Origin of the sequence: Bacteroides eggerthii (assembly GCF_025146565.1) — a bacterium.
Lineage (GTDB): Bacteria > Bacteroidota > Bacteroidia > Bacteroidales > Bacteroidaceae > Bacteroides > Bacteroides eggerthii.
Genome location: NZ_CP102258.1, coordinates 3,805,217 through 4,035,902, shown reverse-complemented (window position 1 = coordinate 4,035,902; position 230,686 = coordinate 3,805,217). Strand labels below are relative to the sequence as shown.

Genomic DNA, 230,686 nt, shown 5'->3' with positions numbered 1-230,686 from the left:
GTGAGAATAAAATGGTAGAATATAGTGACAAGGCTATGGGTAGTCTGGCTGCTGTCAGTGTGTCGGATGAGAAGAAAAAAGAGCTGGAAAAACTTATAAAAGAACTGATGTACCGGGAAGTGTAACCAATATTAATCCGATTACCCAATGCCTTATAGGAGATTACCAAATACAGACCAAGCAAGAATACGGGCGCTGAAAGCCGTAGTTGTGAAAGGCGATATATATAATGTATATGATTTGGCAGTGTCTTTAAAAACTCTTACGGATGCCAGAAATTTCCTGATGAAATTTGAGGCTGCCCAAGCGTATTATGCCGAATGCTTCGAACGCCAGTCGAAAGCCGGGCGTAAGCACCAGTCGAATGTAAAGATAGCACGCCTTTATATATCGCATTTTATTCAAGTCTTGAATTTGGCTGTAATCCGTTCGGAAATCCGCACTGCGCATAAAGAGTATTATGGCTTGGACATGAAGAGTAATAATGTACCTGATTTGTCCACCGAAACAGCTCTCGCAGAGTGGGGACGTAAGATCGTTGAAGGTGAGAACAGACGTATTTCTCAAGGTGGAATCCCTATTTATAATCCTACCATTGCCAAGGTCAGGGTACATTATGATATTTTTATGGAGAGTTATGAGAAGCAAAAGAATTTGCAGGCCTTGACAGCCCGTAGCCTGGAAACGCTTGCTTCCATGCGTGCCGAGGCTGATGCTTTGATCTTAAATATCTGGAATCAGGTGGAACAGAAATATGCAGGAATCACACCCAATGAAAAACGCTTGGATTTGTGTCGTGCTTATGGCCTGATTTATTATTATCGTACCGGAGAAAAAGAAGAAATAACGAAATGAGGTTAGTCGATTCACATTCCCACCTTTTTCTGGATGAATTCCAATCTGATTTGCAACAAGTGATGGCCCGCGCTCAAGCAGCGGGAGTAACTCATATCTTCATGCCCAACATCGATAGTACGACCATAGAGCCCATGCTTCGTGTTTGTTCGGAGTACAAAGGATATTGCTTTCCGATGATGGGGCTGCATCCTACTTCTGTAAATGCCGATTATAAGAAAGAGCTGGCCATTGTGTCCGAACATTTGGCAATGCCGAATGATTATGTGGCAATCGGTGAAATCGGCATGGATCTCTATTGGGACAAAACTTTCCTGAAAGAACAGCAATTTGTTTTTGAGCAACAGATACAATGGGCGTTGGAATACGAACTGCCCATAGTTATCCACTGTCGTGAAGCATTTGATTATATATATAATGTACTGAAACCTTACAAAACATCTCCTTTGAAAGGCATTTTTCATAGTTTTACAGGTACATTGGAAGAAGCGCTCCGCATATTGGAGTTTCCTGATTTTTCTATTGGTATCAATGGCGTGGTGACATTTAAAAAGTCGAATTTACCGGAAGTTTTGTCAAGCATACCTTTAGCGCGGATAGTCCTTGAAACCGATTCCCCCTACCTTACTCCTGTGCCGAATCGGGGGAAGAGAAACGAGAGTGCGAATGTTAAGGACACCCTGTTAAAAGTAGCCGAAATATATGGAAAGCCGCCTGAGGAAGTGGGCTGCATCACTTCTGAAAATGCCTTAAAAGTGTTTGGAATACTCAAATAAGGTTCCGAAGATTTTAAAGTTTATTAATTTTGAGATTTTATTGCGGATAAAACTTTGATAATGCTGTGGAAGAACAAAAAAAAGAATACATTTGTAGCTGAAAACGCTTGTGGTTCGCATTTTTTTTGTAATTTGCACCCGATTTCGAAAAAGGCGTATATTGGAGAGATGCTCGAGTGGTTGAAGAGGCACGCCTGGAAAGCGTGTATACCCCTAAAGGGTATCCGGGGTTCGAATCCCCGTCTCTCCGCAGGGATTTGAGATAGCGAAAAACAATAAATAAATATAATAAGTAATTTAATTAATTAATCTTAAAAATTAGACACACAATGAAAAAGTTATTTGCAATTGTTGCTGTGATGGGAGTCTTAACATTTGGCTCAACTCAACTTGCTCAGGCTCAAGATGCTCCTGCTGCTGAACAAACAGAACAAGCTGCTCCTGCAGCACAAGCAGCTCCTGCTGACGAAGTTGCTGCTCCTGCTGTTGAAGCTGAAGAAGGCGGTATTCACAAAGAAATCAAAACTAAGTTTATTGAAGGTACTGCATCTTTCATGAGTTTGGTTGCTATCGCATTGGTTATCGGTCTTGCTTTCTGTATTGAACGTATCATTTACTTGAGCTTGGCTGAAATCAACACTAAGAAGTTTATGGCTGCTATTGAAGCTGCTTTGGAAAAAGGCGACGTTGAAGCTGCTAAAGACATCGCACGCAACACAAGAGGTCCTATCGCTTCTATCTACTATCAAGGTTTGATGAGAATTGATCAAGGCATTGACGTTGTTGAAAAGTCAGTTGTTTCTTACGGTGGTGTACAGGCCGGTTACCTGGAAAAAGGTTGCTCTTGGATCACACTGTTTATCGCAATGGCTCCGTCATTAGGATTCTTGGGTACTGTAATCGGTATGGTGCAGGCATTTGATAAAATCCAACAAGTAGGTGATATCTCTCCGACAGTTGTAGCAGGTGGTATGAAAGTTGCCTTGATTACAACTATCTTCGGTTTGATCGTTGCTTTGATCCTGCAGGTATTCTATAACTATATCTTGTCTAAGATTGAAGCTTTGACCAGCGAAATGGAAGATTCTTCTATCTCTCTGTTGGATATGGTTATCAAATATGACTTGAAATACAAAAAATAAGTAAAATGGCTAAGTTATCATATAAAGTATCATACTACGTACTGTACGTAATGTTTGCTGCCATCTTGGTAGTATTGGGCTTGTTCTACTTCGGTGGAGACGCTCAAGGCGATGCAGTACTTATGAGCGTTGACTCTGAAATGTGGCAACCTGCCCAAACTGATGCCTTGATCTATTTGATGTATGGTTTGTTTGGTATAGCTGTCGTTGCTACAGTGGCTGCTTTCCTGTTCCAATTTGGAACTGCCTTGAAAGATAATCCTGGAAATGCATTGAAATCTTTGATCGGTGTAATTATATTGGTTGCCGTTGTTGTTATAGCATGGGCTATGGGTAGTGATGAACCTCTCGTTATCCCGGGTTATGACGGTACGGACAATGTGCCTTTCTGGTTGAAGATCACTGATATGTTCCTTTATTCTATCTACATCTTGTTTGCTGCAACAGTGCTTGCAATCATCTTTAGTAGTATTAAGAAGAAATTATCATAATCAATTGAGATAACTCAATTTAAAGAGTAATTACAATGGCAAAAGGAAAAAGAAAAGTTCCTGATATTAACTCAAGTTCTACGGCGGATATTGCCTTCCTGTTGTTGATCTTCTTCTTGATTACAACGTCTATGGATACTGACCGTGGTTTGGCAAGACGTTTGCCACCTCCACCGGAGCAGGAACAGAACAATGACGATATTAAGTTGAAAGAGCGCAACGTATTGCAAGTCTTCCTGAATATGAACGACCAGTTGATGTGCGGAAACGATTATATCACAACTGATCAATTACGTGCAAAAGCAAAAGAATTTATTGCCAACCCGTATAACGATGATTCCAAACCGGAAAAATACTCAAAAGATATTCCGTTCTTTGGTAACATGATGATTACGGAAAAGCATGTAGTTTCTTTGCGTTGTGACCGTGGTTCTTCTTATAAGGCATATATTGCTGTACAGAATGAGTTGGTTGCAGCTTATAATGAGTTGCGTGATGAACTGGCTCAGGAAAAATGGCAGAAAAATTATGCTGATTTGAACGAGGACCAACAAAAAGCAATTCGTGATATTTATCCTCAGAAGATCTCTGAGGCAGAACCTAAAAAGTACGGAGAAAAGAAGTAATGGGAAAATTTAATAAAACTGGCAAACGTGAAATGCCGGCGTTGAACACTTCTTCTCTGCCTGACCTTATCTTCACCTTGTTGTTCTTCTTTATGATTGTAACAACTATGCGTGAGGTAACATTAAAGGTTGAGTTTAAGGTTCCGCAAGCAACAGAGTTGGAAAAACTTGAAAAGAAGTCTTTGGTTACGTTTATCTATGTAGGAAAACCTACTGCTGAATTCCGTAAGAAATTAGGTAATGAAAGCCGTATCCAATTAAATGACAGTTATGCTGAAGTTGCTGCAATTCAAGATTACATTATTGGTGAACGTGCCAGTATGAAAGAAGAAGACCAGCCGCAGATGACAGTGTCTTTGAAAGTTGACCAAGATACGAAAATGGGTATCGTAACAGATATCAAAGAGGCTCTTCGTAAGGCTTATGCATTGAAAATTAACTATTCTGCGCAACCGCGTCAGTAAAAGTTAGTTCAGACTATATGAATAAAGGCTGCTTGTAAAAACAAGCAGCCTTTATTTTTTATAGGAATTGGGGATAAATGAATATCTTTATTTATTCTGCTTTGTATACTTCCCGGTAAATACATTTTTTTACCTGCTCAAAGTCTTTCTCACATTCCAAGTTGCCATGAGCCATTAATAGCATAGGAAGATAATTATCTCCCACTTTATAAGGTGGTTGCATATATGGCTTTTCCCATAAGGTAAAACCATGCCGTTTATAGAAATTGATTCGTCGTATTGCCATTTCCTCCTCGGGCATTTCTACTTCTAGAATAATGGGCTTGTTGAGCTGCTGGCATAAATGGTTTAAGACATTCTTGCCATGACCTCCATTGCGTAGGGAAGGGTCAATAGCGAAATGCTCTACGTAATAAAAATGTCCGAAATCCCAGTACGTGATAAATCCGACCGGAGTGTCGTGATGAAGAATGATGTTGCAGTAAAAATGGGTTTTAGTATCTGTATAATTACGCAATTCTTCCAATGGGCGATATTCTTCCGAAGGAAAAGAGGCGGTCATCAGTTGTTCCATGTAATTGTACAAGGTTGCATCCTTAGTTGTGATACGTTGAAATTTAATCATAAGTCAGTCTTTTGATGTTTATTATTCAGTATAAAAATTTATGATTCGGCGGAGAGCACGTTGGCACACAGGACAGAATTCCGGATATTCGTTGGTGCGCATGCGGCAGTTATCTGCCGGGCGGAAAATACCCTTTGCAGAGTAGCCTCCTCCTTCATACACACCTGTCGGGTATTTTTCACTTACACTTATCGGAGTGGGAATAGGAATGTTTGAGGGAAGCATGTCTTTCCATTTCGACGCAAAGTCCACTTGTGTACTGATGTTCTGTTCCCATGGCTCTATATCCAATGGATAAGTGTCTGTCATAATATCGTTGTCATAGAAATATTCATCGGCAAGTCCGCCAAAGCTATGTCCGAATTCATGTACTACTACCGGACGAAACATGGCGTGATGAGCAGTGGTCAGGGTGTAGGAATTATAAATACCTCCACCACCGTACTCTTCCGTATTGGCTAATATGATAATGTGCTCATAAGGGATTCCCGCTAAGGCATCATGTACTGCTCTTACGCGTGATGTGGTCAAATAACGGTCGGAGTAGAATGTACTGAAATGTGAGCTGAAAGCAGTGTGCTTCCATTCGTTCAGTCTTGGCACGCTGACTCCACTGTCTGTGGAAGGGCTGGCGACAGCAACAATATTGAAACGTTTCTTCATGGACTTGAAAGGCTCGTGTGCAAAAAGGCTCTCACAGGCAATACCGGCATCTTTATAGAATGTCTGCATTTCCTGAGGGGTGTATCCTTCTGCGAGGATAGCTACATCAATGCATTTGTCGGCATCTCCATTTTGTAGCAGGTATTTATGCGGAGTAATGTGTGAGTTCCCTTTTTGTGCTATCAACACATCGTCAGGGTGTATGGTATGCCTCATGGAGACACGAATGTTGCGGCGCGAATCGAGTAGAATTATTTCTATTTCGGCCGGTTGGAGGGGATACGGAAGAAGGAATGTATTTTCAAATCCCTTTGTTACACTTTTGGCTTCATCTGTTTCCAGCCATTCCTGAAAGAGCGAGGAAAAGGAAGTTGTATAAATAGTCTTTCCACTGGCTGCATCGCGCATGACAATCTGTCCGTTGCCTTGTAATGGAAGTTCCGCCAGATGATGTTTTCTTCCCGCCCATGTGGGGAGAGAGGACAGGCCGTCCAGACAAATGTCTTGTTGGGATGCATTGCCGCTGAATATGTAATCGGCACGAAGCGTTTTGTCTGCAAAATATTCGGCAAATACCTGTGCATATATGGGAGAGACTGCTGTTAGACAGAGTAAAAGTAAAATATATTTTTTCATATTCATTATAGTTTAATTACTTCACAAATATACGATTATTTCGGCACTATCCATATCTTAATATAAATGAGAGACACGAAACTCTATTTTGAATCCCGTATCTCTCATTCCTATTAATATGCGGTAATGCCGAATTATAAATGCCTACTGTGAGATTTAGATTATTTTATGACGGCTACAAAACCACCACGTGGCAAACACTCTATTGTCAGGTCTGATTTAACATTTGCCAAAGGGATATTTTCTTCAATGGCAAAATGCTTGTCATCTATACCATCTTTGAATATAGAGATTTTCTTATCGCTAACAGCTATTTTATCTAATGATATATGAAGTGTTTTTGTTTCATTAGTGCCATTGATGCCTCCAATATACCATACGTCGCCTTTACGACGTGCCAGGATTACTTCTTCTCCCGGATAACCGGCTAATAATTTTGTATCATCCCATGCAACAGGCAGTTCTGACAAAAGTCTCTTCACCGGTTCCGGTAAGCCATAATAAACAGAGGGTCTGTCCGGCATATGCTGCAGCGCTGATTCAAAAATGACCGGCAATGCCAGTTCATGGGCATATGAAGTAATATGAGGATGTTGAGAATTGGAAAAAGTTCCCGGAGTATAATCCATCGGCCCTACAACATTTCTTGTAAAAGGCAAAGTCGCGTTATGCTCGGCAGCCCGATTGGTTAATATTGGAGCGTTATTATACCATTCGGCGCCATATACCCCCTCAACCGACATCATGTGGGGATATGTACGTTGCCACCCTCGCGGAATAGTAGCCCCATGAAAATTAAGCATTAGTTTATATTTTATGGCATCTTCGAGCAAATCTATATAGTAATTCATGGTAGAAACACTGTCACCCGAGAAGAAGTCCACTTTAATACCGGCAATTCCCATTTCGCTCAACCATGCATATTCTTTTTCCCGGTCTTGCTTTTTATTCAAACGGAACAAGGGGCCGGGACCAATCCAGTTTGTACTTGAGTTATACCATAGCAAAGGCTTAATACCCTTGTTTAAAGTATACTTCACAGCATCTTGAAGATTGCCTCCATTGCTCATTTCATCCCATTCCCAATCAATCAAGTTGTAAGGCCAATGCATTTCAGCTGCCAAATCAATATACTCTTTGACTTTTTGATAATCCTTAGAGCCATGGTTATATGCCCAGTATATCCAGGACACCATGCCGGGATTTATCCATTCTGTATATTCTACTTTAGAAGGGTCAGAGACGTCAGTTACCAGTGTTGACTCCACAATATCGGACAAACCTCCTATAATGAGTACTCTCCAAGGAGAAACCCATGTTTTTTCAGCGACCTGTTTTTTATCGGCAAGTTTCACTTGGTATCTGTCATTGTTATCACCGTTGAATAAAAGAGAACCGCAATGTCCACGTCTGATATTTGCTTCTGTTATCAGCATAAATACAGAATCCTGCAACTCTACGAGTCCGGGATATCCCCAAGAGTTAACTTTGGGACGGCCGGGGAGTTTTCCATCTGTTGATACCGGAAAAAACTTTTCGTATCCGGGGTCGTATTGCTGCATCCATCTTTTGGCTCCTTGCGGAATATTATATGCCGTATATTCATCAACGACATATTCTTTGTCTGCAATAGTATTAATTTCATATCTGAAAACGACCCCATTGTCATATACTCTGAATGTAATATCCAAAGCGTTTCCTTCTTGGTTTTCAAAAGAATAGGTCCTTTCAAAGGCTTCATTGATACAATGACTGCGTTTTCCCGTTATCATCTTGTAATCATCGACGATTCGTTTTGCCTTAGAAACAGATTTCAGCTTCAAATTTCCATAAAACTTCTGAACATCTGTTTCCAACCCCAGTTCTGTTTGGGAAAGGATAGTTTTTCCGTCATAGTTCACAGAAAAAGTAATCTTGTCATAAGCCTTTCCCTCCATAGGCTCCACTGTAACTCCTAGTTTACCGGTAGGAGAGGTTACATCCAATGTTTCTGTACTGCATGAGCTGATCATGATGACAACTAGTACAAACCATATATTTCTTGGTAAATACATATCGTTTTTTATTTTCTTGTATCGTTAAACAAACACTTTTTTATTCTTGCAATAGGTTATGGCAATTGGATTTTCATCCTTTTACCTTGATATACGACTGTTTTTTCCGCAGACGGACTTATGATACGGAGAGTCCTGTTGGCCTGCATGCCGGGATATTCTCCTTGTCGTTCTTCTATCGTCAATACTCGTTTACGGTCATTCCAGTTAAAACGGATGTTGCTATATGCCCCTTTTTCATAATTGTAATTATCTCCCTCATCCTCGTATAAAATGAATGAAGCGTCTTCACCCGGATAAATGTGTATCTCCAAGGGGGCGCTAAGATTTTCCGAAGCATATTGCTTTTTCATGCCTAACGGTAATATGGTACCGGCTTTTACAAATACCGGGATTTTCTCTATTGATGCCGGAATATCCACGTATTCTCCTCCCTCATAGGCCTTTCCATTCCAAAAATCAATCCATCCTGCCTCATGTTCAGGAAGGTAGGTTTTCCAGCTTTGTACATTGCTTTGGGTTATGGGATTAATCAGTAAGGAGTTTCCAAACATATATTCATTCTGCTGTTTCAAAGCCTCCTTATCTTGTGAAAAATCAAATATCAGCGGACGCATAAAAGTACCTCCTTGGTGTGAAACTAATGCAGTATGTGAATATATATAGGGTAATAGGCGATAACGTAGGTCTAAGAAGTCGGAAACAATGTGTTCCACTTGTTCTCCGTACCGCCAAGGCTCTGTCTGACTCATATAACCATGAATACGCATCAATGGCAGGAAGGTTCCGGCCTGTATCCAACGCAACATTCGTTCCTGGTAATCTTTATTCGTATACTGGTCGGAAGGGCGGAAAAAGCCGCCTGCATCATAGGTCCACCAAGGCAGACCGGTAGCCATTTGCCCTAATCCGCCAGCTATTTGCCGACGAAGTGTTTCCCAGTCATTGCCTACGTCTCCCGACCATGTTACTGCACCATATCGTTGTATACCGGAGAACCCGCTTCGGGTTAATATCATAGCACGCCGATCCGGGTCATCCTTACGTAAGCCTTCATAGACGGTTTTATTCACAAAAAGCGGATAAACATTGCGGTAGAATTCACCCAGAGTTTTCCCATTGTTTATTCGCCGGTTCAGTAAATCATCATTTTCCGGTTCGGTAGCGTCCTGCCACCACGCATCAATTTTGTAGGGCTTCAATAGTTTACTGCTAAAATTATGCCAATAAAAAGCTGCTGCATCAGGATTGAAGAAATCAATCCAATCTGTGCCGGGAATGTAAAAACCTTTAGACTCCATTTGCTTTCCAAGTGCCGATTGCTTATCTATTTTAGACCAAACGGACAACATCAGGTGCATGTTCATGTTATGAAGCTCACGTACCATTTTGCCGGGATCCGGATATTTGCTTTCATCGAATTGCATGGCATTCCACCCGTACTTTCCCCACCATTGCCAATCTTGTACGATTACATCCACAGGGAGCTTCCGTTTCCTAAATTCATGTGCGTTTTCCAACAGCTCCGCTTGTGTATTATAACGTTCCCTGCAATGAATATAGCCTAATGCCCAAAGCGGCAACATAGGCGCTTTGCCTGTCAACTGACGGTAACCGGCTATTATTTCATCAGCATTTCCGGAGAATACGGTATAGTCCAAAGAATGTGCTACCGGAGAACGGAAGACAGTCTCATCGGTCACTTGTCTCCAATATAATACGGGGGAATCTTCCTTTACGCCCTGTACTTCAACAGTATGTTCTCCTTTCGATAATTCTACTATAACGGAAGTTGTAGGAGGGAGCCACAAATTATTCACATCGACAATTTTATTTCCATCAATAGCGATGTAATGTTTGCGTGCCATACGCTGCCCTACATCCAACAGCAATCCGTACTGTCCGTCGGCCGGAACACTGAATGTTGCTGTGAATGACTTGAAGAGACGAGTCTCACGTTTATTGCCTTTTGTACTTGTCGCGTCCACTGTAACGGCTTGTCCCTCTGTCTTTGCCGGTAATAACTTTACAGACTCGTCGGCAGGATTAAAGTCTGTCAGACCATAGTTGTTCCACAAAATGCCATATCCCTTGTTGGAAAGAATAAAAGGAATTGCGATCTGTGTATTAACTTGTGTAAGGCGTCTGCTCAGTCCCCGCACATTTAAATAGCCATCTTGAAATTGTCCGGTGCCAAACAAGTATTCATCAGCCGGTGATAAGAAATGTTGTTCGGCCAAAAAGGTCGGTTCGCCTTGAACAGTAGAACTTTTCAATAAACGCCCTCCTTCTTTTTCCTGCAAGATAATTTGCCCTTTAGCATCGGTAAAAGTCAGTGTATGACGCTGTTTGTCATAAACTACAATCATTTTCTCAAGTGAAAGTTTCAGTGAGGTATTATTCTCTTTCACTTTATATGCAGGAGACGCTACATCTTCTGTATAGATTAATTCTTCTTTCGGAACAGCCTGTCCTTTGGTGAACCTTACGCGCACCGTATTCTGATTGAGCGGTTGTAAAGAAAGCTTTCCTGTTGGCAATTCGATATTCACACAATTGCTTTTAGGAGAATCATTTTGGGCAAAGGCCGTAAAGCAACCAATCAGCAAAACGAATAAAAACAGTGTTTTTCTTGTCATGTTCTATGCTTTATTTCTGTGAATGAGTGACTTGATTTACAGTATATTGGGAAGTACACGATTGTGCCAATGGCTGTTCTTTACTCGAATGCCCACCAGTCCAACATAAATAGGTTCTTTTTCAGTTCTTTCCCACCTTTAAAAACAAGATAGAGATCGTGTACGCCATTCAAGTTCACAACAGACGTCGTAAACTCGCGAAGTTCACTTTTCGTATGTGAGATATTCACTGTGCCGACACATGGACCATCTTTTTGGTCAATGTGAATTTCCAATATGCCGCCATATAGGTGGGCAGAAGCGGAGACTTTAAACGTCTTGGCTCCTTTTCCAAAATCAACACCTTTCACCATTAGGTATTCGCCGTCATCTATACTTGTTACCAGCTGGTTCCAGTGTTCGTGACTCCAGATATTCTTGGGAGTGGTCTTCAGCCCGAAGCCCCAAGCCATTGTTTCTGCTTCTACTTTACGGTAGGGATTGAATTTCTCAATCTGTTCCAATTTACATTCGTGAAAATAAGGCAGCATGCGGATGGTGCCGTTAGGGTTATACTCCATTTCAGCAACCGACACCGAGCGCCGTTCTGCGTGGCGGCTTGTTTCCAAACGGAAGATATCATAGTTTTGTCCAAAACAGTAAGATTTACCCTTGTAGTCTATGATGCCGGGATGATTGCCACGAGTCCGCGGGGTATGGTCCATAATATGCCCTTTATACTCCCATGGCCCAAGCGGGTTTTTACTCATGGCATAGCCGATACCCTCAGGGCAGCATGTAGAGGCAAAGGCTAAATAGTAGTGTCCGTTTCGCTTATAGAACCAAGGGCCTTCCTGATAATCTTCGATATGGGGTAGCTCCATGATTTCGCCTGAGTAGGAAATCATGTCTTCATTCAGTTTCACACAATAGAGATTCGGGTTACCCCAGTACATATAGGCTTGGCCGTCATCATCAATATATACTGTGGGGTCAATATCGTACCAGTGTTCCTTTTGCCATACCAGCGGTTTGTTTATGGGATCTTTAAAAGGGCCGTAAGGAGAGTCGGACACCAGCACGCCGATGCCGTTGCCATGAATGGGGCAATACATATACCATTTGCCGTTGCGGCGAACCACTTGCTGTGCCCAGGCACCATTGTTGCCTTTGTACCATTTGAAATCTTTGAGCGAGGCTACGGCGCCACGATCCTGCCAGTTCACCATATCGGTAGAGGTGTAGAGGAGCCAGTCCTTCATGTGAAAATTTTCGCCGTCATCCTCATCGTGGCTGGTAAAGAGATAGACAGTGTCATTGTACACAATAGGAGCCGGGTCGGCTGTGTACTTGGTTTGGATGATGGGCATGTTCAACGATAGTTCTTGTGACAAGGCGGTTGTCGAGAGTAATGAGCAAAATGCTAAAAGTTTTAAAGAAGATTTCATATTTGCAGATAATTTAATTATGTTTTTCATGATTTCGTGTTTTCTGTTACAAAGGAATTCATTTTCCGTCAATCTGCTCCAAAAGTATGTTACATCTTTTTTTGTCCATGTTACATAATAGTCCCGGTATTTCCCGAATGTGCGATTATTCTCTTTTTAGCAAGAAAAGTTATAATTCGTATTTTTATTGGAGAAAAAATGGCTAACTTTGCACCTTGCCGTAGTAAAATGCGGGAAATCATTTATAAAATTAATTATTGAAAATAGAAATGGGACATCATCAATTGGATACTTTAGACGAGCAAATACTGCAGTTGATTGCCGATAATGCACGTATTCCTTTCCTTGAAGTGGCCAGAGCTTGTAATGTATCTGGAGCAGCTATTCATCAACGTATTCAGAAACTCACTAATCTGGGGATATTGAAAGGATCGGAATATGTTATAGATCCGGAGAAGATAGGATATGAGACCTGTGCATATATCGGAATTTATTTAAAAGATCCCGCTACTTTTGATGCTGTGACAAAAGCGTTGGAGGCTATTCCTGAAATTGTGGAGTGTCACTTTACGACAGGTAAGTATGATATGTTCATTAAGTTGTATGCCCGGAACAATCACCATTTACTGAGTATTATTCACGATAAGCTGCAACCGTTGGGCTTGTCGCGTACGGAAACGTTAATCTCTTTCCACGAAGCGATTAAGCGTCAGATGCCGATAGTAGTAGAAGATGAAGAGGAGTAAATCCTATCGGCGGATATAATCGACAAAAGCATAAGCGCAGGGATGTTTCTCGTCTATCGGATGGGAGTCCCTGCTTTTTTCTTGCCATATTTTAAGATCTACTTCCGGAAAGTATGCATCTGCATGGGGAGCTTCAGCATCTATTTCGGTAAGGCAAAGTGCGTCTGCCAAAGGGAGGGCTTGGTGATATACGCTGGCTCCGCCTATAATGTAGACTTGTTCGTCCTGTGCACAGTTTTTCAAGGCTTCCTCAAGAGAGGGGAATACTTCTGCACCCGGGCATTGGGTATCGGGGCGGGTAGACAAGACTATGTTGCGACGGTTGGGTAAAGCGCCTTTGGGCAGTGACTCAAAGGTTTTCCGTCCCATGATGATTGTATTTCCGGTAGTAAGCGCTTTAAAGCGTTTCAGGTCATTGGGAAGCCAGAACAATAATTTGTTTTCGTAACCGATGCCCATGTGGCGGTCTACTGCGGCAATAATGCTGATCATGTCTGTACAGGGTTCAAATGGTTCTTATAGGATGAGATTTTCTCTTTCTTTTATACCGCAACTTTTCCGGCGATGTGCGGGTGCGGATCATAATTGATTAATTCAAAATCTTCAAATTTGAAGTCGAAGATATTCTTCACGTCCGGGTTTATTTTCATCTGCGGTAATGCCTTCGGTTCACGACTCAATTGGAGTTTCACTTGTGCCAGATGGTTCAGGTATATATGCGCATCTCCCAGAGTATGTACGAAATCTCCTGCCTTCAGTCCGGTGACTTGTGCTACCATTTGTAGAAGCAATGCGTATGATGCGATGTTGAAAGGCACTCCCAGGAAGATGTCCGCACTCCGCTGGTAAAGTTGCAGGCTGAGCCGGCCGTTGGCTACGTAAAACTGAAAGAATGCGTGGCAAGGAGGCAGGTTCATGTTGTCCAGATCGCCGACATTCCAGGCGCTGACTATGATGCGGCGTGAATCGGGGTTGTGTTTGATCGTTTCTATCGCTTCACTGATCTGGTCGATTGTTCCGCCTTTGTAATCGGGCCATGAACGCCATTGATAGCCGTAGATATGTCCCAAATCTCCGTTTTCGTCTGCCCATTCATTCCAGATGCGCACACCATTTTCTTGCAGGTATTTCACATTTGTATCGCCCTTCAGGAACCATAACAGTTCATGAATGATGGATTTCAAATGAAGTTTCTTAGTTGTCAGGCAAGGGAATCCCTCGTCCATATTGAAGCGCATCTGATGTCCGAATACACTGATTGTACCGGTTCCGGTGCGGTCGCTTTTTTCTATGCCTTCAGTCAACACGCGGTTGAGCAAGTCTAAATATTGTTTCATGGTTTACTTGTTAAAAGCCTCGCCAAAGGTAGCTAAAGTTCTTGGGAGAATAAAAAAATAAGAATCAAAAATTAAAGGGAACGATTTACAGGAAAGGAGTCAGCAGGTTTCCCACCCAGCCGACGAATTTCTTCCAGCCGGAACGTTTCTTCCATACTTCGGGAGTGAGCAAAGTGCTGTTTTGCTTATCCTTTTCAAACATGCTGTTCAGTTGATTGGTGGTTGCCGGGTCAAAAATGAAAGCGTTTGTTTCATAGTCGTAGCGTAAGCTGCGGCTGTTAAGGTTGGCCGTACCTACTGTACAGAAAGTGCTGTCCACCATCATTATTTTGGAGTGGTGGAAACCGTCTTTGAACAAGTAGACTTTAGCTCCCCGTTTCATCAGCTTGTGTGCAATGTAGAAGGAAGCTTCAGGCGTAAAGGGGATATCCGATACTGCCGGTATCATTATTTCCACTTCCGTACCTTTCTTTAATGCTTTTTTGATGGCTTTACGAATGGATTTTGTCGGTACGAAGTAAGGGTTCACTATCTGGATGTTTTTTTGGGCGGCTTCGATTGAAACGGCGTAGGCATGGCTGATGGAACGGGGTGTTTCTCGCGGGGTGCGGTCCACTATTGAAATCTCTTCGGCTATGCTGTCCGGAAATTGGGGCAGGTTGGGGAAGTATGCCGGACCGCCGATGTGTTGTCCGGTCTCCCGGTTCCACATAGTCAGGAAGATGCCTTGCAGATAGCGTACGGCGTCCCCTTCTATATGCATGTGTATATCGTGCCATTTGCCGATTTTGGGTAAACCGTTGATGTAATAGTCGGCAATGTTCATCCCGCCTGTATAGCCTGTCTTTCCATCGATCACGACGATTTTACGGTGGTCGCGATGCATGGCATGGTTGATATAGGGAAAAGTGATAGGGTCGAACTTGACAATTTCGATGCCACGTGCCTTTATTGCTTGCAGATGATGTTTTTTTAGCGGTTGGTTATTGGACCAGTTGCCGAATGCATCGAACATGGCACGTACTTCCACGCCTTCTTTCACTTTTTCTGCCAATAAGTCGAAAAGGGAGTTGGCGATGGAGTCGTTGCGGAAGTTGAAATATTCCAAATGAATATGATGCCGGGCATGGCGAATGGCTTCGAATAAGTCGGTGAACTTTTCACGACCGGTCATTAGTAATTCAACTTTATTGTTGTAAGTCAGCGGTATTCCCATTTCCCGCATGTAGTTCATAACAAGAGAGTCGCTGGTAGTGTGCGCCCGGGCGCTTCCAATGAAAGATGCAAATAATATAATGAATATAATCCGTCTCAAAACTTTGTAAGGTTATTTAGTTTTATGAGTTGGCAAATATACAATATATCGTTGAGATATGTTCATTCGTTTATAAAAAATTAGCCCTTACCTTGCCAATGGAGAGGTAAGGTAAGGGCGGATTGTATTGTCCTATGAGGAAATCTGTTTATCCTATGAGGAAGTTTGTTTATCCTATGGGGATTTTTTCTGTTTCAGGTTGCCGAATCCATCTAAGCCAGTGAACATATCTTGCGGTAGAGCAGGTAAAGCAGCACTATCCCTGCTACCAGTAAGGATTTGGGATCAAGTTCGGTCATTCCGCTTTGGGCAGCGGTGGTGAATGTCTCACGAAGCGTACCCAGCACTTGTTGCAAACCGTCGAAGGCGAAGAACAGCACTAATGCCAGCGTGAAGCAGAATGTTACCCATACTTGTGAAATCCGGTGGGTACGGTCGGGTAAATGGCGCATCACGCGGCGGGTGAAGCCATTGTCCGGTATTTCCTGCCGGTTTCCGGCAAAGAAAGCAGTTAAGAGTTTATCATCGTTTTCTGTCATAACCATTTTGTTTTAAGTAGGCAGCCATTTTATCTTTGGCCCGCGACAGATGGCTTTTTACTGTTCCTGCGGGGCAGCCGGTAATGCCTGCAATCTTTTCAATGCTTTGATCTTCCATATAAAAAAGAGTGATGCAGGTTCGTTCCATATCTTTCAGCATACTCAGCGCGCGGTAGATATCCATGCGTTGACCTATGTCGTTTTGTTGCGTACAGCATTGAGCGTCTACTTGACGTGTCTCCAGGCTGTCCATCTCTTTACGGGCACGAAGATAGTCATAAAAAACATTATAGGCAATACGGTAGAGCCATGTGGAGAAACTGGATAAGTTCTTGAATGAGGCCAGGTTGGTATATGCCTTGATGAATGTGTCTTGTGAAAGGTCATCGCTCAATTCGCTGTCGCCACAGGTCAGATGCAGGAAGAACCTCCGTACGGGTGACTGGTACTTTCTTACTAACCGGTCGAAGGCCCTGGTGTTGTGAAACACCACGACCTGTGCAACTAACGATATATCATTGAGCTGGCTCATTTTTCTTCATTCTTTTCCGGAAAGCCTGTTTTTGTATTATCGGGTTGCCCGTTGCTTTGGGGGGCTTTGTGCTGTTGCGTATAGTAGATGACGACTTGTCCGAATCCTGTGAACATAATGAGCAGTCCGATGCAGCCCAGTCCGAATTCGCCGGTAATGGCCCAAAGGAAGATGAACAGTCCGATACCGGCAAACACATTTTTGATTCCTTTGCTGCGGGTATCTATTGATTCGGTGTCTTTAAACAGGTGTTCCGGCAGCGGTTGTCCGCTGGCCAAAGCCTGTTCTACCAAACGGTATTTGGCTTTCCGGTTCTTATAGCGGAAGAAAAAGACGATGAATACGACAACCAGCGGTAAGCCGAAGACGGAAACAATGGCTACGATGGCGATGATTGCTTCCCGGGTGTTATGTCCGATATTCCAGCCGAAGTCATAAGCGTCATTGCGGCTTTTATAATCATTATCGCTTTCGGTATGACGATGGGTACTGTTTTCATAAGTCATGATGCTGAGTGTGTCCGTTACGGACTTTCCGTTAATCATGGTATCTTTCAGTTCTATAACTCTTTTTGGGTTTCCCAAGCTGTCATTTTCTGTTACAGTTCTGTTCTTTCCCTGTGCCAATGTACAGAGCATTATGGCTGTCATTAATGCAAAAATGATACGTTTCATAATCATGCTATTTTTTATTTTATTAATTTCTTTGTGTGTTAGACGTGCCCAATCATTTAGAAAGTTGCAAAGAGACGATATTTTTTTTAAAATAGCTACTATCGGCCGCCGAATATTTATGTTATCTTTGCGTACTTAAAATAGCGCACACATGGAATTACCTGTTTTATTTACAGACTATACCCGCAATCTTTTGGGAGATGAGGATTATATGAGATTGACGGCGGCTTTGGAGTCGGAGCAACCTGTCAGCATCCGGTTGAATCCGTTGAAGCCGTTTGCTTTTCAGCTTGGGGAGGATGAAGTTCCCTGGTGTGCTTCCGGTTTTTATCTTAAAGAACGCCTGACGTTTACTTTCGATCCTTTGTTTCATGCGGGTTGCTATTATGTGCAGGAAGCTTCGTCCATGTTTGTGGAGCAGGTCTTGAGGCAACATTGGGGTGAGGAGCCGGCGGTAATGCTTGACCTTTGCGCAGCTCCGGGTGGTAAGTCGACGCATGTCCGCAGCATTCTTCCCGAAAACAGTTTGCTGATAGCCAATGAAGTCATTCGTAACCGTTCTCAAATACTTTCCGAGAACTTGGCAAAATGGGGGCACACCGGTGTTGTGGTCACCAATAACGATCCGTCGGACTTTACGCCGTTGAAAGATCTCTTTGACATAATATTGACGGACGTGCCCTGCTCCGGTGAAGGGATGTTCCGTAAAGACCCTGTGGCGGTAAGCGAATGGAGTTTGGAGAATGTAGAAGTTTGCTGGCGTCGTCAGCGAAGAATTATTTCGGACATCTGGCCTTGCCTCAAGCCGGGTGGCATCCTGATATATAGTACTTGTACCTATAATACGAAGGAAAATGAAGAAAATATCCGTTGGATAAGGGATGAGTTTGGTGCAGAGGTGCTTCCGCTTGATGTTGCAGAAGATTGGAACATAACGGGCAACCTGTTGCCGGGAGAACATTTTCCCGTCTACCGCTTTTTACCTTATAAGACGAAAGGCGAAGGCTTCTTTATGGCTGTTCTCCGAAAACCGGGTATGAGTAGCCGTAAGGCTTGGGATGAGCGCTTGTCTGTCCGGGGAAAAGTTTCCGTAACTCCGGGAGTGAGGGGGGAAAACGCCAAGGGAAAGGGTAGGAAATCTCAGGGAAAAGGGATGAAAACTCCGGGACTTTCGAAAGAGCAGTTATCTGTATTCCGGAATTGGATTCCGGCTTTGGATGAGTATGAGTTTATTCAGAGCGACGGCAGTGTCAGTGCTTTCCCTAAATGCTATCTTCCTGAATTGTCGGCATTGCAGTCGTCATTGCGCATCGTGCAGGCAGGGGTAGGGATAGCCGAGCAAAAAGGAAAAGACTGGATTCCCAATCATGCGTTGGCGATGAGCCGGATATTGGGGCCGGATGCTTTCCCTCGCGAAGAAATCTCCTACGGACAGGCCATTGCATATTTACGGAAAGAGGCTGTCACCCTTTCGGATGCAGCCCCTCGCGGTGTGGTTTTACTCACATATAAGGATATACCTCTCGGCTTTGTTAAGAATATCGGCAACCGCGCCAACAATCTTTATCCGCAGGAATGGCGTATTCGCAGCGGTTATTTGCCGGAGAAGGTGAGGGGGATTAGTGATTGATTCTGATCGCGCCTCCCTTCATTACGGTCAAAGTTCATTTTTGTATATCCGGGCCATTGCCTTCTGGTATTGGTTCTCCAGTTGCAAAAGGTTTGTTTTGCTTTGATAAACCACCGACACTTCAACGAAGTACTCTATCATGCTGATTTGTCCGCCTGCAAGAGCTTGCTTCAGCAAAGTCAGGTCCTGCTGGTCTTGGAAGGTCTCTTTGTATTCCTGCATAGATACATTCAGGTTGCGGGCTTCTTCGTAGAGCTGCCACAACTCGGAACTTGCTTTTACTTTTGCATTGTCTTTTTGGAAATCGATGTTCATGGCTTGTGCTTTGGCAATCTTTACCTTTCCTTTATTGGCAAAGAGAGGGAAGGAGAAACCTACTACAACACCGTTCAGCGGATGTCCTGATTCGGTATTGCGGCGGTAGCCCAATTCCAGTTTCGGCAGCCAGCCTTGTTTGCTTGCCGAAATGAACTTGCGGGCGGCGGCACTCTCATTGTCGAACGATTGCAAGGAAGGGTCGGCTGCCAGTTGCTCATTACATACCTGATAGAAATCGGCAGGCAGTGGAACTATGGGATAGTCCGTCAGGCCGAGGGCTTGGGCTGTGGGTATTGCCGGATTTTCGGACAAGTTGTTGCCGGGAGTAAGCGGCTGGTTCCCGTTAAGCACCAGCAGTTCTTTGATTTTGTTGTTCAATGCTGTACTGTTCATACGCGATTCGGTGCGTACATTCAGCAGTTCCAAGTTTATTTTATTGGTCTCCAGAGCATTGGCATCCCCGTTGGACAGTCTTTGGGCATACATAGCGGCCAGTTCCTCTGCATTCTTCAGCCGGGCATTGAGCAATTCCTGCTGTTGTTGCAACATGATGATGTCCAGACATACTTCTTTGGCTTGCAGTAATATCTGCTGACGCATGGTTGCCGCCTGTGCATCTAAAGCTCCGGTTTTCAGGCGGTTCATCTTTCCCCTTGTTACGTATAGGGTCGGAAAATCGAAGCTTTGGGAAACAACCATTTCTCCTACGGTCTCATCACTGTTTTTGGAGTCCCAGAGATGGGCATACGAAAGGGTGGGATCGGGCAGGTTGTTCTCTGCCTTATTCTCTAACTTCTGCGAAGAGATAAGTTGTGCGTTGGCCTGCAGCTCCTTGTTGTTCGCCTCTATCTGGCGAAGTACGGAGTCGATGCCCGTATCCTGCGCCCTCATCCCCATACAGGTGAGGAGGGCGGCGGTGAGTATAAATATTTGTTTCATACGTTCTGTTTTTAAGTCATTTATTCGTTTGTCACTTTCTTCTTCCCATGCATCATCAGATAGACAATCGGAATGATGAAGCCATTCAGGAAGGTAGAGGTAAGCAGTCCTCCCAAAATAACTTTCGCCATAGGGCTTTGTATTTCATTGCCGGGAAGGTCGCCGCTGAGTGCCAGCGGGATCAGTGCCAGTGCACTGGACAGGGCTGTCATCAGAATAGGATTCAAGCGATCCAACGAACCGCGTATCACACTGTCGTACACTCCGTAGCCCTCTTCCTTTTGCAAGTGGTTGTAATGGCTGATCAGCAACATGCCGTTTCGGGTGGCGATGCCGAACAAGGAGATGAAACCGATGATGGCAGGAATGCTGATTTCCCCTGTGGTGATGAGCAGGGCAAACACGCCGCCAATCAGTGCCAAAGGCAGGTTGATAAGGATGATTGCACTTTCCTTGACACTGCGGAACTCGTGATACAGCAGCAAGAATATCACAACGACAGACATGAATGACGTCAATGCCAGTGTGCGGCTTGCAGCCTGTTCGCTTTCAAACTGGCCGCCGTATTCGATGTGGTAGCCTTCGGGCAGTTTGATTTGTTTGTCTACGCGCTCTTGTATATCGTTCACCACACTACGCAGGTCGCGGTCGGCAACGTTGGCGGAGATCACGATTTTACGTTTTACGTTTTCGCGGCTGATTGTATTCGGGCCCATTGCCGAACGTATGTCCGCTACGTAGTTCAACGGTATTTTTTGTCCGTTGCCGGTATCAATCATTAAGTTGCGTATCTTTTCCATCTCATCCCTCAAGTCATCCTTGACGCGTACGGTGAGGTCGAAGCTCTTTCCTTTCTCGTACACTTGGGATACGGATTCGCCTGCAAGGCACACATTGACGAACTCCGAAAACTCCGGCAATGAGATGCCGTATTTGGCAAGTACTTCCCGCTTGGGCGAGATGATGAGCTGCGGGCGTTCAATCTGCTGCTCTACATTCAAATCGGCAATGCCGGGGATGTCCTGAATGCTGTTTTTTATTTCATTGCCCAAGGAGAACATGCGGTTCAAATCGTCACCGAACAGCTTGATGGCTATGTTTGCTTTCGTTCCGGACAGCATGGCATCGATGCGGTGGCTGATAGGCTGGCCGATTTCCACGTTAGCACCGACAATCGTACCCAGTTTTTCACGTACGTCGGCCACCAGTTCGCTGCGCGAGCGGTCTTTCAACTCAAACGGGGCTTCGATCTCCGAAACGTTGACGCCTAAAGCATGTTCGTCCAGTTCGGCACGCCCTGTCTTGCGGGCTACGGTCTGGATTTCGGGGATGGTAAGAAGCAATTCTTCGGCGCGATGGCCTATCTTGTCGCTTTCTTCCAATGAGATGCCCGGCAGGGATGATATGTTGATCGTGAAGGAGCCTTCGTTGAATGGCGGCAGGAAGGAGCGTCCCAGTGTGAAGAAGCAGGCGAGTGCTATCACAAACAGGCCGATAGTTCCGCCCAATACGCTCTTTTTATGTCCCAATACGAAGGTTAGCGCTGCGCCATACCACTCTTTCATTTTACGTGCTACGGGTGAGTCTCCGGTGGAGCGTTTTTCATCTTTTATCTTTTCCTTGCCCAGCAGGTAGGAGCACAGTACAGGCGTCACCGTCAAGGCTACGACGGTGGAAGCTGCCAGTGCCACGATGAAGGCGATGCCCAGCGGTACGAGCATCCTGCCCTCCATGCCGCTGAGGAAAAACAGCGGAACGAAACTTACCACGATGATGAGTGTGGAATTCAGTATGGGCATACGCACTTCTTTAGAGGCGTTGAATACAACTTCCAGTATGGGCCGACGCTCTTCCTGCGGTTTCATACGGTTCTCCCGCAATCGTTTGTACACGTTCTCCACATCTACGATGGCATCATCTACCAGCGAGCCGATGGCGATGGCCATACCTCCGAGGCTCATTGTGTTGATTGTGAAGCCCATGTAGTGTAATGCCAGCAGTGAGGCTATCAGTGACAGGGGAAGTGTGACCAATGAGATGACAGTGGTCCGCACGTTGGCGAGGAACAGGAACAGGACGATGACGACGAAGATACCTCCTTCGAACAATGACTTCTGCACGTTGCCGATGGAACTTTCAATGAAGCGGCTTTGCCTGAAGATGTCGGTGCTGACTTTTACGTCAGGCGGCAGGTTCTTCTGCAGGTCTTTCAGGGAGGTTTCCAACTTGTCGGTCAGCTCAAGGGTACTTGTGGCCGGCTGTTTGGTTACGGTCAGCAGTACGGCAGGTTTCCCGCGTTCGGAAGCTGTGCCCAGTTTCGGCAGTTTGGCTCCGATGCGTACGTCTGCAATGTCTTCCAGCAGGACGGGAACGTCGGGCATTGAGGCCGGGGAAGCGGATGAGGTGTCACCGCCTTGCAGCTTGACTGTTGTTTTGGCAAGTTGTTCCACCCGGTCGGTGGAGATCACTCCGCGTACGATGTATTCGTTTCCGTATTCATAAAGCACGCCGCCATTGGCATTCAGGTTCATTTCGCGCGTAGCGTTCATCACTTCTGTGAGAGTCACGCCGTAATGACGCATCCGTTCCGGATCGAGTTGTATCTGGTATTCTTTAATATCGCCACCCAGTACGGCCACTTGCGCCACACCGCCGGTAGAAAGGAGGCGCGGACGGATTGTCCAGTCTGCTATGGTGCGCAGGTCGAGCATGGAAGTAGAGTCCGCAGTCAGCCCCACAATCAGCATCTCGCCTAAGATAGACGATTGCGGTCCGAGGGTAGGCTTGCCCACATTAGAGGGGAGCGATTCGCTGACGACAGCCAGTTTCTCGCTGACAATCTGGCGTGCCAGATAAACGTCCGTTTCCCAGTCAAATTCAACCCATACGACGGAAAACCCGTTTGTAGAGGAAGAGCGTACGCGGCGTACTCCTGTCGCACCGTTTACGGCAGTCTCCACCGGGAAGGTGACCAACTGTTCCACTTCTTCGGCTGCCATACCGTTGGCTTCGGTCATGATAACTACGGTCGGGGCATTCAGGTCGGGGAACACATCCACTTCCGTATGCATTGCAGTATATGTACCGCCAATCAGTAGCAATACGGATGCCACCAGCACCAATATTCGGTTCTGAAGGGAGAAATGTATAATCTTGTTCAACATAATTCAAAACTCATAATTATTATTAGTGTTCGTGGCTGTGTGCCGGAATTGCATTGGTGGCGCCGGCAAGTTTGACTTGGTATGCGCCTTGGGTCACTACCTTGTCACCGGCTTTGACGCCCGAAAGGATTTGCACCTTTTCGCCGTTGTCGGCTCCGAGAGTGACGGGTTGTTTTTTGTATCCTTCTTCATCTATTTGCAGATAGACGAAGAAGCTGCCTTGTTCTTCGGTCAAGGCTGTGTGGGGAAGTGAAATAACATTCTCCATGGGGGAGGAGAGCAGGAATATTTCTACAAAAGAACCGGGGATGATATCTCCTTTATTGTCAAATTCAAAGGTGACGGGCACGTAGTAGCTGTTTTCGCCCGATGCTTTCCCATAAGAAAGCAGGCGTCCGTTCAGTTCCTTTAGCGTATATACCTTATTGTTATAAGGAGTGCAGAAGTTGGCAGAGCCGATTGTGCGGAGATAAGGATAATATTTTTCCGAAACATCGGCACGCAGGAATAATTTGCGGTTTTGGGTTACGCTTACAAGCGGTTGGCCCACTGTGACATAGTCACCCTCCTTCACTAAGAGGCTTTTTACGTATCCACTGATAGGAGAGGGGATGGCCTGACCCTGTGCCGAATGGTTTTGGGCAACGGCTTCATAGCTGATGCGGGCATTCTCATAGGTCTGCCGGGCTTGGGCGAAGTCTTTTTCCGAAACGATTTTGTTGGGAAGCAGTTCTTTCATCCGTTCGTATTCCTTCTTGGCTGTTTCGTAGGCAATCCGCGCTCTTTGTACGGGATCTCCGTCTGCCATATTCTTGGACGAAAGCACTACGAGGGGAGTGCCTTTGCTGATGCTCATGCCCTCTATTACTTTTCCATGGAAAGAAACGACACCGGCCACAGTGGCTACGGCAACACTCTCGTCGCCTTGTGCAGCCATAACCCGGCCGCTGGTCTTAATCACCTGATTGAAAGTACCCGGCTCGATGATGCTCGTCTCCACGCCGGCGGCCTGCGCCTTAGCCGGAGGCAATATGATTTCGTCGCTATGGCCGGCGGCAGCTTCCGCAGCATGCTCGTGCTCGTGGCCGGCTCCTTCGTGCTCATGGTTTTCGCTCTCATGGTCATGACCTTCGTGATCATGTCCCGCATGGGCGTGTTCTTCCGTTTCGTGGTTGTGTCCTTCACCGGACTTACTATTGCAGGAGCCCAACAGGAACAATCCTATGACCCCCATGAATATAAATTTCTTCATGATAGTTGTTTTTATTCTTACTTGTTATTGGAATACAAAATTAGAGAATGTGGCGTGCAACCAAGTTGCATATATTCTCCTGCCGGGAAAGGAGTTCCTTTCGGCAATGTGGGTTAAGCAAGAACGGAAGGGGGCGCGCGAAGTCCGGTGGCACGTGTGATGAACGTGCCATGCAGAGATTCCAAGTAGATAAACTCTTGCCTTATGCCTGTTTCGTCGGGCAGGGTCGGGAGTTTGAGAAGAGGTTCCACAAATAGGGTGGTTACCCATACGAAGCAGGGCTGTATGTCGCTGTTGTTCGGATTGGGGGTCTGTTGGAAGAAATGGGTGGTCATGCAGCCTGTATCGCAGCAGCAATGTTCGTTGCAAGCGTCTTGATGGTGGCAACACCCGTCGGACGGCAGGTCGTTTTTCATACAGATCATGCCGTCTTCATGATGATGATGGGGAATGACAGGCACTGTCAGCATAATCATGCTGATGAAGAACAGGAAATATGCAATGTACCTTTTCGTTTTCATTCCTCTCTGTCTTTGACCGGTTGCAAAGATAGAGGTTAATCATTTAACTGCCAAGAACAAGATGCTAAAAAGCCTTGAATAAATCATTTAATCCTTCGCTCATGCTGGGGTGTGTGAAGATGAAATCGCGCAGGACACTGTAATGCAGGTCGTTTTTCATGGCTAATGCCACCAGGTTGATGACTTCGGGCGCATCGACGCAAAACAGGGTGCATCCCATGATGCGGCCCGTATGTGCATTGACAATAACTTTCAGCATGCCGTCTATGTGTTGCAGGGTGCGGGCACGCGGAATGGCGGCAGCCGGGAGCCGGGACACTTGGATCGAGTAACCGCGCTTTACGGCTTCCTCTTCGGTGGTGCCGATGTGTGCCAAGGGAGGGTCCGTAAAGATGACGTAAGGCACCGGAAGCCTGTCGTCCATATTCCGTTTTTTATTGCCGAATAAATGGTTGGTGATGATGCGGAAGTCATCAATGGACAAATAGTCATACATGGCGCCTCCTCTGACGTCTCCCATTGCCCATATATGCGGAGAGGTGGTTTGCAGATGTCCGTTGACGACGATAGCCCCCTGGGCGTCGGTCTGTACGCCGGCTGCGTGAAGGTTGAGGCCGTCGGTCATTGCTCTGCGCCCTGTGGCAAGCAGCAGGGCATCCCCTTCCAGGAAGTAGGGAGTGCCGTCGGAATTGTCCGTATAGGTCAGGGTCATGCCGTTGGCAGTGTCGTACATGGATAGTGCATGGACATTCAGCCGTACCTCAATGCCTTTTCTTTTGAGGGCTTCCAGCATGGATTCGGCTATGTCCCGGTCCGACTTGGGCATAAAGCGGTTGCCGGATTCCAATAAAGTGACTTTGCTTCCAAAACCGGCATACATGGTGGCAAACTCCATTCCGATGGTTCCGGCGCCAAGAATGAGCAGGTGCTTGGGTAGTACGCTTTGCCGGAGCAGCGTTTCACTGGTGAAGGCATGCTTGCTTTCATTCAGTCCTTCCACATCGGGCAGGATGGGGGTGGAGCCTGTATTGATGAAGATCTCTTTCCCTTGAAGCAGGATTTCCTTTTTGTCATGGGCAACCTTTACGGTGTCGTTGGACATAAAGGATGCCTCACCGTCGTACAGCGTGATGTTGGGGTAGCTTTTCAGATGCTCGTGGTTCTTGTCCCGCAGGAATGATACGAGCTTGTTTTTCCGGCTTACGGCGGATGTGTAGAATTTGGCTTGGCTGTCGTAGTTGTCCCGGTAGAGCCATTCGGCTTGTTCCGATTCGTGAATCAGCGTTTTAGTGGGAATACACCCTGCGTTTACACATGTTCCTCCATACATTTGTGAGGAACGTTCAATGATTGCCACTTTCCAGTTGCGGTTGGCAAGTTCGGCAGCCAGCAGTTTCCCGCCTTTGCCGAACCCTATGATTATAGCGTCATATTGTTTCATTCTAATTCATAATTAATGATTTATGAGAATGAAACAATAAGAACAATGTATTGTTGCAGGAAGTTAGTTAATGAAAGTTTACCGTTCCAGTTCGCGGAGCGAGTCCATTTTTTTCTTTTCGAGAAACTCATAGATGCCGCTCAGATGTTCGGTTACCCGTTTGTTGCCAAACTCATAAACCTTGCTGACCAGTCCGTCCAGGAAGTCACGATCGTGGCTCACGAGTATCAGTGTCCCGTCGAAGTCCATAAGGGCCTGTTTCAGGATGTCTTTGGTCTTCATGTCCAAATGGTTGGTAGGCTCATCCAGTATCAGCAGGTTCACCGGTTCCAGCAGCAGCTTAATCATGGCCAGTCGCGTACGTTCGCCGCCCGACAGGACTTTGACTTTTTTCATGGACTCTTCCGGTCCGCCAAACATGAAAGCGCCTAATAAGTCGCGTATCTTATTGCGGATTTCCCCTTTGGCAACATCGTCGATGGTTTGAAAGACCGTCAGGTTCTCATCCAGCAAGGATGCCTGATTCTGGGCGAAATAGCCTATCTGCACGTTGTGGCCGATAGTAAGGGTTCCTTCGTGTTCTATCTCTCCCATGATGCATTTCACCAGTGTGGACTTACCTTCGCCGTTCTTGCCCACAAAAGCTACTTTATCGCCTCGCTCTATGGTGAGGTTGGCGTTCTTGAATACGATGTGGTCGCCATAGGTCTTTCCTACGTTCTCCATGATGACCGGATAATTGCCGGAACGCGGAGAGGGTGGGAACTTGAGCCGCAATGCCGATGTGTCCTCTTCGTCCACTTCCAGAAGCACCAGCTTTTCCAGCATCTTGACGCGGCTTTGCACTTGCAGGGTTTTGGAGTAGGTTCCTTTGAAGCGTTCGATGAATTCTTTGGTCTCGGCAATGAACTTCTGTTGTTCGTCGTATGCTTTTTGTTGCTGTTCGCGACGTTCTTTACGGAGTTCCAGATATTTCGAGTAGTTCACTTTATAGTCGTAAATGCGTCCCATTGTCACCTCGATGGTGCGGGTGGTGATGTTGTCCACGAACTTGCGGTCGTGGCTGATGACGATGACCGCCTTTCCGTTATTGATGAGGAAGTCTTCCAGCCATTGGATGGACTCGATGTCCAGATGATTGGTGGGCTCGTCCAGCAAAAGCACATCCGGTTTCTGCAGCAGCAGTTTGGCAAGTTCGATGCGCATGCGCCAGCCACCGCTGAAGTCGCTTGTCTGGCGGTCGAAGTCCTCTCTGGTAAACCCAAGGCCAAGCAATGCCTTTTCCACATCTTCTTCGTAGTTGGTAGCGTCGATGGCATAGAATTTCTCGCTCAGGGCGGACACCTGTTCGATGAGTTCCATGTAGCTGTCGCTTTCATAGTCGGTGCGGGTTTCCAGCTCTTTGTTCATGCGGTCTATTTCGGCTTCCATTTCGTGCAGGTGGGCAAAGGCCTGTGCCGTTTCCTGAAAGACGGTACGTCCGTCTTCTGTCATCAGGTGCTGGGGCAGGTAGGCGATAACACAGTCTTTGGGCGCTGAGATTTTCCCCCTGGTGGGTTGCCGCACTCCGGCAAGAATCTTTAACAAGGTGCTTTTGCCTGCTCCGTTTTTTCCCATGAGGGCAATGCGGTCTTTTTCGTTGATAACGAAAGATATATCACTAAACAAGGTGGTGCCGCCAAATTCTACGGCGAGTCCGTCAATAGAAATCATTATGTCATTTTTAAAAATAAGTTGCAAAGATAATGCAAATATATTATTTTTTATATCTTTGCCCTGAACAAACAGTCATATTAGCCATGGAAATCGAAAACCAATCGGTAGATTACCGTCCACTCATCCTTGTTGCGGAAGATGATGATAGCAATTTCAAGCTGATAAAAGCTATTATAGGGAAGAAATGTGAGGTACAGTGGGCAAGGAACGGTGAGGAGATTGTCTCTTTATTTCTCGAAAACCGGGACAAGGCGGATGCGATATTAATGGACATCAAGATGCCTGTCATGAACGGTTTGGATGCCACCCAACGCATTCGTCGGGAAGGCGGAACTTTGCCCATTATCATGCAGACAGCCTATGCATTCTCTTCCGATCGTGAGAATGCCATGAATGCCGGCGCTTCGGAGGTGCTGGTGAAACCGATAACACTGAGCACCTTGCGCAACTGCCTGAGCAGTTATCTGCCCCAACTGGTGTGGTAGGACTCCACCGGCTCTACATCATCTCCCGGCACGTGTGAATAGCTGCCGGGATTCTTTTTTTCCGCCCGGACACAAACTGCACTCTCCTGCGAAGATTTTACGGAAGATTCGAAAAAGTTCATGGAGGATTTGAACAAAGTTTCTTTTTTTTCTGTTAATGAAGCCTAACCAAACTTTAATAGAATGAATAATAAACTGCGTTTTTTCCTGACTTCACTGTTTATACTCTTCGTGGTAGCGCTGCGTGCCGCAGCAACCGGTGATATTCGGGTTTCGGGCGTTGTGATGTCGGAAGGCGAGCCTCTGCCGGGAGCGTCGGTGCTGGTGAAGGGAACCCACAACGGGACAGTGACCGATGTTGACGGGAGATATACCCTTACAGTGCCGGCAGACGCTACATTGGTCTTTAGCTTTATCGGTTTGAAAACCACAGAACAGAAAGTAAACGGGCGTTCGGTTGTCGATGCTGAACTGCTCCCGGACAGTGAGCAACTGGATGAAGTAATGGTGGTGGCCTATGCCACTGCCAAGAAGTATAGTTTCACAGGGGCGGCTTCCACCGTAAAAGGAAGCGAAATCGCCAAGATGCAAGTGTCCAACGTGTCGCGGGCACTCGAAGGTACGGTGTCCGGCCTTCAGGCCAGTGCGCCCAGCGGCCAGCCGGGTACGGATGCGGAGATACGCATCCGCGGCATCGGTTCTATCAATGCTTCGAGCGCTCCGCTTTATGTGGTGGACGGTGTGCCTTTCGACGGCAGCATCAACTCCATTAATCCGGAAGACATCGCTTCATTGACGGTTTTGAAGGATGCTGCTTCGGCTGCTCTTTACGGCTCCCGCGGGGCGAATGGGGTGATTATCATAACCACTAAGCAGGGACAGACCGATTCGAAAACTACGGTCAGCATCAAAGCCAGTTTCGGAGGCTCCAACCGCGCCATACGCGATTACGACCGCATTGGCACTGACCAGTATTTTGAGCTCTACTGGGAGGCGCTGCGCAATCAGTATGCTTTGAATACGGACAAATATACTCCGCAGACAGCCGCAGCGCAGGCTTCAAAAGATTTGGTGGGCAAGCTGATGGGTGGCGGCCCAAATCCTTACGGAGCCGGCTATCCGCAGCCGGTGGGCACAGACGGCAAACTGGTTGACGGAGCTGTTCCGCTTTGGAATGTGGACTGGCAGAAAGAAATGGAACAACAGGCCCTGCGTACGGAAATTGGGGTGAATGTCTCCGGAGGCGGAAAGACCAACCAGTACTATTTCTCGGCCGGCTATCTGGACGACAAAGGCATTGCGCTTGAGTCCGGTTACCAACGTTTCAACCTGCGCTCCAACATTTCCAGTGAAATAACCCGTTGGCTGCGTGGCGGCGTGAATATGAGCTATGCCCACTCTGTGCAGAACTATCCGGTTTCGTCCGATACCAAGACCAGCAATGTGATTAATGCCGGACGCCTGATGGCCGACTTCTATCCGATGTACGAGATGAATGTTGACGGCACGTACAAACTGGACTCGGAGGGACACCGCATTTATGATTTCGGGTCCTACCGTCCTTCCGGCTCTATGGCCAACTGGAATTTGCCGGCTACCCTGCCCAATGACAAATCCGAGCGTATGCGGGATGAGTTTTCGGGACGTACTTTCCTTGAAGTGACTCCGGTGGAGGGGCTGAAGTTCAAGACCAGCTTCAACTTCGACCTGACAGACTATAATACACTGGATTATACCAATCCCAAGATAGGCCCTGCCGTCAATACGGGGGGCGGAGCAAGCCGCAGCTATACCCGTACCTTCTCTTGGACTTGGAACAACATTGTGACGTACGATAAGACCCTCGGTGAGCATCATTTCAACGTTCTTGCCGGGCAGGAGGCCTACTCATACCGTTATGACGTGTTGCAGGCATCCCGCAGCAATATGGCTGTGCCGGATATGCCGGAACTGGCTGTCGGCTCACTTGTAACTGCGGGTACGGGCTATCGCATTGACTACTCATTGCTGGGATATCTGGTGAGTGGGCAGTATGACTACCGGAACAAGTATTTCTTCTCCGCTTCCTATCGCCGCGACGGTTCATCCCGTTTTGCGCCCGACACTCGTTGGGGAAACTTCTGGTCGCTGGGAGCTTCATGGCGTGTCGATCGTGAAGAGTTTATGCAGAATACCGCCGACTGGCTTTCTGCCTTGACCCTGAAAGCCAGTTATGGAGCGCAGGGCAATGATAATTTGGGCACCTACTATGCCAGCAGCGGACTCTACTCCATTGTTTCGCAGGCGGGTGAGAACGCTTTGGTGTCCGACCGTCTCGCAACGCCCGACTTGAAATGGGAGACCAACCTGAACCTGAATGTCGGCATTGACTTTTCATTGTTCAACAACCGCTTCTCCGGTTCGTTCGATTTCTTCCAGCGACGCTCCAAGGATCTGCTGTATTCCCGTCCTTTGGCCACCTCTTTGGGTTACACCTCGATGGACGAGAACATCGGTGCGTTGAAAAACACCGGTTTTGAGATAGATCTTAAAGGCACGCTTATACATACTCGTGACTTCATGTGGCGCATGGGGCTTAACCTCACGCACTACAAGAATGTGGTGACCGAACTTCCGCTCGATGACATGCCTGTGACGGGAGTCACCCGCTTGAAGGTGGGACGCTCGGTGTATGACTTCTATCTGCGCGAATGGGCAGGGGTGGACCCTGCCAACGGCGATCCGCTGTGGTATAAGAATGTAAAGGATGCGCAAGGAAATATTACCGGACGCACCACCACCAACGATTATGCCCAAGCTGATTATTATTATGTGGACAAGTCATCGCTGCCTAAGGTTTACGGCGGTTTTAATACGGCTTTCGCATACAAGGGTTTTGAGTTGTCGGCCATCTTCGCATACAGCATAGGCGGGTATATTGTGGATCGTGACGTTACGATGTTGTGGAGCAATGGGAGCAATCCCGGACGCGCCTGGTCCACCGAGATCCTGAAACGCTGGACACCGGAAAACCGCGATACGGACGTGCCCGCTTTGAGGACAGTGTCCAACAACTGGAATTCCAATTCTACCCGCAACCTGTTTAATAATTCCTATTTGCGGATGAAGAACATCACGCTCTCCTACGACTTTCCGCAGCCGCTGATAAAGAAGGTCAGCCTGAACAGCCTGCAACTCTTCGTACAGGCGGACAACCTGCTGACTTTCTCTAAAAATCAGGGATTGGACCCGGAGCAGGGCATTACGGGGTTGACTTACTATCGTTACCCTGCCATGCGCTCCATTTCCGGCGGAATCAATGTTTCATTCTAAATCACTATTCACATGAATACTTCAATAAAAAATATAGCGGCTTTTACGGCCGGGCTGTTGTTCGTCCTGTCTTCGTGCAGCGGCGATTTTCTCGACCACAAACCTACGGATGCGGTGGATTCGGGCATTGTTCCCGTACCTTCCAATGCAGGGCGCATATTCAACGGGGCATGGTACAACCTGTTTGAGTACAGCAGTACGTATGCCAATATCGGCTATCGCGCCTTGATGTTGCAGGATGACATGATGGCGGATGATGTGGTGTCGCGCCCTATGTACGGCTTCAACTCTTCCTATCAGTTTAATGATGTGGTGATGCCTGCCAATAACCGTACCGCATTTGCGTGGTATCTGATGTACAGGACTATTGACAACTGCAACACAGCCATTTCCATTACGGCTACCGGTGATGACGACACACCCGACTTCCGCTACTCCCAGGGACAGGCCTATGCTTTGCGGGCTTTTTGTTACCTGCATCTGGCGCAGCACTACCAGTTTACGTATTTAAAAGATCCCGCTGCTCCGGCTGTTCCGCTCTATACCGAACCCACTGTTTCCACAACAAAGCCCAAGGGCAAGGCCACTTTGGAGGAGTTGTACACGCAGATTTTCAAAGACCTGAATAGGGCTAAAGAGCTTCTTAAGGGCTATGTCCGTCCGGATGACAACTCTAAGTTCAAGCCCGATGTGAGTGTTGTCAATGGGTTGTTGGCGCGTGCCTGTCTGCTCACCGGGCAATGGGGCGGGGCTGCCGATGCTGCACTTGAGGCTGCCAAGGGATATGCCCTGATGACAGATGCCAAAACCTATATGGGCTTCAATGATTTGTCCAACACCGAGTGGATGTGGGGGCATCCGCAGTCCGTAAGCCAGTCCGATGCCAGCTATAATTTCTATTATATTGATGTGGTGACTCCCGATGCGTATAATAGTTTCATGGCCGACCCGCATTTTATGGATCTGTTCGAAGCCGGAGATATTCGTCTGGACCTGTTCCAGTGGATGCGTGAAGGGTATCTGGGCTACCGGAAATTCCGCATACGTGCCGACCAGACCGGGGACATTGTCGTGATGCGTTCCGCCGAAATGTATCTGATTGCCGCCGAGGCGCTGGCGCGTGAGGGACAATTGGGAGAGGCCGTAAAGCCGCTGAACACATTGCGCAACGCACGCGGCCTTGCCGATTACGACCTGACGGGCAAAACGCAGGAGCAGCTCATCGGTGATATCTTGCTGGAACGCCGTCGCGAACTGTGGGGCGAAGGATTTGGCATTACCGACATATTGCGCACCCAGCGTGCCGTTGCGCGTGAAGCCTTGACGAAAGAAGAAGCGGAGAAAAAGTATGATTGCTGGCAGCAGGACGGCTCTTATAAAGAGTATAATCCCGAAGGGCACTGGTTTACTTCCTTCCCCGACGGAACGAGGTTTGTGCCGAACAGTACCTATTATCTGTATTCCATTCCGGAGAAAGAAACGAATGCAAATCCCAACTTATAGGCAGGGACCTTAATAATGGCAGGGTAGAAGGACGGCACTCAAGCACCTATTCTTTCTCCCTGCCTTCTCTTTCCGCCATTTTCCGTTTCACGAATTCAATCTTCAGGTTGGCTTCGTCCTTGTTCTTTTTAATCTCGGTGATGGCGGACAGCAGTTGCGCCAGTTCGTAGACTGCCGCTACGGCTTTGCGGTCGTTGGGAGTCATGGTGGTGGCGTAGGAGCGTTCGCCAAGATAGTTGACGCGGATGTTTTTATCCTTGTTCAGGTTGAGGAAAGCGATTACGTTGCCGTCTTCTCCTACCTTGTAATCCGCTTTTTCTATTTTCTCTCCCAAGTCGGTGGTCTCATAGCTGTCTTTGGACGCCGGAGTTTCGGCAAAGCTGCCGTCGGGGGCGGTGACCTTCACTGCTAAATGGTGGATGTTGTGCGGGCCGCAATAGATGGAGGTCATGCTCATGACGCCGTTCTCGTCCACCTGAAAACGCAGGTAAGAACGGTGGAGGTTCTTTTCTATCACTTGCGAAGGATGCAGGTAATTGCCTATCCTCTGGTACTCGGCGTCTTTCTCGAAGGCATAGTTGCCTTTAATGGCGTCTACGGCTTCCTGCTTTTCCTGCAACATGCTGTCGAGGTAGGCAAGCGTCTTTTCCTGTTCTTTCAGTTCCACCTGCTGCATGAGTCCGATGCCCTCGCGTCTGGTTTCAAATGCTTTCGGGTAGAGTATCTTGATGCTGTCAATCTGCATTTTCGCTTCGCTGTAATCGCCGCGTTCAAAAGCTGCGCGGGCGGTCTGGAGCCTTTCACCGGCTTTTTTCTCCACATTGCTGCAAGAGAAGAGCGTGCAACAGAGGCACGCAAGGAAGGTTGCTTTCTTCATAATTTTCATTCTTGATATTAACAGGGGACAAAAATAAAAAATAATATCCGTATCTTTGCAGTCTTTTAATGTGATAATGTGCCATTATATATGATTGAATTGACAACAGAAGAGCTGAAACAGCGTTTCAGTGACAATATATTCGGACGGATTTCCGAGACGGCAGATGAACTGGGACTGGAATGTTACGTGGTAGGCGGCTACGTGCGCGACATTTTCCTGCAACGCCCTTCCAAAGATATTGATGTGGTAGTGGTGGGCAGCGGCATTGCAATGGCGGAGGCGCTTGCCAAACGCTTGGGGCGTGGTGCACACCTTTCTGTTTTCAAGAATTTCGGTACGGCGCAACTGAAGTATCATGGTACGGAAGTGGAGTTTGTGGGCGCCCGCAAGGAGTCCTACACGCACGATTCGCGCAAGCCGGTTGTGGAAGACGGTTCGTTGGAGGACGACCAGAACCGCCGGGACTTCACTATCAATGCCTTGGCGGTCTGCCTCAACAGGCAGCGTTATGGAGAGCTGGTGGATCCTTTCGGAGGAATGGAGGACATGCGTGAAAAGACCATCCGCACGCCGCTCGATCCGGACATTACCTTCAGTGACGACCCCTTGCGTATGATGCGTTGCATCCGCTTTGCCACCCAACTGAATTTCTATATCGACGATGACACCTTCGAGTCTTTGTGCCGCAACAAGGAGCGCATCTCTATCATATCCAGGGAGCGCATTGCGGATGAGCTGAACAAGATATTGCTGTCTCCCGTCCCGTCCAAAGGGCTGATAGACTTGGACCGTTCCGGACTGTTGCAGCTCATCTTCCCGGAGCTGGTTGCCTTGCAAGGCGTTGAAACCCGTAACGGCAGGGCGCATAAGGATAATTTCTACCATACGCTCGAAGTGCTCGATAATATAAGTAAGAAGACCGACAACCTATGGCTTCGTTGGGCAGCCCTGCTTCACGACATTGCCAAGCCGGCAACCAAGCGTTGGGAGCCTCGTGCCGGGTGGACGTTCCACAACCACAACTTCATTGGTGAGAAGATGATTCCTGAGATTTTTCGCAGGATGAAGCTCCCGATGAATGAGAAAATGAAGTATGTACAGAAGCTCGTGAGCCTGCACATGCGTCCCATTGTGATAGCCGATGATGTGGTGACGGACTCGGCTGTACGCCGCCTTTTGTTTGAGGCGGGCGATGACATAGACGACCTTATGACCCTGTGCGAGGCCGATATCACTTCCAAGAACATGGAGCGTAAGCAACGCTTCCTGAACAACTTCCAACTGGTGCGCCAGAAGCTGAAGGACTTGGAGGAGCGCGACCGCATCCGTAACTTCCAGCCTCCTGTCAGCGGTGAGGAGATTATGAAAACATTCAATCTGCCGCCCTGCCGGCAAGTGGGCGCATTGAAAAGCGCTATCAAGGATGCCATATTGGACGGCGTCATTCCCAATGACTACGAGGCTGCACGCGCATTTATGCTGCAACGGGCGGAAAAGATGGGACTGAAATAGGGTTTTGACATGTTTTTTCTTAATGTGGCGCTTCGAAAAATAGGGGGGGATAATAGGAGGCTCTGAGGAATAAGTCGGAGGAAGAAAATTTGGGAATATGAACTTATTAACTTGATTTTTAATTGGTTATGTAGAAATATCACTTTGTTTTTTCAAAGGCTTAGGGTTCATTTAGGGTTCATTTCCCTTATGACCCCCATTCCCCCCTGAAAATAGGCCTAAAAATACATGAGATGACTTGTTTTTTTACTATGCTCCTGTCTGGCTTTCTTTGGCATATATCCTACAAACAGACTGATAGATGCTTTTTTCAGTCAGTGCTGACAGATGTTCCTTTCAGTCGGTGCTGATAGATGTTCCTTTCAGTCGGTGCTGACAGATGTTCCTTTCAGTCAGTGCTGATAGATGTTACTTTCAGTCGGTGCTGATAAATGCTTTTTTAAACAGCCTGATAAATGTTCCTTTCAATCGGTAATAATGGATATTTCTTTACAACGCAGTAATCCCTTATGGCGGAAACGACCTATGAACTGTCAGTTTGTGAAGGTTGTCAATATGCTATAAATCAGATGAATATCCCTGAAATGGGTGGTGTTTTAGGGGCTATAAGGAAATGACCCCTAAATGAACCCTAAACAGTAATTTGCCTTTGGTAAAAATAGCATACATATATGTTCCTTTTTCCTTTTTGCGAATACACAGAATCCGCGCCATGAGATGAAGATATCCGTTTCGTAAGGCGGAAGCATTCACCCTGCGGGACGGAAATATTTATCTTGCAGGACGGAAATATTCGTCCCGTAAGGCAGAAATATTCATCCCGCGGGATAAAACAAATCGTCTCGTGAGATGAAACAGGGCATCTCACGAGACGAAAATGCATATCTTCCGGTTCTCCGGTTGATGAGGGAAAACGTCCTTACTCTTCGGCTTGGAACTTTCTGCTCACCTTCATCAGGTTGGTGGAGTAGGTCACTATATTCTGCGCTTCCTGTATCATTGTCAGGTATACCATGCTGACTTTGATGCTTCCGGACTGGCTCTGGATGCGTTGCAGCTCTTCACGTTTCAGGTGGGCGAGTTGTCCGTTCAGCTCGTTTGCCCTGCGCACTTCTTCTTCGAAGTCGCTGTAATCGTTATGCTCCAGCTTATGGCGGCATACTTGCAACAGATAGACGATGTCTTCCGTTACGTCGGCAAACTCGCCTTTCTGCACTGCATCCAGCGGCTTGAAGTTATTGTCGATATGTTCCAGACATGGTTCGCACAAGCGTCCTACACTATAAATCAGCTCACTGGCAAAGTCGTTGCCCTGATAGTAATAGAGCCCTTTTTCGAGCACCGTATTGTTGTCCAGACGACACATGGCGAGCGTGCCGGTGCGCTTCATCTGTTTGATCAGTTGCTTCTCGAACTTCACAGCACCCATTGCCCGGCGCAGTCCGCGCAGGTTCTCGTGCAGGAAGGCGGTGACGGTGCGTTCGAAGTTGTCTTCCGTAAACTCCAGTATCTTGCACAGCTCCTCGCGGGTGTGGCGACGCAAAAGTTCCAGAATCTCCATGTTGTCTGTGCTTTGCATCAGTTGCTTGATAGTGGCGTTGCCCTTTTCTTTCTCCTTGCGTTTCTTGTACATCACTTGGCTGCGTATCAGCATGAACACTGCCAAGCCGATCAGTGCGATAATGGCGACTGTGCCGCCGAAATAGATGATCAAGGCCACGAAGAAACAGATTGTGAATGCAGCTCCGGCAGTGATGAACCAGCCGCCGATGACGCTCAGTACGCCGGTGATGCGGAATACGGCGGAGTCGCGTCCCCAAGCGCGGTCGGCAAGGGAGGTACCCATGGCCACCATGAAGGTGACGTAGGTTGTGGAGAGGGGAAGTTTCAGGGAAGTACCGAGGGCAATCAGCAAGCCGGCGAGTACAAGGTTGACGGAGGCGCGTACCAAGTCGAACGCTGCGCCGTCGGCAATGATGGCTTCGTCCTTCCGGAAGCGGGTTTCTATCCAGCGTTTGCTGCTTTCGGGCATCGTTTTGGACAGCCCGTTGGCTATTGTCATGCTGAAGCGTACCAGTGTACGTGCTATGGGGGTGCTGCCGAAGCTCTCTTCGCCTTCATCCTGACGGGAGAGGTCGACGGAAGTCTTGATTACGTTATGGGCCTTCTTGGAGGTGCACAGCGAGTAGACCATGATGACTCCCGCACCGATAAGGAAATACCAGGGCGTTTTGGCCGGACCCAGCAACGAGTCCATGAGGAAGCCGTCGGGACCTGCGGCGGCGCCGTTGGTGGTGTAGTCGATGAAAGAGGAGTAGCCGGCAAGGGGCACACCGATGAAGTTCACCAAGTCGTTACCCGCAAAGGCGAGGGCAAGGGCAAAGGTTCCCAGAAGCACCACGACCTTGAACACGTTGACCTTCCGCCAGTGTAGCACCTGCATCAACAGGGTGAAGAACACAAAGAAACAACCGATCAGCAGGGTGGTGTTATCTTGTATCCACTGCTTGTTTTCCGGGGTCATGAATGAGCTGTCTTTCAGCCCTTTTATCAGCATGAAATAGATAATGGAGGTTGCTGCGATGCCACCGAAGATGCCGATGCTGTACTTCATCTTCTTGGTGTAGTTGAAGGTGAACACCACACGCGCCAGCCATTGCACCAGCATACCGAAGAAGAAGGCAATGGCTACGGAAAGGAAAATACCCATGATGACGGACAGGGCTTTGTCCGTATTGATGAGGTCGCCGAATCCCAGCGTGTCACTGCCATGCACCTTGATGAGCGCCAGGGCGAATGTTCCGCCCAGCAGTTCGAATACCATGGATACGGTGGTGGATGTAGGCATCCCCATTGTGTTGAATACGTCCAGCAGCACTACGTCGGTCAGCATGACGGCCAGCAGGATACACATGATTTCGGCAAAATAGAAATGCTCCGGCTGGTAGATGCCATGCCGGGCGATGTCCATCATGCCGTTGGACAGGGAAGCGCCGATAAAGACGCCGATGCCCGCTATAAACAGTACGGTTTTGAAAGATGCTGCTTTGGCTCCGACAGCAGACTGAAGAAAGTTTACTGCATCATTGCTGACACCCACGATGAGGTCGAAAACCGCGAGGACGAACAGGAAGATGACAATGCATAGATAGATAGTTTCCATAAGATGTATTTTATTTCTGGCTGCAAAGGAACGTTATTTGTGTTGCAGGGAAATGTCATACATGTTACAGAAATGTTACAAGAAACTTTTCGCTCTTAACTTTTCAATTCTCCGCTGTTTATTAAATCATAGCAGTTTTTTCAGTTCTTCAATGTCGGGCATTTGAAGTTTGTAGTCCCCGGTTATCTGTGAAGATGGTCGGTTTTTGGCGTTAATATGAGGATATTATCATAAAGTTGTTTATATTTGCATAGCGAAACTTTAATTATCATGGTGAAAAACGATAATACGTCACGAAAGGCATTGTATGAAGAAGCCGGGTATTTCTGTCGTTTTGTCTGCTATACTTGGTTTTGTGTTATTTAAAAAAGGAGTGATTATGGAATTAGTGGTATTATTTGGCCTGATAGCTGTTGGATGCGGTGGATTCTTATTGTACATCGTTACTCCTAAGGGCAAAAGATGGTTTGGTTCTTTATAAAGCATAAAGCCTCGTTTTTACGCGAGGCTTTTTTTATTTTATGTAATTATAACTTTTCGCTCTCCGTTTTCAACCCTTCAGGTATTCGTAGAAAGTATATTGCGAACGTATCTTTTCTTTTTGCGGACGTGCCGATTTCCAGCGGTTGCACAGGTGGTCGTCCACAAAGCATGCCTTGCGCTTGTCCGACAGTTGGATGGAAAGCATGTCCGACAGCTCGCGCTTCAGGTCCGGGTCCAGAATGGGGGTTACGGCTTCAATGCGGCGGTACAGGTTGCGGCGCATCCAGTCGGGCGAGCCGAGAAACAGTTTCGGCTTTCCGCCGTTGCCGAAGTACCACACGCGTGCATGTTCGAGGAAGGTGTCCACAATGCGTGTGACGCGGATGTTACGGCTGTATTTCCGTCCGGAGATGAGGCAGCAGATGCCTCGTACGATGAGGTCTATCTTCACCCCGGCTTGTGATGCCTCATACAGCCGTTCTATCATGGCGGGGTCTTGCAGGGCGTTCATTTTGAGTATTATCCTTCCCTGCTTACCGCTTTTGGCGAGTTCTATCTCATGGTCGATGAGGCGGTTGAGTTCGGGTATCAGGTTGAAGCGCGCCACCAGCAGGCGGTGGAATACGGGATTCTCCTTGCCTTGGAATGTGCGGAAGAGGTTGTGCAGGTCGTTCACAAGTACCGGATTGCAGGTGAACAACCCGCAGTCGGCATAGAGGGTGGCGGTTTTCTCGTTGAAGTTTCCGGTGCTTATATAGGCGTAGCTGGGCAGTTTGTGTCCCTGCTTGTCGCGGCGCAGCACGAGCGCCACTTTGGCATGCACCTTCAGTCCGGGCAGGCTGAACAGGATGTTGATGCCGGCGGCTTTCATCATCTCGGCGGTTGCCAAGTTGTTCTCTTCATCGAAACGTGCTTTCAGTTCTACGAAGACGGTCACTTTCTTGCCGTTCTGTGCGGCGGCTATCAAGGTGTTGATGACGGCGGAGTTTTCGGCAACGCGGTATTGGGTCACCATGATCTCGCGGACGGTAGGCTCGTGCACTGCTTCGTACAGGAAATGGATGAAGTGTTCGAAAGAGTGGTAGGGGTAATGCAGCAGCAGGTCTTTCTTCTCCACATAGCGGAAGATGGATTCACGCTCGTCCAGACAGGCCAGTTTCATGGGCTGTGGCTTGCGGATGGGGCGTACGGCATTGTTAGGGTTGGGCAGGTGGCGCAGGTCTTCCATGTTGAGGTGCTTGTCGCCCGGAACCAGCTCTTGGCGGTTGATGCGGAAGGCGTCTACCAGAAAGTCCAGAAAGTCATCCGGCATGGCGCGGTCGTACACAAAACGGCAGACGGCTCCTATCTTGCGCTTCTTTACCTTTGTCTTTACCTGCTCTATGATCTCGGAGGTATTGGCCGATTCGTCTATCAGTATGTCCGCATCCCGCGAGATCTTGATGCAATAGCTGCTGTCCACGTCATAGCCGGGGAAAATCGTGTCGATATTGGCTTTGATAATGTCCTCGATGAACATCAGATAGTAGTTCTTGTCCTGTTTGGGAAGCTCGATGAAACGGGGCACCTTGCTGTAAGGCAGCTTCATCACGAAATATTGCGTATGGTCGGGGTCGCCCGGCAAAGTGCCTTTGGAATGCAGGCGTACGGCAAGGTAAAGGCGGTTGTCGCGCAGGAAGGAGATGACCTTGTCCTTGCTCACCGGTACGGGCGAGAGATACGGGAAAATCTCTTCGCGGAAGAAGCGTCTCAGGAACTCTTTATGGAAAGGCTCCACGTTGCGGCTCTGGTAGAAAATTATGTGATGTTGCCGCAGTGCGGGCAGTATCTTCTGTTCGTAGATGCGGATGCGTTCTTCCAGTTGGCGGTTCACCTCTTCGTTGATTTCGGTCACCAGCTGCATGGCGGACTGTACGCTCTCCTCGTCGCTATGCGCGGCGCCGGTGGCAATGGCCTTGTGGTCGGCCACGCGTATCTTGTAGAACTCTTCCAGGTTGGACGAGTATATGGATATGAAGTTGATGCGCTCGTACAGCGGCAGCGTGTCGTCCTCTGCCTCCAGCAGCACCCGGTAGTTGAATGACAGCCAGCTGATGTCGCGTTTGAAATATCTGCTTTCCATATAAGATTAGGTTTATTTTCCAAATATAGCTACCTTTGCACATATAAACAAAGGAAAAATGACAAAAGTTGGTTTACTGTCGGATACGCATGGATATTGGGATGAGAAGTACCTGCAATACTTTGAGTCGTGCGATGAAATATGGCATGCCGGTGATATAGGAACATTGGAAGTGGCGCAGAAGCTGGCGGCGTTCCGGCCGTTTCGTGCGGTATATGGCAATATAGACGGGCAGGACTTGCGCAAGCTCTATCCGCAAGTGCTCCGTTTTACGGTGGACGGCGCGGAAGTGCTGATGAAACACATAGGGGGCTATCCCGGCAAGTACGATCCGTCCGTACAGGGGAGCATCATGGTGCGTCCGCCCAAGCTGTTTGTCAGCGGCCATTCGCATATACTGAAGGTGAAGTTCGACAAGACATTGGGCATGCTCCATATCAATCCGGGCGCAGCCGGCATCTACGGCTTCCATAAGGTGCGCACTATGGTGCGTTTCACCATTGACGGCGGTGTGTTTAAGGACCTTGAAGTGATAGAGCTTGCCGGTTAGGGATTAGTGGTTAGTAATCCCACTTTTCTTCTCTTGAAATTTTGTAATTTTCTGATTTTTGTCGAACTTTGCACTCTGAATAGCAACGAGAGCCGTGGGGCATTGTCCTCCTTCTTATTTTATTCTACATTTGAAGTCAATCCAATAAAGAACTGAAATATGAAAGGAATTATTCTTGCAGGTGGCAGCGCCACTCGTCTCTATCCATTGTCCAAGGCTATCTCCAAGCAGATTATGCCGGTCTACGACAAGCCCATGATCTATTATCCCCTCTCCACACTGATGTTGGCAGGCATACGTGAAGTGCTGATTATCTCCACTCCGCGCGATTTGCCCATGTTTCGTGACCTGTTGGGAACGGGCGAGGAGCTCGGCATGTCTTTCTCTTATAAGGTACAGGAGAAACCGAATGGACTGGCACAGGCCTTTGTGCTCGGAGCGGAATTCCTGAACGGTGAGCCGGGATGCCTTATCTTGGGCGACAACATGTTCTATGGACAGGGATTCTCTGCAATGCTGAAACGTGCCGCTTCTATCGAGAAAGGTGCGTGCATCTTCGGCTATTATGTGAAAGACCCGCGTGCATACGGGGTGGTGGAGTTCGATGCCGACGGCAAGGCCATTTCGTTGGAAGAAAAACCTGCACAGCCCAAAAGCAATTATGCCGTTCCGGGACTATACTTCTACGACTCCACTGTGACAGAAAAGGCCGCAGCCCTGAAACCGTCGGCCCGCGGCGAATATGAGATTACCGACCTTAACCGCCTTTATCTGCAAGAAGGCACGCTGAAAGTGGAACTTTTCGGTCGTGGCTTTGCCTGGCTCGACACCGGCAATTGTGACAGCCTGCTCGAAGCAAGCAACTTCGTTGCCACCATACAGAACCGCCAGGGATTCCGCGTGAGCTGCATCGAGGAGATAGCATGGCGCAAGGGATGGATTGATCTTGACCAGCTCTATCATCTGGGCGAACAACTGGGCAAAACGGAATATGGCAAATATCTGATGGAACTTGCCGACTCGTACCGTTGATGTGACGACCGCCTTTAAACTCATACATAACTATAACTTATAATTCATAATTGCATGAAAACTTATCTTGTAACCGGTGCTGCCGGATTTATCGGAGCCAACTATATAAAATATATTCTGGCAAAGCATGATGATATAAAAGTGGTGATACTGGATGCCCTGACCTATGCCGGAAATCTGGGCACGATTGCCAAAGATATTGATGAGGAACGTTGCTTCTTTGTCAAAGGTGATATCTGTGACCGTATTCTTGCCGACGAGCTGTTTGCCAAATACAAATTCGACTATGTGGTGAACTTTGCCGCTGAAAGCCATGTGGACCGCAGCATCGAGAATCCGCAGCTCTTCCTGATGACGAATATTCTGGGTACTCAGAACCTGCTTGACGCCGCCCGTCGTGCATGGGTGACGGGTAAGGACGAACAGGGTTATCCCACATGGCGCAAGGGAGTGCGCTATCATCAGGTGTCTACGGATGAAGTTTACGGCTCGTTGGGCGCCGAAGGTTTCTTTACGGAGAACACCCCGCTTTGCCCGCATAGCCCGTACAGCGCTTCCAAGACAAGTGCCGATATGGTGGTAATGGCATACCATGACACTTATAGGATGCCGGTCACCATTACCCGCTGTTCCAACAACTATGGCCCGTACCACTTCCCGGAGAAGCTGATACCGCTGATCATAAAGAATATCCTTGAAGGCAAGCCGCTTCCGGTGTATGGTGACGGCAGCAATGTGCGCGATTGGCTGTATGTGGAAGACCATTGCAAAGCCATTGACCTTGTGGTGCGCAAAGGGGTGGAAGGCGAAGTGTATAATGTGGGCGGCCACAACGAAAAGACCAATCTGGAGATTGTGAAGCTGACCATCGCCACTATCCGCCGCCTGATGGAAGAAAAACCGGAGTATCGCGCAGTCCTGAAAAAGCAGGTCAAGGGCGACGACGGACAGATTGACATCAGTTGGATAAACGAAGGCCTGATAACGTTCGTGAAAGACCGTCTCGGCCACGACCAACGTTATGCCATAGACCCCGCCAAGATAACGGAGGCTTTAGGCTGGTATCCCGAAACGAAGTTTGAAACGGGCATCGTCAAGACCATCGAGTGGTATTTGAATAATCAGGACTGGGTGGAAGAAGTGACCAGCGGCGATTACCAGAAATATTATGAAAGGATGTACGGGAAGAAATAAACCGTCCCTTTCCTTTTAAGCCTGCATCAGTGCAGCGCTTAGTAAGAGTCCGAAGAACAGCATATTACGTGAAGTCTCACCTAATATGCTGTTTAGTTTTCGGCCGTTCCGTATGGCTGCCATTTTGCGCCACGTCAGCACGTGCAAGTACAGGTAGACGCAGGGGGCCCAAATGAAAGCAAGCGGTTCTATCTTGCCGGCATGTACAAACCATAGGCTGAGCAAGACGGCCGACACGCCCAATCCGAGGTACAGGTAACGCCCGAAGGGCTCGCCGAAGCGGACAACCAGCGTGCGTTTGCCGCTAAGGGCATCTTGTTCGCGGTCGCGGTAGTTGTTCACCACCAATAAGGTGTCTATCACCAGTCCGCAGATGAGTGAGGCTATCCATACGTCGGCGGTAATGGCGTGGGCTTGCACATAGTAGGTTCCGCCTACGGGGATGAATCCGAAGAAGACCAGCACGAGCAGATCTCCCCAACCCCGGTAGGAGAGGACGGTGGTATATAAGAAGGCGAATATCACGCAGAGTAGCCCCAGCAATATCAGTTCCCAGCCGCCATGAGGCAGTTGTCCCCAGCATTGGCGCAGCAGTGCGCAGCCTATGAGGCAGGAGAAAACCAGCATCCCCATTATGCCCCGTTTCATGGCTATGGGGGTGATCCAGCCTTGTGCACAGGCGCGTTCCGGGCCGAGACGGTCGGTACGGTCGCTGCCTTTCAGGTAATCGTAGAGGTCGTTGATGAAGTTGGCTGCGATTTGCATGCCGCAGGCAAACAGTGCGCACAGCAGCGCCGGTATCAGGTCGGACTTGCCGTCGGCAAAAGCCAGTGCGGAGCCTATCAATACCGGGATGATTGCTCCGGTCAGGGTCTTGGGACGGGCGGCAAGCACCCATGCGTGGAATGAGTTGGTTGTTATTGCTTTCATGTCGGATTTTTAGAAAGTTATAGTACAAAGATAAGGAAAGGAATTATTATCTTTGTACTGCTGTCAAGGTAAAATTTATTATTTCATTAAACAATAAAGAAAGGCTTATGTGTCAAGCGCTGTTTTATAGGGAGTTGAGGAATCTGCTGTGTCTGTCGGCTTTGGTGTTGTTACTCTTTTCCTCGTGCCGGTCCACCCGGCAGTTCGTTTCGCCTCTTCCGGAGGAATATACTGTCCGCATGTCCCGGTCTTCTGCATCCGGATACAAGAATGTGAAACGCGTCAGGCAGTATGAGTTTGCTCATCGTGATGTTCCTGCGGCGTTCAACGGATGCAGGCTGGCTTTTATCTCCGACTTGCATTACAGGAGCCTGCTGAAAAAGGAGGGACTGGAGGACATAACCCGCTTGCTGAACGATTTGCATCCTGACGCCCTGTTGATAGGCGGCGATCTGCATGAGGGGTGCGAGTATGTTCCGGATGTTATTGCTGCGCTGGGAGCGGTGAAAACGCCTTTGGGCACTTATGCCGTTCTTGGAAACAACGATTATGAAGCGTGTTATGATGATATCCTGAAGGAAATGGAACGGCAGGGCATACATCTGCTGGAGCATAAGGCGGACACCTTGAGGCGGAATGGCGAACATATCGTGATAGCCGGTGTACGCAATCCTTTCGATATAGGGCAGAACGGACAGTCGCCCACTCTTTCCCTTGCTCCGGAGGACTTCGTTGTTTTGCTGACGCATACTCCCGACTATGCCGAAGATGTGCCCATTACCAATACCGACTTAGTGCTTGCCGGACATACGCATGGCGGGCAGGTGACTGTGTTCGGTTTGTATGCTCCTATCATTCCGTCTCACTACGGACAGCGCTTCCTTACGGGACTGAAGTATAACTCAAGTAACACGCCGATTATCATAACCAACGGCATTGGTACTTCCAACAAGAATGTCCGTCTCTTCGCACCGAGCGAGGTAGTGGTGATCACACTGCTTTCACGCCCATGAGGCGGGTTTATGAAGCAAGAGGAGTGGGGGACGGGGAGAAAACCATGACTTGTCAGGCATAGGGATTCACGTCAAAATCCTTGTTTTCTTCTGTGACCGATGAATCTACCGCCACTCCCAGTTCTATTTTTCCGGTTTGTGTGGCTTTGATAGTCAGCTTCACCCATTTCTGCGGTTCAAGTGAATTTATTTCGCCTTCTTTCATCACTTTCTTCCCGTTGTAATAACCTGTAATGGTGTATATGAGCTTGTTGCTGGCATTCTCCAATATGTTGAAATAAGCGGAACGGGTACTGAAGGAGGCGTTCTCATCAAATTTCAAAAGCCGTTCTTGACGCCCTTCCCGGTAGAGGGTGACACTATACGGCTCTTCAGGGTTCTTGCCGAAGATGTCTTTGAAGGTTTGATCGTATTCCACATTGACCTTGGCGTTCTGCATGGTGCATATAATGTCTGCGTTGACGGTTTGTGAGGTGACAACGGTTATGTCCTGACTTCCGTAATAACGCGCTTTGCCCCAACGGTCATTGGCCGACTCAGCGTCAGTGCTTATGCAGCTTTCTGCTATTATGCTATAAGTACCCGCTTCAAACCTCAAAGGAGTGGATTGGATAATGCTATAAGGCTTTTGACTCAGATAGGTGGTGGTGCCGCTTTTAATGGTAATCAGGTATGTGGAGACATCCGTATCGGTATCCCCTGCACGTGTCGTAGCTACGGATATTTCGGGATTGGTGCCTATGTTCAGGTTGATATATCCATACCCGGTTGCTTCGGGAGCATCGCTGCTGTCGCATGCTGCCAAAAGAAAGAGAAATAAAATGAGAGATAAATATTGTTTCATTGCTAATATAGGGTTATGGGTTATTCGTAAATAAGTTCGACTTCGTCTATAAATAATTCGCTGCCGATAAACATTGGCATTTCATCATCCTTGTTACTATCCTCACGCATATATACATCTGTATTTGTTCCAGATTCAAACATTATTTCATAGTGTGTGGCTTCAACTCTGAAGTTATTGTGATAGTCTATAACTAATTTACATTTTTCGGCTTGATACTTTTTATCGTAAGAAGAAGATACCAGTTGTGCATTTCCTATTATTGTATTATTGTTATAGATATTTATCTTTATAATTGGGCTGTCAGTTTCCTTATATGGGATATATTTATAATAAAAAGCTAATGCTGAGGGTCTTGATTTACAATTCACTTTGTCGGTATAGAGACTGCCGATTGCTACATTTCTGGGACTATCGGGGGCTGTCAGTGATACTCCGGTAATCCCATATCCACTCGTCATTATTTTTGCACAATTATTGGATTTGGAGTTTGTATCAGGGCGTGTTCCTGAACGTGAACTCCAACTATAAATATATCCTGTATTTAGAGGACATTTTGTTTCATTATTAGTCCTCCATGGACTGTTGTTAGGGTTTCTATCTGAATAAAATTCATAAACAGCTCCACGCCCCTTAGAAAAAAGACTTCCACCTCCCCAATTATCATTATCTTTTCCTGCCGTAATTGAATATTCATCTAAACTTCCATTAGGAATATCAATGATAGTTTCTGTTGTAAAAGGCACAATATCAGTTACCATATCTTCCCCTAATGATGCTCTAAGTTTATATGTAGTATTGGGAGCAAGCTCAGTGAAAACAACGTCTCCTTGGTTCCCATTATCTTTTTTCGTTATAGCGGTACTCCAATCAGATGAATTCTCCGGTAGCAACTGGTATATGATACCTTTAGGCGTATCTATTTCTTTTCCATTCTTATCTGTTGCAGTGGCAGGAGTTATATAAAGCCGTTTTGCCCATGCACCTGCCTGTTGGTCTGGTAATGTTAAATTAGGCAGTGATAAGTCGCAATTGATATTATATGCCTTTTGGGCTTGTGCGTTCAATGTGGCTATTGTTTGCTTGACCTCAATTTCCGCTTTATTCTTTCCTTCCAGTGTCAATGTATATTCTCCCGGCAGCACATACAATGCCTGTCCGTTAGTAACCTCTTTTTTCTCTTCTCCTTTACAGACATAGAATGTGGGCACGCCGATAAAGTGGTCTATGATATTGGTAGGTATGTTTGGAATAATGACAGCGTTTGCAAGTTTGGCAGTGACAGTTCCTATTTGGGTGGTCTGCCCTTCGGAGATGGAAAACTCGGCAATTCCTTCAAAATAGGGACTATTCCCCATTTGCTGTTTATTGCCGTAGTAGGCACGCAATGTATATGAGGCTACGAAAAGATCTATTCCATTGGCATAATGGTCTATCTTTCCGCTTTCTATTGTGTAGCCGTCCGGATCTATTATTTCTATGGTTAAATCTTCGGGCTGAGGAGTGGGAATTGAAATGGCGCGGGTGTTTGCCTCTTCTGCTTCTATCCTTATTTCTCCTAATACTACCCGGCCTTTCGCTTTGTTCAATTCGTCCTCTTCCCGGCAAGCGGTGAATGTTGCCAGTACAGCGAGTGTTGCCAATATGTAACGTAATATTCTCATATCTTTAATAATCATATTCCAAACTGAATTCATCTATGGTCAACGTGGCTCCTGCTCCTCCGGTGAAGTAGTCGCCATATTTGCTTGCCGAGCATACCACTATGAGATGAGTGGGTACGCGGCTGGTTGATTTGTATTGTAAAGTCAGCTCCAGTGGGGTGTAACTGTCCACACTCGTACCGCTGTTGAACTCTGCATAAGCGATGACATGCGGGTCATTCTTGTCGAACAATTTGCGGTCTCTGGGATTGGTCCTGATTTCTACCGGTTTGTCCCAATCGCCTAAAGCTATATATATGGCGCATGTATCCGGCTTGTCCTTATAGGGGAGAAAACGGTTGTAGTCGTCCGTATTCGACTTGGAAGGCAGATAGGTAATAGGTGCTGTGGCATATTTATAGTAGCCTTTCAGCTTTGTGGGGCGTGCCGTAAACTCCTTGCCGAAACTCAAAATGCCATTGGTGCCGTCTGTGCGGACATATTCGCCGATGAACAGGTTGCCGGCGGCAAACTTGCCCACACCGCCCAGCCCGACGAACTTTGAGCCTAACTGTGCAGCCTGTCCTCCGGCAGGTGCACCGCTCCATGTGTCGCTTGTGGGTACAGTGATGCTTTCGCCCAAAGTGGTTGCACCGTCATTTCCGCTGTCCCAGATAGGATTGCCGCCTTCCGCCCATGGTTCCCACACCTTGTTCACCTTGTGCCATTCGTCGAACGAACCGTTGGGAAGCTCTACGGCCGTCCCGGTGGTAAACTCTATTTCTTCACCCTTGTCTTCGCCCGAATAAGCACGACACACATAAGAGGTTCCCGCTTTCAGATGAGGAACGCGTGCCGTAAAGCTTCCGCCATTGGCGGTGATGTAGGAGGCATCTACCGGCTGCCATTCCTCTGCATCTTTCTCTTTCAGCTCAAAGCCGTTTTCCATGCCTTCCACGCCTTCCCCATAGAGCCATGCCACATTTACCCAACCGTCTGCCGACTTGGTGACTACGTTGGTCTCTACTTGGAATACGTAGAGCGTCCATTCTTCCATTACAATGAAATCGCGGAAGTTCACCACCACGTTTGCTTTGGCGTAGTTGCCCATTTGCTGCCATTCCAAATAGGGAATGCCGCTGCTCATGTTGACAGTGGAGCCGGTAGGCCCCAGCTTTAGGTCGGTTAGCCGGATGTCTTTCAAACTGCCTTTGGTGCTGATGTTGACTGAGGCGAAATGCTCCTTTTCATCGAATGTAGCAGCGCCCACTTGGTGCTCTACGGTAAACCGCCGTTCAATGGTTTGATTGGCTTTCAAAGTCCATTGGTAGTCCTGATATAATGAGAGGGTCAGCGGATAGGGGTTGCTGAGGTCTATAATCGTATCGTCAGGCAGGCTGCAACGCCCTCCTTCGGTTACGCTGATGCTTTTCACGCGCACTTTCTTCATGTTGACGGTGTCCTCCAGGTTGACCGTTACGGTGCGGTCGTCATTCGAAATGACGGCGCTTCCTATTTGGCCGTCAATTTCAGTGCCGGTAACAAAGAGCTTGATGTACGGATAGGGTACATCGTTCTCGATGCAGGCGCTCAGGAAAGCGGCCATTAGCAAGAAACATCCTAAACGGATCTGTATATAGACTTTCTGATGCATACTCTCAATCTTACAAACAAAGGGTGATACCTATATTGATATTGAACAAATTAATCTTGAAGTTCGCACCGCTGTTGTGGCGCTTGCCGGTTTCTCCCAGATTGTTCTTTTGCGTTTCGCTGCTATATTTAAAGCCGATCACTCCGAAAGAGACTTCGGCAGAAACATTCTGCATGATAAATACGGCTACTCCGGGGTTTATGCCCAAGTGAAGCTCATAGAGCGTGGTTTCTGTACTTTTGAAAGCGTTTTCCGAATCAGTTGCTGCCGCTTCGGCATTTTCTGTGCCACGAGAGAACCGCGTGGTGCCCGTATTGAATGAAAGCGTTGTTTCGTTGAACAGCCCGAAACGTCTGCCGGCATCCAGCCCTACATAGGAACGGTGGAAAAGCCCAAGGCTGTAAGTATCTTCCGTATAGCGTATGTCCTTTAGTGAAAAATCGAGGTCGTCCATGTTCAGAGCCAGATTATCCAACTGGGCAACGGTGTGGTTATAGCCCAGCTTGGCACCGATGACGATGTTGTTCCGTACGGCATATCCGATGAACGGCTTCACAGAAACTGTGCGGGCATGGCAATCGAAATCTTTCAGCAAAGAGAACAACAGGCGGCTGTCCTGACTGTCAAAATCCACATAGGATGCCGTAGCTCCGCCAATCCATTTGCCTTTGGGTATGAAACGGTAGTTGATGATGCCGCGGTCGTAACGTCCAATAGCCTTGGTGCGGATTATATCTTCCGGTTTGGCTGTTGTCTTTGGCGCTTGCAGGTAGACTGTATCATGCACAAACACCGTTTCGCGGATCAGTGAATCGCGGCCGCTTATGGAACGGAGCGTATCACCCGTTTGTGTATGTGCGAAACAAATGCTTGCCATGCCACAGAGTACATATGTCAGTATCGTTCGTTTCTTCATCTTTCTTACAAATAAAATGCGATGCCCAAGCCTATGGAAAACAGGTTGATGCGGAAATTCGCGGAATTAAGGGAACGTTCGCCTATATATACTTGGTTCGTCGTTTGCCGGGTTTTGCTAAAGTCGAAACCCAATACGCCTACGCTGACCTCTACTGCCGTATAGTTGTTGATGAATGCAACCATTCCCGGAGCTACGCCGATGTTGAGATCGGTTGAAGTGGAATAGGTACCTGTAACGTCTTCGCCCGTACCGCTGACCACCTTGGACTGGCTGCCACCCATTTGCAGCTGTATGTCGCAATAGAGTCCGAAGCGCTTGCTGTTTCCCAGACTGATGTAGCTGCGCATCATTGCCATAGCTGCATAGGAATGTTTCAACTGGTACATGTCGTCCAGATCGAATTGGTTGTCGTCATCTACATTGATAGTAACTCCGCTCAGCTTGGTGAGTGTGCGGGCATAGCTGAAACGGCCGCCCGCCGCTAAATTGTCTTTGAATGCATAGCACAGCATCGGACTCACCTTAAAGGTATATCCGTCGGAGTTGATGCCCTCTATAATAAGGAAGTTGTAGTTGCTTTCATTGTGTTCCGAATAGGAAATGGAATTTCCCAGAATCCATTGCCCTTTGGGAACAAAGGTCTTCAACTCAATAGACCGTTTAAACTCTTGCGCCTGCATGGCAGCATGAGGCAGTATAAACAGCAGGATACATATATATATAACAGTCCTTTTCACGAGAATATCGGATTATTCATATACCAACTTAAGATCGTCGAGCCACATTGTACTGTCTACGCCGCCTGTGAAATAGTCTCCGTATTTGCTGGAGGAAGCTACCAGCACGATACTGGTGGGCTTGGTATCCATGTTGCGATACTCGATGGGAATCTCGAACTCAACCATCCCGTCTCCGGCGGTGGCTTCATCCCACGTCTTTTCACCATAGGCAATGATGTGAATGTCGTTGGGATTGAAGAGCTTGGCGCTGTTGCCGTCTTTGAAATTGGTTTTAACGATGACGGGCCATGTCTCACCGTTGGCTGTCTCGCCTACCCAGTCGCCCAAAGCGATGTATATGCACCCTTTGTCCATATCGCCCGCATTGATGTAGCTGCAATTGTTGGTCATGTCGACTGCTTTGGGCTCGTAGCGGATGTAACCTTTCAAGGCTACGGGGCGGGAGCTGAAAGGACGTCCCCAACCCAAGACGCCGTTGCCCCTGACACCGGACATTTCCGTAGCTATGTACTTCCCGGCAAACAGGTTGCCTGCTGCGAATTGATACACGCCCATCATGCCGGCTTTCTTGGATTGCAATTTGGCAGAGAAATTTCCGCTGTTTTTATATTCTGTACTGTAAGTTGTGATGTTTATGCTGGCAGTGGCGGAACCATGGTTTCCACTATCCCACCACATGGACTGTCCGGAACCGAAAACAAGCATTGGCGTGCCGTCTGTCCAATATTCAAATCCCGCATTTTCCAATTGGGTGGTTGCTTCGGTAGTGAACTGGCTGATGATTGTTGAGGGCGAAGCTCCTGCCAGCGCCCAGTATTCATAAGTTGTACCGGGAGCCAGATTCTTGATGTTGGCATAAAGCAGTTTGGAACCGTTTACTCTTTGAGCGGGAACGGTAAATTCGCCCGTTGTACCTTTTATGCGGTATTTAAAGGCCAAAGCCTCTTCCGTCTCTTTTGCCAACGAGGCGCGTATGGTGGCTTTTGTTGCCCATACTTCCGCATCTATTACGTTAGTGGTGACCACTATTGCATCCGATACGATGAAACGGAACACAGAAGAGCGTTGCAACTTATTGTCGTCCGTTGCATTGATTTGTATGTCATATACTCCTTCTTTCTGTGACAGCTTCTGCATGAAGGCCTCCGAAAGCCCTATTTTGGTATTACCTTGACCGGTGTTGACATTGTACTTGGACACAATGTTCACACCGTAGCTGCTGAACAGGCTTTTGTCCTCGGCATTCATGGCCAATATGTCGAATGAATTGACGGGGAGTCCCAAACTTGTGAATTGGTCGCAGCTTACCAGAGCTTTTGTCAGGATGGAAGAGGTGGCTATCCAAAACTCCTGTTCTGTACCTTTGTTTAATTCGACAAACAGCTCGTTCTCATTCCCGAAGTTTTTTCCGGTGATGCTGGGACGCCTGTAAACCGGAACCTCAACGGTGCTTGTTTCTAATGGCTCGGTATTTATGTCCAGTGTCAGGGTAGAACCACCGTCATCGTAGCTTTCTCCGCTGTCTTCATATCCGAAAGTCAGGTCGTAGCGTGTGGTTGGCGCAACGGTCAGGGTATTTGTACGGGTGTACTCATTTCCGCTGAGTGTCGTTGCCTTGAACGTCCAAGACAACTGCGCGTCATCGGCGGGAATCATGTAATAGCCAATGGCATTGGGGTTGTCGGCGGTAAATGTCAGGCTGCCTGCCGATGAGGCTACCTGCACTTCGTAGCTTTGGAATGCCTGCGTCAGGCTTTTGGCAAACTCTACGGTAACCAGCGTGTTGGCAATGATGCATTCCACGCTGACGGAAGAGGATTGACCGGCATGGATGCTGAAATCCTTTTCTCCCCGATAGAATGTCTTGTCAAAAGAAGCGGCAACGGAGTCACCGGCTGCTACTTTGATGTTGTAGTCACCTGCTGCAAGTTGCATTTCTGCCGGCATTTCGGCTGTCCCATTGTATTTGCGTACAAGCCCTTTACCGCTGTATATGCGGATTTTAGCATTTCCCTTCAAGGCATTCTGTTCCTCGTCGGACAGTGTGCGGGTAACGGTTTCCACCTTGTCTTTTATCCCGATGCTCAATCTGAGCAACCCACTCTCGTTCAGGTCTTTTTCGCGACAACCGGTGGTTGCGAGAATGAGAAAAAGTAATGCCGATATGTTATAAATAGTCCGTTTCATAAATAGTTAGTTACTCCAGACAAGTGTTAATGTTTCAGTTGTCTTATTGTTCTTGGTGTCTACAACCGTAATAATGAAATTGTGGGTGCCGGGATTCAGCATTGTCAATAATCCGGTGAACTTGGTAATATTGAATATCAACTCTGTCTTTCCGGCAACATCTTCGCCTACGGGGAAGCCTAATCCTTCCAAGGCGTCTTTCAGCTCTTCGGGATGGGCCAAGTCGAAGTCTTTCTTCAGGCCGACATCTGCCAATGCGTCTTCATCCAAGACGTCGGAGTCTATCGTGACTTTCAGGTTGGCGATGCCGTTGACAGCGGCGATGTTCACCACTACCGGATAAGGATTATCGGGAGAGGTCGTCTCAGGCAATACGATAGCTTTGGATATGTTGAATCCGTCCCCCTTGATGGTGGGTTGCTCTCCGGAAGGATTGTCCGGGTTGTCCGGCTCATCGGGCTCGTCGGGAACGATATCTTCATCGGGGTCTACTATGATATCCTGCTCTACGGTGGTGCAAGTCACGTCGATTCGGATGCTGATGTCCGCATTGCCTCCCTCGGAGCTGCCGTTTTCGTCCACATCTTTCAGTGTATATCTGATAATCTTATGGGCGCCTGCTTTCACTTGCGGAAATCCTTTTGATATATCCACGCTTTCACCCTCTACGGTTCCGGTGAGGCGTGTGGTGATTACATTGGCGTTTTCATTGATCGCCTGATAGTAACCGGCGCGTGTTTCATCTTTTACAAAATCCAGTGAGCCTTGGCCTAAAGTGACATTTGCCTTTACATCATTGCCCAATAGGGTCAGTAGCTTTTCGTCATACTCCACTGTCACCATGACGCTGCGCAATACGCATTGCAGGTCTATGATGTCGGTGATTTGGTCTTTTAGGATTTCAAAGTCTTCTTTCCCGTAGTAATAGGGATGCTCGAACTCGGCGGGAAGAACATCGTGCGAGAATGCGGCTACGGTGTAGTTGCCCACCTTTAATGAGAAAATCTCCGGCATCTCACTGTATTTCCATTCTTGTACGAGTTTGTTATCGTTGTCACGATTATAGATGCGGATGATATAGTTTTTTGTATCTATATCGGCACGTGTTGCAGCATTGGCGTTGACGTTTACCGTCAGTTTCAAGGAAGAAAGGTTTATCTGCCCTTCCGAAACTGTTTCTACCTTATTTCCCTCTTCGGTGGAGTATTGCTCACGCTCGCATGAAACAAATGCGAGCACATACACTAAAGAGAGTACTATTATGCATACTGATTTCTTCATATCGAAAGTATATGTTCAATTAGTTTACGGATAAAGTGAATGTTGCTTTTTTGCGTCCGCAGGTTACTGTCATTTGCGTGGATGACGTTATCTTGACAGGGAACGTGACGCGGATATGATGTGTGATGCCATCACCTTCAGTAGATAAAAGTCCGCATTTCAAATCTTGTGAAGCGCCGTATAATATACAACTGGCTTTTATGGTTTCCGGTTTGCCATCCAAAGTGACCACCAGGTCAATGTAGGTGGAACCCGATGGCAACGCTTCGGGAGGAACCACTGCAAATTGGTTGCTAAGACTGTTTATCGCCAATATAACCTCCTCTTTATTCACTTTTTTCAGTTTGTCCTTGGCCACGAGCTTAAAGGTGCTGAGAACCCCGTTGTCATATTCTATATGGGGAATGACGTTGGTGAAATCAATCGTGGCAATCTTGTCTTTGTTGGCTCCGAGCCCCTTAAGCTGCAAACCGAAAGATTGCAATAATTGCAGCTTGTCGGTAGATAAGTCGGCCAAATCTATATAGGCAGGCCAGCCTTGTGAAATGAGCGAGGAGGACGATGTGGTTAATATGCACTCCTCGATGCCGGAACGCGCATTCAAATATAAGGATAAAGGATGATCGGCTTCCTTTCCTTCTTTGATGTCTAATGCCGTATTACTGGTAAATCCATTAAGTATGAAGAAAGGAGGATCTATACGCATAGTCCCGTCTGACACATCAATGGTGTGCGTCACTGTTTCGGTCCTGTCCGTAAAGGTGATGTTTACGGTTGCACTTCCTGCGTTGACATCAAAATTAAACTTATAATGATGTTGTGCCAGCGCATTGTCTATAACAATGGGCTGGTAGGAGGACTGGACGCCGCCGTCTCTTTTGGTCAGGTTCAGTGTGAGGGTCAGTTTGCCGGGCTTGAAATAGCAGGAACGTGTCTCCTCTTTGGCAAACTGGATGGGAGAGTTGCCTTCCGAATTTACTTTCAGACTGTAATCGGAAAAGTATTTCTTGAAACTTTCCGTATAAGTGGCCGACACCTTGACATTGGCAAGATGACAGGTCACTTCCACATTTGTTTCCTTCTGGTCTTCAATCGAGAACTCTTGCAGACCTGTGAAGCAGGGCTTGTTGAATCCTTCGTTATGAAGTTGCCCGTAAGAGGCTTTTAGAGTATATTGCCCGATGGGAAATAAGACTTCATCCGAATATTGGCTGAACTTATCGCAGGAGTATTTCACTTCATCACCTTTCAAAACAGATATTGCAAAATCGTTTATATCGGGTAATGTTTCTTCCACCCGCGTAGCTACATCCTGTGTGCTGCCGTCAGCAATCAACCTGATGTTGAGGCGCCCCTTGCCTGTTGTGACTGTGTAGTCATTGTCTTTAGTACATCCGGATAACAGGGTGCACATTGTTGCAAGTAAGATTAGAACAGTTGCATGTGTGTTGCCCATTTGCAAAACTTGATTATCTTTTTCACTTATTAGTTCTCTTTTCGGGTACAAAGATATTGCTTTTAGGCAATAAAAAGCTCCTATAAAGCTCCGTTTTACATGCAAAAATGAAAAATGGAACATCATTTGTTCCATTTCCAGCAAAAAAAGAAGAGCCTGTCATTGCTTTTTTTGCTTATTTTTAACAACAATACGTTAGGAATCGGGCAGCAATACCACTCCTTGTTTCTTTTTCCCGTCCATCTTGGCCACTATCGGATGTTCAAAATGGACATGGCGCAGGTATTTAGTCTCATGCACAGCAGGTTGCGTATTCAAGAAGTCCTGATTGTATACTCCGTCGTTCATAAAAGCATTGATCGTGAAATAGCCTACTCCGAAGGAAGTCAGGTTCTGAAAAAAGTGTGTCCCCTGACTGGGATCGACGCGATAATTCGTCAGCCCGGCTTCTACAATGATGCGCGCTGCACTGATATGCGGCCATTTAACAGGAATTCCGAGCCACGTGTCACTGCTACCCCAACGTCCCGGACCTATCAGGACATAATTCTTTCCTTCATTCAAGAATTGCTGGTTCAGCTTTTCTATCTCCCAGGCAATATCCTGATTGTGGGAAGCGCTGTAATCATCGGTCTTTACATAGACCACATCTTGCAGTTCGTTCATGATTCCATGCCCTAAGGAATTATTGGAACGGAGCAGCAATTGCTCGTCGGGGATAGCTGTGAGATCTTCATCGAGCATCTCCTTGCTGTCGACAATCGGGCGGATCTGCAGGAGATAGAAAGTGCCTGTCTTGTCTTTTTCCCGGCTCATGGTAGCTGCAAATTCAATCTCTACGGGACGACGCATTTCCTGCTGCCCATACTTCAATGCCAGTTGCAGGATGCGGGACAGTGGAAACACATCATGTTGCAGGATATTGGCGAAGGTAATAACTTTGCGCCCTCCCGGATATAAACCGTCGCGGATAATCTGGTCATACGGGTCGTAGGTGGAAGCTATATAGTTGAGCGAACCGTCTTTTTCCGCTTCTTTTACGTGCAGTTTCAACAGGTTGAAGCCGTCATCGATAGAGAAATCATGGCCGGCATTGCGCAAGTCGAGAGCGTAGAAGCGCGTCTGGGTTTCTTTCAGTGCAATTTCCATTTCACTGGTTTGCAGGACTTGGTTGGGATGATAGGGAGAGAAACGGAGGGTCATGCCGCCGTCCACGATATACTTACCCAAGCCGAGCGCCAGGTTTACGATGCCTTCTTCCGCTCTCTCATCTCCGATGGGGTAGTAGTTGAGCGAACGTGCCACACCCGACATGGAAGGATAATAGCGGTCACCGTACTGGTTGCCCACCACTTCTTGCAGGATGACAGCCATCTTTTCCTGGTCGATGACATTGCTTGTGGCCTGCATATAGGCTTTGGAGTCGCGGAAATATACAGAGGCGTAAACTCCTTTGATTGCATCACTGAGCATGCGGAGCATTTCATACTTATCGTCCAGGTAGGGAATCATATAAGTATTGTAGATCCCGGCGAAAGGCTGGTAGTGCGAATCTTCCAATAGAGAGGAAGAACGGATGGCAATGGGCGATTTCACTACATCGAAGAAAGTGAAAAAGTCCTCAACCAGACGGTCGGGCAGTTTGGCTTTCAGGAAGTAGCGGAGAATCACATCATCATCTGCATCGGACAGGGCTATCTGATACAGGTTGTTGGTATCCATGAACTCGTCGAATACATCTGTACAGAGCACTACGGTCTTGGGTATGGCAACGCGTGCATTCTCAAACTCTTCAAATTCAGGGTGGTGCTTCACCATATTGTCGATAAATGCCAAGCCGCGGCCTTTCCCGCCCAATGAGCCGTCGCCGATGCGGGCAAAGTTCGAGTAGCGGTCAAAACGGTCGCGTTTGAATACCGCCACCACACCCTGGTTTTTCATTTTGCGGTACTTCACGATAGCCTCGAAAATGATCTTACGGTGAGCGTCCACATCCTGAAGGCTGTTCCATGTGATAGGTTTCAAGAACTCTCCAATGGGGAACATGGCGCGTGAATAAAGCCAGCGGCTCACATGGTTGCGGCTGATGTGATAGAGGAATGACTCCGCCGGAACAGCAAAGAGAATGTTCTGGAGCTCTTTCAGGTTTTTGACGCGGGCAATCTCTTCCAGCGTATCGGGATTGCGGAAGATAAAGTCGCCGAAACCGAAATTATCCGATACGATACGGCGTAAGTCCACATCCATTTTCTTGGAGTTCTTATCGATAAAGGCTGCGTCATATTTGGCTGCATACAACACATTTTCCGATTCGGAAGATTGTATGATCAATGGCACGAACGGGTCTTCCTTGCGTATGGCCGCACATAATTTTATACCCGCAAGCGCATCTTTCTCACCACGTTCTACGCGGGGAAAACGGACGTCCGTAATGACTCCAAGGATGTTGTTCTTGTACTTTTCGTAAATGCCGATTGCTTCATCATAGGTACGCGCAAGAACTATTTTGGGACGCCCTCTCATACGCAGCGTACGCTGGTGTGCATTCAACGCCTCGGTGGAGAACTCCTGACTCTGCTTCAATACGAATTTATAGAGGTTGGGCAGGATGGAAGAGTAGAAACGGATGCCGTCTTCTACCAGAAGAATAATCTGCACGCCGACTTCACTGACGTCATGCTCCAGATTCATCTTGTCTTCAATCAGCTTGATGATGGATACCAGCAAATCGGTGTTTCCCAGCCAACAGAAAATATAGTCGAACGAACTGAGGTCTTCGTTGGCAATGCGTTTGGTGATACCATGACTGAACGGCGTTAAAATCACCATGGGAATATGCTCGTATTGACCTTTGATGGTTCGTGCTACGTCAAACCCCTCGTTGTCTCCTGTGCCCGGCATGCATATAATAAGGTCGTATGGCATGGAAGACAGTTGCGCCAATGCTTCCTCGCAAGTGGAAACCTGGGTGAAACGCGGCGGGTAGCGCAGGGAAAGCGAGGTGTATTCATTGAAGATTTTCTCATCGATGCGTCCGTCGTCCTCCAGCATGAAAGCGTCATAAGGGTTGGCGATTAAAAGCACATTGAAAATACGCCGCGTCATGAGGTTGGCGAACTGCGTATCTTTGAAATATAGCTGGTTTAATTTAAACTTACTAAGCATGTTCTCTCATGGTTTATTAGTTCGGAGGACAAAAGTAACAATTAAAATGAAGAATGAGGAATAGAAGAATAAAGAATTACCGGTGCGATATATTGGCATGGCATGGCTTAACTTCAATTTGTTAATCCTTCATGTTTTGTGCGGCCTGACGTTTTATCATTATTTGATTAAAATATTGCTGTTAAGTTTAGGTGTTTTGAAAAGTTTTCCTATATTTGCAGTGTTGTTCGTTGACACTTTGTCTAAACAACGATTGGCTAACGTGATAAGAACCTTTAAAACGTAATATTATGAATATCGAACGTATCATGTCCTCTTTGGAGGCAAAGCATCCCGGCGAGTCTGAATATCTTCAAGCCGTAAAGGAAGTACTTCTTTCTATCGAAGATATCTACAATCAGCATCCTGAGTTCGAGAAAGCAAAGATCATAGAACGATTGGTTGAACCCGACCGTATTTTTACTTTCCGCGTCACGTGGGTGGATGATAAGGGTGAAGTGCAGACCAACCTCGGTTATCGTGTACAGTTCAACAATGCTATTGGTCCGTATAAGGGCGGTATTCGTTTCCATGCCTCTGTGAACCTCTCTATTTTGAAGTTCTTGGGTTTTGAACAGACTTTCAAGAATGCTTTGACCACTCTGCCTATGGGCGGCGGTAAAGGCGGTTCGGACTTCTCTCCGCGCGGTAAGAGTGATGCGGAAGTGATGCGTTTCTGCCAGGCATTCATGTTGGAGTTGTGGCGTCATCTTGGTCCCGATATGGATGTGCCTGCCGGTGACATCGGTGTGGGCGGTCGTGAAGTGGGCTATATGTTCGGTATGTATAAAAAATTGACACGTGAGTTTACGGGAACTTTCACTGGCAAAGGTCTGGAATTCGGTGGCTCATTGATACGTCCCGAAGCAACCGGCTTTGGCGGATTATATTTTGTACATCAGATGCTGGAGACCAAAGGCATTGACATTAAAGGCAAGACCGTTGCTATCTCCGGTTTCGGAAATGTGGCTTGGGGCGCTGCTACGAAGGCTACCCAGTTGGGAGCGAAAGTCATTACCATCTCCGGTCCGGACGGTTATATCTATGATCCGAACGGTATTAGCGGTGAAAAGATTGATTATATGCTGGAACTTCGCGCATCGGGCAATGATATTGTAGCTCCGTATGCCGACGAATTCCCCGGCTCCACTTTTGTTCCGGGCAAACGCCCATGGGAGGTAAAGGCGGATATCGCTTTGCCTTGCGCAACACAGAACGAGCTGAACGGCGAAGATGCACAGCACTTGATTGATAATAATGTGACTTGTGTAGGCGAAATTTCTAATATGGGATGTACGCCTGAGGCCATTGACCTCTTTATTGAGAATAAGATTATGTATGCACCGGGTAAGGCTGTGAATGCAGGTGGTGTAGCCACCAGCGGTTTGGAAATGTCGCAGAATGCCATGCACATCAGCTGGAGTGCTGCCGAGGTGGATGAAAAATTGCATGCCATTATGCATGGAATCCATACCCAGTGTGTGAAATACGGAACTGAACCCGACGGCTACATCAATTATGTGAAAGGTGCTAATATAGCCGGTTTCATGAAAGTAGCCCATGCCATGATGGGGCAGGGAATTATCTAAAGAAAAACTTTGTTTAGTTGTATTTGTATTTGTGGTTTGTGCTGCCCTTGCCTGTGAAGGTATGGGCAGTGCTTTTTTTATAGTAATTAGTGGTGAGTGATTAATCACTAATCGCTCACCACTAATTACTGTTTTTTCGTACCTTTGCATCTTGAAATTATAAAAAACAAAGAGATGTTACAACCTGAATTGAAATTGAGACGTGATAAGATACGTGCCCTCATGGTGCAGCAGGACATTGATGCCGCCCTTATCACTTGTAATGTAAATTTAATCTATACATACGGACGCGTAGTCAGCGGATATTTGTATTTACCGCTGAATGCTCCTGCGCGCTTGTTCTTAAAACGTCCTAATGACATTGAGGGCGAACATATCCATTCTATCCGTAAACCGGAACAGATTTCTGAATTGTTGAAAGAATATGGCTTGCCTTTGCCAACCAAACTGATGCTGGAGGGCGATGAGCTGCCTTTTACGGAATATAACCGTCTGGCTGCCTGTTTCCCTGAAGCAGAAGTTGTGCCTTGCGGTACGGCATTGATCCGCCAGGCGCGAAGCATAAAGACTCCGATGGAAATTGAACTGTTCCGCCGTTCCGGAGCTGCCCATGCAAAAGCGTATGAACAAATCCCTTCCGTTTATCAGCCGGGGATGACGGACCGGCAGTTGTCCATCGAAATAGAACGGTTGATGCGTCTGGAAGGTTGCTTGGGCATTTTCCGCGTATTCGGGCAGAGCATGGAAATCTTTATGGGAAGTCTTTTGGCCGGTGATAATGCAGCAGTCCCTTCCCCGTATGATTTTGCGTTGGGAGGTAAAGGACTTGACCCGTCATTGCCCGGTGGGGTGAGTGGAACGCTTCTGAAAGCGGGACAGTGTTTCATGGTGGATATGGGTGGAAACTTCTATGGCTATATGGGGGATATGAGCCGCGTGTTCTCCATCGGTAAATTGCCGGAACAAGCGTATGCTGCGCATCAGACTTGTATGGAGGTGCAAGAAGAGGTTACTGCAATGGCAAAACCGGGGACTGCTTGCGAAGATATGTACAACAAGGCCATTGATATAGTAACTAAAGCCGGTTTTGCGGATTACTTTATGGGAGTTAGTCAAAAAGCGAAGTTCATAGGGCATGGCATCGGACTGGAGATAAATGAGATGCCGGTATTGGCTCCGCGCATGAAGCAGGAGTTGGAGCCGGGAATGGTATTTGCATTGGAACCGAAGATTGTTTTGCCGGACATAGGCCCTGTCGGGATTGAAAATTCCTGGGTTGTAACAACAGAGGGCTTGGAAAAACTGACTCTGTGTGGAGAAGAGATCGTAGAACTTTGATTAGTGATTAATGATTAGTGATTTGTCTGTGCTTTTCATGCGGACAATGATATAACTTAAACACAAACAAATCACTAATCATTAAATTTCCTCACTTCACTCTTCTGTTCAATTGGTTGTTGGCTTTTGAGGGTTTGGATTTGCCTATTCTTTTTCCCGTCGGTTGGGCTTTATTGTTCCGGCGGGGATGTGGTTGTGTCCTTTTAGTCCCCTTCATAATACTCGCATAAGTAATAACGGGCGATAAAGTCCCAATTCCGGTGCAATATTTCTTTGCCGTTGGGGAAAGGAAGCTGTACATCCGGCAATATCCCTTTGGCCATTCCATATTTTATCAGGTCGAACGGGCAGGCTTCCGGACGACAAAAGAGTTTGTAGCCTTCGGCGGCAGCGCGTTCGGCGTTGTACATCGGATTATGTTCTTCACAAAAATAGGCGGCTACATTATGCGCTATTAGCATGCCTTTGGCATTGGCGTATACTACAAATTCTTTTTTATCCTGCAGGTCAGGAAGTAGGGAAGAAGGGGAGTTCTCCCACTTTAAGACATCAACAAAGAATTTGCATAGTTCTTTGTAGGTGGCAAAATACAGCAACGGTTTGCCCCCGCTATACTCCAGACAATATTCGGCGTTCTTGCTCAGCTTCGTTTCCGGTGTGATTTCGGGGAGGGGAGTTAAAGGCATCTCCAACAAGTCAGGGCCCATTACCCATAGCATGGAGGAAGGCTCTTCATTAATGGGAGCCTTTTCAAAATCCTCATCCATTAGTGTGTAGACCTCTTGGGCTAAAGCCAACAAGTCTTTATCATACGGGTCTTGCAGTGTATATTCGTCCGGTTCGTAGAGTGCGGCATGGGACTTTAACGTCCACAACACGAATGCTATGTCTTCTTTATTAATCTCATCAGGAATATAACCGTCCGATAGCTGATAAAAAGGAAGATACGTGTTGTATAACGAATAGTATGATTCGGAGAATATCTTCCAACCTCCTGTTTGGGCAATGGCGTCCTGAAAGTACATGCAGAGCGAGATCGTTACATTCTTCTGCATGTAGTCATTTTCTTTAAATAACAGAGATTGTTTTACTATCGGAAATACTTTTGCTGCAAAATTGATGTACCATTGGTCACCGGGCAGCGTACGTGTACGTTCATTGGCGCTTAGCCATTGCTTCATGGAGATAAGAGTTGGTTTCATTGTTTGTTTTTATGTGTGAATAATTATGTATTGGGATTATAGCCTTTTCAGAGCCAGTTTGATGACTTGCTCCACCGGAGCGCCGGCATCTTCCTTTAAAATGGCCATTACAACCTTTTGTGAAGGGGCCTGTGCAAATCCCAGCATTGTGAGGGCGGCTATGGCTTCTTCCTGCACCTGTGCATTGGCGGCAGTGAAGGCGGAGATATCGGTTGTTCCGGCGGCTATTCCACCGGGCTTTATCTTGTCTTTCAAATCGACTATCACACGTTGGGCGGTTTTTAGACCGATGCCTTTTACTGTTTTCAGCAGATTGGCATTTCCTGTACTGATGGCGTTTATCAATTCGGAAGGGGACAGGGCCGAAAGGATCATGCGGGCCGTATTGCCTCCGATGCCTGATACGGAAATCAATAGTAGGAACAGTTCGCGTTCTTGTTTGTCGATAAACCCGTAAAGAACGTACGCGTCTTCGCGGATGGCTTCGTAGATGTACAGCTTGCACTCCTTTTTCCCTTGTATGGCGGCATATGTGTTCAAGGAGATATTGACGGCATATCCCAGGCCGTTACAGTCTATAATTGCGTTTGCCGGACTTAGTTCGGCGATTTCGCCTTTTATGTATTCTATCATATTACCACTTTATGACCTATTAATTGGCGAATGTAGGAATTATTATTGACTTTTAGACTCTAAAAAAAGAAAAACTCTGTAAAACTTGTCCCTTTCTTTACTAAGATATAAATGAAAATGCTTACTTTTGTCCTCATAAAATAGAAAGTTGATAACTAAAACCGATAAAAAGATGAAAAAAGTAAGAGCAGCCATCGTTGGTTATGGCAATATCGGACATTTTGTACTTGAGGCGTTGCAGGCAGCTCCCGATTTTGAAATCGCCGGAGTGGTGCGTCGTGCAGGAGCAGAGAACCGTCCTGCAGAACTGAGTGAGTATTCCGTAGTGAAAGATATTAAAGAGTTGAAGGATGTGGATGTTGCAATCCTTTGTACCCCTACTCGCAGCGTTGAGAAATATGCCAAAGAAATATTGGCATTGGGAATTCATACAGTAGATAGTTTCGACATCCATACAGGTATTCCGGCATTGCGCCGCACGTTGGATGCCGAGGCGAAAGCTCATAACACAGTGTCTGTTATTTCTGCCGGTTGGGATCCGGGAAGTGACTCCGTTGTGCGTACCTTGCTGGAAGCTATTGCCCCGAAAGGTATTACGTACACTAACTTTGGTCCGGGTATGAGCATGGGACATACGGTAGCGGTGAAAGCTATTGAAGGCGTGAAAGCAGCACTCTCAATGACCATTCCTACCGGTACGGGCATACACCGCCGTATGGTTTACATTGAGCTGAACGACGGCTATGAGTTCGACAAGGTAGCTGCCGCTATCAAGGCAGACCCGTATTTCGTGAACGATGAGACGCATGTGAAGCTTGTTCCGAGCGTGGATGCATTGCTCGATATGGGACATGGGGTGAACCTGACTCGCAAGGGCGTTTCCGGGAAAACTCAGAACCAGTTGTTCGAATTCAATATGCGTATCAACAACCCTGCCCTCACAGCACAAGTGCTGGTGTGCGTGGCGCGTGCCGCCATGCGTCAGCAACCGGGTTGCTACACAATGGTGGAGATTCCCGTCATTGACCTTCTGCCGGGCGACCGCGAGGAGTGGATTGCACATTTGGTATAAGAGCATAAAAAAAACAGATGATGCGTTTGCTGGAAATGCATCATCTGTTTGCCTTAAACACATCATCTGTTCTGCCGGAACAGATGATGTGTTTTTTTATATCCTATCTCATCAGAAGAAGAACCGGAGAATATCGTTGAAGTTTGCCCAAATAAGTAGGCCAAACAGCAGGAACATACCTACCATTTGCGCACGTTCCATGAACTTGTCGCTGGGTTTACGGCGTGCCACAATCTCGTAGATCAGGAATAAAACATGTCCGCCGTCCAATGCCGGAATGGGCAGGATATTCATGAAAGCAAGGATAATGGAAAGGAATGCCGTCATGTACCAGAACTGATGCCAGTCCCACGTTGCAGGGAAGATACTGCCGATTGTTCCGAAACCGCCGAGTTGCTTAACGCCCTCTTTGGAGAAAAGATACTTCATCTGGCTGACGTAACCTTTCAGCGTGCTTACTCCCAGGGATATTCCGGCAGGGATAGAAGCGAAGAAGCTGTATTCTTCTTTCACGATAGGCAGCAATTTGGATGTTTGCATGGTTGGGTATACTCCTATATTGTATAAGGAGTCGCTGGTCAGTGTCAGTGTATCTGTAACGCCGTTGCGGATATACGTTAAGTGCAGGTCGTGCGATGCATTGGTTTGTTTGCGGCGCATCTTGTCCTCTTCAAAGTCGGAGTAGGAGATTGCCTTTCCGTCCACGTGGGTAATGTTGTCACCCGGCAACAGTCCGGCAAGGGAGGCAGGAGTACCGGCTGGGATACTGTCTATCACAAACGGAGTGCGGAAAGAGGCAAAGCGCACGCTGTCTGCAAGCAGGCGCTCCATCATGTCTTCAGGGATATAGATGGAGGCTTCGCTTCCGTTGCGCAATACGGTTACTTGACGGGCATCAACAATGCTGGTCAGCATGTCACTGTTGTAACGCTCCAAAGGAACGCCATCGGCGGAAACCAGTATGTCACCGTCGCGGAAACCAACGGCTTTGGCTGTTTCGTTGAAGTCCATACCCAATGCCACTTTTTGCAAGGGAACATATTCTGAACCCCACGTAAAGAGTATCATGGAGTAAATGAACAGTGCTAAGATAAAGTTGAACAGCACGCCGCCCACCATGATCAGAAGACGTTGCCATGCCGGTTTGGCGCGAAACTCCCAAGGTTGCACCGGCTGTTTCATCTGCTCGGTATCCATAGATTCGTCTATCATACCGGCAATTTTGACATATCCGCCTAAAGGCAGCCAGCCGATGCCGTATTCTGTTTCGCTGTTTTTCGGTTTAAATTTGAATAGGGTGAACCAGGGGTCAAAGAATAAGCAGAACTTTTCAACTCGTGTTTTGAATAAGCGAGCGAAGAGAAAGTGCCCTCCTTCATGAATGATGACGAGCAACGAAAGGCTCATAATGAGTTGCAGGGCACGAATCAAGAATGTTTCCATCTAATTATTTATTATTTTATGATTTACAATTTATTGTTTAACTATCAATTTCCATTTATCAGTTCTTTTGCTATCCGCCGGGCTTCCGCATCCGTTGCTACATAGTCTTCGTAGGTAGGCTTTTGTATGAAGGATACGTGTGCCATTGTCTTTTCAATGACATCACTCATGCCAAGGAAGGATATTTCGTCACGCAAGAAAGCGGCTACCACTATTTCATTGGCGGCATTGACGATGCATGGCATGTTGCCTGCGCGATGCAACGCTTCGTATGCCAGTGCCAGGTTACGGAAACGTTTTGTATCCGGTTGCTCAAATGTCAAGTCTGTGCAGAGCTTGAAGTCCAGCCGCGGGAAAGATGCTTTCAGGCGTTCGGGATATGAGAAAGCGTATTGGATGGGCAGGCGCATATCCGGCATCCCCAACTGTGCCTTCACTGCTCCGTCCTCAAACTGTACCATTGAGTGAATGACTGATTGCGGATGTACCACTACTTCTATTTGATCGGGACGTACACCGAACAGCCATTTGGCTTCAATCACTTCGAAACCTTTGTTCATCATGGAAGCGGAGTCTATGGTGATTTTGGCTCCCATATCCCAGTTGGGATGTTTCAGGGCCTGTGCTTTGGTTACGGTGGCAAGCTGCTCCATTGTGCAGGTGCGGAACGGGCCGCCGGAAGCTGTCAGTATAACTTTTTCGATAGGGTTGTCTGCCTCTCCGGTCAAACACTGGAACACAGCAGAGTGCTCGGAGTCTACCGGCAGGATTGGAGTACCGCTGAAACGTGCCAGGTCATTGATGAGTTCGCCTGCCACGACCAATGTCTCTTTGTTGGCAAGGGCTATTACTTTACGTGCGCGGATGGCGTTCATGGTCGGTTTCAGTCCGGCATAACCCACCATGGCGGTCAACACTATGTCAATGGGAGTTTCCGCTACAATCTGGCACAAGGCTTCCTCGCCGGCATATACTTTGATAGGCAGGTCGGCAAGAGCGTCTTTCAGTTGTTGATATTTGGTTTCGTTTGCTATTACCACTGCTTCAGGCTTGAACTTACGGGCCTGGGCAATCAGATCATCCACCCGGTTGTTGGCTGTCAGCACGTAGGCTTCGTACCGGTCAGGATGTTCCTCTATGACTTGCAATGCCTGCGTACCGATAGAACCGGTAGAGCCAAGTATGGCAATTTGTTTCTTCATCAGCTTTATAATTTATGATTTCAGATTTTATATCTTATACTTCATACTTTATACCTAAATATTTCACTCTCAAAATACAATATAAAGTTCCGGATTCACAGCTCTTCCTTTATGCCATAGCTCGAAGTGCAGATGAGGTCCGGTGGTCTGTTGTCCGGTGTTCCCTACTAATGCAATGGCTTCTCCGCCTTTTACGATATCGCCTTCACGTTTCAGGAGGGAACCGCAATGCTTGTAGACAGACACAAAATCCTGATTGTGCTGTACTTCTATCAAATAGCCGGTTTCGGCTGTATAGGTACTTAGGATGACTGTCCCGTCCAAAGTTGCCAATACACTTTCACCCGGATTGGCGGCTATATCTGTTCCGAAATGCTTCTTTTCTGCATTGAAAGGAGATGAAATCATGCCGCGGGTGGGGCGGTAGAATATCAATCCGTCCACATCGGGGCGGGAGGTGATACTTGTCAGGTTGTATTTTTCCGTTTCTTCGTATTGCTTACGGAATTCCGCTTCGCGTTGCGTCCGCTCCATGAGTGAGTCTTCACGCACAGTGGTCAGCGAGTCGATGGAGTGGATGGTATCGGCTTTTATTTTACCTTGGAAAATATCTTGGATATTCATTATGTACAGGTTCTGCCTGTCTACCAACTGCTGGAGAGAATCTACACGCAAGGCATTCTCCACAACCTGCGCACGAATTTCACTGTTCATGTATCCGGGCAGATAGTTGCGCAATGGGGTAAAAGCAACAATCAGGGAAGCAACCAGAAAGAGTATCGTCAGTACGGAAAGCAAAACGGAGAGCCCGTTCAGTTTGGACACACGCAACGTGATAATATCCTCAAGGGTATTCTCATTCGTAATGGTCAGTCTGTACTTGAACTTGATATTACTCCAAAAAGCCTTTCTTCTTTTTTTCTTCTTATTTGCTGTCACTTATATACTTTTGTTTTGCTATTTGTAAATTGAATCTTATTGCCTTACCGACTTTTTATTGCTTTATTGCACACCTGTTCTACACCTCTTCCATATCGTCCAAAGCCAATAACCCTTCCGGCAGGTCCATCGTAATGACTTTATGCTTCCGGTCAATATCTATAATAAAATCTTCCTGTGCCGGAATCAGTAGCTCTTCTCCTTTATAATCTACCACGAACAGTGTATTCAGGGTAGCGGTATCCACGTCCGTCACTTCGCCTAACTTGCCGTAATGAATTTCTTCCATGCGGAACCCTACGAAGAAATCCCAACTAAGCTCTCCCGGTCCGGCTTCTTCCGCATGCTTCACCGGAAAATAAACCTCAATGTTGGTGAACATGCGTGCACGTTCGGCTGTATCTACTCCTTCAAGTTTGACGAGAGCCGTAGTGTCCGACCGAAAACGATATTCTTCTATAAAGAACGGTACAAATATCCCGTCCAACAAGCAAATGAGATATTCAGCTTCCACGCGGTCGAAAATGTCATCCGTAAAGGTGAATGACAATTCTCCATGAATACCATGAGGCTTGTTGAATATACCTATCTTATAAACTTCTTCTTTTCGTATCATATCGTTCTATCAGCTTACCACTTAATCACCTTGTCATCATATTCTTGTTATTCTTGCTCCGAGCGAATTCAACCGCCTTTCTATATCCTGGTATCCGCGGTCTATCTGTTCGATATTGTGTATACGGCTGATTCCGTCGGCACTCATGGCGGCTATCAGTAAGGCGATGCCGGCACGAATGTCCGGAGATGTCATGTTTCCGCCACGCAGTCTGAAACCATGATTGTGCCCGATCACTACGGCCCGGTGAGGATCGCATAGGATGATTTGTGCCCCCATGTCTATCAGCTTGTCCACAAAAAACAGGCGGCTTTCGAACATTTTTTGATGTATCAGCACACTGCCTTTTGCTTGTGTGGCAACCACAAGCAACACACTCAGCAGGTCCGGAGTGAGTCCGGGCCATGGGGCATCGGCAATTGTCATAATGGAACCGTCAATGAAAGACTCTATCTGGTAGGTTTCCTGTGCAGGAACGTGAATGTCGTCACCGCGCTGCTCCATTTTGATGCCCAGGCGTCGGAAGCTGTCGGGGATAATACCCAGATTTTCGTGTGAGACATTCTTGATGGTGAGTTCGCTTTTCGTCATGGCTGCCATGCCGATGAAACTTCCTACTTCAATCATGTCCGGAAGGATAGTATGCTCTGTTCCATGCAGCTCATCCACACCTTCAATGGTGAGCAGATTGGAGGCGATGCCCTCTATCCGGGCTCCCATGCGGTTCAGCATCCGGCATAATTGCTGTATATAGGGTTCGCATGCGGCATTGTAAATGGTGGTTTTCCCTTTTGCCAGTACAGCTGCCATTAGGATATTGGCCGTTCCCGTTACAGATGCTTCATCCAGCAGCATATAAGTGCCCTGTAACTGTCGGGCGGATATTTCGTAGACTTCCCGCTTTTCGTTATACGCGAAGTCTGCTCCCAAATTCTGTATACCGATGAAATGCGTATCCAGGCGGCGGCGACCTATCTTGTCTCCGCCCGGCTTGGAAATCATAGCCTTGCCGAAACGTGCTACCATTGGTCCTACCAGCATAACCGAACCGCGCAGGCTGGAGCACCGTTTCAGGAATTCATCGCTTTCCAGATAGGTCAAATCTACATTGGCAGCCTGAAAGCTATATGTATCGATATCTTTCTTTGAAACGTTCACTCCCATATCCCGCATCAATTGAATCAGGTTGTTCACGTCCAGTATATCCGGTATGTTGTGTACAGTCACTTCTTCGGCAGTGAGCAGCGTGGCGCAGATTATCTGCAACACCTCGTTCTTTGCCCCTTGAGGATAAATGTCACCGGAGAGGCTGTGTCCGCCTTCTATAACAAATGATGCCATGGTATGATTTTAGATTTTAGTACTTTCTTTTATTGTTTCTGTTGTTGTTCCTGTTGTTCTGATTGTTCATCTTCGGACGGTAATTCTGTTCGATCCGTTCGGCCATCAGGCGAAGAATACTATCGGTGATTTGCAGCTTGCCGTCCGACAGTTCTGCGAGGTCATCTGCTATTTTGCGGTCATCGACAGTGTCTTTGTTCCAAGACATGTAATCTTTCTTCATGTGGTTGCATATCAGTGCAACGAGATTCTGTTTTTCTTCTCCTTCGGGGAAGTCGATTGCTTTCTTGATCAGCACTTCCAAAGTACGGCCGTAATGGCGGTAACGGATTTTAGTGCTGGGGTAAGGAACTACTTCCGGTTTGGTTATCAGATTGTCTTTGCGGATAATTTCGTATGGATAGTCGATGTCCAACTTAAAATCGGACATGATGGCAAGATGATCCCAAAGTTTATGTTTGAAGTCGGGTACATCACGCAAATGAGGAAACATATTTCCCATGATGTTGATGATTGTGTTTGCGCAACGTTGGCGTTCGGAACGGTCCTCGATTGTCAGGGCATGGTCTACCATATTTTGGATGCTGCGGCCATATTCTGGTAAAGGCATCCGTTTTTGTTGAGTGTTATATTGCATAATCTTTTAGTTTTAGCGATTAGTGATTAATGTTTAGTGATTAATGTTTAGTGATTAATGCCATGCGGCATAATTGCGCAGTCCGCTAATCACTAAACACCCATCACTAAATAAGTTTTTTCGGTTGGCTTGCCACGAACTCTTTCAAATAGAATGGTTCGAAATAAGCGACGTCCTTGAAGTCCTCTTCGGCTATTGCCTTTTCTGCCAGCGGAAACATCATGCTTGCCAGCGGACGGATACCGTCGATGAAATGTGCATTGGGATGTACAATCTTTTCCTTGCATTTGGCTGCGCCGTCACCAAAGAAGTAGACGGGATGGCTGTCCAGAAACTCCCGGTATGAGTTTTCGTCCACAATGTCTGCTGCAATATCGCGTACGGGCTTCAGGGCGCGGTCATAAACGGCGGCATACACTTCCATGCGCCGGGCATCAATCATCGGGCACAGCAGTGCATCCTCCGGTAGCTCTTCGTGGTAAAGCAATACAGGTACGCATTGTACTTTCAGGGTGGGAAGCCCGATAAGGGGCAGGTTGCGGCCGTAGCAGATGCCTTTGGCCATGGATACACCGATGCGTAATCCTGTGTACGAGCCGGGACCGCAACTCACAGCAACAGCATCCAGCGGCATGGCGTGGCTGTCGGCAAATGACAACGCTTCGTCCACGAATACACCCAATGAAACTGCGTGTGAAGGACCGTTCAGGTCTTCTTTTTTGAAAACATTCTGCCCGTCCTCACTCACAGCTACGGAGCAAGCCGAAGTGGACGTTTCAATATGCAAGATACATGACATAGCTTCTATTCTGAATTTTATTGTGGCAAATTTACGTGATTATTTTCAGTAATTAAAATAATCGTGTAATTTTGCGCAAAACTATAACATTATGATACAATCTATGACGGGCTACGGCAAAGCAACAGCCGAGTTGTCCGATAAGAAAATCAATGTTGAGATTAAGTCACTCAACAGTAAGGCAATGGATTTGTCTGCACGTATCGCTCCTCTTTACAGGGAGAAGGAAATGCAAATCCGTAATGAAATATCCAAGATGCTGGAGCGTGGCAAAGTCGATTTCAGCCTTTGGATTGAAAAGAAAGATGCAGAACAAATGGCTACCCCTATCAATCAGGACTTGGTGGAGGCTTACTATAAACGGATTAAAGAGATTTCGGCTGCTGCCGGTATTCCCGAACCAGCCGACTGGTTTGCTACTCTGCTCCGTATGCCGGATGTGATGACAAAGAATGAAACTCAGGAACTGAGCGCTGAAGAGTGGGAAGTGGTTCATGTGGCGGTGATGGAAGCTATCAATCATCTGGTTGATTTCCGTAAGCAGGAAGGTGCTGCGCTGGAGAAGAAGTTCCGTGAGAAAATAGCCAATATCGCCCATTTGCTCGAAACTGTTGCTCCGTACGAGCAGGAACGGGTGGGCAAGGTTAAAGAACGCATTACTGATGCCCTTGAAAAAACTTTGAGTGTGGATTATGATAAGAACCGCTTGGAGCAGGAGCTTATTTACTATATTGAGAAACTGGACATCAATGAAGAGAAACAACGTCTTTCCAATCATCTGAAATACTTTATCAGCACGCTCGAAAGCGGTAGCGGACAAGGTAAGAAACTGGGCTTTATCGCACAGGAAATGGGACGCGAAATCAATACTTTGGGTAGCAAGTCCAATCATGCCGAGATGCAGAAGATTGTAGTGCAGATGAAGGATGAGCTGGAGCAAATTAAGGAACAGGTCTTGAATGTAATGTAAAGGGAAGCTTCTGCATGTTACACGAAAGTATGTTGTTATTGGTAAGAGCATTAAATAGTAAATTGTCAAATAATAAATACCATAAATGGGTAAACTGATTATATTCTCCGCCCCTTCCGGTTCGGGAAAGTCCACTATCATTAACTATCTGCTGACGCAGGAGTTGAATTTGGCTTTCTCTATCTCCGCCACCAGTCGTCCGCCGCGTGGTACAGAGCAGAATGGTGTGGAATACTTTTTTCTTTCTCCCGATGAATTCCGGAGCCGCATAGCGAATGATGAGTTTTTGGAATATGAAGAAGTGTATCAAGACCGTTTCTACGGAACGTTGAAAGCGCAGGTGGAAAAGCAGTTGGCTGCCGGACAGAATGTTGTGTTTGATGTAGATGTAGTTGGCGGTTGTAACATCAAGAAGTTCTATGGCGAGCGTGCTTTGTCCGTTTTCATACAGCCGCCTTCGGTGGAAGAATTGCGTAAGCGCCTTGTGGGGCGTGGCACCGATACTCCCGAAGTAATTGAAAGCCGTATAGCGAAAGCCGAATACGAACTAAGTTTCGCTCCGAAATTCGATGCCGTAATTGTGAATGATGATTTGGAGACTGCCAAAGCAACTGCTTTGAAGGTGATAACTCAATTCTTGAACCAATGAAACAGACAAGACGCAGAAGTTTATCACCGGGAGCCAATAAGTTCCTGCTGGTTTTGAATATAGTCTTGTTTTTGGGTGCTATTGTTTTGGCGGTATTGAATATTGATTTGAAAGAGTATATTCCGGCGGTAGCCATGTTTATCGTTATGCTCATAAGCGGCATCAATATTTATGGGTGCTGGAAACGCCTGAAAGGGCAACTCTGATATCTCTTAACTTTTAATTTATAAGTTTGTCAAGTGGATATAGGTATCTTTAGCGGTTCGTTCAACCCGGTACATATCGGGCATTTGGCTCTTGCCAATTATCTTTGTGAATACGAAGGTCTGGATGAGATATGGTTCATGGTGACGCCGCATAATCCGCTGAAAGAGGAAACCTTGTTGATGGACGATGCTTTGCGATTGAAGCTGGTGCGGCTTGCCATTGCGGGGTATCCTAAATTCCGGGCTTCCGACTTTGAGTTTCATTTGCCGCGTCCGTCTTATACTGTTCACACACTTGATAAACTGAAAGAGGCCTATCCGCAAGATACTTTCCATCTTATTATAGGAGCTGATAACTGGGCGCTTTTTCCCCGCTGGTATCAGTCGGAACGTATTCTTGCAGAAAATCCAATCCTCATTTATCCCCGTCCGGGTTGTGTGGTAGACGAAGAAACTTTACCTCAAAATGTGAAATTGGCTTCTTCGCCTACCTTCGAAATCAGCTCTACCTTTATCCGCCAAGCAATGGAAGAGGGCAGGGATGTGCGTTATTTCCTGCACCCGGCTGTTTATGAGGCATTAAGATGAGTTTTATTGTCACTCTTCCAGACATTCGTCAAGATCGCGTATGATCTGCTCCTTGTCCATATGCTGGCCAATGAAGACAATCTTCTGCATACGGTCTCCGTACTTTTCATCCCAGTCGCGTAATAATCCCGGTTCCTGACGCATCAACTCAATCAGATCTTCTTCGGAGGCGGTGGCATACCATAGTCCGGCTTCAGTCAGTTGCTTCTGAGTGCCTGCTTGTTCGAAGAGGTAGGACATGTCGCGGTTATGGCTGAAATAACATACGCCTTTGGTGCGAATAATATGACGGCTCCATTGGGTAGCGATAAAATGGTCGAACTTGTGAATGTCGAAAGCCGGGCGGCGGTAATAGACAAAAGTGCTGATACCATATTCTTCAGCTTCGCCCTCTTCATGATGATGATGGTGATGATGGCTATGTCCTTCATGCTGATGTTCATGTTCTTCATGCTGATGTTCATGTTCTTCGTGCTGATGCTCATCTTCCTTATGGTTGTGATGCCTATGAGCTTCTTTCTCCTCCTCTTCGGTAACTTGGCTTTCTATTCCGCGGATCCAGCCGGCTGAGGTGGCTACATGTTCGAAGTTGAACATTTCTGTATGGATGATTTTTTTCAAGTCTACGTCCGCATAATTACATTCGATTATTTCGGCTCCGGGTTGCAAGGTGTGTATGATTTGCCTGATGCGTTTCACTTCTTCGGGCTTGACTTCCGCTACCTTGTTCAGCAGGATGATATTACAGAATTCAATCTGCTGGATGATAAGATTCTCGATGTCCTCGTCATCAATTCCTTTTCGGGTAAGATCGTTGCCGCAAGAAAATTCACTTTGCAGGCGCAAGGCATCCACTACGGTAGTGATGCAGTCCAAGCGGCAGACGCCGTATTTGGTGTACATGCCGCCCATTCGGGGTATGGAACAGATGGTCTGGGCGATAGGTTCCGGTTCGCAAATGCCGCTGGCTTCAATGACGATATAGTCGAAACGCTCCATTCGCAGGATTTCGCCTATTTGTTCTATCAAATCCATCTTCAGGGTGCAGCAGATGCATCCGTTTTGAAGTGCGACAAGGCTTTCATCTTTTTTGCCAACGATACCGCCTTTCTGAATAAGGTCTGCATCAATGTTCACTTCGCCTATGTCGTTGACAATGACGGCAAACTTGATCCCTTGTTTATTGCTAAGGATATGGTTTACTAAAGTTGTTTTGCCACTTCCCAGATAACCGGTGAGAAGCAGTACGGGAATTTCTTTTGTTGTCATATTGATTTTGAATCTCTATCTGGTTGTTATTTGTTTTTCTTGATGAATTCAGCTATTGCGTTTATCAAAGCGGCGTTAACGGGTAATGACGGATTATTATATACAGCCATTTGTTGTTGCGGATTGATGCTTTCGCAATCTTTCAATACATGGTTCATTTTGTCTATCAGTATCAGTTCGGCTTGGGGAGATGCTTTTTTCAGCCGCGCCGCTTCTTCTTCCTGTACTTGAATGTCTTTTTTCCCTTGAAGAATCAGTATGGGCATCTTTAGGGAAGCAATGACGGTCTGTGGGTTGTATTTGTACCATGAAATGAGATAGGGCTGTACGGAAGGGCGAAACAATGTTTGCAGATAAGCGGGAACCTGTGCCACTTCTTTCCCGTTTTTCAGGGACTCATTGATGCTTGCCACTTCTTTCCGTATAGATTCCGGTGTCATTTGGGCGGCCACCTGCTTTTCTATCAGGTCGTATGCGGGGCTTCCTGCACCGGCAATGGAAATAAAGCCTTTTACTTCAGGCCGTTTCCGGCAGGTTAACATTCCGATAAGTGATCCTTCACTATGCCCTGCCACTGTTATACCGGTGAAACGTTTGTCTTTGGCAAGAAGGTCTATCCACCCCGTAACGTCGTTTACGTAATCTTCCAAGCGGAGTTTGGACTCTTCCTTACCGGCAGAGGCGCTGCTGGCTATGCCACGCTTGTCAAAACGTAGTGAGGCTATGCCTTTCAATGCCAGTCCTTCTGCGAGGAACTTCAGTGAATTATTTTTCATCATGGGGTTATTGCCGTCCATGTCGGTGGGGCCGGAACCGGCAATGAGCACTACTACATGACAGGATTTTGCATGTGCCGGTAGAAGAAGTTTCCCATTGATACTACCGCTGGCGGTGTTTAATGTTACGGGATGCTCTTCGGATGTGAGGGGTTGTGCCTGGCAATAAGGAAGGACAAACAAGGCTAAACCGAATAGGAGTAAAAACAGTTGTTTCATATGATTTCTTTTTGCAGTTTCAAATGTAGGCAATATTATTAAATAAAAAAATAGAGGCGGGAAACATTGTGTGCTTCCCACCTCTATTTTTTATTATGCTATGGCTGTCTGTCGTTACAGGATGCCTTGTGCCATCATGGCTTTGGCTACCTTCATGAATCCGGCCACGTTAGCACCCTTCACGTAGTTTACATAACCGTCTTCTTCCGTACCGTATTGTACGCAAGCAGCGTGGATGTTCTTCATGATGCTCTTCAATTTTTCGTCTACTTCTTCGCTACTCCAGCTCAGTTTGATAGAATTCTGAGTCATTTCGAGGCCTGATACAGATACACCGCCCGCATTGGCTGCCTTGCCCGGAGCGTACAGGATTTTGGCATCCTGAAATACTTTGATGGCTTCCGGAGTAGAAGGCATGTTGGCACCTTCGCTCACAGCTATACAGCCATTGGCCACCAATTGACGGGCATGGTCGCCGTTCAATTCGTTTTGAGTTGCAGAAGGCAAAGCAATGTCGGCTTTCTCACCCCAAGGTTTAGCTCCTTCTACATACTTAACGCCCGGATATTGCTCGGCATATTCGCGGATACGTCCACGATAGAGGTTTTTAAGTTCCATGATGTAGTCCAGTTTTTCGCGGTCGATACCTGCGGGATCATATACGTAACCGTCGGAATCGGACATGGTTAGAACTTTACCACCCATTTCCAACACTTTTTCCGCTGTATATTGAGCTACGTTGCCGGAACCTGAAATCAGGCAAGTCTTGCCTTTCAAGTCTGTGCCTTTGGTCTTCAACATTTCCAGCAGGAAGTAGATGTTACCATAGCCGGTAGCTTCCGGACGGATCAGCGAACCACCGAATTCGCGGCCTTTGCCTGTAAATGTTCCGGTAAATTCCTGAGCCAGTTTCTTGTACATGCCGAACATGAATCCTACTTCACGACCACCCACACCGATGTCACCGGCAGGAACGTCGGTTTCCGGACCGATGTGGCGCCACAATTCCAGCATGAAAGCCTGTACGAAACGCATAACTTCAGAATTGGACTTGCCGCGCGGAGAGAAGTCCGAACCGCCTTTACCGCCACCCATAGGAAGTGTGGTCAGTGAGTTTTTGAAAGTCTGCTCAAAGGCAAGGAATTTCAGAATGGACAGGTTTACAGAAGCATGGAAACGAACGCCGCCTTTGTACGGGCCAATGGCGTTGTTGTGCTGTACGCGATAACCCATGTTGGTTTGTACGTTGCCCTTATCATCCACCCAGGTAACTCGGAATTGGTAAACGCGATCGGGGATGCAAAGACGCTCAATCAGATTAGCTTTGTCAAACTCCGGATGTTTGTTGTACTCTTCTTCAATGGTAGCAAGAACTTCTTCTACTGCTTGATGATACTCCGGTTCGTTGGGGAACCGTCTTTTCAGATCTTCTAATACCTTTGCTGCATTCATAATCTATTGCTTTTATTGGTTACTTATCTCATTGCTTTATTGCGGTTGCAAAAGTAAACATAAAAATGGAACAAACAAACATTTTATAAATAAAATACGGGATAAAACAACATTTTTGTTGTTTTATCCCGTAAAAAGGAATAAAAAGATATTATTTATCCTCTTTTGAGCGCTTTTATTACAGGAATGAACACTAATGCCGCCGAAATGACAAGCGTCAGAATGATCGGACCGTCAATTCGTTCGGCAGATGTCAGAACTATGTAACAAAGTGCCGCCCAAAGGAGCGTAATACAAACTATTTGGAATTTGGATAATTGTCTTTTCATTTACCGGCTTTCTTTTTGTCTACGATGGCGTCGATGACTGCCACTGCAGTGATGTTTACTATATCGCGTACGGAGCTTTCAAAGTCGGTGAAGTGGATAGGCTTGTTCAATCCCATCTGTATCGGACCGATAAGTTCGGCATCCGTATTCATTGCTTGCAGCAATTTGTAAGCGGAGTTTGCGGAACTCAGGTTCGGGAAAACAAGTGTATTTACGTCCTTTCCTTTCAGGCGGGTAAACGGATATTTGGCATCGCGCAGCGTGCGGTTCATGGCAAAGTTTACCTGCATTTCGCCGTCTATGGCAAGTTCGGGATAATTTTGCTGCATGTATTCTACGGCTTCGTGCACGCTTACGGGGCTTCCCTCCTTGTCTGCACCGAAATTGGAGTAGCTCAGCATGGCCATGACAGGCGTATGGTTGAAGAAGCGTACGGTATGTTCCGCCAGCTTGGCAATGTCAATCAGTGTTTCTGCATTGGGATGGCGGTTGATGAGCGTATCGGCAAGGAAGTACGTACCTTTCTTGGAGTTGAGGATGTGCATCGTGCCGAAGTGCTTGTACTCAGGGCGGATGCCGATGACTTCTTTGGCCACCTTGATGGTATTGCTGTATTTGGTGTACAATCCGGTGATGAATGCGTCGGCTTCGCCGGTTTCCACCATCATCATGCCGAAATAGTTGCGTTCGAACATCTTGTCGTTGGCCTCTTCATAGGTAACGCCTTCGCGGGCGCGTTTTTCGGAGAGGATGCGTGCATAGCGTTCGCGGCGTTCCGCTTCGTTGGGGTGGCGCAGGTTTACGATTTCGATGCCTTCGAGGTTGAGGTCGAGTTGTTTTGCCAGTTTCTCGATGGCCTCGTCATTTCCTAATATAATAGGATGGCAGATTCCTTCGGCTTTGGCTTCAACGGCGGCTTTCAGCATCGTGGGGTGGATTCCTTCGGCGAAGACCACGCGCTGCGGATTGCGGCGGGCGGTGTCGTAGAGCTGGCGGGTCAGTTTGCTTTCCTGTCCCATCAGTTCTTTCAGATGCTGCCGATAGGCTTCCCAGTCGGTGATTTGTTTGCGTGCCACGCCGCTTTCCATGGCTGCTTTGGCCACTGCCATGGAGACTTCGGTGATGAGGCGCGGGTCAACGGGCTTCGGGATGAAGTAGTCGGGACCGAAGCTGAAGTTGTTGACGTGGTATGCTTCGTTCACCACATCGGGTACGGGCTGTTTGGCAAGTGAAGCAATGGCGCGTACGGCTGCCAATTTCATTTCTTCGTTGATGGCGGTGGCAGCTACGTCCAGAGCGCCGCGGAAGATATAGGGGAAACCGATTACGTTATTGATTTGGTTCGGATAATCCGAGCGTCCGGTTGACATCAGTACGTCTGGGCGCGCTTCCATAGCATCTTCGTAAGAGATTTCGGGTACGGGGTTGGCAAGGGCGAACACGATGGGGTGAGCCGCCATGCTGCGCACCATATCTTGTGTCAGCACGTTGCCTTTGGAAAGTCCGAGGAATACGTCGGCGCCCCGTACGGCTTCTTCCAGTGTGTGGATGTCGCGGCGATCGGTGGCAAAGTACCGTTTGGTTTCGTTCAGTCCTTGGCGGTCGCTGGTGATGACGCCTTTGGAGTCGAGCATGATGATATTTTCGTGGGTGGCACCCAATGCTTCATAGAGCTTGGTGCAGGAGATGGCTGCCGCCCCGGCGCCGTTCACAACGATCTTCACATCCTCTATCTTCTTGCCTGCCACTTCCAGGGCGTTCAGCAGTCCGGCGCTGGAGATGATGGCCGTACCATGCTGGTCGTCGTGCATTACGGGGATGTCGAGCTCCTCTTTCAGGCGGCGTTCTATCTCAAAACATTCGGGAGCTTTGATATCTTCCAGGTTGATACCGCCGAAAGTGGGGGCGATGGCTTTTACAGCCTCGATAAATTTGTCGGGATCTTTTTCATTCACTTCGATGTCGAACACGTCAATGCCGCCATAGATTTTGAACAGCAGTCCTTTGCCTTCCATTACGGGTTTGCCTGCCATTGCGCCTATATCGCCCAGTCCGAGAACGGCGGTTCCGTTGGAGATTACAGCCACCAGATTGCCTTTGGCTGTATATTTGTATGCGTCCTGCGGGTTCTTTTCTATTTCAAGACATGGCTCTGCCACGCCCGGGGAATAAGCGAGTGAAAGGTCGGTTTGCGTACTGTAGGGCTTGGTTGGCACTACCTCAATTTTTCCTGGTTTGCCTTGCGAGTGATAGAGCAAAGCGGCTTCTTTGGTTATCTTAGCCATGATAGATTAGTTAAAATGGTTATAAATTGGTCGCAAATTTAGAGATAAAAGTTCTAAATCGTAGCCTGCGACTAATAATTTCTATTGAATTTATTAGTAAATAAACTAAAAATGCTTATTTTTGGCAGTATATTTAAGTATTACCCCCAATTTACTAACTTAACACAAGTGTTTTATGAAAATTTTCAGACGTCCTCTTGCAGGATTATTGTTTTGCACAATGCCGTTTTGGGCAGGATGCGGAACAGGTGACAAACCGGAAGCACCGGTTTCCCTGACTTGGGAAATGGGTGCGAGTGACATTGACCCCGGGTATTATGAGAACTCCTTTGTTCTTAAGAATATCTCCGGTGCTCCTCTTTTCAAAGACTGGGCAATCTATTACTCACAGCTTCCCCGCTATGTGAAGCAGGAAGGAACTCCCGCCGTCAGGGTGGAGGCGGTGAACGGAAACTTCTTTAAAATGTATCCTACGGACGATTTTGTGCCGTTGGCTCCCGGTGACTCCATGCGCATCACTTTCCTTTGTTCTTATAAATTGGATCGGAACTCGCATGCGCCTGAAGGTACTTATTGGGTGGCTACGACGGACGGCAAGGAAGGCAAGCCGCTTCCCGTAGCGTTGGACGTGCTGCCGTTGCCCTCACCGGAAGCGCTTCCCGGTTATCCGGATGCCGCCAAAATATACGCATCGAACCTCCGTCTGGACAGTGTGCCGGCTTTGAGGCAGTGGGACAGGCTGCCGTCGGTAAAGAAAGTGACACCTGCCGGAGGGCATGTCGTGCTGGATGCTAAGGTGGCTTTGACCTATCCGGACGAATATGCCGGCGAAGCAAAGCTGCTGAAAGAGAAGCTGGCCGCTTTGTACGGTTTGGAAGTGGCAGATGAGGCTCCAGTAACGATTGTTTTGGAAGAACTGTCCGACAAGGCGAAGGCAGTGAACGCTGAATATTATAATTTGGTTATAGGAGATTCCCTGATAAAGATTACCGCCGCTACTCCGCATGGCATTTTCAACGGTACACAGACTTTGCTGTCAATACTGAAAGGCAAGGCGGTGCCTTACCGGCTGGAAGCTATGTCTGTGGAAGATTACCCCGACCTCTTGTATCGCGGACAGATGATAGACATTGCCCGTAATTTCACCACCGTAGACAACCTTAAAAAACTGATAGACATTTTCGCTTCCTACAAAATGAACGTGCTGCACTTCCATTTTGCCGATGACGAAGCGTGGCGTCTGGACATTCCCGGTTTGGAGGAGCTGACCGCGGTGGGAAGCCGTCGCGGACATACCGTTGACGAAAGCCGGTGCCTCTATCCATGCTACGACGGCGGATGCGATCCTGATGCTGCCACCGTTGGAAACGGGCATTATTCCCGCGAGGACTTCATCGGCCTGTTGCGCTATGCCGCCGAAAGGCATATTCGTGTCATACCGGAGATAGAATCGCCCGGACATGCGCGTGCGGCTATCGTCTCCATGAAGGCGCGTTATAATAAATACAAGGAGACGGACATGGCAAAGGCCACCGAATATCTGCTGAGCGAGCCGGAAGACACCTCCCGCTATGAGTCCGTCCAGTACTACACAGACAATGTGATAAACGTCGCTCTGCCTTCGTCCTACCGCTTTATGGAGAAAGTGATTCGGGAACTCGCAGCCATGTATAAGGAAGCGGGCGTACCGCTGTCTACGGTGCATCTTGGCGGTGATGAAGTGGCGCATGGGGTATGGCTGGGATCACCCAAGTGCATGGCGCTGATGAAAGAGAAGGGGATGACGAAGCCGCAGGATTTGGCCGAGTATTTCATTACACAAATGGCGGACATCATGCAAAAGAACGGTTTGAAGTTCAGCGGTTGGCAGGAAGTGGCTTTGGGACATACCGAAGAGGCGCACCGGCAGTTGAAGAGTCAGGCGGCAGGTGTGTATTGCTGGAACACAGTTCCGGGGTATGAGGAGGTGGTCTACCGGATTGCCAACGACGGTTATCCGGTGATTCTCTGCAATGTAGGCAATTTCTATATGGATATGGCCTACAACGGTCATCCTGACGAGCGCGGGCTCGACTGGGGAGGTTATGTGGATGAGGCTGTCTCCTTCTCCATGCTTCCTTTCAGCATCTACCGGTCATTGCGTACCGACAGGGCGGGAAATCCAGTCGACTTGGAGCAAACCGGAAAAGGAAAAACCGCTCTGACGGCAGTGGGCAAGAAGAATATTCTGGGCGTGCAGGGCCAATTGTTTGCTGAGACTATCCGCAGCTTCGACGGCGTGGAATATCTTCTTTTCCCGAAAATCATGGGACTGGCGGAACGTGGATGGAACGCTTACCCGGCATGGGAGGGTCTGCAAGGCGCACAGGAGCAGCAGGCTTTCGACAAAGCTCTGGCATTGTATTATGAGAAAATCAGTGAAATAGAGATGCCCTATTGGGCAAAGAACGGCATCAATTTCCGCTTGCCGCATCCGGGACTGCTGGTGAAGGATGGCAAACTATATGCCAATGCAGCCATTCAAGGCGCCGGGATACGCTATACAACGGATGGCTCCGAGCCGACTATGCAATCTGCCTTATGGGAAATGCCGGTGGAATGTGACGCGCCGGTGGTGAAGGCGAAAACATTCTATCAAGGCAAAGAAAGCCTGCCGATAATGTTGAAAACAGAGTAATATGAAAACGCATCATCTGCTTGGGCTAAACGCATGATGCGTTTTACTAAAACAGATGATGCATTTTACTAAAACAGATGATGTGTTTTACTAAAACAGGCCATCTGTTTTTTTCTTTCTTCTGAGCGCAAGGTGAAAAGGTGCTTATGCGTTTAGCGCCTGTTCTATATCTGCAATGATATCCTCCGCGTTTTCAATACCTACCGAGAAGCGGATCAGGTCGGGACGGATACCGGCTTCCAGCAACTGTTCGTCCGAGAGCTGGCGGTGTGTGTGGCTGGCGGGATGGAGCACACAGGTACGTGCGTCGGCAACATGGGTTACGATAGCTGCCAGCTTCAGTGAATCCATGAACTTGATTGATACCTCACGACCGCCTTTCAGTCCGAAAGAGATAACGCCGCACGAACCGTTGGGCATATATTTCTGTGCCAGTTCGTAATACTTATTGTCGGGCAGCCCGCAATAGTTCACCCATGCCACTTTTTCGTTCCGGGAAAGGTACTCGGCAACTTTCTGGGCATTGCCACAGTGTTGCGGCATACGCAAATGCAGTGTTTCCAGGCCGAGGTTCAGCAAGAATGCATTCTGCGGGGACTGGATACTGCCGAGGTCACGCATCAACTGTGCCGTAGCTTTCGTGATATAGGCCAGTTTGCCGAAGGCTTTTGTATAGGTCAGCCCATGATATGATTCATCCGGGGTGCAGAGACCGGGGAACTTGTCGGCGTGTGCATCCCAATCGAAATTGCCGCTGTCCACAATTGCGCCGCCTACGCTGGTGGCATGTCCGTCCATGTATTTGGTGGTGGAATGCACCACGATGTCGGCTCCCCATTCAAACGGGCGGCAGTTGATAGGAGTGGGGAAAGTGTTGTCCACAATCAGGGGCACGCCATGCTTGTGGGCGATGCGGGCAAACTTTTCAATGTCGAGAACCTCCAGTGTGGGGTTGGAGATTGTTTCGCCGAACAGTGCCTTGGTGTTCGGACGGAAAGCGGCGGAGATTTCTTCTTCGGGTGCATCCGGATTGACAAAAGTCACGTCGACACCCAGCTTCTTCATGGTTACGCCAAACAGGTTGAACGTTCCGCCGTAAATGGTGGACGAACATACAAAGTGGTCGCCTGCCTGGCAGATGTTGAAGATGGCATAGAAATTCGCTGCCTGTCCGCTGGATGTCAGCATGGCGGCTACGCCTCCTTCAAGGGCGGCTATCTTGGCGGCAACGGCATCGTTCGTGGGGTTTTGCAGGCGGGTGTAGAAATAACCGCTGTCCTCAAGGTCGAACAGGCGTGCCATTTGTTCGCTGGTGTCGTATTTGAAAGTCGTACTTTGATAAATGGGGAGTACACGAGGTTCGCCCTTTTTAGGAGTCCACCCTGCCTGTACGCACAGTGTCTCCGGCTTGAATTGCTTTGCCATAATGCTATCTGTTTTTAGAGTTTCTTTTCTTTAAAACGCGTAAGTTGTCGCAAAAGTAGGGAAAAAAATATAAATTTGTACGCGTGAACGGTAAAATGCTATAATTTAGCGGCCGAAAATCTGCTACCGACTACGAATAAATGACGAATAACGGGAATATGAAACGTATATTTTGTTTGCTGGCTTTCTTCTTTTGCGCTTTTCTTGTTTTTGATGTCTCTGCCCAGGGAGAATATGCCGCACCTAAATCGGGTGAGGGCATCTCTGCTTTTCTGGAGCGGAACAAGCGTCCGGGAAAAGCCTATTATAATGAGTTTATAAGGCTGAACGAGAAGCGTCTGCGCGGAAAAGAGGAGTTGCAGCTGGGAGTGAAATATGTGCTTCCCCCGTTGAGGAAAGGGGCTTCTGCCACTGCTTCGTCCAAGCCTGCCGCCAATAAAAAAGGAACTGTTCGTGAACGCCTCTTCGGGAGGAAACTTGCCGATGTGGAGGTGACCTCTAACCGCTTGCAGGGCGCTTGCTTCTATGTGGTCAGCGGACATGGAGGACCCGATCCGGGAGCTATCGGCAAAATAGGAAAGGTGGAATTGCATGAGGATGAGTATGCCTATGACGTTGCCTTGCGCCTTGCCCGTAACCTGATGCAGGAAGGGGCCGAAGTACGTATCATCATTCAAGATGCCAAAGACGGGATTCGTGATGACCGCTACCTCTCCAACAGCAAGCGGGAAACTTGTATGGGGGATGCCATTCCGTTGAATCAGGTGGCTCGTCTGCAACAGCGTTGCACCAAAATCAATGAGCTTTACCGGAAGGACCGTAAGATTTATAAGTATTGCCGGGCCATATTTCTGCACGTAGACAGCCGCAGCAAGGGTGCACAGACGGATGTTTTCTTTTACCATGCTCCGAAAAGTGTGTTGGGAAAGAGGCTGGCTGTTGCCATGAAAGGAACTTTCGAGTCGAAATACGACAAGCATCAGCCCAACCGCGGATTTGAAGGGACGGTCAGCTCACGCAACCTCTACGTATTGCTGAAGGCCGCACCGGCTTCCGTTTTTGTGGAGTTGGGCAATATACAGAATGCTTTCGACCAACGCCGTTTTGTGATCAGCTCCAATCGTCAGGCATTGGCCAAGTGGATGATGGAGGGGTTCATTGCGGATTATAAGCGGACGAAGTAGGATTACTTGCGTACTTTGCCCATGCTGTTTTCGCGCGTGATAACGATTATTACTGCTGTCACAATCAAGGCGATTCCGATAGTGCTGCTCCATGTGAAGCTTTCTTTGAACACGCAACATCCGATGACTATGGCAGTCAGAGGTTCCAGTGCTCCGAAGATTGATGTAAGCGTGGGGCCTACATGTTTGATAGCCTTTACCAGACTGATATTGGAGACTGCTGTTGCCGGTATTGCCAGTCCGAGGATGTTCAGCCATGTGTGACTGTCTGTGGCCAGCCGGATCCCATCTGTCAGGCATCCGCCTATAATATAGAACAGGGTTCCGAATCCCATAACATAACAAGTCAGTGCCGTAGACGGGATGTTGACAGCGCGACTTTTTCGTACACCTATAATATATCCGCCGTAAGAGAATATGGAAATGGCGGCAGCGACCAGCCCTGTTGTAGTATCTCCGCCTTCGAAATCTATCTCGCCCGTTGATAGCAGTGTTGCACCTATCAATGAAATGAACACTGCAAACAGGATAGAGAAAGACTTTTTTTCCTTGAAAAACAGCATCATGGTGACGGCTACCGCCAGAGGGTACATGAAGTGTATGGTGGATGCTACGCCGCTGGCAATGTTTTGATAGGCTATCACGAGACTGAATGAGGTGGTGGCTCTGAACAGGCTTAGTATGAATACGGTCTGCCAGTCTTTTCTGCTGATTCGGAACTGCTCTCCCAATATGATACCGGCAATTGCCAAAATGAGTGAGGCGATTCCCCAGCGGTATGTCAGCACTTCAAAAGATGAAAATCCGGCTATCAGCAATGATATGCTGAAGAAAGGCGCCAGTCCGAATGTGGACGAGGAAAGCGCTGCATATAGAAAACCTTTTATAGTAGTGTTTCGCATCTTTTTCTTGAAAATTAAACGATATATCGGAACCTATCTCTCTCATCATTTGTTTGTTCCACATAATGAATTGCAAAATTAGTGAATAAAAGCGTACATGCGAATGGTACATGCATATTAAAAAATGAAAGGAAACCTTATGAGAAAGATTTTAATGTTTGTGGGAACGTTTGCAGTTATCTTTATGTTGGCTGCTTGCGGTAACGGTGTTCAGAAGAAAACTTACGAAAAATATTCTGCTGCGGAAGTGGAACAGGCCGGTCAGGTGATGAAGTACTACAACACTTCGCTTGCCTTATTGAAGAATCTGGTGCTGGAAAAGGATGTGAATTCCATACTGGGATATATGGAGCAGGGCGGCAATGCGCCGATGCTGGCAACTGTTATTCCTCCGGTTTTCTCTCAGAAGGACTCTGCATCGGTTGTCAATCCCGGTACATATTTTGATGAAGAGGCCCGGCGCAATCTGAAACAGAATTTTATGCAGTTGTTCCAGACAAGAAGGCAATTCTATACTAATTTCAATCAGTATCTCTCCTTGCTAAAAGTAAAAAATAAGATTGCCGCCGATAAACTGCTGCCTGCCAATTACCGTTTGAGTGTTGAGATGGCGGAGTATAAAGAGAATATTCTTGATGTTTTGTCGCCTTTTGCCGAAGGGGCGCAGAAGGTGTTGCTGAATGATAATCCGATGAAAGAGCAAATACTTGCCATGAACCGTATGTCGGTCACGATGCAGGGTGTTTTGCAACAGTGCATGCGCAAGCCTGCTCCCGACATGCCTCGGCTGGACATGAAAATGATGAAACTGGTTATTCAGTTGGACATTGCCAAACGTCTGCCGATAGTGGAAGGGCATCCTCAAGAGATGAAAACTTTCCGGGACTTTCTGGCTAATGCTGAGACATTCATAAGAGAAGTACAGCACATCAAGGCGCAGGGTAGTTATACGGCAGACGAACTGGCGACTTTAGGCGAGTATGGATTGAGCCTGAACTAAGTTCTCTCTTTATCTCACGAATCCGTTTTTATAGAAATCATAGGAAGCATGAATATTTTCCGGTGTATCGGCTTTTAGTAACAAGAGAAGTTCGCGGCAGAATTCCAGTTGTCCTGTACCGTTGGCGGTGACGATATTTTGGTCGCTGACGGCCTGCTTCTCTTCGTAGCCTGCTTCGTTGGTGTACTCCTGTCCGCCCCAGAGTTTTAGTTGCTGTATGGTATTTCCCGTATGCTTTACGTTGTTGAGGAAACCATGCTTCGCCATAAAGGAGGCGGCATTGCAGATGGCGCCAACGATTTTTCCACGTTGTAGGGCATCCTTCACCAAAGGAACTGCTTGCTCTGCTTCTGGGGAATTCCATTGCATACCTCCTATCAGCACCAATGCTGCATAATCTGTGGGCATAGTCTGGAAACAGTAGTCGGGCAACGTGCGGAAACCGCCGATGGAGCGCACTGCGTCCAACGTCGGGGCAACTACTTTCGGGGTGTATTTCACTTCGCTGCCCGGCATTACTCCTGCGTTCAGGCAGGCGGCTATGAAAGCGCCTTCCCAGTCGGCGTATTCATTGAGTATTATGAATAATATTTCTTGCTTCATTTTTGCTTTTGTTTGATACCTTGCAAAAATACGAATACAAAATTACAAATTTGCAAATATTGCAAAGAAAGTTCCATAGGCTTTTCGTGATGCAAAAATAAAAGGAAGGGGGAGAAGTTGGCTGAGGTTCTTATAAATCTGGTTTGTTGAAATCTGTTGGGTGGAAGTTTGTTAATAATCATTGTCGGGTTTGTCGGTAAAGATAAAACATGTGTACCTTTGCGAGGGATTACATTGTGCAGAATAACTTTTGAAAAAGTACATGAAAGGGATTTAGTTTCTATTAGGACGTGGCATTGCACAAGTTGCGAATAACTGAATCCTATAAAATATGACTGAAGAAACAATATGACTGAGGAAATCCGATTGAAACTCTTGGAATGGGCAAGGGAATATCATTGTGCCGCCTTTATACAAGGTGACCCTGTTCAGTTCCCGCATCGGTATATGCGGAAGCAGGATATTGAGATTAGCGGTCTGCTCACTGCTTTGATGAGCTTTGGAAACCGCAAGCAGATATTGAAGAAAGCGGATGAACTACATGGCTTGATGGGAGCTTCACCTCATCAATATGTCTTGTCCTGCCGCTGGAAAGAAGATTTCCTTCCGGCAGACCGGAGCAGCTTTTACCGCATGCTTTCTCATGCGGATTTTTATACGTATTTTGCCCGTTTGCATGACGCCTATTCTCGGTTTGATAGTTTGGAAGATGCCCTTTCGGGCTATCCGGGCATCCCGATGGAAAAGTTGTGTGCTTTTCTGGAAGTCTCCGCCAAGAGTCCGCAAAAGAAGCTGAACATGTTTCTGCGCTGGATGATACGGAAAGAGTCGGAGGTGGATTTCGGCATCTGGGAAAGTTTTGACCGTCGTGATTTGCTGATTCCTTTGGACACTCATGTTTGCCGGGTAGCCCGTCTTTTGGGACTTACCGATACGGAGACATTCTCTCTAAAGAATGTAAGGAACATAACCTCAGCCTTGGCGGAAGTCTTTCCGGATGATCCTTGTTTGGGAGATTTCGCATTGTTCGGCTGTGGGGTGAACGGGGTGTTGTAAGTTCCGGGTCTTTCTACCAATCTATCTCCTCAATGCCTTTGCTCCGCAGATAATTGTTGGCTTTGCTGAAATGCTTGCATCCGAAGAAACCGTATTCGGCAGAACGGGGCGAAGGATGGACGGTTGTCAGTATGAGGTGCTTGCTTCTGTCTATCAGGGCTGCTTTTTCTTTGGCGTATGCTCCCCAAAGCATAAAAACGAGGTGTTCCCGTTCATCACTTAATTTCTTGATTACCGCGTCTGTGAAAGTTTCCCAGCCCATGTTGCGGTGTGAGCCGGTTTCGTGAGCGCGTACCGTAAGGACGGAGTTCAAGGAGAACACACCTTGGGCCACCCAGCGGTCCAGATTGCCGGAAGTGGGAATCGGCTTACCTAAGTCTTGATGTATCTCTCTGAATATGTTGACGAGTGATCCCGGTATGGCTACTCCTTCCGGCACAGAAAAGCATATTCCGTAATATTGTCCGGGGGTGGGATAGGGGTCTTGTCCTAAGATAACCACTTTTACCTTTTCAAAAGGACATGAGTTGAAAACATGGAAGATAAGGTGTCCTGGCGGGAGCACATGGGCGCGTCCGTATTCGCTTTTCACAAATGACACTAACCTTTCAAAGTAGGGCTTGTCGAATTCTTCTTGCAGACGTTGCCGCCAGCTTTCTTCTATCTTGACTTTCATAGGATGTTGCATCTAGGTATGATGCAACAAATGTACAAATAATCTCTGTGACTGCGTATGCCTTTGGCAGATAAAAAAGAAAGCCCCATAGCCGTCAGGGAATATCAGGCACAGGGCTTTCACGTACTACGTTATGCTTTTAGGGCGGTCACGATTTTTTCTATCATTGTCCGGATATTGTTTTCATCCTGCGCTGTGTAGAAGTTACCGTCTATTTCGGAGGAATTGTCGGTTGCTTCTCCGTTTCGGATAGCGGGTTTGGCCAATGGATGAACGGCTACTTTCTTACCTTTCGTGATACCCGTAAAATCGAACATCATAGCAGCTGCACAGTGCCCGATCATGATTTTGCCTTTCTCGCCGAATGTCTTGATGATTTCCAGCATGGTGACGTTATACGGTTTACCGGCATTTTGCTGGAATACGGGAACGGCATCACCGCAGGCGAACACAAGCGCATCGTATTCATCTTCATGCCCTTTCAGATTGGCCACTACATCGTCCACTGTCAGGACAATGCCGGAATTTGTCTTGATTTCCTTGCTGTCCGCTACCGCGAATACTTTATAAGAAATGCCATTTTCAAAAAATGCTTCCAGATATTGGAACAAACCGCATCCATTTACCGGATTTACTGCTAAAACTGCAACTTTCTTTGCCATAATCTTAATTATTAAATAAAACAATAGTTATTTTCAGTAAGTTCATTACTTTTGTGCTGCAAAGTTAGCTTTGCTGTTGCTCTAAAACAAGAAGGCACTTGAATGTTAGATAGTTACAGCAATGTAACCATTGTTGAAGTTCAGATAATTAGTAAAAGTTAAAAAATGGAAAACTTTCATCACACAGGTGGTTGCCCCATACGGGATGTCTTGAGTAAGTTGGGAGATAAGTGGACAATGCTTATCATGGTTACACTAAAGACGAATGGTACGATGCGCTTCTGTGACATTCAAAAGACGATTGGGGACATTTCACAACGTATGCTTACGGTTACGCTGCGTTCGTTGGAAACGGACGGGCTGGTCATCAGAAAAGTATATGCCGAGGTTCCCCCGCGTGTGGAGTATTCCCTTACGGAGATGGGGCATAGCTTGATGCCGCACATAGAATCGCTGGTAGGCTGGGCGTTGGAGCATATGGCGGATATTCTGGAACGGCGGGGAGTACAGCAAGAAGTGGATTGATAAGAACCGCATGTCGTTGTAATATGCAAGAATTCCGATTCATCACGAACCGGAATCCTTTTTTCACGAGATTTATATTCTGAAAAGGGTTATTCTTTGACAGCTTCGCCTTTTTCGTTCAGAATTGTCTCTGTTTCCTGACCGTCTTGAGTGAGAATAATGATTTTGTAGATCTTTGCTTCATCTTTTACCTTTACATAGGCTTCTTTTACAGAGGAACCCTCGTAATTCTTTGCCAATGTCAGCAGAATGGCCTGTGGTAACTCTGTCGGATCCATTTTCACAAATTCATCCTGCGGCACTTGGGCTTCTGCCACAACTGCTGATGAGTTATTTACTTCCTGTGCGAAAACAACAGAGCTTCCTGTTCCCAGAACCATTGCTAATGCTACTAATACCTTTTTCATAACTTTCTGATTTTAAGTGAGTATTTGGGGATATTATCTCTAACACTCATCATAGGACAAAGAAGATGCCAAAGATAGATGGATAAACTTATCTTTCTGATTTATAGCGAAATGAATGGAAATCCTATAAATGGTACAGTGTGGAAATCCGTAGAGCACTGTGGAATTGAGTAACACATCTGAGGAATAGTTACACAGAATTCCAACGTGCTCCTTGTTTATTCCATCATATCAATCTGCATACAGGAGATTGCAAAAGGTTTTTCATCAATCGTCAATATCAATCACTCTCATCTTAGAGTCAAATGTAATTTCCCAACGGTTGGATAACTTTATCTCATATTCATTATCGTCATATTCAATTTGGAGGATTCTTGCATCCGGATAGTTTGTTTTTACATAGTTACGGATAGCTTCCGGCACGATCTGGGCAGGCACTTCGCTCTGTCTGCATCGCACTTCTTTCCATTCTCCCGCTTTGTCAAACTCCACTTTCTCGCCGTTGGTGAAAACTACATCATAGCTTTTATAGAATACTCCCGACTCCAGCTTAGCCATTGCCACCTTGTGATCCTTGAAATAGGTCTTGATAAATGTCTGTGCCTTTGCAGGTAACTGACTCACTTGTATTGGCTTGTCATTATCCGCCATTACCATTGTGTGCATTGCAAACGTACAAACTAACATCATAATAAACTTTTTCATACTTCTTTATTTTTAATGATTAATACTTTATTTGTTTCTGTACTGCAAAGATGGGACAGGAATCTGGAAAGAATTGGGAAAAAACAGAAAAAAGTCTGATTTCTTATTTTGATGTTTGTTTTGTGTTTTGTAATCAAGAATGCTTATTCTTTATTTGTAAATATTTGTTTGAAATAAATATTGCTTTATTTTTGCAGATGGTTTCTTGTGAGTCATATCTGTACCGGAGTAATGAAGCTCGCTGAAACATCCTCATGAATAATGATATAGAAACAGTTTGTTATGGCAATGAAAATATTAAATAGGTTTATTGATGACTGTGTGAATGCTTTTCAATATCGGTTTATGGACACCTTTCAATACTTTAAAGAAAGGAACAAGAATAAATATTTGGGAGATAGATTTGAAGAGTGGGTTGTGAAAAATTCCAATATCAGTAAAGATGGGTGCTCCGACCTGAATGCAGGAAAAATATTCTGGCGGCTTTTGGATTGGCGAGGTGATAAATATGTTGAGGGATACCGGCCTCTGTCTTCTTCATCTCCGGATTTGTTATTGGAATGTGTTGTAGATAGGAGTGCTATTTATGAGGTCGGGGAGATAATTGCCGTAGAATGTAAATGGAGAAGTAAAGCAGGATTTTATCTTGAAAGGAAAGATATTGAGAAGTATGAGGTGTATATGAATATTAACCAACTGAACCGTCCGATAAAAAGCCTGTTTTACGTTTTTGGTTTTGGATGGCTTAATGATGCTCCGGAGCAAGTTTATGTGGTTCCTGCGCGGGAATTATATGATTATGACAAGGACACTGGTCAGATAACGTTTCCTGCCAAAGAAAGTGAAAGCGAGAGGCTGGAACGGTTGAAGCGTTTTAAGAAGAAGGACAATAAATGTTTGATGTATATAGAATAATTGTTATTTAATTTATTTTTTGTTATTCTCTTCCATAAGAGCCAATGCCAATTTTATGATGAAGAGAAACACCACTCCTATTACGGCATACATTGATAATATGAATAAGGAAAACATTACCGGGAAATAGATTACACATACCAGTAGAAGACGTTTACCGTGTTGCCGTAGTGCGGTAACGAACTGGATGAATTGAATAACAATCATAATAACGGCATATACCAGTGAAAGTGCTGTCATAAAGTGCCAGAAGCCGAAGTCGAAACATAACGCTCCCCATATATTATTCTTGGGAAACATATCCAGCGGATTGTCGAATGGGATTTTGATAATCATCACTACCAATGGAACAAGAATAGCGTATAAGGAATAGCTTAAATCCATTGGCAATGCTTCACGTCCTATCCAGGACAATACATTCCTGAACAATATAAAATCTTGATATACGACAAACATACTTCCCAGAATAGTTAGCGCCATATTTCCCAGATTATTTTCTACTAATTGAAGCGATGATAGCATCCCGGCTCGTGAGTGAATCATCCAGGCGAAAATACATACGGTCATGGAGAGAAGGGTAGCAAGTGATATTCTGTTGAACACCTTCCATGAAAGATATTCACTATTCGAAAAATGTGCTGTAAAATTCAATACCGTTGCCAAAATTGTCAGGGCAGAAAGAGTTGCCGGGAATATATACTGTGAGTCGATCATAGTTAATAAGCTATTTGGTAGGGGCATTAATGAAAAATCCTTGAATCTCATGGAAATTCAAGGATCATATTTTCTTCAAAGTGGTGCCACCAGGAATCGAACCTTTTGCTTCGGTTTATTCTAACTCCTTGAGTGACTGCACATTTTTTGCTTTATCTTTTATGAAAACCATTGAATTGGCCTTACGCTAAATTCATTGTTTTTCTTTACTAATCTGACAAAATTTGTCTCTTTGACACTGCAAATATAATACACAGGTTCGATTTCTGCAAATATTTTCATTCCTTTTAATTATAGTTTTCAACAAGAGAAAAAAATAAAAACATGTGCTAAATTAAATGCATTAAGAATTTATTTATTGTTTGGGGTGTTGACTTTAAAGTTGGAAATTTTGCTTCGCAAATCATTAGAAAGATATACCCCTTGAATCTTTATTTTGCATGAATAAACCAAAAGCACTAAAAGAGCAAAAATACAAATGACGACTATTTCACTAGGCGCCAAAAAGTTTGGAACTGACTTGGGCATGAAAGCACCTGCAAAGAGATCTACTAAACATAAGATTATGGCTCCCACCTTTCCTAAAGCACTCTTTACCTTTCTTGATTTTTGTATCTCTATATCGCTTACAATTTGTGCAATCACAGTATTATTGGTTTTCATTGCATATTCTTTCAACATAAATATCGAAACTTCTTCATCCTTAAATAGAAAAATATATTTCCCAATTAAGGGTACTGCTAGTGTACATAATGCAAAGAGGATACAAGTAAAAAATTTCACAGTCCAAATACAGACAATACCTAATATTACGAATGGAATCAGGTTTATTAGAGTTAAATCCTGAAACGTAATTCCAGGTTCTTTTTGGGGACAACACACACCTAAATACAAATCTGTAAACACCAATAGAATAAGGACATTTGTCCATATATCCGTATCATAAATCTTGTGGTTGTCAAATAACGCAATCAAATCTTTCATGTTGTTCATAAATACTTTTTTAAATTAATAGTTTATAGTAAAGCGGCAGTCAACAGTTTTTAAATTTCCATTGTATTAAAATATAGAGTTTATACAGAAAAGAAACAGGGCTATTGGTTATCAATATCCTAAAACCTTATTCGATATAATGTCTACAGATTATACCATTCAAATATATTATGTGTTATTGGATTCTACAAATATACAGATACTATTCAGAATGTCATAACTTCTCCATAAATATTATTTTGTACAGTTTTGTTTTACTTATAATTCATGCCTTTATCATACTTTGCGGCATTGTTGCATGAAGGAGGTGTGCATGCCAAAACAGAAAAGTTTTTTTGAGCCATTCATGTAAAAAGGATATACAGGATGTCATCTGATGACTTTTAATGACATCTGATGACACTGCTTTTTATGTTTCGGATATAAAGCGGTTCTTTGTCGTGTATTAATAGTGAACTAATCCATGAAAATGAGATGCCATGAACATACAAGAAGCAAAGAACATCAGACTTGTTGATTTTTTAGCCGGATTCGGATACGAACCGGTAATACAGCGTGGGAACAGCGTATGGTACAAATCGCCCTTCAGGACGGAAAAGGAGGCCTCTTTCAAGGTTGACCTCCATAAGGAATTGTGGTATGATTTCGGTCTGGGGAAGGGAGGGGACATTATAACGTTGGCCAAGGAGATTTATCGGACACAAGATATAGGTTATGTACTACAGTGTATTGGGGATAAAAGAGCCGTACTGAAACCGGTTACTGTTTCCTGTCCGTTTGAAAAGGCATATCTCGCCTTTCAAGATCTGAAAATCATTCCTCTTGCCAACCGGATACTGCTTACTTATCTGAAGGAACGGTGCATCGATCTGGAAACTGCCCGAAAAATATGCAGGGAAGCTCATTTTAAACGGAATGGGAAGAATTATTTTGCCATCGCTTTCCCTAATATTTCCGGAGGGTACGAAATCAGGAACAGGTATTTCAAGGCTTGTATTGCTCCCAAGGACATCAGTCGCATCATTAGCACGCCGGAAAGCAGGATTTGCTATATTTTTGAGGGGTTTATGGATTTTCTGTCTTTCAGACCGGCTTTTCCATCTTTGGAAGAGGGGGATTATATAGTGTTGAATTCTGTCAGTAACTTACAGAAGGCTTTTTCTTTCCTTTCACAATATGACGGCATCCGTTGCTGTCTGGATAATGATACCGCCGGGAAAAATGCGGTGCAGGCATTAAAGGACAAATACGGAATCCGTATATGCGATTTTTCGCATGAATATTCCGGATATAAGGATCTGAATGAATATTTGTGCAGGAAGAACAATCTGCTCCATATCTAATAGATGTATTGAAAAGACTGCCTGATGATATACCCTTGTTTCCTTCCTGTCATATGTGGCAGAAGAAAACAAGGGTGATTTTTCATGTGGTGATACTATGTTAATAGTAGAATGTGGTCAGATGCGTTTTATGGTCTTTTACAATCTTTACTTCATGCATTTGTCCGTATATCTCACGCATGGATACCGGACAATCCATCTTTTCCCATTCTTCCGGGGAAATCCTCATGTCGGAATGCCTGAAACACAGCATGACCATTTCCTGAGAATCCTCTTCTGCGAATATGGTACCTTCATGGTCGTTGACAAACTGTTTGAGTCCATCCTCATCCTTACAGGATATTTCTCCGACGTACATATCCTCGCTCGGCCGGGTGTTTTTGCGGATATGGATTTTGAACCATTCCCGGCTTTCCGGCTGTTCAGGTGCGCCACACTCCCACAGGGCTATTTTCGCATCGTAGTAAACCTCCCCGTTTTCACATGCCCCGTAATGCCCCCAATGCTTGAAACGGCCGGTAGTCCATGCCTTGAACCTTACATCGCCTGCCTTTACCAACAGACACTCACCGCCATGCATATCGCATTTGATACCCTCTTTGTCACGGGACACGAATGGAACACGGGAAAAATCCCGGAGTATAATGTTATCTCCATATACGGCATCTATAAAGAACAGCCGGGAACGCTCACCATAACCGGAAACAAAGAACAGGTTGTCTCCTGTCCGTGGATACCGGTCAGAGCGTGTCTTTTCGATGTGTTCCACCATGGTATTCACTTTATCTATATCTTCCTGTACAAGTCCGTGTATCCGATCATACCAGTAGTTCAGGCGGATGAAAGTTTCTTTGCTATACTTGTTTGTTGTCTGAATCATAATTTTCTTATTTTGTGATTAAACATTTCCGGCTTTGGCAAAGCCGGTATTTCTATCTCTTACATGTCAGACATTTGTCTTTTGCTCTGATAGTGCAAGGCTTGGCGAAAAAATACCGCAGCGAAGCGAGGATGATTTTTTCAGCCAACCAGTCCGAAGGACCGCCTTGCGCATCAGAAGCAAAAGGCTACCTTTACATGTAAGAAATAGAAATGCTGACCGATATATGATTCCAAAATAAAAAAACTTATAATCTGCCGGTTCTGTAATAAGAAAGCCATGAAACCCTCTCTTTTTATCGTTTCCATGACTTTCTTATGTTTATGTCGTGATACTTGGAAACGGGTATTACCAATGATCAAATGTTTCCACCCTGTTTTTTTCCAACAGAACCAGAATGTCCTTTTCCTTATATAAAAGTTTGCCTCCTACTTTGTAATAGGGCAGCCTGCCGTTCATTCTGTAATCAGCCAGCGTCCTTCGTGTCAGCTTTAATTTCTCCGCCAACTCGCTGTCGGTAATGTAACGCTCTCCGTTCAGAACCGGACGAAAGTTTTTCTCCTGGTCATCCAGCATTTTGGACAGGGTGCTTATGTTCCGAAAAAAACGTATAATCTCAGGGCTTTCTTTGGTCAGTATGAATTGAGTCATAAGGATTCGGGGGTTACATGGTGAATACTGTTTTCCAAATAACGTATAATATCCTGACGCCTGTAATATACCTTGCGGTCTATATGGCTGTAAGGGATAATCCTGCTTCTCCGAAGTTGCAACAGCTTTCGGGGCGAGACATTCATAAGCATACACGCTTCCTGATTGTCAATCCAGTCATCCATACTACAGATGCCTCCTCCGCATGTTTCACGCATTTTCTTTTCAACGGCTTCCAAAGCCTCATTCATTTCCATGAATGCCTTAGCTTCGATACATACAAACTCCATAAACTCTGCTTTTTTTGTCCGGCACGAAAATACGGGAAGTAAAAGTCGTGGGCAAAAGGATGTCATCAAACGGCATCAGATGTCATCAGATGTCAGAGACCGCTCTGTTTGGGGAAGCAAAGTAAAAGAATGGCTAAAAGTCTGTTTCTTTACCGGAAAAACAGTATTTTTATCTCGGACAATCTGTCCGAAAATAAAAAAACAGGAAATATGGAACTGATAATCAATGCAACATTATTACTAGCGGCTATCGTTCTCTGGATATACGGACAATACTGGAGAAAAAAGTGCGGCAAGGTGCTATGCCAATATGCAGCAGCCTACGATGAGCGGGAAGACAGGGAGAAACCGCTACGTCAAGCCATCATAGCAGGAAATCCTCATGCACCGCTGCTATATGCGCTGACTTGTCCTGAGCTGTTTGATAAAGTCCGTCCGTTGCGATTGTTCTCATTCGGGAGCATTCGCTGCGTGTTTGCCGGCTATTATTTTCCCAAACGCTTTGAAAGCTGGCTTTGTGATGACCAGTTGGCATTCGTGCAAAAAGTATATGATTTCAAGGATGGAAAAGACAGCTGTACGGAATATTTTTCACAAGCATTCCTGCTTCTTTCCACTGATGAGGATATTACTGCCATGTTTATGCCGTGCAGCACATCAGACCGCTATTACAGACGTTTCTCAGGTATTGCCAGTTTTCTGGAAACGCATGGCTATGTCCGTTCAGGACTGGATTTAATATGCATTACGGAAAGCAGGGAGTGTAAACATGCCTCAGAAAAACGCTCTGAAATAAATACCGCCAACTATATGATGTCAAACGATCTGTACGGAAAGCGCGTGGTGATTGTCGATGATTTGCTGACCAGCGGAGCCAGCCTGATGGAATACGCCCATAATCTGGAAAGGGCCGGTGCCAAAGTGGAAGGTGCTGTATTTCTTGCCCGTACCTTTCAGATGCCTTCGCCGGCAAAAGTAAAACGCCTGGTATGGAAACGCCATCTATCAGTCCTGATCTGGAGAAGGTCTGACGACCTGTAAATTGTAAAGTTTACATTCGGATTTTACAATTTTACACCTCGAATTTTTACATTTCAATTTCCCCTATACTATTTTTATATCTGTATTTTATTGATTTGCAGTGTTATACAATTTCTTATCCAATATAAACGGATAATGTGGCATACATTTTTCACTGAACATGGCATATACTCTTGAAAGTGCGCACAAGAAAAGGGTATTCCAGTAATAACCTTTAAAAAGACAGGAGAAAATTGCCATGATGTATATAGACAATGAAGTGCTTGAAAAAATGATAATGACCATAGTGGAAGGTTTTGACCGTATAGAAAAGAAACTGGACAGGATGGGACGCGTGAAGGACTGCCTGAACGGAGACGAGCTTTTGGACAACTATGACATTGCCAAACTGCTAAACGTGTCATTGCGGACAGTCGCCCGTTACAGGGAAAAAGGGCTGATCCGTTATTACCAGACGGACGATAACGGGAAAAACTTCTACAGAAGCTCGGAAATACAGGAGTTTTTACAGAAACGTGGGAAAAAAGATAAGGGCGGGAATACCAACATGGGAAAGTTATGCTAACTTTGTTTCATAAACAGTTGTTATGAAGACAAATGCCAATTCAAGATATACCGTTGCAGTCCTTATTGACGGGGATAACGCATCCTTTGAGAGGATGGAAGATATAATGGGCTTTGTTTCCCGTTACGGGGATGCCGTTGTGAGACGAATTTATGGAGACTGGACGAGGAAAGCGCTTTCCGCATGGAAGGAAAGTGCCAGGGAGCATGGATTCAGGCTTGTACAAGCTTCCTCCCATGTTCCCGGAAAGAACACGACGGACATTGCACTGGTCATAGATGCGATGGATATTCTTCGGGACGGGCAGGTGGACTGTTTCTGCCTGGTGGCCAGTGACGGTGATTACAGCCTGCTTGCCCAACGGATACGGGAAGCCGGGGTGAAAGTGCTGGGATATGGGGAAGGAAAGACCCCGGTGTCATTGGTACGGTCCTGTTCCGTATTCCTGTATGCCGACCGGAAGGAAAGCAAGGCAGAGGAGAACACTCCCGAATTTTTTATCCGAAGGGATATGGAGTATTTCGACAAGGCTTTTGAGCAGGCGGCTGACGGCAAAGAAGAGGTTTCCCTTTCACTGATCGGCGGTGCATTGAAAAAAATGATGCCCAAATTCAAGGTCAGGAGATATGGATGCAAGACATTGGGCAAACTTTATGAAAAGTTGGACCGGTATGAGCTGGTCATGACGGAAAAGGGAGTGGCAAATGCCGTACGGCTGAAATATTAAACCGCATGGCAGGAGTGTTCCAAAACGTCAGTTTCTCCTATACATCGTTTTATGTATCAGGAGAAACTGACGTTTGTGTTCTATACCGGGATGGGGTTTACCCGTAACGTGTCAAGATTGAGATAGGCTCCCCGGTAGAACGTTCTTCCTTCCCTGAGCATGCGCCACAGGACGTCGCATCCGATTTGTGCCAACATGGAATTGATGAAGAGATCCTGCTTTTGCAATGCCTCCGTCAGCGAGCAGCTCGGTCCCGAATCCTTCTCCCTGATGGTGGAATAAGGGACTTCCTCCGTTATGACGTTCATCTTGGGTATAGGCAGGTATTCAATGGAGGAGGGCTGCGGTATCTTGCTTTTGACATTTCCTATCAGTACTTGTCCGGTGGTCTGAGCATTGCCGAAATCCATCCAGTATATCGGTGATTTCTCGTCATCGTATGAACGTTCCCTATGCTTTTTCAAAAAACGCCACAGACCGGTCCGTGAACGGGTGGTATCCGTGCAGGTGATGATGATATTCGCCAAAACGGAATCTGATGTTCCTGACGGATAGCATTGCCTTTTTGCCTCCCATGAAAAGCCGAAAAAGCGGTTGATACGGGTTACAAGTGCCACCGCCTTGTTCAGTCCGAGCTCGGATTCGCTGAACAACTGGCGTCCGATATTCGCTTCCGTGACAGTATCGGGGTCAAAAACCGTCACGTGCAGGCCCGGATGTCCGAGTGCCTGCAATGCGATACTCATTCTTGCCAGATTGGTGGCCACCTGCGATCCGGTTCCGCCCGCACCGATTACGAAAACGGTTACGGGATGGTGGGGATTGAGCAGGTATCTGTCTGTATAATGAATCTTTTTCATACCAATAAGTCTTTAAGTTGTCTGTCCATAGGTTTCAATTCGTTATAGTCAAACGGATTGGTCCGTGCCTTTTCCGTCACCGAAACCAGATTGCTTTCGGTGGGGTTCCTGCTTCCTCCCAAATGGGAAAATTCACTGAGCCAGAAGCGTTTTTCCCAATGCTCAAGGAGTTTTGAGAAAGTCATGTTTTCCGGAGGAGTCAACGAGGCATTTCCCAGACAGACACTGCTTCCCGTTACATTGAAAAACGGGGCAAGGAAAAGCGGGCTGTCTTCTGCCGGTGCTTCTCCCTTATAGGCAAAAATTTCCAGTCTGTCACCGGAAACCCTGTAAATGACACCGGGTACATGGAATGTCCCGTCCGGAATATTCAGCCTTTCGGAAAAGAACATCTGCCGTTTTCCCGGAGGATTGTACCAGATGTACCTCTCGTGTCCCTTGCGTGTATCGCACCACAGCATATTGGCGGGGATTTTCCCATGCGGTACATCCTGCCGGTTATCCGTATAGTATTCCACAAGGGAGTCCATAAATTCATACGTAACGGGGACGGCAGCCTCCATCCGGCCTCTGTCGTTGATCGGATGCAGTTCGAGATAATATGTCCCGTGTCCATAGCGGCCATCACTGTATTCGTAAGCAATCAGTGCCGCTTTGGGAACCATCACCTGTTGAAGTTTCTTAGTCAGTTCATTCATTTCATTCGTTTTAAAAGTTGTCATCAATATAGTCTGTAAAACGCACCAACCATCTGGAAAGCCTTTCCGGATAGTCATCCATCTGAAAAAGACAGTCTGTTTCCGGTGTCAGTAGCTTGTAAGTGACCGGAGTAAGGGCATAGACCTCCCGGTAGTCCGAATTCATATACTCCTTGACACACTCCGCCAGTGTATCACCAGTAGAATAGACCAGCATGACCTGGCTTTCCATTCCCACCGGGGGAAAATCGCATTCCTCTTCATAAGCCCAATCGTACTGGTAGCCTGTCAGGACCGGGCTTTCCGGAGTAATCAATGCCATGCCGTCCTCTATCAGTTCCAACAGCTTCAGCTCTTTTTCCTTTTTTGTCCGGTAATTCCGCACAGCCTCTTCCAAAGACTTGCAGAACGGTTTGCCCGACATCCGTCTGAGTGCTTTCATCCGTTTTCCAGACTGATAGGAATCCGCCAGCCGTCTGTTCGCCCTGATTTCCTTCGGGGAAGCATCGGAATCCCGGTTTCCCCAGTCTTCCAGCTCTTCTATGGCAAAGTCATAATAAAATGTCTCGGTAACATCGTACAGCCCGTGATGCCGGACAAATTGCCGGATGAACTCCCTGACAATGTCCTTCAATGGTGCCGGAAGCCGTTCCGTAAAATCAACCGGAATCCAGAACAAAGCAGGTTCCGGCCAGTCGTGATGGCGGAACAGACAGAAATGCAGCCTTCCGCTTTTCTTTTCCAGATTGATACACTCCGGTACACACTCTTCCATAACTCTGTACAACTCGGTAATATTCAGGCGGGGGCACCCCCCTTTCCTGTATCGGAAAGGGAGTTTTATGCCCATAAGTTCCGCATATCTTGATGCCGACCGGTAGAGATAGTCAAAATTTTCCGGAGTCGTGAGATTGATCGGAGAATCATTATCCATATCCTGATGCCAATAATCCGGTGCAAGGGGTGTGATTCTACCGGTCAGAAAAGCATTGTGCTTCCCGGTGGCGGAAGTATCCTTCTTTTCCGTTCCGAGGTTCCCCTTCGGATGTGGGACGAACTTACTGAGAGAATAATCAGCCGTGCCAGTCCATCCTTGGCTTGTTCTGAAAGCTGTCTGCATGTTTCCTTATCCTTTTTTTTCTTGTTCATACCGCTTACCCTTTCACTCCGATGGTTGTCTTGAAGCGGTAAACCGCCTTGTCGTCCTCCCACTCAGGACCATATACCGTTGCCGTGGTCAGTTCAGGGTAGGTCATGGAATAGAAGTCCATCACCTCGTTTACGGACAGTTCGCTGTTCGGATCATCCAACACGAGCTCCATAGAGTCCTTCTTGAATTTGAATACTCTCTGCAATCCTTTGATTTCAAGTGCCATATTATTTTTCTTTTATAGGGTTTAACAATATACCATATCCATTTGTGCCATATCCGTCATGCGGCATTCCTTCGGAAAGTCCGGATATTCCGCATAAGGGTCCTCCCTGAGCAGCTCCCGGTCATCCTCGTAATCCTTGTCGAAGTTATACATTGCAGCCTCCTGCACCGTTGCATACTGTGACGGAGCCGGTTGTTGCATCCAGCGATTGTCCGCCAATTGCGGTTGCGGCACCTGTACCGGTTGATGGAACTGGATGTCTTGCGGTTGTGGAGCAGCCTGCTGAGGAACCGGTTGCGGTGCAGGTTGCCTATATTGTACGGGCTGGACTTGCGGCTGTGCAACGGGTTGCGGAGCCGGGGCAGGCTGTTCGGGCATGAACATCGGAACTTGCTCTCCGCTCCGGTATTGTGGCGTCGGGGCTGCCATCGATTGTGGAGCCGATTGCTGCAAGGATGGCTGTGGAGCAGTTACCGGCGGCTGTACCATGTCGAACAGACTTCCCTCGGATGCCTTCTTCTGCACTTCCGCCATTTTTTTGTCAATGTCCGCCTGTTTGTCCGGCTGTGCCAGTACCTTAGCCTGCCTGAACCAGGTCAATGCTTCGGAATAATGCTTTCCTGCCGTGGCATCCTCAGCTTTCTTCAACAGTTTTTCCATCTTTTCCCGTTTTTCACGGGCTTCCTTGGACTCCTTTTCCACCGTAGGCTTGGAGGTTTTGCTTTGTGAAACCGCCTGCTCTGCCTGCTTCTCGAACGATTCCAGGTTGGTAAGGATACCTTGCGCTTTCTGTACGGGTGCACCGACAGCCTGCAGGAATCCTGCATCCAGTTCTTCCGGCGTACCGTTCAGGATGAGCGGGACAATGCGTTCTCCGGCCTTTACTCCCGACCGTCTGGGAACGACGGCTACCGTCAGATTGTCGTTTACCCGTCTGATGTTGATACTCAGGTCTGTGCCTGTCGTAATCATTTGGTTGATTGCTTGAAAAAACATAATGGTAAAATTTAAAATGTTATACATAAGTTTCCTTGAAAAAATCCTTCAGGATTCTCTGCCTGTCCGGATTCGAGGCGATGCCTTTCAACGGTTCCAGATAGTAGCCGATACGTCTGGGCCCGTCTGTCGTACAGGGAGGCTGTCTTTTGACAGGTGTTGTCCGGTTTGTGGCAGGCCATGCAGCCGGCATGACCGGAGCCGAGGATGTAAATGTGTAAGTTCTCATATCTTCTGCATTTGATGGTTATACAAGCATGCCCATGACAATCAGGACAAGGATTGTTTTCAAGACAAAGGTGAATGTCCTGAAGGCGAGACGGACCAGTGTTCCGGACATAAGGAACAGGACAGACAGATACACGGGAATGACGCCCTTGCAGTAAAGCAGGCATATTCCCGTAAGCAGAACCAGTGCGACCACTTGCCTGCAGATGTTTTCGATGAATTTCAGTTTCATGTCTTTAAATTTTTAAGAATGAATAATCCCATCGGGATATGTTTTCCCGATTTTATAGGCCTCCGGCCCTTGGATTGCCTTTTTGCGCAAGGCTTGGCAAAAGAAAATACCGCAGCGAAGCGAGGATGATTTTCTTTTAGCCGACCAGCCCCTGAAAGGGGCCGCCTTGCGGCAAAAACGAGGCAATCCAAGACCTTTGCCGCTTAAAAGCGGAAAAACGTATCTTGTACATATATAAAAAAAGAGGCACAGACCCCAGTCTGCACCTCTTCTGTTCCGTACCTTCCGCCCAGCCGTCTATATGGAACCATGCGGCCGTTCATCTTCCGAAAGTTTCCGGAAAATCTCACCGGTAACCTCATTTACCGTTTCCAATACACCATCCAGGAATTCTTTCTGTGTGAGTTCTCCCCGTTCAATCCGTGCTAGCTCCGCTTCCCAGCCGGAGGTGAGGGAGGAGTCAGCCACTTTCATTCCGCGTACCGTTTCATATAAAAGAAGACCTTTCGGGGTCGGGATAATGTATTTGCCCGAATACCGGATATATTTACGCTCCAGAAGCGTACGGATGATATTCGTGCGCGTGGATGCGGTTCCCAGACCGGTCTTGTCCATATAGTCTGCCAGTTCCTCATCCGTATAAGGGGCAGCGGGCAGCGATTTCCTGTGTATAAGACTGCATCCCGTTACCGGCAGTTTCTCCTCCCGAAAAAGTTCAGGGGGTACGGGACAGAGGTCGTTGTCTTCCGCGACAAGCCGTTCCCTCTGAAAGATACCGAGCCACCCCGTTTCCAGAATACGGTATGTACGGATTCGGAACTTGCGTGCGGCACAGACCGCTTCAACCGTCGTATATTCCACCTTGCAGGGCGGCATGAACGTTTCAAGCATCCTGCCGACAACAAGGGTGTAAACCAGCCTTTCCTCCCTGTCCAGTTCCCCCGGCTGTATGCCGGTGATGACAATGGCATGATGCTCCGCCGTGTCCTGATTTCCGGTTACGCCTTTCCTTGCAGCAAGGTCGATCATACCGGCATATTGGCGGAATTCCTTGCCGGACAGCAGCTTTTCCATAACCGGAGGCAACATGTCATACATGTCTCCGGGCAGCAGACGGCTGGAAGTGCGCGGGCAGGAGATCAGTTTTTTCTCGTACAGGCTTTGGGTAATTTCCTGCACCCGTATGGCTGTCAGGTTATGGTAACGGTTCGCATCCTTCTGAAGCCCGGTCAGGTTATAAAGGGCAGGTGCGGTGATTTCCTCAGTCCGGCTGCTGACTGCCGTGATACGGGCATATCCTGCCGCCTTGCAGTCCTCGTAAAGTTCCAGGGCATCCCGGCGGTTGCAGAAATCTTCCACATGCCGCATCTTTATTATCTTCCCGTTCTTGCAGAGGCTGACGAATACGGGCCAGCTGTCTGCGGGAATGTGATTTTCCCTTTCCCTGTACCGTCCGCTTATCGCTGCCAATACAGGGGTCTGTACCCTTCCAAGCGAGTTGTTCCCGAAACCGACCGCCTTGCAGACGGCATAGCTCGAATTGACTCCAAGAAGCCAGTCGGCCTTGTTGCGGCTGTCTGCCGCCAAAAACAAGTTGTCGAACAGGCTGCAAGGACGAAGGTTTTCCATTCCTTTGGCAATGGCTTCGTCCGTCAAGGAGGAGATCCACAGGCGGAGGCAAGGTTTCCTGCATCCCAAAAAACGATAAAGATACCGGAACAGCATTTCCCCCTCGCGGGAAGCGTCGGTTGCCGCAACAATGGTGTCACACGCATCGAACACCCCGGCTATCACCTTCAACTGGAGCACCGCATTGATGTCGGGATTCCATCCCGTGTCCGTCTTTACATGCCGTACCGTCAGAAAAGGAGGCGGCAGCAGGGGGAAGTTCTCCCGCTCCACCCATGCCGTACCGGTATCTTTCGGCATCGCCAGGGAAAGCATGTTGCCGTATGTCCATGTTACCATGTATCCGTTTCCGCTCATATATCCGTTCTCTTTTCTGTCAGCTCCCAAAACCCTTGCTATCTCTCTGCCCACATTGGGCTTGTCAGTCACTATCGCTATCATATTCTTTTTCCTTTTGATGTTCCGTACCGTCAGGAACGGCACGGAACGTGAGTTATACTTATTGTTTCCCGGTCAAACTGCCGCCTCCTCCTTCTGACGGAGACCGTTTATTTCCATAACCGGCCTGCCGTTGCCGTCGGGTACCAGCTTCAGCGTGGCATCCATTGTCAGGCTGAGGACCGAAATATGGAGTTTCAGCGGAACGATGCCCGTTTCCTTTCCTTGCAGCAACAGTTCCATGTTGCCTTCCGCTTCCAGTTGTTTCTTACTGATACCTGCGGCCTTCAGACCGTCCCAGTCGATATCTTCCGTCTTATAAATATGACGGGTATTCTGATCCGTATTCATACGATTCGTTTTTTTTAGGTTTGTATGATTGATTCTGTTTCTCTCCGAGCAGGTCTATACCGCCTGCGATGCACCCTTCTTCTGCTCCTGCTGCTGTCCCTGTGCGGTTTCCGTCTGTGTGGCACGGCGGGAAGTGTCCCTGCGGATGTCCGGATTTTCCTGAAAATACTGCAACTGCCCGGAATAGGGATTGACTTTCAGGTAGGAACTGAAGGTCTGCCCGTTGTTTTTCAGCCCTTCGACAAGCAAAGTCTTGCCATCCTGGAGGTTCGCTTTTTCCTGTGCCGTGAACACGTGCCCGTAAACCTCCGCCGGAATACGCGGTGCCTGCTGCTCGTTGAATCCGTTCGGCGTGCGTGAATACATCGTCCTGCCGGTATTCATATCCAGCTTGACGAACGAGGAGAATTCCTCCCCGTTGCGCCCGATCATGTTTTCCAGATAGACCGGCTGTCCCTTGCGCAGGGTTTCCCTGTCTTCGGCAGTCAGCTGCACGTTGCAGATTTCCTTTGGAATATAAATCTCTCCGGTTTCCGGATTGTGCCGCGTGTAGTTCGGGCGCCCCGTTACCTTGTCTATCGTTACAAAGGACGAGAAGGTGTCATTCCTGTTCCTGAACTTCATGTCTTCCACCAGAATGGTATGTCCTTCGCTGAGCATTTTTATCTGGGTGGGCGAGAGAGGCACGCCTCCGATGGAACGTTCGTTGAAAATCTGGTTTTTCGGAAAGATGAATTCCAGTCCCCTGCGCTCGGCACTGTACTGGAGTGTGGCATCGAATTCCTTGCCCGCTTTGGAAGTCATGCCCTCCACTTTGACAGGCTGTCCCTCCTTCAGCAGCCTGATTTCCTCTGCGGTAAGTTTGACCCCGCTCACTTCCTGCGGGATGTAAACGTGCTCCTGACGGACGGCAACCAGCTCGTTGGTGCTCTTGTCGATGGAAATCAGACAGGGGGTATATTCACTTCCGCGCAGATTGAGTTCCGCCACACGCCCCATGTTGCCGGTCTCACGCAGGTTCTTCTTGTCCTCCTCGTTAAAGTTAAACCCGAAATAAGGACGTTCCAACTGCGGTTCCTTGCGTATGCCGTGAATGGCAAGTCCCACCTGTCCGTCCTGTTGCGGGATGAGTGAGAGCCTTGCATCCAGTTTGGCTGTCAGCAAACCGGAAAGATGGATGGTCAGGGGCACCAGTTTGTTGGTCTTGTAGCCCTTCAGCATGGAATCAAGGAGTCCCTGCTGTTCCAGCGAAGCCTTTGAGATTCCGACCTTTTCCAACTCCTCCCAGTTGACCATGTTCTCATTATACCGGTAACGCGGTCCTTGCGACTCCTGCGCTGCCTGTTGAGCCTGGGGCTGCTGCTGTTGCTGTGCCGCCTGCTGTACTTCGCTCTGTTGCAGGGGTTCCTGCGGTTGTGTCTCTTTGTCTGCCATAGCTGTTGTTTCTTTTTGGTTTACACTTTGTTCCTTCTTGTTTTCTCTCGGACGGATTTCGTAGCGTTTGAGGAACTCTTTCACCGCATCCGTCTGCTTTCCCTCCGACAAATCCCTGATGGCCTGCTTGTTCACCTTGTAGTCGTGGTAGGTCATGCGGAGCAGGCGGAAATGGGTAGGTTCCTTGAGCTGGCTCCAAAAATTCTTGATGAAGTTTTCGAGAATACTCGAATTCTTGTCGAATTTCAGGAATGAGTTTTCATTCTTCTCGTCCGCCGGAACCGTCTTCGCTTTTCCGTCCTTGTCAATTTCACTGACAGCCTGTACTCCGAATTTCGGATCGTTCTTGTTATGAACCAGCATCAATTCCGTAATCTGTTCCACCGGGAGAGCATCACTTCCGGCCTTCGGCTTCCGAGTCCGTTTGGGCTTTTCGTTCGGGGTCTTTTCTTGTGCCATACCTTTTCTTTTAGGGGTTAATGAATTGCTTTGACGCTTCAAAGGTATGGGGTATTTCCAAATAATATGCTGATTTTCAAAAAGGTGTCATCAGATGTCATCAAATGTCATCAGATGTCATAAACACGACTGTTTCCAACGGCTAAACCGTGAACGGAGAAGAGGGGAAGTGAATGAACGGAAAGAGAGAAGATACGTGAGGCAGAAGGGAAAAAGCCTGCGCATCCGACACCAGAAAAAGAGCAGGCGGACAGGAAAGAAAACCATGCAGAACAGAGGGAGCTGAAGCCCCCTGTCTTCTCATGCCTTCCGCTTTTTTACAGCAAGACTTTCATAAGACCTGTATTCCGGCTGGATATGTGGAATTTCATGGATTATGAAACACGGCCTCTTCAAGCAGCCCATATCCTTTATCCATGCGTCACGTCGGTCGCAGTTTGCCCCTGTAATCGTTTTTCAAATCGAATCTGGATTGCCGCCGCATTCTTTTTCGTGAAAATTTTCCACGGCGAAGCCGCAAGGAAAATTTCCACGAAAAGATTCGGCAAATGCGGCCGGCAAGACAAATTCGATTTTCCTTTGATGAGGGGAAAACTGTATCGCAAACAAACCTATCTGGAAATTCCGTGCAGGCTCATTCTCTTGTAAAGGGTCGGGCGGCTGATTCCCAACAAGGCCGCTGCCTGTGTCAGGTTCCCTTTAGAGATGGAAAGAGCCGTCTTGATCTGTTCTATGTTTCTTCTTTCATCTTTCTGCAAACACTTGTCTATCTTCTCTTTCCCCATGGGGTCAGAAACGGACTCTCCCGTATATTGGAGCCGTAAGGAATTGGGGGTAATCAGTTTTCCTTTGCATATCAATACCGCCGCATGAATGACCTGCTTCAGTTCCCGTACATTTCCCGGCCAACTGTATCCCAGCAGCATCTTCTTTGCCGGTTCGTCAAAATCCAAGACCTCTTTCCGGAGCAACCCGCAAGATTGCTCCCGGAAAAAATCCGCCAAAGGCAGTATATCCTCCAGGCAATTATGCAATGCAGGTACGGTGATGGTAAAATCCTGAAAGCGATAAAGCAGGTCCTTCCGGAAACGCTTTTCCGCAACAGCCTCCTGCAAATCCTCATTGGTGGCCGCAATGATGCGCACATCCATCAGCCTGTCCCGTTGTCCGCCTACCGGACGATATCGCCGTTCCTCCATGGCACGCAACAGCATCCGCTGCGTTTCTATCGAAAGGTTCTCCACCTCATCCATGAACAGGGTGCCTCCCTGCGCTTCCTGAAAATATCCTGCCTTTTCCTCTGTGGCTCCGGTAAACGCCCCCTTGACATGGCCGAAAAAGGCGGAAGGTGCCAGCTCTTTGGACAAACTGCCGCAATCGACCGTTACATACGGCTTGCCGGATCTGAGGCTCTGCCTGTGAATCTTTTTTGCCAGGTGTTCCTTTCCCGTTCCGGTGCTTCCCAATATCAGTACCGTCATATCCGTCGGCGCTACCATGTGAATGTACCGGTTCAACTCGCAAAAAGGGGTGCTTTTGCGTTCATAGATTACCTTGGTGAAAGCCTCGTTCACCGTCCTTATTTTTTTGATTACGGGCAGCAGCCTGGTTTCAACCAGCGGTTTGAGGATATAATCTTCCGCACCCAGCTTCATGGTATGAACCGCAGAATGTATCTCTTCATAATTAGTCATCATGATGAACGGGTGCATATAGCCGTTCTCCCTCATCCACTGCAACAGCGTGGTACTTTCCCCGTCAGGCAATCTTAAATCCGCCAATACGATGTCATCCTCACGGACGGATGTCCCAATGACCTTCTTAGCCTGTGCCAGCCTGTAAGTCCTTACAGTATCCAAATCCGCCTTCTGCAAAAAATTGCAGATATAATTACAGAACAAGACATTGTCCTCAACAACAATTACTCTCATAAGCTTTCTTAGCCTGTTGTGCCAAACATATTATTTCTTTTCCTTTTTCCAATACCTGCTGTACAGTCCGCCCGAACTCGTCCACAGAAAACTCTCCCGAATCCTGAAGCAGTGCGAACAACTCACGCAGCGGCTTGCCGGCATGAATGATCTCCCATGAGCCTGTCAGATGATGTATCCATTCTTTCAGTGCCTCATGATCATTCTTTTCTGCACATTCAGCCATAGCCTCCATATCCTTCCTGGTCTCCCGAATCAGGGTATCCAGCATCTTCCTCCTGTTCCCATATTTCAGCAGGGCATCGAGGTCTATTTGTTCAGACTGCCTTTCACTTCCCAGACATTCCGTACATACCTGCAAAAGTTCTTCGGCGGAAAACGGCTTTTTCAAACAGCCCGAAAACCCTGCCGCATACAAATCCCCCGTATCGCAGTTTCCCGATGCGGTACTCGCGATAACCGGAATGCTCCGTGAATTTCCCACATTGGCCATGCGCAGGAGCTTCAACACCTCGAATCCGTTTGTCCGGGGCATTTTCAAATCCGTAATCAAAAGGTCATAACTACGGCTGCGGACATGCTCCATCAGATCACGCGTGTTCTCACATACCGTGCAAGCCACCCCGTGATACGCAAACATTTCCCTGATTGCCGCCAGCAAAACGGTGTCATTGTCCAATACCAGTACCGTATAGGACCGTACGGAAATCCGGCTCCTGCCGCTCTCCGCCGTCGCTTCCTCTGCCACAGCCAAAGGAAGACAGACAGTGAACCGGCTGCCCACCCCTTTCCGGCTTGCCACTTCAATCCTGCCGTCCAACAATCCGACCAGACCTTTTACTATTGAAAGTCCCAGTCCGACCCCTTCTTCCGCAATCGCATTGGGAAGCCTCTCGAATGCAGTGAAAATGCGTGTCTGCTCCTCATCGTCCATTCCGGTGCCGGTATCTTCCACGATAAGCGTCAATACGCCCTGGTCAAATTGTGTGCGAACCGTTACACTTCCCCGCTCCGTAAACTTGATTGCATTGGACAACAAGTTGCTTCCTATCTGTATTATCCTGTCCCTATCTCCTATAACAACCGCATCTCCGGCACTCAGCACGTTCAGCAAAAGGTTTTTTCCTGCCGCCAGCGGCATAAAATCCGTTTCCAAAATCTCGGTGACGGAACATAACCTGAACGGGACAGGAACGGCCTTTTCCCCGCCACTCTCCAACCGGAAAAATCCCAACAGGGAATTCAGCATGGAAGACATGTGTCTCGCCACCTGCCGTATGTTCCGGCTGTATTCCCTGCACTTCGACACTTCTCTTTCCGTGGAAAGCAATTCCGCATAGCTGCTGATAGAAGCAAGCGGCGCACGCAAGTCATGGGTTACGGCCAGCATGATTTTCTTTCTTGCCTCAATCAGTTCCTCGTTTTCAAGAACGGTCTGCTCCAACTGACGGACTGTGCCTTCCAGCCTTTTTTTATAACGGTTTATACGCATCATGTCCCGGTGTATCACCATATAGGACCATATCAGCAGCAAAACCATGAATGCCGTCAGACCGATGACCGTGGCAAATGACCGTTTCCCGGCTTCCGCAACTTCTTCTTCCTGTCTCTTCAATTCCGCTTGTACCGTTCCATCCATATTCTCAATCATCTGCCGCAACTGCACGTTCAGCCTTCTGTTCATCCTATCCAAGCTGTCCGTCCGTTCTGCCAGCTTCCGGGCATACGCCTGCTGTCTGCCAACCACGCTCCGGTTAAGTTCATGAAGCATGGAGGCGGCAGAAGGAGTATCCGCCTTGTGGCGTTTTGCGAACAACCTCTTCAGGAATCCCCCTTTGGGGGCATTTTCCCGTTCACTCTGTTTGGCAATGGCCGGAATTTGCGCTGCAATTTCCCGGTCGGCTTCCTCCTGCCTGTGTACCCAATATATGATTTCCCGCATATACCGCTCCTTGGCTCTCCACAAATTACGGATGCTGTCTGTATGTGAGCCGGAAGAGGAGTACCTCAAGCTACACAACAGGCTGTCAATGTGCCGTCTCTGTTTCTGAAATAATAAAAAATCCTGCTCACTCCACTCCATAAAGGTTTCACAGAAGAAAGAAAGCCTGAGCATTTTCACATATATATCATTTATCTCATGCTTTTTCCGGTTAATCATCCGTACTTCCATTTCCCTGGCCTTAGTCTCTTTCCATTCGCAGATGCCAACGTAAGCAATACCACTTATAACTACAATCTTGGCCATATATCCTACCGCTATTTTGGCAAGAAGCGGTTGCAGGCGCAAAGATTTCAACAATTTATTCCTACTTTCCAATTATTCACTTTTTAATTCATTATATTCTATTAAAATTCTTTGCAAAATAAACCGACCAGTCGGTTTATTTTGCAAAGATAAGCCTTTTCCAAGAATAATGAAAAAAAACAGGTTCCAGCAAGTAAAGTTTTATCATTTATCAGTCTAAAAGACAACGGAATGAACTGAAAGGGAAGAAAAGGAAAGGAATGCGGACCTAAATTTCTGAGAACATCCCCAAGAAAGTCTTACCAATAGAAGTGTTCAATGCCTGTCTGCTGAACGCCTTGGCATCCTTCAAACTTATTTTATGACCATAAGCCACATTGGAAAGAAAGTCCTGTTCCCGGACAAGAAGTTGCTGATACATTTGTGGAAATTCGTCCATATATTCATGGGCGGAGGAAACAAACTGCATATAACATATCAGGAGATTGCCATTCAGATGTTCGGGAAAACTGTTTATCACCCGTTCTATCGGATTCCTGTATTGCCTTAAAAACTCATTCCAATCCTTGTCAGCCAAAGAATACATTTCACAAGAAATCTGCGAGTCGGGGAAAAAACGCATTCTGACAACCGCATCAATCAGTTTCTTTTTGGAAGGAAAGTAGTGTATGACAGCCCCTTTGGATTTATGCACGGCAACAGCCACATCACAGAATGAGGTCTGCTTCATTCCTTTTGTGATGAATAACCTGTATGCCTCCTCTATAATCCGCTGTTTCAAATTCGGGTCCATCCTACTGCCTATATTATAAAAAAATAGCATAGACGCAATCAACATCCAAACATGGTAGTGGAATACCTAGAGACGAAGTGACGCACCTGTGCTATATATTTTAATATAGCGCAAGCTGTCATATTCCATCTTGTCTCTTTGAAATTTTCCACTTTTCGTTTGGAAGATGATATATGATACTATACTATGTCGTTTTAACAGCGCAAAAATACGTTATTTATCGTTTATTTCCAAATTTATACGACACTTAATAGCACTGTTCCATAAGAAAAGCGTCCGCTTTCAGGGACAAGCAGCAGTATTTTTTCACCGGATTTGAGTTTACGGGTAGAACAGAACTCATCCAAGGCAGCCAGTATTGCTGACGATCCGATATTTCCCACCCAGGTAAGATTGGTAAACCACTCTCGTTTGTACAATTCAAAACTCTCGTTTTTCATCGCTTCAATGAGATTACCATAAATAACCATTGACGAAGAGTGAGGTATTACATAATCCACATCGTCAGGAGTCATGCCATGTTTATTCAGACATGATTTAATATGTCTAATCCATAACGGCATCAACTTCGTCCCTAAAAGTTTAATGTCCTGTTTAATAACCATAAGGGACTCATCGACCAATTCCTGACTTTCAAAAGATTTCCAGCTTTTCAGTTCACCGTCCTCCCTCCGGACAGCTCCGGCAAACATACAGGTAGGGGTTTCATTGGCATATGAATCCATTTCTATCCATTCAATCTTTAAAGATACGCCCTTTTCTCCCGGATGATTTTCCAATAATGCACAACTCGCACCATCGCTTAACATAAAGCGCAGGAAGTCCTTTTCCAAAGCCATATATGGATTGGTGCCCAAATTGCAGCATCTTTCATATTCGATATCGAAGTTTTTGGATAAAAGCATTGCTGACACCAATTCAGATGTGCTGCATATTGCATTCTGTTTTTCTGATGCAGCTATGCTCAAATAAGCTATTTTCAGAGCTTGCAGACAAGACAGACAAACTCCAGCAGAAGAGAATATTTCAACAGGTTCTTCCCAAAGCCCATGTACCATAGACGCATGAGAAGGCAGAATCTGATCAGGGGTCGCAGTAGCACAAGCAAGCAACTCAATGTCCTTTTGGCTCTTATTGGTCAATGCCAGCAACTTACGTATAGCCAGCATCGCCATTTCTGCATTTGTATGTGTGATTTCTTGATTTTTGTTTAAGGCATAGTATCGCCGTTTAATTCCATTTTGCTTTAAAACTATCCGTTGCACTTTGGAATGTTTTCCAGAAATGAGTCCCAAGAACTCTTCCATTTCATCATTGGAAACAGGAGAGTTCGGAAAGAAGCTTGCAAGCCCAGTAATAAAAACATCTTTCTTCATTAGTTCAATTTTTAATTAGTTCATATTGATTATAAAGAACTACTTTCAGTTCTTCTATTCGCAATCCATTCACCAATGCATCCTGAAAACATTTTCCAAACAGCAGGATTCGAAATGTCAAAGCCAATGTAGAAGGATTAACATCGGATCTTATTTCTTTTGTTTCAACAGCCTTCACAAATATTCTTTCCCATAATTTAATCTCCTTATTTGTTATTTCGTTGAAAGCCTCGTTAAATCCCGGATAGAAATATTCTGCCTGCAAAATCAAGTTAAGATATGCACGTGTAATATTGGTCTTCTCTTTTTCTATGAGATAGATCCTCATTGCATTCATCGTTTCCTCCACCTTCTTTATGTAATAATCAATAAATTCAAGCAGAGAGGTGTGAGAAATGTCCTTGAACTTATTTTTGGCATCTTGTTTGTGAAAAATGTAAAAATCAATCACATCAATAAACAGTTCTTGCTTGCTTGGATAATGATATGACATACATCCTCTTGATAAATTCAGACTTTTTTCTATCTCCTTCAGGGGAACCGTGTTGTAATCTTTTGTCAGAAACTGTTTGTATGCAGCTTCCCTGATTAATCTTTTTGTTTCTGAGCCTTTTACTCCTTTCATAACCTTGTTTTTTAGTATCATACAAAAGTAGGTCTTTTGAGTGAAAACACGTTCATTTTTAGTATAATTAAATATGTCCTACCCAATTACCATTAAATCATTTATGACCATACATACCAGTTTATGAAATAAATGCCAACGATGCCTTTTTCTTTTTTTTCTTATACATATATTATTTTTTGCTTATATTTGTCTTCAAATAAGCCGATTAGTCGGTTTGTTCGGCATAGAGGAACCCAAACAGAAAGTGGAATTTCAAAACAGAGATGTTCCTCTATGTCTTTGTTATTCCATCTTCCGGCAACCGGATTCTATCCCTGTTCCGCCATATCCCTAAAAAATACCGACCGGATGGTATTTTTTACGGCAAAAGTATAAATATATACCATAAAAACAAAGGGAAAGGCCAATTATGCATTCTATCGGCAAAGAAATGCCTATGAAGGGATATTCAGTAAATGTCTCTAAAAAATAAGATGGCATATGAAGATGATAGGGCATGACCACTTCATATGCCATTCTTATTGCCATTTTTCCGTGCTTTCTCACATAATTCTATCCGACAGGACATGACGTTCCGGAAGAAGTCTGATGACCTCTTCTGATTCTGTGAGTAAAATCATATCATGCTGCTTTAGCTGTTTTGTTTCTGATTTTTTCTATCATCAGTATGGCATTTGCCGTATGTATTCCAAAGAAAATCCACAGTATTTCCGTCTTCCTGTTTCCGGCCTTTATCCTTGAGAGCGAGTAATGTTGCTTTTGAGTGCCGAAGCTTCCTTCAAGCCGTGTTGCCCTTTCTTTTGAGAGTTCGCTTCTAAGCACCTTCCTCAAAGGCTCATCTTTGGCCGCCCTTCCCTTGCGCACAAAGGATGTGGATATCCCATATTTTGTACAGAACTTTCTGTTGGCATTATTGGCATATATGGAATCGGCAGCCACACATCTTACCCTTACATTCATAAGCTTCTGCTGCATACGGATACAGTCCTTCAAGCGTATACCCTCATTGAATGCCTTGAACGAGAGGTGTTCTATGAACGATATGCCGTCTATCTGTATATTATTGACCTTTGCACCAAACTCGACGGACTTGGTTTCCTTGCCTCTGACGATGGGACGTACATAATGACGGTCAATGCTGACGATGCGGTCACTGACTTTCCGCCCTTCAAACATTTCCTTTTCTTGTACAAGCACCTTTCTGATGATGGAAAGACGCTTATGATAATCCTGGGTATATCGGAGTAAAGCACCGTACTCGCTATGGATCCCATCCCTTTGACTGAGGAGCTTTTCAAGAAGCTTGATCATACGGCGCTTAAGCATTCTTGTCCTTGAAGCTCTCCTCTTTCTTTTCTTGCAGTAGGACAGATAGGATTCCGCCACATTCCTGTATTTGTTGCGCGGACGCCTTATGCCCAGCTCCCTGCAATGCCGGCATATATGCCTGTAGAGCCATTCGAGGCTTTCCCAAAGGAGTTTCATGTCCGTAGGAAAACGCATGTGGCTTTCATAGCATGTGGCATCGGTCATGCAGACGTGAAGGTTATCAAGATAAGGTTTCCAGTGTGAAGCCAGGAGCTCCTGGAAAGAATCAATGTCAAGGCGGGATGCTATCTCATTACGGATGGCACTGATTATCTTGAAGTTGGTTATGGGAAGGGACGGGGGAATCATAATTCCACAGAAAATCTGGTAGTGTATGTTCCCGTTCAGATGTTCCACCAGTTGCCTGTCGGAGAATCCGGTGTATGCCTTCAGGACCATAAGGGCGATCTTTGCGGAAGGACTGAATCTGTTCCTGCGTCCCAGGCGCCGGGCCGACAGGCCTGCGGCTTTTGCCATACATTCAAACGGAAAGACTGAATGAAGCTTGCCAAGCTCACTCTCATTAAAACTCTTGCGGTATTTTTCCAGAATATCAAATTCTGTAAAACCCAAAGTAGGGTGAATTTCTGAAATATTCACTATCTTTGCCATATCTTATTAGTTTGGATATTTCCCCCGTTTTGGCCGTCAAACCTTATTTTCGGGGGAATACCTAAAGATACAAAAAAGCCAACTAATTCGCAATAATTTGTGTATGAATTAGTTGGCTGATTTTGTAATATTTAATGAATGTCCCTATGAAATATACATAATCCGCTTTTCCCTATGAGAAACATTATGTTACCGGCTTATCTTGAAGGCATCTTCATCTTAACCTGCACCCCCTGTGAGTTTAAAACACGAACCGGTGTCTTTTCTCCGGCTTTCAAATAGAACAGAAGATAATCCTTCGCACGCTGGGACTCGAAGAAACCTTTTTCGCGATACTCGGCAATCCACCTCTGAATCATCGGAATCTGCCAACGGTTCATCAAAATATAGTAGCCGAAATAATACTCCAAATCGCTTAGGAAAATATTGAGTTTCAGGTAATCCCACCAGAACTGTTCTTTCTTTTTGCTTTTGGCATTGAGTATGATAACCTGATGTTCATAAGTGTCACGAGGATTTTCCCAATCCTGTTGCGAAACAAATACATCGGGAACCACATTATCGGCATGGTCCTTTGCCGGAATAAAGGGAGATAAGGATTCTATTGAATCCTTTATCTTTCCATATAAGGACGGTTCGTACTCCTTGTTGTACAGCATAACATCCCGCAAACGGGTGGAAGTGAGATGGGTTACCACAGAACGTCCTACCACACAATGATCCGGAACAGTCATTACCGATGCCAGACGTTTCATAAATCTGATTTCCGCTTTTGCCTGTTCTTCCTTATCCGGTCTCTTGAAAGGATAATCTGACCAGGCAATCTTCCGCATCCCCAGATGCAGGTCTGTAAGCTGCAACCCCGCATATGCACAGAAAATGGAAGCACGAATTATCTTGAAGATAGGGGTACGGTCACCCTCGTGGGCCACGTAAGGCAGGTTTTCCACACCAAAAAGCATTTCATTTTCCGCTATCAAATCGGCAGAGACCGTCTTGCCTTCTTCCAACCGTCCCTTAATCTTGAAGTTACGCTTTTGGTATCCCCAAGTGTGAACAGGCCGCGTAGCTATCAGTGCCACACAATAATTGCCGTTTTGCGGTGTGAAATCTACATTTTGCGGTGTTGCATTGAGCATCAACTCGTTCAGCAACTTAATCTTTTGGATATAGTCCATAAATCAACAGGTTTTAAGTGAAACATTTTGTTAACAGTGCAAATGTAGGCATCAAGTTTCGTACCGGAGTTCCGTTTTTCGCCGAAAATCACTGCAGGGTCAACCAATTATTCAATATTTATTCTGTTCTCGATTCTCAGTATATAGTTTGTTTCCGAGAAAAAGCGTTCCATACGTACTGCCTGACCGGTTCTGAACAAAGGTTTTTCACTATTGGCTATGTAGGCTTTTTTTATGGGAAAATTCCGTGCCTCTTCCTGTTGTTCAAAATAACCAATGGTAGAACGCAACTGCTGTTCGCCGTCTTTTATCCATTGATTACCCTTGCCTTTTCTTTGCTTCAACTCTACAAATATGATCGTATCTCTATAAAACAGGCAGCCGTCGCAGCGGTTGTCCATACTCCCGTCCGCCCTGCGCAGTTCAATGCAATGGTCAACCGGTACGAAATTCACCTTTACCTGAGGATAATTATCCACCGCCGCAATCCAATCCTGACCCTGTTTTTCTGCAATATATGCTTTTTCAGCAGCAGGAGCCGGCCGGTCGCATATACCGAATTTGCGTCTGTTTGATGATGATATATGTTGTGTCGGGAAGAAGTCAATCATAATTCCTGTTGTATTTCCAATAAATCGGCAAAATCTTCGTTTGTTCTCTCCAGCATCCTGTTGAGGAAGTTCTCATCGGAAGGAAGCCCATGATATGTGTCCAGTACTGTTACCGTCCCTTCTATCTCGTTGAACTCGTAAATAGCGATTTCGTCAGGGTGTATGGCAGCTTCTATGGGATAAATAGCATTTATCCTTTCTTGTACCTCACAGGAAAGATTATCTACAGTCAACAGCATACCGGCTTTGACAGCGACGGTCAGGCTATTAATAAGGTATGGGCTATGTGTTGTAACCACCAAACGGTTTGTTTCCAAAGCATTGTTAAAAGCCAGCAACTGTTTCATTATCATCCATTGCGATTCCGGATAAAGGTTTTGTTCCGGTTCTTCTACAATGTTGACAAATGCCGATTTGTTGAATCTGGCAGAAACGGCTGAAAGGGCAATCCTCCGTTGCTCGTCTGTAAGGTTCGGTGTGTTCCATATATTCGCAACTTCCGCTTCGAAGCGTTTCGCTTCATCGCTGCTCATCTTCTGGGCACTATTCGCCTGACTTTTTACAGATTCGGACAAATGTAAAGAAACCAAATAAAGCGGTACGATGGATTGGAATCCGCTGGACGCTTCCATCAACTTCACCTTATAGTCCTCACCTTTGACATAAACAATGTCATTTTGTTTGTTATATTCCAGTTGAGCATGATTGATAGGCAGTTCCAGACTACTCTTAATGCGTTGTTTGGCTTTGTCATATTCCGTAAGAAAACCTAGCAAGGCATCCGGCAAATCCTTAATCAGATCCGGTTTGTTGACCATGCTGATGAAATTCCGTTCGGCAGGAACATACATGATTTGAGGAAGGGCATAGCTGTCCAATGCATTCTCATTCTTTTCCATGACAAGTTCGCCTTGCTTCGTGTAGGTAAACTTGTAAGAATCCCCTTCGTAGAAAATCTCAGTCTGTTCCTTTATGAAATAATTGGAAATACGATGGTAACCGCAATACTTGTTCTTGAACTTGGAGGCGGTAAATTCTTTCTCCTTGAAATCACCCCGTGTCAAGACCTTCTCCATCCATGTAAAGGTGGAAACCAGTTTGGCAACCGTACTTTTACCGCTACCCTGGTTACCCGTAAAAACGGTTACTTTCTTTATATCTATCCATCCGTCCGTTACAGATGCTGTTTCTTTCAACGGACCGAAGTTTTTAATCTTGATTCTACTCATATGGTTATTTTATAGACTTACGGCAAAGATAGTGTTTCTAAATGAGACGACCTAATGAATGTTGTGTTTCATTTGCTGTGAACATAGAGGTCTTCCCAATTCTTTGTTTTTCCAAATTTTAACCTGTATGTTTTATGATGGCTTTCTAATAGTCAGAAGTGTCAATCTGATATCCGAATATGTATCAGTCGGCATTGAACGGACGGATTTCGGAAAGATTTTCATTGCCGCTGTCAATAAAGCGGTCGAGCACCTTAATCATGACAACAGGTATTTTCTGCTTCCATAGTATCTGTGCGTCCAGCTCTGTACAAACCAATGCCATCTGTTTCAATTCTTTTTCCAAGTATGCTCCCGAACTGATATATTCATTCAGAAGAGGTTCGTTTTCGGATAATTTGATTACAGAGGCATATAACTTGTATTGTTTATTGATACATTTCAAATGAAACTTGTCCTTTAGTGTGGAAGGCGGATCAAGTAATTTCAGTTTGGGCAGGTCTGACTTGTTGAGAATAATCACAGTATTTGTAAATTCGACTGTATGATCTCCAGGCAGACTATACAACAATCTGTTGTCAGGGGATTTGAACTTATACTCGTTTTCCTTCCGTAAATTCTGAGGATAAGCATTGTACCAGTTGAAGTGGAATCCGATGATTATCTGTTTGTCGGTCAATCTTAAAGTCTGGAAGACTTTGTCAAGATTTTCCGGAAAAACCCTATATTCACTTTTAGGCTGATACTGGAAGCTTCGGAGCCAGCAGTTTTTGAAAGAGTATAGTGTAGCAGCACTGAAAGACTCCTTAAAATTGACATATCCTATTGTTTTATCCGTACAGAATGCCTCTGCCGGCATCAGCTGACGTATTCTTCCGACACAATTGAACTTGTTACAGCTTTTGTACTCATCATCAGTTATGACAGATACTTCTGTAATCCACTTCATTTCTCTGCCAATACTATCTGATGCTATTTGGTAAAAATCCTGAATTTCATCTTCAGACAGCTGTTGAGTAACTTTTTGATGTTGTATTGCTGAAGTAAGCGAATTGGAAAGGGACTCCAGTGCATTCTTCAGCTTATGTTTAGCCCTGTATATGCGCGACTGATCCAATGGCAGTATTGTTGTGATGTCTTCCAATGGAATGGAATTCTGCTCAATCTGTTTCAGGATAATAGGAACATTTTCCAGCCATTCGTTCTTTTCGGACAAGGATTCAGGAAGAGCCGGCAGTGAATAAAAATCCTCGTAAACATAGGTGCGGTTAAGTGTTGCCAGACGTAACATTAGGATATACAAGTATTTCTGTATCCAGCCATTGATGATGCTATTGTTGCGTACGCCAGCCTGAAGACCAAAAAATGGATATTTTTGCTCGTATTTGTACATTGAATCGGGGCTGAATGAGAGCAAGTTCATATACAGTGGAATAATTTCAGCCAGCGATCCTGGAATCAGAACATAATGAGGTGGTTGGCTATTAGTGTAATACAATATTTGATTTAAAAGTTCGTGCTCCTTTCTAAACAGCAAAAGTCCCCCCAATGCGATATGGAACTCCTTAAATTCTTTCCGCTCTTTTTGCCTTAGCTCAACCATTTTACTATCGGCAACAGCTTGTCCAGATGGGGTATAGGAGACATATATGCGCTCATTAAGTTGGAAATCTGCAAGGTGAAGAAGCAGAAGAGAATTGGCTGCATTCCAATATTTGATAATCCATTCACTGCGTTTGTAAAACAATTGCTGGTTCAAACAAGTCCAGATTGTACGGTAGGTATTCTGATGCATTATGGTGAACTGCACTCCATCAAGCATTACATTGACTATGTCATTGCCGTTTTTGATGGAAACCGCCTCCTTTTGTTGCATACACAGCTGTTCATTGATAGAGATAATGCCTTCGTATAACTCCGGCGGATATTCCATTACCGTCCATTGTCTTCCTTCACGTAAAGACATGGTCCAATTATACAATTCTTGAAAACAATCGCGCAATACATCCACGTTGTTCTGTTTGAGCATGGCAATAAAAAGTTCGAACCATGCCTTTCTGGTATTTCGTGGAATATCGTTCCTCTTGATTAGATGCTTTTGCAGTTTTTCAGGCACATTATAAATATAGATAAGCCTGAAAATCATAAATATACTGAATGTTAGCAGTACACAGAATATTGTCGCGAGAATAATGGCAGAATAATCTATGCACTTTGTAAGAACTCCGAAATCAAAATAGTTAGGTGGAGCGACCAATTGATAGAACAGTAAAAATATGGTAATAGCGAGCAAGCCAAGAAAATGCTTTGTGCTTCTTTCGTTCATAAAGAGTTGTATCAGGCGGGTAGATTCATATTTATCGTCTATCCGCTGAATAACTCCAATTAACAAGGGAACGGCAATGCCCAGTATGGCTGCCGTTATAGGTATAATAATTTCTTTAGAAAAAATATCCATAATGTAAGAGGTTAATTATTTTTTATGGCATAGTGAATTGCTATTCTATTTTATACTTTTGAAGTATCCAAATCTTATCTATCAGTTTATATTGAGCTAATATTTTTGTTTCTTTATCTATCTCCCAAAGCAAATCTTGTATTTTTTGTCCATTTTCCATGTTAGTGAATTTTTTTCGTATCGGATTTCCAAGCAAAGCCATAGCTTTCTCATAAGATACAGTTTCTATTACTGATAACTTTAAATTGCCATTGTCATCTGGTAACCAAAGATTATCTATCAAAAATAAACGCATATCCTCTGTTAAGTCTTCTGCTATCGACTTTAAATTTGGCAATTTACTTTTATATTTTTTTATGTTCTCTGCAAAAAAAGGAAATAAATGTTTCCCCATAATTAGCCGTTGCATTGCCACATTAGTCTTGTAAGGGTTAAATTCATCTAAAGACATTATCAAATCCATTCCTAATGTGTTATCTCCTTTATCAAATCGGACTTTGGAGTTAATCCCCATTGTACTATACAATGCTCTAAAGCAAAACAGAAAATCAAAATCAATTTGATTATATTTATCTTCAATAATTTTAGTGAAACTCCTAAGTTCTTTACTAATTTCGCGAACTTTGATATAACCTGGAGAGTCTGAAACTACTCTTATTCTTTCCATAATCAATGATAACATTTATTACCTGCTGGCTTTTTACCAAATCGTTTTTCAAACTTCTTTATACGGCTTGTTTCAAAATTTTGGAAAGAAGGTTTTGCAGATTTATTTGGAGAACGCTGTAATGGTTGATAATCTAATTTGTTATTATCTAACCATTTTTTGCTATATCTGTTTTGAATTTCTGAGCCGTTTTTCCTTCTTCTGAAATCTGCGGTTTCTCCTATTTTCCAAATATCGCCTTCATTTAACCACGTTTTACCAACAGGGGTATCGCTTCCCCATTCATACACATCATAATAACCGCTCTTTGTTGCAACCAATTTATATATTTCGGCTGTAAGTCCAAATGGGTCTAACCAACTATTGGTGTCATAAACATATCCATAAAGAGTTGGATTGTTTCCGACTAAACCAATTGGGTCTTGCAACAGATAGCTTCCTGTTTTAGGAGAGTAATAACGGAAACGGTTGTAGTATAGATTTGTTTCTTCATCCTCATACTGCCCCTGATACCTGAACGGACACTCATTCAAAGAATGTCCTTCAAAAAAAGTTGCAATTTCCCCATAAATATCCAGTATACAGTCCCATGTCTTATTTCCATGTTCGTCGAACATCTGGATGGGTGTTCCCAAATAGTCAGACACGATGGAATATTGCTTGCCATGCTGTATCTTCGCCATTGGTACAAATGTGCCTGCTTCAAATACCCAGGTGGTAATATTCTCTGTCGGCTCTTTTGACGGAACGTTTTCTTCCTTATCCGGCTGCATATCGGGAATTTTGTAGCTCCACTCATGTAAAGGCACGTTTCCGTCCCACACCCAGCGTGTGACCTTACTGAGATATTGCTTGGCGGTGCGGCGTCCCAGCGCATCGTAGCGGAACTCCACCGGTCTTCCGTCCGGACGTATAACCTTCTTTAGCATACCATTGGAACTCCACTCGTAGAGCCATCCCGTACCTGTAGCTAGACAGCGGACGCCGCGCTCCTTCTCCATGCGCTTGCGATCGTACCTTACGCCCGTTTCCTGCAACCGTTTGAACTCACGGAAAATGAGGTTCCCTTCATCATCGTAGTGATAGAAACAATCCGGGTCCTCCAGCAGTCTTCCCCCGGCACCGTATTTGCGGTCCTTCCTGTCCGGAGTCCCGAAGAGGTTGCCCACGAAGTCCGGTACGCGGTAAATCACGTCCGTTTCCGAACCCTGGGTAATTTCCTGCCGGATGAGGAAGTCGAAACGGTCATAGTCGTAGCGCATGACCGTTCCCGTCAGCTCGTTCTCCTTAGAAAGCAGTCGGTTGGCAATCCCCCACTCATAGCGGTATGCTCCACGCTCGATGCCTCCCGACCGAACCGACTTGCGCACCTCGCGCCCGAAACAGTCGCGCTCGGTGCAGACTGTTACGCCACCGGAGAAGGTGCGCTGCACCTCCAATCCCGTGTTGTCACGCACCCATGATGCCTGCCAGCCTTCGCCCGCCTGCATGGTCTGCAAATTACCCTCTCGGTCATAGGTATGACGGATGTCCGCTCCCAGACTGCTGGTGATGCGGGTACAGCTGCCTTCGCCGTCATAGGTACGGCTGACGGTGTATTCTCCCTGCCTTTCCTCGGTAACCAGTCCCGTCTTCCTGTCACGGGTGAACTCCAGCAGGTTCTCGCTGTTCTTCGCCTTGACAAGCATGCCGTCCTTGTCGTACGTGTAGAGGGAGACCTCCCCGTCATACTGTTCCTCCTTCAGGATATTGTCCAGTCCATCATACTGGTATTCCGTCCATTTTCCTCCGGGACGGTTCACACGGGTGACACGGCCCGCACCGTCGCGCTCGTACTCACGCCGCATACCGTCGAAGCCGGTTTCCGTAACGACCAGTCCCAGCCCGTCCAGCTCGAAGAAATAGTTGTCGCCCGCCTCGTTGCCGATGCGCCGGAGCTGCAACTCGCTGTTGTAGCCGAAGGTGATGTGGTGCCGTTCCTGCTCGCGGCTTTTCAGTACTCCCAGTGCCCCATAGGTGAACCTGACCTCGCGGATGTTGTCGCTGGCATGTACCATGTTCCCCATGGCATCGTACTCAAACCGGTGCACGTTGCCGTCCGGTTCTTCCAGCCGTACCAGGTTGTCCGCACGGTCGTAGGCATAACGGGTAACATTGCCTTTCACATCCACCGCCTGCACAAGCCTTCCCCTGCCGTCGTACTCCCACCGGCGGAACAGCCCGTTGGGGAACTGCAGCAGCTCCAGGTCGTACCTGTCGTTGAACGTGAGCGTGTAAACCCGGCCCTGTCCGTCCGTTATGGTACGCAACACGCCTCCCTCGTAGGCATATTTCACTGTCTCTCCGCCCGGTGTGGTCCGGCTGACGACGCGGTCCAGTCCGTCATAGTCCCATGAAAGCCTCTTTCCGCCCGGAGTGTAGAGCGAGACGAGGTTGCGGTTGCCGTCGTAGTCCAGAAAGGTGTCCTCGCCGTTCTCGTCCGTTATCCGGACCGGCTGGCCGAATTCGTTGTAGGAAGTCTTATGGGTGTAGCCTTCGGGGTTGACCGTGACCTCCAGCTCTTGAAAGCTGTTGTACTGGCGGCGGGTAATTCCCCCGTTGGCATCCACTATCTTGTAGATGAGTTTGTCCTCACCGTAATAATATTCGGTTTCGGCATTTTCCCCGTTACGGATATGGGTATATCCCTTGCCGTAACGGATGAAATATTCCATCACGCCTCCATCGCCCCATGTATGCACACAGCGGGCATTCTCTCCCTTACCTTCATATTCCCAATGGAAGGACATGCCCCCTTGGTTGGTAAGCTGTACCAGCAGGTGTCCGCCGGAATAGACGAAATGCTTGCTGACATCCAACGCGTCAATGGTTTCCACCATGTCGCCCCGGTCATCGTAACGGTAACGGACCAGCTTCACCTCCTCACCGTCCTGATGTACGGATACGCAGAGTACCCGTCCCGACTCGTCGGTTTCCACCTTCAGGAATTCTCCCCGTGAGGATATGATTCCTGCCAGCCTTCCCCCCGAAGCGTATTCGAAGCGGATCCGGAATCCGTCCTTCGTGGAAATGCCCGATACCATGCGGTAACCGGAGCGGTTTTCAGGACCGTCAAAACGGTATTGCAACCCCCGGATGTCCGTAAGCATGTAACCCCGGTCATCGAGTGTCCATGCCAGCTGTTCCCTGCGGTCAAAATGGGATTCTCCAAGTTTCAGCGCAGGCAGGAAGGACTCCCGTCCGTCAGCATGACGGAATGCGAACGCCCCTTCCTCCAGCTGCCGTATTCCCAGATTGTAGCTGTGGTGCCAATTGTATCCCAACGGACCGTCCACGGCGGCATCACTGTAATAGGTACGTTCCCATACGACGGGAATCGGACCCGGAAGCTCGAAGTCCACATTGGTGTGATAGACCCTGCCCGTAGCAGCGTCCACCGGCTCACCGAATATGATGCAAGCTGTTTTCTTGAGAATCCTGGCAAGCCGGGGATTCAATCCCGCCTTGTCTATCAATCCATGCAGCAGATGGGATATTTTTTTTCCGAACTTTGACAATCCTTTCAGCCCCAGTTTCATCGCCAGCGCAAACACATCAATGGTAGGCGGTCCTCCCACAATCACGGGATTTCCTACGGATGTGATGGTGGAGAGCATGGAAGTGGGGGCAAGCAGGGCCTTGCTCACCTTCCTGGGCTTCCCCTTGCGGGGAATCGTCGGTATTCCCACAATGTTGCATGAGAGTGCCGGATGTGTGAGGGAGGAACAGGGCGCACCGTCCGCCAGGACAGTGGAACTGCCCATCCACATCTCCGACTCGGACATACCGCTGACCAACGGAGCCGGATGCAATACAAATGCCGGCAGATGCACGATGCCGATACCTGCCTGCGCAATCCACTGGTTATGAACCTTGACCGACGGAGCCATGCTCTTGAGGATGTTGCACGCCACTCCGGCCACTCCATCAGCCGCAGACGGCATGGCAGCCGCCATGCCGGCCATGAGGTCTGCCATGAGGTCGTACACCTTGCCTACATGAGGCACAGGCATGATGGGAGAGGGAGGGGTAACGGTAGGATGCATGTCTATCCCGATGGACAGGTCGCCGAACTTGGCGACAGGCATACCCGGCATGGAAGGAAGGATTCCGCCCAGACCCGCCTGAATCTCGTCCAAAGCCGCCTTGGAGGCTGAAAAAAGGTCGGCAAAACCCCGTCTGACGCTGCTGCTACCGGCGGCGTCAGCTATATTCTTGAACACATCTGACATGGTGAGAATTTTTTAGAATGTGAAAAAGAGACAACCGGGTGTTCCAACCGGCACACTCCGGCTGTCCCTGCAAGGACTTACCTATGCATCCTGTGCATAGTCGCTGTTCCAGTCGTTCTCGTCATCCCCTTTTGTACCTTCCAACTTGATGACAAAACTCTTTGCCGGGAAATAAGGAGTCAGGTGAATGTCGAGGAAAATACGGTCTTTCTGCTTCGGATCGCGCTCGAAACGAAGAATCTTGAATTTCTCAATCAAGCGTCCGGGACCCTGTATGCTATCCAAAAACTTGCTGATCTGACCACGCAAATCCCTTTCCGCCTTGCTGTTCCAGTTCTCAAAGGCACGGCGGTTGAGGAAATCCATCAGCACTTTCGTTACCCAATCGAACACACGGACTACGGAATAGGTCTGCAATCCCAAGTTGTCCCCATTGAACAATGTCTTGGCAGAGAAAGCCATCACCTTGCCGTATTCCTTCACCATCGGAATCAGGCCAATCTTCTCGATTTCGGAAATCTCGCTTTTTTTCAGATTGAAGGCAACCCCGTCCACTTCGCTCATGGAACCATACTTCTTACCGGCGGTAACCTGTGCCATTACCGTCTTGTACACACTGCCGGCCAATGCCGCAGAAGGAGGAATCAGCAAGTCTTCGGTTTCGCCCAGTTCTGCATAGCGTCCCCGTCCTACCAGATAGTTGCAGGTCATACATACGTTGGACTTGTACACATCGCCTCCCGAAAGATTGGAATCAAAGAACATTTCAATGACATCATCCGGTTTTTCCAGATCAGCGAAATCCGTGTAAATCATCACCTTGTTGTCATGCGCAATCTTTGCCCATTTTTCAACAACCTTGTTGGAACCCAAATATCCCGGGATAACCAGCAGGGAATAGTTGGTACGCAAGTCCAAACGGTCATAATTCGCACGAAGCTCGTTTGCAATGGCATCGATAAAGAAGGAGTTGTCCAAATCGGTAAGCTGGCTCATCGAAGCGTTCACAATGGAGATATTCTTGATCTTGTCGGAATCCGTATTCTTGTAGAAGAGCATGACCGTGCGGTAGGACTTCTCCAACTGCCTGACCTCTTCCACCGCTTTCAGCTGGTTCTGGGATAGCAGACCGGACACCGCCGCAGACTTCTTCTGGCACAGCTCCACCATCTCGCTGATGGATTTGTTGCCTTTCAACATATCGACCCACATCTCAAGCCGTTTTTCCAGCTCCTTGCGCTCAGCCGCCCGTTCAGGGTCGGAAAGGAATATGTTCCGCCGTGCCTTACGCTCCGGATTCATGTTCTGTATGCCGTCCACGGAAGATTCCAAGACATTGAAACCGCCAAACTTAGCCAGAATCTGCAATTCAGCGTTCAGATTTCTGGACTGCGCCACAGCCTGTTGCTGCTGTACGGCTGCTTCTCTTTGTGTATTCTGTTCGCTCATAACTATCATTCATTAGTGGAGTTAGACTTCTCATTGTTCTTCAAATCGTCCAAAATGGCAGAAATCGCATTGACAAACGCTCCACGTGTCTCCGGATTTTCCAGCACCCGTTGCAGCACCTTGTTGGAACGCAACGACTTCTCCATCCTGTCCGCAAACTGCTTTTCCGCATTCAGGCCGGACAAGAATGAACTCTGCTCCGTCATTTTCTTGACAGAAAAATCACCGACATTGTGGAAACGGAAATTTTCCTCTACGGGAGCACCGTCCGCATCCGCGAACTCGATATCTATTTCCGGCCGGAAATGTGCAAAGACTTCGTCAATGTTGGTCAGACCTGCAACCACTTCGGGAGCCACCGCCTCATCCTTCGTCAGCTGTTCCACCAATAAGGTTCGATTTTGTGGAATTTCCGCAATACCTTCGGAAGCGTCAATCTTCACTTCGTTTCCGCCGATTCCATAATTACCAAGATCCATACTTATTCAATTTTAAATTTAAAATATATATTAATTAAATCTCGCTCAACTGAAAAAACTTCCCCTTCTTCTGGCCTTCGCCTGCTGCATATCCGGATTGTCCACCAGTTCCTTCCAATCCTCCCCAATCCATTCGCAGAGCTGCCGTTCCAATATCCCGACATCAATCGGAGCACGAACCAACCTTCCCGTATGAAGAGCCAGATACGCCGCATAAACGAACGTGGAACTCCGCCTGATTTCGGCAGAAAGGTAGCTGCCGCCTGCCAGGGCAAGCAAAAAATATTCGAAAGCCTGTTCCATCTTTCCATCCTCATAGCGCAGGAAACCACACATGCGATAGCCTTCCATGACATAATAAGGGTCCTTTTGCATGACGGCTTTTTTAGCCATCATGTCATACAAGGCAACCGCTTCCTCCCGTTTTTTCCCGGCTGTCAGAATGGCCGCTTTCATGGAAACAGCCATTTTCCAATAACTATATCCTGCCGTTTCACCGCCCTGCATCGCCTTTTCCGCCTCCCGGACGGTTTCGTCGCTGTATTTCATGCTATGCTTATATTCCCTGATAGCATAACATGCCTCGGATGCGATAAGCAGAGCGGAAATCCGGATATTCGTATCCTTTATTTCCTGTGCAATATCCAACAGTTTTCGGATTTCCCTGTCCAATAATTTCCAATCCTGCTTTTGTGTAGAATCCATGACAACCGTAACCTGCTGCTTGAACCGATTTTCAGGTGCAATCAGGTCGTTACCGCTATCCGACCGTGCCATCCGGTTATGCAAAGCCGCCGCCATATCGAACCGCGGGCGTATGCAAACCACTTCCCGAGACTCACCCAATCGGATACTCCTGTTCTTTTTCAAGTCAATGGTTGTCATCCGGATTCCCTGCGGGACACCTTCTTTCAGCACATTGCCGAACCATCCTGTCCGGGAATACCCCCTTTCCTGTTCCGGAGGAAAGTACAGACAGAAAAAGGCATCATCCAACCGGGAGATACATGCCTTGAAACGCAACATCTCTCTCCACAAGTTGCCCGCCGTATGCTCAACCGACACATCAGGAATGTATTCTTCCTTCAGCAACCCGTCGTGCCTCAGAGCCCTGAGAATATCATACTTCTCCTCAACCTTTTCTGAAAACCAACCCGCATATTCCTGCCAGAGCTGTTCAGTGTATTCCTCGTCATCCCCCCTGTACGGCGTATCAAAACGAAAGAATATGTCATCGAACTGCCCTACCGGAGAACGTTCTATTTCCAGAAACCTGTCTACCAAGTCCACATCGTTCTGCCCGACAATCCATACAGACAGTTTCCAGTCCTTGTTGCCGACTATGTCCGCCCAGTAATCGACCGCTTTGTAATATTCCTGTATCACAGATGCAGATGCTCCCATAGCCAACCGAATTATGAGTTAAACTTTACTATTCCTCCCGAAACCGTTACGTTTCCCTTTCCCTCTATCATCAGATTTACACCGTTGACCGTTCCGTTCTTTGCAGCAACATCGTAATCCTTTGTCGCTTCCTGTTTGATATTGGTACCGCTGCTGCTAATTATACTCTTTTCGCTGCTGAGTACCATACATTCGTTGCCGGACAGCAATGTTACACTTTTCCTGCCTTCGAGAGCAATGGTATCGGCCTGCAAGCCTATCGACTTATCATCCATTACGATGACCGATTCCGCCTCGTTGGTAAGGGTAATGCTCTTTTTCGCCATGACGGTAATGGCATCCGTGCCATCCAACATGATCAGCTGTTTTCCCGTCTGGTCGGTAATAACGATGCTTCCCGTCTCATCATCGAAAACGATGGCATTGCCGCTGCGTGTGATAATGCTCTTGACCTTGTTGTCCTTGTCCCCTCCTTTACCTGAACCGGAATGGAACACCGACCCCGTAACATAGGGGCGGTCCGGGTTGCCATGCTCGTAGCTTACCATAACCTGATCGCCGACTTCCGGAACAAATACCCATCCGCGATTTTTGGGAACCGCACCACTTACTCCCGCATTAGGAGTCTGCACCCTGATCCAATTGGTTGTCTTGCCGTTTTTCTGCCAGTCGAAAGCCACTTTCACACGTCCCTGTCCCTTGTCGTCGTTGTTTTCCTTCACCGTAGCCAGTTCCGGCAACGCCAACGGCCGCTTCGCATCGGGAACAGGAATATGTACCGTACTGTCCGGCACACCGACAAAACTATTGGAGTAATGTCCGTCACGGCATACCTCATGCTCAATCCCGACAATACGGAACTTGCCTAAAGGAGGCAGTTTCATCCTGTCGGGGAAAGAAACATCGATGATTTCACCAATCCTTATCCGGCAAGTCTTTCCTATGCCTTTGATGTTCAGAAGATTGGCACCAGACGCATTCTTTACAATCCTCATCTGTTCGTCCAGTTCCGCCTTGTCCGTTACATGGGGGTCGGCAGCCGAGGTTGTTTTTGCGGTATATGCCTTCTCAGAGCAGCTGTGTGCAATAGACTGAAGGTCGTTCATGCCATCCGGTTTGGCAGGCGTATCCGCATTATGCTGTTTGTTCTCCTGCGCTACATAATCGTATCTTGCGGATTTACCCGGTACCAGATTGGCAACCAGACGTACTTCCTCCAAATCCATGTCATAAACAATCTTCTCCGTATTGTCCCTGTCAGGCTTGCCGAAATACACTTTCGTTCCGTCATAATAGAACCACTCCCCATAAAGAGCCGAAAGGCGATTCATAAAGTCAAAGACACTCTCGTTATACTGCGCCATGTAGGGTATGGGCGCCGCATACTTGGGATTGGAAACCAGATTGACCTTTCCATACTCCTGCGTCGCCTCCTTTATTATGGTAGAGAGGGACTGATCCATCCAAGAGTCGAGTGTCCTGTTGTTCTCATACAGTATCGTAGGGCTTGTTCCGTGAATGGCCACTCCGCCTGTCTCGCCCATGCTTCCAACCATTTCCACTTGAGTGATGATTCCCTCGAAGTCATAACTTTCACCCGTCTGCCTATGGACAAATGAAATGCTGGCAGTTTCCCCGATGTAGCCGATGAATTTTTCCGGGGTCTGTTGGAACGTATTGTTAGGCGACAGATAATTCACCACCACAGTAAAGGTGTGATGCCGGTTGAAACCCTGACGGAGATGCAGTGAAACGAATTTCTGTTCTTCTCCTTTCACGGTTACTTTAGTAGTCACCAAATTCAGAAAACTTGCTCCCATACTATCTTAAACTATGATTTTAAATAAATAATCCGACTGGTCGGTATGTTTTTTGGTGCCGAAATAACCGGAATTGGTATATTCCGGCACCTTAAAACTTTGATTAGGAAACAACCATTAGTTGTTTTCCGGCCAATCCTGTACAAATGTAGCCTCGTCCATCTTCACGGTCTGTGCAGAAATGGCGAACTTGATTGTCATCGGATAAGGGTTAGCCACATTCAGTGCCTCTTCGTAATCCACCACATAACCATTTTCGAACACCAATTCCTTCATTTTGGCATCTTCATCCGCTTTCTTGAAGACGATGTTTCCGTTTACGGGCTGGTACTGCTTGAACATCTTATCCAGCACAATGGTATCGGGAGTTGATTCGATTTCCACATAGATTGTGCCACCATAAATGTCAGATGCCGGACGGCCTTTGGGGTCCACATCACGATTGAACTTAACTCTCCAGGTCAGTACATCAAACTCTCTTGAGTCCGAAAACTTAAATGACGCTTTAAATGCCATATTCTCAAAGTTTTAAATTAAAAAAATAAGTTGATTTTGAAATATCCGGTCAAAGGAGGCCTGCTACAGTCCTATCTTTGTCCTTCAATTTCTGCGCCCAATATATGGCATTTTCTGAAAACTACAAAGAACTTTTGATGATTTTTTCTTGTTTTTGCCGAAAATATGCCCATAAGCATAAAAAAAACACTGCCAACAATAGCCGAATTATTTTTTTTGCCTTATATTTGCAATGTTCTCCTGCGCAATTTTTAAATCTTACGATTATGGAAACAGGAGTTGGTTTCATCAATCTTGATGATTCTGTAAAAATTGCGCTTAACATAGCACTTGCAGTGGCTCGTGAAAATGCGAACGAGTGTTATACACCCTCGCATTTGTTGAAGGCTCTACTTCATAAAGATGTAGGGTTAAGAGATTTTATAATAAGTATAGGCAAGGATTTAGGCTATTTGGAGGAATGGGCGGACGTGTATATCGAACAATGCCCGAAATCCACCCAGTTGTCCGAAATCAAGCCTTCGGAACGGATTGACGCCGTTTTCCGTGCCGCAGACGATGCACGAATCCAGTTCGGGCTGTTCGACATCAATCCCATCTGTGTGCTATTGGCACTGGCAAAACCCGGTGTCGCTTTTTCCAGCGACCAGCTCAGGTCTTTCCCCATTCTGGAAAAGGATATCCATTCCATATATATAGGTAACGGGCAGCCGGCATGTCCTTCCGCCACTACGGAGAAGCCCTATGCCCCGACTTCCGCCTCATCCTCCTTCTTGGGCAAATACTGTGTGGATCTAACCGAAGATGCGGCCAACAAGCTGCATCCGGTCATCAACCGCGACCGTGAAAACCGTATGGTCATGGAGATACTGGGAAGCCGGAGCAAGTCCAATGTCCTGATTGTCGGTGATGCCGGAGTAGGAAAGACAGCACTGGTTTACGGACTTGCCTGGGACATAGTCAGCCATAAAGTACCCTCGTTTCTGGAAGAGACCCGTGTATTTGAGCTGGACAACGCTTCCTTGATTGCGGGAGCCACCTACAAGGGGGAAATCGAGGACCGCCTGAAAAACATCCTGAAGGAATTGCGGAATATCGACAATGCAATCCTGTTTATTGACGAAATCCATGTATTGCTGGACAACCGGCAAGGAAATACCGGTGCTGGAAATGTATTGAAATCCGAACTGTCGCACGGCGACCTGACCGTCATCGGTGCCACCACCATTGACGAATACCGCAAAATCATCGAGCCGGACCATGCTTTCAGCCGCCGTTTCGAGGTCATACAGGTAAGCGAACCGGACATAAAGTCCGCTATCCAGATGCTACACTCCGTGCAGAAACAATACGTGGACTACCATCATGTAAGAATCAGCAACGAAGCCGTAGCCGAATGTGTCCGTCTTGCCAAACGGTATATCAAAGACCGCCGTCTGCCTGATTCCGCCATCGGTCTGCTGGACATGACGCTCTCCGCCATCAAGATGGTCAATGAAACAGGAAAGAAGAATGTGGAGACCCTGCTGTCCGGGCTGGATGAAATAGAAAAGGACGAAAAGGACCTTCAGGAAAAGACCGAAGAACTGAAAACGCTGCTTTTCGTAATGCACAACAAATTAAGCCCCATCCTTTTAGGAGTCATACCCGATGAAGCGGACATCCATGAATTGCAGGAGTATGAAGAACTGACCGGCTATCTGAGAAACGCATTGAACGTCCTCCTCCAATTTGCAGAGAAGAAAATAGAGGAGGTGGGTATCTATGAGGTAGCCGCCGTTGTCGCCAGCAAGACAGGCATCCCTATCGGCAAGATACAGTCGCAAGAAAAGGAACGGCTACTCAATATGGAAGACTATCTGAGGCGACGCGTCGTCGGACAGGACCAGGCCCTGAAGACATTGACGGATGCCATCCTGGAATCCCGTAGCGGCATGAACAAGCCGGGACAGCCCATCGGCTCCTTCTTCCTGCTGGGACCCACCGGTACCGGCAAGACCGAACTTGCCAAAGCACTAGCGGAGGCACTGTTCAATGACGAGAAATCCATGATTCGATTCGACATGTCCGAGTTTAAGGAAGAACACTCCGCCGCCCTACTGTACGGAGCGCCTCCGGGATATGTGGGATATGAGGAAGGCGGCATGCTGGTCAATAAAATACGGCAACAGCCATACGCCGTTGTCCTCTTTGATGAAATAGAGAAAGCGCATCCATCCGTATATGACATTTTCCTGCAAATCATGGACGAGGGAAAACTGCATGACCGTCTGGGCAAGGAAGGAGATTTCTCCAACTCCATCGTGCTGTTCACATCCAATGTAGGAAGCGAGTGGCTGACCAAGCAACTTGAGTCCGGCAATGTTCCGTCCACCACCCAGATCATGGAGGTGATGGGGCAGCATTTCCGTCCGGAGTTTCTGGCACGCCTGTCTGAAATCGTTCCGTTCTCCCCCATCCGCGAAGACATACTCCTGAAAATATTCGACATACAGTTCAACGGAGTCAGAAAACTTCTGGACAAGCAGGGTATCGGCATAACCATCACCGATGATGCCCGTAAGATGCTTGCACACAAAGGATTCACACCCAAATACGGTGCCCGCCAAGTGGCCGGTGTAATCCGTAACTATCTGCGCAGACCGATTTCACGGCTTATCATCAACGAGGAGCTGGGCAAAGGAAAAAGTCTGGAGGTAGATCTGGACGAACAGAATGAATTAACCTGGAATATTCACCAATAATCAAGTATCGTATGTTTGGATATACCGTATTCTTAAAGATAGGCAACCTGGCTGCCTCCTCACTGACCGACATGTACAAGGACAGCTACCAGCTCATCGGCTGCGAATTCGGATTTGCCCAAGGGATAGATATCAAAGGACAGGTACAGACCGAGGTAAAAGGCGGCACGTTTTATGTAACCTACCCTCATCTTCCCAACCGTGACATGATCCAGTGGATGCTGGATGCCCGTAAATACCAGAGCGGAGCCATCGTAGTTCATGACAACCAAGGCTCCACGCTCGAAAAGATACTCTTTGAGAAAGCGACTTGTGTGGATATGGAAATCAGCTATATCCGGCAGGGCAAAAGCTATATTGCGACCAAACTGACCGTACAGGCACAGAAACTGGCATTCGGTACAGAAGAGTTTGAAAATCAGTGGGTGTTTTAAAAACAGCAGCGTTATGGGACTTTTTAATTTTCCGCAAGTGGACAGCAACGTGAATGTCATATTCAGCGTTGACGGCGACGAATATGCAGTGGAACAGTTCAAGATAGGTTTTCACCAGCCAGTAGATAACCTAAAGAACCAACCGGAAGGCGAAGTGCGTGGAGGACGAATCATGATAACCCTTTCGCAGACGGTGAAAAGCAACATCTACGGATGGGCTGTGAAACCGTGGGTGAAAAAAAACGGGGCAGTTCTGTTCAAGACCGGAACGTCCGGAGTGATATTTGAGGTGGCGTTTATGAACGCGTATTGCATAAGGCTACACAGAAGTATCAGTTTCGGACAGGGGTTATCTACAACATTAACGATTTCTCCAGAAACATTAACTGTTCAAGGTGTTGATTTCGACAATAGATGGGTGTAATATGGGAAATTATAGAACAACATATATGGAGTTAGATGACTTTAGGGTCAGCTGTATCCAAGGATATCCTTATGAAGGATTTGTCATTGGGTGTGGGTATGCATATGTTGAAAACATCCCATCGGAGATGGCTATATTAGAAAATTCATCATATATATACAATCCAATAAAAGTTCAACAAATAGACACTTCTTTGTTGGCAATTATCAAGAGCCTTCATTTGACACCTGATGACATTCGAAATAAATTAGTTTCAGAAAAAGGAGATATGTATGTCTTAAATATTCCAGAAGGCCCATTGATGATACCTAAAAAAGATTCTGAAATTATCATATCTACTGATGAATCCGATACTTATTTCAATATTAAAATTGAAGTGAAAAGTAAGGATATAAATGAAACATATAATTATGAATATAATCACTATTATATTGATCGTTGGTCAATAGAGTTATTGAAACTTTTAGGAACTAAGGATACTAATACTTTGATTGATAGTTTTATAGATTACTCAAAGGAAGTGTGTGGATATGTTGGCAATTTTGCAGAAGGTTTGACTAAAACAGGAAAAACTAGAATTTCAAATAAAAATTTGAGACTTTATTTTGAAAAACAATCAGGATATATCTTTTATGGTAATCAATATGTTAAGACTTATTCACTTTTTCGTATCGGGGAGAAAATAGGAAATGCAATAAAACCTATTGAATATGGATTAAATGCTCTTGAAATAGGGTACGCTTTGGCTAAAGATAAAGGATTTGGAGATAATACCCAAAATACTATTTTAAAAATTGGTGGTGGCATGGCTGGAGGGGCTGCTGGTTTATATTTAGGTACAAAAATAGGAACGTTTTTAGGAGCTACTGTTGCTGGGCTATTTACTGCTGGTATTGGAATCGGTGCCGGCGCTGCTATTGGAGGGTTTATCGGAAGTGCTATTGGAGGGTATTTGGGTGGTGAGTTGGGAGAAGATATTATTATCGATATTTCAAATTCTTTGATATTAAAATGAAAACATTGCTTAATTTATATTGGAATATAATGTTTTATTGTACATATACATTGTTGTTCTATCTTTTTAATAGATTGCTAAATCCAATATATTGGTTGCAAAACAAAAAAGTTAGATTACGACTTAATGAATATATTAACAATATTGTGTCTTTTTTGAATAAACGAGAAGTGGATGAACGAGGTATAGATTCTGGGATTATTATATTTTCAACTTCTTATATTTGTGCCCATACACTTTGTTTTTTAAGTTTTATATTTTGGCTTATTTATAAAATTACTAGGGTCAATGTCATTCAAATGGCTTTCAATAACATGTTGGTATTAAGTATATTTTTTGTGATTATATGTGCGGTTATATATATTACGAACTATTTGTTTTTGTTTAAAAAAAATAAGTACGAGTTTTTTTTTGTGAAGTTTAATACGGATAAAAAATATACACTATATTATGGAATATTTTTATTCTCTTTGACAATGCAGTGTATATTGGTTTGGATTATGATTAGTTGCTAATAAGATTAAATTTCATATAAGACGAGAATTTAAAGACTCTGAATATCAATTTTCTAAACCTTATTCAATATATCGTTAATATTTAAATAGATTATTATGAGACAATATAAAGTATTAGTGATTTATATCATAGCTAATGGTCAATTAGAAAAGTCTTTTGAAGAAGAACTGGAGAAATATGGATTAGAACGTGTGGGAGAACAAGGTATATTCGCCCTCCCTTTAGAGGAATATCGGACAAAGGTACAGGCATTCAAAGCCTACCTGCGAACCTACGTGCGCAAGCATTTGGACAGTCAGGACACCGTACTGTTCGTTGAATCACGCATGAACGAGGAACGGACTCTGACAACCATGCTGCAAACCAATCTGATGAGTGAAGAAGAATAAAAAAACATAAGGATATGAGTGCACAATCGTATATCAAGTTCTGGACCGCCGAACCCTCGGAGCATGAGGAAGTGCAGGCATACGACCTGCTAGGCTACGAGTATGACTTCCGGAAAGAAACCACTTCTAACGGAAAGGTAACCGGAAAGACCTACGGCGGTAAAATACGGGTAAGCATTGCCGGATTTCCTACAGAGGAACTCTTGGAATGGATGTTCAATTCAAGAATCCTGAAGGACGGAGAGGTGATGAACACTTCCGGCCTGCCCGGTACTCCCAAAGAGATCATCCGTTTCAAGGGAGCAAAATGCCTTGAGTTCAACGTACATTCAACAACCAAAGAGAGCCGTATATCACTATTCATCCACTTCCGGGAAATGGAGACCGGCGATTCGTGTCACTTAAACTTATAATCATGAACTGGTTCACTTCATTGTTCAAAAACAAAAAATCCTCAATGCCGGATGACCGCTACGTGATGCGGCTGTCCGTCTGCCATGAGGCATACAGCATTGAAGAGTTCGACCTGCAATTCAAGCGGAATACAGACCGTGACGGATTGCCTGAAGGTGAGGCATACGGCGGATTCATTACCTGTACCCTTATCGGTATGCCGGGTGACGAGCTGTTGAGATGGGCCGCATACAGCCACTCCCATGAAGACGGCGAAATACGGATCTACCAGAAGGAGCAACCCGACCAACAAGCGGCATTTGCCTTGCGCTTTGTGGATGGGAACTGCATCCGTCTGCAACGCAAGGTTGACCGTATATCCAATTCCAGCAGCATCGTCCTTCTGTTTGCCGCAAGAACACTGAAGTTCATAGACGAAGAATTTGAAAACGAATGGCACTGACAAGTATGGAAACAAAGTTTTGCAAATTGCCCCTGGATTTTGAAGCCTTGCTCAGCGAGGATGTGGAAAACAGCCGTCTTGCATCCTGCTCGGAAATCGAGTCCATCGATCAGTTTATCGAACTGCTGATCAGTACGGCTCCCGGCGAACATGCCTTTGACAAGGAGTTCGGCTGTGAGATCTTTTTTCTCGACTTTGAAAGCATTGTTTCACACACCCGTTGGGAAGGACAATTCTCGGAATATATAACCAAGGCAATTACTCGGCACGAGAAGCGGCTTACGGGTGTAAATGTACGTGTCATCATTGATGACACCACCCGACAGGACAATGTATTTGACGCTCCCGCCGTAAAGAAACGTGTACAAGTATATGTATATGGAACCCTGGTACATACCGGAGAAAAACGGTGTTTCTATTATGTAATCTATTTAGGACCGATTTCAACCCGATGAAAGGATTATGAGTACAGAAAAATACAATAAAGAGCAAATCAGAAACCGTATGCTGAAATACGCTGCGGCTTTCTGGGGAATAAAAAAGGCGGAAAACTTCGACCCGGTTGTCAAGCTCCTGCTGGAAGCATTGTCCAACGAGATATATATGCTGGGAGAGGATTTTACCGCCATCGAGACAAGGCTGCTGGAAAAGACCGCCCGAATCCTTACTCCGGACATCCTTACCTCACCCTTTCCCGCACACGGCATCGTACACGCCTATCCCATAGAACCGTGTTACCTGATAACCCGGGAATCGGGCATGTATTACGAGAGCGACTCGCTTACCCGGAAGCTATCGACCGGAAGTGTATCGTTTTATCCCGCCTGCGATACCCTGCTGCACAAAGCCGACGTGAAATATATGGTCTGCGACGACCTTCTCTACCGGATAGCCCCTACCTTGGAGAAGACCATGATTGCCCGTGCAGAAACAAGGATGCCTCCGCGTACCGTCTGGTTAGGAATGGCGGTGGATGAATCCATTTCCGACCTTGAAGACTTTTCCTTCTATCTGGATTTTCCCAACCTTACGGAAAGCTATGAATATCTGCTCCTGCTCCCCTGTACGGAATGGTCCGTAGAAGGGAAAACAGTCGTGATGGAAGGGGGAATCCATGAAAAGACAACCATACAGAAAGAACCAACCCGTGCCTTTTTCCAAGACTATGACGTGATGTCCGTCATAGACAAGGAAGTCATGGATATTTACAGCAAACATTTTCTGAAGGTATCGCAGTCCTTTCCACTCGACGGTTCCTGCAGGAAAAACCTTCCGGACACCCTGCGGTCCTGTTTCAAAGAGGCCGTTCTGGAGAAGATGCAGGACAAGCTGGTATGGGTGAAAATACAGTTCCCCGCCCATTTCACAGCGGAAGTCCTTGAAGAACTTCATGCCGGCATCAACATCGTGCCTGTAGAGAACAAGACGCTTCACGAACAGACGACCACCCTTGAGGAAACTTTCAGGGTGATACCCTTGCGCACGGGCAGCTACGAATCCCTTCTGTCCGTACACAGCGTGAAGGACTCTGACGGAAAGAACTACCATGAACTCCTCTATCCCGCAAAGGATTCCACGGAAAGCTATGGAACCTACTCCATCCGCAAAGGAGGATGCGAGCGTTTCGACTCCCGTTCCGCCAAGGAGCTGCTCGGCTATCTGTCCGACCTGCTGGATGACGAGACCCATGCCTTCAATGCCGTATCAAGCATCAAGCTACAGGCACTTACCATCCAGATGGAGCAACTGATGGCGCAAATGAAACAGACAGCGGACAACATGAACGAGTTCAGGGAAACACCTTATTATCTTATGATTGACGAACTGTCCGGCAAGGGGCAGATTACCGTCAAATACTGGACAACCAACTGTGAGGTAGGAAACCGGATACAGGCAGGCGTAAACCTGTCCCCCAATGCCACCACTTACCTGGACCCGAAGACACTGGCTCTGGTCAGTACCACCTACGGTGGGAAACAAGCCCCCCAAAACAGAGAACGGATTGACATCTACAAATACGCCTTCATTTCGCACGGCCGTGTCCTGACACAGAACGACATAGCCAGTTTCTGCAAAAAAGAACTCGGCGAACTGCTGGTGCGGACAGAAATCCGGAACGGGGTGGAAATCAGCCCGATGCCGCACGAAGGACTGATCCGAACCAAAGAAGTCCATCTGATTCTTGGAACGAAACTGGATGAGCCTTCGCAGGAAAAACAGATAAAAGACAACCTGCGTACCAAACTCTCGGCCTGTTCGCCGGACACATTCAATTACCGGATATTCATAGAATACAATAAAGCATAAATACCATACTTATGAACCCAGTTACCCAACATCTCATTTCATCGTACCTGCTGATGCCGCTGCTGACCGTGATTTTCGGAATCGCAGCCTATTTTATCGCACGCAAGAACAAGCTGCTCAACAACAAAAAACTGATTGCGTATCTGCTGCTGTGCGGCATAATCCTTGCCCTGCCCGGCCTGTCCGGATTCATGGACTATAACTTCATGCCTTATGCCTACATCCTGCTGGTCATCCTGTACTGGACTGCCGGATATTACAACCGGCTCGTCCTTCGCAAAGTGTTCGCATCAAGCAAGGAAATGCCTTCTTTCGGCATCCAATGCCTGCTGACGGTTACGGTCATGCTTCTGGGAGCCGGACTCTTTTCCGTAGTGTTCAACCTCTGCAACGAACTCCAGTACGGCATCTGGGCCTCCACCTGCCTGCTGCCCTTTGCATTTCCACTCCTGTATTCCCAAACGGTGAACAGCTATTTCGACATACCCATTGAAATTTATAAAGTATGGAAATATTCGGAGGAATATGACTCGGATACCTTGTACATCAACCGTGAACGGAGCATCGTAATGGATGTGGACATATTCCGCAGGGTGGATGACCCCGCATCGGAACGCATAACCGGCAAGGCATCCGAGGATATCATCTTCGGGCAGTGGTTCCAGCGCATGATTGACGACTGCAACCTCAAATCACCGTCTTCGCCCATCGTATATAAGAATGAAGGAGGAGCCTATTACGAATGGGTATTCTATACCAAACCGTCCTTTTTCAAGAGACGGCGCTATATAGACCCCGACGTTACACTTGCCGGCAACAAGCTGAAAAGACACGATGTAATCATAGCCAAGCGTGTGGCAAACGAACTTATAAAGTATAACGAATATTAAATAGAAACATTATGATAGGAAAACAGAGCCAAAAGAAAAAATATCCGCTGGTAAACTGGGCGGACGGAATGCCTGTCAACAAAGGGCATTTCACCCAACAGGAAGACCACTTTACGGACCGGTTGTGCGAATACCAGTCATTTCATCTGAACCGCAATACCTACGGACTCCTGCCATTCAAGAAAGGAGAACCGGTTTCCGGCGATTTCAGCATTACGGAACTCGTTACAGGCACCTTGGAAGTCCGTCTGAAACGTTGCCACGCCCTTACTTCCGGAGGTTACCTGATAGATTATGATGCCGGTGAGGATGACGAACTCACCGCCAGTTTCCATATCCCTACAGAAGAGGAAGAAGAAAAGGACAAACGGTGGGATGTCATACTGATGGCAGACCCTTTCGAACATCTTCCTTCGGGTATTCCGAACGAGAAGGAAATCAGTCCACGCCAGCCCAATGCCTTACCCAAATATGCGTTGAGCGTGCTGCCGAGCGGACAGACCGACGGAAGCGAGCTGGGAAGACACTTTCTGCTGATCGGACGCCTGCGCAAGAACGGAAACCGCTGTGAAGTGGACGGAAACTTCATCCCGCCATGCACAAGCATGTCCAGCCATCCGGACCTGAAAGGCTACTATACCAAATTCGGGCAACTTGTGGATTCCATAGAAAAAGCCTCGTTTGACATCCTTGCCAAAGTGGAGAATGCAGAAAAACAGACCAGCCTGGCCACCAACATCGGTATGCTGTGCCGCCATGTCATGCTGTTCATATCCGATATCTACTTCTCCTTCCGCAACGAGGGGCAATACTATTCACCGCTACACTTCCTGAATGTATTCTCCACATTGGCTCACCGCCTGTATGTATGCCTGAGTTTCATGGACAAGGAAGACAAGGAGGACCTGCTGAAATACTTCAACGAATGGAACGGCATCACTCCCGGTGCCTACGAAGGCCTGCTGAGGGAAAACTGCGGGCTGCTGTACAACCACCACAATATCCGCCAACTGATGGTTACGGCGGAACGTTTCCTATACCTGTTCAATGACCTGTGGACAACCCTCAGCCGTCTGGAATATATCGGCAAGCACAAGGAAAACATCGTTGTCGCCGAACGCTCCAGACAACCGAAAGAATCGAGCGAGTCACGCTGGAACATACTGGACTAATCCCCTATAAGCGAACGGACATGACGGAAGAACAAGATAAAATAGTACGGTTTGACGAACATTCCCATTCATTCAACCTGCCGGATACCGACTTCAAGGCGGAAGTGGTGGCCAGCGGACTGAAAGAAGCCGGGTATGATGCAGAGCGTACCCTCATATTCAGACGGGGAGACATCCGGCGCGGATTCTCGAAAGACATCCATGACATCCACCCGGAATATTCCCATTATGACCTGACGGACTATCTGTATCTTTATGTGAACAGGAGAAGCCTTTATGACGAGCTGCCCGAAGGCATATTCCACAAGAACCTTTACCAGTCCGAGAAAATATCGAAGGAACAGGTGCTGGACGAAATCCGCATCCACCGTGAAGAGGAATTTTTCGCCCGCCGTTTCTTCAAGCCTTTCGAAATCTCCCTGGACCATATGTTGGTAGCCTTCCAGAACAAGGAACGCCGCATTGACGAGATGAACGTACATCCGGATTTCGTAAGCATCTTTTCCGGTCAATGGCCCGTACTGGAATTGCTGCCGACCCATCTGGCGGTCATGCTTGTCCATATGCTGGCCTATATGGAACAGATTACAGCGAGCCTTTCCAAAACCGGCGAGTGCATGACCATTCTGACCGGTGTGCCCGTGCATATCAAGAGAGGAGACAAATGCGTGGTGGAAGTGGATCCCTGCCTTATTCCCAAATTGGGGAGCTGCATTCTGGGAGACGACATGGTTCTGGGAAACAGTTTTGCCGACGGCACCTACCAGATGCTGGTGGAAATCGGTCCCCTGTCCGCCCGACGGATGGAAAGCTTCTTTCCCGGCGCCGCCGACAGTAAAATACTGAATGCGCTGACAGAACTGTTCCTCCCCTCGGACAAGGAGATACAGATCCGCTACATCATCCAGCAGGAAGATGCCCGGTTCAGGCTGGGAACCCCAACCGAACAAGGCGCCTATCTGGGTATCAGCACCTATTTATGAATATAAAACATCATCCTATATGAAACCGAAAAACAACACAGAAGTAAGGAAAGCCTATCTGAGATTCGCGGGCTATCTGACATGCTGCACCATCCTTGCGGTAAGCATCTTTGCCTGTTTCCTGAAAACCTCCGGCATAGAAGTAAAGCGAATCACGGAGCAGGCACTGGAATATGACCATATCTATGCCAAAGAGCTGTCCCTGTCGAACAGCATGGATTCCATCTACCAGTACATGAAACTGATGAACACTTCACCGCAAATAAACGACAAGCTCCTGCAAAGCGTTGTCAGTACGCGCAAGATGAACCTGCTCAAATATGTCCAAGGCATGGACACCAAAGATTGCAGGCTTTACAGGCAGCTGCTGGAAAACCTCAACATCTTCCTCGGGGTAAAAGACTCCATCCGTCTGCTGAATATCCAGGAAGAGATGGTGAAGAAAGACCTGATGCAGTGCATCCAAGACAACTGGAAAACAAGGCGTAACCTGAATGTGGGTTCCGGCGGCAACAAACAATAAAACGGAAAGCCATGGACAACAACAGAAAGACAATGAACAAACGGGAAATATTCATGGGACATGCCTATGTATTCCTGTTCTTTTTCCTGACAACCGTAGCGTGTTGTCTGGTAATTTTCATGTGGAACTCAGATTTCAAGATGTTTGAGCAGAAAGAGTTCGTAAAGATCAAGATGAACCGCATCAAGGATTTCCAGCAGGAACAAGCGGAAAGCCAGTTGCCGGTGGACTCCCTGTTCCGTAAAATAGAAACATTTGAACCGGGCGTTTACGCCCAGTATGAAGAAGACGACATCCATTATCTGATAAACAACCTGCGGAACACATACGAAAGGAACAGCTGGGACAAGCGATACAAGCTGTTCATGCACATTGCCGACTTTTATGCCATGTGGCTGTCCGACAGGAAACAGCTATGGAGTATCGGACAAAACATAAGTCTGTTCAAAGCCAATCTGGAGGAGTGCGAGATAGGCTTGCAGAAAAAGGAGGAAGACTTGCGCTCAGGAACTAAAAACAAATGACATGGGAAAAATTTATACCAGAAAGATTCTGTTCGTAATCGCAGCCATGCTGCTGTGCATCCTTGTCGCCATACTGATCCGGCTGTTCTTTTCCAGCCGCACCGTGCGTATGACACTGACCCCCATAGAGGTGGAAACCGGAGAAACGGTCCATTATGCCGACAGCACCCGCAACGCACGCTCCTGGCTTTGGGAATTCGGCAACGGAGACATATCACACGAACGGAGCGGAGAATACGTGTTCAAGAAACCGGGACGCTACCAAGTACGCCTTCAAGTGGACGGAGGACTGGAAAGGAAACAGATCATCACAGTACACAGGAGCCGGGATGATTACGGAAGCGACGAGCTTGTCAGGATGAAAGCACCGGCAACCGCCTTTCAAGGAGAAATCGTATCTTTCAAAGGATACGGTCCGTCGAAAGAATGGCGCTGGCAGTTCGGAGAATCCGGAATTGTCGATTCGCGGGAGCAGAACCCACTCTACGCCTATACAGAACCCGGCATATACGAGGTTCTGCTGACTACGGAGAATACCCAATATCCGGTCCGGCACACCATTGAAATCCTTCCCCAATATACGGAGAACGACTCGACAGACGTGCTTGTCATCATCGGCAATGACATCCGTGAACACTTGCAAGCCATCGTGGACGGCAAGCCGTTCAATACCCATTACAATTATATCCTGAAGAAATACCTTTGCGGAAATCCGGACATAGCGGTAACCGTCAACAACAGCAAGAAGAATGATTTCTATTCCTATTGCCAAGGACTGAAAATCATAGCACGCAGGAAAACCCTTATAGACGAGGTGTTCGTCGATATGGGAGACAACCTGAACAACGAATGTGTGATGCAGCTGATGGTAACACAGCACGAACGCTTTTCCGAACAAAAAAACAAATGAGGCATGAAAAAGAATTGCATATCGACACTCATAAAAGGAGGATGGATTTGCGGATGCATCATCTGTATGGCATCCTGCGGACCGGTACACCGTTTTATGCGGATAAAGAATGTACCCCGTGAATATATGCGGAACTATTCCATAGAAGGGGTAAAGGCTCCCTGCAGCCAGACACTGCCCAAACATACCCCGTGGATTGTCTTCGCCAATGAAGCAGGAACATCCTATCTGAGCCCAAGCGGAAAGAACGAGATGCAGTCTGTGAAATATATGGACGCATTTCTCGTCATCAAGCGAAAAGGAGACTGGCTCAGGCTGATACGATACGACCCCACCATTCTGAAGAACGGAAAACTGAAAGAATGGAAACAGGCAAAATACTGCGGATGGATCAACCAAAACAACCTGTTGCTGACCCGGAGCGGCTTTACCGACATTGTTACCGGATTCAAAAACAAACAGGTGGTCATGCTGAACGACAGCGTGGCATTGGCCACCCCAAAAACGTATTTTGCCAATGACTCCGTAAAACTGTTCAAAAATACAGACCTGACACAAGAGGCTGGCAAGATTCCATTTTACAGTGTCGTATATCCTTATCAAATATCGGAAGACAAAGGATGCACCCTCGTGGCAGACAAACCGCAGCTTGACGCAGACAGCATAGGGCATGCTGTCATCGGATGGATAGACGGACGCCTGCTGACCGCCCCCGAACAACAGCTCCATATAGACCTAACCTCGCTGCCGGACAGCACGCTCGTCTTTAAAGACAGGGAACGGAAAGACACCTTGCCGCTATCATCCAACGACCTGAAGCGGAAATTGCAACTTTCGGCCAGCCAGCCTGCTATCCGCTACAGCCCGGTACTGTCCTACCGGAACAATGACACGAGCTTCTGCTTCAGGACCCGGCTTCCGATGCCGGTCATCGACAAACGGGAAAGCTATGTGCTGAATGTCAACGGCAATCCAATCTATTACGGGATTTTCAAAAACAAGATAGAGAAGGACCTGCAAAAAATAAACCTCATGTTTGTCCTGGAAGGAAAAGAGAACACCATCCAACGGTTTCCAGCCGTGGTGAATGCCATCCAGGGACTGCAATCGCAACTGGTGAATGACGACAGCTTTTCTTTCAGGTTCGGTGCCGTGCTTACCTTCAATGAACCGGACAACCGGAAAGACCCCATCTGCAAACTGACTCCCGACTACATGGAGCTGCTTGATTTCCTTTCCGCCAAAGCACGTAATGCCGAGCAACTGAAGCCTACATACGGACGATTCGGCAGCTGGTCCGGCCTTCGGATCGGAGTGGAGCAATTCAACAAATGTCCGGATGAAACCAATATCCTGGTTGTCATCGGCGATAAAGGGTTCAACAGCGAGTGGGCAGACTCCACCTTGGTGAACAAGCTGGTAAAAAACAACTGCCGCATGATCGGCTTCCAGCTCTACGGAGGAGAACCGGACAACTTCAACAACTTCGTGCTGCAAATCGGAAACATGATAGACTGCTCGGCACCACGCGTCAGCCGGAAAAAACGGGAACTGATTGTATATCCCGAACAGATCAGAAATGAAAACGAATATGCGGAGGTGAACCATAACACCTATTGTTTGGACTTTCCAAACCGGAGCATGACACAGGGATGGCTGGTATTTCCGCAAAAGAACGAATCGCTGGAACTGGAAGGACTGACCACCGCCGTGGATTCCATGCTGATACAAGTGAAGTTTGACAATACCCTGCTGAGCAACAGCCTGGCAAGGGCATTCGACGAAGTGGGTACACACCGATATAGGACAGATTCGACAATGACAGCTTATTACCATATCCGCCAGTCGGGGGTACAACCCATGCTATCCGTACTTCCGGATACCGAACCTGCCTGGAGCCTGCCTGCACAGCCAATCGTACTGCCGGACTCGCTGTCCTCCACACTGGACTATTATCTGCTTGTCAACGAAGAGGAGTTCAAACGGTTGAGAAAGTATGTGGAAGCACCCTCCAAGCTGATCGTTGACTATAAATACGAAGCGGTCAAAAAGAAAAAGCAAGCGAAGGTGGATATCTGCGACTGTCCAGACGACTACCTACAGGCAGATGCCGAAGAATCTACCGTACGTGTAAAGACGGACAGCCTGAACGCACCGGAATATGCCTCAACCCGCCGTGCAAGGAGAAAACTGGTCAGACATTTCCTTTCAGAGCGCAACAGGGACAGATTTTGCAAGGTAGGGAGAAAGACTTTCCTGAGAATGCCCCTGTCAGAGGCCTTGCAAAGGTTTACCTCCTGCCCGACCGACTATCCTTTCTTTGAAGTTTACCGTGTCAAGGACTTGCGGAAAAAGAAAATGATTACGGATGCGGAGCTGGACATGCTGATTGAATATTTCAAGGAAAAGAAAAAACTGCTGGACGAAGCCGCCGGCAAGCCGTTCCAGTCCAACGGGCAGACATACTATTGGATCAGCCGTGACCTATTACCATAGTCATTCACCTGAAACTGTATTATCATGATTTATGAAACTATTCTGAAAATAAGAGGAATGGAGGTGCCGATACTCTATTATAACTATCGGTGCCACATCCGGCACTATGATGACCCGAATCTGAGAAAAATCATACAACTCCACATCCAAGTATGCGAGGAAATCGGCAATCGGGAGTGTCTGCCGGTCGAGGGAGACCTGATTACGCTTGCGTTTGAGTGCAAGGGTGAAGAACAGTTCTTCTATGACTGGCTGAACGAAGGAGCCATGCACAACGGGGAAATCCATTTTATCTACAACGAAGTGGAAATAGTGGATATTTTCCGGTTCTGGGACTGCTTCTGTGTGAAAATAGAGGAGTATATGAGTGTAGGAAACTCTCCGATGATGATGGTGCTGTATTTGTCACCGGGGATTATCAAAAGGAATAATCTGGAGGTTAGGGAGAAGGTGTGGAAAGTGTCGGATATTTCGCAGCAACCATTTATTTCGATTGCGCCTGAATCGAAAGAGGAAAAGCAAGCGGAAATAGTGGAGGTGTATTGGATGGATGCAGAGGGTACTCGTAGAATTGAAGAATTGCCTGAAAGTGGAATAGCAACCTTATGTGCTAAGGTTAAAAATGCGAATGCTGGTGAAACTGTAAAGTTTGAAATAGAGTATGATGATGGTTCAATTATAAAATTGTTAGGTAAAGTTAATTTGCAGGGCGAAGTTAAAATTGAAAATGTAAAGTTAAACCAAAAACAAGAATCTAAATGATAAAAGTTAAAGGTTGTTTAGCAGGCTCTACAAAATATTCCATATTAAGACCTGTGTCTATGGAAGCTTATTGGGCCGATCAAGAAAATGGAAAGTTTGATAGTTTATATTGGGGAACAAAAGTAAGACTTTATATAAGTAGAAAATTTTTATATGATGCTATGGTGAAAATATATCTTAAATCTGTTCCCGATGAAAAAATTATCATAAATGAGGATTCTATAGTTAATTTGATTCCTTCTTTTTTTCAGAGTGAGGTGAACTATTATGAATTTTATTTGGAAAAATATGAACATTATAACACTCTAATAAAGAATATGGGAAATGTAAGGCTTTGTTGTGAAGTATCAAGTACTTTAGGCTTCTATTTTAATGATTGCATTGCTTCTATAAAAATAGAGTCTCAATTTTGTGATCCTTTGGTTGAAATGCAAATTAGACGAAACAGGGCGAGTAATCTATTTGGTAAAGTTCGAAATAATTCAACGAAGAATCATCAAGGATTTGATTATTATGCAAATCAAGGGACAAATATAATTGCAGTTGCTAACAGTATAGTAGATAGAATTGTGGATTCTGAAAAAGGAGATTATGGAAAGCAATTAGTTTTAAAATTAGACCGTTGTAATTATTATGCATTTTACGCTCATTTGTCAGAAATTACAGTAAAAGTAGGGGATATAGTTCATAAAGGAGATATTATTGGTAAAACAGGCATTACCGGAAATGCAAAATCCATGAAAGGAGCTGATCAACATCTTCATTTTGAATGTAGAACTTCATCGAATTTGGGAATAGGCTTGATAGGAAGAATAAGTCCTAATAATGTTGTTTTAACTAAGTTTTATTCTCAAGATGAATCAAAACCAAATCAAAGCAATCTTGGTGTAAAAAAAATAGACAATAATGGAAATGTAACTTTAATGAATATACAATGGTAGTTATAATATTATGTTTTTTCTTTGTATTTGGCAATTGTTTTGTAGCAAATTCCGCCTCTGAAGAAGTCATTTGTGAAAAAAATGATACTCTTATTATTGAAACAGAGATGCAAGAATACCAAGAAGTTTATGAGCTATATTTTAAATCTATGAATAAATGTTTTCTAATTTTTAAATTAGAGACACAAGATGGTAGTAGCATTGAATTTGGGAAAAAGATTAGCGATGGAAAAAGAAAAATAGATTGTTTTGTTATATATAATGGATCTGCTGATGGAAATCAATTTTTATTATTTGATTATCAAAGTAAAATAGCATATATTACGGATATTATATTTGCTAATTTTTATCCAATAATAAGTTCAATGGATGAGAGCAAATTGCAAATTTTATTGGTTAATCATGATATAGAACAAATGAATGCCACTGATACTTTAAGAATAACAGATGAATATAAATATATTCCATATAATATAAAATACGGGGTTGTTAAATGCCCTTTACGTATTTTACAAAGGGTGAATATAAACTAAGGTAATATAATAACATGGTAGATAATATTTATTCAAAACATAGTCATTTTTCATTATTGCTATCTATTGTTTTGTCTATTGATTGTAACTATGATTACACAATGGACTATATGGAAAACGTAGCCCGGAACTTTACCAAAAAATATCCGAGCTACCTTATCCATAAGAAAAGCGAAGACAAGATAAAAGCCTTTCTGACCGACAGGGTGAAGGCTAAAGTAGAAACCTTTGTGAATGCAGAGGCAAAGAACGTGGCAGTAACCGAGGTGCGGGAAATAGCAGACCTGATAGCGGAATATGAAGGTGCAGAAAGTTCTTCATCTTTTGGATCCCATCCTACGGATTCCCCCTCTTTAGGAAACACCGGAGTGGAGCTTGCCATGAGTGTGGACACAGGCGTATCGGACATCCGTCCTGTCAATGTTGCCAAACCCACGGGGGCAATAGGAAAACCCAAGATAATGAAACGAAGTGTCATCCGTGTAACTATGGAACTGGAAGTGCAGATGGAAACCAAACAATACTTGCAATTCCTGCAACAGATTCCGGACCTGTTCAGCCTGCATGAATTTCCCAATTTGAGATGCCGCGTGATATGCAACCAGAAAAAGGCAACAATCAACGAAGAGCCTGCACCAGTTGAAGTGAAGGTTTTGGATGACAGAAAATACCAGCGGTGGTTTGTTGCCTTTACCCTGTTGATGATATGCTGCATGGGCGGAATCATAGCCCTGTTCTTTTCCATTCCGAACCTGTACAAACAGGACATCCACTTCCTGCGGAACGATACGATTCATCAGGAGTTTTCCATCTCCAACAGCCGTATTGACTTGAAAGATGTAAGCCTGACGAATCATGGCGGGAAAGACACACTTGTCATCAAGGATAAAAAGATAATCATAGCCAAATAAAAAGTAATGGAAAATTCAATTCAGATACAAGGGATAAGAAACATGCTATCCCATAGCGGATGCCCGGAAGACCTGCTGGAAAGTTACCTGCAATTCCTACAAACCGAAGGCCAACAGGTGCAGATTGTCAGAGGAGAAGTCTTTATGATGTTTGAAAAGGAAGCGCAATACCGCAAGAGAAGGAATGAAAAGATGAAAGGAACCGTAACTTTCTGCAAAAACACGAAGAACGATACAGAGGAATACAATACAGGAGTGTTCATTGGAATGGAATTTATCCAATGCTGCTTCAACCATGGGATTCCTGCACGGGTGCTGAATGTGCGAAGAGTACATGGGGAAATGACGGAGATTGTCGTGGAGTTCGGGAAGTAGATGAAAGGAATACCCCTATTGCAGAGCTCCGACCTGATAATATGTGGGGGAAATTGATGGGAAAATCCCCCACACACACTTCATCTTGATATTTAATGAGAGGAAGGATTACTCCTTCTTGGATGTTTTTTCATTATCCAACCCCAATCGCTTGCATAACTCCGGATCGTTTTTGATACGGTCCATCTCTTCGTTGATGATGGCCTGTGCGTCCGACTTGATCTGGTCGTAGTTACGCTGAATCTGCTGCATCATGATGTCATTACCGTCCTTGTCCTTGAATTCGTTGATGAAAGGGATTTTCCTGTAGGCCTTTTCTTCCGCACTGACCGCTGCATGGTCCACAACAATTTCGGCATGGAATATTTTCTGTTCTATCTTCTCGCCAAAATTATCCGCCACAGCCCCGACAAATGTACCTTGCGACAGATTGGCAATCTTGGATGCCGGGATAAGCGAGTCAAGCTGCGTGTTGATGGAAGTGGAAACATCTTGACGGTTGATGGAAACGGACTGACGCTGCTGGAGCACCTTGCCGAAGCGTTCAGAAAGTGTCTTTGCGGTTTCTCCGACCACCTGCCCGCTGAATATATTTCCTACCGTGTTCTGAATAACCTTGGACTCCTTTTCACCATAATCGCGGGTCAGCTGGCTGAAATCCTGAAAACCCAAAAGTACGCCCACCTTGTTGCTTCGTGCCGTTGCAATCAGATTGTCAAGCCCCCGGAAATAAATGGTGGGAAGCTCATCGATGATTACGGCACATTTGAGCTGTCTTTTCTTGTTGATAAGTTTGACAATACGGGAATTATATAGTCCGAGTGCAGCCGAATAGATGTTCTGCCTGTCCGGATTGTTGCCGACACAAAGTAATTTGGGTTCTTTCGGATTATTGATATCCAACGAAAAATCATTTCCTGTCATCACCCAGTATAGTTGTGGGGAAATCATACGCGTAAGGGGGATTTTTGCCGAAGCAATCTGGCCCTGGAGCTGATCCTGCGCCCCTCCTTTCCATGCATCCATGAAAGGAGAAAGGTAGTTTTCCAACTCCGGATAGGAAGTCAGGACGGTGAACAGGTCCGAGTAAGGCTTGTTCAGTAATTCCACCGCATGCGGGAACGTACAATAAATCCCGTTCTTGTAAATCTTCAAATACCAGATTATTGCAGCAAGCAGAATGATGGGGGATTCTACAAAAAAGTCACCCTGCTTTTCAATCCAGGTGCGATTGAGGTTGAGCATTATCGTATAGCTCGCCTCGTACGCATCGGAAATGTCCGTCATAAATTCCGGATTGATAGGATTGCATCGGTGAGACCTGCGCGGATCGTCGAAATTTATGACATAGAACCGGGGCTTGACCTCGTACTTGTCCATATTCTTCAACAAAGAATTATAGGCTATGGTGGACAGGTCATCAAACTTGTAATCGTAGATGTAAATCGCAAAGCCCTTGGCTATAAGCTGGCGTATGTAACTGTTGACTATCGCATAGGACTTGCCGCTACCCGGTGTTCCGATAACCATGCAGGCACGGAAAATATTGACAATATTGACAAATCCGTTATTCCAGCGTTTTTTATAATAGAATCTCGTCGGGAGATTTACCGAATACTCATTCTCCATCAGTCGGGTTTCCTGCATGAAACTCTCATTTTCCATATTGAACACATCTTCCATGAGGTTGTGCCTGTAAAGGCGGCTCATCCATAGCCCCGACATCAGCAGGGCGAGATAGCCTGCCGTAAGAGTAAAAATATAGAATGCGGTATTTGCCGCGTGTGGCAATGGCAGCTCAAGCAACCACCAGTTCAGAAAGAACAGTGCGCATCCTGCCACCAGCGCCGCATAAATTTTAGGCCAGGTTATCTTTTCACCTTTGACCCCGTGCGTACCCAGACAGGAAACTGCCAGCAGAAGCACTGCCAACAGTTTGCTCCAGAGAATACAGTTGAAAATCCCGGTCGTATTATTGAAATTCACCAGAATCCTGTCCATCACCGCAAGGTTCAAGTTCCACGCGGTGATACTCGGATAACAATACACATAGACGTGTACCACCAAAAGAAAAATACTCACGGCCCTGCCAAATTCCATGATCTTGGCAAGCGCCCTCAAATCGTCTTCTTGCTGCATAAGAATTGTATATAAATGGGTTGATACTTGTTTTGTCTAAATGCCACGTTTGCGTCCGGTCTTCTTCTTTTTCTTCATGCGGCGTGCAAAGGCTTCCTCCTCATAGTCACGCGGGTTGGTTTCCATCGAAAGAATGCCCGCCGCCAGTTCGAGCGTGCTGCCGGATTCGTGGCGGTGATGCTGCCGAAGTTCTGTAGCGGAATGTCCGCCCCGTTCCTTTTCGGGTATGTTTTCCAACCATTGGAAATAGTCGTTGAACACATTGGCGGAAAACTCCTTGCCCATGCGTGAACCGTTGAATACCTCCCGTCGGTTGTGGTCAATGAAGGTGACACCGTAGATACGTCCCCGCTCATTCTCACGGAACACCACATCAATATTTTTTTGCCCCAGCAGTTCCACAAACCGTTTCCGTGAATCCGCCTGCCGCAAGGCACGAACGATGTCCGCCTGTATGGAGGGTGCCCATTTCCCGTCCTTGAGGTCTTTCAGGTTCATCAGCATCCGCTTTTCCAACTGTTCATTTCCGAAGCGTTTCCCAAATCGGGAACTCTTGAACGGCGGGCTGACCACCTTGCCGGTATCATCCGTGACCGAATAGACAATACCGGTATATGGTATACCGTTGTATTCTCCCCTGACCTGTTTCGCCTCGATGTTGAGCGTGGAAAGCAGCGCATTGTATTCCCCGAAAGTCTGGAAACGGTAGCTTTCCAGTACGGCTTTAAGGGTGTTGCCTACCTGATGGCGGACATCCCCCAAGGAAGCGTCCACCTTTTTTAGTTCCGCTTTCGGATTCCGCCTTTCCGTGTCCGCCCCGTTGCGCAGGCCGAAATCCGTTTCCAGTTCCCGACAGGCGGTCATGGAACGGCGGTGCTCGTAGGCATCACTGATCTTTTTCCCCTGTCCGTCCACACAGACACTGACGATATGAATGTGGGCATTATGGGTATCGGCATGTTTGTAGGCTATGTACGGCTGATTCCCATAGCCCATCTTCTGCATATACCGTTCCGCCAACTCTACCAATTGCCCATCAGTCAGCCGGTCTTCCGGTGCCGGAGAAAGGGAGATATGCAGGACGGGCTTCTCCGTATTGCGGTTTGCCAGCAGGTAGTTCTCAAAAGAGAGCAATGCCAGACGTATGTCCTCACTGGGCAATCCCAATCTGTCGGAAATCATGCGGTTGCCCGAAAGAATCTCGGCGGTACCTGCCGTTACCTTGTCGTAGTTATAGGCAAGTGCTCCGTAAAGGCTTGTTCCGTGACTTATTTTTGCAACCATTTCCGCTCGTATTCCTGGGTTAGCACCATGACTTTTTTACAGACAAGCATCAGTTCGATGCTCAGTTTCTCCAACCTGTAAAGCAGTGCCATCGCACGTTTTTCCCCGAAATTGTTCTTCAAGGTCCGGACAACCTGATTGTAGTTGTTTCCGACGGCCTGAAACTGCCTGTGGAATTCGGTCAGTTTGATGTAGTAGTCCATTGTCGCCTTGTCGATTTTCACCACCTTTATCTGTCCCGAGAAGATGGATTTCTTAATGAACAGCGTGAGATCTCTCGCTCCGGATTCCGCCAACAGCTGTTCAAATTTTGTGTTCTCTTCGGCATTCAGGCGGAAACTGTATTTGCGGTCTGCCGGATTGCTTTTGGACTTCCTGCCTGTTCTTGTTCCAGTTTTTTTCTCCATGTACATGAGATTTTGGGTTTGTACTTCTTTCTCTTCCGGAATCCGCGACTTTGGAGCGGATTCTCCCGGCTTTTAGCCGGGCTAGTTGTTTTTGTCGGACAAAAGACTTTTTGTCGGACGAAAACACAACTTGCTCTGTTCGCTTGAACAGAGAATCCTCCTTCGTCGGATTGCTGTGCGACGTTCACGACGCACTGTGGTCCGACGAAGTCAGTTCTTTTCCATCGTCTGATTCCGATTTTGCAAAATTAGACAGTGATAACCGATTGGTAAACAGCGCTTGATATGACATTTGATGACATCTGACGACATCTGATGTCAGGTAGGGGAAATGTTGGTGGAAGTTTCAAAAATAGCCGCTACTTTTGGCACAGTGCATGAGGGCATACATTGAAACATTGTCCTGTAAGGGGTATTGCTTGCCTGCCACAGGTGGTGCATGATGTGAATGCGGCATCATCCATATATGTGCAATGCCATATATGCTGCACGACAATCCTGCATGACGGAATACATTGCATCCGTGCAATGCAGTATGGGATACATTGAACCCCATATTGCATGAATGCAATGCACCTTATATGGCAATGCCCATCGGCAACCGGTATTACACTGGTGCAATATGGTATGCAATGTATTCATGCAAACCGGCAAACAATGCGTCATTGCCATATACCAACGGATGCATTGCCGTGTGATGAAACAAAAAAATCCTGACAGATATAAAACAAATTATACACTCTAAATTCAAGCCTATGAAGAAAGAACCTTTATTTGTCGCTTTGAGCAACCAGAAAGGCGGTGTGGGAAAATCCACGTTCACGGTATTGCTCGCCAGTTACTTCCATTACCTGAAGGGGTATAACGTACTGGTGGTGGATTGTGATTATCCACAGCACAGCATCAGTACCATGCGGAACTGGGAAGTGGGAAACATTGAAAAGAACGTGCATCTGCAAAACCAGCTGGTGGAACAGTTCGGAGCAAGCGGCAGGAAAGCCTACAGCATCCTGAACTCCACTCCGGAAGAAGCCCGGGAAACGGCCGGACGCTTTCTTGAAAAGTCGGAGCTGGATTATGACCTTGTCCTTTTTGACCTTCCGGGCACCGTAAATGTGCCCGGTGTATTCCAGTCCGTAATCAATATGGATTATGTATTCACTCCCATCACGCAGGAAAGAATGGCAATGCGGAGCAGCATGTCTTTTGTCCTTGCCATCCGGGAATACATGCACCGGCATAAGGATGTACCCTTGCGTGGTATCCATATGTTCTGGAACCGGATGGACAAACGTGTTTCCAAAGACCTGTATAACGGCTATACTGAAATTTTCCGTTCGCTGAAATTGCCGGTACTGGAAACCGTCATTCCCAGTGCAGAACGTTACAAAAAAGACTCCGGAATGAAAGGGCCTCTGTTCCGCAGCACTTTGTTCCCTCCATCTTCCTCCGCAATGAAAGGAAGCAGTCTGGACCTGCTGGCAGCGGAAATAGAAACCATACTGAAACTTCAATAAAAACAATTATGACCACCAAAAGAAGAACGGATTACCAAGTGGACGAGGAGGCATTGAAACGCATGATGGCAGGAGATGTGACCGCTTTGGAAAGAACGGTTCCTCCGGAAGAGGAGCCGGAAACAAAAAGTCAGGCTGGACCTTGTCCGGAGAAACAGGAGAAGAAAAGCGGTTCTTCCAGACAGCAAATAAAAAAAACACCGGATGGAGCGGCTGATTCAGATGAATACCGGAGCCGGTTTCTGAAAGTGAAACTGTCGGGAGCAAGAAGGCAGACCTATATTAACGATACATTGTACAGGACTGTTGCCAAAGTATTGCCGGTCATTGCACCGGAAATGTCTGTCCCCATGTTTTTAGGGAGTGTACTGTCAGACCATCTGGAAAGGTATCAGCATATCATCAATGAAATATATAATCAAGAAGCAACTCAAAAGCCAATAGAATGGAAGAAATAGTTTATTTATCAATACGGTTCGGCTGTACCGCTTATCTGTTATATAAGGTATGGAAACAAAAAGAGAGAATAGGTAAAATCTGTGATCTGCTTTATACTCCCCGCAATCGGCCACAAGCAGAAAAAGACAACGGTGAACCGGGAAATGCACAGGATGTGATGGGAGCTACCCGCTTTGTCTATCTGGACGAGAATGCCGGGAAGACCGTCGCCCCTTACATGAGCCAGCAACTGGAAACCGGAAGTGATTTTATCGGAGCGGATAAGGATATTCCGGAAGATGAAGTGGAATGCAAACTGCCTTTGGAGGAGATGAGAATGCTGAAAGAAGAACAGGAGGAACTGGACAGCCGCTCTCCCGAAACGGAAGCCATTGCTCCGATGGTTACTCCTGCTGACCTGCTCAATGTAGGCGATGTGCTGCTTAACCTGAATGGTGCCGGCTCGGACGAGAACAAATCATACAGGGCGGCCATGACACTGCATTCCATCCGGGAAACGGACATGTTTGAACTGTTCTCCTCCCAGGTGGAGAACAAGAAGCTGATTGAGGAACTGATGGGGAAGTATGTGGATAAGGAGGGGAATGCGTTGCCTTTGAAAAGAGAGAGAAAAGAAAATCCAGTTGATTACGAATGGAGGCAGTTTCTTTAAAGTGAAGTAATAGAATAGTGGATACTTTAAAATCATCCCCACCATAGAAAAATATATCTGCGATGGGGATGAATAATACTGATTTTATTATTATGTCATTGACAAAAAGGACATTTTATTAAATTATCAGGAGAATCTGGATGTGTTATATTTAATAACTTGCCCCTATCTCCTCCAAAGTCATGATAATTCTTGCATTCTTTAATATATGCTTCTATAGGAGTATCTGCATAGCTGAATTTAAACCATTCATAACGATATTTTGCAGGATTTTTTTTGTTGTCTATTAACCCAAGCATTATTTTAGTGTGTAAGTTTGTGTCCGAACGTCCTACATATCTTACGATAAACACTCCCTTATCATTTAAATACCCAAATGCATAATTACCAATTCTTCCGAATTCTACATTAGCATTTATTTCATGCTCTGTTAAGAGGTAGGGTCCGACCATGTTTAGTGATGCCATAGTTTTACCATTTTAAACTTGTTCTTAATTTGTCCTTCACTTGTATTGGAGTGATTTTATTTTCCTGCTTATATCTTTCAAGTAACTTTTTCACTTCACTTGCAGAACAAATTCTTCTATTATTTACATTTTTTGCAAGTTCTGTTAAATGGTCCGCCAGATATCCGAGTCTCCAATAGTCTAAATCTATTAGATCTCGGTGTTTAGTCAAAATTTGACTATCCAGCCCTGCAGCAACACCCACTTGCTCATCAGATATTTTAATATCCATTTTATCTAAATCTTCTTCTTTCAAAAGAAAATAGCTTAGTTTACTTACTGAATCCCGATTTAAGGCTAATGCTACAATGGCATCGTTTATATCTTCCTGAGTATCGGCTTTCCAAACACTCAATTTGTTATCAGTAGTACGTAAGTCACCAATAGCATCACCACAGATATAATAGTCTTTTCGGTTGACAGCTTTTGAACCATCCCACTTACTTATTCCAGAAATCATTCGTATTAGCATGGTCGCAATTCTTCATTTAATTCTGATTCAATTTGTTTTGCATAGTCACAAAGCCAAGAAGAGTTAAATGATGGAGCAGTTTCTATGGCTATTAAACAATTTCGAGTTCTCCATTGCTCTATTACCATTAATGCCGCTTCTTGCGTTTTAGAGTGAGAATCGGATAACCCCGCTTTTACCATTGTTAATAACATATCTGTATCTTCCTTTTCTACAGTCATTCCTATAATACGTAATAGCCCTGCTAAAACATCAATATCTTTCTGGTTATTTGAATAAATAGAATGTAACCATAAATAAGTTACAAATCTATTCGTTTTAATATAACCTTCTACCTCTTTAATTATATCATTTTCTACACCATCCTCAAAATCTATATGTTGCAGTGTCCATACAAATGTTTGAGTCCGTTTAGATAATGATGAATGAAATTCTTCATTCATTCTATTTAAATCAGCGCTACTTGTAGAATCTTTAGACGTTCTGCGTATTATTTGACCGCTTGAAATATTATCACTGTTTGCGCTAGAAGCACATTTTTCATTTATCCTATCTTCGGCATCCTGTGCTATATATTGAGAAGAACCTATTGGCAATTTGTTTAGCCAAAACATATCAGGAAGTGCAGGACACTTTATATCAAATGATTTTAAAGCACCTTTGGATATGTCACTTAAATAGTTTTCCCAAAAATCTGTTGGATATTCAAGGGCAGACTGAAATTGTAATTGTGGCTCTGTAAATCTTTTAGTATAATCATATAGTGAGGTTACTTCCATATCTATATCTATTATTCTCCAATATACCACAACAAGAATTCAGAGCAAAATCCTGCTCCTTTTTGAAAGAAATCACTAGTTGCATTAGTGTCAAAAGAATACTCAGGATTTACAAACGTGTTAATATCAAAATCTACCATATTTACCTCTTGGATAGTATTTATACCGTTAACAACTACGATAGGAGTAGCTACATAAAACTTAGATAAATAATTTACAATGAACTGTTTCCCGTTAATTTCCTCATCAACGCGAAAGACTTGTGAAAAATCACAATTATCCACTTTCGATTCTTTGAATGTGTTCTTTGCGTAGATTTTATTGACAAAATTCTTAAATAAAGTAGTATCACCTTTATATTCAAGAGTGGGGGCAATGGCTAAACGGCTTGCTCTCATCCCTGTAATTTCCATAATTCTCTTAAATATCTGATTACAATTATTTGCAAGTGTAGATACTATATCTTGAGTATATTCAATATTTGTATTAATAATATAGTCTACTTTTTGTGCTTGAAACACTATTCGTATATTATCATCAGGAGAAGACAAAATCCAATCCCCAGGAGAGAGTAGCATACCTTTTATTACTTGTGGGGTATCAGAAATAACGGAAGGGATATAATTAGGCAACATCGTTTGTATGGCTGAAATAAATTCCCAATTAAACGTTATCTGTGGCATAAACACACTTCCACGTAATCCTCTTATGATAAAATTCTGTTTCATAATATTCTATATATCAAATCTATATTAGTAAATCACTACCTGCGTATATTTATAATATCGTATTATATTATACAAATATACTCTTTTCCCCCAATTTACCATTATGTAATATTCTTGAAGCCTATTTTTTTTGATTTTTTATATTTAATAAATCATTCTTTCCACGATGTTGTAAACGCACAAGTCATAAAATTTCATTTTGAATAAATTGAAAATTTCACAAATGTGCAACATATTTGGAAAAAGGAAAGACAACAAAAAATTGAAGGTAAAACTACCTGTTTTATAAATATTTTGACTAAGCTCTTTTTAGAATAATAATTAGGGAGTTAGAAAAACATGTGAATTCATTTAAATAGTGAACTGAAAAAAACTGAAATAGGTGAACTCATTAACGGCAAACACATATAGTTAGATAGTAATATAATTAACGCAAATAACATATATGGCAGTCTATCAATACATACCGTTGAATTGGTAAATAAGTAAACATATACATACAATGACGCAATGAGACATCTGATGACATTTGATGACATCTGATGACACATCTGAATCATAGCGCATTATCCCCATTTATCTTTGTTGTCGAATTCAAATTTATGTCTTACCCAAACGATTCGACAATGAAAAGAAGAATCCTTTTTTCTGTGATGTGTGCGGTCATCGCCGCAAACACCTTTGCGCAGGGCCAGGGCCTTGCGGGTATCAACGAGGCAACCAGCCTCATGACCTCGTATTTCGATCCCGCCACCAAACTATGCTATGCCATCGGTGCGGTGCTTGGTCTGGTAGGCGGTATCAAGACCTATGGCAAATTTTCCAGCGGAGACCCCGACACTTCGAAAACCGCCGCTAGCTGGTTCTTTGCCTGTATCTTTCTGATCGTAGCCGCCACCATCTTACGTTCCTTCTTCCTCTAAAGCCTATGGAATATCCGGTAAACAAAGGTGCCGGCAACCCCGTCGAGTTCAAAGGACTCAAGTCGCAATACCTGTTCGTCTTTGCCGGAGGGCTTGCGATGGTGCTCCTTATGGTAGTCTTTCTTTACCTGACGGGGGTGGACCAATGGATATGCTTATCCTTCGGAATCCTGTCCGGCAGCCTGTTGGTGTGGGTGATATTCCGTTTGAATGCCCGTTACGGTGAACACGGGCTGATGAAGCTGCTGGCTGAAAAACGACATCCACGCTATCTGATTCACCGCAAGAGAGTTTTCAGATTATTCACAAGAAGAAGAAAAAAACAACAATCATGAGAAATGTATTAAAGGCGGAAACGCTGGAACGCAGATTCCCCCTGCTGTCGGTAGAAAACGGCTGTATCGTGAGCAAGGATGCCGACCTGACCGTGGCTTTCGAAGTGGAACTGCCCGAACTGTACACGGTAACGGCGGACGAGTATGAGGCCATGCACTCCTCCTGGATCAAAGCCGTGAAGGTATTGCCGGAACATAGTGTCGTCTGCAAACAGGACTGGTTCGTCAAGGAAACCTACCGTCCGAAGACCGATGACGGAGAACAGAGCTTCCTGACACGCAGCTATGAGCTGCATTTCAATGAAAGACCTTACCTGAATCACAAATGCTACCTGTTCCTGACGAAGACAACCCGCGAACGCAGCCGCCGGAAGAGTGACTTCAATACCCTTTGCCGGGGATTCCTGTTGCCCAAAGAGATAACCGACAAGGATGCTGCCGCCCGCTTTCTTGAGGCGGTGGAACAGTTCGAGCGTATTATGAATGATTCCGGACATATAAGGCTTCGCCGTCTGGAAACAGACGAAATCACCGGTACGAAGGAACATCCCGGACTGGTGGAAAAATACTTTTCCCTCTCGCTGGAGGATGAGACCGCCGTATTGCAGGACATCTGCCTCAAGCCCGGCAGGATGCGCATCGGTGACAAACGCCTCTGCCTGCATACCCTTTCCGATACGGAAGACCTGCCCGGCAGACTTTCCACGGACATGCGCTACGAGAGGATGTCCACGGACCGCAGCGACTGCCGCCTCTCCTTTGCCGCACCCGTAGGACTGCTGCTGTCATGCAACCACATCTATTCACAATACGTGTTCATCGACGATGCACAGGAAATCCTGCAGATGATGGAGAAAAACTCGCGCAATATGCTCTCGTTGTCAAAATACAGCCGGAGCAATGCCGTTAACCAGGAGTGGACGGAGATGTATCTTGATGAGGCACATACCAAAGGAGTGCTTCCCGTCAGATGCCACTGCAACGTCATCGCCTGGGCGGAGGATGCGGAAGAGTTCCGCCGCATCAGGAACGACACGGGCAGCCAGCTGGCCATGATGGAATGCACGCCAAGGTATAACACCATTGACACACCGGTCATCTATTGGGCGGGAATCCCCGGAAATGCAGGCGACTTTCCATCCGAAGAATCCTTTTATACCTTCCTGGAACAGGCCGTATGCCTCTTTGCCGGAGAGACCAATTACAGGAGCTCGCCCAGTCCGTTCGGAATCCGGCTGGCAGACCGCCAGAACGGGATACCGGTGCATGTGGATATTTCCGACCTGCCCATGAAGCGAGGAATCATCACCAACAGAAACAAGTTCATCCTCGGGCCTTCGGGCAGCGGAAAATCCTTTTTCACCAACCACCTTGTCCGCCAATACTACGAACAGGGAGCGCATATCCTGCTGGTGGACACAGGAAACAGCTACCAGGGGTTGTGCAGGATGATCCATGACCGTACCAACGGGAAGGACGGGATTTACATCACGTATGAAGAGGACAATCCGATATCCTTCAACCCGTTCTACACCGAATCCGGAAAATTCGATGTGGAGAAGCGTGACAGTATCAATACACTGATACTGACCTTGTGGAAACGGGAAGACGAGTCGCCGAAACGTTCGGAGGAGGTCGCTCTTTCTGGAGCAGTGAACGCCTATATCCGAAAGATTTCGGAGAACCGGAACATCAGACCGGACTTCAACGGTTTCTATGAGTTTGTCGCCGATGACTACAGAAGAATGATTGAAGAGAAAAAGGTGCGTGAGAAGGATTTTGACATTGACGGTTTTTTGAACGTTCTGGAACCGTTCTACCGGGGCGGAGACTATGACTTCCTGCTGAACTCCGACAAGGAACTGGACCTGACAGGCAAACGGTTCATCGTATTCGAACTGGACAATATCAGCAGCAACAAAGTGCTTCTTCCGGTGGTGACACTGATCATTATGGAAACTTTCATCGCCAAGATGCGCAGGCTCAAAGGTATCCGTAAGATGATATTGATAGAGGAATGCTGGAAAGCCCTGATGTCCGCCAATATGAGTGAATACATCAAGTACCTTTTTAAGACCGTCAGAAAATATTTCGGTGAGGCTGTGGTGGTGACACAGGAGGTGGACGACATCATCAGCTCCCCGATAGTGAAAGAGGCCATCATCAACAACTCTGACTGCAAGATACTGCTTGACCAGCGGAAATACATGAACAAGTTCGAGCACATCCAGCGGCTGCTCGGTCTGACCGAGAAAGAGAAAGGGCAGATTCTTTCCATCAACCAGGCGAACCATCCCGGGCGCTTCTACCGGGAAGTATGGATAGGGCTTGGAGGAACCTGCTCGGCAGTATATGCCACGGAAGTGAGCGAGGAAGAATACTTCACGTTCACGACCGAGGAGTCGGAGAAACTGGAAGTACAACGGATTGCCGGAGGACCGGAGGGCAGTCTGGAAGGAGCCATCCGCCGTCTGGCGGAGAAAAAGCGAGAGGAACAGAAACAGGTATCAAACCCGAAATGAAAACGATTATGAGAAACAGACCCCTTATGAGGCTGGCGGTATGTCTGATAAGCATGGCCGCCATGATATTGCAGAGCTGTTCGGAAAGCGGTATCGACCGCGACAAGATCTGCGGAACGTGGACCAGCGTGGAAGGCAGACCTGACGTGCTGGTATACAAGGAAGGAGAATGCTATAAAGTGACGGTGTTTTCCCATAGCGGGAGAACCCGAAGGCTGAAGCCGCAGACTTACCTGCTGGTGGAAGAAAACGGAAACCTGTTTGTCAATACGGGCTACCGTGTCGATGTGTCCTACAATGAGGCAGCCGACGTGCTGACATTCTCACCGGGCGGAGACTATGTAAGGAAGGAGGAACGGGCATGAAGGCAAGAACGCTTCTGATCGGAACGGCATTTGTACTGGGCGTTACCGGAGCACGCGCCCAATGGGTGGTGACAGATCCCGGCAATCTGGCCCAAAGCATCATAAACATGTCGGACAATATCGCCCATACCTCAAAGACGGCAGTCAATACGGCAGAAAGCTTTGCCGAGACAGTAAAGATCTATGAGCAGGCCAAGAAATATTACGACCAGCTGAAATCGGTCAACAACCTGATACAGGATGCCCGCAAGGTGCGTGACATCATCCTGATGGTGGGCGACGTGTCCGACATCTATGTAACCAACTTCGGCAAGATGATGAACGATGAAAACTTCTCACCGCGCGAACTGGACGCCATCGCCTTCGGTTACACCCGCCTGCTGGAAGAGAGCAACGGCGTGTTGCAGGACCTGAAACAGGTTATCAATGTCAGTACCCTGTCCATGACCGACAAGGACCGTATGGACGTGGTGGACAACTGCTATTACGAGATGCGCCGTTACCGCAACCTTGTGAGCTATTATACGAACAAGAACATAGCCGTAAGCTACCTCAGGGCCAGAAAGAAGAACGACCTGGAACGTGTGATGCGGCTCTATGGGAATGAAACCTCCAAATACTGGTAGCCATGATGCCGTTGTCGATAGATTTTGCCAACCTGCACACCATACTGGCAACCCTGTATGACGAGATGCTTCCCCTTTGCGAGGACATGATGGACGTGGGCAAGGGACTTGCCGGACTGGGTGCGTTGTTCTACGTTGCCGTCCGTGTATGGCAGTCGATGGCACGTGCCGAACCGATAGATGTCTATCCCCTGCTGCGTCCCTTTGCCATAGGCATCTGCATCCTGCTCTTTCCCACGCTAGTGCTCGGCACGCTGAACAATATTCTCAGTCCCATCGTGCAGGGCACACACAAGATGCTCGAAGGGCAGACGATGGATATGGAACAGTACCGGAACCAAAAGGAGGAACTGGAAAAGGAGGCCATGCTCCGCAATCCCGAAACAGCATATCTGGTAAGTGACGAGGAGTTTGACCGTCAGCTGGATGAACTGGGCTGGTCAACCATAGATACCGCCTCCCGGCTGGGCATGTATGTGGAAGTCGGGATGTATAATCTGGAAAAGAAGATCCGGGACGCATTCCGCAGCCTGCTGGAGCTGATATTCGCAGCGGCATCGCTGCTGATAGACACCGTGAGGACTTTTTTCCTGGTCGTACTCTCGATACTGGGACCGGTAGCGTTCGCCTTCAGTGTATGGGACGGATTCCAGTCCACGCTCGGACAGTGGTTCACGAGATATATTTCCGTTTACCTGTGGCTTCCGGTCAGCGACCTGTTCAGCACCCTGCTTGCCAAGCTTCAGGTACTGATGCTTCAGAATGACATTCAGGAACTGCAGAACAATCCGGACTACTCGATAGACAACTCGAACAGTGTCTACATCATCTTTATGCTGATTGGGATTATCGGATACTTCACCGTGCCTACGGTAGCAGGCTGGATAGTGCAGGCAGGCGGTGCCGGAAACTTCAGCCGTAACCTGAACCGTACAGCCACCAAGACAGGTGGCCTTGCAGCCGGAGCAGGCGGTGCCGTATTGGGGAATATCGGAGGCAGGCTGAGGGGCAAATAAACCCTGCGGAGCCTCCTTCCCATGAGTCGGGCAACCCAAGATGACGGGTCCGGTGACTTGTCGGAACGGGATGTCCCGTCATACCGGAAATATTTATTCATTCAAACCAGACATCAAAAAAAATGGAATTCAAGTCATTGACAAACATTGAGAGCAGCTTCAAGCGCATCCGCCTGATGTTGGCGGTCTTTGCCTGCTGCTGTGCGCTCGTTACCGGATATGCGCTGTGGAGCTCATACCGCTTTGCCGAGAAGCAACGCGAGAAAATCTATGTGCTTGACGGGGGTAAATCGCTGATGATGGCCCTTTCGCAGGACCTCTCACAGAACAGGCCTGCCGAGGCGCGGGAACATGTAAGGCGCTTTCACGAACTGTTTTTCTCGCTCTCACCCCAGAAGGATGCCATCGAGCACAATATCAACCGTGCCCTGCAACTGGCAGACAAGAGTGCCTATCACTACTATGTGGATTTTGCCGAAAGAGGGTATTACAACCGCCTGATTTCAGGCAACATCAACCAGGTGGTGCATGTGGACAGCGTGGTGTGCGACTTTGCCGCCTACCCTTACAAGGTGCGGACATATGCCCGGCAGCTGATTATCCGTGAAAGCAACGTGACCGAGCGCAGCCTCGTAACTTCCTGCTCGCTTCAAAACACAGGACGTTCGGATGACAATCCCAACGGATTCATTATCGAGCAGTTTACCGTGCTGGAGAATAAGGACATAAGAAGTGCGGAACGATGAGGGGAAAACGCGGATTCTTCGGCCATGCGGACAGCCGGGTACGGCTGTTCTGCCGGCGGCTGACAGGAAAGCAGCGCATCCTTCTGGCAGGCACGGCCTCGTTCCTGCTTGCTGCCTCCTGCCTGTACTCGATTCTCTCCTGTGTATCCCGTTTCGGGGAGCCGGGCCAAAGACCGGCAATGGGACATATCCGTTCCGTCGTGTTCCGGCCGGAAAGAACAAGAAACATTCATTCAAACATCCATAAACATGAAAATGGACTTTCAGAAAATCAGGGAATGGCTCGGAGTGTCAAATGACAAGCCGCTGACTCCCGAAGAGAAGCGCCGGCGCGCAAAGTATATTGTCTATCCGTTTTTCTGCCTGCTGTGCATGGGGTTCCTCCTGCTGGTATTCAGCCCGTCGGAAAAGGAGAAGGCGGAAATGGAAAAAGGCAGGGGTTTCAACGTGGAGATGCCTTCACCGGAAGATTCGGAAATGGAGGGCAACAAGGTAAGCGCCTACGAGCAGGAAGCACTGGCAAAAAAGGAAAAATGGCGCAGGGGAACCTTCCAGGAAATGTCCGAACTGCTCAACAAGGACGGTCAGGATACTGCCGGTCTTACCGCAGGAAAAGCAAACATGGAACTTCCGCCGGAACCGGAAAAGGGGAAAGCCCCCGGCTCCATCCGTTCCTCTGCAGAAGCCTACCGGAATATGAACCGTTCGCTGGGCACTGTATATACCCGGAATGAAAATCAGCCAAACGCCGATCTGCTCCGCCGTATTGAGGATCTGGAAAAAGAAAGGAAGCCGGCGGAAGAACAGGCGGAAGGCCAGACCCTGGAAGAAAAGATGGCTCTGCTGGAAAAGTCCTACGAGCTGGCTGCCCGCTACAACGGGAAAGAGCTGGATGCTTCCTCTACGACCAATGCCCCAAACAGCCGGAAAGAACGGACGGCTGTCCGGCCTGTAAAACGGGTACAGAACCGGATGGTGTCATCACTGGCCCAGCCTGCAGGCAATGAAGACATTGCTTCCGGATATGCAGGCGAGAGAAATACCGGCTTCCACACCCCGGTAGGCAAAATGCCATCTTCCGGCAGGAATACCATCGCCGCCTGTGTGCATGGCACGCAGACCGTATCTGACGGACAGGCACTGCGTATCCGCCTGCTTGAGCCGATGGCAGTGGACGATCTCCTTATCCCAAAAGGTACGGTACTGGTCGGCGGCACACGTGTCGAGGGGGAACGGATGGGAATCCTGATCGAGACAGTGGAGTACAGGGGCACGCTGTTTCCGGTGGAACTCGAAGTGTATGACGCTGACGGGCAGCAGGGAATCCTTGTACCGAACTCGATGGAGTATGATGCCGCACGTGAGATTGCCGCCGGCATGGGCACCTCTATAGGAAGCAGCATCAATATCTCAACGGATGCCGGAGCGCAGATTGCCTCGGATGTGGGCAAGGGGGTGATACGGGGTGTGTCACAATATGTGGGCAAGAAGATGCGCACGGTGAAAATCACCCTGAAGGCCGGGCATCGGCTGTTGCTGCATTCTCCTGAAAAATGAAGGAGGAAAGGAAATCAACCATTTATTCACCAATCAACCAAGAAACACACATGAAGAAGATTCTGATGATGCTTGCCCTGATTGCGGGCACAGTGGCTGCATACGCGCAGCAGAGCAACGGGGATTATTATGAAGGACTGAGCCGCAAGATCGGATTCAGCCGGATGATTCCCCCGCACGGTCTGGAAATCACATATGACAAGACCGTACATATTATTTTTCCCTCTCCCGTGAGATATGTGGACCTGGGTTCGCCCAATCTGATAGCGGGCAAGGCGGACGGTGCGGAAAATGTGATCCGTGTGAAGGCAACCCGGAAACATTTCCGGAGCGAGACAAACATGAGCGTAATTACCGAAGACGGCAACTTCTATACATTCAACGTCAAGTATGCCGACGAGCCTTTGCTGCTGAATGTGGAAATGTGCGACTTCATCCATGACGGAGAGGCCGTGAACCGTCCGAACAATGCGATGGAAATCTACTTGCAGGAACTCGCCGGGGAGTCTCCCCGTCTGGTACGGCTGATCATGAAATCCGTGTATGAACAGAACAAACGCAAGGTCAAGCACATCGGCTGCAAACGGTTCGGAGTGCAATATCTGCTTAAAGGACTTTATGCGCACGGCGAACTGATCTATTTCCATACCGAAGTGAAGAACGCCACGAACGTGCCTTTCGACGTGGACTTCGTGACCTTCAAGATCGTGGACAAGAAAATCATGAAACGTACCGCCATGCAGGAACAGGTCATCTATCCGCTTCGTGCCTTCAACTATGTGACCCGTGTGGACGGGAAGAAGAACGAGCGGACGGTGTTTGCCCTGCCCAAGTTCACCATTCCCGACGACAAGAAGCTGATAGTGGAAATGTATGAGAAGCAAGGCGGCCGGCATCAGTCCTTTGATGTGGAGAATGAGGACCTGGTACGCGCAGAAACCGTCAATGAACTGAAAGTCAGATGAACGCCATGAAAAGAAACTTCCTCTTTATTATCCTCCTGCTTGCCCTCTTTACGGGGCAGGCAGAAGCCCAACGCCGCCTGCCGGGAATGAAAGCCGTCCGCTTCACCACTGAAATGACCGACGGATTTTACAGCCGGGCAAACCGTCACGATGCAGGCTATGCCTTCTCGCTGGCTGTATCCACCTGTACCGGGAACGGAAACCAGTGGATGTTTGGCGGTGAGATGCTGAAACGTAACATCCCTTACCGGAGTACGCATATACCCTTGTCGCAATATACGGGGGAAGGCGGTTATTACCATACGTTTTTTTCCACCCCCGGCAAGTCCTTCTTCCTGAACCTCGGCGCTTCCGCCCTGTTGGGCTATGAGACCGTGAACGAAGGAGACCGGCTGCTGGATGACGGAGCCGTTTTGCAGCAATGCGAGTCTTTCATCTATGGCGGCGCGGTAACGCTGGAAGCGGAAGGCTACCTGTCCGACAGGGTTGTCCTGCTGGTGCGTCTGCGTGAGCGTTTCGTATGGGGCAGTGCCTCGGGGATCTGCCACTTCCAGTATGGAATCGGAGTAAAATACATTTTCTAACCTTAAAAGAATACATACCTATGAAAAGAAAAATCCTTGATTTTATGCTGACAGCCTGCTGTATGGCATTCTCCTTTCTTGGTCTTGTTGCTTGTGACAATGAGCTGGATATCAGACAGGAATACCCGTTTACGGTAGAAACCATGCCGGTAGCGGATGAGATTACCGATGGGGAGACTGTGGAAATCCGGCTGGAAATCAAGCCGGAAGGGAACTTTGCCGGAACCGTCTATACGCTAAGGTATTTCCAGCCGGACGGCAAGGGCAGTCTGAAGATGGAGGACGGAACGGTACTGAAGCCCAATGACCGTTATCTGCTGAACGAATGGAAATTCCGTCTTTACTATACTTCGCAAAGCGGCAAGGAATCCCAGACCATAGACCTCTATCTTGAAGATAATTGGGGGAATCTGCAACAATTGACATATGATTTTAATGGAAAGGATACGGATGAAGAAAATAACAAGGAGGCTGCATGAAAAGAATACCGGCTGTTATGATCTTTCTGTTACTTGTCTTGTACGGCAAGGCGGAAAATCCCCCGTCTGACAAAGATAAGGCGGTAGCCTGCATCAAGCGGTGGGAAGGCTGGCACCGGGGGAAAATGCCTTACATCGGTTACGGACACCGTTATCCTAACCTTGATATTATCCTAACTTTATATTGCAAATGATTGAAATATAGCATATAAATAATTTCATAGTTGTGATATTTTTCTATACCTTTATAGTAGTTGAGCACCAACACTCAACTACTATAATTATGGATACATTTCTATAAAGCATTTGGTAATATTGCCTGTTTTTATTATATTTGCATTTGATTTTAATTAAATAAAGATGAATGTAAGACCTCTTAATCGGCTTAAAGTGGTTCTTGTGGAGAAACAGAGAACAAGCAAATGGCTGGCAGAACAATTGGGCGTATCAACTGTTACAGTAAGTAAATGGTGTACCAATATGCATCAGCCGGACTTACAGACGCTAGCTAAAATTGCCGATTTGCTAGGATGTGAAAAACGAGAACTTATCACAGAATAGATATGCCTAAAAGTAAAATACATAAACGACGCGGGAAATTACCTTCAATAGAGGTGGTTGACCTATTTTGCGGAATAGGCGGACTAAGCTATGGAATGAAGTCAAAAGGTCTCAAGATAAAAGCCGGTTTCGATTTGGATTGGACTTGTTTGTATGCATATGAAACCAATAACGAAGCAAAGTTTATTTTCAAGGACATTAGGACAGTTCAAAAAGAGGACATAATACCCTTCTATTCCAAGAAATCAATAAAAGTTTTGGCTGGTTGCGCTCCTTGTCAGCCTTTTTCGTCATACGCATTTAAAAACAAGAATAAAGATAAAAAAAAATACAACCTTCTTTATGAATTTGGACGTCTTGTTAAAGATGTGCAACCAGACATCGTTACAATGGAGAATGTTCCGGCTATAGCTTCATTTAAACTTCAATCAGTATTAGGAGACTTTGTTAATACACTTGAGGCAGAAGGATATTATGTCTCCTATCATGTGGTTTATTGTCCCGATTATGGCATACCACAGACACGTAGGCGATTAGTATTGCTAGCCTCGAAATTAGGTGAGATTGAATTGATTTCTCCAACACATCAAAAAGATAATTACGTGACTGTTGGCGATGTAATCAGTAACCTTCCCCCTCTTCAAGCTGGTGAAGAATGTCCTACAGACAAGTTGCATCGCTGCCGGGCCTTGTCTGCATTGAATATGAGAAGAATTGAGGCTACGCCATATGGTGGAAGCTGGAGAGATTGGCCAGAGGAACTTATGTTAAATTGCCATAAGAAAGAAGGTGGTAAGAGTTTTGGTAGTGTTTATGGGCGCATGACTTGGGAAGAGCCTGCTCCAACGATGACCACACTTTGTACAGGTATAGGTAACGGGCGTTTCGGACATCCTGTTCAGAACAGGGCTATTTCAGCACGTGAAGCTGCATTGTTCCAGACTTTTCCGATAAAATATAAATTCTTTCCTAATGAGCAAGAAGTATCTTTAGTTAAAGCTTCACGTTATATAGGAAATGCTGTTCCCCCAAAATTAGGCGAGGTAATTGCAGAGAGTATAAAAAAACATATTAGAACCCACAAATAATATGGACGATAATCATAAACTAAAATGGCGATTTGACGTCAGTACATTCCGGTTAATCGGACGCGATTTGATAACAGATCGAGTTACTGCTTTGTTCGAATTGGTAAAAAACTGTTACGATGCAAATGCCCAAAATGTAAATGTCATTTTTGAAAATGTTGGAGCCGGGAAAAAACAGGCAGTTATTCGAGTAGAAGATGACGGATATGGAATGTCGTTTGAAGATATTCGGGACAAATGGATGGTTATTGGAACTTCAAGTAAACGCGCTCGTCCATATTCACCTAAACCCTTCAATAGAAAATGTGTTGGAGAAAAAGGTATAGGACGTTTTGCTGTAGATAAGCTAGGAGATAAGGTTTCCGTTATCACTAAAAAGGAAGGGGAAGAAAAGTGGCTAAAGGTAGATATTGACTGGACTGCTTATTACACTGAAACCGAAAAAGAGGCAGATATTCGTCTATTTACCGATATGGAGAATGTCTATACGTATAATGATGCTGAAAATCCAGATGTATCAGGAACGAAATTGATAATTACTTCCATCAGAGAGCCTTGGACTAAGAAAGAAATTGAGCATTTAATGCGTGAAATTTCAAAAATTGTCTCACCATTTGCAAATTTGAGTTACCCATTCAAAGTGCGAGTAATTGCACCTGAATTTGATATAGACCAAGAGTCTATTAGAACGTTGGATGACTTTAATAATGCGACCATTTCTCTGAGTATAGACTTTGACGAGACTAAAAAGCTTCAGCAAAGTATTTTCTACGATAAGGAAAAGAGTACTTTTAATTATCATCTTATCCCACTTAAACCTTTTGGAGGAATAAGGATGAAGATTTTCTTCTTTGACGAGCCAGCTCGTAGAAACTACCGAAAAGCCTTTCCTAATGACCCTATAGATGGATTTAAGGTCTATCGTGATGGTATCATTGCCACGCCTTTTGCAGAAACTAACGAAATTCAAGATTTGAAACGTGACATTTTAGGAATTGATAAAAGAGTATATCAAGATATATTTAATAGAATAAGCACACGTGAGTTTTTGGGGGTCATTGACATCACCAAAAATGGAAATCCTCAAATAATAGATGCGACCAATCGCCAAGACTTTGTGGACAATGACGAGTATCGAGAGATGAAGAAATTTATCATCACTCAACTTAATGCTCTTCAAGATTACAAGGTGGAAATGCGTCAAGCAAAACGAGACAATGCTCAGGAGGGTCTAAAAGCTGCATCAGATGATATCAATTCTTTAGTAGAAGCCTTTAATGATATAGTCGCCCAAAAACCAGAATTAAAGCTGACTGTAGAACCTCTTATCAAACAAGTACGTAAGACAGGCCGTAGTGTAAAGACTGCTATTAGCGAACAAAAAAAAGCTTTAGAGGATTTTACTCGTAAGGAGAACATCTATATGAGTATTATGTCCCTACAACAGTTTGCAATTAATATCACTCATGCTGTCCGTACCACACTTAACCAAATACGCGATAGGGTGGAGTTCTTCTATAGATATTATCCCGATCCCGAGGAGGAAGATTTATTCATACTCTATTCTAAAGAGATGTATGAACGCTTCAAAGTACTCAACCGTGTGATTAACTATATGCTTAGCTATTCACAATCGAACTTGACTCCTGAGGAAGTTGATTTAAAAAACACGTTCGAGGAAATACTGGGTGAATACGATGATGTCTTCTCACGTGAAGGAATATCCTTACAGACAGATTTTCCCGATAAGCTGGTTCTGAACGCGAACCGACAATTTTTTAGGGATATTCTGCAGAACCTAATAGACAATTCCGTGAAAGCAATGGCTAAGTCAGAACAGAAAGTGATTCGTTGCTCTTACGAGGTTCAAAACGATATGTTGGAGATCCTTGTTTCAGACACAGGCATAGGTATTCCCCAAGAAGACAATGAACAAATCTTTGCTTTGTACTATACAACAACCGAGTTGCAAGGAGGTGCTGGCGTTGGATTGTATATTGTAAAAACTCGTGTTCAGTCTCTTGGAGGCTCTGTAGCCGTCGTTGACAGTGAATTTGGCGAGATAGGGACGACAATAAAAATAACAATACCTTTTAAAAAGTAAACAATTATGGATTTTAAAATAGTTTTTATTGACGACAACATGTCGGAGAAAGAGCCGTTTGTTCAGAATATAAGAAAGCATTACAAAGATGCCGATTGTAACCATGTTTTCCAAAATCCAGATAAAGGACTGGAATTCGTTTTGGAGAATTTGAATAGCAAAATGCTAGTATTCATTGACTGGAATTTCAGCGGTCACCACAAAAAGGGCATTGACTTGTTGAAGGAGATCCGTAAAAAGACGTCCTTGCTTTATATTGTGATAATGTCGGCTAACCAGTTAAGGACTGATATTCCTTTGGATTCCATCATTGAAATGATGAACGAGGAGAATTTCTTCTATTTGGACAGGAGTAATGATGATTTTGAATCCGTCATCTCCATCATTGACAGAGTTCGTTCTCAGTGGAGCACAAAATTTGATTGCGTCCTTGAACAATGGCTTCTCCGTCATCCAGAGGATAACGATAGAGAAGCTTTTAGTGAAGTCTCTACAGGCACAACATTCACTTGGGCTGACATCCTTGTTGAGTTGAGACAACAAACACCCATAGGTAAATCTTTTGAGCAAAAACTTAATGAATATTATATCTATCAATTAAATCGTTCTAAAAAATAAATATGGATAAGGTATTGATAGCATATAATAATGATTCTACTACCATACTTCATGACTTCTTAGAATCATGTGCGGACGAGGCGAAGCAAATCTGTGCTGATAATGGCATTGAATACTCTTCTGTTTACCCTCCAAATTTGAGTGAACAGAATGTTATTGGTGCCATGCCTGAACACCAGTTTTGTTTTTTTGCTGGTCATGGTGATGCCAATGGAATTTACAATGAGGATGAAGACGCTGTTGTCTCAATACATACAACCAACTACAATTTCAAGAACAAAGGTCTTTATAGTATTGCTTGTTCTTGCGCTCAAAAGCTTCATCCACATTTAAAGGCTCATGATTTACGATTTTTTGTCGGTTATAACAACACGTTTAATGTAAGAGGTGAACATGAACCTTTTATAAATAGTGCCATAGCAGGTTTAAAAAGTTTTTTGAATGGAGATACGTTAAAAGTTGCGAAAGAAAAAATGATTACTACATATGACACTCAAATAGCTGCATTGGATATAACTGATCCGATGGCTGCTGTTGAATTGGTGCACAATAAAGAGGCTTTAGTTTTTGACGGCAATGATGATTTATTGTTTTCCGACTTACAATAAGTATGTAAACGAATTATTATATAAAAATATATTAATACGTTAATTATTAAATATATAATTACATGGAGCTTGCATTGTATTTGATAGAATGAAACATACTCTTCACTCTATTTTATTCCTCTATTCTTTTATGCGACTGAAGTATAAGGCTTCAGTCGCATATTTGACAAATTATTGTTACACTTAAATTATTTCTTTAGCCCTACATATTCCAAAAGAGATTGTCCTTTGGGAAGTTTCTTCCATTTCTTTTCAAGTTTTAGAGTTGATTTACTTTCCAAAGTGGCCAAAGCCTTATTCTTTTGTTCAACAGAAACAAAGATATACCGCATAGTGGTTCTTATATCCGCGTGTCCCATTAGCCTTTGTATAGCAATAATATTCAGTCCTTGTTCTAGCCAATGACTGGCACGTGCATGTCTAAGACTATGGCAATGAAGATTGCGGGGTACACATTTGTCTATCTCATTTGCTTTAGCCGCATACATCTTCAAACGTTTGTTGATGGCCTCCTGGGATATTTTTTTCTTCTCTCCATTATAAAAGGAATAGAATAAATAACTATGAGAAGCAAAATCATTGTTATGGAATACCTCTATATACCGTAAAAGAATTTTAGTCACATCCTTCAATATGGGAGGCGTCCTGCATTTATACCCTTTGCCTATAATCGTCAAATAATTCGGATTAGGATACTCATGAAGATGTAAATCACATATTTTAACGGATAGAATCTCGTCTATGCGTGCGCCTATGCTATATATAAGATAAAAGATTGCCAAGTCTCTTTTTCCTGTTCGAGTATCTGTTCTAATGGTACTAAAAAGGGATTTGATAGCCTTTTGTGTAATTTCCTCATGAATCACTTTAACCGTACGCATAGGCTTTATTTCTTTTGAAGATATATATACGGCATTAAATCTTATATCTTTTATGCTTAAAAATTTAATGAAGCTTTTTACACCAGACAAACGGTCATTGCATGTTGAATTACTGCACTTTCGGGTTTTCTTTAACCATAGTAACCAGTCATTAAGATTGCTTTTGGAATAAGATTCTGCCGAAAGAGTGTTGGGAGTGACTTTTTTTTCTTCTTGTAAGAACTGCATATATTGCGATAAAGCCGTAAAATAAGAACGTTGTGTATGGCTACTACATCCTCTTGCGATAGGAAGATAACTTGTAAACCATTCATTTACGGCTTGGGATATAACGATTGATTCAGATTTAAGTTTCATCATTGTAAAAATCTTCAAGATTAGGTAAAATGTCATGTAGATAAGAACCAGAAAGTGTCTCCAACATATCAGGAAACATTGGTGCCAATTGATAGTAATAGCAAGTACTTTGCAGAGTTTTATGCCCCATGCTGCGTCCCAGAACGAGAAGTTTATCAAACCATTCTGTGCCATCATAATTCCAACTGTTTATATTTTTGACTGCATAATTGGAACGAAAATCGTATGGACGAGCGTCCGTCTTTGATATTCTTCGCCATATTTCACTGAATGCATATCCTTGCCATTTTATATCGTGATACTTGCCATCCGAAGTAGGAAAAAATACTTTTCTCTTCGGTAATAACTTTTCTACAGCATGGTCGTATCGCTTGAGAAGTTCCCAAATTGAAAGGTGTAGGGCTACTCTATGTTGTGCCCATCCTTTGGTATGCCTGATATTAATTATGCCATTTTTAAGATCAACGTCTTCACAGTCAAGTAAACGTGCTTCATTGGTACGCATACCTGTACTAAGCAGTAGTCTGAAGAATACAGGTATTTGCATACTTCTCAGCTTAAAATCGAAATCTGAGATATTAACAGGCTTGCGAAGCAATATGGTCGCATTAAAAAAATTGGCAAGTTCGTCTTCTGTGAAAATATGGGGTATGCGTGGTTTGTTTCCACCTCTCGGCAAAGAAGGGGGAACGCTCACTTTAGTCCAATGATGCCTGATTGCATACCTCAAAAATTGAGATACGGGAAGCACTCTTGTATTTCTTGATTTACATTTCTCAAAAGGTCTTCTGTCACACCAGGAATTAACGATATCTTCGGTCAGTTCTTTAGCTTCAGGATGAACTCGGGCACAAAAGTTATTGAAACGGATGAGATTCTTATGCGTAGTGTCACATATCCTTGGAGCAAGTGTTTTCAAGTAGAGAATATATTTTTCAAGCATTTCAGAAACAACAGAATTCTGAATGGGCATTTCTGTCATAGGTATTCCCTTTCTTTGTTTCCTTACTTCGGGTAATAACAATGGTAAAGGTATATTCGTATATCGTTGTTTGTTAGAGTATGCAATAAAATTCCGTAATTCCGCAATTCGATGGTTGGCAGAGTTAATGCTTTCGGTTGGATGCTTTATGCACCATTCATCTATCAAGTCCTTTGATAAATAATTGCATCCTCTTTTTGCGCAAAAAGAAATGAATGTCTTTAAGCGGCTAAATCTGTAAGACTTCCCATCGTTTCTTAATTCGTTCCGGTATTTTCGATAAAGGAACTCAAGCTTAATTAAGTCAATCATACGTCAAACACCTCCTCTCTGACAGGATATTTCGAAATGTCAATGCCGCATTCACGTAAATGTACAATATCAGCATCTATGTATGGATTGAGCGACTCCGGAGAAATATGTCCCATTATTTCGCTGATATAACGAGGAGTAACTCCATTTCTTAAAAGTTTGGTGGCCAGATAACGACGAAAAAGCCTGATTCCATTTTGGCACTCTCCTTTTCTAATCCCAAGTTTATTAAAGAAACGTCGGGCAATTTTCCCAATAACACCCGGGCTTATCGGTTTTTCCGGATCATACAGGTGCGTGAATAATCTCTGAATATTCACTTCTTTCGGCCTTTCCTTTTTTAGGTATTCCATTACTACATTTCCTACAACAGCTCTTAATGGAAGAACTAACTTCTGATGTGTTTTGGACTGTTCAAGAGTGATAAGATCACGCTCGAAATCAATAGTGTCGACTGTCATTTTTGCGATGTCACTACCACGCAGACCTGTATACATGGCAATAGAAATGACAGCTTTATCACGAAGTGTGAGATTGGAATTGTCATTTTCCAATGTAGAAGCTATTATAGCAGTCTCATCATCAGACAAGATTGCAAAATTCTTTCGTATATTTTTCAATGGAGGCATTATATCGCAAAGGTATTTACATTCTTTTTGGCAAAGTAGCCCTTTAGAAGAACGTAGTACTCTTATAATACTTTTTTGGCAAGTATATCCCCGAAGTTGTCTTCCTCTATCATAAAAATAAGAAAGAATTAAAGGCTCTGTTACATCTGCCAAGGTATATGCGCCTTTGCTTTGCATATAAGCGAAAAATGCAGCCGCATAATTAGATTCCACTATTATTGAACTTGATGCTTTCCCTGTTTGCAGTGATACCTCTTTGTAATGCTCTATTATGGTTTTGAATAGACCTTCTAATTGATTCATTGAACTTTTTTGTTGTAGAGTAGGTATAAAGGCAAAGCGATTAGGCAAATGACCATATTCATCAAATGCCTCAATCCTTCGTATAGAGAGCCGATAATACTTTGAGCGTTCATCGCCTTTACTTATACCTTTTCTTTTTAGAAGCTTTTCATAAAAATCGCCATAAGACGCATAGTTACCTTCTTGTTCAAAAAGTTCTTTAAGTCTCACTTGAACTCCACCAATAGAGACCTTTCCATATCCCTGCTGTTTCATATAATCAAGCAAAACGGGATACTCTTGTTTTAATTTTCTTATATCCATAATTACGGTAGTTGAGCGTAAGTGCTCAACTACCGTAAAAGGTATAGAAAAATATCACAACTATGAAATTATTTATATGCTATATTTCAATCATTTGCAATGTAAAGTTAGGATAATATCAAGGTTAGGATAACGGTGTTTATCCGAATTTTCGGATAAACACCGCCTGCTTCCCCACGAGACGCTGACCGAGAACCTGAGTGAGGCACAGGCAGACTCACTTTTGAGATGCGACCTTGAACGGTGTTTGAAGGTATTCCGAAAATATGGGAAAGACTCGCTCCTTTTAAGTCTGTTAGGCTTTAATGTAGGCTGTTACCGTCTGATCGGCAACGGCAAGATACCTAAAAGCAAACTGATTCAGAAACTGGACAGCGGCAACCGGGATATTTACAGGGAATATGTATCGTTCCGCTGTTATCGGGGGAAAGTCATTCCAAGCATAGAGAGAAGAAGAAAAGAGGAGTTTGAACTGTTCTATATACCGTAGATTGCTTACTGATAAAGGTTTGGTTGTTACGAGACAACCGAACCTTTTTTATTTGTCCGGCATGTTACATCCTGAACAGGTGTTGTATTTTAATGTAACCGAAAGACATAAAATGTGTTATTGAGCATATGGTGCATAAAAAATGCTCTGTGAACATTGTCTTTCTTGATTTTTTGCTAAGTTTGAGATGTAATGTCAAATGCATAAAACAAGTCGTCATGAATTCAGAAATAATATTGGAAATAAATGGCTACAAATGCAATCTACTAAAGTATAAATACTGTTTTTCCCGTAATATAGACCGTGAAGGAAGACCTGTAACAGGAGTGTTAGGAGGAAACATATATATAGAAATGGAATCTAATGGCAGCAATTGTATTTTGGATATGATGCTTGTTGATACGGACCGGCAGCGTCCCGCTTTCTTTTCTCATGTAGAACATTTTCCGGTTTGGGGGAAGATACTGCATAGCATAGATGACATGATGTTTCGTGAACTTGCTTTTGATGAAGCGTATCTTTATTATCATGAGGAGAGTATGAGTGCGGAGGGAAACGCTCCTATGATTACTCGTTTCCTCATATCTCCAACAAGACTGGATATCAATAGAACCATTCGACTGGATAGAAGGATGGATACGACAGACGGATTCTGGTGGGAGGAATATAAAGAGGATGAATTTGTTAAAACTGTTAGAATATGTGATAATACCCCACTCATTATTGATGCTTTTTGGATTGATAAATCAGGAAATAAATGTAGAGAATTTCCTATTGGTCAGTCTGTGAAACTACATATACAGCTTGCAGAGTTTACAGCAGGAGATTATTTAAAATTTGATTTTAAAGATGAAGCAGGTGAAGGAGTACACCACGCTTCTGTTTCCGGAACTGTAGATAAAGATGGTTTTGTAATTATAGAAAACTTTGAATTAAAGAAAAAATAACTATTATGGTACGTATTAAGATAACTTCTAAACAAACTAATGGTAGTGCTATAATTAATGCAGAGAAGAAAATTATAGTCTTTTTCATAGGTGGTGCAGGGGATAAAAATAGTTACTATGGTTATGGTCCTACGAAATTAGTAAAAAATAGTATTTTACATGTTTTTAAAGGAAGAATAGCAGCATATAGTTTAATATCACCCCATATCGAATATTTAGGCTATGAAGAGATAAGGGGCGAGGATGATATAAAAAAGAATGTGATAGATAAAATAGCAAGTAAAGATATTCCTATTTATATAGTAGGTCATAGTTTAGGGGGATGGAATTCTGCTCATTTATGTAAACATCTTGTTAATAATGGGTATAACATTAGGATGCTTGTTACATTAGATCCTGTGGGAGAAGGGGTAATTGTATATGTAGGTTCTGATATTTATAAAGAACCGGAAGCAAATCCAGGTGCTAAAATTTGGATTAATATCTCATGTAATCCAATTTATGAAGACCAATCAGATAAAGTTGCTGATTTTGGAGAACGTTGGTTTCCCAAGAACGGACCAACGATATATTATGAAAGTAAATGTTCTCATGCAGAAGTCCTTAGGATGTTTATGGAGAATATATTACAAGATAAGTCAGCATTAGATTTATTAATAGAGGACATTGTTAAATAAATGATATGGGCATTTTATATCTTATATTTAGCCTTTTGATTGTTAGTATTACTTCTATTTGTATTATTGGGTATGTAGTCAAAACAAGAAAATATCATTTCTTATGGATTATTGTTGCTTTGATAGTTTTATTGTATTCAGCAAATGGACTTTACAACTATTATCGAACATGTCAAATACCAAGTATTACCCTACTTTCATTTAGGCAAGTTAATGCCGATGAGATTCATAGCATAATACCATATAACAAAAATTATCCAGTATATGTATTAGAATTTAATTCAGACAAAAAATTGGAAGATTTTTCTCGTGCTCCAAAAATAGCTTTTTTATCTCCTTTTATAGAAAGAAAAGACTATCAGTCTATTTTAGAAATAGGAAAAGATTCTGTTTTTGAGAGTATTTATATATATCCAAGTAAAAAAACTAATAGATATGATTATATTGCTTTATTCCAAAATGATAATGAATCCATAGAGAGGCTACAACATTATAATACACTTTATTTTAGGCTATTTTTTCTTGGTTATTTAGCCCCTATTTATGGTACACTATCTGTTCCTGTTCCAATGTTTGATACACACAGCCGAGATTCAGACCAATTGTTTTTAGACAAATATATAATCCAATAATTGCTTAATGCCGAGTGAATTGTATATATTTAATAACAATAAATAGTATTATATACACTAATAATATTGTAGAGGATTTGTATGATGATTAATTGGGTAAACTTTTTGGAATATGGAGGTGATTAGAAAGATTAGCAATCAAAATGTATAGAAAACACTTAAAATTATTTGATATTTGCGAATATTTTATCAGATTCGTTTAAAATAATACACCATAATTTTAATTATATCCATCTATGAGCCAATACAATAATATTTTTATAAGCAGAGAAGATTTTCTGGATTATAAAACAAAAGGAATTCCGTATACCGGATTTGTAATAGGAGAAGGGTATGCTTATGTGCAATATCAGGATTATTACGAGGATACAGATGGAACAGTCATAGATATGAATGACAATATATTGCCATACCAAATATGCATACCTAACATTGTTCAAATCCAATGCATTGATACCTCAAAGGAAATGATAAAAAAAAGCCTCAGAGGGCTATTTAGCAAAAATGGATGCGCAAGATATGTAGTGTGTGAAGGAGATACCTTAGTATATATTGCAGAAATGTTTGATGTTACCGTTGAAGAATTAAAAAGATGGAATGACCTGTCAAGTGAGTATTCTATATCCACAGGACAAAGGTTATTAATAATTGACATAACGGAAAGAAGGATTATAGATATACCAAGACAGGTTTACCATGGTGAAATAAAAGAATTGAGGGGATTGGCAGCTTTTGAAATGGATATAAACTCTCCTTCTTCAAACATTCTAGGAGAAGGGCTAAGGTTATTCACAAAATTCTTTTATGATGGGGTTAATGCCCCTGTAATTTGGATTACAGGACATACACTTGGCGGTTTTTCTCAAACACCACAAGAAAGGGCACAAGCATTCATGGACTTTGCGCCCACAGCATTCATTGGAGGAACACTAAGAATTTTAGGACCTTGCAGTAAAATAAATAGTGGTCTTAATGGTTATAATGCTTATGTCAAATCTTCAATGTATAAACAAAATCTTTATAAGCCAAAAGGACAAGGATGGCAAAAAGAGGCTGGAAAAATGTTTCAACAGGCTAAACAACGTTTCAAAATGAGTGAAGAAGGTGTATCATTTATTGACATGATAGAAACTTTCAACTTTTGGAATGACACCTCGGAAGAACATTTTAATTGGTATAAAACTTCAACAGATACATTAAACAACAAAAACAATAAGTAATAATGAGTGCACCTGGTATATATTATCACGTTGGGAAATTCTTAGTTTGGATTTGGCATAATCATACACAGAAAAAAAAGATAAAATATGAAGATATTATATTTCAATATCCAATAAAACTATTCTGGATAGTTGGCATTATTGCAGGAATATTATTTATCATAATAGGATATGCGTTATTCAGACTGACAAAAGATCTCTAAGAGCAACGGAAAACTATAAATGGCAGTTTATTTCTAAAACGAACCATAGAATGAATATTCAAAAGACAATAATAATGATTGATATTGTAGGACTGGAAAGTATAGGCAAATATATTATTTGGCTATGGAGTAAATATGTAAAACGAAAACATATACCTTATATGGACCTTGAGTTTCATTATCCCAACTATCTCTTTATAGTACTGGGAAGTATTGTATGTGCCATTATATTGTGTAGATACTAATTGAAAATTGCGCCAATATTCCAGTTGAAAATTGCGCCACCATAGGATAAGTATAATGACCTTTGTATAATCCAAATGCAAAGGTAAAATGAAGACTATGGTAGAAAGACAATCAATAATACACATGTATAGAGTATGCGGTTATAGCAAACGGCGTATCTCTCGTGAACTTCATGTCAGCCGTCATACCGTTGACAATATTCTTTCAAAGTACGAATCAGCCATCCGCACGGACAATCCAGAAGAGGCTTTGAGTGATTTGCTTACCATCCAGCCCAGGTATGACAGTTCCAGACGCCGTCCTCGCCGGCTCACACAAGAGATTAAGGATAAGATAGGATTTTGCCTGAAGAAGAATGCCGTTAAGATAGCTACCGGACTTCGCAAACAGCGCATGTTGAAAAAGGATATCCACCAGTTTCTGTTATCTCAAGGATACACCATCAGTTACGCCACAGTATGCAGTTATATAAAAAATATAGAGTCATACAAAGAGAAGAAAAAGAGCGAAGCCTTTATCCGGTTGTTCTATGAGCCTGGATGCATTGCCGAGTTTGACTGGGGTGAAGTTCTTCTTTTTATTGACGGCGTCAAAACCAAGTTTTATCTGGCCGTATTCACTTTCGGGCATAGCAATGGCAGATACGCCTATCTTTTCAGGCATCAGAATACGCTTGCCTTCATGGAATCCCACCGTAACTTTTTCAGGGATATACATGGTGTCCCCGCCATGATGGTCTATGACAATATGCGTGTAGCCGTCAAGAGCTTTGTCGGTGGTGATAAGAAACCTACAGAAGCTTTGATGAAGATGTCCGGTTTCTATTGTTTTGAGTACCGTTTCTGTAATGTACGGGCCGGATGGGAGAAAGGACATGTGGAGCGCAGCGTGGAATATGTCAGAAGGAAAGCTTTCTGCCTGACAGACCATTTTGGTGATATACATTCTGCCCAGGAGCATTTAAACCGGGTATGTATGCAGGTCAACAACGAGCAAGGCAGTCTTTCAACAGCGGAGAAAACATCACGTCTGGAAGCTGACCTGTCATCGCTGAAGCCTTTTCCCGGTAATCTGGGCTGTTTTGAGGTCTATGAGTACATTGTGGATAAATGGTCAACTATCAGCATGAAAAATGTTCATTATTCCGTACCTGATTCTCTTGTGGGAGAAAAAGTACATGTCAAGGTTTATAGTGAAAAAATCGTCATCCTGCACGGGAAGGAGAAAGTGGCCTCTCATCAACGCAGTTATTGCGGTGGAGACTGGTGCATCAAGCTGGAGCACTATTTGCGTACACTTTCCCGTAAACCGGGGGCATTGCCCCACTCTGTGGTTTGGCAAAGAGCACCGGAAGAACTGAGAAGGCTGTATGACATCCATTTCAAGGAGGACAACAGGACGTTTGTTCTGTTGCTGGACTATGCCCGAAAAAATGGATTTTCCGGAACGGACATTGTCACGGCATGCAAGGAGCTGACCGGACGTGGTGTCAGAAAGATATCTCCGGACCAGGTAAAGGCCATGCTGCATGGTAGCGTACAGGGAGAGACAGAAGAAACCATGGAACCGCCTGTTCTCCCGGCACAACAGGAGAATATAGAAAGAGAAGCTGTGGATATGCTTGAAGGCATCACGGCGCTCATGACAGGATACAATGAAGTGCATGATATAATACCAACCATTTAAGTTTATAATATATGAAATCAGAAAAAGAAACCATTTATGACTATGCTGCAGAACTGAAGCTTCTGGCCTTTAAAGAGGAACTGGAATGCACCCTTTCATTGGCAGCTGAAGAAAACTGGAACCATCTGCAGTTCTTGACGGAATTGCTTGGAAAGGAAAGCGCCAGGAGAAGGGAGTGTAGAAGAAGATCAAGGATAAGATCTGCGGGATTTCCACAAATGAAGTATCTGCATGAGCTTGTTATGGAAGACATGCCCAAAGAGGCACAGGTAATATTACCTGAATTGGAGACACTGGACTTCATCAGACAGGGAAGAAACCTGGTCCTGTATGGAAATCCGGGAACGGGAAAGACGCATATTGCTACGGCTTTAGGAATAAAGGCCTGCCAACAGGACTTTACCGTATTGTTTACTTCAGTGCCGGTCCTGCTTACCCAGATAAGGGAGGCTAAATCAGCAAAGACACTGAGGACGCTACAATTAAGGTTTGAAAAATACGATCTGGTCATCTGTGATGAGTTCGGATATGTCAGTTGTGACAAGGAAGGAGGAGAACTGCTTTTTAACCACCTGTCGTTAAGAGCCGGAAAAAAGGCTACAATCATTACTACTAATTTGGCTTTTAACAGATGGAATGAAATCATAAAGGACAAGGTGCTTGTGGCGGCAATGGTTGACAGGCTTACACATAAAGCTTATCTGGTTAATATGACCGGACTGTCTTATAGGCTTAAGGAAACACAAAAAATGAGACAAGATAAATGAATATTTTAAACTTATAGTAATTTTGTAACAAGTTATGGATGGAGCTCTTTTCAATTAGAATACAGCGCACTTTTCAATTAGTATCTACAATATTGGGCATAGCAATTGCCTATTTTTCAATTAAATAAGGAAAAGACCCCAATTGCCATATTAGATGCAGATTCCCAAAGCGAGCAGAATCAAGAACCGGGAAGTGGCTAAAACGGAAACGCCACAGGTATGATGTGATATACATCACCTTGTGACGTTTCTGTTTTAAGATGTATTTGTCTGCTGTTCTTACTTTTGCAGCAAGTATTCCCCTATTGAATGATACCGGTCTTTGATTGTGGCATTTTCATTGAATCCATTCAGACAATGGAGCAAGGCTTTCTCCAAAGTGGTGTATCTGCGGTTAAAACATTGCGGATTGTCCAGGCAATAGGCATTCAAGGCATATCTGTATGGGGCATATTCAGAATTATCCTCTTTGGTGATTTTCACATGCCAAGGAAAGTGTATCCGCAGGGTGAATGAGCGTGTTTCCCCTTTTGTAGTCCGTTCCTCTTCCTCCAGCATTTTTTTCACGAGAGACCTGTCCAGCAACGGATATCCATATTCCCTGTAATGTTTGATATGGCAGCAATACTCCGTTGCGTATTGCTTCAATTCTTCCGGTCTTATACCATAGTGCTCCCCATAGAAAAGCAGCACTTCCCTGCCTGTTACGATAACGGGCTTTCCGTCCGCTTCATGTTTAAATACCTGCCGTTCCATCTTTTCCCTGTCTGTCAGCAAGGCAAAACCGAAACATTCCGTAAGGGTGAAACTTTCCCTGCCGGGAACGGACAGCCCAATAAGCCTTTCCAATGTGTGGCAGTAAAAGAAAATACCGTCATCGGCCATACCGGTGTCCGGTGAAAGCATAATTCTTACATCCTTGACCTGACCGCTGTCCCTTTGGACAATCCGGCAATTCGCGTAATGTGGCTCACAAGCATTCTCTTTCTTGAACCTGTGGTATTTCTCCAAAATTTCGTTCCGGATTTCCTCCTTGTCGGTCAGGGCAACTCCCAATCCGCAGTTTTCGCACCACCCGTAATAAAAAGCTTCGTCCGTGAAGTGGTCGAACCCTTTTGTGTTGGGGTTTACCATTGCCTCACACCTGACATTGGCCGATCCGCATCTGCTGCACACTATATTATTTCCCATTGTTCTTCTGCTTTACGGGCGACTCACGGCCGCCCTTGTCATACAATTCGGTTGTTATTCTCTTAATTTATCTTTACCCGGTTCATCAGCTGTCCCGAAATTTCATGCAGTTCCCGGCAGCGTTCCGGCTGCTGTTCCCTTGCAAAGGCGGTGATTCCCTGTGTCAGTTTCCATAGCGTGGCCCCACCTGTAACTCCGTCGTCAGGATTGTTGTTCATCAGCAGTTTCTCGACCTCACGTCCTTCGTTTTTCAACAAGGCTCCTTTCTGCACCAGATTCTTCAGTTCCTTGTCGAAATCCACGTCTATCTCCGATGCTCCTTGAATTTCGATGGCCTTCTGCATGATGGTGTCTTTGCTGTACAGTCCTTTGGTCAGGTCGGAAACAGCCGATACGGTGGTCTGCGTGTCCAGTTCGTAGGTCTTTTGGGAGAGGGACAGGGATTCCGGCAGTCGGCCTCCAAGGTGTATCTGCCGCATGACGGACTCCCTGACCATCCCGTTCAGGCACGCCCCGTTGAGCAGGAACGACCGCATATCGACCGATCCGTTGCCATAGTCGGATGTGGAGAAGCGTGCTCCTGCGAAGATGATGACCGTTCCGTTCTTACGGGTGGGTATCTCTATCGGAGTGGGCAGGATTGTCTCACACCATACTTTCGTGTCGTTCATATAGGCATCGGACACGACCGCTCCCTGTCCTCCCGCCTCACGGATGAAAGCGGTCAGGATATCCACCGAGTTCAGCCGACGGTAGGAGTCCGACAATACGCCCCGGACTTCCATTCCTACCGCCCGTATCAGTACCCGTGTACGCTCGGTCCATCCCGAATGCTCGTTCAGGATGGTGGCGCACAACTGTTTCTGCCAAACATCCCCGGCGGAAAGCTCGCGCAGGTATTTGGCGGGAATGCCCATCTTCTCCGAAATCTGGCTTATGGCGTTGCCGTGCAGGTTGAAGTTCCCTTCGGGCATTGCCATCTGTACCCTTCCTTCCGCTTTGAAAGAGATAACGGGGCGTTCCTTGCTACGTTGGCTTACCCCGATGGGAGCGATGAAATCCTGCGCGATCCGTCCCTCACTGAGCAGACGGTTGATGGTGTCCATGACACCGCCTTGCCTGCCTTCTATCATCCGCTGTACCTTGTTAATGACTACCTGGTTGAGGCCCTGCTGTTTCTGTACCGATGCAGTTGCCGGCATTACTGTTGTTTCCATAATACTATGTTTTTAATGTTGATGAATCAGAATTTATTCTTAGAACTTGTCTTGGTTGTTTTAGCATGTCCCATGTATGTTTCTTCTGACAAACGGATATAATCCTCTTCGCTATATCCGGTCAGCCCGAACAGTTCATAATATCCGGGGAAAGTTTTTTTTCCCGCTTCCGGTATATGCATGCTGGTTCCCTTGTGGCAGCAGATGATATGCCGGACAAAGCGGTAACACTTGCAAAGATCAGCCACGACGGTATATTCGTTGTCCGTATGAGGTTCGTAATATCCACAGGAAAGATTGATGCAGGATACTTCCAGACCATTTCTTTTCAAAGCCGCCACATCTGTATTCAGTCCCTGTGCCGGCTTGTAGCCGTACTTCCGGACATCTATAGCTGAAATGAACTCGTTGGAGCAGAGCTTCATCCCATTGATTTGTGTTACCATATCTCCGTTCCCTTTCCGGTCACACTGAATCACGAACCGGCAATCGGAAAAGAAGGACATATCGGCATGGCTGCTGCCTATGCATCCCACCTCCTCCTGTACGAAGAAGGCGCATTTCACCGTCTTGCAATCCTCAAGGCATTTCAGGCAGATCCAGATGCCGTTCTTGTCATCCGCACCGATTCCGGTCATCCGTTTACGCTTGTGATCATAGCCGACAATCATCGAGTCCGCCACAAGATGGGCTGCATAAGAGCCTGTCTTGCGCCGGTGTACCTCGTCCATGTGCGCCACGACACAGGGGTAGCTTTCCCGGTTGCCTTTGACCGCATAGATGTTTCCGTACCTGTCTTGCCGGAAAGGAATCTCCATCCTTTTGAGTTCCTCTATGATGAATTTAGCCATCTTCCCCTCTCTGCCAGAGGGGGAAGAAATGCCGTAAAGAGCCATTAGTTTTTCCATGATAATGATATTTTAGGAAATGAACAATTTTTCGATTTGCAGGTATCGTCTGAATTCCGGTACGGGACGCCCTTTACGAAAGAGGAAAGACGGATATTTCTTTCCTTTATATTCCACTGATAATCCTTTCAGGACTTTCCCAAATACGGTAGATACATAGTACATATCCTGACAGTTCTTGCAGAATGCCGCATCCGGGAAGGTATGTATCTTCCCACATTTGGGACATACATATTTTTTCCTGTTTGCACACCCTTCCGTGCTCCGGCAGGTGGCTATGCTCGTGTCGCCCTCCGTATTTCTCAGTTCCAGGTTACCGTCCGTCAGATGGAGGCTGTAGAACGTGTCGAGGTAAGGCACCCCTTTCTTGTGCCACCTGCAGGCGGGCACTTTCACCGTCAAAGAAACCTGTATATTATCTCCGGCCGCCCATTCCTGCCCCTCAATGGGATTCAGTACGGTGAAATCCGTTGTATGTGTATAATCGTTGTATCTGCGTCGCAACAGGATGCCTGCCTCCTGCGCCTGCTTGCGGATCAGTTCGACGACGAATGCGTGTGAGGAATAGATACGATCCAGCAGGGAGGCGGCAATCGGTGTGTTTATTGATTTCCACAATGTTATCTCGTTCCATACAATGGCCCGTCCGACCACATTGCTGCTGTCATCCTTTGCCACGAGTATTTTGGCTCCTGCGAAATTGGCATAGAAATCCGCTGCATTACGGGCCTTGTCTTCATATCTCATACAGGAGTTGTGCAGGCTGGATTCGCTACCGTCAGATATGGGACTATAGTTGCTTTCCAGATAAGCCTCCATAAAATCGTTCATACTGTCATGCAGTCTGATTGTGACCTTGCTGTCCAGCGAGATGGCGCTGCAGAAATAGTTGATTTCATCGGGCTGGTACGGTCCCAGATTTTTGAACAGCTCGATAAACGTGGACGGTTCCAGATCTGTCCGGTTCTCCGGAAACCAGGGTGCCTGCGGATTGTTCCGGTCCGGGAAATTGGGATGGGCCAAGTCTTTGTTGCATGCCGTGAACACGATCCGGATTTTCTTGAACGTGCCGGTTTCCGTCCGTTTGCGTTTGGTGGAGAAAAAATTGTAGGACCCCCGTATGACTTCTTCCACCGGTACATTCTTTTTTACTTCCGAAAGGATATCTTTGGCTATTACACTTCCGTTTTCCGCCGCATGGGTCAGGCGGGATTTCAATTCGTTGCTAACATTCAGTTTCATAATCATTCGGTTTATTGTTTATAAATTCTGTTGTTTATATGGCAATTGTTTCTTGCCAGGCTGCATTTGGCGCAATTTCTCTTTCCGCTTTCTGAGCAGGTCAACGGACATGTTCCTGCTTGTCCGATATTCCTCCTCACTCATCCGGCGAATGGAGGGAATGCCCGTCTGGGTCAGCGTATGGTTTACCATCCAGCCGTCCATGAAGTTTTCGGGGCAGAGGCTGTCATGGTGGATGACCTCACCTATGCAGCCATGTACGAGCATGTTGCAAACGGTCATCAGGCAACAGGTACGGCTGACATCCTCTGCAACCAGATAATTACCCAGGTGGCGTACATGATATGCCAGCAGCAGCCTTCCGCTTCCGCATGTCGGGTCACAGATACGTTTTCCTATCGCTGTCTCCCCCGAATCGGTACATAAAACCATCAGGTCGCAGATATCCGGCGGAGTGAAGAACTGTCCGTTCACCTGCCGACCGCTTTTGGAGGATATTGCCATGAAGAGGTCACCGAACGCATCAAACCATCCGCCGGATTGCAATTCCCGCTGCATGAGCCGTATCCATCCGGTAAGCATTTCCATAAAATGCCTGTTCTGCTGCCGTTTGTATTTCCAGTCCATAAGGGGCGGTGCGCCGGGAGAGAACCCGTGAATGACATAACGCAGGAAATCGTTGAAAACGGATATCGGATCGTAGCCGTTCGAATAGGCGAAATCACAGACCATTTTCTCAAGCGGACGTATCGCCTGCGGTGTGTTGTATGGTGCCATATTACTCTGATTTTTTATAGATTGTTACTATATGTCTTTTATGGTCAGTCTGTATCCTGACGGGAGAAATGCCAAGGAAAGAGAGATGGGTGTCCGCTTTCAGCATGTTCCATTCCCATGTGGGAAGTTCCTTCCATTCCATACGGTATGCCCAGAGTATGAACAGACCGGGACGGAATCCGTTGAAAAGCTTTCCGTGCAGAATCCCGACCAGCCGTTCCAGTTCTTCCCGCGAGTAAAGGGTGAATGCCTCATTCCGATAGACAAAGGCATCAGCCGGTTCAATATCCGGCTGACACTCGATGAGGTATCTCGTCCATTCTTTTGTGGTGTACTTTCCGTACAGAGGATCGGGTTCCGTGTATTTCCATGCCCTGACGAATGTGTGGAAGAGGACGGCACCGTTCCTGTGCCTTCCGGTATGCCCCCACATCCGGAACTGTTTGCTGCGTATGCCATCGGGAATCAGCAATTCCGGATCGGTTGTAACCCAAGGGCCTCCTTCCGTATTGTAACCGGTACACTTTTCATTTTCATGGCAAAAAGGTGTTTGTGGGAGAAGGCAGATATGAACTTCCCGGTCATCGCCCCTTTCAATGTGTGCCTGCGGATAATAGTCACCGCCACGGGTGATATAAGTGACAACGTCTCCTGCAGTCGGTAAACCGACTCTTTCCCTGTCCTCCCGCATCCTTGAAATCAGCCGGTTCACCTTCTCCACATCACATTCCTTTATGGAGCAGGCACACCCTTCATGCCTGTTGAGCAGAGTCAGACTTTCCAGGTCATAAAAATTACCGTACTTCATATTGAGATCGTTTTTGTTGATACAATTTGACCTGACGAGTAACCATGTCGCAGAACTTCTGTCCGTTCTTCTTCTCGCTTCTGAAATAGGCAATCATGTCCCAGAGATTCCGATTGAAGTAGCCGGTCCATTTTTCGTAATAGTGACTTCCATAGACCTTTCCGAACGTTTCCTCGAAAAGTGCAGGAGTCAGCCCTTCATCCCCGTGGTGGTTGTATTGCCACAGGGAGACAAGCAGCAGCTGGTTATAATCCAGTGTTTCCATATCTGTTCTTTTTTAAGTAAAACATCGGCCTACATGGGTAGGCATTTTTATTTCTTGATGTCTTTCCAGTCTGTTTTCCGGGGATTGCGGCAAGGCTTGGCGAAAGAAAATACCGCAGCGAAGCGAGGATGATTTTCTTTCAGCCAACCCAGCCCCTGAAAGGGGCCGCCTTGCACAATCAGCCCGGAAAACGGCTATCTTTACAGCAAGAAATGAAAAAGCAGACCTCGGATTCTCTGTTCTGAAGTCTGCTTTTCGGTCATTGTCAAGTTTCATGTTTTTCAGGTATGTATCTGCCATCCGTGGAACGGCTGCAATGTTACGGCAAATGATTTGTCCGGTATTCCGTGATAGAGCAGACCTCCTATGATACCTATTCTTCCATCAGCATAATGCTGGGTAAAGCCGAACGAGTATGGGGCATGGTCATAGTAGAGTGAAATCTCACTGGGATAGTCAGGATTCCCTTCCCAACTCTTCAACCGTTCCAAGCACTTTTGAAGTGAGGTGTCACCAATGGATTCGGCATAGCGCTTTACGTTCTCGAAATGTTCTTCATTCAGGATTTTCATAACTTTGGTGTTTTATCTGTTAAACAATGAAAAAGCGAACTCCGGCTTTTCAGCACTGGAGTCCGCTTTTCGGTCATACTTGAATTCCATGTCGTCAAATAAAGGGTAAGTCGGTATCTTCCAGCATGGGCGCGAGCATCCGGCACATTTCGTAAGACGCTTGATTTCGGCTGTCAATCCGGCACGACTCACGTTTTGCCATGGCGATGATACATACCTTTATTGTTTTGAAAAATGTCTGTTCCAAGGTCTTATGGAAAAACGGGAGTGTCTCTGCAAAACGTTCGGGACTGAATCCCGTATCATTCAGTGCCTGTTCCAGTGCCTTTGCCGCCTTATACTCCCGGCTTTGTTCCAACCGTTCCGGTAAACCTCCGGACTGCGCTATATGGAGCTGGCGTTCCAGTTCGGTAACGGCTGCCGAGAGCAACAGCTTGATGGCATCCGGATTTCCGATGCCGAATTTCCGGTTGTCGGTTGTGTGAAATTCGATCAGGTTTACAGAGCCGTTCTCCTGAAGATTTCTGTAGTGCGTCAGGTTCTCACCCAGCATCTTTGTTCTTTGATTATCCATAGTTTTATTCATTTTCAAGATGTGTAAAAGACTCGTCTGTTTTCAGTCAATCCAAAACGTGCCGCAATGCGGACATTTGGTACCGCATGGGAAGCTGTTTATATAATAGGTATCTCTGTGGCGTTTATGGTTCATGTCTCCAAAAGTACATCCGCCTTCCCGAAACCTTTTTTCATAAAGAGCTTCCTGCTTCTGATATTCATTTATGTGACTCTTCTGCAAAGTGACTTCCAGAGACATCATTCCGGTTTCCCAACGGGTGGAATCACACCAGCTGTTCAACAACCCGCAAATTTCATTCGCATAGGAATAATGTACCTGAGAATCCACAAAAAGATTGTCCCTGTAAAACGGAAGGGTGATGTCAGTCTGAAGACTTACATGATACCCCGCACCATTCCGGCTGTCTACAATAGCAACAATGACACCTCCATAGAATCGGATGCGCTTGAAATCATGTGAAGTATCTCCCGTAATCAGTCTGGAGAATATGGCATTGAAATAGATGCGGAGTTCGCCACCGTACGGAGCATTGAACAGAAGTTCATGGAGTTCATCGGTAAACAGCCCTTCCTTCAGTTGAAGCGCCCGTCTGATTTTATGAAGAGAGACCGTTTCGGATTCTCCGCGCCCACAGCCCCCATACACATAGCCCTCGATTTCGACTCCAAGGGAGTAGAACATATTGGTTACAGCGGAATTGTCTATCAGTTCTTCTGCCGGATCGGTATTGTTCCGTTCGTAAAGCAGGTCTTTTATCTTCTCCTCATGTCGGATATATTCGGCGGATTTCCCGTCCGCTTCCATCTCATTCCGTATCTCCGAGAGATACCCTTGCAGGTTGCCATGTTCCTGATCGGCATACCACTCCAGGATTTGTTCTTCCAACGGACTGAGACTGTTCCGACGGATGCACTGCTCCTGCAAATCATCATGGCTGTCCAAATTCTCCCGGTAGTCCACGTAATAGAGGCTGACCGAATGAGGAACATAGTCCGTCCAGGATTGTTTTTCCTTCTTCATACCGCTTCCTCCTCTGTCTTTAATGTTGTCACATCATCCACTCCGTTGACGGGCGGCAAACAATCTATGATATATGACAGATGTCCGGCAAAGGCTTCATCCGGCCGGAAGTTTACCTCATTCCCGTATTCATTCTCCACACCATAGAGGCGCAAGTTGCCGTTCTCAATGGTAACCCTGCAAATCAGCACATCAGCCGGAGCCAGTTGTACGCTGCCTGTATTGACAGCAATGACGGGGCATTCCCCATCATTGCTGTTCCATTCATAGGAAGCTCCATGCAGTTCTATGGCTGCATACAATTCCCTGTATTCCATTTCTTTGATAGCCCTTATCCGGGCGTAAAAGTCTGTATGGTTCATATTGCGTTTTTTTTGTTGGATTTCTGATACATGTGCAGGATGGAAACCCTGCCGGGAACCCATCCTGCATACTGATTCAAGCCTGCACTTCCTTCTTTTCCATTCTGATACTCCGCAGCTTGTACAGCAGGTAATGGAACAGTTCCAGGTCGTAGATGCGGTAAAAGAACTTTTCCCCTGTTTCTTTGACCGTTCCGGCGAAAGACACAGACTCTCGGTTGGTGGGATATTGCAGAAAATCCCCGTTTGCTGACAGGGTATGTCTGTTTTGCACCACTCTTTCCAGGAATCTGCCCATATCGTCGTTTCCCTCATAGCCGGAGAAGTAGAGGAAATGATGGCGGCGCAAGCTTTGGAGAACCCTGGCTGTTTCCTGTCTTGCATCCTTGCCGGAGGATTCGTCCGTACCTTTCACCAGGTTGCAGATGAATTTCTTCTCTCCATTTTTGTCAAGAAACAGATATGGGACTATAACTGTGAAACTATGCCGTGTATGGTCAAATATTCCCATTGGTTTTTCTTTGAGGATGCCGCCTTTGAATGTGACCTTCCGGTAATGTCTGTCCATTTGCTGTTCCAAATCCTTTCTTGGTGTGTTCACGGAACGCAGCCCCGTAAAATACCGTCCGTCTGTCCGGAAGCAGAACCGGTGAATGCCGGCATGATACGGCTCGCTCATGAAAAAGAAATTCCGGGTGTGCCGGATGGGTGGCTGGGTGTCCATATAGTCAAAATAGTCCTCTTCCGTAATTTCACAGAACGGGGCGCAGAGAGACTGCAGGTGGATCTGCATTTTTTTGCAGATGGCATTCCCGGGCACGGCAATGAGGCTGGGGTTATTTTCCCTTTCCCTCAATTCTTCCAGTGTTTCGTGACCATAATCACTATGTATCCCATCAGACATGACGGTCACGCAACTTCCGTCAAAGCAACGTGAATCAATGATGAATCTCAAATTGTCGTTTTTCATGGCTCAGATGTTTTGAAGGTCCAACAATCTTTTTGCGGCACCGAGGGCATTGGAGGTAAGCTGCCGTTGCCATGCCTTGTTTTTGGGTGACCAGCGGAATCCGGAGGATTTCAGTTCCTTTCGTCTGCTGTCTTCGGGAATCCTGTCAAACAGGATCTGAAGGCGGTCTTCCCCATAGTTCCATACAAGTGTCCCGCCCTCGAACGGCACTTCCTTGTTTTCCCGGCTTTGCATCGCTTTCAGCTTTTCGCGCATCCGTTCCGCCAGTTCCGGCAATTGGAAGAATTTGTTTCTCGGTGTGATTACGGGTTTCTTCACCCTTGCGTTATATTCGGAAATGAAGTCCACGGCCCTACGGACGATTTCCACTTCCCCGTGATTGGCCAGGGTGGATACCTTGTTCAGGATGCTGCTGACAAACAGGGCACGGCTATAGCCCCGGCATTGTCCGGTATCAATCCCATGGATGGTGTCGGCACTGCTCTTGATGTCGCGTTTGAGCGTCTGCCATGCCTTTTCCTGTTTCTCTTCCTCCGGTCGTGCGGCTTCCTTTTTCCGTCTGACGGTTTCAAGAACTTTTTTCCGCCAATTGCGGAATTCTTCGTAACGGTTCTGATAGCTTCTGTTCGCTTTTTCCTGCCTGTAGTAATCAAATCCGCTCCGTCCCGTCACCATCGGGTTGGCACAGCGGGAGAGGACCGAGAGCTGGGCGGACAACTTCTGCCGGTAGGCGGCGATGTATGTATCCCGTTCCTCTTCCGGCATGAGTTGCAGGTCGTTGTGCAGCTCCTCTCCGTAGATCATGATGTCCGTCTCGCCGCGAATCTCCGGATTGAAGGAACTCCAGGCGTATGCGTCGCAAGCCTGTTTCCACATATCATCCAAATAGGCAGGATGTTTGAATGCTACGGCTTGCCAGTCTTTGAAATCCCTGGAATGCAATTCATTCCGTTCTTCCGGATTCCCATACAGGTGTGTGTAATTGGACATTCCATGATGCTCCTTTCTGAAAAGGAACGGTACGGGGGGATAGTCCGTACCTTTTTTCCGGATCATCGTGACCCTGTGTGCATTCTCTATGGTTAGGTCTGCTACTTGTTCCTCGCAGATCTTTGCTGTTGTTTCATTCATAATCATTACTTTTTTAAATGTCAGCCGTAAATCATTTCTTCCAGTTCATCGTCCGTCAACAGGCGGATCTCTTCGTCCGAACAATAGTAAGCGATTTCTTCGTCCAAATCGAATGCTGCCGGATCAAGGCTTCTGATGCCATCCAGCAGTTCCTGTTCCAGTCTTTCTACGGAAACCAGATAGTTTCCATCTTTGCCTTGCACTTCCCGTGCAGGATAGCTCATTTCCCGATAAACCAACATCGTCATTTCCGGATTGGCTTCCTGCTGTCCTTTGCTTGTCGTCTTTCTGTTCATACCTTTATTTTTTTAAGTTTGACATGATCGGCTCCATGGAGCCGGATTTTCGTTTTCTTACTTGCCGGGCTGTCCTTTGTCGGGGATTGAGCAAGGCTTGGCAAAAGAAAATACCGCAGCGAAGCGAGGATGATTTTCTTTTAGCCAACCAGCCCCTGAAAGGGGCCGCCTTGCGCAATCAACCCGACAAATGGCTATATTTGCAGGTAAGAAATTGAAAGGACGGCAGGATATTGTGAATTATAGATTACAAAAAAAGCCATCCCTAGGGGGACGGCTTAATGACTGAATTTATATACTTATTGTGCAAGACGCTCCTTCACGCTGTTCATTGCTTCTTTCAGGCTGCTGTTCATGACCCGTGCATAATGCTGTGTCATACGTGTGGAGGCATGGCCGAGCATGACGGAAACATCTTGAAGAGGCACATTGTTGGCAAGCGTGACCGTAGTCCCGAAAGTGTGACGGGCAACGTGCGTGGTCAGATTCTTCTTAATGCTGCAGAAATCGGCTATTTCCTTGAGATAGCTGTTCATCTTCTGGTTGCACATGACGGGCAAACAGCATCCTTTCTTAATGCAGGTCGGATGTTCCTTGTATTTCTCCAATATGGCCAGGGGTACGGGCAGCAATGGAATATTGCTGATGGAAGAGGCCTTCCTACGGTGTTCCAATTTGACCCTTCCTTTTCTTATCCACCAGTCTCCGAGATTGTCCTGTACCAGATTCTCTTTGTTCAGACTGGCAACATCGGAGAATGCCAGACCGGTGAAGCACGCAAAGACAAAGACATCCCTGACCAGTTCAAGCCGTGGAATGGTGAATTTCTTTTTCATTACGGTCTGCAACTCGTCGTAGGTCAGGAATACCGGATCGGTCTCGTCCTGCTCCATCTTGTAACCGTAAAAGGGATTCTTGCGCATCCATTCCTTTGCCAATGCCATATTGGTAAATTTCTTGAAGCATTTCATATAACGGACTATCGTGTTCCGGCACAGTCCCGCCTCCGTTTTCAGGTAAATGTCAAACGCACGGATGAACTCCGGTGTCAGCTCATGGAAAGTGACATCCTCCTTTCCATAATAAGAGGGGATGAGCAGCTGTAATTTCTTCACCACGTTCTTATACCGGTTGATCGTGACGGGAGAGTAGTCTATACCCGCCAATGTTTCCATTTCCTTGATGCCTTCCCTCATGGTGCCGAGCAGTGTACGCATTTCGGTGTCTTTCCCGAAAACACGTTTAAGAATCAGTTTTGGGGTAATCAGGGCCTGTTCCAATACCAGTTCCTTGTGTTTTTCCAAGGCGCGTGCGTGCAGTTCGGCAATATAGGCGTTCAGTGCCACTGATGCCCTGTCCCTGCCTTTACTGCATCCTTTGGCGGCGTTCCATAAGTTCAGGGGTACGCTTCTTTGGATACGTACATCGTCATAGTCTCCATTGATGGTTATCCGCATCAATACCGGTGCCTCACCGTTTTTCAACAATTTCGTTTTAAGCACGAAAAACAGAATGTTCATTGTTCCTTGTTTCATCACTTTTGTTTTTTGAGGTGTTACATTCAATTGTTTCGTCAAAACCGGATGGCATGAGGACGTGGAGCGAAATGTTAAATTCGGTGGCTTTTTTGAGGGACTTGTGGAAAAGCCATAAAAATCCCATTTTTCTCAGGTTCGAATTGCCTTTTGTATCCCGGGTTCGATTCCTTTTTTTTATCCTGATGGGAAATACCGAATTTTTAAATTTCTTTCACTTTTTCGACTTCATCCGGTCATGTGTGCAAAATTACTTTTTCACACCGGAGATTGGAATTGTCAAACAGCTGAAAAACAATGAAGTATGGTGCATATTTATGGCTTTTTCAAAAGCCTTAAAAAAAGCCACTGAATTGGCAAAATCCAACTTCACAAATATGTAGCGGAATGCGTAGTGAGGGTAAAAAAAGAACCCTTGAACTATCTCTAATTCAAGGGTTTTCATGTGTGAAAAGCATTTATGTACTTTCTTTGGTGGTGCCACCAGGAATCGAACCGGGGACACAAGGATTTTCAGTCCTTTGCTCTACCAACTGAGCTATGGCACCATTTCTATCTCTTTTGCGGTTGCAAAGGTAGTGAAAGTTTTGGACTATGCAAGAGGTTAGGAAATAAAAAACACTGATAATTGGCTATGTGGCTAATTATCAGTGCCTATATTTTTATAGAAAATACAAAAAAGTTGATAAGCATCCGGCTTTTCAGCTTTTTCCTTTCTGCTTTCGTCCGGGAGTTTCGGCCTATTCCGTTTCTTCGGGAGTGGAAGAGTCCTCTTTCAGTGGGTTCCAGCCTTGTGCTTTCAGTTCAAATTCCTGACCGTCGCGGGTGATTAGGGCACAGCCCAACTCCGGTTTCGTGATATGGCCTATCAGCTTGATGCCTTCCATTTCGGACACTTTCTCGTGGTCGGCAATGGGGACGGTGAACAAAAGCTCATAATCCTCGCCGCCGTTGAGGGCGCAGGTCGTTAGGTTCATATTGAACTCCTCTGCCATAACGGCTGTCTGGTAGTCGATGGGGATATGCTCCTCGTAGATGCGGCAGCCTGCTTTGCTTTGCGTGCAGATATGCAGCAATTCGGAAGACAGGCCGTCGGAGATGTCCATCATGGCGGTGGGCTGCACACCTTCTTTTGCCAATTTCCGGATGATGTCACGGCGGGCTTCCGGTTTCAGTTGCCGTTCCAACAGATACTCTTTGCCAGCAAAATCGGGTTGCAGATCTTTGTCGCCGCCTTTGAGCACGCTCTTTTCACGTTCCAGCAATTGCAGTCCCATGTAGGCGGCGCCCAGATCGCCGGAGACGCAGATAAGGTCGGTGTCTTTGGCGCCGTTGCGATAAACCACTTTGCCCTTTTCGCCTTCACCGATGCAGGTGATACTGATGGTGAGTCCCGTATAGGAGGAAGACGTATCGCCGCCTACAATATCCACCCCATATTCCTCACAGGCAAGGCGTATGCCGGCATACAATTCTTCCATTTCCTCTACGCTGAAGCGCTTGGATAAGCCCAGGGAAACGGTGATTTGACGGGGAGTTCCGTTCATGGCGTAGATGTCGGAGAAGTTGACTACGGCCGATTTGTATCCCAAGTGTTTGAGGGGTACGTATGTCAGGTCGAAGTGTATGCCTTCCAACAGTAGATCAGTGGTGACCAGCACCTCTTTGTCCGCAGGGTAGGAGAGGACGGCGGCATCATCGCCTACGCCGTATTGACTGGATTTATTCTTTAGTTCGATACCTTCGGTGAGGTGGCGGATAAGGCCGAATTCACCGAGGGTTGCTATTTCTGTTCTCATTCAGATATCTTGTTTTAACCCCTTTAGGGGAGCCGGGGGCGTTTACGCTCTGTTAATCAACTCTCTCATGATTTCTGTCATCTTCGGCTGTGCGGCATCTGCGGCTTTCTGCACTTCTTCGTGGGATACTTCTACGATTTTGCCTTCCACGCCGAGGTCGGTGATGACTGATACTCCAAACACTTTGATGCCGCAATGATTGGCAACGATAACTTCGGGGACGGTGGACATACCTACCGCATCTGCTCCCAGAATACGGAACAGCTTGTATTCCGCCGGAGTTTCAAACGTGGGGCCTTGCGTGCCGATGTACACTCCATGCTGAACTTTAATCCCTTTTTCGGCTGCAATCGCATCTGCTTTGCGAATCAGTTCTTTGTTGTATGCTTCACTCATGTCCGGGAAGCGCGGGCCGTATGGGATATTCTTGCCCCGCAGCGGATGTTCGGGGAAGTAGTTGATGTGGTCGGTGATGATCATCAGGTCGCCAATTTCGAAGTCCGGATTTGTACCGCCGCTGGCGTTGGACACGAACAAGGTTTTAATGCCCAGTTCGCGCATCACACGTACCGGGAATGTAACTTCTTTCATGGAATAGCCTTCGTAGAAGTGGAAGCGGCCCTGCATCGCCAGAATATCCTTGTTGCCCAGCTTGCCGAAAATCAGTTTGCCGCTGTGCCCCTCTACCGTAGATACGGGGAAGTTGGGGATATCCTCATATTTTATTTCGTACTTCTCGGTGATCTCGCCTGCCAGGCTGCCAAGTCCGGTTCCGAGGATAATTGCCGTCTCAGGATGTGTGTGCATCTTACCTTTCAGATAAGCTGCGGTTTCTTGAATACGTTCTAACATAGCCAATAATGTTTTGGTTAAATATATATTGTTGATTTTGCAAAAGCTCTATCTTGATAGGAAGCACGTATATATACGGTTTCAGTGTTTCGCTCAGGGCCGGGTGATTTTTCAGCCGGGTGGCATCCTTTTCTGTTGTGATAATCATCCTTTTGTCTTTTTCCAGCTGTAAGAACCGTTCTTCGATGAATTGCAGGTCTTTCGTGCTGAAGTCGTGGTGGTCGCCGAAAGCCAGCAGGCTGACGTTTGGAGTATGCGATTTCACTTCTTCCACCAATGGGGCGGGAGAGGCGATGCCCGTAACGAGAAGCACTTGTTCGTTGCCGGTACAAACAGTCCCTTTCCCTATCTCCGGGAATAGCGGTATCAACGATCCGTAGCGGAATTTGGAGAAATACAGTTGCTGGTACGGATATAGATGCAGCCGTTTGGTGATGATATTGAAATCTATCGGCTTGATATTGTCCGGACACTTCGTGACGATGACTATTTGTGCGCGGTTCTTCCCTCCGGCGGGTTCGCGAAGTCTTCCTGCAGGGAGCAGGACATCATCGCATAGCAGTCGGTGGAAGTCTGTCAGCAGAATGTTCAGACCTGCTTTCACACGACGGTGTTGGAAGGCATCATCCAGTAGCACAGCATCCACAGCGGGGTTCTTCAGTTTCAGCAATTGTTCGATGCCATGACAGCGGTCTTCATCCACTGCTACCCGTATGTCCGGGAATTTGCTTTTTATCTGATACGGTTCGTCACCGATCTTCCCTGCGCTGCTTTCGGCGGTTGCCAGTATGTAACCCTTGCTTTTCCGTTTGTAGCCGCGGCTCAATGCAGCCACGTTTATGCCTTCGTTCTGCAATAATCTTATCAGATATTCCGTATGCGGTGTCTTTCCTGTTCCGCCTACGGCAAGGTTGCCCACACATATCACAGGAATGTCAAAACTCTTCGACCGGAGCCAGCCCCAGTCAAAGAGTTTGTTTCGCAAGCACACCCCTATCCCGTAGAGCCAGGAGAGGGGATATAGCCAATGATGTATTTTTACGGATGCATCTCTCATTTAGAATTATTGTATGTTCAGTTCAAACGGCACACGTGCCTGTATACGGTCTATCTTGTCGAAGTTTTCGATGATGCCGAACTGACGATATACATCGCTTATTTTTCCGTTCAGCATGCGAGCCTTGATGTAATTTCCGGGATTCGTATTCATCAGGCTCTCCAAGAAGCCCTCTTTTTTGGGATAGTTCATTACGGTATAGGCATCCACGCCAGCTTTGGCAACGGCGATTTCCAGAGCCTTGTCCAGACCGCCCAGTTCGTCCACCAAGCCCAGCTCTTTGGCGGTACTCCCTGTCCACACCCGGCCTTGTGCAATTTTGTCAAGCTCTTCCATGCTGATGCCGCGTCCATCGGAGCAGCGGGTCAGGAAGAGTTTGTAGCCGTTGTTGACGTACATTTGCATCAGTCCTTTTTCACCGTCGTTCATCGGTCGGGTGAGGTTGCCGAAGTCGGCATAAGGGTTGGTTTTTACGACGTCGAAGTTCAGGCCGAGTTTCTCTGTCAGTCCTTTGGCGTTGGGCATCATGCCAAAGATGCCGATAGAGCCGGTCAGAGTGGTGGGTTCGGCAACGATGGTGTCGGCATTGCAGGCAATGTAGTAGCCGCCGGATGCTGCATAGTCGCCCATGGACACGATTACCGGTTTCTCTTTCTTCAGTTGTTCTACGGCATACCATATCTGTTCGGAACCGTAGGCGCTTCCACCCGGGGAGTTGACGCGCAGCACTACGGCTTTCACATTTTCATCATCTTTCAACTTGCGCAGGTCTCTGATAACCTTTTCGGAGTTGATGCCCTCTTCGGTAGAAGCCGACGAACCGCCGTCAATTTCACCGTATGCATAATATACGGCAATCACGTTTCCGCTCTTGTCTTTGGGTACGTTCTTTTTCACGTTTACCATGTCCTGAATGCCCAGCACCGGCATGTCGTCGTCCTTGTCGATGCCTACAAGGGTTTTCAGGTAGTCGCGTACATCGTTTTTATAGATCAGGGTGTCTACCAATCCGTTTTTCACGCTCTCCTCTGCGGGATAGAACATCAGCATGCGGTCGGCCTCTTTGTTCAGGGCTTCTACGGAGAGGTTGCGCGATTCGGCAATGTCGCCCGTAATCTGTCCCCAAACGGACGACAGGTAGACGTTCACCTGCTCGCGGTTGGCAGGGCTCATTTCGGTAGCGATGAATGGTTCAACTGCCGATTTGTATGTACCCACTTTGAACACTTGCATTTCCACGCCGATCTTTTCCAGCAGGTCTTTGAAGAACATCGGGTTGGCTGCCAATCCCCGCCATTCGAGCATACCTTGCGGGTTCAGCATCACTTTGTCCGCTATGCTGGACAGGTAGTAGAGGCTTTGTGTGTAGGAGTCGCCGTAGGCTACGATGAATTTGCCCGATTCCTTGAAGTCTTTCAGTGCGTGGCGAATTTCTTCAAGGGAGGCGTAGCCTGCGCTCAGAGAATTGGCCTGAATATAAATGCCTTTGATGTTTTCGTTTTCTTTGGCTTTCCTGATAGAAGAGAGAACATCATCCAGACCATAAGTCTTATAATCGTCTTTCATGAGGATGTCTAACGGGTTTTCCTGACTGCGTTCGGCCAGTGTACCGTTCAGATCCAGCATCATAACGGAGTTCTTGCGCACTTGCGTTTCCGACTCCGAGGAGGATACCATACTGAAAACTACGAGAATACTGATGAAAAACAGAACGACGCTCGATACGATAATTCCCGTTACGGTGGCGAGCGTAAATTTCAAGAAATCTTTCATTGTCTTATTGTTTTTGGTATGCTAACTTTTTTAAGCTAACAAAGATAAATAATTAGGTTGATATTTTCCCTATCTGTCGCAAGGTTTTTCGTTTTTGTCACATGATATGCCCTAAATATTTGCTGCATTGTTAATTCCTGTTCTGCGGCATAATTTCAATAAATCGGATAAGAGAGTGGAAAAAATGATTATCTTTGCATTAATTTAATGGCGATTAATTTAACCGCCATTAAATTAACCGCTGTTTAATTAATGATAAAACAAAGGTAATTATGAAGTTCTACAACAGGGAAGATGAGATGAAATTAATCCGTCAGACGGAAGAAAGGTCACGTTCAACCGCTTGCTTTACAGCTATAATGGGGCGTAGGCGTGTAGGAAAAACTACTTTGCTGAGAAAGGCGCTCGAAGGGAAAAAATACATTTACCTGTTTGTTTCGCGTACCAGTGAAGTATTGTTGTGCGATGCTTTTAAAAGAGAGATAACGGACACGCTTTCCATTCCTATCTATGGCACGCCTACCCGGTTCCGGGACTTGTTCGAGCTGTTGATGCAGCATGCGGCAAGTGAGCACTTCACACTTATCATTGATGAATTTCAGGATTTTGATCGTGTGAATCCGTCTATCTTTAGTGATATACAGAATATGTGGGATCGGTATTCACCTTTGGCGAAAATCAACTTCATTGTTTGCGGTTCTATCTATTCTTTGATGAAGCACATTTTTGAGGACCACAAAGAACCTTTGTTCGGACGGTTGACGTCTAAATTTGTGTTGAAACCGTTTAAGACGTCTGTGCTCATAGAGATTTTACGTGATTATAATCCTGCCTACACTCCGGATGATTTGCTGTGCCTGTACACGCTGACAGGCGGAGTGGCTAAATATGTCACTTTGTTGATGGATGCCGGGGCGGTGACTTTGGAGACGATGATAGATTTTGTGACGCAGCCCGACTCCCCTTTGCTGACTGAAGGGCGGGATATGCTGGTACAAGAATTCGGACGTGATTATAGCACTTATTTTTCTATCTTGCAGCTCATTGCGTCGGGGTATACCCGGCAAGGAGAGATAGACGGCATTATCGGAAAAAACAGCGGCCCCTATCTCAATAATCTCAGTGAAGGTTATTCGTTGATTCAGCGCAGACTTCCGTTGTTGTCCAAGCCGGGTACGAGAAACCTGCGTTGGTACATTGCAGATAATTTCCTGAATTTCTGGTTCCGTTTCATCTATCCTCATCAGTCTGCTATCGAATTGGAGAAATATGCTGAATTGAATACATATATTAAAAGTCACTATGTGCAATACAGCGGTGGAATGTTGGAGAAGTATTTCAGGGACAGGGTAGCCGAAACCACCAATGTGACCCTTGTGGGTAACTATTGGGATAGTAAGGGGGAGAACGAGATAGACTTGATAGCTCTGAATGATTTTGAGAAAAAAGGTTTGGTTGCAGAAGTCAAGCGTAATCCGGATAAGATAAATTACACACTCTTGGCGCAGAAAATGGCAAACTTGCCCAAGGAGTTCTCAAAATACAGTTTGATACAAAAAGGGCTGTCTTTGGACGATATGGAAATGTAACAGCATCCGTCTTTTCGGGGTTTGATTTATGATGTTATATATTTGCCGGATAAAGATTTGGTATTTAAACAAATATGATTTGCGGTTTGTTGATAAGTCGATTTTTCATCTATTATTTTTATAACAAATTCTATGTTTAAGTTCAAAATGTGTACTTTTACGGAGAAGTAGAATGTGTAATCGGTAAATGGACCTGCGAAACAAAAAGAAGAAATTGAGTATTCATGTTATATTAAATCCTTGTAAGGCAAGTGGTGATGAAATTTACTCTCTTGCGATTCGTGTGCTGTATTGTCGCAAGAAGAAGGAATATTCGTTGGGCAGGCAGGTTCATCGGTCCAACTATCGGGTGGATGGGGAACGGGTGGTGTATTCTCCGGAGGGGATTTTGAAGCGTAGAGATCCCGGCAGCATCAATCGTCTTATTATGGAGGAGAAGGAGGGGATTGTGAAGTCTTTTCTTTTTTTGGAGAGGACGGAGCCGGGGTTTGGTTTGGAGCGTCTGATGCAGAGACATCACAAGGAACGGCACGACCAGTATGTGGAAAAGTTCATTTTGCAATATATAGACTCTTTGAGAGAGGAAGGGAAGCTGGGAACAGCAGATGCTTATATGAGCGGGTTGCGTTCTCTGTTGCGTTTTTGCAGTCCGCGGAAGATAAAGTTCAAGGATGTGGACTATGTTTTCATTACGGACTACATGCACTATTTGCGTGCGCGAGGGGTTGCGGAGAACACTGTCCACATGTACCTCAGCAATTTCAGGGCGATTTGCAACAAGGCACGCAAGCAGGGGGTGAAGGTTGGCAAGGACAATCCGTTTGCCGATTTGGACATTCGCAGGCGGGAGACGGTGAAACGGGCTTTGAGCAAGGAGGAAATAGCACTCATTGCTTCGGTCAATCTCAGGCGGCATCCCCGGTTGGAGCAGGCGCGGGATTTGTTTATGTTCAGTTTCTATTGTCGCGGCATGTCGTTTGTGGATGTCATTCATCTTAGGAATGATTGGGTGGTAAAGGATACGATCTTTTATGCACGCAGCAAAACCGGGCAACGGTTGCAGGTGGGGCTGTTGCCTGATTTGCAAAAGATTATCGAAAAATACCGGACGGACAGCCCGTATATTTTTCCTTATATCGACTCCGGTTCTTCAAGATCCGTTTATACGCAGTATCGCTATGCTTTGGGGATGATAAACCGTTACCTCAAGCAGCTTGGGAGACTGTTGCACATAGACCTTCCGCTCACCACCTATGTGGCCCGCCATTCTTGGGCCACCATAGCAAAGAATGAGGGAATACCGATTTCCCTCATCAGCGAAGGGCTGGGGCATACGTCCGAGAAAACGACACAGATCTATTTGGCGTCGTTTCCCGTTGATGCTGTGAACAGGGTTAATGAAAGCGTTGCCGCGGCAGTAGGCAATTGCATAAAAAAAGGAGGTGGAATTTCATCTGTCTGAGCAACACAGATGAAAGCATAATCCGTTTTATTTGATTTGCTCCACAGATTGCACTATAAAAGTGCAGAATTTTGCAGTTTTCTGCACTTTTGTTGTGCAATTAATGTATATTTGCATATAAATATATGCTAATCATGGATAGACTATACGAGAATTTCAATAAGCTCCTTAAAGCGACAAGTACCGATTTCATCCGGTATAAGTATGCTGAAATAAACTGGGATAGCCATATGCTCGGACTTGTAGGGCCACGCGGAGTAGGCAAAACCACCATGTTCCTGCAACATATCAAGCAGAGCTTGAATCCGAAAGAGACATTGTATGTTTCAGCAGATAATATGTATTTTGCCGATAATTCCCTGATTGACTTAGCAGACAAGTTCAATAAACAGGGTGGCAGACATTTATTCATTGACGAAATACACAAATACCCTAATTGGTCTCGTGAATTGAAGCAGATATTCGATTCTTATCCGGATATGCAAATACTTTTCACAGGCTCCTCTATTCTGGATATTTATAAAGGAACGGCAGACTTGAGCAGACGTGCGCCAATCTATGAAATGCAAGGACTGTCTTTCAGGGAATATTTAAGCATGTTCCACCAAATTCATGTACCGGTCTACACCTTGGAAGAGATATTGGAACATAAAGTTGAGATTCCGGGGATAGCGCATCCACTTCCATTATTTTCCAAATATCTCCAATATGGCTATTATCCATTCGGCAAAGATGTCACTTTTGAAATAGAGTTGAATCAAGTAATCAATCAGACTATGGAGAATGACATACCCCAATACGCAAATATGAATGTGTCGACAGGACGAAAGCTGAAACAGTTATTGATGATTATTTCAAAAAGTGTTCCATTTAAACCTGTCATGCAAAAGCTTGCTGATATTATAGGAGTAAGCCGCAATTACTTGAGCGACTATTTGCTCTATATAGAGAAAGCCGGTATGATAGCACAAGTCCGGGATGCAACCGGAGGGATCAGAGGTCTGGGTAAAGTGGAAAAAATATACCTGGATAATACCAACCTTATTTATATATTAGGGGGAGAGAATTCTAATATCGGTAATATACGCGAAACATTCTTTTATAACCAGATGCGGGTGAAACAGGATATTATATATTCCAAAGTCTCTGATTTTCAAATTGGAGAGCGGACATTCGAAATTGGCGGAAAGAGCAAAGGACAACAGCAGATTGCCAAAGCACAAGAGGGATATGTTATAAAAGATGATATTGAGACCGGATATGGAAATATTATTCCACTTTGGAATTTCGGAATGAATTATTAGTATATCTTTGTACGAAGTGACGCGCTTATGCGAGAAGATAAAAGAGAGATGCCAAGAACGGGCAGAGATATTACAGGGGACGGCTGTTTTCTACGTGAGCGGATTGCGTTTTCCTGTTGCGTTTTTGCAGTAGTTCAGGGAGGTGGAATTTCATCTGTCTGAATAACACAGATGAAAAAATAAAAAGAGCATCAAAAAAAACGTACTATTCAGTGAGTTCATATACTCGTAGAATGTTGCTTTTTTTGATGCTGCAAAGATATGGACTATTCAAAATAAATTAGTTGTCCAAATAAACCAATCGCTTTACCTATTATTTAATACATTGAAAAACAGATGATTCTATTCGTCTTTCTTTTATCTGTTTTTTTAATTCAGTGGGATTGTAACCAAAATTGCATTTGCAATACTTATTAAAACTGGATGCTGACAAGAAGCCAAACTCATGCGCAATTTCTTTGATAGAAATTGAATCATAACTTAACCTTGACAGTATTTTCTGGTTTTTTTGTTTCTGTAACCAGACAGAAACAGGTTCTCCAAATTCCTGTATGAACTTTCGTTGCAAGTCGGAGTTGCTCATTCCCAATAACTGCGCCAGTTCCTTTTTGCTGTACACTTGGTCTTTGTGTTGCAATACCGCTATTTTGAAGTCAAACTCCTTTCCCATTATGGGATGGAACAGTCTGATCATTTCTCTTTTTGTATAGGTTGTCCTAAAGATAATGAACAGTTCCCGTTCTTTAATTTCATGCAGATGTTTGCAACTCACACCTGCCTGAAGATAAGTTTCCAGCAGACCAAGAAACAAGTTCAACGGCTCCTTTATGGGGAGTGCCTCGAAGTACAAAGGTACATCTGATTCTTCTTTTAAATAGCTGCTTAACATGTGTTTATCACATAAGGAAATGTTGTTATGGAAAAAAGTAAGGTTGATGTATCTTCCCGGAAGGATAACCTTTCCGACATAGTGGGACGAGATAGGGATAAACACAAATTCATTTGCATGCACCCTTGCTTTTTCATTTTCATCTTTGGTAATTTCGACCTCTCCAGACAATATAAATATCAGGTGGTTGGCTTTTATCTCCTGCTCCTGATTGTCGAAATTTTCTCCTGTCAGGGCTTGTCCTAATGAAAAGCCGCTGTACTCTTCTGTCTTGTAGTTTACACACGATGTGTGCTCTTTAATGTAGTTCAGTTCCATTTTGTATACTCAATTTAAAGTTATTAATTCAGGCATTTCATGCCCAATGTTTCAGTTTATGTTTCAGAAAAGCTGTGCCTTATGTCATTCATACATAGCGTATTATCCACATCTATAATAGAAAGAAATGGTACAGTGAAAAAACATTGAATCTTTTTATCTGCGTAAATCATTAATTATCAATACTATATATGTATCTCATCTGTGTTATTCAGACAGATGAAAAATGTGAAAGCCGAGAAAGGGAAATTAACGTAAATAAATAGTTGAAATACAACGAATAATAAAATAAGAGACTATGCTAAAAAAAGTGACGATTTTCATGATTACCTTGTTTGCGCTCTTATCCGGAACGGCTTCGGCTCAAGAGTTTGCGGTGAAGAGTAATCTGTTGTACGATGCAACTTCTACGATAAACTTGGGAGTAGAATATGGGTTGTCTCCTCGCTGGACGTTGGAGGTGTCCGGCAACTATAATGCGTGGACTTTTTCTGATAATAAGAAAATGAAGCTCTGGATGCTTCAGCCCGGAGTTCGTTATTGGACATGCAGCCGTTTCGCCGGACATTTCTGGGAAGCCCACTTGTTTGGAGGCGAATACAACTACGGCGGTATGCTTCCTTTCGGCATAAAGCCCTCCGCGTCGGGATTGGGCAGTAAGCGCTATCAGGGCTGGCTGGCGGGAGCAGGAGTGGGCTACGGTTACAGTTGGGTGCTGGGCAAGCGCTGGAATTTGGAAGCTACCCTCGGACTGGGCTATGTGCATTTCAGCTACGACCGTTTCGAGTGCAAGACGTGCGGTGACAAGCTGGGCAGTGGGAATAAGAACTATTTCGGCCCTACTAAGGCTGCCGTTTCCCTTATCTATATTATAAAGTAACGAAAGAAGAAATAAAGATATGAAGTGTAGTGTGCTATTATGTGGCTTGCTGCTGATGCAGGCGGTTGGCCTGTCGGCTAAGGAGCAGGTGCGTTTATCGGCGGACGATGTAAAGATGGTTCGCAGTGAAGACTGCGTGCGCGTTTCGTTCAGGCTGAATGTAGGCGGGCTGGGCAGAGATTATGTGTTGAAAGTTACCCCGTTGTTGCGTGGCAAGGGCGGGCAGGAAGCATGCCTTCCGAAGTTGAACTACGGCAGCCGCCGGGCGCAGATAGTGGAGTGGCGCGAGGGCGGCATGAAAAAGACGCAGGCGGTTGCTCCTGTCTACAACAAGGCAGGCGAAGAACTGCTCTACACCTATACGCTCCCCTACAACGACTGGATGGAAGGCGCCTCCCTCCATTTGGAAGCGCAGAGCGAGGGCTGTTGCAGCAAAGAGACATTGCAGTCCCTGCGGTTGCTGGACAATGCGATGCTTGCCACCCCTGCCGAGCTGTTTGTTCCCGTAGTGCCCCGGTCGGAGCCTGTGATACCCGTTGTGGAGCAACTGGCGCAGGAAAACAAGTTCTTGGGTGTGTGGACAGGCAGCGTGGGCACAAAGGAGGACATCGACCGTTATAAAGACGAAGCCACTCTGGTGGTCTACTTCCCTGTGGGTAGCGTACGGGTGGTTCCGGAGTTCGAGAACAACCGCGCCAATCTGGAACATCTGCTCTCCGTTCTCGACAAGATAGCCGAAGACAAAAACTCCCGTATCGCCAAGATATTGGTAGTAGGTTCGGCCTCGCCCGACGGTTCTGCCGAGCTGAACGCCCGCATTGCCGCCAACCGGGCGCAGGTGTTGGTGGATTACATCACGAGCCGCACCCGGCTCTCACCTTCCTATTTCGAGGTGAAAAACGACCAAGAGTCGTGGAGATTTCTGCGCAGGCTCGTTGCAGACAGCGACATGGACTCCCGGCAGCAGGTGCTGCACATCATCGACACCGCTCCGGTGTGGGATGCCAAGAAGAAAGTGGGTCGCTTGGGACTTCTCATGAAGCTCAACGGGGGCAAGCCCTATCACTATATGAAGCAGCACTTCTTCCCGAAGCTCCGCAACGCGGGATACATCAAGGTGTTCTACGAGGCGCAGCCCGATCCCGAACTCCTGTCGCTCAACAAAGCCATCGACCTGCTGCAAGCCGAACAGTACGCCCAAGCGTTGCACACGCTTCAAGGCAACACCCACTTCCGGGCGGACAACCTGCGGGGCGTGTGCCACATGATGAACGGCGATACGGAAAAGGCCCGCACCTTGTTCCAAAAGGCGGTGGCCGCCGGTGACCCCCAAGCTGCCGAGAACCTGAAACAACTGGAAGAACTGCTGAATAGAAGCAGATAAAGCAAGACAGGTTTTCCGAAGCGGAACAGGTTCCGGCAGAATAGAAAGACAGGATAAAAAGAGTTTTCAATAGGTATTATATACAATAACAATAATCATTTAACTACTAATTTTTAAGATTAAAAAACAATGAAGAAGATTAAATTTTTAGCAGTGGCTCTTGCAGCCTTCACGATGTTCTCGTGCACTAACGATGAAGTAGAGAATTTAGGAAACAATGTTCCGGGCGAGCAGGCGGTACTTACCATCAAGCTTAAAGGCGATGGAGATAATCAGGCGCAATCAAGAGCTGCGGGACCGGCTACCGATACAGAAGATGCTGTGATTAATAACTATCTTGTGTTCCTGTTCCGCGAAGGTGGCGCTTTGGACTGTGCTCCTTATGAGGGTAGTTCCAATGCAGCTGCTACAATCACAACTGGTACTACTGCCGCAAAGAAAGCGTATGTGGTGGCCAATACGGGCGCACTGGCTGGCGGCCTTTTTGCAACCGTTAAGACGGAAACCGACTTGTTGGCGGTGACAGGTAGCCTGATGGATAATACTGATAATGCTTCAACTCAGACGAAAACCAACCTTTGGATGTCGGGAGAGAGTGAAGTTAAATTTAACGGTGGTACTAACGCTCAGGTTACTGTATCCTTAAGCTTCGTAGCGGCAAAAATACAGCTTATTGTTAAGGATAATCGTAAGAATATGACCGGTGGTACTATTACGATTACAGACGACGCAGCTGTATTGCTGTTTGCAGGTAAGAAGGGACGCTTCTTCGGAAGTGCCGCAGAAAAGGTTACCCAAAACGAATTCTATACAGGATTTAACCAATATACTGGTGCCTTTGATTCGGGTGTAACAACATCTACGGCTCTGTCCGATGCAGTGAGTCCGGGTGATTTCACAATCAATGCAGGTAGCACTGTTTTCAACCACTTCTACACTTTCGGCAACGACGGTACGACTCAACCCACCATCCTTGCCATCAAGTCAACAAAGACTGTGGGCGGTACTTCTTCTCCTATCTTCTATCCCATTCTGTTTACAAACACCGATGCACGCCACACCATCGAACCGGGCAAGTCCTATACAGTGACTGTTACCCTGAATGGCGATGTAGCAGCCGGTGGCGGCGGTGGTACTACCGATCCGGAAGAACCTGTTGTCTCTTCTTCCATAGAAGTGACTGTGACTGCTGCTCAATGGGTTACCCAACCCGTCGACAAAGAGTTTAACTAAAAATATCCGTAGAAGTTATTTTTATCTCTAACAAGAATGTGCAGAAAGGCGGGACGCCTCCCGCTCCCGCCTTTCATATTACAATATTTTCGTTTCACTATCAATACACCCACCCAATCATGCAGAAGAACAAATTCCGTAACTGCTTGCAAATACTGCCTGTATTGTTTCTTATGGCATTTGTATCTGCAAGCTGCATCAAGGACGACCTTTCGGGCTGTCCTTCTCCCCACGTCTCCGGACTTACCTTGCAGGTAAAGGCCTTCGACGCCGACGGCGGCACGCTTGGCAGCGAGACTATAAAGGACATCACGCTCTATGTTTTCGACAAAGACAAAAACTTGCTCGACACCCTCCACACCTCCCTTTCGGAACTTGTCACGCTGGACTATCCCGGACACGACGTCCTGAAACTGGTGGCATGGGGCAACGGCCGGCAAGGCAGCCAGACGCTGCCCGCACTGCGGCAGGGCGACCACTTGGAGACGGCCTTCGTATCGCTCATCCACCAACCCCAAACTCGGATAACCTACCCCGTAGCAGGCTCGCCCGACGACCTCTTCTACGGCACCATAGATATACAGACCTCCGCCGATGCGCTCTCCGCCACCGGCACCCTCTCCGACAAGGAACTTCCCCTGCGGCGCAAGGTCTCCGGCGTAGCCGTTACGGCGCGCCACCTCAAGGAGTACGTGGGAAGCTCCGACGGCGATTTCCACTACATCCTGCGCAAGACGGGCAACATGCTCGACTTCTACGGCCTGCCCAACGGCACCGATGTGAGCTACCGCCCCGAAGCCTCGTTCAACGACCGGGGAGATTTCGTCTCCTCCGTTTTCAACATCCTGCCCACCGAGGAGGAGCTCCGCATAGACATCTACCACCGGGGCGTGCTCCGGACAACCGTCATTTCCGACAGCAACGGCAAACCCCTGCGCGTGTCAGAAGGCCGCCTGCTCAACGTGCTTGTCGACTTCGACGGTGCTATCAGCGTAGAAGTCAAAGTCACCGACTGGGGCAAACAGGAGATATGGAAAGAGTTCTAACCCTGAGGGCAGGACAAGAATGATAAGACAGAACAATAAGATACACTAAAAAAATACAGAGATATAAAATGAGAAAGATAAGAAATACGATACCTTTCCTTCATGCGCTGCTTCTCTCCGCCTTGCTTCTGGCGGGATGCGTCCGCGAGGAGTTTCCGGGTGCAGGCTCTGTGGCAGAAGGAGAGCCTGCACGAATAGAGCTCAACCTGATTGTGCCGACCATGAGCAGCGGTTCTTCCACCCGCGCCCTGACTCCCGAACAGGAGAACAAGATTGAGAATTTGCGGGTGATGGTGTTCCGGGCAGACGGCTCGGTGGTGAGCAACGGTAAGTATGTAAGTTCCGGTTCTAAATTTACAATAGACAGCTATTCGGGTAGCAACTACACGCTCTTTTTCATTGCCAACGTCAGCAATGCGGAGATAGAGGCCAAGTTGCAGTCCGCCGCTTCTCTGCCGGAGGTGGAAGGCATTGTGACAACCGCCACCCAGCTGGACTTCGGCATGAACACCACGCACCCCCTGATGATGACGGGAAAGCAGGAGAACGTGACCTTCGCTCCGGGCAACAGCACCTACGGCACTCCGGTTCAGCTTCATTTCATTGCCGCCAAAGTGACGCTGAAGGTGATGGACAAAACCCCTGGCGGCCAAGAGATAATCTTCATAGGCTGGGACGTGGAGAATGTTCCACTCCGCAGTTATCTGTTTTCGAATGCTACGGATATCAACCAGCCCGGCACTACCGCCGACAAAGATGATTACTGGCTGACAACGGATGCGGACTATCCGTTTGAGGTGGAGGACAAACCGAAGAAAACAGTCTCCCAAACACTCTATGTCTTTGAAAATCGCAGAGGAGGACGTGTGAACAGGTCCCTTCCTGGCGACAGGTATCAAGGGATGGCTTTTGACGACCAAGACCACCGCGGCAAAGCCTGGTTCAAGCCCGCACGTGCCACTGCCATCGTCATTAAGGCCATGCACAAGACCACATGGGAAACGAAGCAGGTAAAGGCGCATATCTACTTGGGAGCCGACAACCATAGCGACTACAACATAGAGCGTGGCAAGCACTACACCTTTACCGTAACGGTCAACGGGTTGAATGACATCAAAGTGGACTCGAATGTGGAGTATTATACGGGAGACTTTTCGGTGGATTTTGAAAAGAGAAACTTCGATGCACATCCCGATTTTTCTCCCATGCGCATCAATGCGGTGAAAGGAAAGATGACCATGGAAATTTTGGATGATGCCGGCAGAGCTTATAACGAACCGGGGTTCGATGCCACATGGCTTAAAATATCTCCTTTGGACTTGATGTGGCATCAGGTGAAGCAAGCGTCTCCCCATGATGAGTGGCAACAGCAGGTGGGCGAGGTAGGCAGTTTTGTACGTGCGAAATATATCCCCCACAAGAGTGTGAGGGAAAAGCTGGAGCAGCAAGGAATAACCGGCTGGAATCCTATTCCCACAGGGCAGGAGGATGACGATGTCATGGCATTTGCCGATGCCACCCATCGCATGTGTTATAAAATAACGGATATTCCGTTTACGGAAATCACTGCAACCAGTAAGATGCTGTATGTTTATGCGGATGAATATCTAAACAGGAAGGGTGATCGTGGTGCCAGCGTACAACTGACTTTCTACAAAGATGGAGGAGATCCGAATACGCCGGAAGTTAGGACTTTTCACTTTACGCAAATTCGTGGTGGTCATATTTATACTGAATATGTTAATGACCCCGGATTACTTATGATAAATGAGGATGGCTCGCTTGGCACTGTCAAAAAACCGTTTTTTACTGAGAGAATTAAGGAGTGTGAACTCTACAGCTTATATCCGGGGGTATTAGACTTTAGAACCAGGAATCCGCGATGGGGCTTTTACGGTATGTTGCTCTATAACGGGCCTGATAAAAGCCGTAATGGTAAATTCCTGACAGAAAATGCCGTATATACCGATGTTCGGCGTGTGAACAATGAGGTTGTAGGTTTTGGTACGGCTTTTGACTCTTACCGTCCGATGTATGGGACTGGGGATCAACCCCTTCCCAAATATACAGGAGCGACTTCCGGTGCTCCTTATTATTATCCAGATGCATCTGCGAATATTTACCACCCCATTTACAAGACTTCTGCGGCACGATACTGCCACGAGAAGAACAGGGACTTAAACGGTGATGGAATGATTGATGCTTCGGAGAGCCATTGGTATCTACCATCGATAGATGAAATGAAGTTAATCTTTCTTTCCAGAGTCCTTGATCACGATATCCATGGTATTTTGAATCTTATGACTTCTACTGAAAAAGAAGCCGATTCTTATCTTTCTATCGGTTTATACGTTGATACTCAATATTACAGATTCGCTGAATACTTTAATGGCTCTCTTAGCAAGGATACTCAAACGTGGACTTATTGTGTCAGGAGATTATAATGACTAGAGTAATCGGAGGGTGCTTTAAGATCTTAAGCAACGGATTGTGATAAAATAAAAAACAGATAAATGAAACTATATATGAAGTTAATATTAGGAATTCTCGGACTGCTGATGACAACTGCAAATTATGCTCAAGATGTGTATGGTAATTCGATAGATGCTTCGGCTATCAATGGAGATCGTGGTAATCATCCACCGAAGACAACATCTGTAGACGGAACAAATTATGCTGAAGGTTCGGACGATAATCAAATAAATTTAGCCCATTGGGGTAATGCTCTGGCAGTTGGCAAGGGAATTGAGATTGAAACGTCAGACTCTTTTTCTGACAATTGGCTGGATGCTGCAAATACGTGTACAAATAGGGGATGGCGCTTGCCTACAGTAGCGGACTTCTGGTTGGTGTCCATGTTAAAGAAAGAGCTGGAGGAACAGAACCCGTATTCTTTTACTCCTTTTCTCAGAGGGAAGGCCAAGGAGCTTCCCCCTAATCCCGGAGACAGAGGTTGGCACTATTGGCTTGCTACTGAATTTCGTGGTATGGGACAATATTCCTATATGATGGTGTTTGATGATGATGGAGATGAAATGGTAATCAATGGTCTGTTAGGCTATGATGGCAGCAGCGGCAAGGCAGGAATAAAAAAAGGAACCTATGATCCTCCCTTTCTGATGCCGTTTCGTTGCGTCCGCGACCACAACTAATAAAAAAATAATTTCTTTCTTTCTTTTTAACCCCGGTTCTATGACCCTATACAGTCCCCTACGCCATTACCGCCGCTACCCCCGCCGTTCCCGCACGCCTCGTGCACTGCGCTGGTTTGCCGCCGTTGTGCTGTTGCTGCTGTCGCTCCTGCCGTTGTTTGCCGGATGCGCTTCGCAATCCGCAGAAACGGAGCGCGGTACGGCGCACTCCGAAGCGGCATTCACATTGCCCGACATCCCCCCGCTGCTCGTCACTTCCGAGGCGCGTGCTTCCTACTTGGCGGCGCACTACTGGCAGGGGTTCAACTTCCGCGATACTGCGCTCATTTCCCGTCCGGAAGTCACCGAACAGGCGTTGGCCGATTTTCTGGACATCCTCTCGCGTGTTCCGCCGAAGGAAGCGCAGAGCAGCCTTACGGCCATGATGGACTCCGCCGCTGTGGACAGTGCCATGTACGCCCACTTCATGAAGTTGTCGGGGAAATACCTCTACGAGCCCAACTCGCCTTTCCGCAACGAGGAGTACTACATCCCTGTGCTGCGCCACATCATCGCTTCGTCCCGTCTGGGCGAACCGGACAAGGCGCGCGCTAAGTTCAGGCTGGACATGGCGTTGAAGAACCGTCCGGGCGATGTGGCGGCGGACTTCGCCTACACCCTTGCCGACGGCACTGTCGGCAGCCTCCGGCAGATAAAGTCAAGCTATACCCTGCTGTTCTTCAACTCGCCCGACTGCGAGGACTGCCGCCGCGTAAAGGATTACATGGCTGCTTCGGAGTACCTCGCCGGTATGACGGGAGAGGGTTCCGCCCGTCGTCCCCGGCTGGTTATCCTTGCCGTCTATCCCGATGAGGACGTGGAGCAGTGGCGTGCGGCGGCTTATCCGCCCTGCATGCTCAACGCCCGCGACGCCTCGCAGGTCATCAACCGCCACCGGCTCTACGACCTGAAAGCGGTTCCCTGTCTCTATCTGCTCGATGCCGACAAGCGGGTGCTGCTGAAAGACGTCACAGTGGAGCATGTGGAACTGTATTTGAGAGAGCATGCAAGAAATTGAATTTAGAAATGGAATTATATATAGGGATAGAATTGAAATAAGATTATATATAGAATTTAGATGCGGGCGGTAACTTAGCTGCATCAAACATTCGTAATCTGGAATGTCCCAGTTACGAAGTCTATCTAATAGATTATGGATGCGGCAAATTTAACAAAAAAGTACACATTATGGAATAATGTTCATGATCTCCGTTCGCGAGGTCTTAACATAACAAGGACGGCGCAACGTCTTGGCATCTCTCGTGATACTGTCAGGCATCTTCAGCATTTGAGTTCAGAAGAACTTTTCCAGAAATGCCGGAGCATACGTCCATGCAAACTTCATGCCTATGAGCAGGAAGTCGTATCCCTTCTCAACTGTTTTCCTTCCATTTCCAGCAGTCGTGTCCATGACTATTTGAAGGAGCATCATCCGGCCTTTCCAAAAGTCTGCGAAAAGACTGTATATAATTACATGCAATTCATTCGGAAGAAATACCATATTCTTTTGACAAGATAAGCAGGTTCCGCCGTTTATGGCGGAATCCGGATTTTCATGTACCTATCCTTTAACACAACAATATTATACATTATCATATATGAATACCCCAAGCTTTACAGACGGAACAAACCATTCCCTTTCCAAGACGCTGCAAGGAAAGTGCACTACACGTCCCTATTATGAGATAAGCACTTCGCAATTTTCGGACATGAAAATCAGACGGCTCATGCGTAAGTACGGTTTCGGAGGATACAGCATCTACCGGTATCTTGTAAACGAGGCTCTCCATCAAGGAGACTATTTCCTTCCCTGGTGTGAGGATACAGCCCGGAAAACCGCTTCTTACTGGAATACTTCTTTGGAAGATGTAACCCGGATTGTGAAGGGTTGCATACAAGTCGGCCTGTTCAACGGCGGACTGTACAGGAAGTACCGGGTACTTACTTCGGAGGACATACAGCAGAACTACCTGAAGACCTGCTGCATGCTTTCCCGGCTTCCCGACATATCCGAAGAGCTGGAGCTTGCGGTCAGTTGATTCATAAGACAATTATCCACTTTAAATAAATAAGCTTATGCCAAAAACAGCAAAAAAAGGTTTCACCTATTTCAGATTTGAAACCGATCATTTTTATGATCCGAAAGTCAAGCGGCTAAAGAACAAATTCGGAATGGAAGGCTGGGGCGTTTTTCATTTCATCGTGAATGAGATCTTTCGTGTGGAAGGATGCTACATGGTGATGGATGCCGACGGCCTGTTCGACATAGCGGACTATTCCCGCATGGATGAGTGCCGTATTGCCGCCATCATCGATTATTGTACAGACCTGGGACTGTTCGACAAAAGGCTCTGGCAGGAGAAACAAATCCTTACCAGCGAATACATACAGGAACTGTATACCGGTATCTGTAAAGCCATTCACCGCAGGCCTGCCATTCCCGGAGAACTTCTTCTTTATTCACCGGAAAATTTGCCGGAAACAGTGCCCGCATCATATCCTGTCCCGGAAGAACCGGTATCCACTATGGAAGCCAACGTTTCCGTCTTACCCGAAAAAGAGAAAGCTTCCCGGCCGGAATCTCCCGATACCCATCCGTTACCGGCTTCAGGAGTATCACATGAGGTTCTTCGCGAAAAAGCTGAAATACTTCGCGAAAATAAACCACAAAATAAAAACAAAGAAAACATATCCTCCCCAAACCCCTCAAACATTCCTTCGGGCAATTCGGATGAGGAGAATTTTCTTTCAAGGAAGCTTAAAAGCATGGGAGTATCCGAGAACAATATCCGGTGGGTACATTTCCTGAGAGGATATTATCCGGATTTTCCAGTCAAGACAGCTATCCGGGAGATTGAGCAGAGCCATTTCCAACTCACCACGTTCAATTATCTGGAACCCCTGATAAACAACTATATCGCCAAGTACAATGCCGAATACGGGCAGGCGGACCGTGAAAGGAAACAGGCTGAGACGATGCGCTCCATGCGCAAGACTCTCGAACTTCTGGGGATCGCCGCAAGAGACCAGCTGGAGATCATGCAGCTTGCCTCCGCCGCGCCTGTAGTACTGGCTTCCGTCCTGAAGGAAACCTGGGGCAACAGGAGAATTAAAAGCCCCACAAGGTTTATCCTGAGCCGTATGCGCCAGGCCGTACCCATGTCGGCATAGAGAATGAATTTTACTGAACAATCAAACATAACAAGTCATGACATCACAGGAAGCCAACTTGATACCGTTGGAAGATATTCTCTCCTATTACGGGCATAATCCTTCCCGGCACTTCGGGGGATATGACATGTACAGTTCACCTTTCCGGCGTGACAGCTCGCCGAGTTTCAAGGTTTTCAAAGACGAGAACCGCTGGTATGACTTTGGCGAGGGCACTCATGGCAGGGCCGTAGACCTGGTCATGCGCATTGAGAACTGTTCCTTTCCGGAGGCTATGCGCCGTATCGGGGAAATGGGTCTTACAGGACAGGCCGGTGCTACCTCCGGACAGACTTCCGTCCGGGAGAAGAAAGCACTTTCGGGAAGTTCGATGAAGATTCTGGGAACCGTTCCCTTGGGAAACCGCCATCTGCTTGAGTATGCGGCCTCGCGTGGTATCGATGCGGACGTCATCCGTAAGTATTGTGTGGAGGTTCACTACTGTTTTGAAAAGAACCCCCGCGAGAAATACGCGATTGGATTTGCCAATGACCATCAGGGGTTCGAATTGCGGAACAGCATGTTCAAGGGGTGTGCCAATGCCAAGGACATTACCAGCATTGCAGAAGGCAACCGTTCCTGTGCCGTTTTCGAAGGTTTCTTCGACCTGCTCAGCTTCAAACAGTATGCAAAGGACCATCCTGAACTGCCGGCACTGAGGAAGCTGGATGTATGTGTGCTCAACTCCACGGCCATTGTCGAACGTTCGAAAGATTTCCTTTCAAGGTATGAGAAAGTACACGCTTTCCTTGACAATGACGGCCCGGGACGGGAGGCTTTCCGAAAAATGCAACGGTTCCTTCCAAAAGGTGCGGTATTGGTGAATGAGTCGGAGCGTCTGTATCCGTCATGCAATGATTTTAACGAATTCCTGCAGAAAATGAAATGCCCGGTAAGCGGGCATGAGATGTGAAGAGCAAAAAAACAGAATAATGAAAACATTTGAAGAAATATACCGGGATGTAACAGAACGCAGAGGCTGCAATTCCGGAGAGACATTTGCAAGGGCCATGTTTGAAGAAGGCATGAGACAAAACCTTGAGTGTTGCATGGATAAGGCAGCCGGTTCCTATACGGATCTCATGGCCTTTGCAGGATGGTTCGGAAACCGTCTGGCCAGGGAGTCGGTCAGGTGTAATGCCGCCCGCGTAAGTTTTTCCCAGAATATTACAATTGAAGGGAAAAAATACACCACCCGGTTCGGGACTGTGACTTTCAGTACAGAAGAAAAGAAGAACCTTGAAGAGTGTGCGGAAGAGATTGTCGAAAGACTGTTGTCATCCGGTCTTGCGAATGACCTTAAAGCGGCATTGAAAGAAGCGGTACTGACCGGCTACGATTTACAGAAGGAGGATTTTGATGAAAATTAAACAAGCAAGCATGAAACAGGACAATGACATACCGGATAAAATTATGGAACGTATCCGCAAGCTGATACGCCTGAAGGAATCGACAACCTCGGAAGGCGAAGCGAACAATGCGGCCATACTGGTTAACCGGCTTCTGAGGGAGTATAACCTTTCCCTGCTTGACTTAAATGACAGGCAGCCAGAGGAGAAGTTTCAGATCAAGACATCCGGCAGGCTCAGTTTCAAGGATACATTCGGTAGTTACTGGAAGCGTGATCTACTTCGTGTCCTGTGCCAATATAACTATTGCCGGCTGCTTATTTATCAAGGAACCACAGACATGATCATCGTCGGAACTGAAGAAAACGTTGCAACCGTAAGCATCCTATATGATTATCTGCGTTCCGCCTTCCGCAGGCTGGCGAATAAAAGACATCTGGAGTACGTGTCATCAAAGCGGGGTTATTATCGTACGGGGAAATACAAAAAGAAATATATCCGCTCATATCTTGAGGGAGTGTCACCCGGGCTGAGAGAACAATTTGAAGCCATGCACGACATTCCGACGGAAACAGTCCGTGATACCGCTCTGGTACTTTGTCACAGCGCGCTCATCGACAAGTATCTGGAGAAAATCAGGACATGTAAAAAAGTCCTGGCAAGAAATACACAGACCGACTATTCCGCCTATTATTCAGGCATGGGTGACGGCCGGAGTATCAGTCTGAACAGGCAAATAAAAGGAGGATGCCTATGAAAGTATTCTGGATAGTTTTTGCCACTGTATATATACTGGGTTGGGTGTGGCTCTGTTATTCCGCCATGCATGCTCCCAGTGATCTGGATTTGTGGGGTGAAGAGATAGAATAAGTCATTAAAACCATAATAATATGTACTTTATACATTATATACAAACCTATGCGTCGGTAAACAGGAAAGGCAGTGAACTCCAGGAGTATATCCTGAAATTCAAAGACTGCCTGCTCAAGGACCGGAATGCACTGGACGACCTGAAAGAAGAGATTCACTGTCGGATAGAAGAGCTGGATGCCAAATATCCGCGTACCAAACCCCTGCATTTTGATGCAGGAAAGGATGCCGAACCTCAATGGTACATCCATGTGGAAGGTAAACCGGACAAGCTGGTATGCATCATATCGGTTACGAAAGTGAAATGCCTGTTGGGAGAAGGAACTGTTATCTTTCCCGGGGAGGAACCGGGCAACGGTAAGCCATGAGGAATACATTCTGGTTTGCTGTGGACTATGACGGTACGGGGCATCTTTTCACTTACAAGCCTGAAAGGGATACCGGCATATGGATCGGCAAGGAAGCCCTGCATATTCCCCAGGGAGCGTTCAAGGAAATGTTTCCCGGTATCACCTGGCAGGATATTCCCATAGCGGTAACATTGGAAGTGCTTCCTCGTGAGGAGACCTTCCGGCTACGCCTGTCAAAGAGTTGCAGTTATCTTTTCAGGAAATATATCCGTATCCCGAGGAAAGGAGAGTAATCAAAACATTAGAGCCATGAATAAATCAGATGCAGAAAGAATTTTCCTCTTGGCAACCAAAAAGAGTGCTGAAAGAGACGGCACGACCTATTGTATAGGCGTGTTCAAATTAGGTACTTCAAATATGGAGTTTATTGTAGGAGAAACTGACAATGACCGGGAATACAAGGCCGGTGATGAAGTCACGTATATCTATAGTGCTGACTATACAAATGATATGCAAAAAGCATTGAACTGGCTGAATAGCATAAAATGAAAAAGGAATGGACTATGGAAATATTAACGGCATTACAATGGGCTAAAAAGGGTTTTATACCCAATGAGGGGGCGGAAGGTACAGAACAATGGACTAATTGTTATTACCCTGCCAAAGCTGTCTATTTCAAAGACTGTGAAGTACATGAAGATAAGGAAGCTGCAAAAGCCATCCTCTCTGCCAAAAGGAAGGAATATCGGGATGTAGCCAAGAAACGGGAAGAGAAGAGAAAACAGAATGCCGAATACCGGGAGAAAATGAAAACTCATTGGCAATGGTTACAAGAGGGAAGAATTCCTGACCCTCATGCACGTTGGAGAGTTGGAGAGGAATTGAATAGAACTTATAATACCTGTTCTTATGGCAGTAGATACTGTTATTGCCATGAGAGATATACCCATGAACCTAAAAATGATGAAGAGATACAAAAAGCCATTTTGGATTTTCATAAAAACGGAGATAGCTGGGGCTGAATATAAACAGTATAGAGATGAATAGATACATGGACTGGGAACTCATGAAGAACCGCCTGAAGGATTCTCTATTGACAAACATACCGGTTCTCCTCTATTCGGATATGATTTCTTTACAAACGGTAAAAGTGTCCTGAAGGGTCAAAAGAGGGTTCTTGTGAAGGCCAACATACCTGCCAATGACGTAGCGGTTAATCACCCAACGAGCAAAATGCAGAAGCCCAAGAGCAAAGAGCCCAAACAAGACCCGATGATTAACCGTAATGTACGTCAAAGGGTAAACGTCTTTGCCCGCGAGAGATTTAAAGTGAAGCTGTTACAAGAAATAGAATTTGATTTAATGGTGTGTCAGCTGGAAGGATGGAGCATGGGAAGCTATGTCTGTGAGATTAAACAATTGATTGATGATATATTTCAGAAAATGACAAAAGAAATGAATAAAACTGTATTATGAAATATCTGGCAGTTGAAATAAATGACATTACAAATATAGAGCATAAGCGGGATATGCGTCTTTCATAAATGGAATAAAAGTTTTAATGGCATTCAGATTTTAACCATGAAAGCGTATCCCCGCTTAATCTACAGAATCACATCAAACCAATATTAATAAAAATGGAAATACAAGGAAAAATCATCGCCGTTCTTCCCATCAGGGATGGGATCGGCAAGACATCCGGCAATGAATGGAAGAGCCGGGAATTCGTTCTCGAGACAGAAGAAAACAAGCCGCAGAGCCTGTGCCTTCAGCTGATGAACGCCAACATTGACCGGTATGCCGTCGAGGTCGGCCAGACTGTGCATGTGAAATTCGATTGTACCGCCCGCCAGTGGGAGAACCGTTGGTTCAATACCCTGACTGCCTGGGAAGTGGTTGTCATCAAGGAAAAGGAGGAGAAGCCGGTATGATAAAAAAGGCATTTCTTCTGGCAGGCTTCCTTGCCTGCGGCCTGGCTGTATCGGCACAGTCCTATTCGCTGCGTACCAACATAATCGGTCTGGCTACGGCCAACCTGAACCTGGAGGCGTCCATGACACTGGACCGCAAGTGGTCGCTGCATCTGCCGCTTCAGTACAACCCTTTCAAGTTTTCGAAGAACCGCCAGTTCCGCAATTTCTATGCATCGCCCGGTGTACGTTACTGGCTGCTTGAGAGTTATATGGGAGGGTTCATCGGCATGCATGGCACTGCCGGTACATACAGTGTAGGCAACCTTTTCGGCAGCAAATACCGTTATGAGGGTGAAGGTTACGGCGTGGGTATAAGTATCGGCCGGGCATACCAGTTGGGACGACGCTGGAACCTTGAGTGGGAGATCGGAGCCGGAGCAGTGTGGCTGGGATATGACAAATACCTGTGCAAACGTTGCGGTGACCTTGTGGAAAAGGACTACGGCTGGCATTTTCTTCCTACCCGCGCCGCACTGAACATGGTTTATCTTTTTTAATTTCCCCACCGATGAGAAAGACAAGACGTATCATACCTTACGCATTGCTCTCGGGACTGCTTGTCTCATGTGTTACAGACCACAAGCTGGCACGTGTACGCATCTCCCAGCCTCAAATGAAAGAAGCGGTCGCAGATACAGGATTCCGCCTGCCCCGGCAGATAACATGGACGGATGACAAAGGAAAGGAGCATATTGTGACCGAGGCCACGAAAGACAGCGTTACGGGTGAATACATTACCCAGATGGAACTCTCCGAAATCACCGTCGTGGCAAAGAGCAAGCAGGTGGCGGAAAGGAACGGCAAGATCAACCTGGATTTCATCGTCACAGTACCCGGTGAGCTGATCAGCAACAAATGGCAGGTCCAGCTCACGCCTGTAGCCTACAAGTCTGCCGATACGTTGTATCTGGACAGGATTTTTCTTTCCGGGGCTGACTTTGCCAAGATGCAGAGAAAAGGTTACATGCGTTACCAGGCATTTATGAACTCCATTATTCCGGACAGTCTCTACCTTCAGAAACTATTCGACGAGAAAGGCTACA

Annotated in this window: 219 protein-coding genes, 2 tRNA genes and 2 pseudogenes (2 of these 223 cut by a window edge); 108 read left to right on the top strand and 115 right to left on the bottom strand. The window is 46.1% G+C overall.

Annotated features, from left to right (window positions below; genetic code table 11):
- The 8 genes from NQ546_RS16820 to NQ546_RS16785 form a co-directional block, all read left to right on the top strand.
- On the top strand, positions 1-125 hold the end of the coding sequence (locus NQ546_RS16820; protein WP_004288580.1) for a polyprenyl synthetase family protein. Its footprint begins 850 nt before the window's first position; the window shows 125 of its 975 coding nt (coding positions 851-975); its start codon lies off the left edge, out of view; the stop codon is at positions 123-125.
- Between the two features lie 22 nt (positions 126-147).
- A complete protein-coding gene (locus tag NQ546_RS16815) occupies positions 148-855 on the top strand; it encodes a hypothetical protein (protein WP_004288581.1) in 708 nt (235 codons plus the stop codon).
- Positions 852-1,631 (top strand): TatD family hydrolase, encoded by a 780-nt coding sequence (locus tag NQ546_RS16810; RefSeq protein ID WP_004288582.1) that lies wholly within the window; start codon positions 852-854, stop codon positions 1,629-1,631. The genes NQ546_RS16815 and NQ546_RS16810 overlap by 4 nt, the downstream gene beginning before the upstream one ends.
- A 162-nt stretch (positions 1,632-1,793) precedes the next feature.
- Positions 1,794-1,881 (top strand) — tRNA-Ser (locus NQ546_RS16805).
- 79 nt (positions 1,882-1,960) lie between these two features.
- A complete protein-coding gene (locus tag NQ546_RS16800) occupies positions 1,961-2,773 on the top strand; it encodes a MotA/TolQ/ExbB proton channel family protein (protein ID WP_004288584.1) in 813 nt (270 codons plus the stop codon).
- Between the two features lie 5 nt (positions 2,774-2,778).
- Positions 2,779-3,264, top strand: a complete 486-nt coding sequence (locus tag NQ546_RS16795) for a hypothetical protein (protein WP_004288585.1) — start codon at positions 2,779-2,781, stop codon at positions 3,262-3,264.
- Between the two features lie 35 nt (positions 3,265-3,299).
- Entirely contained in the window at positions 3,300-3,890 is a 591-nt protein-coding gene (locus NQ546_RS16790) for an ExbD/TolR family protein (protein WP_004288586.1), read from the top strand.
- Entirely contained in the window at positions 3,890-4,354 is a 465-nt protein-coding gene (locus NQ546_RS16785; protein WP_004288587.1) for an ExbD/TolR family protein, read from the top strand. The genes NQ546_RS16790 and NQ546_RS16785 overlap by 1 nt, the downstream gene beginning before the upstream one ends.
- 91 nt (positions 4,355-4,445) lie before the next feature.
- Here the strand turns inward: NQ546_RS16785 and NQ546_RS16780 are convergent, their stop codons facing one another.
- The 5 genes from NQ546_RS16780 to NQ546_RS16760 form a co-directional block, all read right to left on the bottom strand.
- Positions 4,446-4,979, bottom strand: coding sequence for a GNAT family N-acetyltransferase (locus NQ546_RS16780; protein ID WP_004288588.1), 534 nt, complete (start codon positions 4,977-4,979; stop codon positions 4,446-4,448).
- A gap of 21 nt (positions 4,980-5,000) precedes the next feature.
- Positions 5,001-6,278 carry an IgA Peptidase M64 gene (locus NQ546_RS16775; RefSeq protein ID WP_039952999.1) on the bottom strand — a complete coding sequence of 426 codons (1,278 nt, stop codon included), beginning with the start codon at positions 6,276-6,278 and terminating at the stop codon, positions 5,001-5,003.
- Positions 6,279-6,439: 161 nt separating this feature from the next.
- On the bottom strand, positions 6,440-8,332 hold the full coding sequence (locus NQ546_RS16770; RefSeq protein ID WP_004288590.1) for a glycoside hydrolase family 97 protein: 1,893 nt from the start codon (positions 8,330-8,332) through the stop codon (positions 6,440-6,442).
- Positions 8,333-8,388: 56 nt separating this feature from the next.
- Positions 8,389-10,971 (bottom strand): glycoside hydrolase family 31 protein, encoded by a 2,583-nt coding sequence (locus NQ546_RS16765; RefSeq protein ID WP_239463465.1) that lies wholly within the window; start codon positions 10,969-10,971, stop codon positions 8,389-8,391.
- 80 nt (positions 10,972-11,051) lie between these two features.
- A complete protein-coding gene (locus NQ546_RS16760; RefSeq protein WP_081446747.1) occupies positions 11,052-12,398 on the bottom strand; it encodes a glycoside hydrolase family 43 protein in 1,347 nt (448 codons plus the stop codon).
- Between the two features lie 269 nt (positions 12,399-12,667).
- On the opposite strand from NQ546_RS16760, the gene NQ546_RS16755 reads away from it, so the two are divergent.
- Entirely contained in the window at positions 12,668-13,144 is a 477-nt protein-coding gene (locus tag NQ546_RS16755; protein ID WP_004288594.1) for an Lrp/AsnC family transcriptional regulator, read from the top strand.
- Positions 13,145-13,147: 3 nt separating this feature from the next.
- On the opposite strand, the gene NQ546_RS16750 is transcribed toward NQ546_RS16755, so the two are convergent.
- The 6 genes from NQ546_RS16750 to NQ546_RS16725 all read right to left on the bottom strand — a co-directional run bounded on the left by NQ546_RS16750 (position 13,148) and on the right by NQ546_RS16725 (position 17,547).
- The gene (locus NQ546_RS16750; RefSeq protein ID WP_394356192.1) at positions 13,148-13,603 is read right to left on the bottom strand and encodes a dihydrofolate reductase; all 456 of its coding nucleotides are present in this window, start codon (positions 13,601-13,603) and stop codon (positions 13,148-13,150) included.
- A gap of 83 nt (positions 13,604-13,686) precedes the next feature.
- Complete coding sequence (locus NQ546_RS16745) at positions 13,687-14,481, bottom strand: thymidylate synthase (RefSeq protein ID WP_004288596.1); 795 nt, start codon at positions 14,479-14,481, stop codon at positions 13,687-13,689.
- Positions 14,482-14,566: 85 nt separating this feature from the next.
- Positions 14,567-15,757 carry a cardiolipin synthase gene (gene cls, locus NQ546_RS16740; protein ID WP_262580127.1) on the bottom strand — a complete coding sequence of 397 codons (1,191 nt, stop codon included), beginning with the start codon at positions 15,755-15,757 and terminating at the stop codon, positions 14,567-14,569.
- A 251-nt stretch (positions 15,758-16,008) separates the two neighbouring features.
- On the bottom strand, positions 16,009-16,335 hold the full coding sequence (locus NQ546_RS16735) for a DUF5056 domain-containing protein (RefSeq protein WP_004288598.1): 327 nt from the start codon (positions 16,333-16,335) through the stop codon (positions 16,009-16,011).
- Positions 16,319-16,867, bottom strand: coding sequence for an RNA polymerase sigma factor (locus NQ546_RS16730; protein WP_004288599.1), 549 nt, complete (start codon positions 16,865-16,867; stop codon positions 16,319-16,321). The genes NQ546_RS16735 and NQ546_RS16730 overlap by 17 nt, the downstream gene beginning before the upstream one ends.
- Positions 16,864-17,547, bottom strand: coding sequence for a DUF6249 domain-containing protein (locus NQ546_RS16725; protein ID WP_004288600.1), 684 nt, complete (start codon positions 17,545-17,547; stop codon positions 16,864-16,866). Before NQ546_RS16725 ends, NQ546_RS16730 begins: the two co-directional genes overlap by 4 nt.
- A 145-nt stretch (positions 17,548-17,692) precedes the next feature.
- Between NQ546_RS16725 and NQ546_RS16720 the strand changes: the two genes are divergently transcribed.
- Positions 17,693-19,171: a methyltransferase RsmF C-terminal domain-like protein gene (locus NQ546_RS16720; RefSeq protein ID WP_004288601.1), complete on the top strand. Its 1,479-nt coding sequence runs from the start codon at positions 17,693-17,695 to the stop codon at positions 19,169-19,171.
- A 27-nt stretch (positions 19,172-19,198) separates the two neighbouring features.
- Here NQ546_RS16720 and NQ546_RS16715 read toward each other — a convergent pair whose 3' ends face one another.
- The 6 genes from NQ546_RS16715 to NQ546_RS16690 all read right to left on the bottom strand — a co-directional run bounded on the left by NQ546_RS16715 (position 19,199) and on the right by NQ546_RS16690 (position 28,519).
- Positions 19,199-20,428 (bottom strand): TolC family protein, encoded by a 1,230-nt coding sequence (locus NQ546_RS16715; RefSeq protein ID WP_004288602.1) that lies wholly within the window; start codon positions 20,426-20,428, stop codon positions 19,199-19,201.
- A 20-nt stretch (positions 20,429-20,448) separates the two neighbouring features.
- Positions 20,449-23,592, bottom strand: a complete 3,144-nt coding sequence (locus tag NQ546_RS16710) for an efflux RND transporter permease subunit (protein WP_004288603.1) — start codon at positions 23,590-23,592, stop codon at positions 20,449-20,451.
- A 22-nt stretch (positions 23,593-23,614) separates the two neighbouring features.
- Positions 23,615-24,844 (bottom strand): efflux RND transporter periplasmic adaptor subunit, encoded by a 1,230-nt coding sequence (locus NQ546_RS16705; protein ID WP_004288604.1) that lies wholly within the window; start codon positions 24,842-24,844, stop codon positions 23,615-23,617.
- Between the two features lie 113 nt (positions 24,845-24,957).
- A complete protein-coding gene (locus NQ546_RS16700; protein ID WP_004288605.1) occupies positions 24,958-25,365 on the bottom strand; it encodes a DUF6769 family protein in 408 nt (135 codons plus the stop codon).
- Positions 25,366-25,429: 64 nt separating this feature from the next.
- Entirely contained in the window at positions 25,430-26,806 is a 1,377-nt protein-coding gene (locus NQ546_RS16695; RefSeq protein ID WP_004288606.1) for an FAD-dependent oxidoreductase, read from the bottom strand.
- A gap of 78 nt (positions 26,807-26,884) precedes the next feature.
- On the bottom strand, positions 26,885-28,519 hold the full coding sequence (locus NQ546_RS16690) for an ABC-F family ATP-binding cassette domain-containing protein (RefSeq protein ID WP_004288607.1): 1,635 nt from the start codon (positions 28,517-28,519) through the stop codon (positions 26,885-26,887).
- Positions 28,520-28,605: 86 nt separating this feature from the next.
- Between NQ546_RS16690 and NQ546_RS16685 the strand changes: the two genes are divergently transcribed.
- The gene (locus NQ546_RS16685; RefSeq protein ID WP_017141279.1) at positions 28,606-29,007 is read left to right on the top strand and encodes a response regulator; all 402 of its coding nucleotides are present in this window, start codon (positions 28,606-28,608) and stop codon (positions 29,005-29,007) included.
- Here the strand turns inward: NQ546_RS16685 and NQ546_RS16680 are convergent.
- Entirely contained in the window at positions 28,983-29,129 is a 147-nt protein-coding gene (locus tag NQ546_RS16680; RefSeq protein WP_167319251.1) for a hypothetical protein, read from the bottom strand. The genes NQ546_RS16685 and NQ546_RS16680 overlap by 25 nt on opposite strands.
- 61 nt (positions 29,130-29,190) lie before the next feature.
- Here NQ546_RS16680 and NQ546_RS16675 point away from each other — a divergent pair, with 61 nt between their 5' ends.
- Together NQ546_RS16675 and NQ546_RS16670 are read left to right on the top strand one after the other, a co-directional pair.
- On the top strand, positions 29,191-32,319 hold the full coding sequence (locus NQ546_RS16675) for a SusC/RagA family TonB-linked outer membrane protein (protein ID WP_004288610.1): 3,129 nt from the start codon (positions 29,191-29,193) through the stop codon (positions 32,317-32,319).
- Positions 32,320-32,331: 12 nt separating this feature from the next.
- Complete coding sequence (locus NQ546_RS16670; protein WP_004288611.1) at positions 32,332-33,822, top strand: RagB/SusD family nutrient uptake outer membrane protein; 1,491 nt, start codon at positions 32,332-32,334, stop codon at positions 33,820-33,822.
- A 46-nt stretch (positions 33,823-33,868) separates the two neighbouring features.
- On the opposite strand, the gene NQ546_RS16665 is transcribed toward NQ546_RS16670, so the two are convergent.
- On the bottom strand, positions 33,869-34,699 hold the full coding sequence (locus NQ546_RS16665; protein ID WP_171031150.1) for an outer membrane protein assembly factor BamD: 831 nt from the start codon (positions 34,697-34,699) through the stop codon (positions 33,869-33,871).
- 90 nt (positions 34,700-34,789) lie between these two features.
- On the opposite strand from NQ546_RS16665, the gene NQ546_RS16660 reads away from it, so the two are divergent.
- Positions 34,790-36,214 (top strand): CCA tRNA nucleotidyltransferase, encoded by a 1,425-nt coding sequence (locus NQ546_RS16660; protein WP_004288613.1) that lies wholly within the window; start codon positions 34,790-34,792, stop codon positions 36,212-36,214.
- 919 nt (positions 36,215-37,133) lie between these two features.
- Here the strand turns inward: NQ546_RS16660 and NQ546_RS16655 are convergent.
- Complete coding sequence (locus NQ546_RS16655; protein ID WP_004288614.1) at positions 37,134-39,377, bottom strand: inorganic phosphate transporter; 2,244 nt, start codon at positions 39,375-39,377, stop codon at positions 37,134-37,136.
- A gap of 307 nt (positions 39,378-39,684) precedes the next feature.
- Here NQ546_RS16655 and NQ546_RS16650 point away from each other — a divergent pair, with 307 nt between their 5' ends.
- Positions 39,685-39,858, top strand: a complete 174-nt coding sequence (locus NQ546_RS16650; protein ID WP_004288615.1) for a hypothetical protein — start codon at positions 39,685-39,687, stop codon at positions 39,856-39,858.
- Between the two features lie 69 nt (positions 39,859-39,927).
- Here the strand turns inward: NQ546_RS16650 and NQ546_RS16645 are convergent, their stop codons facing one another.
- Positions 39,928-41,982, bottom strand: coding sequence for an RNA degradosome polyphosphate kinase (locus tag NQ546_RS16645; RefSeq protein WP_004288616.1), 2,055 nt, complete (start codon positions 41,980-41,982; stop codon positions 39,928-39,930).
- A 58-nt stretch (positions 41,983-42,040) separates the two neighbouring features.
- On the opposite strand from NQ546_RS16645, the gene NQ546_RS16640 reads away from it, so the two are divergent.
- The 3 genes from NQ546_RS16640 (at position 42,041) to rfbB (ending at position 44,758) form a co-directional block, all read left to right on the top strand.
- Positions 42,041-42,532, top strand: coding sequence for a metallophosphoesterase family protein (locus NQ546_RS16640; protein ID WP_004288617.1), 492 nt, complete (start codon positions 42,041-42,043; stop codon positions 42,530-42,532).
- A gap of 159 nt (positions 42,533-42,691) precedes the next feature.
- Positions 42,692-43,564 carry a glucose-1-phosphate thymidylyltransferase RfbA gene (gene rfbA, locus NQ546_RS16635; protein ID WP_004288618.1) on the top strand — a complete coding sequence of 291 codons (873 nt, stop codon included), beginning with the start codon at positions 42,692-42,694 and terminating at the stop codon, positions 43,562-43,564.
- A 54-nt stretch (positions 43,565-43,618) separates the two neighbouring features.
- Positions 43,619-44,758, top strand: a complete 1,140-nt coding sequence (gene rfbB / locus NQ546_RS16630) for a dTDP-glucose 4,6-dehydratase (RefSeq protein WP_004288619.1) — start codon at positions 43,619-43,621, stop codon at positions 44,756-44,758.
- Between the two features lie 15 nt (positions 44,759-44,773).
- On the opposite strand, the gene menA is transcribed toward rfbB, so the two are convergent.
- Positions 44,774-45,688: a 1,4-dihydroxy-2-naphthoate octaprenyltransferase gene (menA, locus tag NQ546_RS16625; protein ID WP_004288620.1), complete on the bottom strand. Its 915-nt coding sequence runs from the start codon at positions 45,686-45,688 to the stop codon at positions 44,774-44,776.
- Positions 45,689-45,795: 107 nt separating this feature from the next.
- Between menA and NQ546_RS16620 the strand changes: the two genes are divergently transcribed.
- Positions 45,796-46,701: a metallophosphoesterase gene (locus NQ546_RS16620; RefSeq protein WP_004293910.1), complete on the top strand. Its 906-nt coding sequence runs from the start codon at positions 45,796-45,798 to the stop codon at positions 46,699-46,701.
- A gap of 52 nt (positions 46,702-46,753) precedes the next feature.
- Here NQ546_RS16620 and NQ546_RS16615 read toward each other — a convergent pair whose 3' ends face one another.
- The 9 genes from NQ546_RS16615 to NQ546_RS16575 form a co-directional block, all read right to left on the bottom strand.
- Positions 46,754-47,545, bottom strand: coding sequence for a DUF4493 domain-containing protein (locus NQ546_RS16615; protein ID WP_004288622.1), 792 nt, complete (start codon positions 47,543-47,545; stop codon positions 46,754-46,756).
- Positions 47,546-47,565: 20 nt separating this feature from the next.
- Positions 47,566-49,209 (bottom strand): DUF4493 domain-containing protein, encoded by a 1,644-nt coding sequence (locus tag NQ546_RS16610; protein WP_239463466.1) that lies wholly within the window; start codon positions 49,207-49,209, stop codon positions 47,566-47,568.
- 4 nt (positions 49,210-49,213) lie between these two features.
- A complete protein-coding gene (locus tag NQ546_RS16605; protein WP_004288624.1) occupies positions 49,214-50,842 on the bottom strand; it encodes a PCMD domain-containing protein in 1,629 nt (542 codons plus the stop codon).
- Between the two features lie 10 nt (positions 50,843-50,852).
- The gene (locus tag NQ546_RS16600; protein WP_004288625.1) at positions 50,853-51,758 is read right to left on the bottom strand and encodes a hypothetical protein; all 906 of its coding nucleotides are present in this window, start codon (positions 51,756-51,758) and stop codon (positions 50,853-50,855) included.
- A 5-nt stretch (positions 51,759-51,763) separates the two neighbouring features.
- Positions 51,764-52,441: a hypothetical protein gene (locus NQ546_RS16595; protein ID WP_004288626.1), complete on the bottom strand. Its 678-nt coding sequence runs from the start codon at positions 52,439-52,441 to the stop codon at positions 51,764-51,766.
- Between the two features lie 69 nt (positions 52,442-52,510).
- Positions 52,511-54,688, bottom strand: coding sequence for a DUF4493 domain-containing protein (locus NQ546_RS16590; protein WP_004288627.1), 2,178 nt, complete (start codon positions 54,686-54,688; stop codon positions 52,511-52,513).
- Between the two features lie 6 nt (positions 54,689-54,694).
- Complete coding sequence (locus NQ546_RS16585) at positions 54,695-55,969, bottom strand: DUF4493 domain-containing protein (RefSeq protein ID WP_004288628.1); 1,275 nt, start codon at positions 55,967-55,969, stop codon at positions 54,695-54,697.
- Between the two features lie 19 nt (positions 55,970-55,988).
- Positions 55,989-57,383, bottom strand: a complete 1,395-nt coding sequence (locus NQ546_RS16580) for a DUF4493 domain-containing protein (protein WP_239463467.1) — start codon at positions 57,381-57,383, stop codon at positions 55,989-55,991.
- A gap of 237 nt (positions 57,384-57,620) precedes the next feature.
- Positions 57,621-60,590, bottom strand: coding sequence for a PEP/pyruvate-binding domain-containing protein (locus NQ546_RS16575; protein WP_004288630.1), 2,970 nt, complete (start codon positions 60,588-60,590; stop codon positions 57,621-57,623).
- 290 nt (positions 60,591-60,880) lie between these two features.
- On the opposite strand from NQ546_RS16575, the gene gdhA reads away from it, so the two are divergent.
- The gene (gdhA, locus tag NQ546_RS16570; RefSeq protein ID WP_004288631.1) at positions 60,881-62,218 is read left to right on the top strand and encodes an NADP-specific glutamate dehydrogenase; all 1,338 of its coding nucleotides are present in this window, start codon (positions 60,881-60,883) and stop codon (positions 62,216-62,218) included.
- Between the two features lie 174 nt (positions 62,219-62,392).
- On the top strand, positions 62,393-63,556 hold the full coding sequence (locus NQ546_RS16565; RefSeq protein WP_039952924.1) for a M24 family metallopeptidase: 1,164 nt from the start codon (positions 62,393-62,395) through the stop codon (positions 63,554-63,556).
- Between the two features lie 203 nt (positions 63,557-63,759).
- Here NQ546_RS16565 and NQ546_RS16560 read toward each other — a convergent pair whose 3' ends face one another.
- Both NQ546_RS16560 and ruvA read right to left on the bottom strand, forming a co-directional pair.
- The gene (locus tag NQ546_RS16560; protein ID WP_004288634.1) at positions 63,760-64,758 is read right to left on the bottom strand and encodes a DUF3843 family protein; all 999 of its coding nucleotides are present in this window, start codon (positions 64,756-64,758) and stop codon (positions 63,760-63,762) included.
- Positions 64,759-64,794: 36 nt separating this feature from the next.
- The gene (gene ruvA, locus NQ546_RS16555; RefSeq protein ID WP_004288635.1) at positions 64,795-65,391 is read right to left on the bottom strand and encodes a Holliday junction branch migration protein RuvA; all 597 of its coding nucleotides are present in this window, start codon (positions 65,389-65,391) and stop codon (positions 64,795-64,797) included.
- Positions 65,392-65,563: 172 nt separating this feature from the next.
- On the opposite strand from ruvA, the gene NQ546_RS16550 reads away from it, so the two are divergent.
- Complete coding sequence (locus NQ546_RS16550; RefSeq protein ID WP_004288636.1) at positions 65,564-66,463, top strand: diaminopimelate dehydrogenase; 900 nt, start codon at positions 65,564-65,566, stop codon at positions 66,461-66,463.
- A 111-nt stretch (positions 66,464-66,574) separates the two neighbouring features.
- On the opposite strand, the gene rseP is transcribed toward NQ546_RS16550, so the two are convergent.
- The 7 genes from rseP to tsaB form a co-directional block, all read right to left on the bottom strand.
- Positions 66,575-67,906, bottom strand: a complete 1,332-nt coding sequence (rseP, locus tag NQ546_RS16545; RefSeq protein WP_004288638.1) for an RIP metalloprotease RseP — start codon at positions 67,904-67,906, stop codon at positions 66,575-66,577.
- Positions 67,907-67,950: 44 nt separating this feature from the next.
- A complete protein-coding gene (locus tag NQ546_RS16540; RefSeq protein ID WP_004288639.1) occupies positions 67,951-69,108 on the bottom strand; it encodes a 1-deoxy-D-xylulose-5-phosphate reductoisomerase in 1,158 nt (385 codons plus the stop codon).
- 69 nt (positions 69,109-69,177) lie between these two features.
- Positions 69,178-70,047: a M23 family metallopeptidase gene (locus NQ546_RS16535; protein ID WP_004288640.1), complete on the bottom strand. Its 870-nt coding sequence runs from the start codon at positions 70,045-70,047 to the stop codon at positions 69,178-69,180.
- Positions 70,048-70,126: 79 nt separating this feature from the next.
- Positions 70,127-70,663, bottom strand: coding sequence for a ribosome maturation factor RimM (gene rimM, locus NQ546_RS16530; protein WP_004288641.1), 537 nt, complete (start codon positions 70,661-70,663; stop codon positions 70,127-70,129).
- Between the two features lie 36 nt (positions 70,664-70,699).
- Positions 70,700-72,004, bottom strand: a complete 1,305-nt coding sequence (gene murA / locus NQ546_RS16525) for a UDP-N-acetylglucosamine 1-carboxyvinyltransferase (protein WP_004288642.1) — start codon at positions 72,002-72,004, stop codon at positions 70,700-70,702.
- 16 nt (positions 72,005-72,020) lie between these two features.
- Complete coding sequence (locus NQ546_RS16520; protein WP_004288643.1) at positions 72,021-72,641, bottom strand: DUF4290 domain-containing protein; 621 nt, start codon at positions 72,639-72,641, stop codon at positions 72,021-72,023.
- A gap of 106 nt (positions 72,642-72,747) precedes the next feature.
- A complete protein-coding gene (gene tsaB / locus NQ546_RS16515) occupies positions 72,748-73,440 on the bottom strand; it encodes a tRNA (adenosine(37)-N6)-threonylcarbamoyltransferase complex dimerization subunit type 1 TsaB (protein ID WP_004293852.1) in 693 nt (230 codons plus the stop codon).
- A gap of 91 nt (positions 73,441-73,531) precedes the next feature.
- On the opposite strand from tsaB, the gene NQ546_RS16510 reads away from it, so the two are divergent.
- From NQ546_RS16510 to nadD, 4 genes are all read left to right on the top strand, one after another.
- A complete protein-coding gene (locus NQ546_RS16510) occupies positions 73,532-74,410 on the top strand; it encodes a YicC/YloC family endoribonuclease (protein ID WP_004288645.1) in 879 nt (292 codons plus the stop codon).
- A gap of 85 nt (positions 74,411-74,495) precedes the next feature.
- On the top strand, positions 74,496-75,059 hold the full coding sequence (gene gmk / locus NQ546_RS16505; RefSeq protein WP_004288646.1) for a guanylate kinase: 564 nt from the start codon (positions 74,496-74,498) through the stop codon (positions 75,057-75,059).
- Complete coding sequence (locus NQ546_RS16500) at positions 75,056-75,265, top strand: hypothetical protein (protein WP_004288647.1); 210 nt, start codon at positions 75,056-75,058, stop codon at positions 75,263-75,265. Before gmk ends, NQ546_RS16500 begins: the two co-directional genes overlap by 4 nt.
- A gap of 33 nt (positions 75,266-75,298) precedes the next feature.
- Entirely contained in the window at positions 75,299-75,853 is a 555-nt protein-coding gene (gene nadD / locus NQ546_RS16495) for a nicotinate (nicotinamide) nucleotide adenylyltransferase (RefSeq protein ID WP_004288648.1), read from the top strand.
- Positions 75,854-75,862: 9 nt separating this feature from the next.
- Here nadD and NQ546_RS16490 read toward each other — a convergent pair whose 3' ends face one another.
- The 4 genes from NQ546_RS16490 to NQ546_RS16475 all read right to left on the bottom strand — a co-directional run bounded on the left by NQ546_RS16490 (position 75,863) and on the right by NQ546_RS16475 (position 82,183).
- Positions 75,863-77,122, bottom strand: coding sequence for a CobW family GTP-binding protein (locus tag NQ546_RS16490; RefSeq protein WP_039952928.1), 1,260 nt, complete (start codon positions 77,120-77,122; stop codon positions 75,863-75,865).
- 26 nt (positions 77,123-77,148) lie between these two features.
- Entirely contained in the window at positions 77,149-78,117 is a 969-nt protein-coding gene (locus NQ546_RS16485) for an alpha/beta hydrolase (protein ID WP_004288652.1), read from the bottom strand.
- A 114-nt stretch (positions 78,118-78,231) separates the two neighbouring features.
- Positions 78,232-79,569 (bottom strand): NADP-specific glutamate dehydrogenase, encoded by a 1,338-nt coding sequence (locus NQ546_RS16480; protein ID WP_004288653.1) that lies wholly within the window; start codon positions 79,567-79,569, stop codon positions 78,232-78,234.
- Positions 79,570-79,894: 325 nt separating this feature from the next.
- Positions 79,895-82,183 carry an NADP-dependent malic enzyme gene (locus tag NQ546_RS16475; protein WP_004288657.1) on the bottom strand — a complete coding sequence of 763 codons (2,289 nt, stop codon included), beginning with the start codon at positions 82,181-82,183 and terminating at the stop codon, positions 79,895-79,897.
- Positions 82,184-82,358: 175 nt separating this feature from the next.
- Between NQ546_RS16475 and NQ546_RS16470 the strand changes: the two genes are divergently transcribed.
- Positions 82,359-84,860 (top strand): family 20 glycosylhydrolase, encoded by a 2,502-nt coding sequence (locus tag NQ546_RS16470; protein WP_039952929.1) that lies wholly within the window; start codon positions 82,359-82,361, stop codon positions 84,858-84,860.
- A gap of 144 nt (positions 84,861-85,004) precedes the next feature.
- Here NQ546_RS16470 and NQ546_RS16465 read toward each other — a convergent pair whose 3' ends face one another.
- A complete protein-coding gene (locus NQ546_RS16465; protein WP_004288659.1) occupies positions 85,005-86,285 on the bottom strand; it encodes an O-acetylhomoserine aminocarboxypropyltransferase/cysteine synthase family protein in 1,281 nt (426 codons plus the stop codon).
- A gap of 140 nt (positions 86,286-86,425) precedes the next feature.
- On the opposite strand from NQ546_RS16465, the gene NQ546_RS16460 reads away from it, so the two are divergent.
- Positions 86,426-87,469 carry an N-acetylmuramoyl-L-alanine amidase family protein gene (locus NQ546_RS16460; protein WP_004288660.1) on the top strand — a complete coding sequence of 348 codons (1,044 nt, stop codon included), beginning with the start codon at positions 86,426-86,428 and terminating at the stop codon, positions 87,467-87,469.
- Between the two features lie 2 nt (positions 87,470-87,471).
- Here the strand turns inward: NQ546_RS16460 and NQ546_RS16455 are convergent, their stop codons facing one another.
- The gene (locus NQ546_RS16455) at positions 87,472-88,371 is read right to left on the bottom strand and encodes a DMT family transporter (RefSeq protein ID WP_021940401.1); all 900 of its coding nucleotides are present in this window, start codon (positions 88,369-88,371) and stop codon (positions 87,472-87,474) included.
- A 139-nt stretch (positions 88,372-88,510) separates the two neighbouring features.
- Between NQ546_RS16455 and NQ546_RS16450 the strand changes: the two genes are divergently transcribed.
- A complete protein-coding gene (locus NQ546_RS16450; RefSeq protein ID WP_021940402.1) occupies positions 88,511-89,371 on the top strand; it encodes a DUF6845 domain-containing protein in 861 nt (286 codons plus the stop codon).
- 9 nt (positions 89,372-89,380) lie between these two features.
- On the opposite strand, the gene NQ546_RS16445 is transcribed toward NQ546_RS16450, so the two are convergent.
- A complete protein-coding gene (locus NQ546_RS16445; RefSeq protein ID WP_004288665.1) occupies positions 89,381-89,974 on the bottom strand; it encodes a type 1 glutamine amidotransferase family protein in 594 nt (197 codons plus the stop codon).
- A gap of 348 nt (positions 89,975-90,322) precedes the next feature.
- Here NQ546_RS16445 and NQ546_RS16440 point away from each other — a divergent pair, with 348 nt between their 5' ends.
- Positions 90,323-91,030: a TIGR02757 family protein gene (locus tag NQ546_RS16440; RefSeq protein ID WP_004288667.1), complete on the top strand. Its 708-nt coding sequence runs from the start codon at positions 90,323-90,325 to the stop codon at positions 91,028-91,030.
- Between the two features lie 13 nt (positions 91,031-91,043).
- Here NQ546_RS16440 and ung read toward each other — a convergent pair whose 3' ends face one another.
- Positions 91,044-91,706, bottom strand: a complete 663-nt coding sequence (gene ung, locus NQ546_RS16435; RefSeq protein WP_039953002.1) for a uracil-DNA glycosylase — start codon at positions 91,704-91,706, stop codon at positions 91,044-91,046.
- A 131-nt stretch (positions 91,707-91,837) separates the two neighbouring features.
- Positions 91,838-92,368, bottom strand: coding sequence for a DJ-1/PfpI family protein (locus NQ546_RS16430; protein ID WP_004288669.1), 531 nt, complete (start codon positions 92,366-92,368; stop codon positions 91,838-91,840).
- 165 nt (positions 92,369-92,533) lie between these two features.
- Here NQ546_RS16430 and NQ546_RS16425 point away from each other — a divergent pair, with 165 nt between their 5' ends.
- Positions 92,534-92,893, top strand: a complete 360-nt coding sequence (locus NQ546_RS16425) for a winged helix-turn-helix transcriptional regulator (RefSeq protein WP_004288670.1) — start codon at positions 92,534-92,536, stop codon at positions 92,891-92,893.
- Between the two features lie 89 nt (positions 92,894-92,982).
- Here NQ546_RS16425 and NQ546_RS16420 read toward each other — a convergent pair whose 3' ends face one another.
- Together NQ546_RS16420 and NQ546_RS16415 are read right to left on the bottom strand one after the other, a co-directional pair.
- Positions 92,983-93,300, bottom strand: coding sequence for a hypothetical protein (locus tag NQ546_RS16420; RefSeq protein WP_004288671.1), 318 nt, complete (start codon positions 93,298-93,300; stop codon positions 92,983-92,985).
- Between the two features lie 267 nt (positions 93,301-93,567).
- A complete protein-coding gene (locus tag NQ546_RS16415) occupies positions 93,568-94,005 on the bottom strand; it encodes a PepSY-like domain-containing protein (RefSeq protein ID WP_004288673.1) in 438 nt (145 codons plus the stop codon).
- A 282-nt stretch (positions 94,006-94,287) separates the two neighbouring features.
- On the opposite strand from NQ546_RS16415, the gene NQ546_RS16410 reads away from it, so the two are divergent.
- Entirely contained in the window at positions 94,288-94,920 is a 633-nt protein-coding gene (locus NQ546_RS16410) for a hypothetical protein (protein WP_004288675.1), read from the top strand.
- Positions 94,921-94,932: 12 nt separating this feature from the next.
- Here the strand turns inward: NQ546_RS16410 and NQ546_RS16405 are convergent, their stop codons facing one another.
- A complete protein-coding gene (locus tag NQ546_RS16405; RefSeq protein ID WP_039953005.1) occupies positions 94,933-95,634 on the bottom strand; it encodes a hypothetical protein in 702 nt (233 codons plus the stop codon).
- Positions 95,635-95,985: 351 nt separating this feature from the next.
- On the bottom strand, positions 95,986-96,627 hold the full coding sequence (locus tag NQ546_RS16400) for a hypothetical protein (protein WP_004288678.1): 642 nt from the start codon (positions 96,625-96,627) through the stop codon (positions 95,986-95,988).
- A gap of 479 nt (positions 96,628-97,106) precedes the next feature.
- On the opposite strand from NQ546_RS16400, the gene NQ546_RS16395 reads away from it, so the two are divergent.
- On the top strand, positions 97,107-97,970 hold the full coding sequence (locus tag NQ546_RS16395; protein WP_004288680.1) for a toprim domain-containing protein: 864 nt from the start codon (positions 97,107-97,109) through the stop codon (positions 97,968-97,970).
- Positions 97,971-98,070: 100 nt separating this feature from the next.
- On the opposite strand, the gene NQ546_RS16390 is transcribed toward NQ546_RS16395, so the two are convergent.
- The 3 genes from NQ546_RS16390 to NQ546_RS16380 all read right to left on the bottom strand — a co-directional run bounded on the left by NQ546_RS16390 (position 98,071) and on the right by NQ546_RS16380 (position 99,791).
- Positions 98,071-98,850, bottom strand: coding sequence for a DUF4121 family protein (locus NQ546_RS16390; RefSeq protein WP_004288681.1), 780 nt, complete (start codon positions 98,848-98,850; stop codon positions 98,071-98,073).
- Between the two features lie 348 nt (positions 98,851-99,198).
- A complete protein-coding gene (locus tag NQ546_RS16385) occupies positions 99,199-99,501 on the bottom strand; it encodes a helix-turn-helix domain-containing protein (protein WP_004288682.1) in 303 nt (100 codons plus the stop codon).
- Positions 99,498-99,791, bottom strand: a complete 294-nt coding sequence (locus NQ546_RS16380; RefSeq protein WP_004288683.1) for a helix-turn-helix domain-containing protein — start codon at positions 99,789-99,791, stop codon at positions 99,498-99,500. The genes NQ546_RS16385 and NQ546_RS16380 overlap by 4 nt, the downstream gene beginning before the upstream one ends.
- A gap of 210 nt (positions 99,792-100,001) precedes the next feature.
- On the opposite strand from NQ546_RS16380, the gene NQ546_RS16375 reads away from it, so the two are divergent.
- From NQ546_RS16375 to NQ546_RS16365, 3 genes are all read left to right on the top strand, one after another.
- Entirely contained in the window at positions 100,002-100,832 is an 831-nt protein-coding gene (locus NQ546_RS16375; RefSeq protein WP_172556406.1) for a phosphoribosyltransferase, read from the top strand.
- A gap of 238 nt (positions 100,833-101,070) precedes the next feature.
- On the top strand, positions 101,071-101,397 hold the full coding sequence (locus tag NQ546_RS16370; RefSeq protein WP_004288686.1) for a helix-turn-helix domain-containing protein: 327 nt from the start codon (positions 101,071-101,073) through the stop codon (positions 101,395-101,397).
- Positions 101,398-101,419: 22 nt separating this feature from the next.
- Positions 101,420-102,124, top strand: coding sequence for an NYN domain-containing protein (locus NQ546_RS16365; RefSeq protein WP_004288687.1), 705 nt, complete (start codon positions 101,420-101,422; stop codon positions 102,122-102,124).
- Between the two features lie 80 nt (positions 102,125-102,204).
- On the opposite strand, the gene NQ546_RS16360 is transcribed toward NQ546_RS16365, so the two are convergent.
- From NQ546_RS16360 to tssD (NQ546_RS16225), 28 genes are all read right to left on the bottom strand, one after another.
- On the bottom strand, positions 102,205-102,984 hold the full coding sequence (locus NQ546_RS16360) for a PRTRC system ThiF family protein (RefSeq protein ID WP_004288689.1): 780 nt from the start codon (positions 102,982-102,984) through the stop codon (positions 102,205-102,207).
- A complete protein-coding gene (locus NQ546_RS16355) occupies positions 102,981-103,682 on the bottom strand; it encodes a prokaryotic E2 ligase family D protein (protein WP_032935770.1) in 702 nt (233 codons plus the stop codon). The genes NQ546_RS16360 and NQ546_RS16355 overlap by 4 nt, the downstream gene beginning before the upstream one ends.
- A 10-nt stretch (positions 103,683-103,692) precedes the next feature.
- Entirely contained in the window at positions 103,693-104,802 is a 1,110-nt protein-coding gene (locus NQ546_RS16350; protein ID WP_004288691.1) for a hypothetical protein, read from the bottom strand.
- Between the two features lie 34 nt (positions 104,803-104,836).
- Positions 104,837-105,058, bottom strand: a complete 222-nt coding sequence (locus NQ546_RS16345) for a PRTRC system protein C (protein WP_004288692.1) — start codon at positions 105,056-105,058, stop codon at positions 104,837-104,839.
- A 21-nt stretch (positions 105,059-105,079) separates the two neighbouring features.
- A complete protein-coding gene (locus NQ546_RS16340; protein ID WP_039953009.1) occupies positions 105,080-106,054 on the bottom strand; it encodes a PRTRC system protein E in 975 nt (324 codons plus the stop codon).
- 19 nt (positions 106,055-106,073) lie between these two features.
- Positions 106,074-106,283, bottom strand: coding sequence for a hypothetical protein (locus tag NQ546_RS16335; RefSeq protein ID WP_005858546.1), 210 nt, complete (start codon positions 106,281-106,283; stop codon positions 106,074-106,076).
- Positions 106,284-106,301: 18 nt separating this feature from the next.
- Complete coding sequence (locus NQ546_RS16330) at positions 106,302-106,514, bottom strand: hypothetical protein (protein WP_004288695.1); 213 nt, start codon at positions 106,512-106,514, stop codon at positions 106,302-106,304.
- 297 nt (positions 106,515-106,811) lie between these two features.
- The gene (locus NQ546_RS16325) at positions 106,812-108,584 is read right to left on the bottom strand and encodes a DNA topoisomerase (RefSeq protein WP_004288696.1); all 1,773 of its coding nucleotides are present in this window, start codon (positions 108,582-108,584) and stop codon (positions 106,812-106,814) included.
- A gap of 72 nt (positions 108,585-108,656) precedes the next feature.
- Positions 108,657-108,932, bottom strand: a complete 276-nt coding sequence (locus NQ546_RS16320; RefSeq protein WP_004288697.1) for a DUF4099 domain-containing protein — start codon at positions 108,930-108,932, stop codon at positions 108,657-108,659.
- A gap of 54 nt (positions 108,933-108,986) precedes the next feature.
- Positions 108,987-110,825 (bottom strand): DUF3945 domain-containing protein, encoded by a 1,839-nt coding sequence (locus tag NQ546_RS16315; protein WP_004288698.1) that lies wholly within the window; start codon positions 110,823-110,825, stop codon positions 108,987-108,989.
- A 142-nt stretch (positions 110,826-110,967) separates the two neighbouring features.
- Positions 110,968-111,129, bottom strand: coding sequence for a hypothetical protein (locus tag NQ546_RS16310; RefSeq protein WP_004288699.1), 162 nt, complete (start codon positions 111,127-111,129; stop codon positions 110,968-110,970).
- A 307-nt stretch (positions 111,130-111,436) separates the two neighbouring features.
- Positions 111,437-112,756 carry a sigma-54-dependent transcriptional regulator gene (locus tag NQ546_RS16305; RefSeq protein WP_004288700.1) on the bottom strand — a complete coding sequence of 440 codons (1,320 nt, stop codon included), beginning with the start codon at positions 112,754-112,756 and terminating at the stop codon, positions 111,437-111,439.
- A complete protein-coding gene (locus tag NQ546_RS16300) occupies positions 112,737-115,076 on the bottom strand; it encodes a hybrid sensor histidine kinase/response regulator (protein ID WP_039952934.1) in 2,340 nt (779 codons plus the stop codon). Before NQ546_RS16300 ends, NQ546_RS16305 begins: the two co-directional genes overlap by 20 nt.
- A gap of 196 nt (positions 115,077-115,272) precedes the next feature.
- Positions 115,273-115,797, bottom strand: a complete 525-nt coding sequence (locus NQ546_RS16295; protein WP_005858561.1) for a TetR/AcrR family transcriptional regulator — start codon at positions 115,795-115,797, stop codon at positions 115,273-115,275.
- A 236-nt stretch (positions 115,798-116,033) separates the two neighbouring features.
- Complete coding sequence (locus NQ546_RS16290) at positions 116,034-117,173, bottom strand: StlD/DarB family beta-ketosynthase (protein ID WP_004288704.1); 1,140 nt, start codon at positions 117,171-117,173, stop codon at positions 116,034-116,036.
- Between the two features lie 4 nt (positions 117,174-117,177).
- On the bottom strand, positions 117,178-117,798 hold the full coding sequence (locus NQ546_RS16285) for a TetR/AcrR family transcriptional regulator (protein WP_005858563.1): 621 nt from the start codon (positions 117,796-117,798) through the stop codon (positions 117,178-117,180).
- Between the two features lie 624 nt (positions 117,799-118,422).
- A complete protein-coding gene (locus NQ546_RS16280; RefSeq protein WP_004292408.1) occupies positions 118,423-119,781 on the bottom strand; it encodes a transposase in 1,359 nt (452 codons plus the stop codon).
- A 197-nt stretch (positions 119,782-119,978) separates the two neighbouring features.
- Positions 119,979-120,959: a hypothetical protein gene (locus tag NQ546_RS16275; RefSeq protein ID WP_004288707.1), complete on the bottom strand. Its 981-nt coding sequence runs from the start codon at positions 120,957-120,959 to the stop codon at positions 119,979-119,981.
- A 107-nt stretch (positions 120,960-121,066) separates the two neighbouring features.
- On the bottom strand, positions 121,067-121,570 hold the full coding sequence (locus NQ546_RS16270; protein ID WP_004288708.1) for a hypothetical protein: 504 nt from the start codon (positions 121,568-121,570) through the stop codon (positions 121,067-121,069).
- Positions 121,567-122,799: an AAA family ATPase gene (locus NQ546_RS16265; RefSeq protein WP_004288709.1), complete on the bottom strand. Its 1,233-nt coding sequence runs from the start codon at positions 122,797-122,799 to the stop codon at positions 121,567-121,569. The genes NQ546_RS16270 and NQ546_RS16265 overlap by 4 nt, the downstream gene beginning before the upstream one ends.
- 184 nt (positions 122,800-122,983) lie before the next feature.
- A complete protein-coding gene (locus NQ546_RS16260; protein WP_004288710.1) occupies positions 122,984-125,257 on the bottom strand; it encodes a hypothetical protein in 2,274 nt (757 codons plus the stop codon).
- A gap of 40 nt (positions 125,258-125,297) precedes the next feature.
- On the bottom strand, positions 125,298-125,924 hold the full coding sequence (locus NQ546_RS16255; protein ID WP_039953011.1) for a hypothetical protein: 627 nt from the start codon (positions 125,922-125,924) through the stop codon (positions 125,298-125,300).
- Between the two features lie 2 nt (positions 125,925-125,926).
- Positions 125,927-130,195: a DUF6531 domain-containing protein gene (locus tag NQ546_RS16250; RefSeq protein WP_004288712.1), complete on the bottom strand. Its 4,269-nt coding sequence runs from the start codon at positions 130,193-130,195 to the stop codon at positions 125,927-125,929.
- 81 nt (positions 130,196-130,276) lie between these two features.
- Positions 130,277-131,653, bottom strand: a complete 1,377-nt coding sequence (locus NQ546_RS16245; protein WP_004288713.1) for a DUF5458 family protein — start codon at positions 131,651-131,653, stop codon at positions 130,277-130,279.
- Positions 131,650-132,123 carry a hypothetical protein gene (locus tag NQ546_RS16240; protein ID WP_004288714.1) on the bottom strand — a complete coding sequence of 158 codons (474 nt, stop codon included), beginning with the start codon at positions 132,121-132,123 and terminating at the stop codon, positions 131,650-131,652. The genes NQ546_RS16245 and NQ546_RS16240 overlap by 4 nt, the downstream gene beginning before the upstream one ends.
- Positions 132,124-132,168: 45 nt before the next feature.
- Positions 132,169-133,527 (bottom strand): hypothetical protein, encoded by a 1,359-nt coding sequence (locus NQ546_RS16235; RefSeq protein WP_004288715.1) that lies wholly within the window; start codon positions 133,525-133,527, stop codon positions 132,169-132,171.
- 11 nt (positions 133,528-133,538) lie between these two features.
- Positions 133,539-135,347 carry a type VI secretion system Vgr family protein gene (locus tag NQ546_RS16230; protein ID WP_004288716.1) on the bottom strand — a complete coding sequence of 603 codons (1,809 nt, stop codon included), beginning with the start codon at positions 135,345-135,347 and terminating at the stop codon, positions 133,539-133,541.
- A gap of 117 nt (positions 135,348-135,464) precedes the next feature.
- Entirely contained in the window at positions 135,465-135,863 is a 399-nt protein-coding gene (gene tssD, locus NQ546_RS16225; RefSeq protein ID WP_004288717.1) for a type VI secretion system tube protein TssD, read from the bottom strand.
- A gap of 266 nt (positions 135,864-136,129) precedes the next feature.
- Here tssD (NQ546_RS16225) and NQ546_RS16220 point away from each other — a divergent pair, with 266 nt between their 5' ends.
- From NQ546_RS16220 to NQ546_RS16120, 21 genes are all read left to right on the top strand, one after another.
- Positions 136,130-138,607, top strand: a complete 2,478-nt coding sequence (locus NQ546_RS16220; protein WP_039953014.1) for an ATP-dependent Clp protease ATP-binding subunit — start codon at positions 136,130-136,132, stop codon at positions 138,605-138,607.
- Between the two features lie 11 nt (positions 138,608-138,618).
- Positions 138,619-139,041, top strand: a complete 423-nt coding sequence (tssD, locus tag NQ546_RS16215) for a type VI secretion system tube protein TssD (RefSeq protein WP_004288719.1) — start codon at positions 138,619-138,621, stop codon at positions 139,039-139,041.
- 13 nt (positions 139,042-139,054) lie between these two features.
- The gene (gene tssD / locus NQ546_RS16210; RefSeq protein WP_004288720.1) at positions 139,055-139,465 is read left to right on the top strand and encodes a type VI secretion system tube protein TssD; all 411 of its coding nucleotides are present in this window, start codon (positions 139,055-139,057) and stop codon (positions 139,463-139,465) included.
- Between the two features lie 25 nt (positions 139,466-139,490).
- Positions 139,491-140,480 (top strand): hypothetical protein, encoded by a 990-nt coding sequence (locus NQ546_RS16205; protein ID WP_004288721.1) that lies wholly within the window; start codon positions 139,491-139,493, stop codon positions 140,478-140,480.
- Positions 140,481-141,091: 611 nt separating this feature from the next.
- Positions 141,092-141,385 (top strand): hypothetical protein, encoded by a 294-nt coding sequence (locus NQ546_RS16200; protein WP_004288723.1) that lies wholly within the window; start codon positions 141,092-141,094, stop codon positions 141,383-141,385.
- A gap of 14 nt (positions 141,386-141,399) precedes the next feature.
- Complete coding sequence (gene tssD / locus NQ546_RS16195; RefSeq protein WP_004288724.1) at positions 141,400-141,798, top strand: type VI secretion system tube protein TssD; 399 nt, start codon at positions 141,400-141,402, stop codon at positions 141,796-141,798.
- Between the two features lie 2 nt (positions 141,799-141,800).
- Positions 141,801-142,241 (top strand): type VI secretion system tube protein TssD, encoded by a 441-nt coding sequence (gene tssD / locus NQ546_RS16190; protein ID WP_004288725.1) that lies wholly within the window; start codon positions 141,801-141,803, stop codon positions 142,239-142,241.
- Positions 142,232-142,696: a GPW/gp25 family protein gene (locus tag NQ546_RS16185; RefSeq protein ID WP_004288726.1), complete on the top strand. Its 465-nt coding sequence runs from the start codon at positions 142,232-142,234 to the stop codon at positions 142,694-142,696. Before tssD (NQ546_RS16190) ends, NQ546_RS16185 begins: the two co-directional genes overlap by 10 nt.
- A gap of 7 nt (positions 142,697-142,703) precedes the next feature.
- A complete protein-coding gene (locus tag NQ546_RS16180) occupies positions 142,704-144,548 on the top strand; it encodes a type VI secretion system baseplate subunit TssF (RefSeq protein WP_004288727.1) in 1,845 nt (614 codons plus the stop codon).
- A gap of 11 nt (positions 144,549-144,559) precedes the next feature.
- A complete protein-coding gene (locus tag NQ546_RS16175) occupies positions 144,560-145,438 on the top strand; it encodes a TssN family type VI secretion system protein (protein ID WP_039952939.1) in 879 nt (292 codons plus the stop codon).
- An 11-nt stretch (positions 145,439-145,449) separates the two neighbouring features.
- Positions 145,450-146,610 carry a hypothetical protein gene (locus NQ546_RS16170; protein WP_004288729.1) on the top strand — a complete coding sequence of 387 codons (1,161 nt, stop codon included), beginning with the start codon at positions 145,450-145,452 and terminating at the stop codon, positions 146,608-146,610.
- Positions 146,611-146,630: 20 nt separating this feature from the next.
- Entirely contained in the window at positions 146,631-147,593 is a 963-nt protein-coding gene (locus NQ546_RS16165; protein WP_004288730.1) for a type VI secretion system baseplate subunit TssG, read from the top strand.
- A 19-nt stretch (positions 147,594-147,612) separates the two neighbouring features.
- Positions 147,613-148,116: a type VI secretion system TssO gene (locus NQ546_RS16160; protein ID WP_004288731.1), complete on the top strand. Its 504-nt coding sequence runs from the start codon at positions 147,613-147,615 to the stop codon at positions 148,114-148,116.
- Positions 148,117-148,127: 11 nt separating this feature from the next.
- Positions 148,128-148,640: a type VI secretion system transmembrane protein TssO gene (locus NQ546_RS16155; RefSeq protein WP_004288732.1), complete on the top strand. Its 513-nt coding sequence runs from the start codon at positions 148,128-148,130 to the stop codon at positions 148,638-148,640.
- 1 nt (position 148,641) lies between these two features.
- Positions 148,642-149,550, top strand: coding sequence for a PKD domain-containing protein (locus NQ546_RS16150; protein WP_004288733.1), 909 nt, complete (start codon positions 148,642-148,644; stop codon positions 149,548-149,550).
- A 3-nt stretch (positions 149,551-149,553) separates the two neighbouring features.
- Positions 149,554-152,046: a type VI secretion system protein TssR domain-containing protein gene (tssR, locus tag NQ546_RS16145; protein WP_039952941.1), complete on the top strand. Its 2,493-nt coding sequence runs from the start codon at positions 149,554-149,556 to the stop codon at positions 152,044-152,046.
- A gap of 24 nt (positions 152,047-152,070) precedes the next feature.
- On the top strand, positions 152,071-152,808 hold the full coding sequence (tssD, locus tag NQ546_RS16140) for a type VI secretion system tube protein TssD (protein WP_004288735.1): 738 nt from the start codon (positions 152,071-152,073) through the stop codon (positions 152,806-152,808).
- A complete protein-coding gene (locus NQ546_RS16135) occupies positions 152,805-153,749 on the top strand; it encodes a M23 family metallopeptidase (RefSeq protein WP_004288736.1) in 945 nt (314 codons plus the stop codon). Before tssD (NQ546_RS16140) ends, NQ546_RS16135 begins: the two co-directional genes overlap by 4 nt.
- Positions 153,743-154,282, top strand: coding sequence for a hypothetical protein (locus NQ546_RS16130; RefSeq protein WP_004288737.1), 540 nt, complete (start codon positions 153,743-153,745; stop codon positions 154,280-154,282). Before NQ546_RS16135 ends, NQ546_RS16130 begins: the two co-directional genes overlap by 7 nt.
- 101 nt (positions 154,283-154,383) lie before the next feature.
- On the top strand, positions 154,384-155,193 hold the full coding sequence (locus NQ546_RS16125; protein WP_004288738.1) for a hypothetical protein: 810 nt from the start codon (positions 154,384-154,386) through the stop codon (positions 155,191-155,193).
- A gap of 6 nt (positions 155,194-155,199) precedes the next feature.
- Positions 155,200-155,568, top strand: a complete 369-nt coding sequence (locus tag NQ546_RS16120) for a hypothetical protein (RefSeq protein ID WP_004288740.1) — start codon at positions 155,200-155,202, stop codon at positions 155,566-155,568.
- A 108-nt stretch (positions 155,569-155,676) separates the two neighbouring features.
- On the opposite strand, the gene mobC is transcribed toward NQ546_RS16120, so the two are convergent.
- Genes mobC through mobA form a run of 3 tightly spaced genes read right to left on the bottom strand, consistent with a single transcriptional unit; the run spans position 155,677 to position 159,398 of the window.
- Positions 155,677-157,707: a conjugal transfer protein MobC gene (gene mobC, locus NQ546_RS16115; protein WP_004288741.1), complete on the bottom strand. Its 2,031-nt coding sequence runs from the start codon at positions 157,705-157,707 to the stop codon at positions 155,677-155,679.
- Positions 157,708-157,743: 36 nt separating this feature from the next.
- Complete coding sequence (gene mobB / locus NQ546_RS16110) at positions 157,744-158,991, bottom strand: conjugal transfer protein MobB (protein ID WP_004288742.1); 1,248 nt, start codon at positions 158,989-158,991, stop codon at positions 157,744-157,746.
- Positions 158,976-159,398: a conjugal transfer protein MobA gene (mobA, locus tag NQ546_RS16105; RefSeq protein WP_005802627.1), complete on the bottom strand. Its 423-nt coding sequence runs from the start codon at positions 159,396-159,398 to the stop codon at positions 158,976-158,978. The genes mobB and mobA overlap by 16 nt, the downstream gene beginning before the upstream one ends.
- Before the next feature lie 722 nt (positions 159,399-160,120).
- Between mobA and NQ546_RS16100 the strand changes: the two genes are divergently transcribed.
- From NQ546_RS16100 to NQ546_RS16090, 3 genes are read left to right on the top strand one after another with little or no spacing between them, the layout of a single operon-like run.
- Positions 160,121-160,915: a ParA family protein gene (locus NQ546_RS16100; RefSeq protein ID WP_005802628.1), complete on the top strand. Its 795-nt coding sequence runs from the start codon at positions 160,121-160,123 to the stop codon at positions 160,913-160,915.
- 8 nt (positions 160,916-160,923) lie between these two features.
- Positions 160,924-161,373, top strand: a complete 450-nt coding sequence (locus NQ546_RS16095) for a DUF3408 domain-containing protein (RefSeq protein WP_004288745.1) — start codon at positions 160,924-160,926, stop codon at positions 161,371-161,373.
- A complete protein-coding gene (locus NQ546_RS16090) occupies positions 161,361-162,026 on the top strand; it encodes a DUF4122 family protein (RefSeq protein WP_004288746.1) in 666 nt (221 codons plus the stop codon). The genes NQ546_RS16095 and NQ546_RS16090 overlap by 13 nt, the downstream gene beginning before the upstream one ends.
- Positions 162,027-162,121: 95 nt before the next feature.
- Here the strand turns inward: NQ546_RS16090 and NQ546_RS16085 are convergent, their stop codons facing one another.
- The 4 genes from NQ546_RS16085 to NQ546_RS16070 are packed head-to-tail and all read right to left on the bottom strand — an operon-like array spanning position 162,122 to position 164,511.
- On the bottom strand, positions 162,122-162,493 hold the full coding sequence (locus tag NQ546_RS16085; protein WP_004288747.1) for a hypothetical protein: 372 nt from the start codon (positions 162,491-162,493) through the stop codon (positions 162,122-162,124).
- A gap of 4 nt (positions 162,494-162,497) precedes the next feature.
- Positions 162,498-162,992: a hypothetical protein gene (locus NQ546_RS16080; RefSeq protein ID WP_133303481.1), complete on the bottom strand. Its 495-nt coding sequence runs from the start codon at positions 162,990-162,992 to the stop codon at positions 162,498-162,500.
- A 5-nt stretch (positions 162,993-162,997) separates the two neighbouring features.
- Positions 162,998-163,783, bottom strand: coding sequence for a hypothetical protein (locus NQ546_RS16075; protein WP_115615976.1), 786 nt, complete (start codon positions 163,781-163,783; stop codon positions 162,998-163,000).
- 11 nt (positions 163,784-163,794) lie between these two features.
- The gene (locus tag NQ546_RS16070; RefSeq protein WP_004288750.1) at positions 163,795-164,511 is read right to left on the bottom strand and encodes a hypothetical protein; all 717 of its coding nucleotides are present in this window, start codon (positions 164,509-164,511) and stop codon (positions 163,795-163,797) included.
- Positions 164,512-165,137: 626 nt separating this feature from the next.
- On the opposite strand from NQ546_RS16070, the gene NQ546_RS16065 reads away from it, so the two are divergent.
- The 18 genes and pseudogenes from NQ546_RS16065 to NQ546_RS15980 all read left to right on the top strand — a co-directional run bounded on the left by NQ546_RS16065 (position 165,138) and on the right by NQ546_RS15980 (position 179,608).
- Entirely contained in the window at positions 165,138-165,434 is a 297-nt protein-coding gene (locus tag NQ546_RS16065; protein ID WP_017142017.1) for a DUF4134 domain-containing protein, read from the top strand.
- Positions 165,435-165,439: 5 nt separating this feature from the next.
- Complete coding sequence (locus tag NQ546_RS16060) at positions 165,440-165,769, top strand: DUF4133 domain-containing protein (RefSeq protein ID WP_004288754.1); 330 nt, start codon at positions 165,440-165,442, stop codon at positions 165,767-165,769.
- Positions 165,766-168,291, top strand: a complete 2,526-nt coding sequence (locus NQ546_RS16055; RefSeq protein WP_039952950.1) for a TraG family conjugative transposon ATPase — start codon at positions 165,766-165,768, stop codon at positions 168,289-168,291. Before NQ546_RS16060 ends, NQ546_RS16055 begins: the two co-directional genes overlap by 4 nt.
- Positions 168,292-168,299: 8 nt before the next feature.
- On the top strand, positions 168,300-168,656 hold the full coding sequence (locus NQ546_RS16050) for a DUF3876 domain-containing protein (protein ID WP_039953020.1): 357 nt from the start codon (positions 168,300-168,302) through the stop codon (positions 168,654-168,656).
- The gene (locus tag NQ546_RS16045) at positions 168,653-169,282 is read left to right on the top strand and encodes a DUF4141 domain-containing protein (RefSeq protein ID WP_004288758.1); all 630 of its coding nucleotides are present in this window, start codon (positions 168,653-168,655) and stop codon (positions 169,280-169,282) included. The genes NQ546_RS16050 and NQ546_RS16045 overlap by 4 nt, the downstream gene beginning before the upstream one ends.
- A gap of 2 nt (positions 169,283-169,284) precedes the next feature.
- Positions 169,285-170,298: a conjugative transposon protein TraJ gene (traJ, locus tag NQ546_RS16040; RefSeq protein ID WP_004288759.1), complete on the top strand. Its 1,014-nt coding sequence runs from the start codon at positions 169,285-169,287 to the stop codon at positions 170,296-170,298.
- 122 nt (positions 170,299-170,420) lie between these two features.
- Positions 170,421-171,044 (top strand): conjugative transposon protein TraK, encoded by a 624-nt coding sequence (gene traK, locus NQ546_RS16035; RefSeq protein ID WP_004288760.1) that lies wholly within the window; start codon positions 170,421-170,423, stop codon positions 171,042-171,044.
- Entirely contained in the window at positions 171,041-171,343 is a 303-nt protein-coding gene (locus tag NQ546_RS16030) for a hypothetical protein (RefSeq protein WP_004288761.1), read from the top strand. The genes traK and NQ546_RS16030 overlap by 4 nt, the downstream gene beginning before the upstream one ends.
- Complete coding sequence (traM, locus tag NQ546_RS16025; RefSeq protein WP_004288762.1) at positions 171,294-172,601, top strand: conjugative transposon protein TraM; 1,308 nt, start codon at positions 171,294-171,296, stop codon at positions 172,599-172,601. Before NQ546_RS16030 ends, traM begins: the two co-directional genes overlap by 50 nt.
- 50 nt (positions 172,602-172,651) lie before the next feature.
- On the top strand, positions 172,652-173,566 hold the full coding sequence (gene traN / locus NQ546_RS16020) for a conjugative transposon protein TraN (RefSeq protein ID WP_039952952.1): 915 nt from the start codon (positions 172,652-172,654) through the stop codon (positions 173,564-173,566).
- A complete protein-coding gene (locus NQ546_RS16015) occupies positions 173,563-174,150 on the top strand; it encodes a conjugal transfer protein TraO (RefSeq protein WP_004288764.1) in 588 nt (195 codons plus the stop codon). Before traN ends, NQ546_RS16015 begins: the two co-directional genes overlap by 4 nt.
- A 20-nt stretch (positions 174,151-174,170) precedes the next feature.
- Positions 174,171-174,629 (top strand): DUF3872 domain-containing protein, encoded by a 459-nt coding sequence (locus tag NQ546_RS16010; RefSeq protein WP_004288765.1) that lies wholly within the window; start codon positions 174,171-174,173, stop codon positions 174,627-174,629.
- Positions 174,626-174,781 (top strand): annotated as a pseudogene (locus NQ546_RS16005) (glycoside hydrolase family protein); the annotation flags it as partial. The gene NQ546_RS16010 and the pseudogene NQ546_RS16005, both read left to right, overlap by 4 nt.
- Positions 174,782-174,989: 208 nt before the next feature.
- Positions 174,990-175,190 (top strand): helix-turn-helix transcriptional regulator, encoded by a 201-nt coding sequence (locus NQ546_RS16000; protein WP_004288767.1) that lies wholly within the window; start codon positions 174,990-174,992, stop codon positions 175,188-175,190.
- Positions 175,191-175,192: 2 nt separating this feature from the next.
- The gene (locus NQ546_RS15995) at positions 175,193-176,278 is read left to right on the top strand and encodes a DNA cytosine methyltransferase (protein WP_004288768.1); all 1,086 of its coding nucleotides are present in this window, start codon (positions 175,193-175,195) and stop codon (positions 176,276-176,278) included.
- A 1-nt stretch (position 176,279) separates the two neighbouring features.
- A complete protein-coding gene (locus tag NQ546_RS15990) occupies positions 176,280-178,382 on the top strand; it encodes a sensor histidine kinase (RefSeq protein ID WP_004288769.1) in 2,103 nt (700 codons plus the stop codon).
- Between the two features lie 6 nt (positions 178,383-178,388).
- Positions 178,389-179,000, top strand: coding sequence for a response regulator (locus NQ546_RS15985; RefSeq protein ID WP_004288770.1), 612 nt, complete (start codon positions 178,389-178,391; stop codon positions 178,998-179,000).
- A gap of 2 nt (positions 179,001-179,002) precedes the next feature.
- Entirely contained in the window at positions 179,003-179,608 is a 606-nt protein-coding gene (locus NQ546_RS15980) for a hypothetical protein (RefSeq protein ID WP_004288771.1), read from the top strand.
- A 188-nt stretch (positions 179,609-179,796) separates the two neighbouring features.
- Here the strand turns inward: NQ546_RS15980 and NQ546_RS15975 are convergent, their stop codons facing one another.
- Genes NQ546_RS15975 through NQ546_RS15965 form a run of 3 tightly spaced genes read right to left on the bottom strand, consistent with a single transcriptional unit; the run spans position 179,797 to position 183,375 of the window.
- The gene (locus NQ546_RS15975; RefSeq protein ID WP_004288772.1) at positions 179,797-180,849 is read right to left on the bottom strand and encodes a tyrosine-type recombinase/integrase; all 1,053 of its coding nucleotides are present in this window, start codon (positions 180,847-180,849) and stop codon (positions 179,797-179,799) included.
- Positions 180,836-182,140 (bottom strand): tyrosine-type recombinase/integrase, encoded by a 1,305-nt coding sequence (locus NQ546_RS15970; protein ID WP_004288773.1) that lies wholly within the window; start codon positions 182,138-182,140, stop codon positions 180,836-180,838. Before NQ546_RS15970 ends, NQ546_RS15975 begins: the two co-directional genes overlap by 14 nt.
- Complete coding sequence (locus NQ546_RS15965) at positions 182,137-183,375, bottom strand: tyrosine-type recombinase/integrase (protein ID WP_004288774.1); 1,239 nt, start codon at positions 183,373-183,375, stop codon at positions 182,137-182,139. Before NQ546_RS15965 ends, NQ546_RS15970 begins: the two co-directional genes overlap by 4 nt.
- Positions 183,376-183,535: 160 nt before the next feature.
- Here NQ546_RS15965 and NQ546_RS15960 point away from each other — a divergent pair.
- The 7 genes and pseudogenes from NQ546_RS15960 to istB all read left to right on the top strand — a co-directional run.
- A pseudogene (locus NQ546_RS15960) lies at positions 183,536-183,865 on the top strand (glycoside hydrolase family protein); the annotation flags it as partial.
- A 218-nt stretch (positions 183,866-184,083) separates the two neighbouring features.
- Positions 184,084-184,812, top strand: coding sequence for a type VI secretion system tube protein TssD (gene tssD, locus NQ546_RS15955; protein WP_115615990.1), 729 nt, complete (start codon positions 184,084-184,086; stop codon positions 184,810-184,812).
- A 5-nt stretch (positions 184,813-184,817) separates the two neighbouring features.
- Positions 184,818-185,489 carry an alpha/beta hydrolase gene (locus NQ546_RS15950; RefSeq protein WP_004288778.1) on the top strand — a complete coding sequence of 224 codons (672 nt, stop codon included), beginning with the start codon at positions 184,818-184,820 and terminating at the stop codon, positions 185,487-185,489.
- A 5-nt stretch (positions 185,490-185,494) separates the two neighbouring features.
- Complete coding sequence (locus NQ546_RS15945) at positions 185,495-186,121, top strand: hypothetical protein (RefSeq protein ID WP_004288779.1); 627 nt, start codon at positions 185,495-185,497, stop codon at positions 186,119-186,121.
- A 236-nt stretch (positions 186,122-186,357) separates the two neighbouring features.
- Positions 186,358-187,341, top strand: a complete 984-nt coding sequence (locus tag NQ546_RS15940; RefSeq protein WP_004288780.1) for a LysM peptidoglycan-binding domain-containing protein — start codon at positions 186,358-186,360, stop codon at positions 187,339-187,341.
- A gap of 536 nt (positions 187,342-187,877) precedes the next feature.
- Positions 187,878-189,476 carry an IS21 family transposase gene (gene istA, locus NQ546_RS15935; RefSeq protein WP_004288783.1) on the top strand — a complete coding sequence of 533 codons (1,599 nt, stop codon included), beginning with the start codon at positions 187,878-187,880 and terminating at the stop codon, positions 189,474-189,476.
- An 11-nt stretch (positions 189,477-189,487) separates the two neighbouring features.
- Complete coding sequence (istB, locus tag NQ546_RS15930) at positions 189,488-190,243, top strand: IS21-like element helper ATPase IstB (protein WP_004288784.1); 756 nt, start codon at positions 189,488-189,490, stop codon at positions 190,241-190,243.
- A 279-nt stretch (positions 190,244-190,522) separates the two neighbouring features.
- Here the strand turns inward: istB and NQ546_RS15925 are convergent, their stop codons facing one another.
- From NQ546_RS15925 to sppA, 20 genes are all read right to left on the bottom strand, one after another.
- Complete coding sequence (locus NQ546_RS15925; protein ID WP_004288786.1) at positions 190,523-191,377, bottom strand: hypothetical protein; 855 nt, start codon at positions 191,375-191,377, stop codon at positions 190,523-190,525.
- Between the two features lie 119 nt (positions 191,378-191,496).
- Positions 191,497-192,651: a hypothetical protein gene (locus NQ546_RS15920; RefSeq protein WP_004288787.1), complete on the bottom strand. Its 1,155-nt coding sequence runs from the start codon at positions 192,649-192,651 to the stop codon at positions 191,497-191,499.
- Between the two features lie 26 nt (positions 192,652-192,677).
- Positions 192,678-193,559, bottom strand: a complete 882-nt coding sequence (locus NQ546_RS15915) for a hypothetical protein (RefSeq protein ID WP_004288788.1) — start codon at positions 193,557-193,559, stop codon at positions 192,678-192,680.
- Between the two features lie 12 nt (positions 193,560-193,571).
- Positions 193,572-194,807 (bottom strand): hypothetical protein, encoded by a 1,236-nt coding sequence (locus NQ546_RS15910; protein WP_004288789.1) that lies wholly within the window; start codon positions 194,805-194,807, stop codon positions 193,572-193,574.
- Positions 194,808-194,819: 12 nt separating this feature from the next.
- Positions 194,820-195,578, bottom strand: a complete 759-nt coding sequence (locus tag NQ546_RS15905) for an N-6 DNA methylase (RefSeq protein ID WP_004288790.1) — start codon at positions 195,576-195,578, stop codon at positions 194,820-194,822.
- A gap of 1 nt (position 195,579) precedes the next feature.
- Positions 195,580-196,386 carry a DUF4121 family protein gene (locus tag NQ546_RS15900; protein ID WP_004288791.1) on the bottom strand — a complete coding sequence of 269 codons (807 nt, stop codon included), beginning with the start codon at positions 196,384-196,386 and terminating at the stop codon, positions 195,580-195,582.
- Positions 196,373-196,651: a hypothetical protein gene (locus NQ546_RS15895; RefSeq protein WP_039952961.1), complete on the bottom strand. Its 279-nt coding sequence runs from the start codon at positions 196,649-196,651 to the stop codon at positions 196,373-196,375. The genes NQ546_RS15900 and NQ546_RS15895 overlap by 14 nt, the downstream gene beginning before the upstream one ends.
- Before the next feature lie 281 nt (positions 196,652-196,932).
- Positions 196,933-197,223 (bottom strand): DUF4120 family protein, encoded by a 291-nt coding sequence (locus NQ546_RS15890; RefSeq protein WP_004288793.1) that lies wholly within the window; start codon positions 197,221-197,223, stop codon positions 196,933-196,935.
- A 94-nt stretch (positions 197,224-197,317) separates the two neighbouring features.
- Positions 197,318-197,797: a hypothetical protein gene (locus NQ546_RS15885; protein ID WP_039953030.1), complete on the bottom strand. Its 480-nt coding sequence runs from the start codon at positions 197,795-197,797 to the stop codon at positions 197,318-197,320.
- Between the two features lie 42 nt (positions 197,798-197,839).
- On the bottom strand, positions 197,840-198,820 hold the full coding sequence (locus NQ546_RS15880; RefSeq protein WP_004288795.1) for a hypothetical protein: 981 nt from the start codon (positions 198,818-198,820) through the stop codon (positions 197,840-197,842).
- Entirely contained in the window at positions 198,817-199,182 is a 366-nt protein-coding gene (locus tag NQ546_RS15875) for a hypothetical protein (RefSeq protein ID WP_234095700.1), read from the bottom strand. The genes NQ546_RS15880 and NQ546_RS15875 overlap by 4 nt, the downstream gene beginning before the upstream one ends.
- A gap of 76 nt (positions 199,183-199,258) precedes the next feature.
- Positions 199,259-200,152, bottom strand: coding sequence for a hypothetical protein (locus tag NQ546_RS15870; RefSeq protein WP_039952963.1), 894 nt, complete (start codon positions 200,150-200,152; stop codon positions 199,259-199,261).
- Between the two features lie 3 nt (positions 200,153-200,155).
- Complete coding sequence (locus NQ546_RS15865) at positions 200,156-201,283, bottom strand: hypothetical protein (protein ID WP_081446748.1); 1,128 nt, start codon at positions 201,281-201,283, stop codon at positions 200,156-200,158.
- 20 nt (positions 201,284-201,303) lie between these two features.
- The gene (locus NQ546_RS15860) at positions 201,304-201,579 is read right to left on the bottom strand and encodes a hypothetical protein (protein WP_007838828.1); all 276 of its coding nucleotides are present in this window, start codon (positions 201,577-201,579) and stop codon (positions 201,304-201,306) included.
- A gap of 299 nt (positions 201,580-201,878) precedes the next feature.
- Positions 201,879-203,114, bottom strand: a complete 1,236-nt coding sequence (locus tag NQ546_RS15855; protein ID WP_004288802.1) for a site-specific integrase — start codon at positions 203,112-203,114, stop codon at positions 201,879-201,881.
- 472 nt (positions 203,115-203,586) lie between these two features.
- A tRNA-Phe gene (locus NQ546_RS15850) sits at positions 203,587-203,662 on the bottom strand.
- A gap of 192 nt (positions 203,663-203,854) precedes the next feature.
- Positions 203,855-204,913: a thiamine-phosphate kinase gene (thiL, locus tag NQ546_RS15845; RefSeq protein WP_004288804.1), complete on the bottom strand. Its 1,059-nt coding sequence runs from the start codon at positions 204,911-204,913 to the stop codon at positions 203,855-203,857.
- A 42-nt stretch (positions 204,914-204,955) separates the two neighbouring features.
- Complete coding sequence (locus NQ546_RS15840) at positions 204,956-205,765, bottom strand: purine-nucleoside phosphorylase (protein ID WP_004288805.1); 810 nt, start codon at positions 205,763-205,765, stop codon at positions 204,956-204,958.
- Positions 205,722-206,822 carry a tetraacyldisaccharide 4'-kinase gene (gene lpxK, locus NQ546_RS15835; RefSeq protein ID WP_004288806.1) on the bottom strand — a complete coding sequence of 367 codons (1,101 nt, stop codon included), beginning with the start codon at positions 206,820-206,822 and terminating at the stop codon, positions 205,722-205,724. The genes NQ546_RS15840 and lpxK overlap by 44 nt, the downstream gene beginning before the upstream one ends.
- A 6-nt stretch (positions 206,823-206,828) precedes the next feature.
- Positions 206,829-208,595, bottom strand: a complete 1,767-nt coding sequence (sppA, locus tag NQ546_RS15830; RefSeq protein WP_004288807.1) for a signal peptide peptidase SppA — start codon at positions 208,593-208,595, stop codon at positions 206,829-206,831.
- A gap of 272 nt (positions 208,596-208,867) precedes the next feature.
- Between sppA and NQ546_RS15825 the strand changes: the two genes are divergently transcribed.
- The 3 genes from NQ546_RS15825 to NQ546_RS15815 all read left to right on the top strand — a co-directional run bounded on the left by NQ546_RS15825 (position 208,868) and on the right by NQ546_RS15815 (position 212,950).
- On the top strand, positions 208,868-210,184 hold the full coding sequence (locus NQ546_RS15825; protein ID WP_004288808.1) for an ATP-binding protein: 1,317 nt from the start codon (positions 208,868-208,870) through the stop codon (positions 210,182-210,184).
- 187 nt (positions 210,185-210,371) lie between these two features.
- Complete coding sequence (locus tag NQ546_RS15820; RefSeq protein WP_004288810.1) at positions 210,372-211,646, top strand: tyrosine-type recombinase/integrase; 1,275 nt, start codon at positions 210,372-210,374, stop codon at positions 211,644-211,646.
- A 134-nt stretch (positions 211,647-211,780) separates the two neighbouring features.
- On the top strand, positions 211,781-212,950 hold the full coding sequence (locus tag NQ546_RS15815; RefSeq protein WP_039952966.1) for an ATP-binding protein: 1,170 nt from the start codon (positions 211,781-211,783) through the stop codon (positions 212,948-212,950).
- Between the two features lie 313 nt (positions 212,951-213,263).
- Here the strand turns inward: NQ546_RS15815 and NQ546_RS15810 are convergent, their stop codons facing one another.
- On the bottom strand, positions 213,264-214,157 hold the full coding sequence (locus NQ546_RS15810) for a helix-turn-helix domain-containing protein (protein WP_004288813.1): 894 nt from the start codon (positions 214,155-214,157) through the stop codon (positions 213,264-213,266).
- A gap of 298 nt (positions 214,158-214,455) precedes the next feature.
- Between NQ546_RS15810 and NQ546_RS15805 the strand changes: the two genes are divergently transcribed.
- From NQ546_RS15805 to NQ546_RS15710, 20 genes are all read left to right on the top strand, one after another.
- Positions 214,456-215,037 (top strand): DUF3575 domain-containing protein, encoded by a 582-nt coding sequence (locus tag NQ546_RS15805; protein WP_004288814.1) that lies wholly within the window; start codon positions 214,456-214,458, stop codon positions 215,035-215,037.
- A 19-nt stretch (positions 215,038-215,056) separates the two neighbouring features.
- Complete coding sequence (locus NQ546_RS15800) at positions 215,057-216,421, top strand: hypothetical protein (RefSeq protein WP_239463468.1); 1,365 nt, start codon at positions 215,057-215,059, stop codon at positions 216,419-216,421.
- A 129-nt stretch (positions 216,422-216,550) separates the two neighbouring features.
- Positions 216,551-217,654, top strand: coding sequence for a fimbrial protein (locus NQ546_RS15795; RefSeq protein WP_004288816.1), 1,104 nt, complete (start codon positions 216,551-216,553; stop codon positions 217,652-217,654).
- Positions 217,655-217,773: 119 nt separating this feature from the next.
- Positions 217,774-218,700, top strand: a complete 927-nt coding sequence (locus NQ546_RS15790; RefSeq protein ID WP_039952968.1) for a FimB/Mfa2 family fimbrial subunit — start codon at positions 217,774-217,776, stop codon at positions 218,698-218,700.
- Positions 218,701-218,768: 68 nt separating this feature from the next.
- Positions 218,769-221,144 carry a fimbrial protein gene (locus NQ546_RS15785; RefSeq protein WP_004288819.1) on the top strand — a complete coding sequence of 792 codons (2,376 nt, stop codon included), beginning with the start codon at positions 218,769-218,771 and terminating at the stop codon, positions 221,142-221,144.
- Positions 221,145-221,225: 81 nt separating this feature from the next.
- Positions 221,226-221,852 (top strand): hypothetical protein, encoded by a 627-nt coding sequence (locus NQ546_RS15780; RefSeq protein ID WP_147293911.1) that lies wholly within the window; start codon positions 221,226-221,228, stop codon positions 221,850-221,852.
- Positions 221,853-221,892: 40 nt separating this feature from the next.
- Complete coding sequence (locus NQ546_RS15775) at positions 221,893-222,909, top strand: DUF5106 domain-containing protein (protein WP_050764419.1); 1,017 nt, start codon at positions 221,893-221,895, stop codon at positions 222,907-222,909.
- A 580-nt stretch (positions 222,910-223,489) separates the two neighbouring features.
- The gene (locus NQ546_RS15770; RefSeq protein WP_039953036.1) at positions 223,490-223,930 is read left to right on the top strand and encodes a DUF4373 domain-containing protein; all 441 of its coding nucleotides are present in this window, start codon (positions 223,490-223,492) and stop codon (positions 223,928-223,930) included.
- 37 nt (positions 223,931-223,967) lie between these two features.
- Positions 223,968-225,062, top strand: coding sequence for a DUF4373 domain-containing protein (locus tag NQ546_RS15765; RefSeq protein WP_004288824.1), 1,095 nt, complete (start codon positions 223,968-223,970; stop codon positions 225,060-225,062).
- Positions 225,063-225,099: 37 nt separating this feature from the next.
- Positions 225,100-226,014, top strand: coding sequence for a toprim domain-containing protein (locus NQ546_RS15760; RefSeq protein ID WP_004288825.1), 915 nt, complete (start codon positions 225,100-225,102; stop codon positions 226,012-226,014).
- A gap of 19 nt (positions 226,015-226,033) precedes the next feature.
- The gene (locus tag NQ546_RS15755) at positions 226,034-226,471 is read left to right on the top strand and encodes a hypothetical protein (protein ID WP_172556405.1); all 438 of its coding nucleotides are present in this window, start codon (positions 226,034-226,036) and stop codon (positions 226,469-226,471) included.
- A gap of 10 nt (positions 226,472-226,481) precedes the next feature.
- Positions 226,482-227,207 (top strand): DUF2786 domain-containing protein, encoded by a 726-nt coding sequence (locus tag NQ546_RS15750; protein ID WP_039953039.1) that lies wholly within the window; start codon positions 226,482-226,484, stop codon positions 227,205-227,207.
- 133 nt (positions 227,208-227,340) lie between these two features.
- Positions 227,341-227,688 (top strand): hypothetical protein, encoded by a 348-nt coding sequence (locus NQ546_RS15745; protein WP_004288828.1) that lies wholly within the window; start codon positions 227,341-227,343, stop codon positions 227,686-227,688.
- Positions 227,685-227,963 carry a hypothetical protein gene (locus tag NQ546_RS15740; protein WP_004288829.1) on the top strand — a complete coding sequence of 93 codons (279 nt, stop codon included), beginning with the start codon at positions 227,685-227,687 and terminating at the stop codon, positions 227,961-227,963. Before NQ546_RS15745 ends, NQ546_RS15740 begins: the two co-directional genes overlap by 4 nt.
- A gap of 16 nt (positions 227,964-227,979) precedes the next feature.
- Entirely contained in the window at positions 227,980-228,219 is a 240-nt protein-coding gene (locus NQ546_RS15735) for a hypothetical protein (RefSeq protein WP_004288830.1), read from the top strand.
- A 14-nt stretch (positions 228,220-228,233) separates the two neighbouring features.
- On the top strand, positions 228,234-228,692 hold the full coding sequence (locus NQ546_RS15730; RefSeq protein ID WP_039953040.1) for a hypothetical protein: 459 nt from the start codon (positions 228,234-228,236) through the stop codon (positions 228,690-228,692).
- A 157-nt stretch (positions 228,693-228,849) separates the two neighbouring features.
- Positions 228,850-229,146 carry a hypothetical protein gene (locus NQ546_RS15725; protein WP_004288832.1) on the top strand — a complete coding sequence of 99 codons (297 nt, stop codon included), beginning with the start codon at positions 228,850-228,852 and terminating at the stop codon, positions 229,144-229,146.
- A gap of 161 nt (positions 229,147-229,307) precedes the next feature.
- Entirely contained in the window at positions 229,308-229,601 is a 294-nt protein-coding gene (locus tag NQ546_RS15720; RefSeq protein ID WP_004288833.1) for a DUF3127 domain-containing protein, read from the top strand.
- Positions 229,598-230,140: a DUF3575 domain-containing protein gene (locus tag NQ546_RS15715; RefSeq protein WP_004288834.1), complete on the top strand. Its 543-nt coding sequence runs from the start codon at positions 229,598-229,600 to the stop codon at positions 230,138-230,140. Before NQ546_RS15720 ends, NQ546_RS15715 begins: the two co-directional genes overlap by 4 nt.
- Positions 230,141-230,151: 11 nt before the next feature.
- On the top strand, positions 230,152-230,686 hold the beginning of the coding sequence (locus tag NQ546_RS15710) for a hypothetical protein (RefSeq protein ID WP_039952970.1). It continues 1,532 nt past the right edge of the window; the window shows 535 of its 2,067 coding nt (coding positions 1-535); the start codon lies at positions 230,152-230,154; the stop codon falls past the right edge of the window.

Excerpts from the sequence above, each read along its gene's own strand:
- NQ546_RS16595 (WP_004288626.1), bottom strand. The coding sequence starts at position 52,441 with ATGCAGGCGCAAGAGTTTAAACGGTCTATTGAGTTGAAGACCTTTGTT.
- NQ546_RS15780 (WP_147293911.1), top strand. The coding sequence starts at position 221,226 with ATGAAGTTAATATTAGGAATTCTCGGACTGCTGATGACAACTGCAAAT.
- NQ546_RS16780 (WP_004288588.1), bottom strand. The coding sequence starts at position 4,979 with ATGATTAAATTTCAACGTATCACAACTAAGGATGCAACCTTGTACAAT.
- NQ546_RS16660 (WP_004288613.1), top strand. The coding sequence starts at position 34,790 with ATGATTGAATTGACAACAGAAGAGCTGAAACAGCGTTTCAGTGACAAT.
- NQ546_RS16250 (WP_004288712.1), bottom strand. The coding sequence starts at position 130,195 with ATGTCAGATGTGTTCAAGAATATAGCTGACGCCGCCGGTAGCAGCAGC.
- NQ546_RS15965 (WP_004288774.1), bottom strand. The coding sequence starts at position 183,375 with ATGGATATAAGAAAATTAAAACAAGAGTATCCCGTTTTGCTTGATTAT.
- thiL (WP_004288804.1), bottom strand. The coding sequence starts at position 204,913 with ATGAGAACAGAAATAGCAACCCTCGGTGAATTCGGCCTTATCCGCCAC.
- NQ546_RS15810 (WP_004288813.1), bottom strand. The coding sequence starts at position 214,157 with ATGGAACTGAACTACATTAAAGAGCACACATCGTGTGTAAACTACAAG.
- NQ546_RS16640 (WP_004288617.1), top strand. The coding sequence starts at position 42,041 with ATGACAAAAGTTGGTTTACTGTCGGATACGCATGGATATTGGGATGAG.
- NQ546_RS16015 (WP_004288764.1), top strand. The coding sequence starts at position 173,563 with ATGAACGCCATGAAAAGAAACTTCCTCTTTATTATCCTCCTGCTTGCC.
- istA (WP_004288783.1), top strand. The coding sequence starts at position 187,878 with ATGAAGACTATGGTAGAAAGACAATCAATAATACACATGTATAGAGTA.
- NQ546_RS16050 (WP_039953020.1), top strand. The coding sequence starts at position 168,300 with ATGAGAAACAGACCCCTTATGAGGCTGGCGGTATGTCTGATAAGCATG.
- NQ546_RS15975 (WP_004288772.1), bottom strand. The coding sequence starts at position 180,849 with ATGATGAAACTTAAATCTGAATCAATCGTTATATCCCAAGCCGTAAAT.
- NQ546_RS16710 (WP_004288603.1), bottom strand. The coding sequence starts at position 23,592 with ATGTTGAACAAGATTATACATTTCTCCCTTCAGAACCGAATATTGGTG.
- tsaB (WP_004293852.1), bottom strand. The coding sequence starts at position 73,440 with ATGTCATGTATCTTGCATATTGAAACGTCCACTTCGGCTTGCTCCGTA.
- NQ546_RS15730 (WP_039953040.1), top strand. The coding sequence starts at position 228,234 with ATGGAAATATTAACGGCATTACAATGGGCTAAAAAGGGTTTTATACCC.
- NQ546_RS16425 (WP_004288670.1), top strand. The coding sequence starts at position 92,534 with ATGGAAAACTTTCATCACACAGGTGGTTGCCCCATACGGGATGTCTTG.
- NQ546_RS16465 (WP_004288659.1), bottom strand. The coding sequence starts at position 86,285 with ATGGCAAAGCAATTCAAGCCGGAGACACTGTGCGTACAGGCAGGGTGG.
- NQ546_RS15995 (WP_004288768.1), top strand. The coding sequence starts at position 175,193 with ATGCCTAAAAGTAAAATACATAAACGACGCGGGAAATTACCTTCAATA.
- NQ546_RS16605 (WP_004288624.1), bottom strand. The coding sequence starts at position 50,842 with ATGCATCAGAAAGTCTATATACAGATCCGTTTAGGATGTTTCTTGCTA.
- NQ546_RS16725 (WP_004288600.1), bottom strand. The coding sequence starts at position 17,547 with ATGATTATGAAACGTATCATTTTTGCATTAATGACAGCCATAATGCTC.
- NQ546_RS15805 (WP_004288814.1), top strand. The coding sequence starts at position 214,456 with ATGCTAAAAAAAGTGACGATTTTCATGATTACCTTGTTTGCGCTCTTA.
- mobA (WP_005802627.1), bottom strand. The coding sequence starts at position 159,398 with ATGGAGAAAAAAACTGGAACAAGAACAGGCAGGAAGTCCAAAAGCAAT.
- NQ546_RS16645 (WP_004288616.1), bottom strand. The coding sequence starts at position 41,982 with ATGGAAAGCAGATATTTCAAACGCGACATCAGCTGGCTGTCATTCAAC.
- NQ546_RS16310 (WP_004288699.1), bottom strand. The coding sequence starts at position 111,129 with ATGAGAAGACAGGGGGCTTCAGCTCCCTCTGTTCTGCATGGTTTTCTT.
- NQ546_RS16680 (WP_167319251.1), bottom strand. The coding sequence starts at position 29,129 with ATGAACTTTTTCGAATCTTCCGTAAAATCTTCGCAGGAGAGTGCAGTT.
- NQ546_RS16095 (WP_004288745.1), top strand. The coding sequence starts at position 160,924 with ATGACCACCAAAAGAAGAACGGATTACCAAGTGGACGAGGAGGCATTG.
- NQ546_RS16420 (WP_004288671.1), bottom strand. The coding sequence starts at position 93,300 with ATGAAAAAGGTATTAGTAGCATTAGCAATGGTTCTGGGAACAGGAAGC.
- NQ546_RS15825 (WP_004288808.1), top strand. The coding sequence starts at position 208,868 with ATGAAGTTCTACAACAGGGAAGATGAGATGAAATTAATCCGTCAGACG.
- NQ546_RS16330 (WP_004288695.1), bottom strand. The coding sequence starts at position 106,514 with ATGAAACTGAAATTCATCGAAAACATCTGCAGGCAAGTGGTCGCACTG.
- NQ546_RS16340 (WP_039953009.1), bottom strand. The coding sequence starts at position 106,054 with ATGTTTTTTCAAGCAATCAACCAAATGATTACGACAGGCACAGACCTG.
- NQ546_RS15760 (WP_004288825.1), top strand. The coding sequence starts at position 225,100 with ATGACATCACAGGAAGCCAACTTGATACCGTTGGAAGATATTCTCTCC.
- NQ546_RS16735 (WP_004288598.1), bottom strand. The coding sequence starts at position 16,335 with ATGACAGAAAACGATGATAAACTCTTAACTGCTTTCTTTGCCGGAAAC.
- NQ546_RS15820 (WP_004288810.1), top strand. The coding sequence starts at position 210,372 with ATGGACCTGCGAAACAAAAAGAAGAAATTGAGTATTCATGTTATATTA.
- NQ546_RS16705 (WP_004288604.1), bottom strand. The coding sequence starts at position 24,844 with ATGAAGAAATTTATATTCATGGGGGTCATAGGATTGTTCCTGTTGGGC.
- NQ546_RS15910 (WP_004288789.1), bottom strand. The coding sequence starts at position 194,807 with ATGATTATGAAACTGAATGTTAGCAACGAATTGAAATCCCGCCTGACC.
- NQ546_RS16205 (WP_004288721.1), top strand. The coding sequence starts at position 139,491 with ATGGAGTTAGATGACTTTAGGGTCAGCTGTATCCAAGGATATCCTTAT.
- NQ546_RS16615 (WP_004288622.1), bottom strand. The coding sequence starts at position 47,545 with ATGAAACAATATTTATCTCTCATTTTATTTCTCTTTCTTTTGGCAGCA.
- NQ546_RS15895 (WP_039952961.1), bottom strand. The coding sequence starts at position 196,651 with ATGGAAACACTGGATTATAACCAGCTGCTGCTTGTCTCCCTGTGGCAA.
- NQ546_RS16325 (WP_004288696.1), bottom strand. The coding sequence starts at position 108,584 with ATGATAGCGATAGTGACTGACAAGCCCAATGTGGGCAGAGAGATAGCA.
- NQ546_RS16335 (WP_005858546.1), bottom strand. The coding sequence starts at position 106,283 with ATGAGAACTTACACATTTACATCCTCGGCTCCGGTCATGCCGGCTGCA.
- NQ546_RS16405 (WP_039953005.1), bottom strand. The coding sequence starts at position 95,634 with ATGATCGACTCACAGTATATATTCCCGGCAACTCTTTCTGCCCTGACA.
- NQ546_RS15735 (WP_004288830.1), top strand. The coding sequence starts at position 227,980 with ATGAATAAATCAGATGCAGAAAGAATTTTCCTCTTGGCAACCAAAAAG.
- NQ546_RS16700 (WP_004288605.1), bottom strand. The coding sequence starts at position 25,365 with ATGAAAACGAAAAGGTACATTGCATATTTCCTGTTCTTCATCAGCATG.
- NQ546_RS15855 (WP_004288802.1), bottom strand. The coding sequence starts at position 203,114 with ATGAAACAAGGAACAATGAACATTCTGTTTTTCGTGCTTAAAACGAAA.
- NQ546_RS16305 (WP_004288700.1), bottom strand. The coding sequence starts at position 112,756 with ATGAGAGTAATTGTTGTTGAGGACAATGTCTTGTTCTGTAATTATATC.
- NQ546_RS16360 (WP_004288689.1), bottom strand. The coding sequence starts at position 102,984 with ATGAAAAAGATTCATTATACAGACAGATACCTGCTCAATCCCCACCAT.
- NQ546_RS15875 (WP_234095700.1), bottom strand. The coding sequence starts at position 199,182 with ATGAACCATACAGACTTTTACGCCCGGATAAGGGCTATCAAAGAAATG.
- NQ546_RS16655 (WP_004288614.1), bottom strand. The coding sequence starts at position 39,377 with ATGGAAACTATCTATCTATGCATTGTCATCTTCCTGTTCGTCCTCGCG.
- NQ546_RS16125 (WP_004288738.1), top strand. The coding sequence starts at position 154,384 with ATGGACTATATGGAAAACGTAGCCCGGAACTTTACCAAAAAATATCCG.
- NQ546_RS15905 (WP_004288790.1), bottom strand. The coding sequence starts at position 195,578 with ATGGCACCATACAACACACCGCAGGCGATACGTCCGCTTGAGAAAATG.
- tssD (WP_004288720.1), top strand. The coding sequence starts at position 139,055 with ATGGGACTTTTTAATTTTCCGCAAGTGGACAGCAACGTGAATGTCATA.
- tssR (WP_039952941.1), top strand. The coding sequence starts at position 149,554 with ATGAAAAAGAATTGCATATCGACACTCATAAAAGGAGGATGGATTTGC.
- NQ546_RS16085 (WP_004288747.1), bottom strand. The coding sequence starts at position 162,493 with ATGGCATCACTAAACATGGTCGGACCCTACCTCTTAACAGAGCATGAA.
- rimM (WP_004288641.1), bottom strand. The coding sequence starts at position 70,663 with ATGATACGAAAAGAAGAAGTTTATAAGATAGGTATATTCAACAAGCCT.
- istB (WP_004288784.1), top strand. The coding sequence starts at position 189,488 with ATGAAATCAGAAAAAGAAACCATTTATGACTATGCTGCAGAACTGAAG.
- NQ546_RS16135 (WP_004288736.1), top strand. The coding sequence starts at position 152,805 with ATGATAAAAGTTAAAGGTTGTTTAGCAGGCTCTACAAAATATTCCATA.
- NQ546_RS16590 (WP_004288627.1), bottom strand. The coding sequence starts at position 54,688 with ATGAAACGGACTATTTATAACATATCGGCATTACTTTTTCTCATTCTC.
- NQ546_RS16295 (WP_005858561.1), bottom strand. The coding sequence starts at position 115,797 with ATGGACCCGAATTTGAAACAGCGGATTATAGAGGAGGCATACAGGTTA.
- NQ546_RS16390 (WP_004288681.1), bottom strand. The coding sequence starts at position 98,850 with ATGATTCAGACAACAAACAAGTATAGCAAAGAAACTTTCATCCGCCTG.
- NQ546_RS16720 (WP_004288601.1), top strand. The coding sequence starts at position 17,693 with ATGGAATTACCTGTTTTATTTACAGACTATACCCGCAATCTTTTGGGA.
- NQ546_RS16730 (WP_004288599.1), bottom strand. The coding sequence starts at position 16,867 with ATGAGCCAGCTCAATGATATATCGTTAGTTGCACAGGTCGTGGTGTTT.
- NQ546_RS16130 (WP_004288737.1), top strand. The coding sequence starts at position 153,743 with ATGGTAGTTATAATATTATGTTTTTTCTTTGTATTTGGCAATTGTTTT.
- NQ546_RS16800 (WP_004288584.1), top strand. The coding sequence starts at position 1,961 with ATGAAAAAGTTATTTGCAATTGTTGCTGTGATGGGAGTCTTAACATTT.
- NQ546_RS16685 (WP_017141279.1), top strand. The coding sequence starts at position 28,606 with ATGGAAATCGAAAACCAATCGGTAGATTACCGTCCACTCATCCTTGTT.
- NQ546_RS16155 (WP_004288732.1), top strand. The coding sequence starts at position 148,128 with ATGGACAACAACAGAAAGACAATGAACAAACGGGAAATATTCATGGGA.
- NQ546_RS16315 (WP_004288698.1), bottom strand. The coding sequence starts at position 110,825 with ATGGCACAAGAAAAGACCCCGAACGAAAAGCCCAAACGGACTCGGAAG.
- NQ546_RS16430 (WP_004288669.1), bottom strand. The coding sequence starts at position 92,368 with ATGGCAAAGAAAGTTGCAGTTTTAGCAGTAAATCCGGTAAATGGATGC.
- NQ546_RS15860 (WP_007838828.1), bottom strand. The coding sequence starts at position 201,579 with ATGAACAGAAAGACGACAAGCAAAGGACAGCAGGAAGCCAATCCGGAA.
- NQ546_RS16395 (WP_004288680.1), top strand. The coding sequence starts at position 97,107 with ATGAACATACAAGAAGCAAAGAACATCAGACTTGTTGATTTTTTAGCC.
- NQ546_RS15720 (WP_004288833.1), top strand. The coding sequence starts at position 229,308 with ATGGAAATACAAGGAAAAATCATCGCCGTTCTTCCCATCAGGGATGGG.
- NQ546_RS15920 (WP_004288787.1), bottom strand. The coding sequence starts at position 192,651 with ATGGAAACAACAGTAATGCCGGCAACTGCATCGGTACAGAAACAGCAG.
- NQ546_RS16585 (WP_004288628.1), bottom strand. The coding sequence starts at position 55,969 with ATGAAGAAATCAGTATGCATAATAGTACTCTCTTTAGTGTATGTGCTC.
- NQ546_RS16000 (WP_004288767.1), top strand. The coding sequence starts at position 174,990 with ATGAATGTAAGACCTCTTAATCGGCTTAAAGTGGTTCTTGTGGAGAAA.
- gmk (WP_004288646.1), top strand. The coding sequence starts at position 74,496 with ATGGGTAAACTGATTATATTCTCCGCCCCTTCCGGTTCGGGAAAGTCC.
- NQ546_RS16200 (WP_004288723.1), top strand. The coding sequence starts at position 141,092 with ATGAGACAATATAAAGTATTAGTGATTTATATCATAGCTAATGGTCAA.
- NQ546_RS16695 (WP_004288606.1), bottom strand. The coding sequence starts at position 26,806 with ATGAAACAATATGACGCTATAATCATAGGGTTCGGCAAAGGCGGGAAA.
- NQ546_RS16670 (WP_004288611.1), top strand. The coding sequence starts at position 32,332 with ATGAATACTTCAATAAAAAATATAGCGGCTTTTACGGCCGGGCTGTTG.
- NQ546_RS16275 (WP_004288707.1), bottom strand. The coding sequence starts at position 120,959 with ATGGACTATATCCAAAAGATTAAGTTGCTGAACGAGTTGATGCTCAAT.
- NQ546_RS16255 (WP_039953011.1), bottom strand. The coding sequence starts at position 125,924 with ATGGAAAGAATAAGAGTAGTTTCAGACTCTCCAGGTTATATCAAAGTT.
- NQ546_RS16080 (WP_133303481.1), bottom strand. The coding sequence starts at position 162,992 with ATGATTTCTGGAATAAGTAAGTGGGATGGTTCAAAAGCTGTCAACCGA.
- NQ546_RS15840 (WP_004288805.1), bottom strand. The coding sequence starts at position 205,765 with ATGTTAGAACGTATTCAAGAAACCGCAGCTTATCTGAAAGGTAAGATG.
- NQ546_RS16240 (WP_004288714.1), bottom strand. The coding sequence starts at position 132,123 with ATGGATCTTGGTAATTATGGAATCGGCGGAAACGAAGTGAAGATTGAC.
- NQ546_RS16455 (WP_021940401.1), bottom strand. The coding sequence starts at position 88,371 with ATGCGAAACACTACTATAAAAGGTTTTCTATATGCAGCGCTTTCCTCG.
- NQ546_RS15750 (WP_039953039.1), top strand. The coding sequence starts at position 226,482 with ATGAAACAGGACAATGACATACCGGATAAAATTATGGAACGTATCCGC.
- NQ546_RS16475 (WP_004288657.1), bottom strand. The coding sequence starts at position 82,183 with ATGGCTAAGATAACCAAAGAAGCCGCTTTGCTCTATCACTCGCAAGGC.
- ruvA (WP_004288635.1), bottom strand. The coding sequence starts at position 65,391 with ATGATAGAATACATAAAAGGCGAAATCGCCGAACTAAGTCCGGCAAAC.
- NQ546_RS16400 (WP_004288678.1), bottom strand. The coding sequence starts at position 96,627 with ATGAACAACATGAAAGATTTGATTGCGTTATTTGACAACCACAAGATT.
- NQ546_RS16450 (WP_021940402.1), top strand. The coding sequence starts at position 88,511 with ATGAGAAAGATTTTAATGTTTGTGGGAACGTTTGCAGTTATCTTTATG.
- NQ546_RS16370 (WP_004288686.1), top strand. The coding sequence starts at position 101,071 with ATGATGTATATAGACAATGAAGTGCTTGAAAAAATGATAATGACCATA.
- NQ546_RS15980 (WP_004288771.1), top strand. The coding sequence starts at position 179,003 with ATGGATAAGGTATTGATAGCATATAATAATGATTCTACTACCATACTT.
- NQ546_RS16380 (WP_004288683.1), bottom strand. The coding sequence starts at position 99,791 with ATGGAGTTTGTATGTATCGAAGCTAAGGCATTCATGGAAATGAATGAG.
- NQ546_RS16270 (WP_004288708.1), bottom strand. The coding sequence starts at position 121,570 with ATGATTGACTTCTTCCCGACACAACATATATCATCATCAAACAGACGC.
- tssD (WP_004288725.1), top strand. The coding sequence starts at position 141,801 with ATGAACTGGTTCACTTCATTGTTCAAAAACAAAAAATCCTCAATGCCG.
- NQ546_RS16235 (WP_004288715.1), bottom strand. The coding sequence starts at position 133,527 with ATGGGAGCATCTGCATCTGTGATACAGGAATATTACAAAGCGGTCGAT.
- NQ546_RS16785 (WP_004288587.1), top strand. The coding sequence starts at position 3,890 with ATGGGAAAATTTAATAAAACTGGCAAACGTGAAATGCCGGCGTTGAAC.
- NQ546_RS16160 (WP_004288731.1), top strand. The coding sequence starts at position 147,613 with ATGAAACCGAAAAACAACACAGAAGTAAGGAAAGCCTATCTGAGATTC.
- NQ546_RS15885 (WP_039953030.1), bottom strand. The coding sequence starts at position 197,797 with ATGGATAATCAAAGAACAAAGATGCTGGGTGAGAACCTGACGCACTAC.
- NQ546_RS16010 (WP_004288765.1), top strand. The coding sequence starts at position 174,171 with ATGAAAAGAAAAATCCTTGATTTTATGCTGACAGCCTGCTGTATGGCA.
- NQ546_RS16065 (WP_017142017.1), top strand. The coding sequence starts at position 165,138 with ATGAAAAGAAGAATCCTTTTTTCTGTGATGTGTGCGGTCATCGCCGCA.
- NQ546_RS16675 (WP_004288610.1), top strand. The coding sequence starts at position 29,191 with ATGAATAATAAACTGCGTTTTTTCCTGACTTCACTGTTTATACTCTTC.
- NQ546_RS16345 (WP_004288692.1), bottom strand. The coding sequence starts at position 105,058 with ATGGCACTTGAAATCAAAGGATTGCAGAGAGTATTCAAATTCAAGAAG.
- NQ546_RS16580 (WP_239463467.1), bottom strand. The coding sequence starts at position 57,383 with ATGTGCACCCTGTTATCCGGATGTACTAAAGACAATGACTACACAGTC.
- NQ546_RS16320 (WP_004288697.1), bottom strand. The coding sequence starts at position 108,932 with ATGAATACGGATCAGAATACCCGTCATATTTATAAGACGGAAGATATC.
- NQ546_RS15775 (WP_050764419.1), top strand. The coding sequence starts at position 221,893 with ATGACCCTATACAGTCCCCTACGCCATTACCGCCGCTACCCCCGCCGT.
- NQ546_RS15745 (WP_004288828.1), top strand. The coding sequence starts at position 227,341 with ATGTACTTTATACATTATATACAAACCTATGCGTCGGTAAACAGGAAA.
- rseP (WP_004288638.1), bottom strand. The coding sequence starts at position 67,906 with ATGGAAACATTCTTGATTCGTGCCCTGCAACTCATTATGAGCCTTTCG.
- NQ546_RS16365 (WP_004288687.1), top strand. The coding sequence starts at position 101,420 with ATGAAGACAAATGCCAATTCAAGATATACCGTTGCAGTCCTTATTGAC.
- ung (WP_039953002.1), bottom strand. The coding sequence starts at position 91,706 with ATGAAAGTCAAGATAGAAGAAAGCTGGCGGCAACGTCTGCAAGAAGAA.
- NQ546_RS15800 (WP_239463468.1), top strand. The coding sequence starts at position 215,057 with ATGAAGTGTAGTGTGCTATTATGTGGCTTGCTGCTGATGCAGGCGGTT.
- traJ (WP_004288759.1), top strand. The coding sequence starts at position 169,285 with ATGATGCCGTTGTCGATAGATTTTGCCAACCTGCACACCATACTGGCA.
- NQ546_RS16620 (WP_004293910.1), top strand. The coding sequence starts at position 45,796 with ATGTGTCAAGCGCTGTTTTATAGGGAGTTGAGGAATCTGCTGTGTCTG.
- NQ546_RS15915 (WP_004288788.1), bottom strand. The coding sequence starts at position 193,559 with ATGGAAAAACTAATGGCTCTTTACGGCATTTCTTCCCCCTCTGGCAGA.
- NQ546_RS16690 (WP_004288607.1), bottom strand. The coding sequence starts at position 28,519 with ATGATTTCTATTGACGGACTCGCCGTAGAATTTGGCGGCACCACCTTG.
- NQ546_RS16260 (WP_004288710.1), bottom strand. The coding sequence starts at position 125,257 with ATGGATATTTTTTCTAAAGAAATTATTATACCTATAACGGCAGCCATA.
- NQ546_RS15765 (WP_004288824.1), top strand. The coding sequence starts at position 223,968 with ATGCCAAAAACAGCAAAAAAAGGTTTCACCTATTTCAGATTTGAAACC.
- NQ546_RS16745 (WP_004288596.1), bottom strand. The coding sequence starts at position 14,481 with ATGAAACAATATTTAGACTTGCTCAACCGCGTGTTGACTGAAGGCATA.
- tssD (WP_004288717.1), bottom strand. The coding sequence starts at position 135,863 with ATGGCATTTAAAGCGTCATTTAAGTTTTCGGACTCAAGAGAGTTTGAT.
- NQ546_RS16600 (WP_004288625.1), bottom strand. The coding sequence starts at position 51,758 with ATGAAGAAACGAACGATACTGACATATGTACTCTGTGGCATGGCAAGC.
- NQ546_RS16790 (WP_004288586.1), top strand. The coding sequence starts at position 3,300 with ATGGCAAAAGGAAAAAGAAAAGTTCCTGATATTAACTCAAGTTCTACG.
- murA (WP_004288642.1), bottom strand. The coding sequence starts at position 72,004 with ATGGCATCATTTGTTATAGAAGGCGGACACAGCCTCTCCGGTGACATT.
- menA (WP_004288620.1), bottom strand. The coding sequence starts at position 45,688 with ATGAAAGCAATAACAACCAACTCATTCCACGCATGGGTGCTTGCCGCC.
- NQ546_RS16350 (WP_004288691.1), bottom strand. The coding sequence starts at position 104,802 with ATGCAGACAGCTTTCAGAACAAGCCAAGGATGGACTGGCACGGCTGAT.
- NQ546_RS16610 (WP_239463466.1), bottom strand. The coding sequence starts at position 49,209 with ATGAGAATATTACGTTACATATTGGCAACACTCGCTGTACTGGCAACA.
- NQ546_RS16415 (WP_004288673.1), bottom strand. The coding sequence starts at position 94,005 with ATGAAAAAGTTTATTATGATGTTAGTTTGTACGTTTGCAATGCACACA.
- NQ546_RS16045 (WP_004288758.1), top strand. The coding sequence starts at position 168,653 with ATGAAGGCAAGAACGCTTCTGATCGGAACGGCATTTGTACTGGGCGTT.
- NQ546_RS15950 (WP_004288778.1), top strand. The coding sequence starts at position 184,818 with ATGGTACGTATTAAGATAACTTCTAAACAAACTAATGGTAGTGCTATA.
- NQ546_RS16815 (WP_004288581.1), top strand. The coding sequence starts at position 148 with ATGCCTTATAGGAGATTACCAAATACAGACCAAGCAAGAATACGGGCG.
- NQ546_RS16220 (WP_039953014.1), top strand. The coding sequence starts at position 136,130 with ATGGAAACAGGAGTTGGTTTCATCAATCTTGATGATTCTGTAAAAATT.
- NQ546_RS16175 (WP_039952939.1), top strand. The coding sequence starts at position 144,560 with ATGAACCCAGTTACCCAACATCTCATTTCATCGTACCTGCTGATGCCG.
- rfbA (WP_004288618.1), top strand. The coding sequence starts at position 42,692 with ATGAAAGGAATTATTCTTGCAGGTGGCAGCGCCACTCGTCTCTATCCA.
- NQ546_RS16480 (WP_004288653.1), bottom strand. The coding sequence starts at position 79,569 with ATGAATGCAGCAAAGGTATTAGAAGATCTGAAAAGACGGTTCCCCAAC.
- rfbB (WP_004288619.1), top strand. The coding sequence starts at position 43,619 with ATGAAAACTTATCTTGTAACCGGTGCTGCCGGATTTATCGGAGCCAAC.
- NQ546_RS15815 (WP_039952966.1), top strand. The coding sequence starts at position 211,781 with ATGGATAGACTATACGAGAATTTCAATAAGCTCCTTAAAGCGACAAGT.
- NQ546_RS16650 (WP_004288615.1), top strand. The coding sequence starts at position 39,685 with ATGAAGAAGCCGGGTATTTCTGTCGTTTTGTCTGCTATACTTGGTTTT.
- NQ546_RS15890 (WP_004288793.1), bottom strand. The coding sequence starts at position 197,223 with ATGAAAATCCTGAATGAAGAACATTTCGAGAACGTAAAGCGCTATGCC.
- NQ546_RS16500 (WP_004288647.1), top strand. The coding sequence starts at position 75,056 with ATGAAACAGACAAGACGCAGAAGTTTATCACCGGGAGCCAATAAGTTC.
- tssD (WP_115615990.1), top strand. The coding sequence starts at position 184,084 with ATGAATTCAGAAATAATATTGGAAATAAATGGCTACAAATGCAATCTA.
- NQ546_RS15970 (WP_004288773.1), bottom strand. The coding sequence starts at position 182,140 with ATGATTGACTTAATTAAGCTTGAGTTCCTTTATCGAAAATACCGGAAC.
- NQ546_RS16355 (WP_032935770.1), bottom strand. The coding sequence starts at position 103,682 with ATGAATGAACTGACTAAGAAACTTCAACAGGTGATGGTTCCCAAAGCG.
- NQ546_RS16090 (WP_004288746.1), top strand. The coding sequence starts at position 161,361 with ATGGAAGAAATAGTTTATTTATCAATACGGTTCGGCTGTACCGCTTAT.
- NQ546_RS16060 (WP_004288754.1), top strand. The coding sequence starts at position 165,440 with ATGGAATATCCGGTAAACAAAGGTGCCGGCAACCCCGTCGAGTTCAAA.
- NQ546_RS15770 (WP_039953036.1), top strand. The coding sequence starts at position 223,490 with ATGAATACCCCAAGCTTTACAGACGGAACAAACCATTCCCTTTCCAAG.
- NQ546_RS15740 (WP_004288829.1), top strand. The coding sequence starts at position 227,685 with ATGAGGAATACATTCTGGTTTGCTGTGGACTATGACGGTACGGGGCAT.
- NQ546_RS16760 (WP_081446747.1), bottom strand. The coding sequence starts at position 12,398 with ATGAAATCTTCTTTAAAACTTTTAGCATTTTGCTCATTACTCTCGACA.
- NQ546_RS15900 (WP_004288791.1), bottom strand. The coding sequence starts at position 196,386 with ATGAAGTACGGTAATTTTTATGACCTGGAAAGTCTGACTCTGCTCAAC.
- NQ546_RS16185 (WP_004288726.1), top strand. The coding sequence starts at position 142,232 with ATGGCACTGACAAGTATGGAAACAAAGTTTTGCAAATTGCCCCTGGAT.
- NQ546_RS15925 (WP_004288786.1), bottom strand. The coding sequence starts at position 191,377 with ATGGTAAACCCCAACACAAAAGGGTTCGACCACTTCACGGACGAAGCT.
- NQ546_RS16795 (WP_004288585.1), top strand. The coding sequence starts at position 2,779 with ATGGCTAAGTTATCATATAAAGTATCATACTACGTACTGTACGTAATG.
- traK (WP_004288760.1), top strand. The coding sequence starts at position 170,421 with ATGGAATTCAAGTCATTGACAAACATTGAGAGCAGCTTCAAGCGCATC.
- NQ546_RS15940 (WP_004288780.1), top strand. The coding sequence starts at position 186,358 with ATGAGCCAATACAATAATATTTTTATAAGCAGAGAAGATTTTCTGGAT.
- NQ546_RS16290 (WP_004288704.1), bottom strand. The coding sequence starts at position 117,173 with ATGAAGAAAGATGTTTTTATTACTGGGCTTGCAAGCTTCTTTCCGAAC.
- NQ546_RS16385 (WP_004288682.1), bottom strand. The coding sequence starts at position 99,501 with ATGACTCAATTCATACTGACCAAAGAAAGCCCTGAGATTATACGTTTT.
- NQ546_RS16445 (WP_004288665.1), bottom strand. The coding sequence starts at position 89,974 with ATGAAGCAAGAAATATTATTCATAATACTCAATGAATACGCCGACTGG.
- mobC (WP_004288741.1), bottom strand. The coding sequence starts at position 157,707 with ATGCAGCAAGAAGACGATTTGAGGGCGCTTGCCAAGATCATGGAATTT.
- NQ546_RS15985 (WP_004288770.1), top strand. The coding sequence starts at position 178,389 with ATGGATTTTAAAATAGTTTTTATTGACGACAACATGTCGGAGAAAGAG.
- tssD (WP_004288719.1), top strand. The coding sequence starts at position 138,619 with ATGTTTGGATATACCGTATTCTTAAAGATAGGCAACCTGGCTGCCTCC.
- NQ546_RS16285 (WP_005858563.1), bottom strand. The coding sequence starts at position 117,798 with ATGAAAGGAGTAAAAGGCTCAGAAACAAAAAGATTAATCAGGGAAGCT.
- NQ546_RS15785 (WP_004288819.1), top strand. The coding sequence starts at position 218,769 with ATGAGAAAGATAAGAAATACGATACCTTTCCTTCATGCGCTGCTTCTC.
- NQ546_RS16755 (WP_004288594.1), top strand. The coding sequence starts at position 12,668 with ATGGGACATCATCAATTGGATACTTTAGACGAGCAAATACTGCAGTTG.
- NQ546_RS16575 (WP_004288630.1), bottom strand. The coding sequence starts at position 60,590 with ATGCTTAGTAAGTTTAAATTAAACCAGCTATATTTCAAAGATACGCAG.
- NQ546_RS16165 (WP_004288730.1), top strand. The coding sequence starts at position 146,631 with ATGACGGAAGAACAAGATAAAATAGTACGGTTTGACGAACATTCCCAT.
- NQ546_RS15755 (WP_172556405.1), top strand. The coding sequence starts at position 226,034 with ATGAAAACATTTGAAGAAATATACCGGGATGTAACAGAACGCAGAGGC.
- NQ546_RS16245 (WP_004288713.1), bottom strand. The coding sequence starts at position 131,653 with ATGATAGTTATGAGCGAACAGAATACACAAAGAGAAGCAGCCGTACAG.
- NQ546_RS16510 (WP_004288645.1), top strand. The coding sequence starts at position 73,532 with ATGATACAATCTATGACGGGCTACGGCAAAGCAACAGCCGAGTTGTCC.
- NQ546_RS15715 (WP_004288834.1), top strand. The coding sequence starts at position 229,598 with ATGATAAAAAAGGCATTTCTTCTGGCAGGCTTCCTTGCCTGCGGCCTG.
- NQ546_RS16485 (WP_004288652.1), bottom strand. The coding sequence starts at position 78,117 with ATGAAACAACTGTTTTTACTCCTATTCGGTTTAGCCTTGTTTGTCCTT.
- NQ546_RS15865 (WP_081446748.1), bottom strand. The coding sequence starts at position 201,283 with ATGAATGAAACAACAGCAAAGATCTGCGAGGAACAAGTAGCAGACCTA.
- NQ546_RS16520 (WP_004288643.1), bottom strand. The coding sequence starts at position 72,641 with ATGCAATATAACACTCAACAAAAACGGATGCCTTTACCAGAATATGGC.
- NQ546_RS16715 (WP_004288602.1), bottom strand. The coding sequence starts at position 20,428 with ATGAAACAAATATTTATACTCACCGCCGCCCTCCTCACCTGTATGGGG.
- NQ546_RS16565 (WP_039952924.1), top strand. The coding sequence starts at position 62,393 with ATGTTACAACCTGAATTGAAATTGAGACGTGATAAGATACGTGCCCTC.
- NQ546_RS16490 (WP_039952928.1), bottom strand. The coding sequence starts at position 77,122 with ATGACAACAAAAGAAATTCCCGTACTGCTTCTCACCGGTTATCTGGGA.
- mobB (WP_004288742.1), bottom strand. The coding sequence starts at position 158,991 with ATGGTTGCAAAAATAAGTCACGGAACAAGCCTTTACGGAGCACTTGCC.
- sppA (WP_004288807.1), bottom strand. The coding sequence starts at position 208,595 with ATGAAAGATTTCTTGAAATTTACGCTCGCCACCGTAACGGGAATTATC.
- NQ546_RS15870 (WP_039952963.1), bottom strand. The coding sequence starts at position 200,152 with ATGAAAAACGACAATTTGAGATTCATCATTGATTCACGTTGCTTTGAC.
- NQ546_RS16775 (WP_039952999.1), bottom strand. The coding sequence starts at position 6,278 with ATGAAAAAATATATTTTACTTTTACTCTGTCTAACAGCAGTCTCTCCC.
- NQ546_RS16410 (WP_004288675.1), top strand. The coding sequence starts at position 94,288 with ATGGCAATGAAAATATTAAATAGGTTTATTGATGACTGTGTGAATGCT.
- NQ546_RS16375 (WP_172556406.1), top strand. The coding sequence starts at position 100,002 with ATGGAACTGATAATCAATGCAACATTATTACTAGCGGCTATCGTTCTC.
- tssD (WP_004288735.1), top strand. The coding sequence starts at position 152,071 with ATGATTTATGAAACTATTCTGAAAATAAGAGGAATGGAGGTGCCGATA.
- NQ546_RS16765 (WP_239463465.1), bottom strand. The coding sequence starts at position 10,971 with ATGACAAGAAAAACACTGTTTTTATTCGTTTTGCTGATTGGTTGCTTT.
- NQ546_RS15795 (WP_004288816.1), top strand. The coding sequence starts at position 216,551 with ATGAAGAAGATTAAATTTTTAGCAGTGGCTCTTGCAGCCTTCACGATG.
- NQ546_RS16470 (WP_039952929.1), top strand. The coding sequence starts at position 82,359 with ATGAAAATTTTCAGACGTCCTCTTGCAGGATTATTGTTTTGCACAATG.
- NQ546_RS16280 (WP_004292408.1), bottom strand. The coding sequence starts at position 119,781 with ATGGCAAAGATAGTGAATATTTCAGAAATTCACCCTACTTTGGGTTTT.
- NQ546_RS16075 (WP_115615976.1), bottom strand. The coding sequence starts at position 163,783 with ATGGAAGTAACCTCACTATATGATTATACTAAAAGATTTACAGAGCCA.
- NQ546_RS16460 (WP_004288660.1), top strand. The coding sequence starts at position 86,426 with ATGACGAATAACGGGAATATGAAACGTATATTTTGTTTGCTGGCTTTC.
- lpxK (WP_004288806.1), bottom strand. The coding sequence starts at position 206,822 with ATGAGAGATGCATCCGTAAAAATACATCATTGGCTATATCCCCTCTCC.
- NQ546_RS16440 (WP_004288667.1), top strand. The coding sequence starts at position 90,323 with ATGACTGAGGAAATCCGATTGAAACTCTTGGAATGGGCAAGGGAATAT.
- NQ546_RS15790 (WP_039952968.1), top strand. The coding sequence starts at position 217,774 with ATGCAGAAGAACAAATTCCGTAACTGCTTGCAAATACTGCCTGTATTG.
- NQ546_RS16030 (WP_004288761.1), top strand. The coding sequence starts at position 171,041 with ATGAGGGGAAAACGCGGATTCTTCGGCCATGCGGACAGCCGGGTACGG.
- NQ546_RS16055 (WP_039952950.1), top strand. The coding sequence starts at position 165,766 with ATGAGAAATGTATTAAAGGCGGAAACGCTGGAACGCAGATTCCCCCTG.
- NQ546_RS16665 (WP_171031150.1), bottom strand. The coding sequence starts at position 34,699 with ATGAAGAAAGCAACCTTCCTTGCGTGCCTCTGTTGCACGCTCTTCTCT.
- NQ546_RS16170 (WP_004288729.1), top strand. The coding sequence starts at position 145,450 with ATGATAGGAAAACAGAGCCAAAAGAAAAAATATCCGCTGGTAAACTGG.
- NQ546_RS16540 (WP_004288639.1), bottom strand. The coding sequence starts at position 69,108 with ATGAAGAAACAAATTGCCATACTTGGCTCTACCGGTTCTATCGGTACG.
- NQ546_RS16180 (WP_004288727.1), top strand. The coding sequence starts at position 142,704 with ATGAGTACAGAAAAATACAATAAAGAGCAAATCAGAAACCGTATGCTG.
- NQ546_RS16810 (WP_004288582.1), top strand. The coding sequence starts at position 852 with ATGAGGTTAGTCGATTCACATTCCCACCTTTTTCTGGATGAATTCCAA.
- traM (WP_004288762.1), top strand. The coding sequence starts at position 171,294 with ATGAAAATGGACTTTCAGAAAATCAGGGAATGGCTCGGAGTGTCAAAT.
- tssD (WP_004288724.1), top strand. The coding sequence starts at position 141,400 with ATGAGTGCACAATCGTATATCAAGTTCTGGACCGCCGAACCCTCGGAG.
- NQ546_RS16070 (WP_004288750.1), bottom strand. The coding sequence starts at position 164,511 with ATGAAACAGAATTTTATCATAAGAGGATTACGTGGAAGTGTGTTTATG.
- NQ546_RS16150 (WP_004288733.1), top strand. The coding sequence starts at position 148,642 with ATGGGAAAAATTTATACCAGAAAGATTCTGTTCGTAATCGCAGCCATG.
- NQ546_RS16750 (WP_394356192.1), bottom strand. The coding sequence starts at position 13,603 with ATGGGCATCGGTTACGAAAACAAATTATTGTTCTGGCTTCCCAATGAC.
- NQ546_RS16120 (WP_004288740.1), top strand. The coding sequence starts at position 155,200 with ATGGAAAATTCAATTCAGATACAAGGGATAAGAAACATGCTATCCCAT.
- NQ546_RS16550 (WP_004288636.1), top strand. The coding sequence starts at position 65,564 with ATGAAAAAAGTAAGAGCAGCCATCGTTGGTTATGGCAATATCGGACAT.
- NQ546_RS15945 (WP_004288779.1), top strand. The coding sequence starts at position 185,495 with ATGGGCATTTTATATCTTATATTTAGCCTTTTGATTGTTAGTATTACT.
- NQ546_RS15880 (WP_004288795.1), bottom strand. The coding sequence starts at position 198,820 with ATGAAGAAGGAAAAACAATCCTGGACGGACTATGTTCCTCATTCGGTC.
- NQ546_RS16770 (WP_004288590.1), bottom strand. The coding sequence starts at position 8,332 with ATGTATTTACCAAGAAATATATGGTTTGTACTAGTTGTCATCATGATC.
- gdhA (WP_004288631.1), top strand. The coding sequence starts at position 60,881 with ATGAATATCGAACGTATCATGTCCTCTTTGGAGGCAAAGCATCCCGGC.
- traN (WP_039952952.1), top strand. The coding sequence starts at position 172,652 with ATGAAGAAGATTCTGATGATGCTTGCCCTGATTGCGGGCACAGTGGCT.
- NQ546_RS16560 (WP_004288634.1), bottom strand. The coding sequence starts at position 64,758 with ATGAAACCAACTCTTATCTCCATGAAGCAATGGCTAAGCGCCAATGAA.
- NQ546_RS15990 (WP_004288769.1), top strand. The coding sequence starts at position 176,280 with ATGGACGATAATCATAAACTAAAATGGCGATTTGACGTCAGTACATTC.
- NQ546_RS16265 (WP_004288709.1), bottom strand. The coding sequence starts at position 122,799 with ATGAGTAGAATCAAGATTAAAAACTTCGGTCCGTTGAAAGAAACAGCA.
- NQ546_RS16230 (WP_004288716.1), bottom strand. The coding sequence starts at position 135,347 with ATGGGAGCAAGTTTTCTGAATTTGGTGACTACTAAAGTAACCGTGAAA.